This window comes from Albibacterium bauzanense (assembly GCF_004339765.1).
Lineage (GTDB): Bacteria > Bacteroidota > Bacteroidia > Sphingobacteriales > Sphingobacteriaceae > Albibacterium > Albibacterium bauzanense.
Map to the genome: position 1 here is coordinate 230,687 of NZ_SMGO01000002.1, position 230,686 is coordinate 461,372.

Sequence of the window (230,686 nt, forward strand, 5' to 3'; positions counted from 1 at the left end):
ATCATCTTACATCAGCTATTAACTCAAAAGCTTCTTGCGCAGCAAGCAGCGATCGATTCAATTAGCGTTACAGAAGATGAAGTAGATGATAATATAAATAATCGTTTGCGGTATATGTCAAATCAGGCTGGAGGACAGGAGAAATTAGAAGAGTTCCTGAATAGATCTTTGCTTCAGTATAAAGAAGAAATGCGTCCTACGATTCGTGAGATGCTGATTGCTAATAAAATGCAGCGGTCAATCACTCAAGATATAGACGTTACTCCGAATGAGGTTAAACGCTACTTCGAGAATATTCCTGCTGATAGTCTTCCAAACTTCAATACAGAGGTAGAGATTGGAGAAATTGTATTTCAACCCAAATTAACGGATGCGGAGAAAAAACCTTTTTATGATCGCGCAGAACAATTACGTCAGGAAATAATTAGTGGTAAAGATTTTGGGACCATGGCACGCTTATATTCACAAGATCCGGGATCGGCACCTGATGGAGGTGAAATGCCTTTCGCTGATCGTGAATCTTATGTAAAAGAATTCTCTGCTGTTGCCTTCAAATTAAAAGCCGGAGAGATCTCAAAAGTATTCGAAACTGATTTCGGATATCATTTTCTTCAGGTATTAGAACGCAGAGGTGAACAGGTAAGAGTTAGACATATACTTATCTCTATTGTTCCAACCGAGGCGAGTTTAACGCGTGCAAAGCAATTAGCAGACAGCGTATACAACGAAATAAATGCTAAAAGATTAGACTTCTATACTGCTGCTACAACTTACTCTGATGATAAAGCAACCAAGTATAACGGTGGGATGATTATCAATGCTCAAAATGTTCAGACAAGAACTACTTATATTCCAGTAGACCAACTTGATGCAGGCATCTTTACTGCTATTGACACTTTACAGGCTGGGCAATACTCTAAACCAAGCCGCTTTACAGGTCCGGATGGCAAAAGTGCTTATCGCCTGGTTTATTTGAAATCACGTACTCCGCCTCATCAAGCAAGCTTCAATGATGACTTTGCTAAGATTAAAGAAGCAGCTCTAGAAGATAAAATGAATAAGGTAGTTGCAGACTGGTTTGACGAAAGAAAGAAATCAACCTATATAAGAATTGATCAGGAATATCAAGACTGCGATGTACTGAAAGTATGGTTATAGTATTTATAGTATTATTTGAGAAGTAGCTTCTTGGTAAGTCTATTTCTCAAATAACATTTCTACAAGTACATTCCACTTAAATTCCTCGTTTAGTTCCCAAATACGGATATAATAAAAGTTTTCAACGCGGTTGTTTTTGACAACTTTAGCACTTCCATAAGAGTAAGCTAGTTCTCCACTATACGATCTATCAACCTCGATATTCTCTGTCTTAATCTCAATTTTATTAGTTTTCAGAAAATTAAGAATGTTCTCTTTACCTATTTGGGGGGCATAACCTGCGAATAACATTCGGGCATTTTCTCCTAAAAACTCTTTGTAGGCAACAACATTATCAGCCATTAGAACGGTCCCCATTAAACGATCTGTACTACGAACTATATCTTCTCGTTGATTGAGACGCACTTCAGACTGTTGCTTAAAGTATTTTTCATTCGCAGGATTAACAAACTTAATACCTTCTTCTTTAGAAGGATTGGGATGCTCAATCTCGGCCTTCAAAGCTATCTTCCACTTACCGCGTCTATCTCTTTTCCATACAGTCAGATATTCTCCATATTTTTCTCCGAAGCCTTTATTCTGCCAACTTATAGGACCGGTTGTAAAGCCCCACTCGTTACTTTTAGCAATCTTTGCCAATACTGGACGCCAGCTTATGGAATCTGGGATATTAGGACGTGTTTTGAAATAATCAAAGGCAGGTTCAGGTGCCGGTTTAAAGTAGATAGAATTCCTATCTAGTGAATTCCTTAATCCTTCTAAGCTACCTTTATTAGCGCTCAGCTCCGAATCATAAATATCGGCAGCCACAATTTGGCCAACCATATTATTAGATTGAGCTAAAACGAAATGAGGGAAAGCAAGAAATGATATGGGAACGATCCATTTAAGGGCACAATGCATAATTTAAGTTTATGTTTTCTAATTTTTCAGCCAAAGGGTCGTAGATTTATTATCTTTTAGCTGAATTCCAATTTTTTGAAGACTATCCCTGATCTTATCCGAACTTACATAGTCTCTGTTCTCTTTAGCTTCATTACGCAACCCGACAACAATATCCATCACTTTATCAAAGTCTTCATCCATCTTCAAGATATCATCTTTTAAACCCAATACTTCATAAACGAATTGCTCCATTAATGTTTTCAACTGGTCTATTTGTTCTGAATTTAGAAATACCTTTTCATCATAAGCTCCGTTAATAATACGAACGCCTTCAAAAAGTTCAGCTATTAAAACCGGACTATTGAAATCATCATTCATAGCTGTATAGCAACGGTCTTCTAATTCCGGAATATTAATATCATTCTCACGATCGGAAGGGTGAAGTTCTTTCAACAATACCATTGCATTCATTAGGCGCTTAAATCCTTTTTCAGCTGCATCAAGAGCATCATTAGAAAAATCCAGCGTACTTCTATAATGAGCTTGCAACATAAAGAACCGGATGGACATTGGCGTATAACCTTTTTTAAGTAAAGGATGGCTACCTGTAAATAGTTCATGAGGCAAAAAGCCGTTACCGGCAGATTTTGACATACGAACACCGTTTACTGTAAGCATGTTCGTATGCATCCAATATTTTGCGGGATTGGTATGATTACAAGCTTGCGACTGGGCAATCTCATTGGTATGATGCGTAGCAGCCAAATCCATCCCTCCACCATGAATATCAAACTGAGCGCCCAGATACTTATTACTCATTGCTGAGCATTCAATATGCCAACCAGGAAAACCTACTCCCCATGGAGAAGGCCAACGCATAATATGCTCTGGTTTTGCTTTTATCCATAATGCAAAGTCTAAGCGGCCTCGTTTCTCATCCTGGCCTCCTAGCTCTCTTGTATTATTAAGCATATCTTCTAAGTTCCTATTAGTTAATAGGGTATAGTTATTTTCTTTGCTATATTTTTCTACGTCAAAATAGACAGTTCCATTAACAACATAGGCAAAGCCATTGTCGATGATTTCCTTTACCATCTCAATTTGCTCAGATATATGACCGGTAGCAGTAGGTTCTATAGAAGGAGGAAGTGTATTAAAAAGTGTTAACACTTCATGAAAACCAAGTGTATATTTTTGAACAATTTCCATTGGTTCAACCTGCTCTAAACGGGCTTTCTTGGAGAACTTATCGTCCCCCTCGTCTCTATCTCCTTCTAAATGTCCGGCATCGGTTATATTTCTTACATACCTTACCTTATAACCCAGATGAAGCAAATAACGGAATATTAAATCAAAAGAAACAAAAGTACGGCAGTTTCCAAGATGGACATCACTATAAACTGTTGGACCACACACATACATACCAACAAACGGGCTGTTTAATGGCTCAAACTTCTCTTTAATTCGATTAACTGTATTGTAAACTACAAGTGAATCTTTCATGCTGCGAATTTACTAAAGAGATTTGAGATTATATTTTGGATTTATGTAATTTATAAGCTATAAGCGTAAATCACTCCAGATAGGATAATGATCGGATAGTTTTTTAGAAACGATTTGATAATTCTGAACATTAAACTCTCTACTAGCCAGAATATAATCGATCTGAAAATTAGGGAATGCGCCGTTATAGGTTATACCAAAACCTCTGCCTTTTTCAACGAAAGCATTCTGCATATCGCCAGATAGTTTATTTACCGAATAGGATAATGGAGTATCGTTAAAATCTCCTGCTACAATATAAGGTGTTTTTGCACCTTTTGTATGAGAATACAAGGAATCTATTTGTTTATTGCGTTTAATATAGGCCAGCTTCAACCGGCTGCCGATACGCCTGGTAGACTTCACATCTACATTTGCGGTTGGGATATCTTTCTTTATAAAATCGTAATCTTCTTGTTTAAAACCTACTGATTGAAGATGTACATTGTATATCCGGAATTTCTTACCTTCCTTATTAATATCGCTGTATACTATTTTATTTACAATTCCGGTTTCTGTATTGATATCAACATTGCCTGAACTTGTGATGGGATACTTTGAGAAGATGGCTATTCCATAGGCATCATAATCGTTTCGGGCGGATGGAATAAAATAGGAGAAGTTTAATCCCAGTTCTTCCATATATCGCTTTCTCATATTATTTCTGCCTTTAGTTCTTGAATAAAATTCTTGAATACAAAGCACATCAGGCGATACCTCTTTTATTAATTCTAAAATATCTCCTTGATTTTGAGCATCCTTACCTTCATCATCATGAAACATCCTTACATTATAACTCATTACCCGAATGGTGCTGGTATCTCGTTCTAACGTATCGGGAACAGCTTCATTAAACCCAAAATTCTTATTGATTGCTGACCATCCTATTCCAATTGCTATTAACGAAATAAGTGCGAATGAGGCTTTGCGAAAGAGCCAAAATACTATAAATAATATGTTAACAGCTAATAGGATTGGGTATGCAATTCCTAAGAATGCTATGGGCCAAAACATCTGTGGCTTAATAAATGGTGCCAGGTAGCTTAACAGTAAAACGACCACAGCTATACCATTAAACACCAATATAAATTTACTTGTTAATCCTAATGGTTTTCTCCTAGGCCGCATCTCTTTCTTTCTAACTTTGATCTTGTTTACTTGCTTTAAACAAGGCCGCTTTCTCCTCTTTTGTTAAATTTTCATAGCCTGATTGAGATATCTTATCAAGAATGGTATCAATATATTCCTGGTTTGGAATAGTACGCGATGTTTTTACGGGTTGTTCGTTTTTAAAAACCTTCAGTTTGGGCTTTTTCTTGCCTTTAACAAAGATTTTGCTCCAATCATTCCCTTTCTGCAGTTGACTAATATATAAATAACCAAAAAGCGCTCCGCCTAAGTGTGAAAGGCTTCCACCAGGATTTGCTCCTGCTATTCCGATTAGATCTAAAATAATAAATACTGAGGCTAAATATTTTAATTTAACATTTCCAAAGAACAGCATTCTGATTGCATAATCTGGCAATAAGGTTGCAGTTCCAACAACAATTGCGCTCACTGCTGCTGAAGAACCCAGCAACACGCTAAGCTGTGCATCATTCTTAAACACAGGCAGAAAGTTATACAGTAAAATGAACGCTACTCCACCCATTAGTCCACCTGCAAGATAGTTGAAGATGAATTGTCGCCGATTTAAGAAATCAAGAAATATTTGACCCAGCCAGAACAGCCATAACATATTAAATAAGATATGAAAGAACTCCCTTTGCGTAAACATGTAAGTAATGATCGTCCATGGTTTCATTACAAATGCAGCAAAACTTGCCGGCATCATTAATTGATTCTGCAATGGCTCGCTTATTAAGCCTGCTTGTCCGAAGAGGAACTCAATTACATACAACAGATTAAGCAACAAGAAAACACCTACATTGATTGCAATGAATTGGTAAAGTGGGTTCCCTGATTTAAAGACCCTATATCGCAGATCGCTTAAAATTGAGCTTCTCATTAAAAACTTTTATTTATAGTTTGAAATTACAAATCGTTTGCGCAAAATACAAATAAAGTGCATGTGCTCTACCATGGTTGTGGCCTTCCGATACGCCATATTTTTAAAAGTAAGAATCCAAACAAAGCACCTCCTAAATGAGCAAAATGGGCAACCGAATCACCTGAAAAACGAGAAAACCCTAAAAACAGTTCGATTAATATATAAACCGGAATAAAGTATTTTGCTTTTACAGGTACTGGAATAAACATTAAATAAAGTGAAGTGTTTGGGAAAAGATATCCAAAAGCCACTAACACTCCAAATATTGCTCCAGAGGCACCGACCATTGGCGTATTATAAGTTACCGCTAATGAACGAAGACCTTCTTGTGTAAGTCCGGGAAAGTTACTGGAAATCATTCCGGTTGATCTGTCGTATTCAAAGAAATCTCTTGCAAAAGGTGTTCCTACCAGTTGGTATACTTCAATTCCCTGAACAAAAAACTGCAATGCTAAAGCACCCAGTCCTGTAATTAAATAAAAATTGATGAACTTCTTTGGTCCGAGAATTCGCTCAATAACAGGTCCGAACATAAACAAAGCGAACATGTTAAAGAAAATATGAGCAAAACCTCCATGCATAAACATATAGGTTATCACCTGCCAGCTATGAAACATAACCGAGTCTGGATAGTAAACTCCAAATAACATATTGGCCTGTGTAAAAATCATTGAGCCAACAAATCCGATAATATTAAATATTAACAGATTCTTAACTACGGGGGTCATAAGGAGGTTTGTAAACATCTTCAATCTTTAATTTAATTTTCCAAATTTTTCCAATAATTCCTTGAGCGTAAAGGTAATGATTATAGGTTTACCGCTTAAAGAAACATTGGGGCTTTCACAAGCAAACAATTGATCAATCAGATCTCCCATTGCCTCTTTACTAAGAGATGTTCCACTTTTGATTGCTGCATTTCTAGCCAAACTACGTGCCAAACTTTCACGTTTAGAAAGGCGATCAACTGCTTGATAATTTTTATAAGTTTCTAATAATTGTTCAATAACCTGAGTCTCACTAAAGCCTGGTCCGATATCTGCTGGAATGCCCTCAATGATCAACGCAGTTTTACCAAAAGGGCGAACCTGAAAACCTAAGACTTCAATCTGAGGCAATAGGTCTTGTATTAATTCAAAATCTGATGTACTTAGCGTTACTGTTTGTGGGAACAAGCTTTGCTGGCTTGCACCTTTATGATTTTCTAGCTGTTGAATAAATCGCTCATAAAGCACTCTTTCATGGGCAGATTGCTGTTCAACTACAATAAAGCCCGATTTAATTTGTGAGATAATCAAGCAATTATGCAGTTGAAATATTTGTTTCTCAGAAGAAAAAGTAGTCTTTACATTTTCTTCATTATGTAAATGAAGTTGACTGACTTCAGCTTTATCGGATATCTCATATAGAGTTTCCCAGTTATGGTTTATTGGGCTTTTGAAGGATGAATTACCCCCTGAGCCACTTATGCCTGTTTGCTTACTCTTTCCGGCATCATCAAAAGGATTAAACTTTGGATTAAAGCTGATTGAGGGAGCTACAATCTCGTTCATCGGCTTTGGACTTATCATTTGATTAAATCCGGTTTCCTGATTAAAATCTAAGGAAGGGGTGATATTATATTTTCCTAATGAGCGCTTTACGGCTGAACGTACTATTGCATAAATAGACCGATCGTCCTGATACTTTATTTCAGTTTTGGTAGGGTGTACGTTGATATCTATTTTAGAGGGATCTATATCAATAAACAAAACATATAATGGATAGCTGTCTGTTGATAACAACTCATTATAAGCGCCCATTACGGCATGATTAAGATAAGGGTCTTTGATAAACCGCTTGTTTACAAAGAAATATTGCTCTCCGCGTGTTTTCTTTGCAAATTCAGGCTTTCCAACAAAACCTTTTAAATTAATTATGGAGGTTTCCTCCTCTACCGGAACTAAACGTTGATTATAACTACTGCCAAAGACATGGATAATCCGTTGCTTCAGGCCCGAAACAGGCAAATGAAACAGCTCATTTCCATCATGATGAAGACTAAAGAAAATTCCCGGATTAGCCAGTGCAAGGCGTTGAAACTCATCAACGATATGTTTTAATTCTACTGAATTACTTTTAAGAAAGTTTCGTCTGGCAGGAATGTTATAAAAGAGATTTTTAATACTGATGCTAGTTCCGGCTGCTGTAGCAATCGGTTCTTGGTTAATAACCTTTGACCCTTCTATTTCAACACAGGTGCCAAGCTCATCTTCGTGTCTTCTTGTTTTTAACTCTACTTGTGCAATAGCCGCGATAGAAGCCATAGCTTCACCCCGAAAACCCATGGTTCTAATAGCAAAAAGATCTTCTGCCCGCTTTATCTTAGACGTAGCATGGCGCTCAAAACACAATCGTGCATCGGTTACGCTCATTCCACAGCCATTATCAATTACCTGGATTAATGACTTTCCGGCATCTTTAATTATCAATTGAATCTTGTCTGCTCCTGCATCAATAGAATTCTCCAATAATTCCTTCACTGCAGAGGCTGGTCTCTGTACCACCTCTCCTGCAGCTATCTGGTTTGCTACTGAATCAGGTAGCAGGCTTATTATATCAGACATACGTCGCTAAGGTACGAATTTGGTAATAAAATCTAACCGTTCAGTTAATGTGTTTTGATTTACCCAATGGATTTTCAAGCCATCTTTTTCCATTTTTCGGAAATAAGTCATTTGTCTCTTTGCAAATTGGTGAATTGCTATCTCTAGCTTATTGAAACATTCTTCGAGTGTATAATCACCCTGAAGATGCTGTGTAATTATTTTATATTCCAAGCCATAAAAGATCAACATATCTGCTGAAATACCCTTATCCAGAAGTTGCTGAACCTCATCAATAAGGCCTTTATCAAAACGTTCGCGTAATCTTTCACTAATGTTTGACCGGCGAGTATCCAAATCTAAGTTTATTCCAAAAATAATGGGCTCTATTGATAGGTCAGGCTCTTCTAGCAGTTCATTTCCTTCTAACCACTTTGCAATTTCGATTGCTCTTATTAACCGCTTATGTGTACTTATATCTGCATTGAATGAATGAGCTTTTGGTAGCTTTTCGAATAGTTGTTTTAAATCAGAATACTCTTTGTCGATTAATGAATCGCGCAATGTGAAATCTCTTGGAATATAGGTATGTGAAAAATTTTGCAGAACTGCTTGAATATAAAGCCCTGTTCCTCCGGATAAGATGGGTATCCGTTTTCGGCTCCTTATTTCACGAACTACTCGTTTAAAATCTTTTTGAAACTGACTGACTCCATATATTTCTCCGGCATCAAGAATATCGATTAAATGATAGGGAACATCACCATACTCTTCCAGATCTTTACCGGTTCCGATATCCATACCCCGATAAACCTGACGAGAATCGGCACTGATGATCTCTCCATCTACCATCTTGGCCAAAGCAACCGCCAGCGTCGTTTTGCCAGAAGCTGTAGGACCCAGTATACATATTAAATCAAACTTTTCTTCTTCCAATCTGCTAAAATAATATGAGCCTGGCAGAATATCTCTACCAGGCTCTTAATTAATAGATCAGGTAATTAATCTACCTTAATCCACTTTTCATTACTGTTATTACTTTCAACTACTTTATCAACGAAAGCCATGCCTCTTACACCTTCATCAACTTGAGGGAAATCAAGCATTTCTGCCGTTGGAGTTTCACCGTTCAATTTAGCAGAAACAGTTAAAACGAAGTTACGGTAGATGTTAGCAAATGCCTCTAAAAGCCCTTCTGGGTGACCTGCAGGAATACGTGTATTGTGCGTAGCAAAACTACTTAATGTATATGGCTCCATGTAAGCATTACCCGGACGATATACTTGTACCGGGCGATCTAATAATTTAACATATAAATTATTAGGATCGTGTTGCTTCCATTCTAAACCACCTTTTTCTCCATAAATCCGCATAGAGATCGCATTTTCCTCACCCGCTGCAATTTGTGTTGCAATTAATACTCCGTTAGCACCATTATTAAAACGTAGTAAAACGTTTCCGTCATCATCTAACATTCTTCCTTCTACTACGATGGATAAATCAGCATTAAGTTCAGATATTTTTAAGCCGGTAACGTATTCTGCTAAATGAGCTACGTGAGTACCAATATCGCCCATAGCACCACTTTTACCTGATTTCTTAGGATCTGTTCTCCAGGCTGCACCTGCATTTCCTTCTCTTTCTGAAAGACGGCTTAACCATCCTTGAGGATATTCAACAATTACTTTTCTGATTTTTCCAAGCTCACCATTGGCAACCATAGCTTTCGCCTGTTTAACCATTGGATAGCCACTATAGGTATGTGTTAATGCTAATGTCAAGCCTGTTTTTTCAACAATTTCTTTTAGTTCAACAGCCTCTTCTAATGAAAAAGTCATTGGCTTCTCAATGACAACATTAAAACCATTTTCTAAAGCCATTTTGGCTGGAGCGAAATGAACGAAGTTAGGAGTAACAATCGTTAAGAAATCCATTCTTACATCTGCAGGTAGCTGGCTTTCTTTTTCAATCATTTCCTGATATGTAAGATATACTCGATCAGGGTTTACAAAAAGGGCTTCACCAGATTCTTTACTTACTTTAGGGTCAACACTGAATGCACCACATACAAGTTCAACTAATCCGTCCATGAATGCAGCTCTACGGTGTACAGCGCCAATAAAGGCATCATTTCCACCACCAAGCATACCCATTCTCAATTTTCTTTTCATAGTGTTATTTAATTTATTCTTCAATTTATTGTAAAGCTAAATATATAAATTCTAATCGTAAATTAAATCGATCTTACGATTAACAATATTTTATCATTTTAATACTGCCTGAATTGGCAACTCTATAAAAAGAGGTATTACTCAGGCTATGATCTTCAAACTTTGGAATCAAAAGTCTTTCGTTATTTTCTTTATTCACAAAGAAAACTTGAGGATCTGTGACCATGATCTTTATAAAGCCTAGTTTTTCAAATTTACTTCCATCCGACCAATCTGCATCCACATAAGTCATAACATCATTGGGTTTAAAATCATGGACAAAAGCTTTCAATAGCTTACTAAACCCTCCTATTACTACCAATTGTTGTTTTGAACAGAATCTCAAACATTCAAAAGACCGATAGTTTTCTGAATGTCTCATTAACCTTCCTCCGCTAAAAACCATAATCGCAACCAATTCTCCCTGAAAGAATAAACCGTATCGGTACTTTCCAGGTAACTCTACTTGTAAATGATGCTCTTTCTGAAAACTTAAAGCAGTTTGTTTATCGATACGAGCTGTAACACATTGACGTGCATATACACGTTCTCCCTTTCCTACTAGTACTTTAATTCTGTTCAATAACAATTGTGGTTTACGAAGCCAAACATCCTCATCAATATGAATAAAGAGCTTACTGGATTCTTGATCCTCAAATTTTATTTTAGAAGCACCTTGCAGATAAAATACTAAAAGGTAATCACTTTCTAAAATCTCTATAGCAAAGGTTTGACTATTAATCTCTTTAAGCGTAATAGAAGAGTCCAGCCGATTTCTTAATCCATCGATAAATTCAGAAACGCTCTGAGGAATAATACCCATGCTGCAAATATCTTAAAAATCTTAATACATGCTTGTTCATAAAATCCTTTTAACAGCAATGCATAATTAAATAAAATATAAAATTGTATATATTAGAAAGATCTAAAGATATTCAAATGCATATATCAAGGTTTACACCTTTCTTCATTATATTATTCTTCTTATTTACTATATCGGCTTGTGCGCAAGAAAAAATAGAGGACATCATTACCAGTCAAAATCGAATCGAGGCAGCGATTGTACTGTTAAACAATTCAAGATCCATAATTCCAATTCAAGATCTTGAAGCCCGAAAAATTGTTTCAATAAACGGGAGCGCCTCTTTCGACAGCACATTAAGCAACTACGCTTTGGTATCCCCCATAAAGTTGCATCAACTTAAAGAATTAAAAGGGAGCTTCAATACATTTATAATTCGTGCAGATAGCAATTTTTTCTCGGACGAGGATTTTATTGAGCAGACAATAGATATAGCTAAAGATAATCAAGTCATAATTACCGGCTTTGGTCCGGCAGTTGGTTTAGCAAAACTTAATGACCTAGACGTTCCTATTATCTGGAGTGAGGATACAAGTGATTATGCAGAAAAAACAAGTGTTGAGCTCATTTTTGGAGGTGTCGATGCCGAAGGTTATTTAAAAGATTCTATCTCTTCTAATTTTAAATTAGGCGATGGGTTTTTAACTCAACAAAGCAGGCTGCAATATGCCATACCAGAAAGAGTTGGTATAAACGGAAAGAAACTTACTAAGGAAATTGATGCTATTGCAGAAGAAATGATTGATAAGAAAGCTGCTCCAGGGGCTGTAGTCATGATCGTTAAAGATAATAAAGTAATCTTCAACAAAGCTTATGGCAATCATTATTACGATATAAATGAGCCGACGAAAGTAGATGATATCTTTGACCTGGCATCTGTAAGTAAGGTTGCTGCTACCACGCTTGCTGTAATGCACCTTGAAGAAGAAGGTAAAATTGATTTAGAGAAAACGGTAGGTGATTATTTGAGGGACGCTCAAGGAACGAATAAGGAAAATATAAAAGTAAGAGACTTAATGCTGCACCAGGCCGGACTTATTCCTTTTATTCCTTTTTATAGGGATTTAACTGAAAAGGATTATCGTCTTGATTCTTCTGCTGCTTTTCCAGTAAAAGTTTCAGAACATTATTATTTAAGAAAAGATTACTTTGAAGATGTTATGTGGCCATTGATGCTGAAGTCGAAAGTCAACCCTCCCGGTAAGTATGTTTACAGTGATATCAGCATGTATATTATGCAACGTATAATAGAAACTGTAACTAATGAAACTCTTGATAGCTATGTAGAAAACAATTTTTATAAAAAGCTGGGAATGTATTCTACAGGGTATAATCCCTGGAAAAAGTTTCCAATATCACGGATTATACCTACGGAGCTTGATAAAACATTCAGGAAGTCTCAACTAATAGGTTATGTTCATGATCAAGGGGCCGCTATGGCAGGAGGTGTTGCCGGACATGCAGGGCTTTTTTCTACAGCTAATGATTTAGCGATATTTGGCCAATTATTATTAAACAATGGAAATTACGGAGGTGAGGATTACTTTAAACCTGAAACAATAACAAAATACACTCGCAGATATGGAGAAAATAGTCGTCGGGGCCTGGGTTTTGACGGATGGGATCCAGAAATAGATAATGGGTATCCTTCTGAGTTTGCTTCACCTTTTACTTTTGGACATACCGGTTATACTGGTACATGTATTTGGATAGACCCTGAGCAACAGCTGATTTATATCTTTTTATCAAATCGGGTTCAGCCTTACGTAAGTCCTTTCTTATCAGAATTAAACATTCGTTCGAGAATCCAGGATGCAGTTTATAAAGCAATTCCAGAAAAATAATTCAACTTTAGAAATATTAAAATTATCTTAGCTAACTCTTATCATAAATGGTAAATGTGCCTATTTATGATCAAAATCAAATTTAGAATTTATTCAAATGAAAATAGGTATCGTTTGTTACCCAACTTTTGGCGGAAGCGGTGTCGTTGCGACAGAATTAGGCAAAGCTTTAGCTGCACATGGACATCAGGTTCATTTTATAACTTATAACCAACCTGCACGATTAGATTTCTTTTCGGCAAATCTTTTTTATCACGAAGTTAGTATATCTAAATATCCTTTATTCGATTTTCCACCCTACGAGTTAGCTCTCTCCAGTAAATTAGTGGATGTTGTTAGATTCGAAAAACTGGATCTACTTCATGTACATTATGCCATACCTCATGCTTCAGCAGCTTATATGGCAAAACAGATACTAAAGACCTACAATATAAATATCCCTGTTATTACCACTTTGCATGGAACTGATATTACACTTGTTGGGCGCGATCCAAGCTATAACCCGGTAGTTACATTCTCAATAAATGAATCAGATGGAGTTACCGCTGTTTCTGAAGACCTGAAGAAGGATACTTTAAATCATTTCAATATAACCAAAGAAATACAAGTAATCCCTAACTTTATTGACCTAAGCAGATTCAGCCTTAAACCTAGAGAACATTTCAAAAAAGCAATTGCTCCCGGAGATGAACGAGTAATTACACATACATCCAACTTCAGAAAAGTAAAAAGGACAATGGATGTAATTCACGTCTTTAAGAAGATAAAGGAAACAATACCTTCCAAACTTCTCATGGTTGGTGATGGTCCGGAACGTGCAAATAATGAAAAACTTTGTCGTGAATTAGGAATTGTTGATGATGTTCGGTTCTTGGGTAAGCAAGATGCTGTAGAAGAGATCTTATCCGTTTCAGACTTGTTTTTAATGCCTTCTGAGTCGGAAAGTTTCGGACTAGCGGCTCTTGAAGCAATGGCATGTAAAGTTCCTGTGGTAGCAACCAATGTTGGCGGAATACCTGAGTTAATCGTAAATGGTGTAACAGGCTTTATGAGTAACGTAGGAGATGTTGATGATATGGCAAAAAATGCACTTTATATCTTAGAAGATTGCGATCGTTTAAATACCTTTAAAAAGGCAGCATTGAACCGGGCTAAAAAGTTTGAGCTAAGCTTAATTCTTCCACATTATGAAGCCTACTATCAAAAGATAGTTGATGCATCGAAGGCAAATTTATAACATTCTGTTTTTTATAATAATACCTTCGTAAACAGTTAATTAAGATAAGGCTTTTTATATTATAAAATAATTTCTTATATTTGTGCTTCTTGAGAAAGAGGGAACATGTCGTTCCCTCTTTTTTTTAAAGAAGCTTTTTATAATGAATATAGAAAAATACGTTACCGAATTGGTGAGAGATAAGATCTCAGACCGGGAAGATTTATTCTTGGTTAGCGTTCAATATGTTCCTAATGCAAAATTATCTATTTTAGTTGACGGGGATAACGGTCTGAACATTCAAGACTGTGCTGCTATAAGCAGACATGTGGGTTTTCATCTTGAAGAAGAAAACATAATAGAAGCCGCTTATAACATTGAAGTATCCTCTCCGGGTATAGAATCTCCTTTGGTTCTTGACCGCCAATTTATGAAAAACATTGGTCGTGAAGTAAGTGTTAAATTAACCAATGGAGAGAAGCATGAGGGAGTATTACTTAGTTATACTCCGGAAGGAATTGTTATCAATGAATCAATAAAAGAAAAAGGGAAGAAGGCTATTCAGCAAGAAAACTTTTTTAATATCGATAATATAGTAGAAACAAAAGTGTTAATTTCATTTAAATAAAATGAGCAATATTAATCTGATAGACTCATTTCAAGAGTTTAAAGACTTTAAAAACATCGATCGCCCTACAGTGATCAGCGTATTAGAAGAAGTGTTTCGTAGCATGATTCGCAGACGCTTTGGTACGGATGAGAACTGTGACGTAATTGTAAATCCGGACAATGGTGACCTTGAAATATGGCGCACACGAGTTGTTGTTGAGGATGAATTTTCTGAAGATGATGACTTAGAAATTGAATTGGCTGAAGCAAGAAAGGTAGATGCTGATTTAGAAGTTGGCGACGACTTTATTGAGGAGATCACCCTAGAAAGTTTCGGTAGACGTGCAATTTTAGCTGCCCGTCAAACTTTAGTTTCTAAAGTATTGGAGCTTGAAAAGGATGAGATATTCAAGAAATATAAAGATAGAGTAGGTGAGTTGGTGACTGGAGAGGTTTATCAGATCTGGAAAAAGGAAACCTTGGTGCTGGATGATGATGGTAATGAATTAATATTACCAAAGACAGAGCAGATCCCTGCCGATTATTTCAAAAAAGGAGATAGTATCCGTGCAGTCGTTCATAAAGTAGATATGATGAATGCCTCGCCTAAGATTATTATTTCCAGAACTGCACCGGAATTTCTCCACCGATTATTCGAGCTGGAAGTCCCCGAAATCTTTGATGGCCTTATTACAATCAAAAAGATTGTAAGAGAACCAGGCGAGCGTGCGAAAGTAGCTGTTGAATCATATGATGATCGTATTGACCCGGTGGGTGCTTGTGTGGGTATGAAAGGTTCACGTATTCATGGTATCGTTCGTGAATTGCGTAATGAAAACATTGACGTTATCAATTTCACAAACAATACTTCTCTATATATCACCAGAGCATTAAGCCCTGCTAAAATATCATCGATTAAACTTGATGAGGAGGAAAAACGTGCTGAAGTTTATTTACAATCAGACCAGGTTTCATTAGCGATTGGCCGTGGAGGACATAATATTAAACTGGCAGGTAAATTAACGGGATATGAAATTGATGTATACCGTGAATCTGATGAAAGCGATGAAGATGTTGATATTGAAGAATTCTCAGACGAAATCGAGAGCTGGATTCTTGATGAATTTAAACGTGTAGGCCTTGACACAGCTCGATCTGTACTTGCATTAAGTGTGGAGGAACTAATAAAAAGAACTGATTTAGAAGAACAAACTATCATTGATGTTATTCAGATTTTCAAATCTGAGTTTGAATAAAACAATGCGAAACATACGTTTTCTATAAATCATTGGTAATTAACAAGTAAAAAAGTATACTTTTGTAGTATAAATAAAGGGTAATAATAATAAATGACAGAAGGTAAAAGCATTAACTTACTGAAAGCCGCCAAAGAATTAAACATTGGTATAGCTACAGCTGTTGATTTTTTAAGTAAGAAAGGTTATGATATAGAGTCAAAACCAAATACGAAACTGAACGGCGAAATGTACAATGTTCTATTGAAAGAATATCAGGGGGACAAAATCGTGAAGGAAGAAGCCAATCAAATTGTTATTGGTAAAATCCGCCGCGATGAGACTCCTATTGAATCTATTCAAGATAGATCTGATAGAGGTTCAGAAACAGAAGAAGTTCTTATAAAAAACAGCACTTTCAGCCCACCTTCTGTAGAAAAAAATAAAGAGCAAGAAAATCTACCTTTATCTACTACTACTGAAGAAGATAAGGCAGAAGATACTGAAGCTAGCACTCGCAAGGGTGTAAAGGTGGTAGGTAAAATTGATTTAAAAAACTTAAATCAACGTACTAAACCTGAAAAAGCTAAACCTTCAACTGAGCAAGTGGAGAAAGAAAATAAAGTCGAATTGAAACCTACTCCTGCCCCTAAAGAGCCAGAAGTAATTAAGGAAGAAATAAAACCATCTGCTCCTGAAACACCGGTAAGCTCAGAAAAACCTGTTGAATCTCCTAAGCCTGTAGTAGAAGCCGAGGAAAAAAAGGAAGCTCAGGAAACTAAAGTTGAAGAAGTTAAAGCTGAAGAAGCTCCTGTAGAGAAAACTCCAATAGAAAATACTAAAATAGAAAAAGAGAAAGAAGCAAAACCGAAGACCGAAGAACCTCGGAAAACAGACTCTGATGGTGTTTTTCGTACTAAGACCGTACGATTAACTGGTCCAAATGTAGTTGGTAGAATAGAACTTCCAACTTCTTCTCGTAGAAAGAATCAACCAGTTGCTTCTTCTACTGGTTCTGGTACAGATCATAAACGTAAACGTAAACGTAAAGAAGCTCCTACAGGACAAAACAGGCCTCATACACCTTCAGCAACAGGTGCTACTGGTACACCAAATGCACCTCATACAGGTCAGGCTCCCAATCGTGGTGGAGCTAACACTGGCGGAACTAACAGACCAGGACAACATCCTCGGGGAAAAAACGATTTCAATAAAGGAAGAGCACGTCAGCCTGCTGTTAAAAAAGAAGAACCAACGGATAAAGAGATACAAGATCAAATTAAAGCAACTCTTGCACGTTTAAGCGGCGCTGGTAAATCCGGTAAGTTTGCTCAACGAGCGAAACTAAGACGTCAAAAACGTGATGATGTTGCCTTATCTGCAGAAGAAGCTGCTTTAGAACGTGAATTACAATCAAAAGTACTTCGAGTAACAGAATTTGTTACGGCTAATGAACTTGCTACTCTTTTAGACGTTCCGGTAACACAGATTATTTCTACTTGCATGAGCTTAGGCCTGTTCGTATCAATTAATCAACGTCTCGATGCAGAAACAATTAGTATTGTTGCTGAAGAGTTTGATCATGAGGTAGAATTCATTAAACCTGATGAAGAAGAAGCATTCGATCTGGAAGAAAAGGACAATCCGGATAACTTGATTCCTCGTTCACCAATTGTAACGGTAATGGGCCATGTGGATCATGGTAAGACCTCGCTTCTTGACTATGTTCGTAAATCAGATGTAATAACTGGTGAGGCTGGTGGAATTACTCAACATATAGGTGCTTACGAAGTTACTCTTGAAAACGGTCGCAAGATCACTTTCTTAGATACTCCAGGTCACGAAGCGTTTACCGCCATGCGGGCTCGTGGTGCTAAAGTTACAGATATTGCTATTATTGTAATAGCTGCAGACGATAGCGTAATGCCTCAAACGAAAGAAGCTATTAACCATGCTCTGGCAGCTAATCTTCCTATCGTATTTGCCTTTACAAAGATAGATAAGCCAAGTGCAAACACTGATCGTGTTCGTGAACAATTATCTGCGATGAATATTCTTGTAGAAGAATGGGGTGGTAAGTATCAGGCGCAAGAGATATCTTCTAAAACAGGAGAGAATGTAAATCTATTATTAGAGAAAGTATTGCTTGAAGCAGACTTACTTGAGTTAACTGCAGATCCAAACAAGCGAGCCGTTGGTTCAGTTGTGGAAGCAGAGCTTGATAAAGGACGTGGTATTGTTACAACAGTTCTTATCCAATCTGGTACGTTACGTGTAGGGGATGCAATTCTAGCAGGATCGCATAGTGGAAAGGTTAAAGCTTTAACCAACGAACGTGGACAAAAGGTGGTTTCGGCAGGTCCTTCATCGCCCGTACAGATTCTGGGAATGACAGGAGGTGCACCTACAGCAGGTGATAAGTTCTATGTTTTGGAAAGCGAATCTGAGGCAAGAAGAATAGCGAATCAGAGATTGCAATTACAAAGAGAACAAGGTCTGAGAACGCAAAAACATATTACTCTGGATGAGATTGGCCGAAGACTAGCAATCGGTAACTTTAAAGAGTTAAATGTAATTGTTAAAGGTGACGTTGATGGATCTATTGAAGCACTTTCAGATTCTCTATTAAAGTTATCTACAGAAGAAATCCAGGTAAATGTTATTCATAAGTCGGTCGGACAGATTTCAGAATCTGACGTTTTATTAGCTTCCGCTTCTGACGCAATTATAATCGGTTTCCAGGTTAGACCTTCAACTGGTGCAAGGAAACTAGCAGAACATGAACAAATAGATATTCGTTTATATTCAATCATTTACGATGCAATTGATGAGCTTAAATCAGCCATGGAAGGTATGTTGGCTCCTAAATACGAAGAGAAGATTGTTGCGAACGTTGAAATTCGTGAAACATTCAAAATCAGTAAAGTTGGTACAATTGCCGGCTGTATGGTATTAGACGGTAAAATAAACCGTAACCACGATATCCGGATAATTCGAGACGGAGTAGTTGTTTACACCGGTAAACTGGCATCCCTGAAACGCTTTAAAGATGACGTTAAAGAAGTTTCTACAGGATACGAATGTGGTTTGAATATTGATAAATTTAATGATATTCAAGTAGGCGATATCGTAGAAGCATACGAACAAGTAGAAGTAAAGCGAAAGCTTTAATTATATAAATAGATAAAAAGCAGGGGGATGAATTATATAATTCATCCCCCTGCTTTTTTCTGGCAATTAAAGTTTAATGATAGAATTGCTGCATTTCAATGAGTTTACGATATACACCGTTCTTCTCCAGAAGTTCTGTATGCGTTCCCTCTTCTACTATTCTACCTTTCTCTAATACAAATATCTTATCCGCTTGTTGAATCGTACTTAACCGATGAGCAATAACCAAGCTAGTTCTGCTTTTCATCAAGTTGTTTAAAGCTTCCTGCACTAACTTTTCTGACTCTGTATCCAAAGCAGAAGTTGCCTCATCAAGCAATAATATAGGAGGATTCCTTAGGACGGCTCTTGCAATACATAATCGTTGCTTCTGCCCGCCAGAGAGCTTAATACCTCTATCACCTATGTTCGTTTGATAAGCAGATTCTGTCTCCATTATAAACTCATGTGCGTTCGCAATTTTAGCTGCTGCTATTATACTTTCTTCAGAAGCATTTTCGATTCCAAAAGCAATATTGTTAGCTATCGTATCATTAAACAGAACAAGATCTTGATTCACTATACCCATTAGATTCCTTAAAGAGTCAACCTTCAAATCACAGATATCCTTGCCATCAATTAATAATCTACCTTTTGATGGATCCATGAACCGCGGGATCAAATCCATTAAAGTTGATTTTCCACCACCAGAAGGGCCCACTAATGCAATGGTTGAGCCTTTTGGAATATTCATATTAACATCTACCAACACAGCTTTCTCATCGTACTCAAAACTTATATTTTCTAACTTAATTTCATTATTAAATGAGTCAATCTCTTTGGCATCTGGTGCATCTACGATTCCTGGTTTCTGATCAATCAGGTCTAGCACACGTTCACCTGCAGCAATACCTGAATGAATATTAGTAAACGAATCGGTCAGCGCCTTTGCTGGTCGCATTACCTGCGAAAAGATAGCTATATAGGCTATAAAAGTACCTGCAGTAAAGTTTTGATCACCATTAATTACAAGGTTTCCTCCATATAATAGAATTACGGCCACCATTATTACCCCTAAAAATTCAGATACCGGAGATCCAAGCTGCTGCCTTCTGGCCATACGCCTGCCAATGTTAGAATAATAGGCATTTTCTTCATTGAATCGCTTTTTGACAAACTCTACAGCATTGAAAGCTTTAATGATTTTAATTCCCGATAAAGCTTCATCCAGGTAACTGATCATCTGTCCATAAACAGACTGAGCTTCTGTAGCTTGCTGCTTCAGTTGCTTAACAATCCTGGAAATAAAGAAACCCGAAACTGGAATAATCAATAAAGCAAATAAAGTAAGCTCAACCGACATCATCAGCAAGGATATGATATAGAATAAAAGCTGTAAAGGTTCTTTGAATACAACCTGCAAGGTTCCTGTCACTGAGAATTGAACAACTTGTACATCGGACGATATCTTTGAAATAATATCGCCTTTTCTTTGATTATTAAAATACCCTACATGAAGATCCATTACATTATTGAAAACCGTCTTTCTTAGATTCAATAAGGTATGTATCTTTAAATTCTCCATGATACGCTGAGAAAAATAACGAAACAAATTGCTTAGAAACACAGAGGAAACTATTACTATACAAACTAACTTCAATGCCCCGTAAGCTCCGTATGTAGCACTTATCTGTTGCGCATAGTAATTAAACCAATCAATAACATTCACCCAGTTATCTGGTTTAGCAAGAGTTTCAATTTCATCCTTTGCCATAAATAGGGTGTTCAATAACGGGCCAACTAACACCAAATTCATCGTACCAAAAAGAACTGCTAACAATGCACAGATCACATAAGGGATGGCGAATTTCTCTATTGGTTTTGCAAAGGAAAGTAATCTAAAATATGTTTTCATAATTATAACGTAGAGGCAAAGGTAATAAAACCCACCCAAGTTATTTTAAATGCTAAAGTCCTTAATTTGTAAGAAAATTTAGCGAACATTTTAAAGTATGTGGCTAAATATTTGTATTATCAGCAAATATCTAACAAATCATTAGTAATTTTGCAAGCTTAATAACGATGATATGCAAATGAAAATTGCTGATAGGCTTCAACATACTGAAGAATATTACTTTTCAAAAAAACTGAGCCAGATAGCAGAATTAAACAAGAGCGGAATACAAGTTTTAAATCTTGGAATAGGAAGTCCAGACTTACAACCACCTGCTATTGTTATCGACACACTGATTGAAGAATCTAAGAATCCTCATAATCATGCATATCAAAAGTATAATGGAATACCGGCATTAAGAAATGCTATTGCTACCTGGTACGGTAAAGAGTATTCAGTAACACTAAATCCAGAAACTGAAGTATTACCACTGATTGGTTCTAAGGAAGGTATTATGCATATATGTATGACCTATCTTCAACCAGGAGACGAAGCTCTTGTTCCAAACCCAGGTTATCCCAGCTATCTATCAGCCGTAAGATTGAGTGGTGCAACTCCTGTATCCTACGATCTCAAAGAGGAAGACAGTTGGCTGCCTGATTTGAATGAGCTATCGAAAAGAGATTTAAGCAAGGTAAAAATTATGTGGATTAATTATCCACATATGCCAAGTGGTGCTAAAGCCAATCGCGATTTTTTCAAAGCGATTATTGCTTTCGCAAAGGAGAATCAAATATTAATATGTCACGATAATCCATATAGCTTCATTCTTAACGATGAACAAATAAGCATACTCTCAATACCAGGAAGCAAGGAAGTAGCTATCGAATTAAATTCCTTCAGTAAAACTTTCAATATGGCTGGCTGGAGAATAGGAATGCTAGTTGGTGCCCAGGAGCGTATTTCGGAAATCTTACGCTTTAAAAGCAATATGGACTCCGGAATGTTTTATCCTCTGCAAATGGCTGCAAGCAAAGCTTTATCTTTAGATAAGGATTGGTATAGCGAATTAAATAAAGTTTACAGACAAAGAAGAGAGAAAGTTTATGAGCTTTTAAATATTCTAAACTGTACCTATGATAAAAACCAGGTCGGAATGTTTGTTTGGGCTAAGATAGCTGACAAATATGAAGACGCTTATGTATTAACTGACGAAATTCTTGATAAATCACGGGTATTTATAACGCCAGGAGGTATATTTGGAAGCCAGGGCAGAGATCATATTCGTATAAGCTTATGTGCTCCAGAATCAACCTTTGCTGAAGCTATTAACCGTATAACCTCATCAAATCTATCAAGTTAAAATGAAAATTTCTATTATTGGAGTAGGGCTTATAGGAGGTTCCTTAGCATTAAGCTTAAGGAAAACAATACCCGTAAATAAGATATTTGGCGTTGATACAAACAGTGCCAATCTAAGTAAAGCTCTGGAACTTGGGATAATTGATGCTACATCTGAACTTGATGAAGCCATTGAAGACTCCGATTTGATAATCTTAACTGTTCCTGTTAATTCTATTCAAGACTTATTGCCATCCATACTTGATAAGGTTAAAAACAATCAAGTAGTTATGGAAATGGGTTCAACACAGCAAGAAATACTTGAGGCAATCAACGACCATCCGAAGAGAGGTAGATTAGTAGCTGTACATCCAATGGCCGGTACTGAATATTCTGGCCCTGAAGCTGCCATAGATGACTTATTTACAGGAAAAAATATGGTATTCTGTGATATTGTACGAACAGATGCCGATGCCTTTGAAATTGCTGAATCTATATGTGATGCTTTAAAAATGAAGCCTGTCTTCATGAATGCAAAAGAACATGATTTGCATACTGCATACGTATCACATATCTCTCATATCACTTCTTTTGCCCTCGCTTTAACGGTATTAGAGAAAGAAAAATCGCAAGGAAGAATATTTGAGCTTGCAGGAGGTGGATTTGCTTCAACAGTAAGACTAGCTAAAAGTTCGCCAGATATGTGGGTACCCATATTTAAGCAAAACAAAAAGAACGTACTTGAAGTTTTAGAGGAACATATCAGACAATTGCAACGTATGCATGATGTTCTTGAAGAAGAAGACTATGACACACTATTTAAATTAATTAAGCAATCAAATAAGATTAAAAGAATTATTAAATAGTATTATCAAATTGTATAAGAACTTGATTCTTTTCTACTTTATCACCCTTATAAATTTCAACAGATTTAATAGTTATATCTAAAGGGGACTTAATAAGATTTTCCATTTTCATAGCTTCCAATACCAATAAACAGTCTCCTTTATTCACTTTATCGCCTGCCTTTACCCGTATTTCTAAAACCAAACCAGGCATCGGTGCTTTTAGGTTAGAAACACTTTGAGCTTTATTCAACTCCATCCCTAAACTTTCCAGCAAAGCATCCTTTTCATCCTTTAAAGAGATATGGTATAAATTGCCATTAATCTTTATCTCAGCTTCCTTCTCTTTATAATTAACTGTTACAATTTCTGCTGAATAGCTTTTACCCTTTAGTAAAACATGTATGTGATTGTTGGAATAGTCCTCCAAATCAAGTTGGATTAGACTACCATCAACCAGAACATCCTCCCCTTCCATTTGAATAGCATAAGTGCCATTATTATTAACAAGAATATGCTTCATCATATACTAACGATTTATCAGATTAGCTTCCATACAGGCAACCAAAGCTGCGGTTTCAGTCCTTAACCTTGTATTACCTAATGTAATCGGAATATATCCTAAAGAAAGAGCTTGTTCAATTTCAGTATCGCTAAAGTCTCCTTCAGGACCGATTAGAATAACAGCATCCTCGTTCTCTTTAAGAGATTCTTTTAACTGTTTTTTCTCATTCTCTAAGCAATGAGCAATAAATTTCTTTCCTTCAAATTTAAGATTAAAGAAATCCTTTAGTTTAACCGGTTCATTTACTATTGGTAAAAACGACTGCTGAGATTGCTTCATTGCCGATATAACAATCTTATTTAAGCGGTCAAGCTTCATTACTGTCCTCTCAGAACGTTCGCAAATAATAGGTGTAATTTCATCAATACCGATCTCTGTAGCTTTCTCCAGGAACCACTCATAGCGCTCCAACGACTTAGTGGGAGCGACAACCATATGAAGGTTATAATTTCTTTTCTTAGCGTCTCTTACAAAGGAAAGAATATCAACCCTGGTTCGCTTTTTGTTAACTGAGTCAGCAATCTTGCCTGTATATATACCCCCATTACCATCAATCAATGTAATATTTGCCCCGGCTTTTAACCTTAATACCCGAGTGCAATGTTTACTTTCCTCTTCTGAAAGATCATAATATAAACATTGATTCTCAATATCTGGGGTATAGAATATATGCACAGTAATACGTTTTATTCTTCCGGCTCTTCTTCAGTTTGCTCCAACCGTTCCATTTTAACAGACTCAATATTTTGTTGAGTCTTCTTTAAGATAGTAAAAGCATAACCATGAAACTCCTTACATTCGCCAACATCCGGTATCTTATCAAACAGTTCGCTTACTAAACCAGAAAGGGTGTCATAGTCATTACTCTGTGGTAGATCCAGAGGCAGGTATTCATTCACATCATGAATATTTGCAGATGCTGAAACAATGTATTCGGTTTGCGATACCTGTTCAACAATTGGATGCTCTTCATCATATTCATCCTGGATTTCACCTACCAGTTCTTCTACAATATCCTCTAAGGTAACCATTCCTGATGTCCCTCCAAACTCATCCAAAACAATTGCAATCTGAATCCGCTTTTGCTGAAATTCAGCCATTAAATCATTGATTTTCTTAGTTTCCGGGATAAAATAAGGCTTCCTGATAATGTTCTTTAATTCAATCTCTTGTTTATCTACCAACTGCGGCAATAAATCTTTAGCATGTACAATACCTACAATCTTATCAATAGATCCATCGTATACAGGAACCCGGGAATAGCCTTCGCTTATAATTGTATTTAATAATAATTCCTTCGGACTATCAACCTCTACAGCAGTTATCTTAGTACGTGGAACCATTACATTCTTAACAACCCGTTCATTAAAGTCAAAAACATTCTTTATCAACTCATGCTCCGTTAAATTCAAAGCACCCGATTCCTTTCCTTGATCAAGCAAATATTGTAACTCTTCAGAAGAATGATGCACTTCATTCATCGTAACACCAAAGCCCAACATTTTTAATATAAGATTTGCAAAGCCATTCAATACCCATATAAAAGGTCTGAATACCATATAGAAAAACCTTAGCGGTAAAGTTAATGCCATAGTTGTACCTACCGGCCTTTGAATCGCTATGGATTTAGGGGCTAATTCACCAAATACAATATGTAAAATCGTAATGATAGAGAATGCTAATATGTGACCAATATTAGTCTGGAATGTGCCAACTAGCTCAATATTGAAAAGAGCAAGAAAATCAACAACAACCTTGGTCATTACAGCTTCTCCAACCCAACCTAAACCTAGTGAAGCTAATGTAATTCCTAATTGTGTTGCAGCTAAATATCCATCTAAATGATTCGTTATGTGTTTCGCAAGATTTGCTACATTATTTCCCGATTTAGCCTTAATTTCAATTTGTGAGGCCCTAACTTTAACAATTGCAAATTCAGCGGCGACAAAAAAGCCATTCAGAAAAACCAACAGAAAAGTAACAAAAATTTGAAAACCCATAATTCTATTTTTGGTTCACAAATATCTTCTGGTAAAGCTCCAGACTTTCTTCTATAACTTTTAATGCATAAGATCTATCCAAGAGTTGCTCAACCGTAACGTTCTTCCCTTCCAAAGCTTTATAATCCTGAAAGAACCTAACTATCTCCTTCATCGTATGAGGAGGTAGTTCAGACATATCCCTAATATAATTTACTGACATATCATTCTTTGCAACAGCAATAATCTTATCATCTTGCTCACCATTATCTACCATATGCATTACACCCACAACATATGCTTCAATTAAAGTCATAGGATATACATCAACCGAACTTAATACCAGGATATCAAGCGGATCTTTATCATCACAATAAGTTTGAGGAATAAATCCGTAATTAGCGGGATAAATAACAGACGAAAATAGAACACGGTCCAATTTCATTAAACCACTTTCTTTGTCTATTTCATATTTGGCTTTGGAGCCCTTTGGGATTTCAATAATCCCATTAACAGAATCAGAAATAACATTACCGGGCGAAACCTCGTGCCATGGATGCTTAAAACTCATAGATTAATTCTTATTTATTTTCTTTTTTTAAACTTTTTCGGATAACCGTAATAACAACAGGAACGGTAGTAATTGAAATAAACCCAATTATGATGTACTCAATATAGTTAACAATTTGAGGAAAATGCTGACCTAGAAAATAACCCGATAGAGTTAAAATAGCTACCCATAACACTCCTCCACTAATATTGAGAATAGTAAATCTAGTCAAATCTACACGCACTACTCCTGCAAATATCGGAGCAAATGTACGTATAATTGGCATAAACCTACCTAAAATTAATGCTAGCGCACCGTATTTGTGATAGAACTCTTCTGCTGCTACTATATACTTCCGTTTAAATAACAAAGAATCCTTCCTTTTGAAAAGCATTGGCCCTGTCCTTGAACCAAACCAATAGCCTGTATAATTTCCTAAAATTGCGGCTGCTAATAACCCTCCGCATAGAACATATATACTAACTGGTAAAAGTCCTGAAGCACAGAATAATCCTGCTAGAAATAATAAGTAATCTCCCGGCAAGAAAAAACCAAAAAACAACCCGGTCTCTGCAAAAACTACAATTAATAATAAATAGAACCCTCCACTTCGAAGCAGGGTCTCTGCATCAAATAATTGTTGAAACGATAACCAAAGCTCGTGCATACAAATCCTTATCTTACGAATATATAAAAATAAACAGCCAGATTTTATGATATCCTAAAATAGTGACACTTAAAGATGTCCTTTATAACAATAATGTTTGAACACTGTTTATATCTTTATTTTATCGAAAATAAATGTTTCTAAACGATGTTTGTAACGAGAGACGGATAGAGTCCTAAACAAATAGTTATGATAGTAGCAATGGTGAGAACCACCTTATAGTTTAAATTCCAAACAACTTCTTCCCTATCTGTTGGTTTAAAATACATGGCAATGATAACACGGAAATAATAATAAATTCCGATAGCAGCATTAATAACAGCCAAAACTACCAATGCAATATGGTAATTATGTAAAGCCGCAGCAAACATCATAAATTTACCAATAAAACCTACCGTTAATGGAATACCTGCTAAAGAAAGCATAGCAACCAATATCGTAAAGGAGAGGTATGGATTCTTTTTTGCCAAACCATTAAATGCTTCAAATTGTTCACTTCCGCTCGATCTTTTCACAGCAATCAATCCGCCGAAAGCTACAATAGATGAAAGAGAATAAGCCCCTACATAAATTAAAATACCATTAGCAGATTCTCCACCTAAACTTAATATAGCAAACAACATATACCCAACATGAGACACGCTAGAATACGTCAGCATTCTCTTAAAGCTCTGTTGCATTAATGCAGTAATATTTCCAATAAATAAAGTAAGAACAGACATCACAGATAATACCGGCGTCCAGAAAGAACTTAATGGTTCAAAACAGAACCAGAACAAGCGTAAGAACGCTGCAATAGCTGCAACCTTTACGATTGTACTCATAAAAGTTGTTATCAATATCGGCGCACCATCATAAACATCCGGAACCCAGAAATGAAAAGGAGCAGCACCTATCTTAAACCCTAAACCAATAATAAAAAGGATAACTCCTGTATAAAATAAAGGAGAAATAGCCTGAACATTGTTTTGAACATAAGATTGGATCTCTTCCATTCCGAATGATCCGGTAGCTCCGTAGATTAGCGTAATTCCAAATAGCAAAAATCCAGTCGAGAAGGCACCCATCAAAAAGTACTTCAAAGAAGCCTCATTCGACCCGTAATCACTCTTACGAATCCCTACCAAAATATATAAAGCTACAGACATAATCTCAATACCGATAAACAGCATAGAGAGATTATAAAACGAAACAATGATTAATCCTCCAATCAGGGAGAATAGAATTAATGAAAAATATTCTGCAGTATGTTCACCAATTGTATCAAAATAGTCCCTGGATAGTAGCAAAATCAATATGGCCAACCCTATCATCAACATCGAAAAGACGAGCGCGTAATGATCAAAAAGTACCATTCCATTATATAAAGGAACAGCTGTACCATTCCACTGAACAATACAAAATACCAAGGCCCCAACCAATCCCAAAATCGATATTGGCAATATGGTTTTTGTAGCCTTAAACAGTCCTAAATATAATATTAGAATAGCTAATAAAGAAAGCGTAATAATTGCACCCATCTGTTAATATTTTATTCGAAAAATCGATTGATTTCTTATTTAATTGATATTTGATTAATTAAATTCGTTACTGCAGCTTCTGAAATATTCAATAAAGGCTCAGGATATATACCCAGCCCTAAAACAAACAATACCAGAATCACAAAAACAATTGTCTCTGACCCATGAATATCTTTAAAATTAATAGTGATATCATTCTTCTCACCAAGCATTGTTTTCTGATAGAGACGCAACATATACGCAGCTCCCAGAACAAGGGTTAATCCACCAAATACAGCATACCATATACCCGCATTATAAATACCTGTCAACAATAAGAATTCTCCTACAAAACCATTCGTTATAGGCAAGCCAATAGCTCCCATAACTAAAACTAAAAATACAATGGCTAGTCTTGGTGCCGATGAAGCTATTCCACCTAATTCTTTCAGATCTTCTTTTTGAGTGCGATTGATTATTATATCCATGACAAAGAATAACCCAACAACGTTTATACCGTGGTTAATCATTTGAATCATAGCACCCTGCAAGCCTTGTACATTCCATGCAAAAACACCGGCACTAATCAATCCAACGTGGGCAATAGATGAATAAGCTATTAATCGTTTAATATCATTCTGACGGAGTGCAATAATAGATGCATAAACAACACCTATGATACCTAAGACTAAACAAATCGTCCCATACTGTTCAAAACCAAGCGGCGAAACTGGAATCAGCCATCTAATAAGACCATATACCCCCATCTTCAACATAATACCAGCTAAGAGCATGGTTCCTGCAGTAGACGCCGAAGCATAAGTATCAGGTTGCCAAGTGTGAAACGGAAAAATTGGTAGTTTTACAGCAAAAGCAATAAAGAAAGCAAGGAATATCCAACCCTGAGTTTGGGCGTCTAAGCCTAATTGATAAAAAGATGAAAGTTCAAAATCTCTTTCCGGAGCTTGAAAATGCAGATAGATAATAGCTGTCAGCATCAATAAGCTTCCAATAAATGTATAAACAAAGAACTTCAAATTAACCCGGATCCGGTTTTCTCCTCCCCACATTGCACAGATAAAATAGATAGGAATCAAAGCTGCTTCCCAACCTATATAAAATATGAATGCATCCAACGCCATAAAAACGAGAAGCAATCCTGATTGCATGAATAGTATCAATGCATAGAAGCCTCCCTTATATTCATATCGGAAAGTCGACAATATAATAAGCGGAATTAAACCGTTGGTTAACAATACCAGAGGTAAACTTATGCCATCAATACCAATATGAAAATTTATACCGTAAGACGGAAGCCAGGCAAACGATTGTACAAATTGCATGGAAGCATCCGGAACAAAATTTATTAAGAAGGGTATAGTTAAAATAATTGTAAAAGATGAAACAGCTAAAGCCAATCGTTTTGCTAACTGAGATTGCTTAACAAATGCAAGTAGAATAGCGCCAAAAACAGGCATTAATAAAAGAAGGTATAAATTTTCCATTTATTGCAGTAATCCTTTAAATTGTATAAATGCCATAAAACAAGAGCAGAACAGCTCCTATAACCATCAAAAATAAATAAAACCCAACGTTCCCCGATTGTAAGAGCCTAAGCATCTTACCCGATTCTGAAACTCCTCTTCCCAATCCATTAACAATTCCATCAATTCCGCTACGATCAACAATTCGATACAGGAATCGAGAAAAAGAATTAAGTGGGTTCACTATCAAGAAGTCATAAATCTCGTCAACATAAAATTTATGATAAGATAACCTTTCCAAAAAGCTGCGCTCAACATGATCCGCTTCAGGAACAACTTCTTTCTGTACATACTTGGTATAAGCATATATAGCCATCAGTATAGCAGCAACTGCCGATACACTCATTAATATATATTCGGTTGAATGATCTAAGTGAAAAGGTTGCGTTAAAGCAGCCGAATCAGCAAAGACAGGCGATAAAAACTGAGCAAGGAATGCGCCACCTCCAAGACTACTTGGAATATTCAAGAGTCCACCAACTATAGAAAGAACTGCCAATACAATTAATGGAAACTTCATTGATACAGGAGACTCATGAATATGCTTCTCTTGATCAAAAGTTCCTCTGAACTTTCCGAAGAATGTTAAAAACAATAATCGGAACATATAAAAAGAAGTAAATAATGCACCTATCAAACCTCCAACCCAAAGCATTTTGTTTTCAGAAAAAGCATATGCTAAAATCTCATCCTTCGAAAAGAACCCAGATAAAGGAGGTATACCTGCAATAGCAATGGTCCCGATCAACATAGTTATATAAGTCACCGGTAATTTCTTTCTTAAACCACCCATTGACCGTAAATCCTGCTCATCACTCATCGCATGAATTACAGATCCGGCTCCTAAGAATAAAAGTGCTTTAAAAAATGCATGTGTAATAACATGGAAAAGTGCCCCAGTAAATGCGCCTACTCCCAACCCAAGAAACATATACCCCAATTGTGAAACAGTAGAATATGCCAATACTTTCTTAATATCATTCTGAGTTAATGCAGTGGCTGCAGCCATTAAAGCAGTAAGCAAACCTATCACAGCAATCAGTTGCATAACAACCGGAGAAAGCGTAAAAAGAATGTTTGAACGCGCAATCATATAAACCCCGGCAGTTACCATGGTTGCAGCATGAATTAATGCAGATACCGGCGTAGGACCAGCCATTGCATCAGGAAGCCAGGTAAATAAAGGAATCTGAGCAGACTTTCCTGTTGCTGCAATAAACAAAAGGAAACTGATTAATACAATCATACTATCACCAGATGCTAAACCTGCTGCTTGAGGAAATACTCCGGCAAATTCAATCGTACCAAAGGTTATAAATATTAATAATACAGCAATTAGAAAGCTCAAATCGCCTATCCTATTCATTACAAAGGCTTTTTTACCAGCACTTGCAAAAGAAGAATTTTTAAACCAAAACCCAATCAATAAGTATGAGCATAGTCCAACTCCTTCCCATCCAATAAACATTACTAAATAGTTAGAACCCAAAACGAGCAATAACATAAAGAAAATGAATAGATTCAGGTAAGAGAAAAACTTATTAAAGCCGGGGTCCAGCTTCATGTAACCTATAGAGTAAACATGGATCAGAAATCCAACTCCTGTTACGATCAGTAACATGATTGAACTTAGGGGGTCAAGCAAAAAGGACATAGAAACGTTTAGAGCACCTGCACCAAACCATTGAAATATAGTTACAATGCTTGTACCATCTTCTCCACTCTGCCGCAATTGGTAAACATCATAAAATAAAACGCAGCTAATAAAGAAAGAAAAGAGAACTACTCCACTTCCAATAAAAGCAACAACATTCTTGGGTAAAATATCTCTCCCCAATCCATTAACCAAAAAACCGATTAAAGGTAAAAGAGGAACTAACCAAATTAAATCTAACATAAAATTACCACCTAAGTCTATTTAATATATCAATATCTATCGATCTGGTATTCCGATATACCATCATAATGATTGCTAAGCCCACAGCTACTTCCGCTGCCGCCAATGCCATCACAAAAAATACAAATACCTGACCAGAAGCATCTCCGAAAAACACAGAGAATACAACTAACAATAGATTTACCGAATTCAACATCAACTCAATAGACATCATGATTACAATGACATTTCTACGAGTTAATACACCAATTACACCAATTGTGAATATTAGGCTGCAAAATAAAATGTAATGGTTTAATGGGACACTCTGTATTGTTTCAAACATAACCTAGGCTTTTTTCTTATCCTTTTTACCCAATAATACTGCACCAACCATGGCGGTAAGCAATAAAATAGAAGAAATTTCGAATGGCAATAAAAACTCTTTAAACAGCACCTTACCCAAGTTGCCAACCAAACCAATCTCCGGATTAATAATCTCTAAAGGAGGTGAAGTTTGTAAAACTTTAAAAGAAGCTGCTAATATAATAATAAAGCACATTCCTGCGATCACACCCATAGCTTTCACAAAAATGGACTTCAAAGGTTCACTGTCTTCATTCATATTTAAAAGCATAAGCACAAATAAGAAGAGAACCATAATCGCTCCCATATAAATTATAAAATTAACAACTGCCAGAAACTGGGCATTCAATAAAATATAATGAATAGAGAATGTAAAAAAAGTAACAACTAAATATAGTACGCTATGAACCGGGTTTTTACTAATGATCGTCATTACTGCAAAAAATAACGATAGAAAGGCTACAAAATAAAACACTGTCATATACTATTTATTGAGAGATAATTCTTCTAAATTAATGAACGGCTGTTCAACTAATTTATCTTTACCATAAATAAAATCCTTTCGTAAATATTCAGGTGGCACATGAGGCCCATCCAAATAAATAGCTTCCTTCGGACAAGCTTCTTCACAAAGACCACAGAAAATACAACGCAACATGTTTATTTCATAAACTGCAGCATATTTCTCTTCTCTATAAAGATTCTCTTCTCCTTTTTGACGCTCGGCAGCAATCATTGTGATGGCCTCCGCCGGACAAGAAAGAGCACATAAACCACATGCAGTACAACGTTCCCTTCCTAATTCGTCTCTTTTCAAAGAGTGCATACCCCTGAAATTCTTAGAATATTCACGGGTTTCTTCAGGATACCGTATTGTATTCTTCTTCATAAAAAAATGTCGAAGAGTAATGGCTAAACCTTTGAAAATAGCAGGAAGGTATATCCGTTCCCAAAAATTCATGGGTTCCTGTTCTAAAATCTTTTTTCTATTACTAAGTGATTGCATTTCTATATTTTTTAGAAAAACTTATCTTTTAATATAATAAACACCCCTGTCAATGCTATATTAGCAAGAGCCAATGGTATTAACATCTTCCATCCTAAATTCATCAACTGATCATATCTGAACCTTGGTAAGGTCCAGCGTATCCACATAAAGAAAAATATGAAAGCAATTATCTTTATGAAGAATACAAATACACCGATAATTGTAATCCAGTTTGCAGACAGCCCTAAATCATACATAAAAGGGAAATTATAACCTCCAAAGTATATTGCGGCCATTAATGCAGAAGAAACGAACATATTAATATATTCAGAGAACATATATAAGCCCAGCTTCATAGAAGAATATTCTGTATGATAACCTCCAACCAATTCGGTTTCACATTCAGGTAAATCGAAAGGTACCCGATTTGTTTCGGCAAAAGCGCATATTAAAAAAATCAAGAAACCAAGAGGCTGCGCCCAAATATTCCAATTTACAAAACCTTCTTGCTGTGCTACAATCTCCTTTAAAGAAAGCGATTGCGTTACCATCAATAAAGCAATAATGGACAAGCCCATTGCTAATTCGTAGCTTATACTTTGAGAAGCAGCACGAACAGCACCCATCAAAGAGAACTTATTATTAGATGCCCATCCACCCAACATAATTCCATAAACTCCCAGAGCAACTACACCAAAAATATATAGTATACCTACATTAACGTCTGCAACTTGTAACTCAACAACCCGATCGCCAATTGTAAGAGCCTGCCCCCATGGAATAACAGCACTACCAATACAGGCTGTTATAATTGCGAGCGTTGGTCCTAATATAAAAAGAGGCCTATGTGCACCTGCAGGAATAATCTCTTCTTTAAAGAAGAATTTCCCACCATCACACAGAGGTTGCAAAATACCAAAAATACCTGCACGATCAGGTCCCAGACGGTCTTGCATAAAGCCTGCAACTTTTCGTTCAGCTAAGGTTGAGTACATCGCAATTACTAAAGTAATAACGAACACTACAATAATGAGTATAAACTTTTCTATTATGAATGCAAATTCCATAGTCTTATTTTGCGAACGCTACTTATTTTAACTTCTCTGCTCTTTCAAGCTGTTTCTTATTCTCTGTCTGCAATTTTAAATTCTCTTTAATTACTGGAGGCGGAGCTGGTAATTCATAATGGTTCGAAGAAATAACAGAAGTATTTTTAACACTTCTAGGACCATCAATAACCCAATCAGAAGTTGCTTTCTTATCAAAACGACAATCATTGCAAATAAACTCTTCTAACTCTCCAAATTCATCTTTTCTTCCCGTAACCCGTAAAACCTCTTCTCCTTTATACCATAAAGTAACCTTCCCGGAACAAGTCGGACAGTCACGATGCGCCTCTACCGGCTTTGTAAACCAAACACGGTTTTTAAAGCGGAAAGTTCGGTCAGTTAAAGCTCCAACCGGGCAAACATCAATCATATTTCCAGAAAAATCATTATCCACAGCATTTGAAATATAGGTAGATATTTCAGAAACATCTCCTCTTCCTAAAACTCCATGAACTCTTTTATCAGTGAGTTGATCTGCAACCATCACACAGCGGTAACATAAAATACAGCGTGTCATGTGTAATTTGATCTTATCACCAATGTCTATTTTTTCAAAGGTACGCCTATCAAAATTATAGCGGGTCTCCTCGATACCATGCTTATAACTCAAATTCTGCAGATCACACTCTCCAGCTTGATCACATACAGGGCAATCTAATGGATGATTGATCAATAAAAACTCTACAATACCTTTTCTTGCTTCAAGTACCTCTGGCGAAGTTATATTCTGCACTTCCATGCCATCCATCACACCCGTTCTGCACGAAGCAACCAACTTAGGCATAGGTCTCGGATCCTTTTCAGATCCTTTACTAACTTTAACTAAACATGTTCTGCATTTACCACCACTCCCCTCCAAAGAAGAATAGTAACACATAGCAGGAGGAACTACATCTCCACCTATTTGCCGTGCTGCATTCATGATAGTTGTTCCTGGTTCAACCTCAACCAGAATTCCATCTATACTTACTTTTATTTTTCCTTCAGACATAGCTTCTCTTTTTAGCTATTAGCCATAATAGCGTAGTTCGCCAAACCATAATTCCTGCTTTGTGATTCCACGGGATTATTAACATGCCACTCAAATTCATCACGAAAATGCCTGATAGCACTTGCAACCGGCCATGCAGCAGCGTCGCCCAACGGACAAATGGTATTACCCTCAATATTCTTTGCCACATTCACCAATAAATCCATATCGCTTGATCTTCCCTGACCGTTTTCTATACTAAACAGAACCTTTTCCATCCAGCCTGTTCCTTCTCTGCAAGGAGAACACTGGCCACAACTTTCATGGTGATAAAACCTTGTAAAATTCCATGTATTCCGAACAATGCACTGATCTTCATCAAAAGCAATAAAGCCTCCGGATCCCAACATGGTACCACTTACAAAACCACCTTCTGCCAAAGATTCATAGCTCATTAATCTAGGTGCACCTTCTATAGTTTTTAAAATTAAATTAGCAGGCAAAATAGGCACTGATGAACCACCTGCAACCACAGCCTTTAATTGTTTTCCATTAGCTATTCCACCACAGTATTCATCTGAATAAATAAATTCTTCGACAGGCAGGCCTAATTCAATTTCATAAACACCTGGTTTATTTAAATTCCCACCTGCAGAGATTAATTTAGTTCCGGTACTTCTTCCAATCCCAATCTTAGCATATTCAGCGCCGCCATCATTAATTATTGAAACTGTTGCAGCAATAGTTTCAACATTATTTACAACTGTCGGACAATTATACAAACCCGAAACAGCTGGAAACGGTGGTTTTATACGCGGATTACCACGCTTACCTTCCAAAGACTCTAATAAAGCAGTCTCTTCTCCACAAATATAAGCACCTGCCCCAGGATGAACATACACCTCTAAATCATAGCCCGATCCCAATATATTTTTACCTAAAAACCCATTGGCTTTAGCTTCGGCAATTGCTTGTTCAAGGATACGAATCTGTTGCATCATCTCTCCCCGAACGTATATATAAGAAGTATGAGCTCCTAATGCAAAACTAGAGACGATCATTCCCTCAATTAACAAATGAGGGATATAGGTCATTAAATAACGATCCTTAAATGTTCCAGGCTCAGACTCATCTGCATTACAAACCAAATAACGTGGAACTCCTTCTGGCTTTGCTAAAAAGCTCCACTTCATTCCTGTTGGGAAACCAGCACCCCCACGACCACGAAGACCAGAAGTTTTCACTTCTTCAAGCACACCTTCAGGCCCCATCGTTTTAATTGCTTTTTCAACCGCACTATATCCTCCCATACGACGGTATACCTCGAATGTATTTATTCCCGGTACGTTAATATGTTCAAGTAATAATTGACGAGTCATCTTACCCTATTTATTATTTTTTAGCTTTCCTATTAATTGGTTCACACTCTCCTCCGTCAGGTTCTCATAGAAGGTATATTCAGGGCCGATTTGCAAAACAGGGCCATTACCACATGCCGCCATACATTCTACTCCTCGCCAGCTAAATAAACCATCACTTGTAACTTCACCTTCTTTCACACCTAACGTACTCTCAATATGCTTCATTATCTTTTCAGCTCCCACTAAGCAGCAAGGGCCTGTACGGCATACCTCTAAAACATATTTACCTTGAGGCTTCAGAAAATACATGGTATAAAAAGTCGCAACTTCATATACTTCAATATATTCTATGTTTAGAAACTCCGCTACTTTATTCATTGAAGGAACACTAAGCCAACCGGCTATTGCCTGTACCTCATGCAAAATCGGTAATAAAGCTGATTTCTGTTTACCTTCCGGATAGCGACTAACAATCTCATTGAATTTTCCTATCAACTCAGGAGTGAATTCAACGTTCTCGATATTCTCGGTATTATTTATATTAAGCATCTAATTCTCCTGCTATAACATTTAAACTACTCATATTAAGAATTGCATCCGATAACAGCATTCCACTACTCATTGGTGCATACATCGCATAATTAATAAAAGATGGTCTGCGGAAATGCAAACGATAAGGTGAACGACCGCCATCGTTTATTAAATAAAATCCCAGTTCTCCATTCGCTCCCTCAACAGCATGATAAACCTCTGATTTGGGCGTATCTATTTCTCCCATTACTATCTTGAAATGGTAAATTAAAGCCTCCATATTATTGTAAACTTTCTCTTTTGGAGGAAGATAGAATTCAGGGACGTCCGCATGAAAGATACCCTTTGGTTCTTTCTCTAATTTCACTAATGCCTGCTCAATAATTCGCATACTCTGACGCATCTCTTCATTTCTGACCATATAACGATCATAAACGTCTCCATTCGTCCCTACAGGTATATCGAAATCAAATTCTTCGTAAGAAGAATATGGCTCTTGAACACGCACATCATAATCTATACCTGTTGCACGAAGAATCGGACCGCTCCAACTATACTCTAAAGCTTTTTCAGGACTTACAGGTGCCACACCTGAAGTCCGTTCAATAAATATTCTATTTCTATCAAATAACCTTGTAAACTCGTCTAATACCGCAGGGAACTCTTTAATAAAAGAACGGATCTTAGCAAAAGCTCGCTCATTAATATCTCGCTCAAAACCACCAATACGTCCAATATTAGTTGTTAGCCGAGAACCACAGATCTCTTCATATATCTCATAAATCTTCTCACGTTCATGCATTAAATACAAGAAACCCGAGAATGCTCCGCTATCCACACCCAAAATACCATTACAAATAATATGATCTGTAATTCGGGCTAATTCCATAATAATTACACGCATATAGTCCACCCGTTTAGGCATCTCTATATTTAGTAATTTTTCTACTGTCATATGCCAGCCCATATTATTAATAGGCGACGAACAATAGTTTAATCGGTCTGTTAAAGGTGTAATTTGATAAAATGGTCTATGTTCTGCTATTTTTTCAAAAGCCCGGTGAATATATCCAATTGTAGAAACACCACTTACAATACGCTCTCCATCCATTTGAAGAACATTTTGAAACACACCATGAGTTGCAGGGTGAGTAGGCCCCAGATTTAACGTTATCAGATCATCTTGAGGGTCATTATCATTATAAACTGGTGCGTTATTCGTTATTCTAGTGATCGGGTCGGCCATAATATTATTTCTATCGTCCAAAAAAATAATCCTTCTTATCAACACGGTTTGGATCTTCCAATGGATACTCTTTACGCATTGGGAACACTTCCATATCATCCACATTTAAGATACGATTCAGATCAGGATGGCCTAAAAAGCGAACACCATAAAAATCATATGTTTCACGTTCCATCCAGTTAGCTCCTTTCCAAAGTACAGTAGCACTTGGAATTTCCGGATTCTCTCCGTTAATAAATACCTTTAATCGGATTCTTAGCTTATTTACAAAACTATGGAGATGATAAACTACTCCAATAGAAAGATCTCGCTCGGGATAATGAACAGCAGTAATATCTGTTAGATAGATAAACTGTAATTCTACATCTTTCTTTAAAAACTCTAATACTTCAATGATCTGGTCTTTACCAACTTCAATAGTCAAAAGACCATAAGGCTCATCTGTATTTAGAATCGTATCCACAAAGCGCTCTTTCAAGCGCGACAAAAGAACTTCGTTATTCAACTTATCTAACATTATTCGTGTGAATTCCATATTTCTCTAAAAGCGCTTTATACTCAGGCGTATTTCTCCTATTCAAAGATTCATTTTTCACAATCTCCTGTAAGCGCATAACTCCATCAAGAATAGCTTCTGGTCTTGGCGGACAACCGGGAACATATACATCTACCGGGATAATTTCATCAATACCTTGCAGTACTGAATAGGTATCAAAAATACCTCCGCTACTTGCACAAGCTCCTACAGCAATAACCCAACGGGGCTCAGCCATCTGAATATAAACTTGCTTCAAAACCGGAGCCATTTTCTTTGCAATAGTACCCATAACAAGTAACATATCCGACTGTCGTGGCGAGAAACTAGGCCTCTCAGCACCAAAGCGGGCAAGATCATAATCCGCTCCCATGGTAGCCATAAATTCAATTCCACAACAAGAAGTTGCGAATGGCAAAGGCCATAATGAATTTGCACGGGCCAATCCAATCACTTTATCTAAAGAGGTAGCAAAAAATCCAGCACCCTCTACCCCTGGAGGAGCGGCTCCTAATTTTATATCAGTCATTCCAATTTCTTTTATGAATAAGCTTAATGCCGGCCAGAAATCCTCGACAAATCTATGAGATATTTACAGTCAAATAAGTCAATAATATAATTTAGAAATATTCTAATATATTATTCTATTCGTCCCAATTAAGAGCTTTCTTTTTAATGATGTATATAAAGCCCAATAAAAGCAATCCCATAAAAACAAACATTTCTATAAGACCATTTATACCGAACTCCCTGAAATTTACAGCCCAGGGGTACATAAATATAACTTCAATATCAAAAATCACAAACAAGATTGCCACCATAAAATACTTTATTGAGAATGGTTGGCGAGCATTTCCTACAACCTCGATCCCAGACTCAAAAGAAGATAATTTATTTTCAGTCCGAACCTTCGGGCCTATCAAGTGTGTAACAACAATCGTTGTTACACCAAAGCCGGCAGCAACAATTATTTGAAATAATATGGGTAAATAATTCGCAGAACTATTTATAACCTCAGTTTCCATAAATGTATTCAGTATTATTAATCTTTTTCACGTCAAATATACATATTTTAATCAAAAAAGCGCCAACAATATATATTGCTGACGCTTTCACATTAAAATATTTCTGTTACGTTTGAGGCTGCTCTAAATTAGTTAAAGCCTGCTTTGCATACTCACTTGAAGGATCTATTTCCAATGCACCTCTAAATTGTTCACGTGCTTTTTCATAATCTCCGCTCAATGAATAATAAGCACCGTTTACATTATAAGCTTCTACTAAAGCCACTTTATTTTGAGTGATAGCCGCATCTCCTTTACCTTTAACCACATCAATAAACTCCTGATAATAAGGCACAAATAGACCTTTCGGGTTCGCCTCATCATCTAATAATCGATTCGCTCTTGCACGGAATAAATAAGCTGCATCTGTAGTTGGTGCTAATTCTGTAACTTTTCCAAATGCTACATCTGCTTTCTCCAATAAAGTTTTAGACGGTTTTACCTCATCATTTACCCTTGTCGCATAATCAAAATACAAGGCATAGCCCATATAAAAATAATCATATAGATAATTCTTCGATTCAGGATTCAAGGTAGCAATTTCGAATATACGTGCTGCCGGGCCATATTGACGAGCTTGGAAGAATTCCATTCCAATTTCATTTAAATCCTCGGCAATTGAAGAATCTGCTTTAACAGCTTTTTGCATATTTGCAACAGCGTCATTTAACAAGGTTGTATCAACAGTCTTATTAACTGTATCAGATGCTAAACGAATGTCTGCAAGTCCTAAGAATAGGTAGTCACGAGCAATAAGACGTTCAGGCTCAACTTTTGCCATAAAATCAGTAATTGCTTTTTTACTTTCTTGGTAATTACCATTCTCGTATGCTGAATAGCCTAAGTAACGTAAAATCCTTGGATTCGCCTGATCTATCTTAGCCATCTCATTCGCCTGAACTTCTAACGTTTCATAATCCTTTGCTAGAATCAAGAAGTCAGCATATCTCATTCTAGAATCAAGAGAATAATCCGTTAAATCCATGTATTTTTTATAATACGATAAAGCTTCTTTTAGCTTCGCATCATATTCTTCTACAGTAGTTACTCTTCTAGACCATAAGTAATAAGTTTCTGCAAGCTCACGATAGGTTGGAGCGAAATTAGGATTTTCTGCAACAATTGCTTGCAAATCAGCCGAAGCTTCAGGGAAAGCATAAGCTTCCTTACTAATTACTGCTAACTGAATTTTTGCATTCAATAATGTATTGTCTAAGCTAATAGCATCGCGATAAGCTGTATATGCATTACTATTATTACCCATACCAAAATAAGCATTACCGATCGCTAAATCAATTTCAGCATCTTTTTGGTCAGTAGCTTTTGCCTTTAATAAATACTCAAGCGCTTTATTATAGTCTGGGTTAGCTCCTTTTAAATAAGCTTTACCAACCGCTAATAATTCTTCGTAATCTTTCTTCTTTAACTTAGCTGTTGCCTCATCAAATAAAGTCTGAGCACCACTTGCATTACCGTTAAGTAATTCAATAGTACCTAAACCAACTTTGTTAATGGTATTTTTAGTATCGGCTGCATCTCCTTGTGCAAATACAGTCTTTGCCGAATCAGGATAATCAGTAATAAGATATACTTCACCTAAATAGAAATAGTTATCCCCTTCTTTTGCATCAGTTTGAACCAAGTTCTTCAAAATCACCTTAGCCTTTTCGTATTGCTCTTGGTTAATAGCAACCTTAGCATCTTTCAAACTTTGAGCAAAAGCACCAGAAACTACAAAAGACAAGGCCAACCCTATGTTTATTGCTTTCTTCATCATTTTCATTGTATTAATTTAAATTTATTTGATTTCTAATATTAATTTCTCTCGGAGGAATACTATCTGGTAATAAACCAGACTTAAGGATAATCCTTTGTCCTCGCTCTCCTGCTAAAAAAGCAGAAAATCCAACTCCCAAACCCATTACGCCTTGACAATTTATAACGTACAAATCACGCGCCAAGGCATATTTACCAAGAGCCAGATTATTCTGTGAAGGTTTATAAAAAGCATCGTCTCCATCCTTACCACGCTGATTTTTAACCCCTAACACTTTTAATCCTTTTGTATACTCCAACAAATCAGCATCTGGTTGAGCCATCCAATTTATCCCAACCACACCAACAGCATGTGGATTATTATATACATATTTAATAATATCTGCATTCGAGTTTAAAGCATATATACGCTCTTTCGGGAAATCAGTAATAGCTGCTAATTCCTTCAAGAACCTAACTGTACTCGAATTTGGATTGTCAAAAACTAATGTACTAATCGTGGATGGCTTACCCTGAAGGATATTGATAATATCATCAACAGTCACAACAGAATCCTGATTGCCTTTACTGGTAATCAATGCAATTCCATCAGTTGCAAACCGAGTTATCTTAGGAACAATCTTCTTCGCTTCAAAAAACTGCATTTCTTCCTTCGTTAATGTTCTGGATAGAATTGCAATCTTAGCTGAATCATTCATCAAATAATTAATAGCAAGTTTTTCCGGCCTATTAACTAATGTAATGTCTGCTTCCAAATAGGTATTCTCAAATACAGTCAATTGGTCCTCAACGATAGGTTGAAACGTTTCATCAACCACAATTGAAACAATACCGGTTACAATAGTATGTGTTTCTTTCGTCGGAGGAGTACTCGTACACGATATAATTAAAGAACTAACTACTAGAGTCAGAAACAAATATGCATTTTTTTTAATAAAATCCATTGCACAATTCAAAAAATTAGTAATTAATATCAATTAACAATATAGATGCATTATCTATAAACATTTCATAATATGTGCTTGGATATTAACGTTCATTTGCCCGGTTTTGCCATAAACGGGCAAACCTTAAGAAAGAATAAACAATCAACACCACACCGAAAAGGATCCGGTAGGTTTTATCCATACTAATTGGAAAATCAGACCAAAAGATGATGATAACGCCCAGCACAAAATACAGAGCGAACATGAAAAGTCCTATAACAGACAGAAATCGCTTTGAGGGCGATTTCTGTCTGTTATTATTCATATTGTTTTTATTCAACATCTATTGTGCTGCTAAGTTCAACTGAATAGGCAATGTAAATTGAACCCGAACCGGACGACCATTTTGTATACCTGGCTTCCATTTTGGTGCTCTTTTCAACATTCTAACTGCCTCTTCTCCAGTACCGTATTTCAAATCTCTTAAAACTTGAATATCAGTAAGAGAACCATCTCTCTCAACAACAAACTGCAATAGTACACGACCACTTACACCTTGTTCTTGAGCCTGAGCAGGATAGTTATAATTTCTACCCACATACTTGTAGAATTCTTCCAATCCTCCTTGTGGAGTAGGAGCAACTTCTACTGAGGTAAAAACATGATCAACATCCTCAGTAACCTCTTGATCTTTAGGACCTTCACCAACTGGCAAGTCAATACGAATTGCTGCAGTAGGATCACCAGCTACCGTTTTAGGACCTGGATCAGCCACCTTTAACTGTTCTACTGTAGGAGGTTCCTCATCACGAACCTGCGCTGCTTCAACAACAACCGGAGGTGGCATCCGAACTTGATCCACACGTGGTGGAGGTGGTTCAACAATCGGCGGAGGAATTACTGCTTCCTCATCTACTGGAGGAGGTTCTGATAGAACCACTTCAGTTTCAATCGTCTGAACAGCATCGTCCGCAGTATTACTGCTGATGAAGCTCAATATCATCGGACTGCTTACTGCAAGCAAAAATAATATCACACCGATAAATAATGCCTTAGTGGTATCGGTATCTGCCGTCTGTCGTAACTGGTAAGCCCCATAGGCTTTGTTACGACCCGCAAATACTAATTCGAGCCACTCTTTTTTAAATATGTCTAATTTAGACCCAAACATGTTTTCTCAATTTAAGGTAAAACCTAATTATTAATTGTATATATTCTCTCGAGTGAGTAGCTCTACTTCAGCAGAACCAATATCACCAATCATATACTGTTTGGCGTCAACAATCTTCATTTCATCAAGAATATCAACTAGGTTCTTATAGTTTGCTTTATCACTAGGTCTAATAATTACAATCAAACCTTTTTCCGGATCACCTGTAATCTGAGGAACCTGCTTAATCTTCTCCAATAAGATTGGTCGAATTCCATTCTTACCGTAATCCACTACTGTAGGACCTTCAATTGGACTATCTAACAAGCCCATGTAATATTCTATCTTATTATCACTTCCTAATAATAAAGTGATTGTCCGATTATCCGCCACATCTAGCTGATCTTGAGAATCCTCCTCAGTCTTATCAGGCATTGCTACATCCATTGCGTAAGGCTTCGAGATAGAGGTGGTTAACATAAAGAATGTAATCAACAAGAAAGCCAAGTCAACCATTGCCGTTAAATCCACTCTGGGCGAACTCTTTTTGCCCGTATTTAATTCTGCCATTTGCTATATCTATTTAATTATATTAATCAGCTACACGTAAATTCGTAATTAAGCTAAACTTATTAAGACTCTGCTCTTGCAAAACATCAATAACTTTCTTAATTGCAGGATAATCCTCTTCTGCATCACCTTTTATTGCAACACGCATTTGCTGGTCATTAACCTCTGCTGTTGCTAAACGAGCCGCCAAAACCCATTCTCTCAATTGATTATCTGTAGAGTCTGCAGGTATTCCAGGTTGAACTCCCTTAGCAATACGTTGAGTATTATCCATAGCGATCAAATCTTTTAACCGGCTGATAGGAACACCAAATGCATCTATCAGAGAAAAACGTTGTTTCTCATCGTCAGTAAAGGTTATACCATATTTTTCACTGATACGATTCAACATATTTATTCTAACATTTGGACCCGTAACACCAAAGAACACTTTTCCACCATCACCTACAGTTAATGTTCCCAGATTTGTATCTGGAACCTTGATCTGAACGGTTGAAGCAGGCATATCAACTGGTAGAGGTTCAGGCTGACGAGCTGTAGCCGTTAATATAAAGAACGTTAGAAGAAGGAAGGATACGTCGCACATAGCAGTCATATCTATCGTCGTATTCGCCCTTTTTATTTTTATCTTACCCATTGCTTCAATTTATAATTTTTAAAATTAATTATTTAAACTAATGATGATCAAACATCAGCGATTCCATAAAACCGCTGGATATTTTTTCAAAAATTAATTACTGTGGGTTGAAGCGTAGGTTTGAACGATTGAATAACCAGCCTCATCAATAGAATAAGTAAGTTTATCAATCTTCGAAGTAAATACATTGTACATAATAATAGCAATTGTAGAGGTAAAGATACCAGTTGCTGTATTAATCAAGGCCTCAGAAATACCGTTTGCTAATTGTGCCTGGTCAGGAGCTCCACCTGTTGCCAAGGCAGCAAACGCCTTAATCATACCAGTTACTGTTCCTAATAGACCAGTCAATGTACCAATAGATACCAAAGTAGCGATAACAGTCATGTTTTTCTCAAGCATAGGCATTTCTAATGCAGTAGCTTCTTCAATTTCTTTCTCAATTGCAATACTTGCTTGCTCAGAATTAACACGTGTATCAGCTGAAGCTTCTTTGTATTTTACTAAACCGGATTTAATTACATTCGCAACAGATCCTTTTTGTTTATCACACTCAGCGATTGCTGAATCAATATTTCCACTAGCAAGAAATCCTTGAATACGAGTTACAAATTGATCTACATTCCCAGTTCCAGATGCTTTATTGATTACAAAGTAACGCTCAAAAGAAAACACAATAGTCATTGTTAATAAGCCTAATAAAACAGGTACTACAAAACCAGCTTTATATACCATACCAAAATAATCACCCGGTAATGGTTGTCCTAGTTCTGGATCGCCGCCTTCGAAATGTGACGGATTACCCATGATATACTTCCAAACAATATATCCAATAATAAAACAAATAATGATAGCTAAACTTGCAAAAAGGTTAGAACCTGACGAGCTACCTTGTTTCTTTGCCTTGTTTGGTGTTGGTGCATTTGCCATTTTTTTTAAATTTTAGTTTTTAGTTTTTAATGATTTATGTTAATTAGTTAATAGTTTACTCTTCCATCTCTGTAAAAGCTTAAGCAAACTTAAGATTTTACAAAATAAAAACAAATAAAGTTTTTTTTAAATTTTAAGTCTTTTTTCCCGGCGTGCAACAGCGGCATCAACGCCGAAATGATTGTTTTAATTTATTCAAATATTGCCATTTCTTTTAACAATATTCTACAATAGAAACCATTTTTTTTCAATATTGCAAATAATTTTAATAAAAAAATGAAAGCCCGAATCAATAAAGAAACAACAATATTACCTAACTGTTATCTATTCAACCCTTCTGGTTAGATTTAAATATCTAATTTCCAGTTCCGTAATTTATTTGTTATAAAACAGGAAATATTATAATTGGTATAAAACTTTGAACTTGAATAATATGCACTAACCTCCTGATTGCTTAACCTTATAGCCCTCGGCAAGCAGCAATTCTATTATACGTTTTCTGAAATCACCTTGAATTAAAATCATTCTATCTTTTACCGAACCGCCCACTCCACACTTCTGTTTCAACATCTTACCCAAACTCTCCAGATCTTGATCGCTACCTATAAAACCTGTGATTAAAGTTACAGCCTTTCCTGCCCGTTGTTTTTTATCTAACGAAACACGCAAATCCTGTTGTTTAGGAGGAAGCGTCTCTTCTTCTCCAGCTTGATTCTCCTCTACAAAGTTATAATTCGAATCTGTTGAATACATAACGCCGGAATATACTTTCTTCTTAGACTTTGCCATCCCTCAATATATTTAATAATTCTTCTAATAAATAACCTGCAATGACTTCGGATGCACCGTTATCTCCAAATCCTTTCCTAATAATATAGGCTGTCCATCAACATGCACATCTCCTTCAACTGCTCGCTTTATAAAAATCTCCTTACCTCTGATAATATCGATATATTCAGACTTATCAGCTGTCTTATTAAAGAGATGAAATAACATTTTTGGAAATAAATACAATGGAAAGGGCTTCACAATACAAACATCTAACAAACCATCACTAACCGAAGCTTTTGGAGATACATGTGCATTATTACCATACTGGGAAGAATTAGCCAAGCTAATCATGAAAGCCTCCCGCTTAAACTTTTTCCCATCAATTATAAAGTCATAAACCTGCGATTTATAACTGGTAATCTCCGAAAATACCGTCTTCATATAACCGTAAGGTCCCCGAATGCTCTCTTTATCGAAACGATTACTGATAACAGCATCAAAGCCGATACCCGCCATATTAAAGAAGGAATGGCCATTCAGCACACCACTATCAATCGCTTTAATCTGAAATCTATTCAGAATTGCGATTGCTTCCTTCACTCCACTCGGAATCTCAAGAAACGTTGCTAAACCATTTCCCGATCCTTCGGGCACTATTCCCAAAACCACCGAAGTATTAACCAAAGCTTTTGCGATTTCATTAACCGTGCCGTCTCCCCCAACAGCTACAACCACATCATAATTGCCATTAACAGCCTCTTCAGCTAATTCAGCACCATGATTTGGTCTTTCTGTAAACCGATATTGAGCATCAAACAATTCATGGTTAAGATAATGCTTAGCCTGCTGCTCAAAGTTGCGCTTATTCTTTCCTCCCGAAATTGGATTAATAATAAACAATAGCTTCTTTCTCATTTTACTCATCCTCTCTAACCACTTAAATCACAAATCTAAATCATTTAATCGAAGAGATAATTAAATACAATAAATTAATTTAATTCTAACATTTAATTAAAGTAGCTACCATCACAAAACAGTAAAACACTCTATATTCCTAAAATAGAAGAACAAGGACCAAACAGGGGTCAAACAGGGACCAAACAGGGGCAAAACAGTCATATTTTCCCTGTTTGATCCTTACTTGGTCCTTGTAGAGGCCTAATGATTCTTCTTCTATGGTATGAGAGCTGTAATATAAATTATAAGAACATCGTCATAGAAATACGCTTTTAAAATCTTTACTCTATTAAGAAAATAGAGATTCTTTTAACTCATGAAATTTATCGTACTTTTGCCTTAAATTAAGAAATGTGGATTGATTTGCTGCGCTGTAAAAGGGTGCCAAGATTGCAACCACAGTAAAAAAGTGCTAAAGCAAACATCATTCTTTGTTTGTTTCTCCACTTAATTTACAAGGCAATCGACATTTTAAATGGTTTATTAAAGAAAACTCTTAAACGTTATTCATATGCCTTATTTATTTACATCAGAATCAGTATCAGAAGGTCATCCAGATAAAGTAGCCGATCAGATTTCAGATGCTTTAATTGATAATTTTTTAGCATGGGACCCTGATTCAAGGGTTGCGATAGAGACGCTTGTAACAACCGGGCAGGTTGTACTCGCTGGTGAAGTGAAATCCAACACTTATTTAGATATTCCACAGATCACACGCGATGTGATTAAGAAGATCGGGTATACAAAATCCGAATATATGTTTGAGGCAAATTCATGTGGTATATTATCTGCCATTCATGAACAATCGGCTGATATTAATCAGGGTGTTGATCGTGTTAAAAAAGAAGATCAAGGTGCCGGAGACCAAGGTATCATGTTTGGCTACGCTAATAACGAAACAGAGAGCTATATGCCCTTAGCATTAGATCTTTCGCATAAGCTATTAATTGAGCTTGCTGCCTTAAGAAGAGAGAACAAAGACATAACTTACCTTCGTCCGGATGCCAAATCGCAGGTAACCATTGAATATGATGATGATCATAAACCTTTAAGGATAGACACCATCGTTATATCTACTCAGCATGATGATTTTGATGAAGAGGCTAAGATGTTGGCGAAAATTAACGCTGATATCGTTAATATATTAATTCCACGGGTTAAAGAATCATTAAAACCTGAATTACAGGCTTTGTTTACTAAAGATATCAAATTTCATATCAACCCAACCGGAAAGTTTGTGATTGGTGGTCCTCATGGAGATACTGGTCTGACAGGAAGAAAGATTATTGTAGATACCTATGGTGGTAAAGGCGGACATGGAGGTGGTGCTTTTTCTGGAAAAGATCCTTCTAAGGTAGATAGATCAGGCGCTTACGCAACTCGTCACATCGCTAAAAACCTGGTTGCGGCCGGTATAGCAGATGAAATTCTTGTTCAGATCTCTTATGCCATTGGTGTAAAAGATCCGATGGGAATTTACGTAAATACATACGGTACTTCTAAGGTAAACTTTACGGATAGCGAGATAGCTAATAAAATTCAGTCGACGTTTGATATGACTCCTTATGGTATTGAAACTCGTTTGGGCCTTAGAAATCCAATATATTCTGAGACAGCTGCATACGGACATATGGGAAGAAAGCCACAAAAGGTTACAAAAACGTTTAAGAACATCCATAACGAAGTTAAAACTATTGAAGTAGAGCTATTTACCTGGGAAAAACTAGATAGTGTTGATCAGGTAAAGAAAGCTTTCGGCATATAATTCGTCTGGCTTTATATTATTCATATCGATGAGAAAAATACTTGGATATATCCTTTCACCGATACATTATCTGGCTTTCGGCTTCTTCTTATTGCTATTTCATCCCCTTCAATGGTTGAGTTTAAAACTAGGGGGCTATGAAGCGCATAAAAAGACGGTTGATATATTCAATCTTTGTCTCTTAGCTACCTATTACCTTTTAGGAAATAGTGTGCGCTTTACCCGGCGGTTTGATTTACCTACCGACCGCCCTATCCTTTTTATATCCAACCATCAAAGCATGTATGATATACCTCCTTTAATTTATTTTTTAAGGAAGTATCATGCAAAGTTTATCTCAAAAATTGAACTAACCAAGGGTATCCCGAGCATCTCTTTTAATTTGAAACATGGCGGAGGCGCGAATATAGACAGAAAGGATAGCAAGCAGGCAATTGCTGAGATTCTTAAATTAGCCCAACGAATGAAAGCAAATAATTGGTCTGCTGTAATCTTCCCGGAAGGAACACGTGCTAAAACAGGAAATCTAAAACCCTTCTCGGCTGGTGGCGTAGCAACTATTATTAAAAAGGTTCCGAACGTACTGGTGGTACCGGTTGCTATCAACAATTCCTGGAAGATGGTTCAATATGGCACTTATCCTCTTAATACCTTTATTAATATGAGCTGGACGGTCTTAAGGCCTATTGAGCCACAAGATGCATCTATAGAGGATGTTATTAAAGAAGCTGAAGATGCTATTCGCAATCACATTCAATCGTTGAACTCTTAAGGCTTTAACGAACCATCCTTCCTTTCCACAAATACTTACCGCTATTGCCTGCAATACCAATGAATATAAGGTAAATTATATGCAATAGGGAGAGGAAAGGCAGGAATATTAAATAAGTTGATCGTTTAGCGAAGCGAGATATAGGTAGTAGGAATACTAATTCCATAAAGAGCTTAAACGAAAGGCAATAATAAACAACCCTCCATACGCTTGGATTAAACAGCGCACTTACGACACTTATAACCAGAAATACATTAAAGAGCCAGATACATACTCCAAAAATTACTATCGGCTTATTTTTATACTTTGTGCTTTTTGATGCCCAGCGTTTCCGCTGACTTAAAAAAGATGATAAACTCTCTTTGGCTTCCGTATAAACGATTGCATCTTGATTTTTACAGAACCCTACTCGATTAGGGTATCTTCCAGCTACTTTATGCAAAAACAACTCATCATCGCCTGAAGCTAACTCGTCTATTCCTTTAAATCCACCCAACTCCACGAATACATCCTTTTTGTAAGCAAGGTTTGCTCCATTACAGGTTGAGGCTTTCCTATTTCCGATTGCGGCAGCGCCCAGGCCTATAAGGTAAAGAAACTCGAGAGTTTGGAGCCTTTCAAATAAATTCTTTTCATTGTGATACATAACAGGGCCGGAAATAAAAAGCAGATCTTCTTGCTCATACATCGAAACCATGCTATTAAGCCACATTGGCTGCATACGGCAATCAGCATCTGTTGCTACAATCAACTCGCCCGATGCATAATTGATGGCTTCAGAAATTGCCTTCTTCTTATATGAGTTTAAAGGTTCTTTCTCATTCAGTTGAATGAGCCGGACTCCCTGATTTGAAAAAGAACGAATAATTTCGGCCGTATTATCAGTAGAATGATCGTCCACGACGATAACCTCAAGTAAATGAGCCGGGAATTTTTGGTTTAATATATCCTGTATAGTAAGTCCGATATTCTTTTCTTCATTTCTTGCTGCTATTAATACACTGACCGTTGTATGTGGCGTATTTTTCGGAATAGAGGTATTCAACAGATACCACCCTCTTATTAAATACACGATAACAGATCCATAAAATACGGTTAGCGCTAATGTAATGTAGTTAATTATTTCTGGTACCAAAGAAGTTGATTTTAAATACGAAAACGGATCCAATAATTGCTGGAATTATTAAGTTAACAAACCACACACAGGCAGTAATTGCCATTACTGCAACGATATGTGGAGTAATAAATCCAAAAAAGTAACTTGCTGTAACGCTTCTTACTCCAACATCCAGCAAATCTAAGGAAGGTAAAGCAGACTGCACAAAGAATAAGATAAATATCATTGGAATCATTTCCAGAACCGGCATGTCCGGGATGATAACTTGCATTAATATACAGTATTGTGAAGTAAATATAACATAACGCGATATTGAGTAAATAAATACACGCTGGATGTCTTTTTTCTTATAACGAAGTAATAAGTCGAGGAAACGCTTGTATTTTTTTAAAAACCTTATTTTCGATAACCAGGTATTGATTAACTTGATATTAAAACATAGCAATAGAAAGAAACTTATGTAAATGACACCAGCCAGGCAAATCACCGTATAAAACATGGAACTTACGTTCAGGTATTTTCCTATGAACCAGCATACTGCAATCGTTCCGAAAACATTGGTGATCACCATTTGTGATATAGCTCCTACCAACATACCGATTACTCCAAATACCCTTTTTCTTGACTCAAGGAAAAGTACACGCCCACCATATTCTCCTATCCGGTTTGGTGTAAAAACCGCCCAGGACAATCCGCAGAATACAGATTCTATTGCTTTTCTTAACCCGATAGGCTGAAACTGACTGCATAAAAACCTCCATTTGAGTGCTTCTATGAACCAGTTTATCAGCATTAACACGAAGATTACTAAAAGAGTAAGATAAATCTGTAGGGGGTTAATTTCAAGAATTAACTGATAGAAATCCCTGATAGCATTATTGTTAGTCAGGAGTTTATAACAATACCAGATGACAAGAATAAAAATGCTTATCTTTAAGATATAGCCGATCGCTCTTTTCAATTGTGTATTCAAAAATTTATTTTTTAATTCAAATTATACCATCGGTCTATACAGGCCTCTTTAGAACTATCAAAGAAATACAAAAATCTCTGGATTTAACGTAATATTGTAAAATGAAGTTAAAAAGCAAAACTGAGCGTATAATCTTGGGCATAGATCCCGGCACTTCGATCATGGGTTATGGATTAATAAAGGAAAGTGGCAATGAAATAAGCCTTATCACTCTCGGTATTATTAAACTCGGTCATCTCAGTAATCATGCTTTAAAACTTCAATCTATCTTTATTAAGACTACGGAAATTATTAACGCCTACCAACCTGATTGTATTGCTCTGGAAGCTCCTTTCTTTGGCAAAAATATACAATCTATGTTAAAGCTTGGCAGGGCTCAAGGAGTAGCTATGGCAGCTGGCTTAGCCTTAAATATTCCCATCTTTGAATATGCTCCTCGTAAAATAAAGCAATCTGTAACAGGGAACGGAAATGCGGGTAAAGAACAAGTTTCTGCTATGTTAAAAACCTTATTGAAATTTGATGAAAGTCCTCAGTTTCTTGATGCAACAGACGGTTTAGCTGTAGCGGTTTGTCATTCTTTCCAAAATGCGAAAGGAGATAGTAACTTACAAAGCTATTCGGGCTGGTCGGCTTTTGCTAAGAACAACAAAGACAGGATAAGTTAACTTTCCAGTTTCTTATTAAGTGCCTGCCTGATCTTTAACGAATCTTCTGAAAGTTCATCTTCGCTTAGTTTTAATTTTTCCCGACTAAAATCCATATCAGAAACATGATTAATAGGGATTAGGTGAATATGTGTATGAGCAACTTCAAGGCCTACCACAGCAACACCAATTTTCTCACAAGGGAATGCATCTTTAATTCCTTTTGATATTATTTTGGCAAACATCCATAAACCAATATACTCGTTATCTTCCATATCAAATATATAATCGACTGGATTTTTAGGTATTACTAATACATGGCCATGAGCCAGTGGATTAATATCCATGAATGCCAAAAATTCATTCGTTTCTGCTACTTTATTAACAGGAATATCTCCTGATATGATCTTAGAGAAAATAGTTTCCATAGCTTTATTTTTCTTCGAAAATACAAAAAAGCGGCTCGTTAAGGAAGCCGCTTTTAATATTAATTATTATAAATTTAATTTTATTGCCTTATCTGGATATTTCTAATATCTCTAATTCGATCGTACCCGCCGGAACTTCTATCTGGGTTTTATCTCCAACTGACTTACCCAATAAGCCTTGCGCAATAGGCGACTTTACTGAAATCTTCCCTGCCTTCAGGTCTGCTTCAGTCTCTGAAACCAATTGATAGGTCATTAGCATCCCATTCTTCAGGTTCTTCAATTTCACAATAGATAGGGCTAAGACTTTTGATGCATCTAACTTAGACTCATCAATTAATCTTGCATTTGCTAATACTTCGCTAAGTTTCGCTATTCTACTTTCATGATGCCCTTGAGCATCTTTCGCAGCGTCATATTCGGCATTTTCTGACAAATCCCCTTTATCGCGTGCTTCGGCAATAGCCTTAGCAATTGCAGCTCTTCCTACAGTCTTTAACTGATGTAATTCCTGTTTCAACTTCTCAAGTCCCTCTGCAGTGTAATAAGTTATTTCTGCCATATTTATTTTAATTAGAATTCATACAAAAAAGCGGCAAGACCATATATGCGCTAAATAGCGTATGGTCTTGCCGTGTTATACAAAGATAAAAAACTATTTAAAGAAAGTAAAAAAATTACTCATCATCAACGAACTTATAACCCATTCCTCTAACGGTTATCAAATAACAAGGTTTATCAGGGTTTTGTTCTATCTTTTTTCTTAAACGCACAATATGCATATCCAGTGTTCTGGTATTCAAATTTGAGCTGTATCCCCAAACTACTTCCATCAATTCATCTCTGCCGATAACACGTCCAATATTTTGCAGGAAATACAATAGGATTCGATTTTCTAAAATTGTTAATTCAATCCTTTTACCATCACGAATCAATGTATGGATAGAAGGGTGATGCTCTGTATTACCAAAAGACAGGTTCTCTACAGGTTGCGAAACAAAATATTTTACTTTGTTTTCTACCATCGCTACCAATACATCCATATTAAATGGCTTTGTAATATAATCTGATACTCCAAAACTATAAGCATCAATCTTATCAACATCTTGTGATTTGGCAGTCATCATAATCACTAAATTGTTAAAACCATTCTGACGTACATTTTCACACACTTCCGAACCAGATTTACCTGGCAACATCCAATCCAGCAATACAATATCTGGCTTCTCGCGCAAAATCAACTCCTCTCCATCAATTCCATTGGCGGCCTGAATGACTTGAAATTGTTCAGACTCTAAGCGATGAACAACCAAAAATCGAAGATTCTCATCATCTTCAATAACTGCAATTTTAATATTGTTTGGCATAGTATATTTATTTGGTTATTCTATTCATTGATATCTAAAGGTAACGTAATTTTAAACGTTGAGCCTTTTCCTTTTTTACTCTCCACTGTTATATCACCATTCATTAAGTTAATAACTTCTTTACAAAAGGCTAAACCAAGGCCTATACTTCCTTGTTGATTAAACTGGGATTGGATCCGATAAAATTTCTTAAAGATATTTGCCTGATCCTCTTTAGCAATCCCGATACCTTTATCTTCAAATTTAAAAAAGATTTCTTTCTTTTGTTTATAGATACTGATCCTTAAATATTTATTCTCTGGAAATGAATATTTATAAGCATTATCTATTATGTTGTGAAATACGCTCGTTAATAAGGTAATGTCTGTATTTAACGTGCTGACTTTTGAAATATCATAATGAATGTCAAAATCAGGGTTTTTAACCCGGTAGGTATTAACCATGTTCTGACAAAAGTCTTCTACATCAATAGGCTGTTTTTTCAATCTAAATACTTTATTCTCAATTTGTGTAAATGATAATAAAGTATTTAAAAGGTTGTTCAGCTTATCTGCTTCTTCATCTAAGATCTTACCATAATAATTTCTCTCAACATCTGAAAGTTTTGTAGCACTTCTAATATTACTACCCGCTATCTTTATAACGCTTACCGGTGTTTTAAATTCATGCGACAGATTATTAACAAAATCATACTGAAGCTTAAACATACGGAAATTAATTTTTAGGTTTCTGTAAATCAAATAAGCTATAAGTAATAAAAACAGGTACACAATGGAGATGGTTGAAGCAATTGGTAAAAAAAAGCTGCTTACTTCTTTGTTCAGAAAGAGACGAGAAGATTGGAAGTATAACTTATAATCAGACAATGCTCCTGATAATGGCATTTGTGTAGTAATTACTGAGGGATCTGACTCAAATGACTCATAGAACAATGGTTTTATAGAAACACTCTCGTATAATTCTGGATGTACATTTTTAATCTCCAGGTAAGCAGGATCTAAAAAGAAGGTTAAAATATCAAACTCATAAACAGAACTATCAACGCCCTCTTTCTGCATAAAATTTTTAAAGGTTTTTATCTCATCTCTCCGAGGTATGGTCATATAAGAGATCTTAGCAGAGTTAACCCAATAAAAAGTATTAAAGATATCGCTAATGTTCAAAATCTTTGAAGAATCAGTAGCTTCAATAAAAGAAGCAAACCTTACTGCCATGTTATTGAACTCACCAACATTATTTAAAGATAATGCAGAACCTGTATTAGCCTTATAAAGCAATATAGAATCTGGATTAGCCTTGCCATCAAACTGATATATAGCCTTGGGCGAAATAAATAAACCATGGACCGCGAATCCATAACTTAAAGGACGGTTGCTTATTTGTGTATCTGAAAAGAGTATTTTTTTAACGATGGGATAGTTTTCCATGATAGAATCAGCATATTTCTTACCACTTAAGGAATCCAGATATCCCTGGTAGTAAGACACTTCACTTATTCTATTCTGAAAAAAATCATTATAAGCAGATAGACTTTGATCGAAGACTTCGATTTTCTTCGTATTAAAGTCATTATCAATAAAGTTTCTGGTAAAACTATATCCAAGAATTAAGGCAATAATATAGAATGCGGTAATCAAAACTAAAAAAGCAATGATTAACAATAAATTCTTGTTTATAACAAATTTCAGGCGTTTCATAACGGTTACCAATGCATAAAGCTGCCTATTGAAGATACTTATCAAAGAAAGCTGCGAGTTCTTTGTATAAAGAAATCTTATTCTTTTCATTTTCGAATTGATGACCTTCTTCTTCATTAAGTATGTAGGTAACCGGTATCCCTTTATTACGAAGATCTTTGACAAATTGATTGGTTTCATTCACATTACTTCGCGTATCTCTGCTTCCTTGAATTATAAAGACAGGATGTTTTATTTTATCCGTATGAAATATAGGAGAATTTTTTCTGAAATACTCACTATCTTTCATCGGGTCTCCTATCATTTCATGAGCCATTTGTCTATAGGGTTTATAATTAAGTGGGTCTTCCTGGGAATAGGTAAACAGGTTCGTAATACCTGAATAGGACGCAGCACAAGCATATAAATTAGGTTTATAACAAGAACTATGAAGAGCTGAATATCCTCCCAGACTAAAGCCATAAATTCCGATCTTTGTAGAATCTGCAATGCCTTCTCGTATAAGCCAGGTAGTGGCATCTGTTATATCATCCTGTATAACTGTGCCCCAATTTCTGAAGCCCTTAAACCACTGTTTCTTTCCAAATCCTTTGATTCCACGGGTATTTACTTGCAAAATCGCATATCCACGCGATGCCAGGAATTGGATTTCAGGATTATATCCCCATATGGCCCGAGAGTTAACTCCAATTGGGGGAATAACAATAGCAGGCATCTTACCAGTTGCATTTCTAGGGACTGTTAAATAACCAGACAGCTTAACGCCATCACGCGTGTAGAAGGTAATGGGTTTCATAGGCGCCAAATCGCTCGGCTTCAACTGTGGATTATCATCGGATAGCTTTAGTAGCTTATCTTCTTTATAATTATAATAATATGTAGCTCCTGCATCTATATCTAAAGAAGCATGAACTATAAAGCCTGAGGAAGTGCTGTCTCTCGCAATTAATTTCAATAAATAATCAGGGATGTGATTGTTGATCTTTAAGAATACATCTTTTAGTTCTTCGTCGAAGAAATGTCGCCCCGGACGCAGAGTATCAAACTCTATAAAACCCATATCCCCTTCCTGAAAAAAATAATCGGCTGCATTTAAATCGACTTCCGGATGCTCATACATGACCTTTGTTTCATTACCGGTGTTTAGATCAATTTCTACGAGTGCTAACTTATCTCTCATGAGATCCGACAATGCATAGATCCGGTTTCTGTCATTAGAAGTAAAGCCTAAAGGCTGTACATTAGCTCTATAACTACTCTTGATTATTGGATGAAAACCAGCTTCTTCATTATCGCGGGCCATAATAATCTCTGTACGCCCATCAGAAACTACTGCTAATCTAAGTTTTCCGGAACAGTCAGGTATCCACATCCCCACATTGCCTGGATTTTGGGCAATTAAATGCTTCTGGCCAGTTAGAAGGTTTAATCTATAAGCATCGAACGACAAAGAATCTCGATCATTCAAAGAGACTAAGACTTCGTTATTGATTACCTGTTTAGGTTCTATCCAGTGCATTCTTGCTGAAGAAGTCAATATTGGCCGAAGTGTACGATCTTCACGATTCACGGCCATTAATTTCGAGCTGTCTCCTGAATCTTGATCCATTAGAAAGACCAGTTCATCATTATTGACCCAAAGAACAGATTGAACACCTTGCTCATCAAATGCTGTAATACGATGGGTACTGGTATCGGTCAGGTCTATAACAAAGATGTTCTTTTGCCCTTTATAATTTTCAAGAAATGAAATATATTTTCCATTAGGCGATATCTTGAAATTATCTTTCTTCGTGGTGTGAAAAAATAATTCAGCAGGAAGCCGGTCTTTTTTTCCTTGACAAGAAAACAGACAGACTGACAATCCAATAAGATAAAAGAATAGTATGCTTCTTCTCATGCATTCCTCCCCAATAAACCTATACTTAACGGGTATTTTAAATTAATAGACTCAAAATCAACAGTAAGTGAAATTAAGAAAAATTCAGTGTTATAAAAAACGGATATTAGTAACATTTAAAATACAGCTTTAAATATTAATGAGAGAAAAGCCCTACCTTCGCAATTATGATCCTTTACAATATAACGGTTATTGCTGATAATGATATTAAAGATGAATTTAGAGAATGGACCATCCATGTGTTCTTACCAAGTTTAGCAAAGGCTGGATTATTTAAGTCTCAATCTCTTTTAAAAGTTATTGACTCACCAAATGAGGGAGAAACATTCTGTATACAAATTATCGCCAACAGCAATAAGGAGGTAACTTTGCTTCAACAAAACCATCTTATTCTTTTACATGAGAAAAGTAAAGATGTGTGGTTAAATAAAATCTATCTTTTCGAAAGTAGAATGGAATATCTTGCTATGTATTAACTATTGATTCTGTATTTAGGGTCGTAACGAATAGTTGGCGAAAAAAGGTGCAACAAAACAACCCGGGAATACCGATAATTAATAGGTGATAATAACACAATTAAAGGTATTAATACAACGCAATAGAACCAGGGAGACTCACTTCTTATCAAAAAATATACGATAAACGCTGCAATTAATAGTTCAATAACTGAAAACGCATAACTTATATACATTGATATATAAAAATATCCAGGCTCAATCTCAAAGTATAAGCCACAATGAGAGCATACTTGATTGGTTCGTTGTCGTTTTAGAGAGTAAGGGCTTCCATAAAAAATCTTACCTACCCGGCAACGTGGGCATTTGCATGCAAGCATGGCGCTCAGTTTCCCTGAATGTGAAACTCCCATTGTAGAATGAATATCTAAAGCACTGGATTTTGATCCTGTGATTCCTTTGGATCTTGATATCTTTTATACCAGACAAAACCCACTAGTCCAACCGCAAGGAAAGGACAACTAAGAAGAAAAAGGATGCCCTTGTTTAGTGTTTTACCTTGCGTATTACCATTCTCAACAGAGTTCATAGCTGTTAATGAACACATTGCACATTGTGCGTTTGCTTCTTTAATGGGAGCACCTAGAAAAACAATCGCCAAAGCACCAATAACAAATATCCTAACCAATAATGACTTCATATTAAATTTCTTAAACGTTTTCATTAATTAAATGAATAATAAGGTGATATCATTAAATACACAATAACTCCGGTGATCGTAACATACAACCAAATAGGAAAACTCCACCGCACTAATTTACGATGTTTTTCTACATGCATCTTCATTCCATGGTAAAAACTTAACAAAATCAATGGCAAAACCACAGCTGCTAAAATGATATGAGTTATTAAAATAAAGAAGTACACATATCTGATTGTTCCCTGTCCACCAAATTTTGTCTCTAAACCTGCAGAATGGAAAATCAGATAAGAAACCAAGAATATCGATGATAATATAAATGCTGTAATATTTAAAGCCTTATGTATTTTAATTTTTCCCTGACGGATAAAATAATAAGAGATCAATAATAAAACGGTACACGTACCGTTTATTGACGCATTTAAAGTTGGCAGGAATTGTACCCACTTAGGAAGAACATCATGATTGGGAAATAAATTCACAAGATGAGCCTGTAATAAGATAATCACCAACAGAACGATCGCAGAAATCGTCCATACAATCCTAAATATCAATTTATCATTCATTCCTTTTTTGCCTTTCCTCCGTAATTAACAAAATCATTTCTCCAACAAGCCTATCTACTTCATCCTCTGTATAAAACTCATAATACCCTCTGATCTGCTGCTTCGTATCTAATAAAACAATGTATGGACTATGAATTATTCCCTCATTATTAAGTGTATCGCGAAAACCATCCAGCATAAATTCCTCTCTTGCAATTCTGGATGTTTCTTTTTCATTACCTGTTAGAAATTGCCAATTCGTCTCTCCGAGATGATACTTATCAGAATGAGCTTTCAATACCTCAGGTGTATCGGTAGAATCTAACGAAATACTATATAGATTAACCATTGGGTGCTTACCAAACTTTTTGGCGACCTTATCCATAGCCAACTCCATCATGTTGCCAAAAGCCTCACAATCAGTATGCATAAAATTTACTACTGTAAGAGATGCTCTTTCAGGAAAATTTACAGATTCTCCATCTTGATTAACCAGCTGAAAAGGTTGTACCTTGGTTATACTACCTATCTCTTCCTTCCCCAAATAGGGAAGAGTTTTATATATATTCTCTCCAGTCTGCCTTAAATATAAATGCAATAACCCTGGTATTAATAAAATTATTACCAGGGTTATTATTTTTCCTAAAGAATATTTTTTATTCTTTTCAGCCATTCAATTTCCTTTCATTTGAAAGTCTCAATGCTTTATTTGTAAAGGAACATGCCCACATAATGACCTTCAATGAAGACCAATATGATCATATAAATAAGCAATATTAATGGTATAGCGAGCATCACCTTAAATCCTTTTGTTTCAAACTTAAGGTGCATAAAGTAAGCTACAATATAAAATGCTTTTACAAGAGTCAAAAGAATATATACTACAATTACTGTAATTCCCTTTTCAATTAATCCTGTTTCTACAAAACCCAGTGCTATAATAAACTCGATTGCTGTTAGTCCTAATAAGTAAAAGAAAACTTTCCATATCTTACTTTTAGTCATATCGGCTTCCGCATGTGCATACCGATGCGCTTCGATTTGTTCGTCTGTTGTCATAAAATTATCTTTTATAAAATTAAACCAAATAGAAAAATGTAAATACAAACACCCATACCAGATCCACAAAGTGCCAGTAAAGACCTACTTTCTCTATCATCAAATAAGTTCCTCGTCTTTCAAAAACATTTGATAGAGTCATTAATAAAATGATGATGTTTACAGTGATACCTACGGTAACGTGAAAACCATGGAATCCTGTAATAGCAAAAAAGTAGCTTGAGAATTGGGTAGCGCCCATTTGTTGAGCTCCAAGGTATGAATCAGGAATAGCGCCAAACCAAAAACCTTCATGGCTTAGATGTGACCATTCTAAAGCCTGACAGCCTAAGAACGTCATACCTCCTAAGATGGTAAGAATCATCCAGGTTACAACCTCTTTTTTAGAATTACGATGACCTGCTTCTACTGCCAACACCATGGTAACAGAACTCATGATCAAGATAAAAGTCATAATCCCAACGTATACAAGTGGTGCACCTGTATCAGTAATAAAAGGGATTGATTGAAAAACATGATCAGGGTTAGGCCATGTATCTTGGATAAACATGCGCTGTGCGCCATAAGCTACTAAAAAAGCAGTAAAAGTAAAGGCATCTGACAGCAGGAAAAGCCACATCATGATTTTCCCGTATTCAATCTTGAATGGCGAGGTTCCACCTGACCAATTGCCAGTCTTTACTTCATCTAATTTTGAAATGGTTGCGTTCATTATAAAAGTTTATTGATTCAAAAGTAAGAAAACATATATATATATCCACAAAATATCTAGAAAATGCCAAAACATGGCACTAAGTTCCATATTGTACACATTTTGGCTTAGAGAATACTTATTCAAAGGTCTAAAAAATGCAAATAGCAATACAATAATACCAGCAAAAATATGAACTAAATGGAAGCCGGTGAAAACATAGATAAAAGATTGAGATGCATTGTTATTAATAAAGAAAGCTCCTTGCTCTACTAGTACTTGCCAAGCATGAAATTGCGAAGCAAAAAAGCCCAATCCTAATAAAACAGAAAGAGCCAATAATATCTTTCTTTTCATCGACTCTCCTTTACGGGTAGCCAGAAGGGCCATATGTACTGTAATACTACTTGCTATAATAACTACGGTGCTTGTAATAAAAGCTTTAGGCAGAATTATTTTAATTCCTTTATCAATCCCTCCTGCAGTGTAAACAATAAATCCACTGCTTAGAGAGGCAAAAATCATAAAAGAAGCAATAATAAACAGCCATAATGCAAATCGCTTTGCTTTAAAAGCACTCGCTCTAGCTGGATCTTCTATGTTATTTTCAGGATGAGTATTCATTATGAAATAAAATCAAATAATAATGTTAATTGAATGAGCGGCAAATAGAAAAATGATGTAAACATAACTTTCCTTGCCGAGGCAATATCCAATTTTATAAATAATTGCCATGAATACCAAATAAATAATAAAGTTGCCACTATGGAAACGACGGCAACAATGTAGCCTCCAAATCCCATAAAGGTAGGCAATAAACCTACTGGAATTAAAAGAAGCGTTGAAAACAAAACCATAAAAGCACTTATCTTATCACGTTTTGTAGTAGGTAATAATCTAAATCCGGCTTTCTTATAATCTTCATCCAATACCCATGCAATCGCCCAAAAATGCGGAAATTGCCATACAAATTGAATAGTAAATAATATAATAGGTATCCAGGAAATAACTGGTTGATCAAAAGCTGCAAAATAACCTATTAAGGGTGGTAATGCTCCAGGAATAGCACCAACAAAAACAGCTATTGGAGACATTCTCTTAACAGGTGTATAGATAAAAGCATATAGAACGATAGAAAATGCAGAAAGAGCTCCAGTTAGGATGTTAAGTTTAAACAATAAGATAGTACCGAAAAGGCCCATAAATAAACTAAGGATCAGTGCCTGTCCTGTCTTCATTCTACCTGAAGGTAAGGGACGATCGGCTGTTCTGGTCATTAACTTATCCAAATCCCGTTCTAATATTTCATTAAAACCATTTGCTGATCCTGTAACCAGAAATCCACTAACTGTTAGGATCGCCCAATTAATCCAATTGATATCTCCTTGTACACGACTCCCAATTAAAAAAGCAATTGAAGCAGAAAACACTACCGTAAGTGTCAGTCTCAGCTTTACCAGCTTTTTAAAATCATCTATAAAATCTTTCACTCTTTATTTTAAAGCCCGATATACTGGCTGGTTTTACTTAATAATAATATAAGATAATACTGAACTCCAAAAACTAAAGTTCCTACTACCAAATGAACAGTTTGCATATAGGCAGGCATATTAAAATATGCCAAGATTAAACCACTTATGATCTGAACTAACATTAAGATCATCATGACGTTAACCATGTAGCTCTGACTGCCATTTCTTGCAAAACGAGAACGAATAATAAAGAACAAAACACCATTGAGAATAAAGGCAGCAAGAGCTAATTCTCTATGCCAGATAAAACTATCTCCCAGCTTCGATACCCATAATTCTCGTTGTCCCCCATTAAAGCTCGCTGATATCTCATCAATACTTTCACGGATATCTGTACCAATAACAACCTGGACAAGGGTTAAAGCAAGAACTACTATGGCTAATACTTTTACCCATATAAATTCTTGATTTGATAACATACTTTTATCCCTCGAGATTCTCGCCTGGAAGTAAGTATAAATTGCAATACCTAATATAACCAAGGCCAAAAGCATATGAACGGTTATGACCCATGGTGTTAAATTTGTTGAAACAACTATAGATCCCAACCAACCCTGAAACCCAACAAGAAAAAGATTAAACAGGCTTAAAAAAAAGATTCGCTTCTTAAAACGCCAAAATGCGGTTGAAAAGATTAAGCATAATATCATCAATAATCCTAATGTAGCTCCCGACAAACGATTAATATATTCTGTCCAGGTTTTAGCTGCATTAAAATCTTCATGCACTAATATGCTTTTATCATTCCTGATTTTAAAAGCTAGTTCTGAAAAACCCAACTTATCCAATGTATTGGCGAAACGTTCATTCTTTTTTGCACGACCGTCAATATAATGCTGTTCATAATTCGGAGGTAACTGAGAAACATCAGTAGGAGGGATAATCTGATTAAAGCATTTCGGCCAATCTGGGCATCCCATTCCTGAACCTGTACTCCGAACAACCCCTCCGGCAAGTATCACAACATAAAGAACAATAATGGTAATTTTGATTACCATTATAAATCTTTTTTCAGCTGGTAAGTACATGCCCTTCTCCTCCTAATTACTTACTTTCTTCGTCTACTACAAGTTGTTGTGCTTCCCATTCTCTCTGTATTTTCTCTGCTTCAGGATTTCCTTCAAAATCATGTGGTAAGTTAGAACTCATCGTTTCTGAATAAGGTACCGTTTGTGGTATAAAATCTTCTGAATGTCCTGGCTTACTATAATCATATGGCCAACGATGAACTGTTGGAAGCTCTCCAGGCCAGTTACCATGGATACGCTCTATAGGAGTAGTCCATTCTAATGTATTCGCACCCCAAGGATTTTGTGTAGCTAACTTTCCGTGCTTCATTGAATGAAAGAAATTCCAGGCAAATGCAACTTGTGCTAACCCTGCTATGATAGCTGACCAGGTAATAAACACGTTTACAGAAAGCCATTTCTCCATAAATTCAAAAGAAGTAAATGCATAGTATCTACGAGGAACACCGTCTATTCCCATAAAGTGCATAGGAATAAATACGAAGTAAGCTCCGACAAAAGTTATCCAGAAATGTAAATAACCTAAGCGATTATTCATCATTCTACCAAACATTTTAGGATACCAGTGGTAAACCCCTGCAAGCATACCAAAAATAGCAGCAGAACCCATGACTAAATGGAAGTGGGCTACAATAAAGTAAGTATCATGAACCTGGATATCAATTGCAGCATTACCTACGAACAAACCAGTTATACCTCCAGATATAAAGAAGGAAACCATACCGATTGAGAAAACCATTGCTGGTGTAAATCGAATATTTCCTCGCCATATGGTTGCTATGTAATTAAATACTTTCACAGCAGAAGGAACCGCAATAATCAAAGTCGTTATCATAAACACCCCTCCTAAGAAAGGACTCATCCCTGTAACAAACATATGGTGACCCCAAACCAAGAAGGAAAGGACTGAAATACCAAGCAAAGAATAAACCATCGCATGATATCCAAAAATTGGCTTTCTTGAGTTTATAGAGATAACTTCAGATACGATACCAAAAGAAGGTAATATTACAATATATACTTCCGGGTGACCTAAGAACCAAAATAAGTGTTCAAATAAGATAGGACTTCCTCCCTCATGAGCTAGTATCTGACCTTGAACAATTATATCTGATAAATAAAAGCTGGTACCCATACTGCGGTCAAAGAAAAGCAATACAACAGCAGATACAAGAACCGGGAATGATAATAAACCTAAAATAGCGGTGAATAATAAAGCCCATATTGTTAATGGCATTCTCCACAAGCTCATTCCTTTAGTACGCATATTAAGAATTGTACTGATGTAGTTAATACCTCCCATTACCTGAGATGCTATAAATATTCCAATACTAATTAACCACAATGTCATACCTGTTCCAGATCCACTAATAGCAGTAGGAAGAGCCGATAGTGGAGGGTATATTGTCCAACCAGCTGAAGCAGGACCACTTTCAACAAAGAAAGAGGCTAGCATAACTACACAAGCAACAAAGAAAAACCAGTAAGATAGCATGTTCATAAATGGAGCAGCCATATCACGAGCACCAATTTGCAAAGGAATTAAGAGATTACTGAAAGTTCCACTCAAACCTGCCGTTAGTACAAAGAACACCATGATTGTACCATGGATTGTAACCAAGGCCAGGAAGAATTCTGGCTTAATACGCCCGCCTTCAGCCCATTTACCTAAGAAAACCTCCAGAATAGGGAAATCTTTCTCAGGCCAAGCCAATTGCAAACGGAAAAGGATTGATAAGAAAAGTGCTATAAATGCCATTATAATCCCTGTGATCAGGAATTGCTTGGCTATCATTTTATGATCTTGAGTGAAAACATATTTTGTTATAAATGTTTCCTTATGCCCATGATCATGATGATCGTTGTGATTATAATCTGCTGCTGGCAGAGTAGTTGTAGTTGCCATAAGTCTTTTTAACTCCTATTTTTAGTTATTTGATACCATTTTATTACCATCAATTACAAGATTCGCCTGCTTAGGTTGGGATAATTCCTTAAATTCCTTTTGCATAGTATCATCAAAGTAATAAGTTTGTTGGCTTAACCATTCTTTATATTCTGCATCCGTTACAACAATCACTTTCTTTTGCATGTTATAATGTCCGCTTCCACAGATCTTAGAACATAAAAGAATGAAATTATAATCCGGATCTCCTACTTTCTCTCTCATTTCTTCTGTCGTATATTTAGGAACGATGTAAAAGAATGTTGGCATTCCCGGAACAGCATTAATTTGAACGCGGAATTCTGGAATATAGAATGAATGTAAAACGTCTTTAGAATTTATAGTGAAATGAACTGGTTTTCCGACAGGTAACACAATATCTCCTGCACGAATGTCATCCAAAGCACTATTATCAGTAAAATCAATACCTAGTCCATTTACAGGGGTAGTAAGTTTAAAATTACGTTTCCCTACTGTATTATCTCTACCGCCATAACGAATATTCCAAGCGAACTGTTCTGCAGTAATCTCTATCTGCAAAGCTTCTTTTTGTTGCTCTTCAGGAATATTTGTAATGCCTCTCCATGTAAAGAATCCAAATAAAACCAGGATTGTCAAAACAACAGCCGGAGTAATTGTCCAAATTTTCTCTAAAGCATTATTATGTGGGTAGTAGTACGCTTTTCTTTTATCTGAGCCTCTATATTTAAAGGCAAAGCCGAACAAAGCAATATGAGTAAGAACTAATACAATGGTTGTAATAATTGTAGTAATTATAAACAAGGTATCAATACGTGCACCATGTTCAGTTGCTGCTTCGCGAAAACTCTGTGTACCATGATGTGCGTATGACCAGTATATTCCATAAAGGAATACGATTAATCCTACCAGGAAAAACCAAGCCTGATGTGAATGCCAGTTATTAACAGGCAGCTTCTTCCGCAAACCTTGTGTTAATTCATATACACTCAATACTTGACCTAGAATAGTTACAATAAAACATACTAGAACAAATAGCAAGACATAATAAAAGAAGTTAACATAAACCTGGGCAGGAATACCCGCTTCTTCTTCAGCTGCTACAGCTGTTGTACTAGCAGATGCTGGAGCTGATGTTGCTGAAACTTCAGAATCAGTAGCGGCAACAGAAGTATCTGTTGCAGTAGCGGAGTCAACTGCTGAACTATCGGTAGTTGCCACCTGCTCAGTATCAGCATTAACTGCTGCCGTATCGGTTTGGGCAAAACTAGGGCTATGGAACAGGAACAACAGTCCAAACACGAGCCCAAAAACTCCTTTAATATGAATGAATCCTTTTAATCTCATTTTAATTATAACAGTTAAACTCTAAATTTATATACAAGCAAAAACTAAATCTGGTGATGCAAACTTTCTTCAATAAATGGATGATTCTGAGGCGCTAAAGAATGTTTACTCAATCTATTTAACATCAAGAAGGCAAATAATCCAGCAAAACCCACTGCCATTCCAATTTCAGTTAATCCAAATCCTCTATTTTCCTCAACCGTTCCTGGCATAATCATTAAATAATAATCCAGCCAATGGCCAAGAAGCAACATAATACAAACTCCTGCTAATACTTTCGGGTTTCTCACCCATGATCTATTGACCAAAATCAGAATAGGTGCAACAAAATTAATAATAATATTCAACCAAAACCAAGGTTTATACTCAGGCTCCCAACGTTTATAGAAATAAACCGTTTCTTCCGGCATATTGGCATACCAAATTAGCATAAATTGTGCAAACCATACGTAACACCAGAATATAGAGAAACCATAAATTAATTTACCCATATCATGTAAATGATTCTCATTTATCCAGCTCATATAGCCAGCTTTCTTTAAAAGAATGATAGTTAAGGTAATAGCACATAAACCGCTAACCCATAAAGCAGCAAAATTATACCATCCGAACATTGTTGAAAACCAATGTGCTTCTAATGACATAATAGTGTCAAAAATCCAAAGTGGAGAAGTAAACCCGAAGATCACTAAAAAGAAAGTCGAGTATTTAAAACTTTTCTTATAAGAATTCATTCCACCTTCTAAATCTTCATTATACGAAAATTTAGCCAGCATAACAGCGAAGAAACTATATGCACCCATCAGTACTACTTCACGAAGTAAGAATCCGGGAGCATTTAGATAGCCAGATTTTCCACTAATTAAAGGATCAAAGTTAGGGCTTTCAGGATCAACCAACCCTTCTCCATACCAGTGATGATATAGGTTGTGAGAGAATAACCCGGCAACGCATATACCCAATAAGATTAAAGAAGCAATAGGTAATACGCTAGAAAAGGCCTGTGGAACTCTTATCATCCCTGCTGACCATCCTGATTGAGTTACATATTGAATTGCCAAAAAACATGTACCGGCTGCACAAACACATGCCAAATAATAACTCATTAATAATAAGTTGGCGAAAGTTCTTTCACTTCCATTAAATACAAAGCCATAAACGATAGCAATTACTCCTATCAAAATGGCAATCAGACTCCAGGTTTTTGGCTTCCCTGAAAAGTCGAATTGTTCACTAAAGTTATAAGAATGTTGATTAGTCTCCATTTGTAATATCTATTTATTCTATCGTTGTTGTAATTCGTGAACATGCATTACTACTTTCCAGCGTTCTTCAGGAGAGAGCTGTGATGCATGCGACCCCATTAAGTTTAATCCATAATAGATGGTATGATAGATCTTACCATCAGTTAAATCTTTCATTAAACCTCCACGAGAAGAATTACCCGTAGCATATGATGGAGGAGGAGGAAATTTCTCTAATTTAACAATACTTCCATCACCATGACCTGACTCACCATGACAAGGCTGACAAAAACGAAGATACAGGACTTCTCCATCTTTCAAATTCTTCTCTGTTCTCTCAAGAGGATTATGAAAGTTAGCACTTGCCTCCTCGTAGCCTTCCATCGTATTTTCATACGGATACTTGTCAAAACCAATAGGAACAGTTCCTGCCGGAGGTGTTTGAGCAGTTATTTTATTTGCAAAATTATTATTTAATTGATCAGGATTATACCCTATTGGGTCATACATGTTTCGTGAAAACTCCATTCCTGTATCTGTTGTCCTGCCATCTCCACAAGAAGAAACAACAGCGGCCAAAGCTACAGCAATGCATGCAGATCCTATTATTCTAATCTTATTCATAGCTAACATATTTCCTCTCGTTATGCAAAACGTCAATTGCACCGGCTTCTTTTAATAAACTTTCTATTTTAGTGTGGTCTGTGTTTTCCTGTGCATCAATGGCGATTACAAATCGATCATTTGTAGCACGAAAATCCATTACTCTTGGGGCTCTGCCAGGAAATAAGTGATTTCTGAAGAAGAATACAGAAACCATACCCAAGGCAGTAATTAAAATTGTTACCTCAAATGTAACTGGCACAAAATTGGGCATAGCAAAAGCAGGTTTTCCCCCAATATTCATTGGCCAATCATAAACCATTGTATAATAAAGTAATGAAAAACCCAACGTAAACCCTAGTAAACCACACAAGAAGGCCACAATAGGCAACCTAGAAGGAGGTACTCCTAGTTTTGCTTCAATACCATGTATCGGCATAGGAGTGAAAACATCGTAAATAGCAATGTTATTTTCCTGCAATTTATCGATACCATGCATCATCTCGTCAGGATCTCCGAAACTTCCTAATATATATTTTATCGTGCTCATCCTTGTTATTTTACTAATTCCTTAATATCACTTTCTGTAAGTACATCGTATTTTTTCAATGAAGCTGTATAGTATTCTATTTCTTCAGCATGCTGATGTCCTTCTTGAATTAATTTTTTCTTAGCTTCAAAGCTTTGAGTTTTCAATAGTAGTTTTACTTCAGCAATTGCTACTGGTGGAAGAACTCTAAGGAATAATAAGAACATCGTAAAGAATAATCCTATTGATCCTATAAATATGCCTACATCTACTATTGTAGGATAGAACATTGCCCAACTTGATGGTAAATAATCGCGGTGTAAAGAAGTAACGATAATTACAAAGCGTTCAAACCACATACCGATATTCACCACAATAGAAAATATCCATGAAAGTGCAATATTAGTTCTAACCTTTTTAAACCACATAAATTGGGTCATTAACACATTACATCCATACATCAATAAACCAGCCCACCAATAAGGTCCAACAAATCTGTTTATGAAAGTATATTGCTCATACTCGCTTCCAGAATAGTAAGCGATAAAGAATTCAGTAAGATAAGCTATACCTACAATTGATCCTGTTACCAGAATAATTTTATTCATGGATTCGATATGGAACATTGTAATATAATTTTCCAATCCTAATACTTTACGTGCAACCAGTAAAAGGGTTTGTACCATAGCAAATCCAGAGAAAATTGCTCCTGCAACGAAGTATGGCGGGAAAATAGTAGTATGCCAACCAGGAATAACTGAAGTTGCAAAGTCCATAGATACAATAGTATGTACTGAAAGTACCAATGGAGTTGCGATACCAGCTAATATTAAACACACAATCTCAAATCGTTGCCAGGTCTTTACCGATCCGTTCCATCCAAATGAAAGAATAGAATAGATTCTGCGTCTTAAACCAATAGCACGATCTCTAATAGTTGCAATATCTGGCAATAACCCAACATACCAGAATACTAAAGAAACTGTAAAATAGGTAGAGATTGCAAAAGCATCCCAAACTAATGGAGAGTTAAAGTTTACCCATAAAGAACCAAACTGATTAGGGATTGGGAAAATCCAATAAGCCAACCAAGGTCGACCCATATGGGCAACTACGTATGTTGCTGCACAAATAACAGCAAAAATCGTCATTGCTTCCGCAGAGCGGTTAATGGAATTACGCCAATTTTGACGAAATAATAATAATACAGCAGAGATTAACGTTCCTGCGTGACCAATACCAACCCACCAAACGAAGGTTGTAATATCCCAAGCCCAACCCACAGTTTTATTTAATCCCCAAGCTCCAATTCCTGTCCAAAAAGTATAACTAACACTTACTACCCAAAGAAGTGCACCCAAAGCAGCTACGATAAATCCAATCCACCAAGCTTTATTAGGCTTATTTTCTACGGAAACGAGAATATCGTCTGTGACTTTAGCGTAAGTAATATTTTCCCCCGTAACGAGAGGTTCTCTAATAATAGATTCGTTGTGCGATGACATATTCTTTATATTTCAGATATATTATTCTTGTTTACGCTTCGAAAGTATTTCTCACTTTCGTCATATAACCAACACCTGGTTGAACGTTTAATTCTTCTAACACGTAATATACGCGCTCATTTTTCAATGCTTGAGATACCGCAGAATCAGGATCATTACGATCTCCAAAAATGATGGCATTCGATGGACAAGCTGCTGCACAGGCTACTTGAATATCGCCATCTTTAATTGGACGTTTCTCAGCCTTAGCTTTTAATTTACCAGCCTGTATACGTTGAATACACATTGAGCATTTCTCCATTACTCCTCTAGAACGAGAAGTAACATCTGGGTTTAATACCAATTGTGTAAATTCATTATTCAAGTAATTATCAAATCTTGAGTCGTTCCAATAGTTAAACCAGTTAAAACGACGAACTTTATATGGACAGTTATTAGCACAATATCTTGTACCAAAACATCTGTTATAAGCCATGTGGTTCAATCCTTCAGAAGAATGGACAGTCGCTAAAACCGGACAAACAGTTTCACAAGGTGCGTGATCACAATGCTGACATAACATTGGCTGATGAACAACTGTTACCTGGCTCAAATCACTCAATCTATTAACTTCACCTTCACGTGTTACTGCCTCATTATTATCATTCTCAAAGCTATAATAACGGTCAATACGGATCCAATGCATCTCTCTACGGCGACGAACTTCATCGCGTCCTACAACAGGTACATTATTTTCAACACTACAAGCAACAATACATGCCCCACAACCTGTACAAGCATTTAAGTCAATAGCCATAACCCAGCTATGTCCCGGTTGCTCGTATTTATTCCACAAATCGTAAGTTTTATGTTTTTCACCAGTATTACCACTTCCATGAGCAGGATTGGTTTTATAATTAGCAAAAGTAGTTTCACGAATTATATTGCGTCCTTCAATGGTCTGATGAGTTTGCGTTTGTGCTAATACATAAGTTCCAGCTGCCTTACTAATCGTAACTGAATTATTAAATTGCAAACTACCATTAACAAGTCTTACAAATGGATAGGCATTTTTACCTACATCATTTCCAGCTTTACCAGCTTTCGTTCTTCCAAAACCAAGCGCTACTGAAATAGTACCAGCAGCCTGACCTGGTTGAATTAATACAGGCAATATAATTGAATAACCATTCTCTGCCTTTACCTCAACTAAATCATTCTCTCCAATACCTAATGATTCTGCATATTTAGGCTCAATGGCTGCATAATTATCCCAAGTAACTTTAGATACAGGATCCGGCAATTCTAATAAGTAAGCATTGTTACCTTGTTTACCATCTCCAACTCCTCCACTTAAATAAAGCTGTAGCTCAATATCTTTAGCAATTGCTTTGCTTTGTGTTCCAATCTGATTTGCCAGATCTGAAACAGAAGAAGTGAACGATTGTGCACTGCCTCCTCTAGATCCTTTAAATTCAAAGCCTTCCTGAAGAGCATCGTACCAATTCTTTCCTTGCGGCAAAATATTCTGCTCCCAATAAGCTTTTACATAGTCATGATAAGAAGTAGTATTTCCAGCCCATATTAAGAAGCTTTGTTCAAACTGACGTGAATCAAAAACAGGGTTTATAGTCGGTTGTACTAGTGTATAATATCCAGCGTAAGCCTCACTATCTCCCCAAGATTCTAAATAATTAGAGTTTGGAGCGATAATATTTGCAAAAGATGCAGTTTCATTCTCGCGATCTGCGAAAGAAACTTTAAATTTAATCTTAGACAAGGCATCTTCAACACTCTTACTATCATAGTATTCATAAATTGGATTGCTTTCAGCAAAGAAAGCAACATCAATTAATCCACTATTTGCTTCTCTCAAGAATTCAGCAAAAGCCTGATCATCTCCTTTATATTGGTTAGATGCATTGTCCAAATCAATCGTTGAGCCATAACTTCCTAAATGAACGTTAATCGCATTTACAAGAGACTGAATATTTGCATCGTTAGAGCCGGCTACAAGTATAGCCTTACCTCTTACTTGGTTTAATTCTTTAGCTACTAATTTAATTGCAGTAGCTGCCTTTTGATTTTCACTAAGTGCATTAGGTAATGCAGAACCAGTAAGTTCATTATACAATGCAATTAATAAAGGTCCTTCTTCAGAAGGTTTAACAGTAACGCGAACATCTGCATTGGTACCTGTCAAACTTAAACCACTTTCAAATTGAATGTGGCGAGACATTTTTCCATTCTTTAAAGAAGTATGGCTTCTATTGGCCATATACTGCTTAGTATTCTCGATACCATCTAACCAGGTGCTTAAGAAGTCTGCACCAACACTTACAATAACATCTGCATTATCAAAACGATACTGCGGAATTACAGCTTTTCCAAAACTAAGCTCATTGGCTTTAATCATTCCGGTATAAGATACCGCATCAACCACAACCAGTTTTGCTGTTGGATATTTAACTGTAAACTCATTAATAGCTGCTAGAGCTGATGGGCTATTGATGGTTGAAGAAACAATACGAATTTGTTTTCCTGAATTTGATGCTGAATTTAAAGCTGCAATAACCTGCTTGTCAACTTCCTCCCACGAAATACCTTCATCTCCGGAACGAGGTCCCTTTAACTTAGACATATCATATAGGTCAAGCACAGATGCCTGAGTAGACGGGCTTACACCATTACCGGCGAAAAGTGCTTTTGTATTAGCTTCAACGAAGATAGGTCTACCTTCGCGAGTTTTAATAACAAGGCTCTGACCCTTATAACTTGAAGCATAATAATTTGCAACACCAGGTGTTACTTCCTCAGGTTTAATAATATATGGTACAGATTTATGAATTGGAGTACGCTGACAGGCAGCAAGGGTTACTGCTCCAACCCCAAAACCCAATGCCTTTAAGAAATCACGGCGTGGAGTCTTAGTACTTAAACCAGCTTCATTTAACACATTTTCAATAGGAATATTCTCTGTAAACTCAGAACCCTTCTTTTCAACAAAAGCAGGAGTCTGATGTAATTCCTCCAAACCTTTCCAGTATTTCTTGTTGCTATCCATTTAAGCTTTATATAATCGTATTATCTACGTTTTTATTTATTAATAATGACACTTACCACATTCTATACCGCCAAGAACAGCAGCTGTAATTTTCTCACCGCTTTTTAATTTATCGTGAGCAGCAATTAATTGATCGTAATAAGCGTTATCTTTAGAGTTAACCTCAGTTTCTTTGTGACATTCAATACACCATTTCATTGTTAATGGAGAATATTGATACACTTCAGCCATTGTTTCAACCGGACCGTGACATCTCTGACATTCGATACCAGCAACAGTAACGTGCTGAGAGTGATTAAAATAGGCTAAATCAGGAAGATTATGGATACGAATCCATTCAACAGGTTTCGTGTCAGTTCCATAAGTACGAGTATCAGGATCCCAATCTATAGCGTTATAAATCTTTTGTATTTCAGGAGATACTTCTCCATTATATTTTTCTGAAGCTGTTACAGCATTGTGACAGTTCATACAAACATTTAAAGAAGGTATGGATGCATTCTTTGAAGTTGCAGCACCACTATGGCAATACTGGCAATCAATTTGATTTACTCCAGCATGTAATTGGTGTGAGAATTTAATTGGCTGAACAGGTTGGTAACCTTCATGAACACCAACATTCCACATTACATTCCATCCTGCTGTACTTAAAAGTGCAACAATTCCTAGAACAACAAAGAAAACAAGCTTTTTATTTCGGGAAAGTTTTTTTAACTTATCTACGAAAACTTTCCCTGAAGACTCCCCCCCATCATCTTCTCCTTCCTCACCTTCAGTAATACTTTCTCTGTTCTTTAAAATAATTCTATCCAGCGTCCGGATCACACGATTCAGAACCAGAATAACTAAGAATGCTATAATTAATACAACGATTAATCCTCCAAACATGAAGTTACTTACATCACCACTGGCTCCAGCTTGTTGACCAGCAGCACCTTCAGCACCTCCAGCAGCAGCTGGCGCAGGTTTTGATGCATCATCTACATAAGCAAGAATGTTACGGATGTTATCTTCAGTTAATGTAGGGAAGGCAGGCATCATAAGCTTGTTATGATCCTCAAATAGTTTTATCGCAGCTTCATCACCTGAAGCGATTAAAGCTTGCGAATTATGAATCCATGAAATTAACCAGGCTTCATCATGACGTTCAGTAACACCCTTTAAAGCTGGACCAATTACAGCGCGATCAACGCCGTGACATGCGCTACAATCTGCTTTAAAAAGTGATTCCCCTTCCTTGATATCTTGTGCTTGCACAAAAAGGGTTGCCATGCTTAGTATAGCTACTAAGGTTACTGACTTTGCAACACGTCTAAAAATTAAAGAGATATTTCTCATTTTGAGAGTTTTATACGATAAAATGTGTGACAAATTGAATAAGACCATAGAGAGCCGAGGCTCACATTTTGGACTCGAAGGACAAAAGTATAACTTATTAATATATCCCTGACAATTTGATGACCTAATTTACTAATTTATAATTATTCTAAATTACTTAAAAAGTGCTCCATTCAGCAATCAGACCAATTTTATATAAAAAATGAAATCGACCTAATTAAAAAATAAGAATAAAAATTCGTTTATTATTGTTTTAATACCCATGCAAAAATTAAAGGAACAACAATCGTAGCATCAGACTCAACAATGAACTTCGGAGTGTTGATATCTAATTTTCCCCAAGTAATTTTTTCATTAGGAACAGCTCCGGAATAAGACCCGTAAGATGTTGTAGAATCTGATACCTGACAGAAATAACTCCAGAAAGGAATATTCTCCATTTCCAGATCCTGATAAAGCATCGGAACAACACAAATTGGGAAATCACCTGCAATTCCTCCACCTATCTGAAAAAATCCAACTCCTTTACCTGCTGAATTCTTAGTATACCAATCAGCCAAATAACCCATATACTCAATACCGCTTTTGGTAGTCGATGCTTTCAATTCTTTCTTGATAACATAGGATGCAAAAATATTACCCATCGTTGAATCCTCCCAGCCGGGAACAATAATTGGCAAATTCTTTTCAGCTGCTGCTAACATCCATGAGTTTTTAGGATCAATTTCATAATATTGCTCTAAAACACCGCTGTTCAACATTTTATACATGTACTCATGGGGGAAATATCTTTCACCAGCGCTGTCAGCATCTTTCCAGATCTTATAAATATGCTTTTGCAATCTTCTAAATGCCTCCTCTTCAGGAATACAAGTATCTGTTACGCGGTTATAATGATTCTCTAAAAGATCCCATTCTTCTTGTGGGCTCAAATCCCGGTAGTTGGGCACTCGTTTATAATGTGAATGGGCAACTAAGTTCATGATATCTTCTTCAAGATTTGCTCCTGTACAAGAAATTATAGAAACCTTATCTTGTCGGATCATCTCAGCTAATGATATACCTAACTCAGCTGTACTCATTGCACCTGCCAATGTAATCATCATCTTTCCACCTTCATCAAGATGAGATTCATAACCCTTTGCTGCATCCATTAAAGCAGCAGAATTAAAATGTAAGTAGTTTTTTTCAATAAATTGAGAAACTGGCCCTCTTTCCATAAGTATTAAATAAGAATAATGAATGAATGCTCCAAAGTTAGCTATAAATAAGATAATCTTAGCCTACATTTCCTACCTTTGCCGCAATATGAGAATATCTACAAAAGTTTCTATACTGATAGCTTTCCTATCTATCTTTCACAATCAACTTTTTGCACAAAAGAAGCTGTGGGACATTCCAATCATTAAGAAATTTACTACCACAACAAAAGATAGTACACGCTCTCCAAGCCTTCTAATACTACCTGTACTAGGTTATTCTCAAGAAACCAAAGTAGAATTAGGCGCAACAGGTATTTATAACTTTTATGTAGATAAAGCCGATACTACTATCTATACCTCTAATATTAATACGGTAGTTAGCTTTACTACTGAAAAGCAAATTAATTTAAAATTAGAGACTGATATCTGGACTAGAAATAATGACTACCATTATATTACTGCAGTTAGATATAAAAAATATCCTTTCAATTATTATGGTATCGGCGATGAAACTCTTGCCAGTGATAAAGCTCTACTTACACAGCGATTCTTTCAGTTCAATTTTGAATTAGAAAAGAAAATAGTAAGAAAGTATTATACCGGGGTAAATATTCAATTCGAGAATTTTACTTATAAAGAGGGCTCTCCAAATGAAAACTTTGACCTATCTCAAGTTTATGGAGGTTATGGAGGGAAATACTTAGCACTCGGGTTATCACAATCTTATGATAGCAGAAATTCCAACACCGAAACCACAAAGGGTTTGTATGGTAGAATAAAATACGCCTATGCGCCAGATCTATGGGAAAAAGATAACTATACAGGAGGAGTTCTTTCTTTAGACCTAAGAGCCTTCTTTCCTCTGCACAAAAAACTAACTCTTGGAGTTCAAAGTGTCTTCAAAACCCTCTTTTCAGATAATATTCCATTTTATTTAACTCCTCAACTCGGTAACGATGAAATAATGAGAGGATATTATCAAGGTCGGTATCGGGATAAGAACTATCTGGCTAACCAGGCCGAGTTGCGTTATCGGATACATCCAAGAATAGGGCTAGCTGCTTTTTTAGGAGCAGGAACCGTATATAAAGAAGCTCTTGATTTGTCGCACTTAAAATTTTCAGGAGGTGGAGGAGTTCGCTATTTCTTCGATTTGGAGCATAACTCAAGTATCCGAATAGATTATGCTATTGGAGAAAAAAACCCTGGGGAAGAACGACAAGGAGGCTTTTATTTATCACTCGGACAAGCCTTTTAAAATTAATTAATGAAATCGCACTTTAAAGTTCTCTTTCACCTGATCAGGTTTAAAAAACACTAAACCTATATAAAACAAGTCTATAGTTACAGTCACCTGCGGATGATTCTTGATTTCTTGCCAAGCTTCTTTCATTCCTTCACTCCAATAAATATCATCGAAAATTAAAATAGAGCCGGCATGCACTTTTGGTAAACAGTCGTAAAAATATTTCAAAGTAGCATCTTTACGGTGATTCCCATCGATAAAAAGAAAATCAATCCTAGGAAGCTCTTCAACAATCTGAGGAAATAAAATATCAAAATTACCTGTACGCGTTTCGATATTATTTACATCTAAACGCTTAAAATTCTCCATTGCAACTTTTGCAGTTTCAGGACAACCTTCTACCGTTATAATATGAGAAGAATTGGAAGCTTTTGATAAATAGAGAGTCGTTATCCCTAAACATGTACCTAATTCTATAATTGATGCCGGTTGAAATTCATTTGCTAAACGCGCTATCAATTTAGCAACTCTTGGGGGTTTCAATGCATTTTTCGCCAGACTCCTGATTTGCTTCACCTTGCCATTATTCAACATCGAACCAGCTCCAAGGTCAGTTATACGTATGGTTCGCGTATCATTTTTAAGTTGCTCACGAAGCTCTTCAATTGGGTTAGCATACTCTTTCGTTGAAAAATCATATATAACCCGATCAATCAAATTATATACAAATGGAGAATGAACCCCATGTCTGCTATTAGATGTCAGGTAGTGCTTAAAATAATCTACAAAAAAACGGATATTCGACATGCTTCAAAGATAAGCGTTCCTTATAAAGACCAAAGTATTATTCGTAAATTTACAGCTTAGTTCTATAGCAGTAAAACGATGCTTAATTATGGCAGATATAAAAGAAATTAATTCCCTGATTCATTTACTAGATGATCCCGACATGGAGGTATATCAACATGTCGAAGAGAGGCTGTTAACAATGGGCGAAGAGGTTATCGCTCCTTTAGAACTTGCTTGGGAGCAGTCTTTTGATGCTTTACAACAATCACGCATTGAAGAACTTGTTCATAAGATTCAATTCAATCAAGTATTAATTGATCTGGAACTTTGGGCTTTAAGTGGTTCTTTTGATCTGTTACAAGGATTAATAATTGTTAATAAATACCAATATCCAGATTGTGATGAGCAAAAAATAATCAACCAGATAGAATCCATTAAACGGGAGATCTGGTTGCAAATGACCTATAGCATGAATGCTGTAGAAAAGGTACGCCTATTCAATACGATCTTTTATAATACAGAGGGCTTTTCAGGAAATACCCGAAACTATAACGATCCTCAAAACTCTTACATCGGACAAGTACTTGAAAGCAGGAAGGGTAACCCTATTTTATTAGCATGCATTTATAGCATTGTAGCTCAAAAATTAGATATGCCAATATATGGAGTAAATTTACCTCAGCATTTTATCTTAGCCTGTACAGATAATTATCAAACCAATAATAAAGAAGACGAAGTTCTATTTTATATTAATGCATTTAATAGAGGTCAGATATTTGGCAGGCATGATGTACTTTCGTTTTTAAACCAGCTTAAATTGCCGAATTATCCTCAATTCTTTCAACCCTGCGATAACATTTCTATAATAGAACGGGTTTTAAGGAATCTGTACAATTATTATACAAACAACAGCATAACTCAGAAAGCAGAGGAATTAGAAAAGATGTTAGCTTTAATTAACGGGCATCAATATATATAGACACGGGTGTTAATGCAAACTGGTTATATATAGCCTGAGGAGCAACATTTCCATCATCACTAACTTTAAATCGCAAAAGTTTCTTACTTTGCCGATCAATAACATACATCAATAATTTATCTTCCCGATCATCCACACTAATATCAATTGGCGTTTGCATTTGCGTTTGCGCCCCTCCAATAACTCGAGTAGGTGTAATTGTAGCTTGTGTATTAAAAGCTTCCCGCGCATTTTCTATAATATAGACTTTACCCGATCCAAAGTCAGTTAAAAAGAGTGTATTTAATCTATTTGAATATGATATTCCACGCAGATCGGTTGCTCCGGCAATTTTAATTTTCTTTGAAGCTGTCACATCTCCCGAATCAATTTTTGTCAGGTTCTCAAGCAACTGAACTTCAGCGCTCGCGCCAGCCATCACAATAAATAAACTATCTCCACTTGTTGTATCACCTTGCAGGTATAATCCCCATGGCTGTCCGCTCAATTTAAATTTCTTATTAGGCCGAATATTACCATTACGATTTAAAGCCTGAAAATATACATAGATACTCTCTGAGAGATTATCAGAAACATATAGATTTTTTGAAGAATGATCATACACCAAATCCCGTTGATAAAGCAGAGTTGAATCACGAAATGTACTTCCAGTACCAACTGCACCCTGACTATTAACTGAGAAAGACTTAATTGATTGATCTCTCAAACTACCCTGAAAAACTTTTCCAGCAAAAGGATCAAAGTAGATGCCTGCACCTTCCATTACACCTGAATTATATTCAAATGGCTTCAAAAACTGCTCTGCATGTGCCGGATCAAATACACCAATATTATTATATGGATCTTCCAGATCATCGGTTTTAACATCGAAAAATGAAACATATAACCTGGAAATTTCTGTTTTAGGCAATACCGGCTCATCATCATTTCGTTCACAGGCTGTAAAAAAACCAATCGAAAAGATAATTAATAAAGCAAATAATCCTGATTTCCTCATTCCGTTTTTTTATGGATAACCAACTAAGACAAAAGTAGCAAAAAAAGATGAACTGGAAACCAAGCCATTTCCTTATATTTATGGTTATAAAACTGAAATGACACTCGTTCAACTAGAATATATTATTGCAGTCGATACCTATAAGAGTTTCGTAATGGCTGCAGAAAAGTGTTTTGTAACACAACCTACCTTAAGTATGCAGATCCAAAAACTTGAGGCAGCTTTAGGTGTTCGTATATTTGATCGAAGTAAACAACCAATCTTACCAACCGACATTGGAAAGGCTATTATCAATCAAGCCCGAATTGTTCTAAAAGAAAGCGACAAAATAAAAGAGCTTATCATAGAAACCAAAGATGAACTAGGCGGTGAAATTAGAATAGGCATCATACCTACACTTGCGCCCTATTTATTACCGCGCGTTCTGGGTTCATTTATGGAAAAATATCCCAAAATGAAACTGCAAGTATGGGAATCAACGACAATGAAGGTAATTCAAGAATTAAAACTCGGTTTACTTGACTGTGGCATTCTTTCTACGCCATTAGATGATCAGGAATTGATTGAACACCCTTTATTTTACGAAAATTTTGTAGCCTATATTTCAAAAAATAGCGCTTTAAATGAAAAGAAAATAGTCAATGTAAGTGACCTCCTAAATGAAAAACTATGGTTGCTCAATGAAGGACACTGTATGAGAAATCAAGTATTAAATATCTGCCAAAAGAAACGTTTAATGCACCCTGAAGAAACCTTACAATATAATACAGGAAGTGTTGAAACCCTCAAACGAATGGTAGATACTAATTCAGGTGTTACCATATTACCCGAATTAAGTATTCTTGAATTTGGAGAAGACCAGCTTGAAAGAGTACGCTATTTTAAATCTCCTGAACCCGTTCGGGAAATATCCCTGGTTATCACAAAGAACTCTTTAAAACAACGTGCTATTTCTTTGTTAACAAAAGAAATATTGAGTGCCGTTCCAGAAAAGTTCAAAGCCAATAAAAAGAAGGATCTAATTCACATTGACTGATTCATTTTTAAGCCTTCCTGCAAACACCTTCCTAAACCTTTCAAGTTCAGGTTGAATTACCTGAAGGCAATACGGATTAGTTGGGTTTAGAGCATAATAATTTTTATGATAGTCTTCCGCTTCATAAAAATCACCATAAGGTTCTACCTTAGTAACGATAGGCTTCGGATAAACTTTTTCCTCATTTAGCTTCTTTATGTAATAATTTACCAAATCTTTCTGTGCCTGATTATGATAAAATATGGCTGATCGGTATTGTGTACCAACATCATTTCCCTGCCTATTAAGTTGAGTAGGGTCATGAGCTACAAAAAAGGCTTCTAATAGCTGATCAAAAGAAATACTGTCTGAATTATATATAATATTTACTGCCTCAGCATGGCCGGTTCTACCAGTTGAAACTTCCTCATAAGTAGGATTTTTAGTAGTTCCTCCTGAATAGCCCGAAACTACCTCTTGTACACCGGCCAATTCAAGAAACTGTGCTTCTACACACCAAAAACATCCTGCAGCAAAAGTTGCAGTATCCAATCCTCCATCACTATTCAAAGGAAGATTATCTGAGACTAAAATTTTGTTTTCTTGATTAACATTTGCCTCTTTTGATTGCGGACTTGGATTTGATGCACAAGCGGACACGGCAAAAGTCAAAGCAAAGAAAAATACAACAACCTGAGATATTCTATTATTTTCTAACATAATCATTCTTCTAACACCAGATTAAAGTTACTTAAAATATATAAAACACGAACGGCGATGCCGTTAAATACAACATCGCCGTTAATAAAATTACAAACGTATTATTTTGCTTTAGCGAAACGATCAGCCACAGCATTCCAGTCAACAACATTGAAGATAGCTTCAAGGTAAGCCGGACGTTTATTTTGATATTTTAAGTAATAAGCGTGCTCCCATACATCAATTCCAAATATTGGTGTACCTTTTACTTCGGCAACATCCATTAAAGGATTATCTTGATTTGGAGTTGAACTAACTTTTAATTTACCAGAACCATCAACGATTAGCCAAGACCAGCCAGAACCAAAACGTGTTGCTCCAGCAGTCTGCAATTGTTTTTTAAGCTCATCAAAAGATCCAAAAGCTTCATTTATTGCCTTTGCTAATTCTCCTGTAGGTTCACCACCACCATTTTTAGATAATACCGTCCAGAATAAAGAGTGATTGAAGTGCCCGCCACCATTATTACGAACAGCAGCACTGTATTTTGAAATATTTTTAATGATTTCCTCCAGGGAAAGATTTGCAGCATCTGTTCCTTCAATAGCTTTATTCAAGTTATCTACATAAGCCTGATGATGTTTCCCATGGTGAATTTCCATGGTTTCTTTATCAATAGAAGGTTCTAAAGCGTCTGAGGCGTAGGGTAACGCCGGTAATTCGAATGCCATAATACTTTGATTTTAAAAAATGATTAATATACAAATATAACTAGAATGTATGGTATTTGTTTGACAGTTTCGTCAAATTCATATCATGATTAACGTCTCTTTTGTTGAAAGAAGTCTTTTATAAGCGCTGAACAATCCTTTTCCAAAACACCAGAAGTAATTTCCGTTCTTGGATGAATTATAGAAGAATTATAAGCTGAATACCCACGTTTATCATCTTTAGCGCCATAAACAATGCGACCAACCTGTGTCCAAAAAGAAGCTCCGGCACACATTACACAAGGTTCTAAAGTAACATAGAGTGTACATTGCTGCAAGTACTTTCCTCCTATATAATTAGATGCAGAAGTAAAAGCTTGCATTTCTGCATGGGCTGTTACATCATTTAATTTTTCACTAAGATTATGTCCCCGGGCAATAACCTTATTCTTAAAGACGATAACTGCGCCAATCGGAACCTCATCAAGCTCCCTTGCTTTTAAAGCTTCTTTTATAGCCTCCCTCATGAAATACTCATCGGCACCCGTACTATTCTCTTCCTCAAAATTAATGTAGGTCATTAGAAAATTAATAATAGGGGTAAAAAACGAAATTAGCTCCTTCCGGAACAATAACAAAGAGACACATAAAGTCTTCAGGTTCTTTAAACTTCTTAATAAAAGCGTCCTTCTTATCTTCTTTAATAATGCCTACCTCAAGAAATTCTTCCAAACTTGATGCCTGAATAGTCCAGTCTGTTCCCAGTTCTGTTTTATCCAGTATAATTTCACCTACTTTAACTTCATGCTGATGAGCAATAAATATAGGATATTGCGTATAGTCTTCTGCTAATAACTCTGCTGCAACCTCACGAATAGATTCCTTATAAAAGTCGAGGTCCACCTTTAAGCTCTTTAATGGACTATCTTTCTTTTTATCATCTCCACCATCCTCTGAAGGAGGTAGTAGTAAATCCTGTAAATCCATAACTAATTCTTAAGAGTCAATAATACTACATTTTCAACGTGTTGCGTATGAGGAAACATATCAACCGGTTTAATTCTGCTAACTTCATATTTTTGAGTTAAAACAGTTAAATCTCGTGCTTGTGTAGCTGCATTACAACTTACATAAACTATTCTATCTGCTCCTATTTCCAATAGTTTGTCTACAACATCAGGATGCATCCCCGCTCTTGGAGGATCTGTAATAATAACATCAGGTTTGCCATGAAGAGCAATAAATTCATCATTTAAAATGTCCTTCATATCGCCTGCGAAGAAAGCAGTATTCTCGATACCATTAATTTCAGCATTAATTTTGGCATCATCAATAGCTGTAGGAACATATTCAACACCAGTTACCTTCCTCGCATCTTTCGCAACAAAATTAGCAATGGTACCGGCACCAGTATATAAATCATACACTAACTCCGTACCATTCAACCCTGCGAAATCCTTGGTTATTTTGTATAATTCATGAGCCTGCAAAGAATTCGTCTGATAAAACGACTTAGCACCTATTTTAAATTTAAGCTCAGCCATGGCTTCAAAAATATGATCGCGGCCAGCATAAACATGAATATCCTGATCAAATATGGTATCGTTCTTCTTTTGATTAACAATATAAAGCAGTGATGTTATTTCCGGAAAAGATGCTTGAAGAAAACTCATCACATCCTTGATATTATCCCCTTCGGGATACCCAAAGACAACAATAACCATTAACTCACCGATCGATGTATTCCGTATAATCAAGTTTCTTAATGCGCCCTCATGCCTGCGTAAATCATAAAAGCTAATTCCTTTCCGAATAGCGAAATCGCTTAATAAATTACGAATCGCATTGGATGGATCTGCCTGAAGATAGCAATGATCAATGGTCAAAATTTTATCAAAACGCAAGGGAACATGAAAGCCCAAAGCATTCCGTTCAAACTCCTCGTTACTACTAATCTCTTCTGGAGTTAACCATCGTTGATTCGAGAATGTATACTCTAATTTATTCCGATAATATGTGGTGTTTTCAGAAGGTAAGATTGTTTCTATAGAAGAAGTGTCAACTTTTCCAATACGAGTTAAGGCATCCTCAACACTTTTTTGCTTGTATAATAATTGGGCATCATAGGTCATATGCTGCCATTTACAACCTCCGCAAACTCCAAAATGCTTGCAAAAAGCTTCTGTCCTATGTAATGATGGCTTCTTTAATTCAAGTACATTTGCCTCTGCAAAGCTCTTTTTCTTCTTTTGTATTTCTACATCTACAATATCACCTGGAATTGCATGCTGAATAAATAAAACTAAATCTTCCGCTTTTCCTACTCCTTTACCCCCTTCAGCAATATCTATAATTTCCACATTATCAATGCGGATTTTTTCCCTAACTGTCTTTCTCATGTTCCGCGAAATTACGCATAATATCAATTAAGCAATAGCTGCTTTGACTAAAAAAGGAAGCATATCATTTTGGAATGAAATAAAATTCTTCCTTACATCGGCAACACTTACAGAAGTAAATGCAAAAGAAAACACGATACTCTTACTAGAATTAACTAAGAATCTTAAATTATTAAGAGGTATAGAAACGCGATCGCTCTCTTGAAAAGATTGAATCAATAAATTCTCCAAATCGTCTGAAAGAGTTTTTAAATATTCCTGCGCGTTGGCAGATTCACGAATAAAATCCCATCCTACAAATTCATTACAAATGGTATAGGATAACTTACTCACCTTTAAAATTAAATTACTGAGATAGGTTTCAAGATCTAAATCCTTTGGTGAATTATTAATTAAATCTTTCACACTCTTGCGGATATATTCCATTAAAATAGCATGCAAGATCATTTCTTTGCTTTCGAAATACTTGTAGATGGTTGCTTTAGCAACTTTCGCATCACGAGCAATCTCATTTACGTTTGTTTTATTATATCCGTAACGACGAAACAGCTCCCTTGCAGAATCTTTAATACATGCTTTAACTTTATCCGCTACCATATTAAATTGTTTCAGTCTCAAACTGTCTTAAGAACCGAATATCATTCTCTGAGAATAAACGTAAATCCTTTATCACGTATTTAAGATTAGTGATACGTTCAATACCCATTCCAAAAGCAAACCCACTATATTTCTTACTGTCAATACCACAATTTTCCAATACATTCGGATCTACCATTCCGCAACCTAAAATCTCTACCCATCCACTCCATTTGCAAAGAGTACAACCTGCACCTTTACAAATGGTACAAGAGATATCCATTTCAGCAGAAGGTTCTGTAAATGGAAAATAAGACGGACGAAACCGAACCTTCGTATCCTCACCATATAATTCTTGAACAAAATGAAACAGAGTCTGTTTTAAATCGGCAAACGAAACATCTTCATCAACATATAACCCTTCAACCTGGTGGAAAAAGCAATGTGCCCTGGCCGAAATAGCTTCATTCCGATAAACCCTTCCCGGCATAATAGCCCTAAAAGGAGGCTTTCCGTTTTCCATCATTCTTACCTGAACAGAAGAAGTATGCGTGCGTAAAGCAATATCATTACCCTCTTTCTTTTCAATGAAAAAAGTGTCTTGCATATCTCTCGCAGGATGCTCTTCCGGAAAATTCAACGCACTGAAGTTATGCCAGTCATCTTCAATCTCCGGACCTTCAGCAACAATAAATCCCATTTTATTAAATATCCCAACAATTTCTTTCCGCACCAAAGACAAAGGATGTCTTGAACCCAACTCCAAACCCTTTCCAGGAAGCGTTAAATCCTGAGTTGAACCTCCGGCTTTATCTGAATTATCTGCTATCTGCTCCAATAAGCTCTTGTGCTTAGATTCAGCCAACTGTTTAAAGACATTTAATACCTGGCCTAATTCACGCTTCTCTTCAGTAGAAACTGTTTTAAATTCTTCAAACAAAGAGCGCACAATCCCTTTATTTACTAAAAAACGTAAACGAAAAGCTTCAATCTCTTCCGCAGAAGAAGCATTGAAAGCATTGATCTCTTCAGTATACCCCTGTATCTTGGTCTTTATATCCATTGTTTTTGAAATTCCATATACTACCTTAAATCGAAATTGAAGGTGAATTTATTGCTAAACTTATACCTAGGTCGTATATTTTGCGTAAAAATACGTCATTAGTATGGAAATGCAAAAAACCCTGAAAATTGATTCCAGGGTTTCACTAAAAAATTAGAAATCTATTAGAATTTCAAATTCAAACCTAATAGAAAGTTACGAGTTGCTTGAGGGAAATAATAGTTGTAAGTCTCCAATTGGCCATCCGGATTAAAATATCCAAATGTATATCCATTCGCTTCATATAATTCATTGAAAATATTATTTACTTTCAATGTAACTCCTAAATTCTTCAAGCCTTTAATAGGTGCTTGATAGCTTAAACGCAGATCAGATGTAAAAAACGGATCAATACTTTTAGCTTCATTAGCTGTATTATCCAAATATTGGCGAGAAACATATTTGCTTATCAAAGCAATCTCAGCCCTCTCAAAAGGTACATAAGCAAACTCATTAGAAAGAATGGTATTTGGTGAAAGCGCGATATCTGTTTCGCTTAATGTTTCTGCTTTCTGATCAACCACATCCCAATTAGCATCATAGATATCAGTATAAAATGTATAATCTTTAATCTTATTCTGACTAAATGCCGCAGTTGCCCTCCATGTAAAATTAGCAAAAGGCTGCCAGCTAGCGTCTAGCTCAGCTCCAATCCGATAACTCTTATCCACATTCTCACGAACTGCCGAACCAATATCATTAATCTGTCCGGTAACAACCAATTGATCTTTATAGAACATGGCATATCCATTGACACCTACATTGAATTTACTGGAAGAGATCCGATAACCTAATTCAACATCTGTAAGTCTTTCAGGTAAAGGCCTACTTTGAGAAGGGGATAAATCTGTAAAATCTCTTCTAACAGGTTCCTTATTAGCCATAGCCACAGACGCATATACATTGCTATTATTGTCAAAGCTTAAACTCAACCCCACTTTTGGGTTAAAGAAATTATAATCCATTTCTTGATCCAACATTCCCAAGTCCCTATTTACACCTCTCAAAATATAGTTTACTTTGCGGTATTGTACATCACCAAAGAAACTAAAATTATCTACTTTATAATCACCCTTAGCATACACGTTAAAATCTCTCTTTGTGGCATCATTCAAATAGTACTTATCACCCAAATTCAGATTAGACGAATAGGTAGCCCAAATTACTTCCCCATAATGATCTCCTTGATATTCATTATAAGCACCACCTAAAGTTAGATTCAGTGAACTTGTAGGTCTGTAATTCAGAGAATAAGTAAGTCCATAAAAATAATTATCCAACCACCTTCTTCTTACCAAATCCGTATTAGTAATTGTTTCGCTACCAATGGTTACAGGTTCTAGTTTATACTCTTCAAGCGCAGCATCCTCCTCAAATTCTTCATAATAACCCAAACCTCTTGTATAGTGCAAAGCTCCATTCAATAGCAATTTGGCATTTAGCTGATTAGAATACAATAATTGATAATGCGTTTGTGTATAATTATCAGTCTGATCTTTGTAATCAAATTCATTGTGCGTGCGATCAGTTTTTAATAACTCTTCTGGAACGCCGTTCCAAGCTTGATAGGTTTTTTCCTTCCCAGAAAACACATTTGCTCTCAAAAAGCTTTTTTCTCCATACCATGCTCCTGAAACATAAAACGATTTCAAATCAGAAAAGGCATTATCAATATACCCATCCGATTTTACCTGAGAAAGTCGGGCGTCTAAACTAAATTTATTATTAATAAGTCCGGTACCTAATTTAACCGTGTTTTTCCACGTATTATATGATCCGAAACTATTATCTAACTCACCATATGCTGTATCAATCCGTTGATCTGTTTGAATATTAACACTCGCTCCAAAAGCACCTGCGCCGTTAGTTGATGTACCAACACCACGCTGTATTTGAATGTTATTTACAGACGAAGCAAAATCAGGCATATTTACCCAGAAGGAGCCTTGACTCTCAGAATCATTGTATGGAATTCCATTAATGGTAACATTAATCCGTTGAGAATCACTTCCCCGGATAGTCATATTGGTATAGCCAACTCCTGCACCAGCATCAGAAGAAACCACTACAGAGGGAGTTTGATTTAACAGATAAGTTATATCCTGTCCCAAATTATTCTTGGCAATTTCATCACTAGAAAGATTCTTAAATGTTGTTGCTGCATTAGTAGAAGCTCTAGTAGCTTGTACAACTACTTCATCAGCCAAAAAACTTGACGGCTCCATCAGAACCACAATACTTTGATCTTGAGGGATAACAACAGTCTTTTCCGCTGTCTTATAGCCCAAGTAACTCACCACAAGCAGGTTACTTCCTGCTTTTAAATTGTTTAATTGAATCTGTCCCTGCAAATTCGTTTGCCCACTCAAAGGCGTTCCTTTGATCCGGATCGAAGCTCCCGTTAAAAGTTCAGTCGTTCTTGCATCTCTAACCTCGATGCGAACTGTGTTTTGTGCCAGCAACCATACAGGCAGCCATACAATCGCCAATAGCGCAATTGTTTTTTTCATTGTTCTTTTGATTTTTTTTAATAAAACATAACAGAGACGAGGGTTGTCTCCGCCCTTATTTTATTTACCTTCCCTACGCCGGCATTATCCGGATCAGGTCCACAGAAGAATTAACTCAGAAAAGCAAATTCAACCGATGGGTATAATCTCAGCCCTGAATTTCGTTATCATTCAGAACACCCCCTTAGATGCAACAAAGGTAAAAGAAAATCCCAGATAAAAGAAAATGAAGAAAAAATCTTATTTTTGCAGAAATCTGTAAAATCACAAACAGATTAAATCAGCCCCAATAAAATATGTTACAAAAATTACAGGCTATAAAAGAACATTGGCAAGACGTAGAACGCGAATTGAGCAATCCGGATACCGTTAATGACATGAAGCGCTTTGCCAAGCTTAATAAAGAATATAAGGATTTAGGTAAAATTGTTGACAAATACCACATATATAAAAATGTGGTAAGCAATATTGAAAGCAATCGGGACATCTTATCTAATGAAAAAGATCAGGAATTGCGCGAGATGGCTAAAGAGGAGCTAGATCTTTTATTAGAAGAAAAGGAAACATTGGAAGAAACCGTACGCTTAATGCTTATTCCAAAAGATCCTGAAGACGCTAAAAATGCTATAATTGAGATCAGAGGGGGTACCGGTGGTGACGAAGCTGCATTATTTGCAGGCGATCTTTACCGAATGTATACTCGCTATTTCGAAGATAAAGGATGGAAAGTTGAAACCATGGACGTTACTGAAGGAACTGCCGGTGGATACAAAGAGGTTATTTTAAAAGTAACCGGTGAAGATGTTTACGGTACGTTAAAATATGAATCAGGCGTTCATCGTGTACAACGTGTACCTGATACTGAAACCCAAGGCCGTGTTCATACCTCTGCAGCATCTGTTGCCGTTTTGCCAGAAGCAGAAGAAATAGACGTATACCTTAACCCTGCAGATGTTGACTTCCATACCTCTCGTTCAGGAGGAGCCGGCGGACAAAATGTTAACAAGGTAGAAACTAAAGTTCAGCTTACTCATAAACCAACCGGAATTGTTGTAGTATGTCAGGTAGAACGCTCTCAATTAGCCAATCGTGAGCTGGCAATGGATATGCTTCGTTCTAAACTATATGAACTGGAATTATTAAAGAAAAATGGCGATATCGCTGCAAAACGTAAAACCATGGTATCAACCGGTGACCGTTCTGCAAAGATTCGTACCTATAACTACCCGCAAGGAAGAATAACTGAACACCGAATTGGTTTAACACTTTACAACCTTCCATCTGTTATGGATGGTGATATCCAGGAGATTATCGATGCATTGCAATTTGCAGAAAATGCAGAAAAAATGAAAGAGAGCGATATGTAAATCTTTTTTCACAAAAATGTTGTGAAATATAGAAATCGCAGTATATTTGCATTCCCAAAAGGGAACAACGGTTCGGTAGTTCAGCTGGTTAGAATACATGCCTGTCACGCATGGGGTCGCGGGTTCGAGTCCCGTCCGGACCGCTAACGAAAGTTAGATAAGATTAAAGGAGGTTGAAAAACCTCCTTTTTTTATGCCCTAAGGCCACTTCTTGTTAAATAGCATAAGGGCAGATTCAACAAGATTTACTAAAAAGAACCCCCAAAAGAACCCCCGATAATTCTCTTTCTTTCCCCTCTTTTCGTAACTTTCATAAAATTACCGATTATGATGATAGTTAAAGCAGAATGCGGGATTCGTTTTAGGCTAAGAGAACCCAAGTCCAAACTTCCTACCCCAATCATTTGCATTATAGAATATGATGGCAAACCTGTTATTAAAATTCCGACGGGCGTAAAGGTTTATCCTTCTAAATGGAATGCAAGCAGTGAAAAACCAATAGGAGGTCTCAAAGGTTTACAAAAGGAAGATTACGATTTAATAACGGATCGCATTGCTAAAATCAAAGGTGAGGTAAATACCCAATACAAAGACTATACAAATCAATTCGATCGTTATCCCGATAAAACAGCCTTCAAAGCATCGGTAGTACGTGCATTATCGGGAAAGGAGGAAGAAGATGATCCGTTAATGAAAGACCTATCTTTCATTAACTTCATTTCACTACAAATTAAACGCTCTGAATCAGGGGTACGCGTGAAGCTATCTGGTAATGGTGCAGGTCAAGCTTTTACTAAGGGAACCATTAGCGACTACCGAGTAGGCCTGAATTTTTTAAAGACCTATATAGATGACAGAAAATTGAGCACCTTAGATTTTGATGACGTTACCTTAGAATTCTACTGGGATTTACAGGATTACGTCTACAATGAAAGAAAGCTATCTCTTAACTACTTCGGAAAACTTATTAAAAACATCAAAGCATTCATGCGTGAAGCTCAGGAAATGGGGTATCATAGTAATGAAGCTTATAAATCTAGACGGTTTCTTAAACCCCAGGAAGAAACGGATGCCATTTATCTAAATGTAGAGCAGTTAAAAAAGATTGAAGAACTCAACCTTTCCGAAATACCTTACTTAGAAAATGCACGTGATTTATTTTTGATCGGCTGCTGGACAGGTCTACGATTTCAAGATTATTCTCAATTGACAGCCAAAGCTAAAATTGAAGGTAATTTCATTCATATAAAAACTACAAAAACAGGTGCTAGTGTCGCGATTCCACTCCTTCCAACAGTAAGAAAAATCATAAAGAAGTATGAAGACTCAGAAAAAGGAATTCTTCCGCACGCTATCACCAATCAAAAACTAAATGAGTATATAAAAGTCGTCGCCGAAAAGGCCAAATTAAACCAAAGCATAAACATTTCAATTCCTGTCGCTGGCAAAAGAAAAACGATAAATCAACCGCTACATTCCTTGATCACCACTCATTCCGCACGAAGATCTTTCGCTACGAACATGTATAGACACTTTAACTTACCTCCTATCACCATTATGAAAGTAACCGGACATAAAAGCGAATCGGTTTTTTTAAAATATATCCGCATGACACCAGAAGAAAATGCACAATCCATATTAGATGCCGTTAATAAAATCCATAATGCAGACAAAGTAAAGGCCAAACGAGCTTTAAAGAAGATTGGAGGGGATCATGGATAATTATTCAAAGCAGTATTTTCAGCATGATAAAGCCACCATTATCAATTATGGAAAATTATTCATTGATTCTGAGGGAGGATGCAATTGGGAAAAACTCTGGATAGGAAGCACAAAATCATTGTCAAGACCATCATGGCTACACTTTTACTATGATTTATACACAAACAAATTCCAGGAATCAATTGATAATTTATTGAACTATGAGATTGGCGCCTACCAACGAGAACAAATCATTCACGATACTAAAGATCTCGTTGAGATATTAAAAACAACAGAAACCACCAACCCTCAAAATCCTGCTTCAAAAACATATGTAAGCATAGAACTAGCTGCACTTGAAAAATTTAAAGAAGCTATAGAATATCTTTTTGAAAATTATATTCTTGAAAATTTCCCATGGGGTGAGGGTGAAAGACAAGATATTGTTATTATAAAGTTAATCAATGGTCAATTTAAAGAGATATTACTCGAAGGCTATTATTCTATAATTAATTACTATGAAAATGAGGATCAGCAAAAAATACGAGAACTCGAAAAGCAAATTCAAGATTTTAAAAATACAATTCAAATACTTAAAGAAGATACCAAATTAAATGAATCTCGACTTAATGAATTGAAAAATCAAAAAAATGAGATCCAAAGCAAGTCTAATCAATTAAAAGTTCAACAGAGGACCGACAAAAAATCTATTAAAGAGTTAACTAAAGAGATCCAGAAATTAAGACAGGAAAACGATGTGGTATATTCTTTAGAGGATGATTTATCCGATTCGACCCATAACGATTTGTTTGCCTTAATCTTATTAAACGAGCTGGATCTGTTGGATTCAAAAGTATGGGATAATGCAGAATCTATTGATGACGTTGCAAACGTCTTGTATAATCTTTTGAAAATTTCAAAGAAATTGAAATTAACTGCAAAAAGTATTGTGAAATACCGAGGAATCATCTTATATCCTCATACAGATCATAAGCGATACGAAGGATGGCAAAAAACATACAATAAAAGGGTAACCGAAATAATGAACAAATATTTACCGAAAAAGGAAATAAAACTAATAAAACCGATAAAATTAAAATAAAGACAGTGTCCAGAAGTTTGTCCTAATGATACTTGTGCCATTCAAACACGTAAAGAATGGCACAAATTTTAACCAGTTATTCGGATGCAGAGTTCAAGGAGATTCTGTCCGAGCAAGTCAAAGAAGTTTTTAATGATGTTATTAAAAACAACAAATCATCATTTCAAAAGCCTGAATCCCCAACAGCAGAAAGGTATAAAACCAGAGAAGAGACACGGCGATATTTCAATGTCTCCTTAACCACTTTATATTATTGGGAAAAAGCTGGAATATTAATTCCAGATCGCATTGGTAGGCGGGTTCTATATTCCGAAAAGGCAATCCAAGAATCTGTCCAGAAACAGAAAGGGGACTTGATATGAAAAACTCAACCGTTCTCAATGGGTTCAATGGTCATAAAACCATCGACTTTACTCCATCTCAACCCCAGTCATCAATAGCAATAAGAAAGGGAAAGTATGATGAGGAAGTGTTTTCTGCTCTTGATCTTTACAACCGCAACATCAAAGAGCTCCCAAAACTTTTAGGTGAATTAATTCCAAAAGTAGGAATTATCTTACTCGCGGGTAGTTCTGATACGGGAAAATCAATTTTTGCAAGAGACCTTCTTTTATCACTTGTATTAAACAAAGCTGAATTCATCGGATTTCCCTTTGCGGAAAACCTATTCCGAAAAGCAATCATTGTTTGTACTGAAGATGATGATTTGGCGATTAGTTATCTTATCAGAAAACAACTACAGGATGAATCCGAAGAATTAAAACTCCTTTGCCTTCAAAACCTTTATTTTTTATTCGATTCTGAAAACTTAATTGATCGACTAAATTCCATCTTAACAAAGGACCGCATTGATATTATTAAGATCGATACGCTTGGCGACCTTGTCAATGATATCAAGGATAATGGAGAAACAAGAAAACTTCTAAGCAGCATGAAAAAGCTTGCGATGAACTATCAATGCTTGATTCTCCTGATGCACCACACAAACAAGCGAACAGAAAGTCTCGTTCCCAATAAAAGCAACATTCAAGGTGCAGGTGGTTTGGAACAGAAATGTCGACTAGTACTAGAATTAAGAAATGATTTAAACGACTCTAATTTAAAACACCTTTCCGTTTTAAAAGGGAACTATCTTGGAGCGGAATACAAGCATTCAAGTTTTGTTTTAGAATGCGACCCTCTTTCCTTAACATTCAAAAATACAGGACAACGTATTCCATTTGAAGATTTAATCGACTCCCAAAAAGTCAATTCAAGACCTACCAAGAATACACTTCCTGATTATAGTGATATCGATCATCATCGATGGAGAATGATCCTCTCACCCATTTTCAAAAAATATTCTAATGGGTTATTAAGAAATCAATTGATCACCATCCTAACGGTAGAATTGAAAGCGTGGTACAACCTGGAAACGGCACCCGGCAAAAACAAAGTCAGTGAATTAATCACACGCCTTCAATTGGATGGCATTTTATCCGATCCAGCAACAGGAGGCTTAAGAGGAAAAGCAGCGATAATTAACCTAATCCCATTTACTGAACCGGACTGAATGGTATACCTAAAGGTATCTACCATTTCAGTTCGGTTCTAATGTGAACTGAAATAGCAAACTGGAATGGAAGGTCAGTTTAGTTCAAAATCAACACTATTATGAAAAGTTTAAAAACATCCATCTGTAGTATCTTTCAAAACAAATATGCTACTGCTCCTAAAGCAATAACTTTATGGGAGGCCTTAACTACTCCTTGGCAATCGGCACTTATAAAACAAATTCAATCTCTGCCCTATCAATCTTTCGAGCAACATAAGTTAAAGGGAAAACTATTAGCAATAACCCCGAGTAGTTTTCAACTTGGTGGACGTGGGGAAAAACACCATGTTCACCATAGTGGCTATTTGGCATTTGACATTGACGGCTTAAAGGACAAACTGGATTATGCCTTCAACAAGATTATTCAATTACCGTATATTTCCTATTGTGGCAAATCAGCTAGTGGCAAAGGCTTATGGGGTCTTATGCCCATCATGGATCCCTCACTTCACAATGAGCATTTCAATGCAATGGTCACCTATTTTAACAACCTAGGGATAACCATCGACACTGCCCCCAGAAATGTTGCTTCTTACCGATTTCTGGCGTATGATCCTCATGCGTATTTTAATGACAATGCCCAAGTTTTTAAAGAAACACAAACGAACGAAAAGATATTTGTCAAACCAGAAATCAACTATATCCCTATTGAGGTAGATCAGTATAACATCTGGCGACTCTTCAATCAACACGCAGACTTCGACGTGATCCATAATATTCTTTTAGAAGCAGGCTGGAAATACCATTCTACAAAAGCTGAAAAAGTTCGATATACCCGCCCTGGTAAAGATCCGAGGAATGGACTGAGTGCAGAGTACCACACAGCCCGTAAAACTTTTTTCGTGTTTAGCAGCGAAGCACCACAAGCTCAATTCTTCATCAATAAAGGGGGCGGTTCTCCTTGTGATATTGTTTTACAGTATGCCGCACACGGCGATCGAAAAAAAGCCCGAAATATTATAAAATCACATCTATAACCGTTTAAAGGTAGCGAGCCTATAGGTAGTCATCTTGCAATGGCAGGTAGTGCCTTTGTCTTACGCCACGACGGGATTGGCGAGCAATCCATAAAATAACTCCTGATAGTCGTAAGCCCAAACATTGAATAATCATGAAAGAAAAGATAGATAATAATTCTCAAAAATCCACCAAAGGGGATTTTCAGAAAACCTGTAAGGTTACATTCCGATTAACCGAAAAGGAAAAAAACACATTCATTAATCGATCGAAAAAAGCCTATATGTCTCCGAGCGAATTCCTGCGGAGAAGCATTCGAGATTCAAAAATAATTACTCGGTTAAGCCCAGAGGAATTAGAAATCTATAAACAGCTGTCGAGGATTGGCCATAACATCAATACCATCCTCAAACTTGCACATATTGCAAATATACATGCGGTTGAAGGTCAATGTCAAGAAATATTAAGTGCGATTAACAAACATCTTAAACATTTGAGCAATGATTGGTAAGACTCTTAAATCTGGATCTAGTTTTTCTGCCACCGTGAATTATGTTGCCGAAAAAGAAAAGGCAGAAATTCTCTATAGTGAAGGAATCCGTGACTACCTCACAACCAAAGAAATGATTGAGGATTTTAAAGCTCAGTCAAACCTTAATCCTCGTTTAAACAAATGTGTAGGTCACTGCATTCTTTCCTTTTCTAAAGAGGATTTATCAAAGCTCCAACTTGAAGGAGATATGTCCAAAACGATGTTGGATAGGGCTAAAGAGTACCTTGAAAAAGTGAACATTGTTAACACTCAATTGCTCATTGTTCGTCATTTTGATCGGGAGGCGGAAGGCTTGCATATGCATGTGATATATAATCGGGTTTCGAACTCGGGGAGAACTATTTCAGATAAGAATATTGGGTTGAAGAGCGGGAAAGTATGTCAAGCAATGAATCAGAAATATGAGTATAGCAACGGAAGAAAAGGAGAACATCGAGTAAACAGGCATCGACTTAGAGGAACCGACAGCCTTAAATATACAATTCGAGATGCTATTACCGCCCGGTTAAAAACATCCAATAACCTCCAGGAACTAAAAGATCAATTACAACGCTACCACGGAATTTCAATGCAATTCAAATATGCAGGCAAAACCGATTTGATACAAGGCGTATCCTTCAATCATAAAGAACAATCTATAAAGGGTTCAAGTATTGGATACAGCTACGGGAAACTAAATTCTATTTTCAATGAGAACCAACTTACGATAAAGAAAAATTTCACTAACCATGCTGATGAATTTAAACCTTTGCTCAACATTATTCAGCCTCATCAATCCATTTCTCATTCACCATTAATACCCAATATTGGCTTAGGCATAATCAGCGATCTACTCTCGATTAGTGGAACATCTCAATCTGAAGAAGATAATGCACAGAAGAAATGGAAGAAGAAAAGAAAAGGCATACAACGATAAATTAACTTTAAATCTATACCCTCATGGAAAACGAAGAAATTAAACACCGAGTTGAATCATTGGAAAAATCCAATGACCTTATTTTAGAAACGATCATAAAAGACCAGAAAGAATCTGCTTTGGCTCTAGATTCACATATCGAAAGCTTTAAAGAGTATCATAGGAAGCTGGAAGAAGGTGCTCAAAGTAGGAGAGATTTTGTAAAAACACTAGACCTTTTTTACGATGCAGTACAAAAGGTTGTAGACCATAATGAAACACACCATCAAGCAAGGGATTATTTTAAAAATGTAACAGATGAATTTAAACAGCATCTCGATGAATCGAAGGAGTTCATAAAAATCCAAACTGATAAGATCCCCAATTCATTCCAAGTAAAACATCATGTTGCGCCTAGTTCACTGGGTATCTTAGCAATAATGGTCACCTTAGTACTAACATCAGTCTTTGCTTTAGGCTGGGGCATTGCGAGCTATCACGAAAAAGAATCCTTAAAAGCTAATAACGTCAAATATCGAATGTTCAGGCACGAATTCCCCCCTTTGGTTCAAAGCATCGACTCTTTGTATTATGAAAATCCTGAAAAAGCAGAGTTGGTAATTTCCAAACTGGAAGAAGAAGCGGAACTGAGGAAGGCAGCTGAGAGGAAAAGGCTGGAAGCTGAAAGTATTGCTGGAGAGAAAGAGATAGTTGATTAAATAGAGGACAAACAAAAAACCACTCCCCCGTCGGCGAAGAGCAGTTTTTAACAACATCTTACAATTAATCACGCCATGTTATTAAAACTGCACATTTCCGGCTCCCACAAAAGCACATTTAGAAACAAATAACCTGTTAAAAAAAAGAGTATTTGTTCTAAATATACTTTTCTCTCCTAATGCGCCGCTTGCTACAATAAGTGACAATCTGAATCAAAGGAGCTCGACCAGATTACCTATCCATTTAGAGACTTCCACGATATATCATTTTAGACTATATCGATTTATAAACATATATACACACAACTAAAGATGTGGACACGTTTATGAAGCCCTCTAACCAAAAAGCTAAAGCGGCATATGTATTTTATGTGTTTACATTTTATTAAATATATGTACCAGAGAGTTTGAGTACAGACGGGTTGGGAATGCAACATTTTTACTTAAGTTTGGTAACAATATTTATGGATACTATAAAAGGGAAAGAATAGTGAAATATACTGCATTTAGGAATATTTATGTAGTATATAGGTAAGTTATGCACAAGTTTCCGAAACCTCTCGAAATATAGAGACCAAAACTTAATAATCTAATTGAACATATTGAAGATTTAGTTGATGCCGAAAAAAATATGATTAATGAATCTATAGCAAAAGATTGTGTGACAATATTCATTGAAATAGAAGAATAAAAGCTGTCCATAACAGTCGTTATTAGCAATAAAAAAAATGAACAAATTCTTCGAGGAAATAGAAAAATTGCTTTACCTCACCAGAAACTATGGTGTAGACAATTATATAAAAAGAGGTGGAAACAAAGATGAAATCAATCCTTATGAATTTTGTAAGTTTTCAAATTTTGGATTTAAAAAAGCCCAACTAAAAGTTTTAGAATTATTACGGAAAGAGGCTGAAGTTAAAATGGAAATCAAAAGTAATCTATCTGAAGAACGTTTAAAAAAAGCTAAAGATCAGTTAAAAATAAAACAAATCCAGACTGATTTGAAATTGTCAGAAATGAGGGAAGGGTTATTGAGACATGTCATTGATTCAATTGCTTGGCAAATATACGGTGGAAAGAGAGAAATCATGGGACGATATTACATGGAAGAAGAAGGAGCAACTTCTATTACTGATGAAGGATTTGAAGCTACTTTAGCCTTAGCAAATAAAATAAATGCTGATCCAACAAAATTTGCATTAATTACTGATTTAACAGAAAACATACAAATAGGAGATTTACATGTTTGGTCTCCTAAAGGAATTGATATAATTGAGGTGAAAACAGGAGAGAAAAACAGAATAGCAATTGAACTATTTGGATTCTATGATACCAATAATCTTAATCCAACAGAATGTATAGAAAGAATTGACGATGCAAAAATGAGAAAGCAAATGCAAAGAATGCAGAGTCAAAAAGAGAAAATGAAAAAGACGAAAAGGATCTTGAATAAAGATTCAGGGGAATACCAAAAAAATCCTGAGTCAAGAGTCGAAATTCATGAGTCTCACTTTCAACAAGAAACATACCATAGTAAGATTTTAGCCTTGATAGAGAAATCCAAAGAAAAAGGTTGGGCTTATGAATCTATTGGGGCAATAGTAAATGTTGGTGTTTATCGTGATAACTGGAGATTTGGTGCAGGAAAGGAGGCTTTACTTGAAAGTAATAGAGGATACCAAATAATAGATATAAGAGAATGTACGGGGTTCACAATAGGGGAACCTCTTCTTTGCAAACCGTTCCCTGATAAGATAATAATGGATATTATCAAAGGAAATATCATCATTTATATTGGTGTAGATTTACAACGGGTTATTGATTTTGGTAATGACATTGGAGGTTCAATGAGGTGGTCAACCAAAAAAGAATTACACGATATGAAAACTACTTCACCTCTAAAAGGTAGAGAGATTATTTCCCATAACAATCGTGGTGTAATAATGGCTGAATCTAAAAATGGAAAGGCCTTTATGGGAGGTGGGTTTATTTGCCGACTAGTTTTCGACCATTTACATCCTTGGATTGAGATAGCAAATAGAGTTCATACTTATCAAAATGAAATCGAAGACGAAGAATAAATAGAGCTGAGAACAAAATACATGACGATCAGAGACCCTATCCGTCGCAAATCGAGAACATTTTTAGTCATGCTAACTCAACAATCGTATCAAAATGAATGAAAGAAAATTTCCTACTCCTTCTCAATTTTACAGACACCGAAGACCAGAATACTTTTCTGATTCAAAGATTGTAGCAAAAGCTATTTTACCAAGAGAACAATTAGATTATGAGCTTAGTCAGATCTCTGTAAATCAAAAGCATGATAACTTTGAAACTTTGTGTAGAAAACTGGCTGAAAAACTAATCTCACCAAATTTAATTCCTCAAGTAGGTCCAACTGGAGGTGGCGATGGAAAAACAGATTCAGAAACTTATCCTGTTTCGAACTTTATTTCAGATAGATGGTTTGTCGGTGATAACAAATGGAATGAAAATGAAAATTGGGCTTTTGCGATAAGTGCAAAAACGGATTGGAAACCTAAAGTAAAATCTGATGTCAAAAATATTGTAGACACAAAAAGAGGTTACACTAAAATATTCTTTTTCTCCAATCAAAAAATATCCAGTAAAAAGAAAAAGGATACTCAAGACCAAACAAAGATTGATTACAATATTGAGCTTATTATTTTAGATGCTGAATGGATACTTGAAAATGTTTATAGCAGCCGCCTATTAAATGATGTAATAGAATCATTGAATTTATCAAGAACATATTTAGAAGAAAAAACCATTGGTTCTAGAGATACAGAAAGATTAAATCAACTTGAAGAATTAGAGAATCAAATTAACTCTCCAAGTCGATTTTTAGAAATTGATTTTCAATTAATTGAGGACTGCCTTGAAAGTGCTATAATTTCAAGAATGTTAGAACTTCCAATGGCCGAAGTTATTGGAAGGTTTCAACGCGCATTAAAATTCGCACATAAACTCAATAATATTCAATTAAATATTAGAGTTCATTATCAATTTGCTTGGACATTAATCAATTGGTATGACGATTATAAATCGTTCTATAATGAATTCTTAAATGTAAAAGAATTAGTCCAGAATGAACCTAATCTGAACAATCTAGAATTTTATTTAAACCTATCAAACATTCTTAAAACAATTTCCAGTATTGACGAAGTTAAAGAAGTACTTGTAATCGATAACGAAAAAGAAGATCAAGATTTTATAACGTTTATAATTCAATGTAGTCAAAATAAAGATAAACCATCAACTTCTCTCCTTGCTAAATTTCATTTATCATTCTTTCAAATAAGAAAAAAATTAGAAAATGGAATATCTGTTTCTGATGAATTGATAAAGCTTAAAGACTACTTTGAATTAAGTAGAAATCATTTAGATATACGATTTGAGCAACTAAAAGACATTATTAATGTTTATGGCGAAATCCTTCCTGATAACAACGACTTTGACAATTTGATTGATGTCATTGCAGAAATAGAAGCTACTAGAATATCTGAATTAACTTCTGGTCAAACATATTTAAGTAGAGGTGTTATTAAATTACAAAATAATCTTAATAAGGAAAGTCTTGTATATTTTGGTAAAGCCGCAAGGAAACTCGCAAAAGATGAAACTCAAATGGAGTTCTATTATTGTTTAATGCTCTTAAGTGAAGCATATTCAAAACTAGACCTTTATTGGGCATCATATAATGCTTTAGTAACTGCAACCAACATTTTTGCGAATAATTGGTACACAACAGGAAATTTAAGCCCTAATTTCCTCAAGGGTGTTGAGAAAATACTTAAGAATGAAGCTATAATAGGAAGAGTTCCTGTACTATTATGTTGGTATGAACTATATTCTGTCTTGAAACGATATTTTCAGCAAAAAAATGATAATAATAATCTTGAAGACATCCCAACGGAGCATTTGACTGACGCGTGTTTATCTATTAGATTATTAAATATGAGATTTAAAGATTTTGATGTTTTAAAATCTTTGCCTGATATTTTTAAAATAAATGAACTGTGGCTAAGTGAGGATGCTGCTTTATATTTATTAGGAAATGAAGACTTGATTGAATTAGATGAAACAAAAACATCATTAAGAAAAGAGAATTTTCCGGAATACTATAACAAATTTGCTAATCAGCCTTTTGTTGAACAAATTGCCTATGAAACTAATTTTTTAAATTCTCAAGAAGTTTCTATTGAAAGTCAAATTCTTGGAATAAAACTTAAAATCACATTTTCACGGAATCCGAAATTATTAATACTAGCAGAAAATATACTTGCGTATTTTGAATCATTCCTTGCAACTTCATTTGAGGAAGCTTTTCCAATATCAGAAAACATAAATGTAAATATTGATCTTGAAGAAATTGACACTAAGTTCAAAATAGAGGTTATTAATAAAAACTTTATCACAATACATGTAAAAAGTTCAATTGTATTTAGTAGGAGAAATTTTAAAGAACTTATAGACGAACTACTTCCTCAAGTTATAGGAGGAAATTATATGTTCAAAGACATCGAACAGTTTTTCGACAGCCTATTTAACAAAGATGAAGTCCATGAAAGATTATCTTTAATTTTGGAACATCATAATTTCTTGACTAACGTTTTATCTAACAAACCAAAATTCTTTTTGGAAAACTGGGTAAACAATCAAGTTTCAGAATATAAATTATTAAGAACTGAATCTCCTATTTTAATAGATAAGGAATTACAGAAGTTACCTGAAAAAGAAGAAACGGAAGGAAATCCAAAGTTTAAAAACATTTCACATAAAAAAATAAAAGCCGAAACTATAATTAATACTGAATTATGGGATAATGCTCAATGGAAAGCTTTTGGATTTTTTGCTTCTCAAGAAATCCCGTTTGGGATAACTTTATTATTTGAAAACGGCGATTATGGACGAAAAATATTTGAAGAATGGATAACTAATTATGGGAAAAATGATATTAACAACATCATTTCCATTACAATTATAAAAGGAATTGATAAAAACAACCCCTACTGGTATAAAGTATTGGTTTGCAAAAATGTAAATAAAAACTTATATAAAGATGGTAATCTGGTGTCAATCTCATCTAGATTCCATCGAATGGAACCAGCTAATTACACAAATCTTAATAAGATTACCAAAGGTTATGAAACATTTAAAAAGTATTATCTGATTCCTTCATATATCGATAGTAATTATAAAATATCACCCTATTTAGATTTAGGAATCCTAAAAACAGAATTAAAGATAATTGACGCTTGGAAAATCGGAATACATGACATTGAAAAAGCTGTAATCACTGATGAGGATGACCCAATTATTCCAAATGGAGTCATTGATGCACCAATACTTGAGGTTCTAAAAGAAAAAAAGTTGAATATTTAATAAGCATAAAGAAAAATTACTAGAAAGAATACTATACGACAAAATCATTATCTTGGAAGCTCGAAGAACTTCGGCTCATTAATATTTGAGGTTGAATTAGCAGGAAGCCTAATTTTTAACGATCCGGAGAAGAATCTGAACAGAGTTAAAAGGAAAAGGTTCTTATCTTTTATTCCTACTTTTACAACAATAGCAAACAATTAGAAATTTTAGTCCCCAGAATGAACATCTTTCAAATCGAAAAAAACATTGAAGGTTTAATGACCAACTTTGATGAGGAAACCTTTGTCTATGATTTCTTGCTAGCCTATGGAACAACCAAAGCAGCAGTAAAGCGATTGAAAGATGGGGGACTGAATCTTTCTAAGCAACCCGATGAGTTACTCTGGAAAAAGAAGCTTCATTTTAAAGAAAGCAAAGAAGAGAAGGATCTATATTCTCAAATTGAGGATTTAAAACTAGCTGACAATACATTACGTCATCAACCAAGGTTCATCATTGTAACGGATTATAAAAAACTACTGGCTATTGATACCAAGACCAAAGACAGTCTTGATATTGCTTTTAATGAACTTAATAAGCACTTCGACTTTTTCCTTCCTCTGGCGGGCATGGAAAAAGCCACTTATCAAAATGAAAACCCTGCAGATGTAAAAGCGGCGGAGAAAATGGCTCGCTTATATGATGAAATTCTAAAAGATAATCCAACTCAATCATCAGAAGAAGTTCACGCCCTTAACGTTTTTCTATCCAGAATTCTGTTCTGCTTTTTTGCAGAGGATACCGATATTTTTTCTAAAAGTCAATTTACAAATGCACTCACTTCCCACACTCGCGAAGATGGGAACGATTTACAAACTTACTTTGAAGGCTTATTCCAAACATTAAATACCAAGGATAGAAAAGATCTACCTAGTTATTTCGAAAAGTTCCCCTATGTAAATGGCGGACTTTTCAGAGAGAATCATCCTATTCCAATTTTTACTAGACGAAGCCGGCAAGCTATTATAGATAGCGGAAGTTTAGACTGGAGTGCGATCAATCCTGATATTTTTGGATCAATGATCCAAGCGGTAATAACGCCAGAACATCGTGGAGGTTTGGGAATGCATTACACTTCCGTCCCTAACATCATGAAGGTTATCGAACCTTTATTTTTAGATGAACTAAAAGAGGTGTTTGAAAAATCAAAAGCCAATAAGAACAAACTAGAACAATTACTGATTCGCCTTACTAAAATTAAAGTTTTTGACCCCGCCTGTGGATCTGGGAACTTTTTAATTATCGCCTATAAAGAACTGCGGAAACTCGAAATGAAGATCATTAAGCAGATTGACAAACTAACGGGGCAGCAAAGTATGTCTTTTAGCAGGATTAGCTTAAACCAGTTTTATGGGATTGAACTGGACGATTTTGCCCATGAAATTGCTTCCCTTTCCTTATGGCTTGCCGAACATCAAATGAACGTGGCATTCTTCAATGAATTCGGTAGAAGTACGCCGGCCCTTCCATTAAAAGATGCAGGTGAAATTGTTCATGGCAATGCTACCCGATTGGATTGGGAAGATGTTTGTCCAAAAACGGATAAGGATGAGATATATCTTTTGGGAAATCCACCGTATAAAGGTTTTTCTCAACAAGATAAATCTCAAAAAGAAGACTTGTTTAGAATCCTAAATTCCAAAACGAAGCTTGACTATATTGCATGTTGGTTCATAAAAGGTGCTGAATACATATTAAACTTTAATATAAAAATGGCCTTTGTTTCAACTAATTCCATTTGTCAAGGAGAACAAGCCACTTTACTATGGGCTGATATTCTTAAGAAAAATGTTGAAATCAATTTTGCTTTTCAATCTTTTAAATGGGCCAACAATGCTAAAAGCAAAGCTGCTGTAATCTGTGTAATAGTAGGGTTACGAAATATTTCTAAAGAAATTAAAGTTCTGTATAAGGGAATGCATCGCGGAGTCGTTAAGAATATCAATCCATATCTTATTGATTCTGATAATGTTTTTATACAGAAAAGAACCAAACCCCTATCTTCATTTCCTTTAATGGTTCTTGGAAATATGCCCTATGATAGAGGAATCCTACATTTTTCAGAAGAAGAATATAGAGGTATATCCGTTACATCACCTGAATCAATTAGATATTTAAAAAAAATAGTAGGTTCCCAAGAATATATCAATGGTTTCTATAGGTATTGTATCTGGATAGAAAACGAACAATTGAATGATGCAATGAAAAATGATCTTATTAGGGATAGAATAATACAAAATAAGGAAACTAGACTTTTATCAATAGATAGTGGGGTTAGAAAATTAGCAACCAAACCTCATCAATTTAGAGAAATGAGAGTTGCTGAGAGCCATTCTCTTATTTTACCAGGTACTTCATCTGAAAGAAGAGATTATATTCCTGTAGGATACTTAGATAATGATACCATCATAAATAATTTGGCATTTGCTATTTATGATCCTAGTAACTACATATTAGCCATAGTTGCTTCAAGAATGCATATGACATGGGTAAGAACAGTTGCTGGCAGGCTGAAGAGCGATTACCGCTATTCGTCCGTTCTATGCTACAACACCTTTCCTTTTCCAAAGATCAACGATTCTCAGAAACAGGAACTTGAAAAACATACTTATCGAATCCTAGAAGAAAGAGAAAAACATTCAGAAAAAACACTAGCTCAGCTTTACGATCCTGATAAAATGCCAGAAGGTTTACGTGAAGCACATCATCAAAATGATCTAGCAGTAGAACGCTGCTATCGTAGTAAACCTTTTGAAAGTGATGAAGAACGATTAGAATATTTATTCAAGCTTTATGAAAAAATGATTGCCGAGGAGGAAGAAAAAAACACCTTATTTGCCAAAGAAAAGAAATCCAAGAAAGGAAGAAAATAATGGAAGAACTTTTAAATCAATTGTTACAGTCGGATACAGAAAGCGAGATTCTTGAGTTTAAGGAAGCCAGGGGTCAGTATGATAAAAATAAATTGGGCAAGTATTTTTCAGCATTGAGCAATGAAGCTAATTTGAAAAATAAAACTTGTGCGTGGTTGCTTTTGGGGATTGATAATAACAAACAAATCGTAGGTACATCTATTACGGATGCACAATTGAACGACTATAAAGCTGAAATAGCATTTCATACTTCTCCTTCACTTAATTTCAGGGATGCTTACCGAGTTGATGTTGAGAACAAGAAAGTGATTATGTTAGAAATTCCCGCTGCACCGCAAGGCATTCCAGTTGCCTGGAAGGGGCATTATTATGGTCGGGATGGGGAAAGCTTAGGAGGGTTAAACATAGAAGAGCTGGAGCGGATACGCAATCAGGCAAGGGTCTTTGATTGGAGCGTTCAGCTTGTCCGTGGAGCTTCTATCAATGATCTTTCTGAAGAAGCGATTGCAAAAGCCCGTGTTCAGTTTGCGGAGAAAAATCACTCCCTAAAAGATGAAATGGCAAAATGGGATAATATTACTTTTCTAAACAAGGCAAAAGTTACTATTAATGGTCAGATTACCAATACTGCAATTTTATTGTTGGGAAAAGCAGAGTCTGAGCATTTTATCAGTCCTGCTACTTCAAAAATTACTTGGATATTGAAAGACCGCGATGGAATAGAAAAAGATTATGAGCATTTTACTTGTCCCTTATTTTTAAGTGTTCAACAGGTTTATGGCAAAATCAGAAATATAAAATATAGGTATTTACAAGAAGGGACTTTATTTCCGGATGAAGTAAACCAGTTTGAGCCTTATATTATTCGAGAGGCATTGAATAATTCGATTGCCCATCAAGATTATATGTTGGGAGGGAAAATACTAGTGATTGAGCGAGAGGACGGCGTGCTTACATTTTCTAATTCAGGTAGTTTTATTCCTCGATCAATAGAGAAAGTGATTGCTGCAGATGCTCCTGAAAATCGCTATAGGAATCCTTTTCTAGCGAATGCCATGGTTAATTTAAATATGATTGATACCATTGGGAGTGGTATTAAAAAGATGTTTGTGATTCAAAAGGATAAATTCTTTCCCCTACCTGAATATGATCTATCCAATCAAAAAGTAACCGTGAGTATTACTGGTAGAATTGTAGATGTCAACTATGCTCGTAAGCTGGCCCAATTGCCCGACCTACGGTTGACAGAGATTATTTTACTTGACAAGGTTGCTAAGAATAAACCTATAACGGACCCCGAGGTTCGGCAATTAAAAGCGAAGAAGCTTATTGAGGGGAGAAAGCCTAACTTTCATATTTCTGCGGGTTTAGCCAAAGGCTCCGGACAAGAAGTCGATTATATCAAAATGAGAGGAATCGATGATGACTATTATATGAAGCTTATTGAGGATTATTTATTAAAGTTCAAAAAAGGAACTAGGAATGATTTTGAAAATATGCTTCTTGATAAGTTGCCCGACGTTCTCTCTGTGGTTCAAAAAAAGACCAAAGTAAAAAATCTCCTGCAAAAACTAAAAACACAAGGGAAGATTGAAACTGATAAAAAAAGACAGTGGGTTAGACGGGAGTTAGACGAGATTTAGACGAGATTTAGACGAGATTTAGACGAGAATGCAATTAACTACCTGACAGCCAATCTTCTATATATCTTTAAACGTGTTCTGTTTAGACGAGTAATGAATGATAAATTTGCTGTTAGACAAATATTTTTGAAGATTCGCTTAAAAGAAGTAGATTGAGAAATCATTAATGTTGAAAGGAAAAAGTAAAGTACCAAGATAACGTATTGTCCTAAGTCTGCATATCAGACAGTTATACTTTGTCTTCCTGATCTACGTACCAAGATGACTTCATTTACGTACTAAGATGGTACTTTGTTATTGACAAAGATGGTATGGAAATGTTTTTGAAAGGGCTTGCTAAGGGCTCAATTCTTAACTAATCAACAACGAACAATTTACTAATCATTTGTATATCAATGGCTAACATAAAGAACAAAGGGCTCACTAAGGGCTCAAATAAATAAGATGAAAATAAAGAGGGACCAAGATGGCTTCAAGTACGTACCAAGATGTTATAAATTAAACCGATCTTGAGTTGAGAACTTCTTAATACTTGATTATTAATTCAAATAAATTATGCCCGATATTGTAAACGTAACCTATCACCAAACTGGACAGAGCACCCAAACCAATACAATGGGGATGCGCGAAATGCAAGAGAAAGCTTTTGAAAAACGTGATGCCCAGTATTTATTACTAAAAGCACCTCCTGCTTCTGGTAAATCACGTGCATTGATGTTTCTAGCATTAGATAAGCTGATCAATCAAGGAATAAAGAAAGTAATTGTAGCAGTCCCAGAACGATCCATTGGAGCTTCTTTTAGAAGCACCAAATTATCAGATTATGGCTTTTTTGCCGATTGGGAACTCAATCCGCAATATAATCTCTGCACACCGGGAGCAGATGGCAGCAAAAGTAAAGTTCAATCATTTACGAACTTTATGGAGAATGATGAAAAAATTCTAATCTGCACACATGCCACGCTCCGTTTTGCTTGTGACGGAATAGATGAGTCAGTTTTTAATAATACACTAATTGCAATTGATGAATTCCATCACGTTTCTGTAGATGCAGACAACCGTTTGGGTGAGGTATTGAAAGGAATAATGCAGAAATCAACGGCTCATATTATTGCGATGACAGGTTCCTATTTTCGTGGGGATAGCATTCCTGTTCTTTTGCCTGAAGATGAAACCAAATTCGAAAAAGTCACCTACGATTACTATCAGCAATTAAATGGATACGAGTATTTAAAATCCCTGGGGATTGGGTATCATTTCTACCAAGGGAAATATGCTTCTGCTATTATGGAAGTATTGGATACTACTAAGAAAACCATTCTGCATATTCCAAATGTAAATGCAGGGGAGTCTACCAAAGATAAATATGAGGAAGTAAATACCATTCTGGATGCCATCGGGGATGTAGACCATGTTGATGATCACGGCATCATCCACCTAAGAAGAAATCTGGACGGCAAAATTATTAAGATTGCAGATTTGGTAACCGATTATAATGATCGAGATAAAAGGGTTGCTTATCTCAGAGATATCGAGGAGCCTGAAGATATGGATTTAATCATCGCTTTAGGAATGGCAAAAGAGGGCTTTGACTGGCCTTTTTGCGAACATGCCTTAACGGTTGGTTATCGTGGCTCCTTAACAGAGATTATTCAAATTATTGGCCGCTGTACACGTGACAGCTCAAATAAAACACACGCACAGTTTACCAACCTAATTGCGGAGCCAGAAGCTACTCAGGATGATGTGAAGCTTTCGGTTAATAATATGTTGAAGGCCATTACTGCATCTTTATTAATGGAGCAGGTTTTGGCCCCTAGTTTTAAATTTAAAACAAAGCGAAGTGATGATGATATTGCCGGCCCTGGAGAAATTAAGATACGAGGACTAAAAGAACCAACGTCCCAACGTGTTCGTGATATTATTGAAACAGACTTGAATGATTTAAAAGCTACAATTCTTCAAGACGATACCATGTTGAAAGCAATGCCTGGCAATTTAGATCCAGAAGTGATCAATAGGGTACAAATTCCAAAAATCATCCAAATCAAATATCCAGACCTTAGAGATGAAGAGGTGGAAGAGCTAAGGCAACATGTGGTGGTAGATTCGGTTATTCGAGCAGCTGAAATCACAGAATCAGGCGGCAAGCGCTTTATTAAAATGGCCGACAAGTTTGTTAATATTGACGACCTCCATATCGATTTGATTGATCGTATCAATCCTTTTCAAAGAGCTTTTGAAGTATTATCCAAATCGGTTACAACAAATGTATTAAAGCTGATTCAGGAAACCATCAATGCGAATAGAATACAAGTTAGTGAAGAGGAGGCCGTAGAAGTTTGGCCTAAAATAAAGGATTTTGTTGGCACTTATAATCGTGAGCCTAGCATTGCCTCTTTAGATCCTTTGGAAAAAAGAATGGCAGAAGTATTGACTTATATCCGCGATCAAAAGCGAAAAATGCAAACTTCATGAGAGAAAAGAAAACTCTAGCCGATATTTTTGCTGATGATCCATTCAATTTACTGGATGTAAAAAAGATAAGTACTCAAGCTATAACAGCGGATGAACGTCTATTGGAATCATTCAATGAGATCAATGTATTTTATGGTAAAAATCAACGTGAACCTCAGTCTGGAAAAGGAATACAGGAGCATCGATTGGCTGCACGATTAAAGAACCTGAGAGAAGATTCAGAGAAAGCTTCCTCACTAGCAGGAGCAGATGAATATCATCTATTAGAAGTCAAAGAGAAGAAAGTTGAAAGCATTGCTGATATCTTTTCTGATGATGGTTTTGGGTTGTTGAATAACGATGCAGATGATATTTTTAATTTGAAGCATGTTACTAGTCCCGAGGAAAGAGCCAAAGCAGACTTAGTAGCCCATCGGAAGAAATGCCTAAATTTTCAAGAGTATGAAGCACTCTTTAAAAGCTGTCATCAAGAACTTAAAGACAAGAAAAGAAAAGTCGTTCCCTTTGTTGAGAAAAGTCTGGACAAAGGCGTATTCTTTGTTTTAAGTGGGATCATTGGCTATGTGGAAAGTATTTTGGAAACATACAAAGATGAGTTTGGCAAGATAGATGGGCGAACCCGTATCATTTTTGAAAATGGAACAGAATCCAATATGCTTTTTCGTTCCTTGATCAAAAGGCTATATGAAGACGGGAAGTTAATCACCGAGCATCAAGATAACTATTTGAACCCCTTGCGTTCGATCACAGAGGAAGATCAAGAATCGGGTTTTATTTATATTCTCAAATCAAAAAGTGATCGTCAGGAAATAACATCAATTCCTCATTTATACAAAATTGGTTATTCAAAAGGAGCAGTTGAAGAACGAGTTAAGAATGCTGCACAGGATCCAACTTATTTAATGGCACCAGTTGCAATCGTGACTGCTTTTAAATGCTATAATATGAATCCTCAAAAGCTGGAACAGTTACTCCATAATTTCTTTGGCTCTTCCTGCTTAAATGTGGATGTCATTGATGAACGAGGAAGGCGATCGGTACCCAGAGAATGGTTTATTGCGCCATTAAATGTGATTGAGGAAGCCATTCAGATGATCGTATCGCGCGAAATTGTCCATTATCGTTACGATGCCAATAGACAGGAAATAAGAGCTAGAGAGTCCTTTGATAAAACCCGGCGGGCATTAAGCATCCGTCAACCTTATGCTGAACAAATTATGCGTGGCTTTAAAAAGGAGGAGTATAGAGGTATTCCGACCAATATTAGAGGCCGTGTTTACATTTATGCTTCCAATACCTTGGCGGACATAGATGCTTCTTTACGCTTAGGTATAAAAAACGAGGATCTCCCAAGAGGAGTTTTGATTGGTTCTGTAGAAATTGTAGGTTGTGAAGGAAATAAAAGATTAGGATATGCTTGGATACTGGCTAATCCAGAACGTTTACCGGAACTGATTAAACCAGTGAAGAAACCACAACCAGTTTGGTTTTATCCGTTTTAGATCTTTATAAAAAATAATTCGAATGGCAAAAAGCAAACAAGCACAATTCGTTAAATGGTTTGGGCCATTACTTGACACTCCCTGAACTGGGATATTCGGGTAAGCCAAGTGGATATTCCGCTCTATAGTGGAGCGGAACACTGGTGTACTTTCGTCGGAATATCCAGACTTTCTTTTCAATTGATCAAAATGAGATTATTTTTAAAATTCTAAAAATGGCAAATCATCATTAATCTTTGTATCCTCAATATTAAATAGTCTATTAATTGTTAAAGTTTCATTCGCCACATCATAAGAATTTTCAATACTTTTAAGTAATGTTTCTTGAGTAGATTGAAGTGATAAATTCATTTGCAATTGATCATCATAATTAAATGAATATTCATTTATTGCTGGAGATGACTCTATATTAAGAAATTCATTCATTTTTGCTGCCGCTCGTTTTCTGGTTTCGATAAGTTGAATTAGTTCATCTCGCTTGATGATATTTTTCAAATTATATGTCTGTTCAATATAATATTCAAAACTGCTACTCCACGATTTATTAATATTATTTTGAATTTTAGAGTAAAAATCTAGATTGTTAATTTTGGCTTCAGTAATAATAGACTTATATCGTTCCTGACTTGAAATCAACTTCGAGAATGCTTCTATATGGTAATAATATGATATATCTTCAGAGAGGATTAACAACATATTCTCAATTGAGAAATTGAATTCATTCTCAATATTGTTATCTGCAATATAATCAAGTATTTCAATAAGGTTATACCGATCATCCCAACCAAGAGATATGGCTGACAAATTATTCATTATTTGAATCACTTTATGCTTTATATCTACCCATTTAAAGAGCTTAATCAGAACTGCTGCAACATGCAAATTCTTGTAAGTTCCAGCCCCTTTTAATTGTGGTAATCGCTCACTAAATGTTTTTAATAGCTTTTCATAATTATTCCTTTCACCAAAATATATTCTCTTCGAATCTTGTTCTAGCTTCGTGGTAATCCGATCTCGAAACTGCCCAATTACAATCGCCGATTTTAAAATAATAAAGTACTCTTCAATATTTTTATTGAAATAATTGTATAAAAAATCTTCAATTGATGGGTTTAAAAAGCGATACTGAATCGTCGTGTAATTTTTTTCTGTTTTGTGCACTCTATTTATAAAACCATCTAAAAGTTCCTTGACAACCTTATTGAATGTTCCAGATGTTTTTGTATAATTATTATTAGAAACTTCATACTCCAAGCGAATATCAAAGGCTTCTTTTAGATTTGATTCCTCAACAATATATCTACCGCCTAATGAATAAAGTGTAGATAGAAAGAATCTTGCCTCATTGGAAATCTGCTTATTATATGACTTTTCCCATATTTTGGTTGGATCTTCCAAGAAGTCTAAAACTTCTTGACTATATTCTATCTCGGGCTGTAAACGTTCAATATCAGTAAAGAATTCAATAATACGGGGGTTATAATTCCTGTGAGTTATTACTTTCCAATAAAATTTGTCTTTAAAAAAAACAGCTTTTAATTCCTCAGAAAGATTCGAAAAATATATATGGTGATATAGAATTTTTGCCTTATCTAGATTTCTATAGTTTTCGATTTTCACTTCATAATTAGAAACTTCCATTTTAGAGTTATCTATTTTTTCTGATTCCTCTTTAGCTTGTTTCAACAATGTTGTTCTACAAGTAAGAATAAGTCTTTTTGATTTATCTGATCTTATTTGATCAGTAAAATTCACTATCGCTGAATCTGCATTTCTTGAACTTTTAAGATCTAATGTTGAGGCACCTAAAAAATCATCGAAGTAAAATACCTGTTTTTTATTTGGAAGATACGAATCCTCAGCCTCTCTAATTTCCCTTACATATACAAGTTCAAAGTCCTCTGCGAGTAATTGATAAGTTAGCATATTCGCCAAAGTAGTTTTGCCTATACCTGGCGCCCCAGTAATCAAAATAAAATTATTTTGATTTAAAATATCAACAGCGAGTTTATGGGTTATACTTGGAACAAATATTCGAATCTTGTCGTATATATGTTTTTTAGTAAAATCTGATCTTCCCTTAACTCCATTATGAAGTATTCTTTTTAGCACTGCCGTTCCTGACAACCATAACTTGAAATGATTCTCTACGACGGCTGGATTATTTCTCAAGAAATTATTTAAATCATTTTTGCCCAGTATGTCTGATGTAGATTTTATGTATGGATTGAAGATGATTTTGATTTCTGCCTTACTCTGAGGACTGAGGGCTAACGAAGTAACAAAAATGTATCTCTGAGGGTTTAATTTAATTACTTTTTCAACTTCTTGCTTTTTTAATATGCTTTTTAATTTTGTCAATCCAGAATCAAGAAAATGTTTTACCTGAACAATAATTTCATTTTCATTATTGTTTGATGCGTATCTTAAATCAATCCCCTTATCCTTTCCCGATTTAAACGATTGAAAATCTGTCTCTAACTTAACAGAAAGTATATCCCGAACTAACTCTTCTAGGTCCTTATCGTTTAATGTTGAGAAATCATAACTCATAGGAAGACTAATTAAATGTGGATTCTAAAACGATGGTTTGAACATTTTGAATTTCTGTATTCATTTCAAATTTATCAAACTTATATTTCATATAGCGTGAAGTAAAGTCATCATGAGTAGACATTATTATTTGATAATCCTTGAATTCATTTCGAACAAGTTCAATGAAAGTGTGAATATTTAAATCATCCATAGTTTGAACAGGGTCATCTATCGATAAGAACTTGAAATTTTCGTTGGTATTATAAACTTTATTTAATGATAAACAAAATGCTAATGATACGACAGCCATTTGGCCCGAGCTCAGATGGTAAACAATATCGTGATCAGAAGAATGACCAGTCTTAAAACGTACATTGTTACTTAATCCAGTAGGGTGGATTTCAACAAAAATCCCCAAACCTTGTTGATAGCTTTGAAGGATTTTTCCTGAATAGATGTAAAATGGCACTTTGATTTTTTCAATCAATTCAACCTTATGTTCTTGAATACTCTTATGTACTTTATCATAAATTGAAGTAATGTGTTGAAGCAAATTAGATAGTTTTTGCTCACGAGATTCTAAGAAAGTTAATCTTGAATTTGCTATTTGTGCATACGATCCTAAAATATATTGAGATTTGGCAACTATCATTTCAATCGTTATTTCAGAGAATTTAGTCCGATCCGCATCAAAATAATGAACGTATAATTGCTTGTTATCAATTAACTGTTCATTATATAATAGTTCTGATAACAGGTCTCTTTCAAGGAAGGCTTTGAGTAAGGCTCTTTTCTCACTAATCTCCGCCATTGTTTTTGGTGATTGGGAGAAATCTATTGCCTTCATTCCCGAACTGCCAAGTATAGCATAGATAGCGAAAATTTCTTCCGTTTTTTCCTTCAAAGCAGAATATTCCCTGAGTAATGCAAGAACAGGCTGTTCTGTTATATTATTTGCAGCTATAAATTCTGTAGCTGATTCTGTTAATCTTGAATGGAAAATTTTTATTTGTTCTTCAAGATTAGTTTTTGTTTGCAACTTCTCTGAGCTATAAACTTGTAATGAGGTGGTTTTAATGTTTATTGCTTGTTCTAAGAATTCAAATGATTCGAAATTTGTATCGCATAATGGACAATTAGTGTCTGAAACATGTTCGGTATGTTTTATTTTTTTAAATTCTTCAAGTGTTTGGTTTCGGCTAGAATTTATTTCTGATATTATTTTGCCAATGTCACCTAGGTCACGATTAATTGCTTTAATATCTCTTTCAATTATAGCGTAAGCCGTGTATTCTTCTGGACTTGCTAAGAATGAATCGAAATATTCCTTTGATATAAATGCTGTGTTTGGGGATTGAAGAAAATTATTGGCTTGGCCAATTTTTGAATTGATTGCTTCTATATTAGCTATAAGTTCATCCGTATATATATTCCTAATTAAAATTGCGTTTAAAATCTGCTGATTGGAAAGTACTTCATCATTAAGTTTTTTGTACTTAATGGATTTTTCATATTCGTCAGGAGAAAAGTTGTTTTTCAGAATTGTTAATGAAGCGAGTATATCCTGGAAAGATTTAAGCTGTTCTATAGCGGTGTTTAGCTGGATGAATGGTTTTTCTTTATCAAAGTCGAAATCTTTCTCCTTAAATAGCTTTTCATAATCGCCACTTTGTGTATCGGGTAAGGATTTTCTTAGTTGTTCTAATTCTTGGTTAATTAATGTCTGTTGACGGATTAAATTACTCTTCAATTCGAGAAGCTTTTGTTTTTCCGCCTCTTCCTTTTCAATATTAAAGAGAAAACCTAATGATGCACCTTTATCGTCCTCATTTTTACGTAAAAAATAGATACTATCCGCTTGCTGGATATAGTTAAAAAGATAATAGATGGATGCTAAATCTACGGTTGAATCTACTCCATAGAATAGATTATTTATTTCTGTTTGCCGAACGGGTGAAAGGGTTGAAAAGTTATCCTCCGTAAAATGAGTTGAATCTGTCGTAAGATAGGTAGTGAAAATATTTCTAGCATCAGCAGGAATAAAGTCTCTACCATGATCTATTTTGGTAGGTGATTCACCATCGTCGTAATATTTAATAATAATATGATCAATATTTGTGGTAGAATTATGAACCCATAATTTGAGTATTACGTTCTCTCCATCTGTGTTTTGAAAAAATGGCTTATTTTTGTTATTATTTTTCTTTTGGACATGATCAAATAATTCAACTCTCTTGAATTCGCCAGTAAGACAGATTTCAATTATATCAAATATGGTTGTTTTACCAAATCCATTGGGTCCTGATAGAATATTCACATGAGTTTCTGCAATATCAAAATGAAAAACCGTTTTCGGTTTAATTCCCTTGAAGTTTTCAAGAGATATTTTTTTAACTTTAATCATGTGATAGAATACTTAATAATTCATTGATTTTTGCTTCATCCTCTGGCTTGCTAAAGTCGACTTGCGCTAATTCTTCGGAATGGCTAACTAACGACGCATACAATGACGCTTCGGCACTAAGAATCGATGTTAATTTTTGACTTAGGGACGTAAACCTCTCTTTGTTATAAACAAGGTTTAAAAAAGGCAATTTGATAAAGAGTTGCATTATTACAAGATATTCAGCAATGTCAGATTGGTATCCCTTTCTTGCGAAAACATTGAAAGTGGTGTTATCCTTTACTTTTGTTCTTAGTTCGGGAATAAGAGGGGTGGCAGTTAATCCACTAATTGAGGCTTCGGTATATAAAATGACATATTTTTTAAAAAAATATTGATCTTCCTCAATAAGAAGAATTTGTTGCTGCAGATCCCCAATCGCGTCAATGTTTGAACAATTTACAAGAACGATTAATGATGAGTTCTTTTCTATTGTAATTTGATCACCACTATTCACAATAGTTTTGAATCCATCCATTGCAGCTTTATACTGCGAATTCTCCTTTATTAGTTCCTTACTATTAAGAGTAATAAAATCTGTTTCCGCAATATTTATTATAAAGAAAAACGATTTATCCTCTTTCGAATAAAATGGGATAGCTCCTGTTTTTTCGATATAGGAAGATTCATTTAATAGCTTTTTAATTATTATTTCCATTGTTTAACTTTAAAAGTGCGTCTTCTCTTTTTACTAATTTACTATTGGCAAAGAACATGAACTTGTCATTGTCGTCATCTTTTTGTTCGGGTGTTGCCACCATGAATATGGCGGGGTTTCTATTGATGAGTTCAATTTCAATGTTTCTATTGATTAATGAGTGATTCTCCCACAAAAGGTTTTGTGACTTGAGATTGGTAAGGATATTTTCGACGACTGTTAGCTTTTCTTCTTCCTCTGCAATAATCGCTGTCAATGTAAATTTGCTAGCCTCAGTATCCTTATTGAATTTTACAATATTTTCGATTAATACTGGGTCTGTATCAATAATTTCGATAATCATTTTGAAAAACACCTGTTTGAGTCCCTCTTTATTATAATATATTTGAGTTTTCTTTAAATTCTCTGGAGTTTCATTAAGATTCATACGCTGCAGGAACATTAAAAAATTAGAATCATCTAGGTTATTGATTTGCCTTATAATGTTGTCGTGAATTTTATCAATCCTATCCTGAGTCAAATTGGCATTGTGTATAACATAAATATAAGTTTCATAGAATAGCTTTCGACAATCGTAAATATCTTTCTTTGTAAATGTTTCTGTGCTCCGTATTAATTGGTCAATTTCTAATAAGGAAAACTTTATGTCAAATAAGTATTTATGAACTTTTTGATGTTCCATACGTATGCGATGATCAAGTTCAAATGAAAGGCGATAGTATACCTCATCTATTACTGGTTGTGAAGCATTAAGAATAGTACTTAATTCCGTTTTTATGAATTCTTCGATCTCAGTCGTTCCGCAATGATTTTGTGTCGCAGTATAGGCATAGCGAAGAACACCATTATTATTGGTTGTAGCGGAAGTATCCCAATCGCCAATCCCCACAGCTGTATGTAAATATCTTTCATTGCCAGGTTCGAAATCGCCATTCAATACCCCATGATAGGTGCTCTTATATATGTTAGCTGCGGAATAATATGCTTTAACCTGATGAACTGTTAAGTATGTGCGCGGCCCTCCAACTGGTTCTTCATAAACTGCAACATCTTCATGAGTTTCGAATTGCACAAAATGAGTATTTAAGTCAATCCCATTTCTCTGCAGAGTACGGAGCGCAATTAGTAAGCCTACTTGGCCTTGATGTGAATAACCACTCCAACTTGCTGTTGCATTTCTATTACTCATTTTGCTAAAATTAAATTTTTGTAACCTATGTTATCGTTATCTCCTATACTTGCCTACAACTTAGATATTGACGCATATAAATTCCATCTTTTTGAACTTTACCGAGCAAACAGCATCCTGCATCTAAGTTAAATTCTCAATCAGATAAAACTAGGTAATCAATACTACATAACCAAAGACCAATACCACAAACTTTCTTTTGGTTATCAGACATACACAAACTTGCCACTAAATCTTCTTCGAAATCAACAAATCCATCAAGGCGACACCCACTTCCACTACCTCCCAAAACTAAGTTCCAAGAAACAATAATCACTCAAATCCCTCCTGGCAAAGAATAGCTTTCTCCATTGCTAACGAGCCTCCCTTGCATTCAATACCGAAAAAGACTACGGCATAAACCCACAAAACCACCTCAAACGCCATTTATTCCGTTTCACTTTTGATTATCCATGTCTCTACACGCATTTACCCATAAGCGGAAAATGGAATACTGTATTTCTCTAACAAATAAGCTATTTCCAAAAACTATCCTATATTTATAGAAAAAAACTACATTATCGCATAGTGAAGGCTTATATAAATCGGAAACAAAATTCTATTAGTAATGCGATCGGAAATTATTTTTTATAAATTATCTAAAAACTATGCCCATCTTTCACTATACAAATGTCCAATCACTTGCTTTAATTTTACATTCAAAAAAAATCCGATTTACTAGATTAGATTTATTAGATGATTTAAAAGAAATCGATGGACTACCTGATAATATAGAATCATCCTTTTTTGTTTCTTGTTGGACAGAAGAGTCTGAAGAGAATTTGTCTTTATGGAGCTTATATACTAGAATGCAAGGAGTAAGAATTGAATTGCCCCAAAAATTTTATAAGGAATACAAACATCCTAAAGGAGATTATGGACATTGGGGATTCTCCGAAGAAACAATTTGTCCAATTAATATAGAGGAATTCAGAACTGATGAATATATAATTTCAAATCCCTTTTGGCTTGAAGATGGTTTTTATATAAAAGTTATCTACGATAAAAATTACAAAGAGCTAAAAGAATCAGCAATATTAAAAACTGAAAAAGAAACAGGAATAAACCATATAAAGAATTTAATAATATACAAAAATCCAATTTGGGAGTTTCAAAAAGAATCAAGATTTTACTTAATGGCGAACCCACTTCCACCATTGAGTGATTTCGATGGGGATAGAATAAAACAAATGAAGAATATTAGTTTGGGTCGCATAAATAACAGTTGTGATCATATTGATATAGGTATTAATCCCGAAGTTTTAGATAGTATTGTTGTAAGATTATATCCAAATTGCGAGTACTCTGATGAATTAATTGTAAGATCAATTTTAGATAAATTCACCAAAAATGGCAAAATAGAACATAGTAACCTAAATGGAACTTATAGAACGAAATGATCTACTCATAATGTATGAATTCCCACGTATAATTCCAGTTCGCAACTTCGCACTAGAGAGCAGAGGTTTAATAATCTCAGATCAGTAAAAAGAAATACATCTTTAGAATATATTAGTTATTATCACTTAAGTGACTATTGATACCCGACGTTTAGCCGAAACTAAATCAGAACATATCTTCAAGAAAGGCTCAACTTTTGAAAAAGGATTTAAACTATATTGTTTCGATAGAGTGTTGAGAAATCTGATTTCAAGAATGAAAAATTGCAGTTAAAACTAAGGTCATCTTTAGACGTAAGCGCAATGAATCTTCCACAACATTGGCAAAATGAGCCACTTTGGAAATAATGCTAAATACCACTAACGATCAAACACGATACTCTTATACTTACATAAAGAACCCCCAAAAGAACCCCCGATTGCAAAAAACCCTCTTTAAGTCATATTAAAGCAATAAAAACAAGTCCCGTCCGGACCGCCAGATTAAAAGGTAATTAGTTAATAACTAGTTACCTTTTTTTATTTTATAGGTGGTGAATGCTTTACAAGTTTGATACTATTTACATTTGTTTCAAATGCCGGAAAGAATCTTAACGCGCAAAGCTCATATTCATTATTTTGATTGGATTTTATTTATGACTGCCTTTTCTTTACTTATGATTGGCTCTTCTTTATTCAACACACTCTGTACAGAACCTTGAGGATAATTGACTACGTATCCTATTACTAAAAAAGAAGAAATGACTATTAGAGAAATAATTATCCAGTGAACCCAATGAACTTTCAAAATGTTATCACGAGTAATAATCCATATTAATAATACAAAAAGACACAAAGAATAACCATAAGAAAGAATAAATCTATAATAAATATGTGGATCAGAATAAACTGGTTCCTGTGAGAATACTTGTAAACTTCCTATTGAAAACAAAGCAACTGCAGAAAATATAGCTAATATCTCTACCGATCTTCTTTCATGCTTTCTCATCTTCTCGGATTCCTCATTAACCTTATCTACAACTTTTTCTAGCTTTTCATAAACTGTTACTAGTGCATCGTATTTTACCTTTTTTAAATGTAAATCGTCTTTTTTAGCTCTTACATTTTTATAGTTTAATGGAAGCAAATATGAGCTAAATATAAAAAGGTTAAAATCACCATATTTTGTATCATAAATTATATAATCAGAATGACATTCTTCAAAAGACATTTGAAAAGGTATAAATTTTTTATACTCGCTCCACTGGAATGCTTCTTCGAGTTTTCTAACAGTATCTTCCAATAATCCTAAAAGAACCTTAAATTCTCTAAACATTGCTTCATTCAATAAGTTATCAGAAAGCTTGTCAATCCTTTTGGATAAAGTTATACCAAGTTTTAACCAAGGAAAGAAATTTCTAATAAAATTATTATTCTGATGATTTTTGATTGTATAAAATAATTCTCTATAATACTCCGAACGACCTGACTCTCCATTTTTACTTCCACATAGGAAGGAAATTCTATTATTAAAAACATAAGAGGTAGAAATCTTTTTGGCATATTTTTCAAAAGAAGAGACTGGCTTAATTTCATTAATATCATTAAATAGATTATCTATCTGTTCTTCATTTTTATAATCATCTTTATAGATTTTTATCAAAGCGTGATAATCTCCATAGGTATAGTTTTTTCGGACTTTCTCATATATTAAATTGACTCTTTTTCTTTGTTCATTTTTATAGTCGGCATGGAAATTATAGTGAATATCAATCACATCAGACCAATTTTGCAATTTTTTATCTAATTCAATATTATCTATACTTAAAGACTCATCTTCTTCCTGATTAAAAGAATAAAAGAAAACCTCCTCATCTTCATTGTTTTGAGTTATATTTCTATAAAGAAGTTTTACTAACAAAAAATTTATCTTGGATATTATAGCTTTTTTAAGAACCTCATCAATTTTTAATTCACTGCTTTCTTTTTGATATAATAAAAAATTTCTTAATACTGTTGGATTTAGATGATAATTAAAATGCTCTATATTTGTACTCCAAAGAATGATATCAAACCCCTTTAAATAATCTTGTACTTCCTCGTCAAACGACTTGGATATAGTCGTAATTTTTATCGCTCTAACTAATTTCTTTTTTCTATCAATACTAAATTGGTTTTCAAGATCTCTTGTAAGATAAACTAAAGGAGGTTTAATATAATTATTAAAAAGTTGAATTATATTAATAGAAAAACACAATTGGAGCTCTTCTGACTCTGCTGGATGAGTTTTAATATCAATTTGATTAGCAACTTCATGCAAATACTTTTCAAGCTGTCCTAAATAATCATTTCTTTCTTTATCTTCAATCAATCTACAATACTCTCCACTAAGAAAAAAAAGAATATAATAAGACAATATCTCTGTAGCTGCTTTTATAATTTTATTAGTTATTAGCGATTTAGATTCAGGTTCGAAATTATTCTCACTAATCCAATTTTCATTGAAATAATCCCTCTCTAATATCTTTATTAAAGTAGATATAGGTAAATCAGAAGCCATCTAACTACAAACTATAGATTTTTGTCTCCTGTTGAATAAGATTGGTAGCTATCTTCTTAGAAAAAGATTCTTTTTTTCGTGCTTGTGAAAATGTATACCGCCATGAGAACCAACTATGACTAAGCTCGACAAGTTCAAATGGACTAAAAGATATAAGTTTAGCATTCTCCCCTTTTAAGTTTTTTATAGCTCTATCAATAACCTCAGAATCTCCATCAGGTACTATATTCCAATCATTAATATTTACAAACTCCAATTTGGAATTTGTAACATTGAAATATTTAAGAGTGTTTAGATATGAATATACGTCGCTTTCAACATGGCCATAAGGCATAGCATGAAACTCATTGAAAATGTTTAATGCTTCTTCTTCAGTTGAACATGCAAAGAAGTGAAGTTTTAAAACCTTTAATTTACTTAAATCATTAAATGAATGCTCATTAAAATAACTAACTGAGGTTTTATAATATTCGCAATACCAGTCTACTAGCTCACGAAGAAAATATTCAAACAAATCTTTTTTAGACATGATTACTAAATTACACTTGAGTTTACAAATATTGGAGAACTTACAGAAAAAGTAAGACTTATTAAAAGTAAGATATTAATTTTATAACCACAAGCAATTTGACCCATTATATTATTGCAAATCTATTTATTCTGATCGTATATTTTTCACATTAATCCTTTAATTAAAGGATTAAATTCTTCTTTTGTTTGTTTAAGACGGACGATTCAATAACTTTCTCCGTCAAAAAATAGTTAGCTTGTTATTTCGGGTCTGGTTGTTGTATTCGGAATCCCAATAGAAAAAAGTATATTTATTCGGTATAAAAATGATTACTTAGCTAATACAGAATTAAGCTTACATCAATGAAAAGAGGCTAAAAAATTAAAACAATGAAAAAAATATCCATAACATTATTACTATCATTACTGATATGCGCATCTGCACTTGCTCAAGAGTTAAAAGTTGCTACTTACAACATCCGATATGCAAGTGCAAATGATATAGGAAATTTATGGCCAGACAGGGCTCCTTACGTGGGGGCATTGGTTAGATTTCATGATTTTGATATATTCGGCACCCAAGAGGGTCTGCCAGAACAATTAACTGATCTGGATGGCTTGTTGCCGGCTTATGCGCGTTACGGCAAAGGAAGAGATGATGGTAAAGATAAAGGAGAACATTCTGCCATTTTTTATAAGAAAGATAAGTTCACCCTCTTAAACCAAGGAGATTTCTGGTTAGCTGAGAACCCCAATGTACCAGCGAAAGGATGGGATGCAACATGTTGCAATCGAATTGTATCATGGGTCAATTTAAAGGATAATAAGTCAGGTAAAGAATTCTTTTTCTTCAGTGCTCATTATGATCACCAAGGACAGATAGCGCGTAGAGAAAGTAGCAAACTAGTGCTGAAAAAGATACAGGAAATAGCAAAAGGGAAACCTGTAATTTTTGTAGGAGATTTAAATGCAGATCATGCAAGTGAACCTTATAAAATATTGCAAGATTCAAAAATAATAGTTGATACCTATACATTGGTAGATGAACCTTATCATAATAATGGAAGTTTTAATAGTTTTAAGGTTTCGAATAATACGACAATCATCGATCATATCTTTGTTACGCCTGGTATCAAGGCTTCAAAATGGGGAATATTGACTGATAGTTATTTTGGCAAATATCCATCTGATCATTTTCCAGTTGTAAGTGCTTTGTCACTTCCTTAATATAGCCAAACTCACATTAAGCAGATACTAAACAGTAATTGAACAGTCCTTTTACCACTGCTTGAGGACTGTTCAACCACTGTTTGACCACTGTTTAACCACTGTTCTTTATAAACAAGATTTTAATTAGCTTCTTAAGAGGGTTTTCCCTGTGGGCTATCCTGTTTAAATACACTATAAAGCTATTTCAGTAAAAGATACTTTACTGATTTTGAAGATTCATTTATAAGAAGTTCAGACTCTAAGTACACCCCGAAATCCTCTGGCAGCATAATATGAATCTGCACCATTATGGTATAAGAATACCATATCATAGCGGCGATCACAAAAGAAAGCACCTCCGCGTTTCCTGATATCAGCAGGAGTTTTCACCCAGCTTGATGTTTTAAGGTCAAATTTTCCTAGTTGCTGCAACTCCCGATATTGCTCTTCCGTTAAAAGCTCAATACCCATATCGGCTGCCATATCCATCGCAGTATTTTCCGGTTTATGGGCTTTCCTTGCCTCCAGAGCCTCACGATCGTAACAAATACTTCTGCGCCCTTTAGGGCTTTCCGGTGAACAATCATAAAAAATGTACTCATCTGACTTTTTATCATAACCAACCACATCTGGTTCGCCGCCAGTTATTTCCATATCATCAAGTGACCATAACTTTTCTGGATTGGCTTCTAGCTTCGCCTGTACTTTCGCCCATTCTAAACCTTTGTGGCGGTTTGTATTTTTCTCAAAACGAGCTTTTAATATTGCCAATAGTTCTTCGCGTTGTTCTGATGACAGTTCCTTTTTATTACTAGTTCTATTGCTCATAATTTATAGTTTAGCTGAAATAGTTTTTCGATCTGCAGGCCTGAAATACCAAGATACAAAAATCAGGATTAATAATAATATTGGTCCAAAAAAATCTTTGGCATCATCTCCCTGAACTAAATGAGAAATAACAGCACCCGACATGGCAAAGAAAAAACCAGCATAAGCCCACTCCTTGAGTAAAGGAAATTTGGGGATAAGTACTGCTATTACGCCCAATATTTTCCACACACCCAATATGGTTAACAAATAACCGGGATATCCCAGATTTGTCATCATATCTACTTCTTCTTTCATTTTAAGCAGCTGCACTATTCCTGTTGACAGCATTCCTAATGCAAGCCAGATTGTTGCAATCCAATAGATGATTTTATTCTTTCTTGACATCGTATATTATTTTAGCTTACCAACAATTTCCTGCAAACGATTATGTGCCATATTAATACCTTTTGCGAAAGGCAATTTCAACAGCTGATCTCTAAGTTCAACTGATTTAAATACACTCTGCATGGTAAGCTTGCTGGTACTATCTGTAAGTTTCTCAAATTCTAAGAACTCAAGCTGAACAGAAAAAGGCGTATTCTCCATTTCAAACGTCCGTGTTATTTTTTGATTCGGAACAAACTCAGGAATTACTCCATTGGCACGAAAAACCACGTTCCCTTGTGCATCGCTTGTTTCAAATTGATAAATCCCGTGCTTTTTATTTTCAAGTTTCAGCACTTTCGTTCCCATCCATTGTTCAATAATTCCAGGCTCTGTATATGCTTTAAAAAGCAATTCTAATGGCAAATCAAACTCCCTGGTTATTACTAATTCTTGTTTGCCATTTTCTGCATTGACTTCTGTTTTCCGTTCCATATTATTCTATTTTTTTGATTGGTATTCTTTCATTATGGTTTCCAATTTGTTAAATCTATCATCCCACATTTTGCGGAATGGTTCAATAAAATCAGCTACTTCTTTTATCCTTTCCGGATTTAAGTGATAATAAACTTCTCTACCCTTCTGCTCTTGCTCAAGTAATTCGCATTCAGTAAGTATCTGCAAATGTTTCGAGACAGTTGGCCTTGCTGTATCAAAGTTTGAAGCTATTGCACCTGCTGTCATCGATTGGGAAGCAACCAATACGAGTATAGCTCTCCTCGTGGGGTCGGCTATGGCTTGATATACATCTCGTCTTAAATTCATTACGTAGCTATTTGACTACAAATATAAATGTAGCCACTCAACTACGCAAATATTTATGTATTTTTTTTACCTCAACAAAAAAGCCCTGTAAGAATTATCTTACAGGGCTTTCGCTTTTAAACTATCGTTGTTTAAAGAAACTTGATTTTTGGATCCTTAAATTGAATCTGCATTCCAGCACCAGCATGTTGTTGGAGTGCCACAATACCATTTTTCAATGCGCCAGGATTTTCATCAATCATTTCAGTGAAAACATGTCCGTTAATTTTCACAGTTATATGAGAGCCTTGGGCAATGATAACAAGCTCATTAAATTCCTGACCTACAGGTTTAAGATAACTAGCTAGCTGCTCTGAAGTTTCAGCCAATGGTGTAGCTTTTCCTTCACCTCCATCAGCCGGATAAGTTACTTTAAATCCCCGGGGAGAGATGTGTGGTCCCTGAACATCTTTAGTTCTCCGGCCTGATAAAGCTGATTCATCATAAATACCACCTGTGTAATTATTCTGAGGGTCCATATCAGCCTGATAGCCGGCAATATGTTTAGTAGAATCTACGTTCATTACTCCCCGAACCTGAACTCCGGAGTTACCACCATTTGATAGCCACCGATATTGCACATGAATTTCAACATTTGCATATTTCTCAGGGTTTTTCTGTGAATCCATCCAAACTAAATTGGATTGAATGTTATCACCTGGCCCCGGTCCTTCAACACATTCAATTACACCGTCCTTTACTGACCAAAATCTGGGAAGCGCATCCCATCCTTTCAGGTTTTTACCATTAAACATAGAGATGAATCCATCTTTATCTTCCTTTAATTTTTTCATCTCCTTACCTAATCCGGGCGACTTACTAGGGCGTATAAAAACCCTTGCAGAATCAAGGTTAACACGCCTAGGCCGTTGTGTTTGAGATTGTGTATTAGATTGTGCGCTTGGTTGTTGCGCAAATGATGGAATACTTACGATTGCCAATGCGGCAACAATAAACATTCGCATCAATGTTTTGAAATTTGTACTTGTCATTTTTTATAATTTAGGTTAATTTAATTCAATTTATAATGAATTTATCAAAGCAGCATCCTGTGCTTTCAGGTATACACCCGTTAAGAGTGAAATGCATATAGCCTCTCAAAACATGAATATTTATGCATTTTTTTAATTGTTATTTTCTATCTTTCACTAAAAGATAATACCAGAAGAGAAAGAAATATTAATCATGAATGCCCGAATTTGAGAAAAGTCATCAAGCCCATTCCTCGTGGTATGATGATAAATACAAAACAGAGGAAGATAAGCTGGAAGCGATAAAGCGCTGGAAAAAGGATCGAAAGAATAACACGGTTAACCATTGGCTCCAGGAGCGCTACATGCAACTTGTAGACTCTTTTATTAGAGATAAACATTCATGGCTTACTGTTGGTGACCCTTATGGATTTGATGCACATTACCTGATCAATAAAAAACAGGATGTGGTAGCTTCTGATATTGCAAATACATTCTTTCCTTTGGTTCAAAAAGATGGAATTATTACGGATTATGCTGTTGAAAATGCCGAAAACCTTTCTTTTCAGGACAATACTTTCGACTATATTCTTTGCAAGGAATCTTATCATCATTTCCCCCGACCGTACCTGGCTGTTTATGAAATGATCCGCGTTGCCAAAGAAGCAGTAATCTTAATCGAGCCGCAAGACCCCGTCACAAAGATGCCATTGCTTTTGGCTTTGTGTAATTTAGCAGATCGGATAAATCCGAAGCTTATACAGAAGGTCTGGAAAAACAGGTATTCTTTTGAAGTAGTAGGAAATTATGTTTTCAAGCTATCTGAAAGGGAAGTAGATAAACTTGCTAATGGAATCGGCCTGCCTGCTGTAGCTTTTAAGGGAATACATAATAACTTTTATGACCCTTCAATTATTGATGAAAAAGCCAATAATTCATCCGCTATTTTCAAAAAAATTAAAAGGAAGCTTAGATTTCGAAATCTGCTAACAAAACTGACAATCATATCACCAGATGTGTTATGCGCTGTTATTTTTAAAACCCAACCTTCCCCTGAACTTATTGAATCCTTAAAAAGTGAAGGATTTACATTTCATGCATTTCCATCGAACCCTTATTTATAGGGTCAATAAAGAATTCAGGCTTTAGTTTCCTAAGGCTTCACTAACCTCTATTGGTAAATCGGTTTCAATAACATCAGCTCCATCCGAAGAAATTTTTCGATAAGCTTCAGCCCTTTCTTCTTTGGTTGTAAGTTTATCATAGGTAGAAGCTGCAGAAATCATGCATTTAACACCTTTAGAATGAAGCAATGTATACATCTTTTGGTTTTCAGATTTAACATTCGGTCCGATGTAAGCCATTATTTGTGTCCATGGAATGCCTGCTTTATCGTAGCGGTCAAACATTTCGGGTGTTAGAATATGGGCTGAAAACATGCTATTTGGATTTTTATCAAGATAAAACCTGGCTTCCTCTGGAGAGTGCACAGTAAGCATCATAAACGCTTCAGCTTTATGCTCTTTTATAATTGCGGCAGTCATTTCAAATGGCACATCCTTTTTATCGAGGTTAAGGATTGTTTTGCCACGTGCCCATTCAATAACTTCTGCTAAAGTTGGTATACCAAATTCAGTTATATTTCCTTGAGGATCTTTCAAACGAAATTTCTTTAATTCCTCCCAGGTATAATCTGACACTTTTCCTGTACCTGTGGTGGTGCGATCCAAGGTTGCATCGTGCATTAAAACAATAACACTGTCTTTCGTTAATCGAGGATCGATTTCATAAAAAGCCGGTGTATTCCTTAATGTATTCTCGAAAGTAGCGATGCTATTTTCAGGAAAGCCTTCAACCATTCCACCTCGATGGCCGCTAATAATAACCGCGTTACCTTCTTTAAATCTAAAAAAATCATGGAGTGCTTTCGTGTTATCTAAACGAATAGCTTTTAAAGAAATATCCTGAGCTTTTGCATATCCATTCATGCAAAGTAAAATAGCTAATGACAAAAAGGAAGATAGAATGCGTTTCATGCTACTAAGATATATTATTATATGAATACTCGCTTTGAGATTATCGATGTTTTTTTCTTTAATCCGTTTTTGTAAATTCGCAAATATTAATGTCTTAATATCCAGATTCAAAAATCCAGTCAAGACAATACCTTATCGCAAACACCAGATGAATCAAATAAAGAAATTACCTCTGACAAACTTAGGATATGGTTTTATATCCAAAAAATATATTCCTAAAGGGAAGGATGAATATCATCTTAGAAATATTCAAAACAGAAGTGGTATTGCTTATCGAAATTTATCTGCATTTGAGATAGAGGTGCTGGTTAAAAATGGAAATACTACTGATAACTGGAATAATATCCTGGTATCAGATGCCTTTAATCCGGAGCTGGTAAAGGCCTGTAAATTCTACGGATTAATCAGAATCGGAAAGCTAGAGCCCTATTTTCTGGAGTATAATGATTTTAGAGTTCCGGTTGGTTTATATAATTCAACGATAATAAGTTCGGACTTCGGTGATAATGTGGCTATTGACCATGTTAATTATATGTCGCATTATATTATCGGTAATGAAGTGGTAATTGTGCAGGTTGATGAAATGAAGACTACAGCCAATGCCAAGTTCGGAAATGGAATTATCAAAGACGGCGAAAGCGAATCGACTAGAATATGGTTGGAGATTTGCAATGAAAACGGGGGAAGAAAGGTAATTCCATTTAATGGAATGCTACCCGGAGATGCATGGATGTGGAGTAAATACAGGGATGATAAAGCGCTGTTAGATAATTTCATAAAATTCACTGAAACTGAATATAAAACTGAACCCGGCTACTATGGTAAAGTGGGTGACAGAACGATTATTAAAAGTACGAATATCCTGAATGATGTATGGATTGGTTCTGATGCGTATATAAAAGGGGCTAATAAATTAAAGAACCTAACCATCAAATCAAGTGCAGAAGGAAGAACGCAAATTGGCGAAGGTTGTGAGCTTGTAAATGGTATTATCGATTTTGGCTGTCGTATTTTCTATGGTGTAAAGGCCGTTCGTTTTGTAATAGCATCTAACTCTCAATTAAAATACGGAGCGCGTTTAATTAACTCTTATTTGGGAAGTAATACAACAATCTCTTGCTGTGAGGTATTAAATTCCTTGATTTTTTCTGCTCATGAACAGCATCATAATAACTCCTTTCTATGTGCGGCTTTAATTCTTGGTCAAAGTAATATTCCTGCAGGTGCTACCATTGGCTCCAATCATAATTCAAGAGGGGCGGATGGAGAAGTTATTGCCGGCCGGGGTTTCTGGCCAGGATTATGTGTAAGTATGAAACATAATTCGAAGTTCGCTAATTTCACTATTTTAGCTAAAGGCGATTATGATTATGAACTCAATATTCCTATTCCCTTCTCTCTGATCAGTATTGATGAAGAGCATAATTCATTGATAGTGATGCCTGGATATTGGTTTATGTATAATATGTATGCTCTTCAGAGAAATACGTTTAAATACAAGGACAGGGATAAAAGATATGAGAAGATACAACATATTGAATACGATTATTTAGCCCCCGATACCATTAATGAGATGTTTTCATCAATCTCTCTGTTTGAAACACTGGTTGGTAAAGCTTATAATGAGAAATTCGATAAAGACTCTATTTTAACGGAAGAAGAATATGCTGCTATTGGCAAGAAGTTACTGACTGAAAAAAATGAGGTCATTAATGATTTGGAAATAACAGCTCCTAACCTTGAGAATGCAAAGCGGAAGGTCAAAATCATTAAAATTCAACGGGCTTATGATCTGTTTCACTCGATGATACGCTTTTACGGAATTACGCATTTAATGGCTCATGCAACTCAACATAATGAGTTTTCAATGAAAAAGCTGGTTGCTGATCTATCTCGCAAAAGACTGGAAAGAACAGAATGGCTTAATGTAGGTGGACAATTGATTCCAGAAGAAGATGTGCTTGAGCTAAGAAAGAGCATTCGTTCTAATGAAATAAAATCATGGGATGCTATTCATGAATACTACGTTGAAGAGGGTGAAAGGTATGAAGAAAAGAAAACCCTGCATGCCATTACTGCCTTGTTAGAAATAGAAGAAATTACTATTTCTAAAGTCAATAAGAAGCTTTTCACTGAATGGGTCAAAGAAATAAAAAACACTAAGCAATGGATGGTGGATTCTATCGAGTCTTCGCGCAAGAAGGATTATACCAATCCTTTCCGTAAAATGATGTATGATACGCAAGAGGAACTGGATGAGGTTTTAGGGAAATTCGATGATAATGTATTTATAAAAGATCAAAAAGCAGAACTTAAGGTGTTCAATAAGAACTTGAATTCTTTTGCCAAGAAAATAGATAATTAACCTTAACGCTTTCAACTTATTATATCAAAAAAGAACCGCATTAGCTTTCTCTAAGCTAATGCGGTTCTTTTTTGATGCTTACTTATAATTAAAACTTATAAGCCAGGCTTGCTACCATGCTTCTAGGTTTCTGAGGATTAGCAGTTGTATATCCAATCCAATATTTTTGATTGCTTATATTATCTACTTTAATACTCAATCTAACTTTTTGATAATCATAAAAAGCTGAAGCATTGAATACTGTATAGGCTGGTAAAGTAAACTCGCCGTAATAAACACTATTAAGGATTTTGTTATCGCTTGCATAGTTTCCACCAACACCAACACCCAGGCCTTTTACTATATTTTCAGGGAAATGATAGCTTATCCAAAGATTTACCTGATAAGGAGAAGAAGCTGTAGTTGGGCGGCGTCCGATTACATCAGCATCTGACTTTTCGAATTTAGAGTCATTGTAAGAGAAACCGGCTATAACATTTAGTCCTTTATAAGGGTTAGCGATTAAGTCTAACTCAATTCCTTTGCTTCGTTGACTTCCATCTTGCACCTGGGCAGATAATTGTGCTGCGTCAGGATTTGGATCTGTACGTAAAATATTATCAACTAAAATATTATAATAGCTGATCGTTGTTGACAACCTGCCTTGCCATGCATTTATTTTTACCCCTCCCTCAATTTGGTTAGCATGCTCTAGATCAGCTATTTTTTGAGTAAGATTATTGGGCGCAGTAACATCATAGGCCAGGTAAGTTCCCTTATTAGTAAAGCTATTTTGGTAGTTTGCAAAAAGAGAAACTCTGTCTTTAACGGGTTGGAAAACGACACCAAATTTAGGAGAAAGCGCGTTTTGTGAATATCCTTCAAATGCATCAGATCCAGTAAGACCGCCTTCATTATCAAATTTATCAGCTCTTAAAGCTGCCAATACGCTGAAATTATCCGTAATATCTAATACATCAGATACGAATGCACTGTAGGTTTTTGTTTTACTAATATCAGGCCATGTAAAATCTATATCACCTTCTGCATACATTTGACCTAAATTTTTGCCATTAAATGAACTGTAATCAAAGTTTGGATCATTCAATGGTACAGTATCATACTCGCTTCCAAAGAAATTTATATTCGAATTGGTAGAATAGAAATCCAGACCTAAAACAATTCGGTTTCTTAAGTTGCCGATCATAAAGTCGCCATTAAAGTTTTGTTGAACTTCAAACGCAGTTACTTTACTATCTTTTGTTGACTGATCTGCTCGCGTCATATAATTACTCATACCTACATCTGCAGGATCTTGAGTAACGATATAATTGGGCACTAAGTAGAAATAAGAACCAAATCCATCTGAATAGCTATGGCTAGATGAAAAATTTGTTGATGAGGTAAAGCTATCTGAGATCTTATAATTTATCTGACCATAAAAGTTAGTGCTTCTTGATTTTTGTTCAAGCCCATTACCCATATAAGATTCTTTATAATCCAGGTTTAAATCTTTCGCATTATGAATTCCTAATTCATCTGCCGGGAAGTAAAAGAATAGCATTTGTTTACCTGTACTTTTAACACTCGATAATTCAGCATCCAAACTAATTGATAAACGGTCTGTAGGTTGGTATAATAAGCTGGGAGCTGCTGCAAAACTTCTTTGAAAACCAACATTTTGGAAACTACCTTCATAATTATAGGCTGTATTCAAACGAAACAATAGTTTTCCATCTTTCGTTAAAGGTGCATTTACATCTGCACTTACTCTATGGAACTCATCAGTACCGCTGGCAAAAGATATTTCTGACTGAAACTGCTCGAAAGGTTTTTTAGTTACCCGATTAATTGCCCCACCATAAGATGTGAGTGAACTGCCAAATAAAGTAGCAGAAGGACCTTTAATTACTTCCAATCGTTCTAGATTTATTGCATCGACAGTACTGGTTACTTTACCTAAAAGACCATTTCTAAGTGAACCTTGCGCAATAAAACCACGTGTACCATAATAGCTTCCACCATCACCACTTCTTCCGGTTGCTTCCCACATTTTCTGAATACCAGGTGCATTTCTAATAGCATCATCTACTGAAAATATTAACTGTTCTGTTATAAGCTCTTTTGGAACTGTGTTATAAACCTGTGGATTCTCAAGGTTTAGAAGTGGCATTTTAGAAACATAATCACTCTGCTTTTTAGAGAACCTGTTGGTATTTCCCTGGATTACCACTTCATTAAGGGATTGTGTTGCCTTATCTAATTGAAGATCAATCGTAGTAGTTTCTCCTGCATTAACTCTAACATTTTGTTTAGATGCGGTATATCCTATGCCGCTTGCAGTAATTGTATAACTTCCAGCAGAAAGATTTTTGATTTCAAACTGTCCTTCGCTATTTGTGATTGTACCCGTCTGGGTTTCTTCTAGCTTTATACTGATGCGGGTTAATGGTTCGTTTAACTCCGAAACAATCGTTCCTGAAATAGAACCAGGTCTTTGCGTACGATCGTTATCTGTCGTTTGTGCTTTTAAAAGACCTGAAAATAAAATGATTGTTATCGTACTGAGTAGAACCTTGACTTTAAAGTTTAGTATAGTCATGTGTGTAGTCTATAATGATTATAAATAAGATGTCGGCAAATGTAGAAAACGTATTATACATTTGCAATACTTATTTAAACTAATTCTAAACAATATGTTTAAAGCCTTATTATAGGCATAGAAGGGCTATTTTTGGAAAGATCTCTTAATAGAACACATGTATCTGTGTTTAATATTATATTTGATTAAACGTTTGACCTTAATTATCAAATATGAAAACTCTTAAAACATCCTTGTTGCTCTGTTGCCTATGTGTATTTTGTACCAGTAAGGCTCAAGATAAATTCGATCTGTTGATTGGCACTTATACAAGCGGAACATCTACAAGTGAAGGTATTTATGTTTACACATTTGATAGTAAAACCGGAGAGTTAGAATATAAGAATGAAGTTAAGGGTATTGATAATCCATCTTATTTAACGATCTCTCCTGATCATAAAAATGTATATGCTATTTCTGAATCCGGAGGTGAGCGGGTAGGTATGGTTTATGCCTACGGTTATGATTCCTCGACAGGAAAGCTAACCTTCAAAAATAAAGAATCAGCAGGTGGCCTGGGTCCTTGCTATGTTTCGGTCGATAAAACGGGCAGCTACGTTTTCACTGCTAATTATGCTAGTGGAAGTTTAGCGGCTGTTCCTATACTTCAGGATGGTTCTTTAGGGTCTTCTATTCAAGAGATCTATAATAAAGGGAATGTAATAAATGGTAAGGAAGGGCCATCGCGCATGCATTCTGCCGTGATTTCACCAGATAACAACTATTTATTTGCGCCGAATCTTGGTATAGACAAGATTGGAGTCTATCTTTTTGATTCAAAAGCGAGTTCAAACCCTTTAACTCCTGCAGAACCTGAATTTATCAATTTAGCATCAGGAAGCGGTCCCCGACATTTCGTATTTCATCCTAATGGAAAGTATGCTTACGTTATTCAAGAACTGGATGGTGGAATTACCCGCTTCGATTACCAAAATGGAAAGCTAAGTCCAAAACAAACAGTATCAATTTTACCGGCAGGTTTTGAAGGAAAGTTCGGAGCTGCGGATATTCATATTTCTCCCGACGGCAGGTTTCTTTATGGGTCTAATAGAATTGATATTAATGAGATAGTTATTTACAGCATTGATCAGAATACAGGAATGCTAACATTTGTCAGCAGACAATCTTCTTTGGGTAGAATACCGAGAAACTTTACAATTGACCCAACAGGCAATTTTCTTTTAGCAGCAAATCAGGATACGGACAATATTATCGTATTTAGACGCGACCAAATGACAGGGCTCTTAACTCCAACAGATATAAGTCTTAAAATTGGCCGTCCGGTATGTTTAAAGTTTGTCTATTAGTAATAGATTATTTATTCTTCCATAGATTCAATAACCTTATTGACTTCCTCTTCTGTGGCAGTTAATTTCTTTTTGCAGAGTTCTATCAATAAAGCAGCGCGTTTTACTTTGGCAGCTAATTCATCAACTGTAATTTCTCCTTGCTCGAGATCTAAAATCAGGGTTTTAAGTTCTTCAAAAGCATCGTTATAGGTAATCTTATCCATCGTTATTCTTTTTAACTGTTTTTATTGTACTCCTTACTTCACCATCATAAAACTGGGTGATTAATTCTTCTTCCTCGTCAATATCATTGATATCTTTAATCAATTTCCCGTTTTGATAACTAAGACTGAAGCCTCGCTTCAATATATTGTTAGGATGCAAAAGATTTACTTGCCTTTCAATAGATTTTAACGCATTTCCTTCAATATTTAACTGCTGCTTAGCTAATATTTTAATAGAATTTTTAAGCATGGTAATTTCTGAAGTTTGTGTCCGTAAAGCGTTTTGCGATGCCAGTTGAAATTGCCGGCTAAGCTGATATACCTCTCGTTTTTTTTCTTGGATTAGAGACGGAACCTTTCTGATTAAAAATTCTTCTGCTTCTAAAACCGGGACAGCAAATTGGTGAAACCGCTGTATAAGAAAGTCGGCTAATTCACTTGGAGTGATCGCATTCTTAAATGCCACCATCTCACTTACCGTTTCGTTGGTAGCATGGCCTATACCGGTTAAAATGGGTAATGGGAACTGAGCTAACTCACGCGCTAAGGGATAATTGTTATAACAGGTTAGTCCGATATCGCCTCCTCCTCCACGAATTAATGCGACAGCATCAAAATTAAGATAGTTATCCTTAATATATTTCAACTGAGAAAGAATGGAGGCAGGGGCTTTATCTCCTTGAAGAAGAGCAGGGAACAATTGATATTCAAACTTATAGTTCCAAACATTATTATCAATTATTTTAAGGAAATCGGCTAAACCCTTGCTTGTTTCTACAGAAATGATCGCCAATCTCTTAGGCAATAGTGGAAAAGTGAGCTTTTTATTTGAATCAAAGATCTCTTCTTTTACTAAACGGTTAATCGATTCTTGCTTTTCTCTTGTGAGCTCTCCCAAGGAGAAAGAAGGATCAATATCCAGAACTCTTAGACTTACACCATACACAGCATCAAATGTTATGCTTACGAGCATTAACACAGTTATTCCATCTTTCAAAGGCTCCTGAAGAACGTCTATAAAGCGTTGGTTGATGAATTGATAATCGCCCTTCCATAGAACCGAACGCATTTCTGCAATGATTTTACCATCGCTCTTTTCCACCAGATCCGGATAACAATGCCCTGAATGTGAATAGAGATTAAGCTTATTCATTTCGGCTTTTACCCAGAAACTACTCTTGTATCTATCAGACAAAGTTTTCTTAATACTTCCTGCTACTTGGGAAAGGGTAAATATTTTCTTTGCCGAAGGGTCTGACATACTCAAATTTATAACTCTTGATTCAAATATACGATATATTCATTAGGGCTCTACAAAATCAAAACAGCATGAAAGCAAGGATTAGATCGTAAATAAAAAAGCCTGCTTTTGTTAAAGCAGGCTTAAAATTCGAAGAATAAGTATTAATTGTTAACTGGTAAAAAGGAATAATTCTTCCCGTATTCGATCATTTGTTCAAAGAATGATGTTGGATATTCAATTTTAACATCAGCAATCTTTCCATCTTTCATAACAGGAACCAGGCGTGGTTGAATAAATCCTTTGTAAGCTTTTAGATTCAACCCTGCAAAACGATTAAGAACTTCTTTATGCAGTTCTTGATTAACTTTTACACCATAGGTTTCTACCAAGTTTTTGCCAGCTTCATAGTCACCTTCTGATTTAATGCGCTGTATTTCTTTTAATAGAGATCCAAATAGTTCGCGTAACTTCTCATAATCATTAATCTGTATATATGTTTTACCGTTCTCTTTTACGAACTCAACCACATTGTCTTTCTTTCCTTTTTCATATACCCAATAAGCATTTAAAGCGCGATTTCTCATATGAGCCTCTTCAATATCATCGCCTGCTTTTAAACGGGTTAACTGAGTCATTAATCCATTCATCATATAGCTATCATATTCAGCTTTTCCAACCTCTAAACTTTCCATAACGCCCAAATCGATAAGCTTTTTATCCATTAAATAATAAAGAGCTACCAGATCTGCACGTGCTTCTTCTAAAGTAGAAGCATATGTTTTTAACGTTTTATCAGGTGTCCCAACACCGGGATTAATTTGTCCTGAAGCATGACCAATACATTCGTGCATATCGGTATGTAAATCGCTTGCCAGGTTCCCGTATTTTTTCATACGACTAATAACTGCAGGATCTTTAACAAACTCTTCCAGAAAACCGCTGTTAGTACTGCTCTCATTGTAAGCATGAACAATGTTGCTTAAAGAAACGGACTTAGAACCGTAATCTTTCCTGATCCAATCTGAATTTGGAAGATTTATTCCAATTGGAGTGCTTGGCGCAGCATCTCCCGATTCTACAATAACGGTAATAGCTTTTGCACTAATTCCTTTCACTTCTTTCTTTTTATGAGCAGGCTCCAAAGGAGAGTTATCTTCAAACCATTGAGCTTCATCTGCAATTGCTTTGATACGTTTCGTAGTTTCAAAATCACGAAGTGACAATACTCCCTCGAAGCTTCCTTTGATACCAAGAGCATCATTATAAACCTCTATAAACCCGTTAGCGAAATCAATTACACTGGCTGTGTCCTGCACCCATGAGATATTGTATTCATCCCATTTCTTAAGATCTCCGGTTTTATAGTATTCAATTAACAGATTGAGTGATTTTTGCTGATGATCATTCTCAGCAACAGCAGATGCTTTCTCTAACCAGTATATCACTTTATCGATAGCGGTACCATACATACCTCCCGATTTCCATACTTGTTCAATTAAGGCTCCATTCTTTTTAGTTAATTTACTGTTTAATCCCCATTCCGGTTCATGATCGCTTTGTGGAAATGTAGCATAAAATGCTTCTACTTCCTTCTGCGTAACGTTCTCATAAAAGTTATTGGCAGATCCGACAACATTATCGATACCTTCTTTTAAGTTAACCATTTTAGGAGCAAAATTAGGATCGAATATAACAGGCTCTATGCGTGCCAAAAACTGGTCTATATTTTCTCCATTTTCTAAAGGAAGGTTTTCTTCATTTACAGCCTTCACTAATGATGTAAAATACTCTTCATTAAATCCCGGAGTAAATTTATCATTAGAATAATGATGGTAAATTCCATTGCTAAACCAAACCTGGCCAGCATAGGTTTTAAAAGCTTCCCACTCCTGGCCTGTTTTATCAGTTGCTGGGTTCTCCCAGATAGCTTCGATAGTTTTACGCACAAAAAGATTGTACTTCCCTCGCTGATCATAAATAATATCTCTTCCTGAAAGCGCTGCCTCGTATAGATAATAAGCGAGTTCTTTTTGTTTAGGATCTAAACTATCCCAACCAGGAACATCATATTTAAGGATCTGGAGATCTGCAAACGACTCTAACTGATTAGTCGCAGCTTCAGCTGTTTCATTCTCTGGGTTACTTCTACATGCAGAAAAGAATACGACTGTAGACAGTAAAACTATTCCGATAATGGGTTTATTTATCATAACGTATTTGTTAAGCGGTAAAATTCTTATGCTCTTTTTAGGAATTCTGTACGAAGTACAATCCTTGTTTTTTCAACTTTACAATCCACTTCATCCGGATCATCAGTTAGGCGAATATTTTTTACAACAGTTCCTTTTTTAACAGTCAACTGCGTCCCTTTTACTTTTAAACTTTTGATAACAATTACTGAATCGCCATCATTCAATAGATTCCCATTTGAGTCTTTTACTTCCATATTTCCCGTGTTAAACTAAGATTAAATTCAAAAAAATATCCTCAAACTTAAGATAAATATATGAAATAAAATATTTAAGCCAACACAAGCGCAGCCTTAAGAAAGAGGATTCTTCCCTATTTTGACTGGATTTAGATCAACCTTTCTTCATTAAAGAATTACATTTAAAAGGTAAGAATATTCTTCTGCCTCTCAAACATTCTACTTGTAATTACGTTTAGTTCCTAGTAAACAGTTCAACCACTTACCCTTTATCTTAAGATTACAAAATTTAAAACCTAAAACGATGTTAGAAAATCTAGAAAACCTAATAAGAGAAAATGCCCAAGGAGCAATTATAAATAATAATGCTATTCCGAATGAAAAGAACGAAGCTGTAATTCACGCAGCATCAACTTCCATCGTAGACGTTTTAAAGCAAAAACTCGCATCTGGAGACATAAATGGCCTAATCAATTCATTTAAACAGGAAGGGGCAAACGCGGGTACAACAAGTGAAGTGTCAAATACATTTACAAACAAATTGCAGGACTTAGGAATCAATATGGATACTGCAAAGTCATTGGCATCATCCTTTATTCCAGCAATATTGGCACAATTCACTAAAAAAACTAATGATCCGAATGATAGCTCATTTGATTTCCAAGACATTGTTTCTAGCATCTCAGGTGCTGATGGAAAATTTCAATTATCTGATCTTACCGATCTATTCAATAAAGGAGGCGCAGATAGTGGAGGTGCAGATGAGCAAACAAACAATCAAGGAAGTATTGTAGATAAATTAAAAGGATTATTTTAATTTATCTAAATGGCTTTTAAACGACAGTTTTCTTTAAAAGCCATTTCAGATAATTAATATTCTTACCTACATCAAGATATTTCTTTTCGTAATAAGTCTTGATCGATAAAGTATCGTCTAAAAGATCTGAATGGTAAAGGTCGGTTGTATTCGCTATTATATGCTCTCCAAGCCCTTCTAATTTTTCAAAAGTATATTGATACAGACCATCATTATCTGTTTTTAAATGCATAAAACCGCCATCTTCAAGTAATATACGATAGGTATCCAGAAAGCGGTCGTAGGTTAATCTTTTCTTTTCTCTGCTCACTTGTGGTTGTGGGTCTGGAAATGTTATCCAGATTTCTGAGACTTCCGACTCTGAAAAATAAGCTAATATATCTTCAATCTGGATTCTCAAAAAGGCAACATTCTTAACAGATTCCTGGATCGCCGCTTTTGCTCCCATCCAAATTCTATTACCTTTATAGTCAATTCCGATAAAGTTCTTATCTGGAAAAGCTTTTGCCATATTTACTGAATATTCTCCTTTACCACAAGCCAGTTCAAGTACTATCGGATTATCATTATTAAAATGATTCTTTGACCAATTTCCTTTATTGACTAAGCCTTCTTCAAGCTGATATACATTTTCAAAAGTCCCAATTTCTGCAAACTTTCTTAGCTTATCTTTACCCATAAAATAGTATTGCTTTGCTTTATACTTTAATTGGGGCAAAAATAGTTTTATCTTTGGATATCATTATAGAAACGTGGAAAAAGACGCTAAAATATATATTGCGGGACATCGGGGAATGGTTGGGTCAGCTATTCTACGGAATTTAAAAGCCAAAGGATATTCCAGCTTCATATTACGGACTTCATCTGAACTTGATCTAAAAGACCAACAGGCTGTCATCCGTTTTTTCGAAAAAGAAAAACCTGACTATGTATTTTTAGCGGCAGCGAAAGTAGGTGGAATCAATGCAAATAATATATATAGGGCCGATTTCTTATATGATAATTTGAGTATACAGAATAATGTTATTCATTGCTCTTACTTGCAAGGAGTCAAAAAACTCTTGTTCTTAGGATCAAGTTGTATCTATCCGAAATTAGCACCACAGCCTCTTAAAGAGAAGTATATTTTAAGTGGTGAGCTTGAACCTACTAATGAGCCTTATGCCATTGCGAAAATTGCCGGCATTAAACTTTGTGAAGCGTATCGGGATCAATACGCTTGTAATTTCATTTCGGTAATGCCGACAAATCTATATGGAGTTAATGATAACTATCATCCGGATAATTCACATGTTTTACCTGCTTTAATTAGAAGATTTCATGAAGCCAAAGTCAATAACCTCGCTGAAGTGGTTATTTGGGGAAGTGGTAAACCCTTGCGTGAGTTTTTATTTGCCGACGATATGGCAGATGCATCAGTTTTTTTAATGGAGAACTACGACGAGAAAGAGTTCGTAAATATAGGCACAGGGAAAGAAATCAGTATTAGCGACCTAGCAAAACTGGTTAAAACAATCATTGGCTATGAAGGAAATATAGTATATGACTCAAGTAAGCCTGATGGCACTCCCAGAAAATTATTAGACGTTACTAAACTTACGAATCTTGGATGGCATTACAACACAGAACTAAGAGAAGGAATAGAGATTGCCTACAAAGACTTCCTTAAGAATAACTAATAGGTTTCACTATCCGGCGGAATGCCGTAATCTTTCGTCCCTTTGTTTGCCTTTTTTGTCTTAGGTCGTATTATATCAGTAAGCTTATCAATTATCTTTGTTATTTTATCCTGATTAATACCTCCTGCCATCTTTTGTGTGGCAATTAGCAATAAAGCCTTTTTTATAAATCCTGCTTTACGAAAAAGCACCTTATTAAAAAGAAAAGGCAAACCAACTCTCAATGAATTCGTTAGCCAGTCTGCATTTGAATCTGTTGTTCCAAATGCATTTACATTATGGTTTATCTTAGGGAACCATGAAGTGAGATTATTAACAAATCGGATAGGAGATTCTACCTTATTTTGCAATAAAATGAACTGATCACTTAAATAGCTTTCTTGCTCCTTCTGTAAAAGCTTTAATCGAGCGATTTCAGCCCTAAGCTCTTCAACATTTCTAATACTTCTATTATTTGCTATCATCTGATTCGTTCCATTTTTTAAAAAACTTTCTAATAGAAAGGTTAACTAGATTCTTTTCTATCCTTTCCTTAAATATTCTCAGAACAAGAATAAAGAGAATATATATACCAGTTACCGTTAAAAAACCTAAGGAGTTACTATCGAATAAATCACCGAAATAAAATCCTAAACTGATGCTTAAAAACAATAGCGCAAAAAAACAGAATATAATAAATAACCCATCAGTTATAATACCAGATACAAGATCAGAAACCCGACCAACAACCCTTAAGATTGTTAGTTCTTTTGTATTATCTATATATTCTTTTATCTTCTGCAGTACTCCTTGAAAAGAAAATTTCGGATCTTCCATTTTTTATATTTTAAAAGAAGGTTAATCATATCCATGCATTAACCTTCCTTTGTTCGTTTATATTCAGGCGTGTTCGTCTAAAGCATCTTCGAATTCTGCTTTCCCACGATTCATTTTCGTTTTAATAGAAGAAACAACTTTTTCCTTTAACTCATTAAACTGTTCTTTCTGTTCTGCTGAACGCTCTTTAATCGCTTCACCTAAATCTTTTAAAGACTCATTTATCTTTTCACGTGTATCTGTCCCTTTTTCAGGCGCAAATAATAATCCTAATGCCGCACCTGCAGCTAATCCTGCCAATAAAGCCGCAACTATCTTTGTGTTATCATTCATAAATCTAATATTTTAAAATATAACCATTTAAAGTCTCTCTTTAAATATACAAATTTATGTACAAACTGTTTGCCAAAAACCATTAAATCTGAATGTTTTCTAATTAAAAACAGGTTTAAAAAAAAAGAGGCCATCTTTACAGATGGCCTCTTCACGATTTATGAATTAGTTTTAGATAACTTTAACATTTACCGCATTAAGTCCTTTTTTGCCTTGCTCTACGTCGAAACTAACGTTGTCGTTTTCGCGTATGTTGTCAATTAGACCTGTTGAATGAACAAAGATTTCACTTTCTCCTGAGTTAGGAATTATGAATCCGAAACCTTTAGTTTCATTAAAAAATTTTACTACTCCTTCTTGCATGATTTTAAAATATAATATTAATAAAGTACAAAAGTGCGTAAAAATATTCTAATACTACTATATTTTTAATTTTCTTTTTTATTTCTCCACAAATTTCAAAATGAAAAAGAAAATTATATCAGAGTCCGTCCCCATATTTAAAGAAACTATTAACAGTTACAGGAAGCTTACCCTTGGTCTCTAGCTGTCTTAAAAATACTTTTGCTCCAGCATTCTGCATAATCTCATCATTTTGATAGGCTACAATAATTACAGGCGATGCTTCTATCCCAGGTAAAGAAGCTAATGTATAAGGATTGGCAAATACAACGAATTGTGAATTTCTACTTGCTAACTCACTGATAAAGAGTTTAACATTTTCATTATAATTTAAAACACTGCCCGGCCTTGCATTCCCGTCATGCAAGGCTATAATGATCTGATCGTAGTTCCTTAAAGCAGAATTCACTTTTACAATCTCATCAGCTGTAGCATTTGAACTCAGAATAAAATTTAACTGATTATCAAAAGACTTACTTAATATTTGCTGAAAGAAAGATATCTTTTCAATACCTATACTAATAACAGCAGTTTTCTTCGAAAATGAATTTCGCAATAACTCTTCTTTACCTTTTAACATGGTAATGGAGTTATCTGCCAATAATTGATTAAAACGTTTTGCTGAATCACGATTTAGATCGGCATAAAGATTCTGTGTTTGAATCGGTTTAAAATTATTCAGCCTCAACCAATATTTTGCTGCTAACACCTTCTTTACTCTTTTAGCTAATTCTTCCTTATCAATTCTGTTCATACGTATTGCTTTACGTATCATTTTATTTGCACGTTTACTATTCTGAGATAGTTCTAAAATATCATTACCTGCTATAATGGCACGCACATCTGCTTCTCCATCTTTAAAATATTTTACTACTCCTTCCATATCCATAGCATCCGTGAAAACCAATCCATTAAAATTCAATTCATTTTTTAAAAGGTCAGTCACTACATGTTTAGATAAAGATGAGGGTAAATTAGGTGTATTATCTAAACTCGGAATATTCAAATGAGCAACCATTACACCTGATGCCCCTTCCTCAATTAATTTTTTAAAAGGATAGATTTCTAAAGAATCTAGTCTTGATTTACTGAAATCCAATTTAGGTAAATCATAATGCGAGTTAACATCTGTATCGCCGTGGCCAGGAAAATGCTTTAAGCTGACAATAATTCCTTCACCCATCATTCCCTTCATATAGGCAGTGCCTTTTTGAGTAACGTTTTCCCTATTTTCACCAAACGAACGATAATTAATAACTGGATTACGCGGATTATTATTTATATCAACAACTGGTGCGAAATTTATATTTACACCTAGTCGTTTAAGATCTTTGGCTACCTCTTGCCCCATTCTATAAATCAATGTATTATCTTGAATGGCACCTAATGCCATCTGATAAGGATAAGAAATAGTAGAATCAGGCAATCGCATACCTAAGCCCCACTCTCCATCTATTGCTACCAACAATGGAACCTCAGCTAAATTCTGGTACCTGTTAATAAGATCTGCATGCCTGACCGGGCCTCCTTGAAAAAGAAGTATTCCGCCTAATTTTTCCTTCTTAATAACTTTTGCAACAGAATCAATATAGCTTTGTCCTAAATTAGTATGGGTACGTACCATGAATAACTGAGCGATCCTTTCGCGCTTATTTAATTTCTTATAAACCGAATCTACCCAATCATGTTGTTGATTAATGAAGGTTACAAAATCACGCTCTTCCTGAGCCTTTAATTGACTACTAAAAGACAAAAAGATTATTAATAAAACTATATTTTTCATGGAAGCAAATTACATCTCAAATATACTAATGGTAATTCATTCTGAATCCTAAACGATTTAATCCTTTTATAATATTTATAAATTTTCAAGGTTTTTTCAATGAAAATTATCATTTAATTTATGGAATACCTTCCCTGTGTCAAATTACTTTAATGAAAATTAAAAAAATAACAAAACTTTATTTATTTATAGATTATATTTTCTACATTTGTTGTCAGATTTTTTATAACAATGAAATCATTTTTAAACGATACAAACCTTATTCCTGCAGCACATAAAAGTGCTGTGTCACTGGATATTTGTATTCTTCGTTTTGCCAGCACACCTGCTTTAAGAGTCCGACGACCCCTAAAGCCAAGGGCTTAATATTGGCATATCTCAGTTATTTTTGAAGAAAGTCCCTCTTCAAAAATTAATCAATAAATTTTTATCTTATATTAAAACGATTGTTTTAACAATAATGAATTTGTACAAATGAACCTTTCAGATTTCATTGTAGTTCCTGCGACAGAAGTACATACCAAATATGCAGAACAAATCTGCACAGAAATGGCTGAATCAGCCAAAGCACGTGGTACTGGAATAGCGCGCAGAAAACCCGAATATGTTGCAAAAAAAATGCAAGAAGGGAAAGCAGTAATCGCTTTAACTAAAGAAGAAGGATTATGGGCAGGCTTTTGCTATATAGAAACCTTTAGCCATGGCGAGTACGTTGCAAATTCTGGACTAATTGTTAATCCCGAATATCGTCAATGTGGATTAGCTAAGGCTATAAAGAAAAGGATTTTCTTGCTCTCAAGAGAAAAATATCCAACTGCCAAAATATTTGGTTTAACAACAGGTCGGGCAGTCATGAAGATAAATTCAGAGCTAGGCTATGAACCTGTCACTTATTCTGAACTTACAGACGACGAAGAATTTTGGAAAGGTTGCCAAAGCTGTGTAAATTACGAAACTTTATTAAGCAAGAATAAGAAAAACTGTATTTGTACAGCGATGCTTTGGGATCCGGTGGAAAAAGAAAAAGAGATTCGACAAAAGATTGAAGATAAAGCTCGTGCAAAAGAGCGTCTAAAACAGATCACCAAAAAATCGTCTCTTTTAAAAAGACTTAGTCTGAAATTTAGACGCTCAACCAAGATAGTTTTAACAATGATTCTCCATTAATTAAATAAGTTCAACAAAATAAAAATGAAGAAAAAAGTAGTATTAGCTTATAGCGGCGGATTAGATACATCATATTGTGTAATTTACTTAACTCGTGATCTGGGTTTAGAAGTACATTCTGTTTTAGTAAATACAGGAGGCTTTTCTGATGAGGAACTTAAACAAGTAGAAAAAAGAGCCTATGATATGGGAGTAACTTCACATAGGACAGTAGATGAAGTTGAAAACTATTATGAGAGCAGTATTAAATACTTAATCTTTGGTAATGTTTTAAAAAATGCTACTTACCCCCTTTCTGTAAGTGCGGAACGAGTTTCACAAGCTACTGCCATAGCAAAGTACGCGAAAGAAATAAACGCTGACTTCGTAGCTCATGGAAGTACGGGTGCAGGAAACGATCAGGTTCGCTTTGACATGATCTTCAATATATTAATACCTGAAGTAGCTATTATTACTCCAATTCGGGATATGCAGTTAAGCCGGGAAGAAGAGATTGCTTATTTGCAAAAGCATGGAGTGGAATTTAATGCAGAAAAAGCTAAATATTCAATTAATAAAGGAATATGGGGAACTTCGGTAGGAGGAAAAGAAACACTAACTTCCGATCAAACCTTACCAGAAGAAGCATGGCCTACCCCAATTACTTCAACTGAGGCACAAAAGGTAGTAATCGAATTTAAACAAGGCGAACCAGTAGCTTTAAATGGGGTACAGTTAAAACCTACAGAAGTTATACAAAAACTCCAAAAGATTGCTCAGCCTTATGGAATTGGCAGAGATATCCATGTGGGAGATACGATTATTGGAATAAAAGGAAGAGTAGGATTCGAAGCCGCTGCACCTATAATTATCATTAAAGCACATCACACGCTTGAGAAACATACACTTACAAAGTGGCAATTAAGCTGGAAAGATCAATTAGCTGCCTTTTATGGTAACTGGATGCATGAAGGGCAATTCCATGATCCGGTAATGCGTGATATTGAAGCATTTTTATCTAACTCACAAGAATTTGTGAATGGAAAAGTAATCGTAGAGCTTAATCCTCATCGTTTCCAGATTATCGGCATTGAGTCAGAAAATGATCTTATGTCAAATAAATTCGGAAGCTATGGAGAAATGAACAAATCATGGACGGCAGATGATGTGAAAGGTTTTTCAAAGATATTTGGCAACCAGGTTATGATTTGGCATAAAATCAACAAAGGAGAAAATTAAATGGATTCACAAGAGAAAATAAAAATAGGTATTGTTGGTTCTGCCGGATATACAGGAGGGGAGCTAATCAGATTACTCATTTATCATCCGTATGCAAACATTGTTTTTGCACATAGTGAGAGCAATGGAAGTAAACCTGTTTCTTCTGTACATACAGATCTCATTGGAGAAACTGATCTTAACTTCTCTAATACTCTCAGCAACGATATTGATGTTCTATTTTTATGTGTCGGTCATGAAAATGCTCGTAAATTCCTATCTGAAACTAATATACCTCAACATATTCGAATAATAGATCTGAGTCAGGATTTTAGACTAACTGCAAATTCTAATTTTCAAGGAAGAGAATTTATCTACGGCCTGCCAGAATTACAACGCGATAAAATCAAAGTTGCTCGCAATATTGCAAATGCAGGTTGCTTTGCAACTACTATTGAACTTGCGCTGTTACCACTTGCAAATAAAGGGTTAATAAACTCTGAGGTTCATGTAAATGCTACTACGGGCTCAACCGGTGCTGGTCAAAACCCAAGTGCAACTTCTCATTATAGCTGGAGAAATGATAATCTTTCTGCGTATAAAATATTTGAGCATCAACATTTACTAGAGATAGGAGAAGTACTCTCTAACGCTTCTCAGCAAAGTCCGGTCATAAATTTCATCCCTCAACGGGGTGCCTTTTCTAGAGGGATCTTTGCTACAAGTTATTTAAAGAGCGATCTCAGTATTGAAGAAGCTTACAATATATATGAAGGGTTCTATAACTCGCATTCATTTACGCATGTTAGCCGAAATAATATTGACTTGAAACTAGTTGTAAATACAAACAAATGCTTGTTACACCTGGTGAAGCATCAAGACAAGCTATTAATTATTAGCATGACCGATAACCTTATTAAAGGAGCAAGCGGCCAGGCTGTACAAAATATGAATATTATGTTTGGTGTGGATGAGCATGCAGGGCTCAACCTAAAATCAAGCGTTTTTTAATCCGGAACTCATGAAACCTTTCGATGTATACCCTCTAAATCCAATTGAAATTACCAAAGCTTTGGACTTAAAGGTTTGGGATAACAAAGGGATAGAATACTTAGATCTATATGGCGGACACGCGGTTATTTCGATAGGTCATACTCATCCTCATTATGTAAAAAGACTTACTGATCAATTAAACAAAGTAGCTTTTTATTCTAATTCAATTGAAAATCCACTACAGGTTCAATTGTCTAATTTATTAGGACATATATCTGGTAAAGCAGAATATGATCTGTTTCTTTGTTCATCAGGAGCTGAAGCAAATGAAAATGCATTAAAGATTGCATCCTTCTATAACGGCAGGAAAAAAATTATAGCATTCAAAGGATCATTTCATGGTCGTACCTCATTGGCAGTTGCCTGTACCGATAATTCAAAAATAGTTTCTGCAGCAAACGCGCATGATGTTGAGTTCCTTCCTTTTAATGACCTGGAAGCCTTAGAAGCTGCCTTTGAAAGCTATGGAAATGAGGTCTCGTCTGTCATTATTGAAAGTATTCAAGGTGTTGGCGGCATCAAAGTAGCTACTCCTGAATTCTTATCGAAAATCAGAGAGCTCTGTAATGAGTATAATGCTGTGTTTATTGCCGATGAAGTTCAATGCGGTTATGGAAGAACCGGAGAATTCTATGCACAAGATTATTCGAATCAATTGGCAGATCTTTATACCATGGCAAAAGGGATGGGTAATGGCTTTCCAATCGGAGGGGTTGCTATTTCTTCTAAATTTAAACCATGGCATGGAATGCTAGGTACCACCTTTGGTGGAAGCCACTTAGCCTGCGCGGCAGCCATAGCGGTTTTAGAGGTAATTAACGAAGAGAATTTATTGGCAAATGCCGCTGAAATAGGAACTTATTTACTAAAGGAATTAAAATCTTTTGATAAAATATCTGAAGTAAGAGGAAGAGGCTTAATGATCGGTATTGAATTACCGCAGGAGCTAAATCAAATAAGGAAAAACTTGCTCTTTAAAGATCATATATTTACAGGAGTAGCGAATCCTAACATTATCCGTTTACTTCCTTCATTAACCATTTCTAAAAAAGATGCCGATTTCTTTTTAGAATCTTTAGATAAACGACTGAAGGAGGCTTAATTAATATTGCATAAATAAATCAAAGCAAATGAAAAAATTCTTCTCTGTAAAGGATGTACCTGATCTTCGGAAATTTATTTCTGAGGCAAAGAATGTAAAGGCAAACCCATTCGGTCAAGAAAATTTAGGAAAACACAAAACACTTGGTCTCATCTTTCTAAACCCAAGTCTTCGCACCCGATTAAGTACACAAAAAGCGGGGCTCAATCTGGGCATGCAAGTAATGGTAATGAATATGGGTCAGGAAGGATGGGCGCTTGAAACAAAGGATGGTGTAGTTATGGATGGTACTTCTGTAGAACATATTCGGGAAGCCGCTGCCGTTATTGGACAATACTGCGATATTGTTGGCTTACGTTCCTTTCCTTCTCTTAAAGATCGTGAGGCAGATTACACTGAAGAGCTTTTCAATAAATTCATGGAGTTCTGTAAAGTCCCTGTTGTAAGTTTAGAAAGTGCAACTCGTCACCCTTTACAAAGCTTTGCCGATCTATTAACTATTGAAGAAGAGAAAAAGGTTGAGAAACCAAAAGTTGTTCTTACCTGGGCCCCTCATGTGAAAGCTTTGCCTCAGGCGGTTCCAAACTCCTTCGCAGAATGGATGAACAGAGCTCAAAAAGAAGGTATGATTGATTTTATAATTACTCATCCAAAAGGTTATGAGCTTTCAGAAGAATTTACTGAAGGAGTGACTATTACACATAATCAATCAGAAGCTATAAAGGATGCAGATTTTGTTTATGTAAAAAACTGGTCCGGCTTTCAAGAATACGGTAAAATAATTGCAACTGATGAAGAGTGGATGCTCAATTCCAAAAGGTTAAGCAATCATACCAAGGTTATGCATTGTTTACCGGTTAGAAGAGATGTTGAACTTGCCTCTGAAATATTAGACGGGCCACAATCGCTGGTTCAAACAGAAGCAGGAAATCGTTTATGGGCAGCGCAAACTGTTTTAAAAACTATTTTAGAAGACCTATCTTAGAGGCTGAAAAAGAAAATGAGGAAATTAACCGTCATCAAAATTGGAGGAAACATAATTGATAATCCCGATCAGTTAAAGAACTTCTTAAACAATTTTTCAGCGATTAAAGGTCCTAAGATATTAATCCACGGTGGTGGAAAAATAGCAACCAAGCTTGCCGCTGATTTAGGAATTGAAGCCAAGCTAATAGACGGACGTAGGGTAACTGATGAGCAAACGTTAGATATCGTAACCATGGTTTATGCAGGCTTGATTAATAAAAATATCGTTGCAGGTCTGCAAAGTTATGGATGTAACGCTATCGGACTCTCAGGTGCAGATGGGAACTGCATAAAAGCAATAAAAAGACCTGTAAAAACTATTGATTATGGATGGGTTGGCGACCTGTTAGAGAACTCGGTAAATGCAGAAAGCCTTATTGCTTTCTTAAATGCAGACTTCACTCCGGTCTTTTCCGCAATCACTCATGATGGAGAAGGACGGCTTTTAAACACCAATGCAGATACAATTGCTTCAAGCATAGCTGTTGCTCTATCATCCCATTTCGAAACCTCCCTTATTTATTGTTTTGAAAAAAAGGGTGTTTTAAGAGATGTCAATGATGAGGGTTCTGTTGTTTCAGAAATAAAAGAAAAAGATTTCATTCCTTTACAAAAAGAAGGTATAGTAACCGATGGAATGATTCCGAAGCTCCATAACGCTTTCGATGCAATAAATAAAGGTGTTAAGGAAGTTTTAATAGGTCAGGCTTCAGATCTTCCTCTTCTAAAAGAAAATAAATTTGGCTCACGAATACTGAAATAATAAGACAATGAAAAAAGTTACAATTATCGGATCGGGAAACATCGGTCTATCTTTAGCAAAAGGATTGGTTAACAAAGCCTTTTGTTCTCCAAAAGAAGTGACCTTAACTCGTAGAAATATCCAACATTTAACTGAAGCCGTTAGTCTTGGTTTTGAAATTAGTTCCAATAATGCCGAGGCAATAAAAGGCGCTCATATCATTGTTCTAGCTATTTTACCTCAGCAATTAAATGATGTGTTAGAAGAAATAGCAAATCATTTAGATCCTAAAAAACAATTGATTGTGTCGGTAATTTCTGGTGTAACCTGCCGGGATATCAAAAATAAGCTTGGTCAAGATATTCAGATTATTCGTGCAATGCCTAATACAGCCATTTCAATCGGCCAATCTATGACCTGTATTGCAGGTGAAGAAGCCAGTAAGGAAAACATGCAGGAGGTAACCCGAATGTTTGAAACCGTAGGGGCGGTGATGAAAATCAATGAAGATTTAATGACTGCTGCTACCGCTTTATGCTCTTGTGGTATCGCCTTTTTCTTAAGAGGAATCAGAGCGGCTTCTCAAGGAGGAGTGGAAGTAGGATTCCATGCTGATGAAGCATTAAAAATGGCTGTACAAACAGCTAAAGGTGCAGCCGATTTACTTTTACAGACACATAGCCATCCAGAAAGCGAAATAGATAAAGTAACATCTCCGAAAGGCTGTACAATAGCCGGACTAAATGAAATGGAACATAATGGGTTCAGTTCATCACTTATTAAAGGAATAAAATTATCAGCTATAAAAGCTGGTGGCTTATATAGTGCCGACAGCTAATTCATACTATGCAAAGTATACAGACTCTTACAAAGGAGAGTATTCTTCTTTTACAATCTCTAATTTGTATACCTTCATTTAGCAAGGAAGAAGATAAAACTGCCTTAGAAATAAGCCGGTTTTTAAGAGAATCTCAGATAGCATACCAACGAAAAGGTAATAATATCTGGTGTCATAACCGGTTCTTTGACCCTGATAAACCTACTATTCTTTTAAATTCACATCACGATACAGTTAAACCAAATTCAGGCTATACAAGAGATCCTTTTCTCTCTACTATTGAAGAAGATAAGTTATATGGCTTAGGGAGTAATGATGCTGGTGGCAGCTTAGTATCCTTACTTGCCGCATTTCGTTATTTCAATGATAAAAAAGATTTGAAATACAACCTTTGTTATGCAGCTACTGCAGAAGAAGAGATTTCTGGCAGAAATGGTATTGAATCTATATTTGATGATTTAGGGGAACTTGACTTTGCAATCGTCGGAGAACCAACTTTAATGCAGTTAGCAATAGCCGAGCGAGGATTAATGGTGATTGACTGTGAAGCAACAGGCAAAGCAGGGCATGCTGCAAGAAATGAAGGAGAAAATGCTATCTATAAAGCGATAGAAGATATAAATTGGTTCAGAACTTTCAGATTTCCAAAAGAGTCGACTGTATTCGGACCGATTTCAATGAATGTAACAATCATTGAGGCCGGATCACAACACAACGTTATTCCTGCCAGCTGTAAATTCACTGTCGATATCCGAGTGACGGATGCTTATAGCAATGAAGAAGTTCTAGAAATCATTCAACGACATATAAAGTCGCAAGCAATTGCTCGATCTACCAGATTAAAACCATCATCTATCTCTTTGAGCCACCCGATTGTTAAAGCAGGTATTGCCCTGGGTCATGAAACTTATGGCTCTCCTACTACGAGTGACCAAGCTCTGTTAAACATTCCATCCTTAAAATTAGGTCCTGGAGATTCGGCAAGGTCGCATATGGCTGATGAATATATTTACATCCATGAAATTGAAGAAGGAATAAAATTCTATATTCAAATCCTTGATTCCATACTACATTAATTACACGATTCTATCCATAAAGATAAACTGAAATGAAACTCTGGCAAAAAAATACAAAAACCGAAAATGCAGTAGATAAATTTACCGTAGGCCAAGACAGGGAATTAGATGTTCATTTAGCTGCTGCTGATATCTTAGGATCATTAGCACACACGCAAATGTTGGAAAGTATCGGGTTATTGACCAAAGCTGAATTAGTACAGATTCAAGAGGAATTAAAATCAATTTTCAAAGAAGTAGAAAAGGGTGATTTCAAAATCGATAGTGATGTAGAAGATGTACATTCTCAAATAGAATTTCTTCTTACCCAACGTATAGGAGAAGCCGGTAAAAAAATACATAGTGGACGTTCACGAAATGACCAGGTTTTAGTTGATCTAAAGTTATTTTTCAGAAGTGAGATTGAACATATCGCTAATAATACCAACCTGCTTTTTAATCAACTAATTAATTTAAGTGAGAAACATAAAGCAATCTTAATTCCCGGGTATACTCATCTTCAAATAGCGATGCCTTCATCCTTTGGATTATGGTTTGGTGCTTATGCAGAGAGTTTAATTGACGATCTGGAGATGATGTTAGCCGCATGGAAAGTCTGCAATAAAAACCCATTGGGTTCAGCTGCTGGTTATGGCTCTTCTTTTCCTTTGAACCGGACTCTTACAACCCAATTACTGGGTTTTGATACTTTAAATTACAATGTCGTATATGCACAGATGGGAAGAGGTAAAACTGAACGGGTTTTAGCCCAAGGCATGTCTTCTATTGCAGCAACACTTGCTAAATTCTCAATGGATGTCTGTTTATATATGAATCAAAACTTTGGTTTTCTCTCTTTTCCAGACGAGTTAACTACTGGATCCAGTATTATGCCTCATAAAAAAAATCCAGACGTGTTTGAACTTATCCGTTCTCGTTGTAATAAGATTCAAGCTTTACCCAATGAAATTGCTATGATGACTGTTAATTTGCCTTCCGGCTATCATCGTGATTTACAATTACTAAAAGAGAACCTATTCCCCGCATTTGAATCACTAAACGAATGTTTAATTATGTGTAATCATATGCTGGAGAATATTATTATAAAAAATAATATCATAGACGATACTAAATATGACTACTTATTTAGTGTTGAAGTGGTAAATAACGAAGTACTAAAAGGTGTGCCTTTTCGTGAAGCCTATAAGAATATCGGTATGTCTATAGAAAATGGAACCTTCAAACCTTTAAGAGAAGTAAATCATACACACGAAGGAAGCATTGGAAACCTATGCAACGAACAAATCAAGGATCAATTTAATAAGGTTTACAGCTCCTTTAACTTTAACAAAGTTAATCAAGCATTAAAGGAATTAGTTTCCTAAAAATAGGGTTAATGTATTAAGAGAATACACTTATTGCTCTCCAAAGTACTTTAACAACTCCGATTCTGTGAATTGCTGCTGGTCACCGCTTTTCATATCTTTAAGCGTATATACTCCTTTTTGCATTTCCTCTTCACCAACAAGAATAACAAAAGGAATATTCTTTGTATGAGCATAAGACATCTGCTTTTTCAATTTAGCAGCCGTTGGATATATTTCTACAGCAATACCTTGGGCCCGCAATCTTTGCAGAATCGGCAATGCATATCTTTCTGCAGCAGAGTCAAAATTACTAATTAATATTTTTGTCCCCTCTTCCGTATCTTCCGGAAATAAGTTGAGCTCTTCCAAAACGTCATATATTCTGTCTGCTCCAAAAGAAATACCAACACCGGTTAAACCCGCCAAGCCAAACATTCCCGTTAAATCATCATAGCGCCCACCGCCACCAATGCTTCCCATCACTACCTCATTAGTTTTAACTTCAAGAATAGTACCGGTATAATAGTTTAATCCACGTGCCAAGGTAATATCTAACTGCAGTTTTTCTAGAATTTGAGAATCAAGGACACCTACATAGGATATAACCTCCTCAATTTCCTCAATACCTTTTTTCCCAATTACCGATTCTCCCAAAAAGCTTTTTAATAAGTTTAATTGATCATCAATGTCTCCTGAAGACTCCAGTATTGGAGATAGTTTTTCCACATTATTATCCGTGAAGCCACGTTCAATCAACTCCTTCTTAACCCCATTCACACCTATCTTATCTAACTTATCAATAGCAACAGTCATTTCTATCAACAAATCGCTTCTGTCTAACACATCCGCAATGCCTGCTAAAACCTTCCTGTTGTTTATCTTTATATTAAAATCCTTTAACCCCAACTTCTGTAAGACTTCAAAATAAATGGCTATAAATTCTGCCTCATTTAAAAGGCTATCAGAACCAACAACATCTGCATCACACTGATAAAATTCACGATAGCGACCTCGTTGAGGGCGATCTGCACGCCAAACAGGCTGAATCTGATAACGCTTAAATGGATACGTGATCTCATTTTGATGCATAACCACATAGCGCGCAAAAGGAACTGTTAAATCATAACGAAGTGCCTTTTCTGAAATAATAGGAGTTAATGCTTTGGAGGAAATTGTACTCAACTGATCTTTGGATATCTTAGATAGATAATCTCCTGAATTCAATATCTTAAAGATTAATTGATCTCCTTCTTCTCCATATTTACCTGTTAAGGTATCCAGATTTTCAAAAGATGGAGTTTGTATTTCACTATAACCATACTTCTTAAAAACCGTTTTAATAGTATTGAAAATATAATTACGCTTCTCCATTACTATTGGAGAGAAATCACGGGTACCTTTTGCTAAAGTAGGTTTAAGCTTTGCCATATGCACAAATGTAATAATTACACCCCATTATGGAGTGAAGCATTATCAATTTCGAAGTAAAATAGAGTAAGATTTTTTATAAACTGATTTTCTCACCAATCTGCAATAAATGCAAATTCAATCCGGCCTCACGAAATTTCGAAATAGCCTCATCTGTATTAATTTTTATTGGAGGAAACGTATTATAATGGGTCCCAATAATATTCCTGCAATTAATAAACTTTGCTGCTTTTATTGCATCGCTAACATCCATTGTAAAAAACCCGCCGATTGGTAAAAAAGCCCAATCCAAGTTCTGATCGGCCAATAATTGCATTTCAAGTGTAAGAGCTGTATCTCCGGCAAAATAAATAATCTTACCTCCAGATTTTAACACATAGCCTGCTGCTACACCTGCATATCCTCCTTCAGGATTACTATTAGTATGCAAAGCATACACCATTTTAGCTGAGCCAAAATCAGTTGAAATAGTTCCACCAAAATTCATTCCTATTATCCTGTCTGCTGCAATTCCTTGCTTTTCAACCCAGTCAGCAGCTTCAACAATAGATACAACCTGTGAATTACCATTTCTCTGAATATCAACCAGATCAGCAACATGATCTCCATGACAATGGCTTAAAAATATATAATCAGGTTTTAAAGCCCCTACCTCAACATGTTTTGCTAATTTATTAGGAGTGATAAAAGGATCAAACAATACCTCAACATCATTTAAATTTAGTCCCACTGTTGAGTGGCCATAATAAATCGCTTCCATTTTTCAATTACTTATTAAACATCCCTCCAAGTCCGCCAAGCATATCTTTTGTAACTGCCTGCATTTCAGACTGATTAATCTCTTCAGCTTGTTTTAATGCCTTGTTAATTGCTGTTACCAACAGCTCTTCCAACCCTTCATTACCAATCTCTTTTAAATACTCAGGATCAATTATTACATTTTTAATCTCCTTATTAGCAGTTGCAATAACTTTAATCTTGCCTCCTTCAACTTCTCCGAAAACACTAATTGTATCAAGTCTCTTCTTTATTTCTTCTGCTTTCTGCTGCGCCTGGAACAATTTGTCAAACATCTCTTATAATTTTATTAAAAATACGAAATTTATAAAATATTATTATTTCAATCCATTAATTCACCATTTCCTGAATAAGCCCCCTGCCGAATTACCGGCATATCTAGTATCCCATATAAATCGTCTAAGCGATTTAAACTTGCATTTGCCATATTAGACAATAATATGATGGTGATATCATTCTTAAGATCCCGAATGTATAAGTTCTTAAATCCATGCCACCAACCTGTATGGTATGCTATAATATGGTCTCCTTTTTCATAGAGACGCCATCCATAACCATAATTAAAAACACCATTGGTAGGTTTACTTCTACCCACATAAGCAGAATCCAATAATTCTTTTCCTATAACCCGGCCTTCTACTAAGGCCCGGTCAAATAAATACAAATCATCTACTGTGCTATAGATTCCTTTGTCTCCAACAGGTCCGTCTAAAAAATTCTGAACTACAGAGCGTCGCCACACTTTATCATGACCAATAACCCTAGTCGGAATAGTTTCATAATCAGCCTTTGAGTAGACTGCAGTATTTTTCATCCCAAGTGGTTTGAATATATTCTCTTGCATAAAAACTGTAAAAGATTCGCCAGAAACCACTTCAACTATCGCTGCGAGAACCATGAAATTACTGTTATTGTAAAGAAACCTGGCATCAGGCACATTATACCGCCCAGGCTTATGCTCAATAAGCAGGTCGATTACCTCTTTATTAGTTAAGCCTTTTCTTTTATCCTTCCAGATTCCGTCTACAAAATAAACGTAATTGGGTAAACCCGACCGGTGACTCAAAAGCTGCTTAATAGTCACTCCTTCATACGGGAAATCAGGAAAGAAATCATTAACAGTTTGATCTAATCTCAACTTACCTTGTTCAATCAACATCAGAATTGCTGTGGCGGTTAAAGGCTTAGAAACAGATGCCAGTTCAAATTGAGAATTAATATTTAAACTATCACGATGTAAATAGTCTGCCCAGCCAAAAGAATTCTTATAAATAATCTTTCCGCCTTTTGCAACGAGTACATTTCCATTAAAAGCAGAACGACTATGTAATCTTTTCATAAACTCATCAATCCGTTTATCTGCATTCTCAGGAGAATAAACGAGCCGGATACTGTCTGTGATCTTTTGCTCTTCCTCCATTTTAATCCTTTTACTCTCGGCAGAAGAACAGGCAATTAAAGCTAAAGGAATAATAAAAACTAAAAGGTTTGTAATTTTCAACATATTTCAAAAGGGATTTCGCTCTTTAATAACGACGAAATTGCGTAAATAAATTCAAAAATCCGATTTTATTAACATCTAATAAAGTCAATTATTAAGAATCTACATTATAACAATTATCATCCTAAAATCAAATCCAATAGCTTTACTATTTATACTGATAATAAAGCAAGATTAAATTCAATTTAGAGAGAAGAGTCTTACTTGGAAAGGTATATATTTTTAACTTTGTGAATAAATAAAATATTAATACCATGGCATATAGAATAGAGCATGATACAATGGGCGAAGTAAAAGTTCCTTCAGATAAATATTGGGGCGCCCAAACTGAACGTTCAAGAAATAACTTTAAGATTGGAACTCCGGCTTCTATGCCAAAAGAAATTATCGAAGCTTTTGCCTATTTAAAAAAGGCCGCAGCCTATACAAACACCGATGCCGGAATATTGCCTTCAGAAAAACGAGATCTGATAGCACAAGTTTGTGATGAGATTCTGGAAGGAAAATTACATGATCAGTTTCCTTTAGTTATCTGGCAAACCGGGTCTGGAACTCAATCAAACATGAACGTTAACGAAGTTGTTTCTAATCGCGCTCATGCTATACAAGGAAATAAATTAGGGGAAGGAACCCCTTTTATTCACCCCAATGATGATGTGAATAAATCTCAATCATCGAATGACACGTATCCAACAGCAATGCACATTGCTGCTTATAAAATGCTGATAAATGTTACCATTCCAGGAATTGAAAAATTAAGAGATACATTAAAATCAAAATCCGAAGAATTCTCTAAAGTAGTTAAGATCGGAAGAACACACTTAATGGATGCAACTCCGATTACTTTAGGTCAAGAGTTTTCGGGTTATGTTGCTCAATTAACCTTCGGAATACAAGCTCTAAAAAACACCTTACCTCATTTATCTCAATTAGCCCTTGGCGGTACCGCTGTAGGAACAGGCATCAATACTCCAAAAGGATATTCTGAAAATGTAGCAAAATATATTGCACAATTTACGGGCCTGCCGTTTATTACTGCCGAAAATAAATTCGAGGCCTTAGCTGCGCATGATGCTATCGTAGAAAGCCATGGCGCATTAAAGCAAATAGCGGTTTCTTTAATGAAAATTGCCAACGACGTCCGCATGCTGGCATCTGGCCCAAGATCAGGAATTGGAGAAATCATTATTCCTGAAAATGAACCAGGTTCATCCATTATGCCAGGTAAAGTAAATCCTACGCAATGTGAAGCTGTAACCATGGTGGCTGCTCAAGTTATGGGAAATGATGTAACCATCTCTATTGGCGGATCCAATGGCCAATACGAACTGAATGTATTTAAACCGGTAATGGCTGCAAATTTCTTATTAAGCGCGCAATTAATCGGAGATGCCTGTGTTTCATTCAATGATCACTGTGCTATAGGTATTGAACCTAACTACAATGGTATCAAAAAGCATTTGGAAAACTCATTGATGTTAGTTACTGCATTAAACCCGCATATAGGTTATGAAAATGCTGCCAAAATTGCTAAAAAAGCTCATAAAGAAAACACATCTCTGCGTGAAGCTGCAATATCACTTGGCTTATTAACCGACGAGCAATTTAATGAATGGGTAAGACCGGAAGACATGATTGGTGGTTTAAAGTAGCATGAGCACTATCGATAACCAAATGATCAAATCCAGAATGAGCATTAGTATTTTCGTAATTCTAATGCTCATATTAGCTTCTTGTAAATTCAATTCGAAAATGCAACACCCTGGAGCGGAATCTCTTCAGGGCTCTTGGACCGCTGAAAGCGTTCCTGGTCAAGATCAACTACAGCGATATGAACTTTACGATTTCCAATTCAATTGTGACTCTGTTTACGTAAAGATCAAAACGTTCTCTAAAACTAAAATGGATGTAGATTCCTGCTATGGAAATGGTCAATGGAACGAATATGCCCGAGGCGTTTATGTAGTTCGTGGAGATAGTTTAATAATTCAAGCTACTTATACTCATGAAAATTGGCGACAAAAGTTAACCGGGTGCCATCATATCGGTCAATATTTGCCTCGCTTCAAAATAGCTCAACAAACAACTGATTCCTTATATCTTGAAAATCGTTATAGTCACATTCCTATTCAATTAAGAAAGACAGCAACAACAACATGTGTACCTAAAGAGGTATATTAAAACCCTTTAAATTCCCAGATAGTATTTGGAGTAATGCAATAATCTAATGGCACATCCAGCGGATTTATATCTTCAATTAGATCAACCGGCTCAAATAAGGAAAGACCGACTTTAAGACAATCAGGACGGCAAACAGAAAGAAACCGATCATAGAAACCTTTGCCGTAACCTACTCTGTTTCCCATTCTATCGAATGTAAGAAGAGGCAATATTACAACATCAAGCTGCTCTGCTAATACTACTTTTCCTGCCTTAGGCTCCGCTATACCCCATTTATTCAATTCAAGCACTAAGTCCTCCTCCCATGCATAATGATGCATCGTAAGAGACCCCATATCTGACTTAGGTACCACCAATTGAATTTGAGGAAAGTTCTTCCGAAGCCAATTTATCAGTAAAGTTGTATCAGGCTCTTTAAAACCTTCTATAGGAAGAAATATGTGGATATAACTAAACCTCGCCCAATTAAACTGTTGAAATTTCGACAGCAGGTCATTGTTAAGAGAATCTTCTTCTTCTTTTGTTAAAAGTAAACGTACTTGTTTAAAGCGTTCTCGTAACTCTACTTTAGTAGCCATTTAATGCCTGAAAATCTACTTTACGCGTTCAATATAATTACCGGTACGGGTATCGATCTTTACTCGATCTCCCTGGTTTATAAATAATGGAACCTTAATCTCTACTCCTGTCTCAACAGTAGCATTTTTAAGAGCGCCTGTAGAGGTATCTCCTTTTACAGCAGGCTCACTATAAGTAATCTCAAGCTCTACGCTTGTAGGTGCACTTGCCATAATAGGCTCATCACTTTCAAAAGCAACAATTACATCCATTCCTTCTTTTAAAAACCTTGCTGTTTCACCAAACAGATGCTTAGGAATATTGAATTGTTCATAATTGCTATTGTCCATTACAACAAAAAAATCACCCTCATCGTACAGATATTGATAATCGTTTGTTTCAACACGAGCTATTTCTACCTCCTCATCTGTACGAAAGCGATACTCAGCAATCTTGCCGGTTTTAACGTTACGCATTCTGGCTTGATAAAAAGCTCGTAGATTTCCTGGGGTCCGATGTATAAACTCTTCAACTGTAACTAACTCACCATTAAATCTTAAAACATTTCCTGTTTTTACGTCAGAAGCCTTTGCCATTTAATTATAATTTATTTGATTTGATTTCAATACTATTTCCTAACAAAGATAATCGTTTAATGCCTATCTGCAAAAACAACCCAAAACCTCATTATTTATAGTCCTGTATCATCAAATGATGTGTACAGAAACTATATTCCTGAAGTTGATTAGAGCAAACAACAAGCAATCGCTGTTCTGAGAACTCTTTAATTAATTGATGATACCACTCCACTCCTTGAACATCCAGGTTCGAAGTAGGTTCATCCAAAAAGAGTAAAGGAGTATCTGCACAACAAGCCAAAACGAGTTTCACCCGCTGCTTCATTCCAGAAGAGAAATACCGGATCTCTTTATTTTCAGATTTTTTAAGATCCAATAACTGAATAATCCGGTCGGTATCCCAACCTTTAACTAGTTTCTTAAATCGAAAATGATAGGTTATTAATTCACGAAGCGTAAATTCTTCAATTAATTCAAGATAGGGTGCGGCCAATGATAAATGTTCAAAGACTTTGCTTACCTCAAGATCTGCATTATTTAAAGAATAGCCTAACTTCCCACTAGACGGACTTAAGTTGCCTGCAAGAACTTGCAAAAGAGTCGACTTCCCTGATCCGTTCGGACCTAAGATAGCATAACTTTCTCCTTGAATAAACTGGTAATTTACTTGTTTAAAGATCCATTCTCTATTAAACCTTCTACCAATATTCTCAAGCTCTATTTTCAAAACACACAGATTATTACATCGCTCCTAATTTCCCTTGCCCAAAACCTTTCATCACCCCACGATTGGAACTGCGAATAAAGTCAAGAATCTCATCCCTGATTTCTGTCGGTTTAAATTCTGTTTCAATAATACCCAGGGCCTTGGTAAGGTTATTATGCTTAACAAATAAAGTCCGATAAATATCCTGAATCTCGTTGATCATCTCAGAAGAGTAGCCTCTTCTACGTAAGCCAACTGAATTAATACCTACATAAGCGATCGGCTCACGCGCCGCCTTTACAAAAGGAGGAACATCTTTTCTTACCAGCGTACCACCAGCAATAAAAGCATGAGAACCAATACTGCAAAACTGATGAACAGCAACCATACCAGCTAAGACAACATAGTCGCCTACCGTAATATGGCCTGCCAGTGTACTGCTATTTGAAAAAATACAATTATCTCCAACTATACAATCATGAGCAATATGGCTATAAGCCTGAATAAGGCAATTCTTTCCAACACTTGTCTTCCACCGATCCTTTGTTCCTCTATTAATGGTAACACATTCACGTATGGTTGTATTATCACCAATTTCTGCTGTAGTTTCTTCGCCATCAAACTTTAGATCCTGTGGGATCCCTGAAATAACAGCCCCAGGAAAAATTCTACAGCCTTTTCCAATTCGGGCTCCTTCCATAATAGTCACATTGGGACCTATCCAGGTTCCTTCACCAATCTCAACATTTTTATAGATAGTAGCAAACGGTTCAATAACCACATTGTTAGCAATCTTTGCTTCCGGATGTATATAAGCTAGAGGTTGAATCATAATGTAGTTTCGCTTTCTTTAATTCTCGTAATTTGAGCCATCATCTCAGCCTCAACCACAACCTTCTCTCCAACCATACCAACTCCTTTCATCTGTGCTATTCCTCTTCTTATCGGTTCCATCAGGTCACATCTAAAAATAATGGTATCACCAGGAGACACTTGTGCTCTAAACCTGACGTTATCTATTTTTAAAAATAAAGTAATATAATTTCTAGGATCAGGAACGGTACTTAAAACCAAAATACCTCCCGTTTGGGCCATCGCCTCAACTTGTATAACTCCTGGAAAAACAGGTGTCCCAGGAAAGTGCCCTTGAAAAAGATCCTCATTCATGGTCACATTCTTCACCCCAACAACATGTGTTTTCGATAATTCTAATATCTTATCTATAAAAAGGAAGGGTGGGCGATGAGGTAAGATATCCATGATCTGTACAACATCATACAAAGGCTTCGCTGCAGGATCATAAAGATGAATCTTCTTCTTGCTTCTTTCCTTCTTTATAGCTGCTTTAATCTTTTTAGCAAAAGCTACGTTTGCTGCATGACCAGGTCTTGCTGCCATAATATGCCCTTTTAACGGCACTCCAATTAAAGCCAGATCACCTATCATATCCAGCAATTTATGTCGTGCCGGCTCATTCTGATAACGTAATTCTATATTATTTAGAATACCCTCTTTAGCTACTTTAATATCTTTACGGTTAAATAGCTTTGCCAAAGATGCCAACTCGGTATCGTTCACATCCTTATCAACAATTACAATCGCATTATTTAAATCACCGCCTTTAATTAGATTATTGTCTACCAGTGTTTCCAGTTCATGCAAAAAGCAGAAAGTTCGGGATGCCGCAATTTCTGTCTTAAATTCATCAATGCTAGAAATAGATGCATGTTGGCTTCCTAAAACAGGTGAGTTATAATCAATCATGCAAGTCAAACGGTAACCCTCCAAAGGCATTGCTACCATTTCTACTTCCCGCTCAGGTTCTGTATAATGCATATTGTGAGGAATAACATAATATTCCCTATCCAAATTCTGAAGCACATAACCTGCTTTTTCTAAAGCCTCTGTAAAAAAAGAAGAACTTCCGTCCATAATCGGAACTTCCGGCCCATCAATCTCAATCAATACATTATCGATCTCCATCCCTACCAAAGAAGCTAATAAATGTTCGATGGTACTTACACTTGCGCCGTTTTGAGAGATTGTAGTCCCTCTCGATGTATCAGTAACGTTATCAACATCTGCGTCAATAACAGGTTTACCTTCCAAATCAATCCTTTGAAATTTATAACCGTGATTCTCTGGGGCCGACTTAAACGTTAATGAAGCTGATCTGCCAGTGTGTAAACCCACACCAGAAATACTTACTTCGTTTTTAATGGTTCTTTGTTTCTCGTTCATTCTTTCAAACTCTTCGCCAATCGGCGATTTAAGATTAAAGTTACTTTTTATTTATTAAGTTTTCTAATTCCAAAATCCGCTTCTCAAGCAAAGGTAACTTCTGTAAAGTTACCTGAATACGCATTTGAGATGCATAATTAGATGCTGGTGTTCCCGCCCACTTTTTATCCGGTTCAACGATAGATCGGTTAATTCCTGATTGAGCCTGAACCTGAGTCCCTCTAGCAATTGTAATATGTCCTGCAACCCCAACTTGTCCGCCCAATACAACATTTTCAGCAACTTTAGCACTTCCCGAAATCCCCGTTTGCGCAGCAATCACTGTATTTTCTCCCACCTCCACATTATGTGCTAACTGAATTAAATTATCAAGTTTTACACCATTACCAATCTTGGTAGATCCAAGAGTTGCCCGATCAATGGTTGTATTTGCTCCAACTTCTACATCATTTCCAATGACAACATTCCCGATCTGATTGATCTTTTTATAAGTTCCATCTGCTTGCGGAGCAAAGCCAAATCCATCACTACCTATAATCGCACCTGAATGAATTATTACACGATCTCCTAAAACACAATCATAGTAAACTTTCACTCCCGCATGAATTGTACAGTTGTCGCCTAAAGTTACATTGTCGCCAATATAACTATGAGGATAGATTTTACAATTGTCACCAATCTTTACATAAGGTCCTATATAGCTAAAAGCAGCTATATAAACACCCTTGCCAATTTTTGCTGTTGGATGAATATAAGAAGGTTCTTCAATTCCCTTTTTGTCGAATCTTAATTGATTATAAGCATCCAGGAGAACAGAAAGAGCCGTATATGCATCTTTAACACGTATTAATGTCGACTGAACTGGCTGTTTAACCAATTGATCTTCATTAACGATTACAATAGAGGCATTCGAACTATATAAATAAGTTTCATATTTCGGATTAGAAAGAAATGTAATGCTCCCATGTTGAGCTTCTTCTATCTTTGATATTTCAGAAACCGCAACCTCAGCATCACCTTCGATTGTTCCATTTATTAAATCACTAATTTGTTGTGCGGTAAATTGCATCTGCAAATTTATATGTTACTAATTTATGAAGAAATAATTACCATATTGAAATCAGGGTGCTAAAATAAACCTTTTGAACGAAGATCTTTTGGAAAAGACACAATATATTTTTGCACCTTTTTCGATAAGACCTCAAGGTTAGATAAATCAGAAGCTTGCGTTATATCTTTAATCGTTCCATTCTTCATTAAAATTTTAATACTCCCATCTCCAACCTGATAAGCACTGTTAGAAATTGTTTTTGAATAAACAAGGTAGTTAACTTCCGCTTCCGATACATCAAAATAGTCTATTGCAGCTTCTTTAAGCTTTAACAATAGTTTTTCGTCGGGCTTATCATTACTCATCTCTACATTATTCAATTGCCGGTTCATCAATCGGCTACACAATAAAGATAAAGTCTTATCCGGATGATTTGTCCAAACCTTAATACTTGCCAATATATCAACGTCATCTAATTCAACAAAAGCAGCAAGATGTGCAGGATCTTTTTCAAAAGCCTCCTTTGTAATGCGCGTTGTTAAAAAATGTTTTAAAAATGGAGTAGCAAACAGATCATGCCCTTGCAAACTAAGCTGTTTAGCTCTATGAAGAATCTTAACCAACATCTGTTCAGCACTAATAACTGTTTTATGCAAATATACCTGCCAATACATAAGTCGTCTGGCAATTAAAAACTTCTCTATCGAATAAATCCCCTTCTCTTCAACAACAAGCTCATTATCAAAAACATTCAACATCTTTATAATCCGGTTGAAGCTGATCACTCCTTCTGTTACACCGGTAAAAAAGCTATCCCTAATAAGATAATCCATACGGTCTGTATCAAGCTGGCTGGATACAAGCTGATGCAAAAAGAATTTCGGATAATTATTTCTGAAAATAGATATAGCAGTCGTTAACTGGCCATTAAACTCCTTATTCAACTTGTCCATTATTAGTCCGGAAATATCCTCATGTGAAACATCCTCTACAATAGAGTGTTCAAGCGAATGAGAAAAAGGCCCATGCCCGATATCATGTAATAATATAGCGATTAAAGCAGCTTCCTCTTCGTCGCTACTTATCTCTACACCCTTTCCACGAAGAGTTTCAATGGCCAATCCCATTAAATACATAGCACCCAAGGCATGCTGAAAGCGAGTATGAAGCGCCCCAGGATAAACCATATGAGTTAAACTTACTTGTTTAATATATCGTAATCGCTGAAAATAAGGATGCTCAATTAAATCAAAAATCAATCCGCCAGGAATGGAAATAAATCCATAAACGGGATCATTGACTATTTTTTTCTTCTTCAATTTTTAAAATAAATTTCAACAAAGGTGCTATTTTTTTATCAATATATAGATTCAGCACATCATATATAGAACTATATAAACTAAGATAAAGCTACTTATCTTAAAAAAATATTTTTACTTTAGAAGGAACACTTTTCTGTTAATGTTTGTTAAATTATTAATACCTAATAAAACATTCTTTAAGTTCGCGCTTTACATAGGTAAACTAACATACAATGCAAGAAACGAATATATTATGGGCTGATGACGAGATTGATTTGCTCAAGCCCCATATCATGCTTTTAAATGAAAAAGGTTACTTTGTAAAAACTGTAACAAACGGTACAGATGCTGTAGAAGCTTTTAAAACAGCTTATTTCGATTTAGTATTTTTAGATGAAAATATGCCCGGATTAACGGGGCTGGAAACCTTAGCAGAATTAAAAAGTATCAATCCGGCTGTCCCAATGGTACTGGTTACCAAAAACGAGGAAGAACACCTGATGGAGGATGCTATTGGAGCAAAAATCGACGATTATTTAATAAAGCCCGTCAATCCAAAACAGATTCTATTAACGATTAAAAAGTTAACAGAAAATAAAAGACTAGTAAGTGAAAAAACTTCAATTGCTTATCAACAAGATTTTCGTGTATTGGGTATGACACTCAATGATCGCTTAGATCACGAGCAATGGGCAGAAGTTTATAAGAAACTTGTGTACTGGGAGCTTTCCCTCGAAAAATTAGAAGATGCAGGAATGCATGAAGTCCTCACTCTTCAAAAAGCAGAAGCAAATGCTCAGTTTTCAAAATTTATTGAAAACCATTACTTAGGTTGGATAAAATCTCCTGAAACCGGACCAGTGCTTTCTCATCAATTGTTTGCTAAAAAGCTATTCCCTTCCATGAAAAAGGAGAAACCTACTTTCTTCTTTTTAATTGATAATCTTAGGTACGATCAATGGCGCATTATCAATACAGTTCTAAGCAGCTATTATCATCTTGACGAAGAGGATCACTACTATAGCATTCTACCAACAGCAACCCAATATGCGAGAAATGCTATTTTTAGCGGTTTAATGCCCTTAGAAATGGAAAAGCGATATCCTAAAATGTGGCAAAACGATGAAGATGAAGGAGGGAAAAACCTACATGAAGAAGACTTTATTGCAGATCAAATAAAACGCATTATGCGTAAAGACAGCAAATTTTCTTACAATAAGATTCTTACTCTTGAACAAGGAAGAGATATTGCCGAGAACTTAAGCAATCTGATGGAGAATGACCTGAACGTATTAGTATACAATTTCGTCGATATGCTTTCTCATGCAAGAACCGACATGGCAATGATTCGTGAACTAGCCAGCGACGAATCTGCTTACCGTTCTTTAACCCTTTCGTGGTTTGAGCACTCTCCTTTGTTAGATACATTGAAAAGACTTTCACAGAAAAACGTACGTATAGTCATCACAACTGATCATGGAACTATTCGGGTAAAACACCCAAGCAAAGTAATCGGCGATCGAAATACCAATACAAACTTGCGGTACAAACAAGGGAAAAACCTTAATTTTATAGCCAAAGATGTTTTCCATATAAAGAATCCGCACGACGCCATGTTACCGAAGCTACATGTAAGCTCAAGCTTTATTTTTGCAAAAGAAGATACTTATTTCGTTTATCCGAATAACTACAATCAGTTCGTGAATTATTATAATGAAACTTTCCAACATGGAGGAATCTCAATGGAGGAAGTTATCATTCCATACATTTCATATAGCACCAAATAACTTGAAAGAGATTATTTTAAACCAGCTCAATCAATTACCTCAAGTTGCAACACAGCTTCTGGAACTTGCTGGTGAGAAAAAAGTATTCCTATTTGAAGCACCCATGGGCGCAGGAAAAACAACCATAATTAAAGCTTTATGTAAAGAATTAGGTGTAGAGGACCCCATTACCAGCCCTACATTTTCAATCGTAAATGAATATATCGGAAAAGATGGCCCTATTTATCACTTTGATTTTTATCGATTAAAAGATGAACAAGAAGCCTATGATTTAGGTTATGAAGAGTATTTCTATTCAGGGAACTACTGCTTTGTTGAATGGCCGCAAAAAATAAACTCATTATTGCCTGATGATGCTTTCCTCATTCAAATAGAAGTAGTAGATCAAACTCGCCTATTGAAAATCGACGCATAAGTTTGTACTTAAGCTTTTAATTTCTTTTTCGTACCTTAATCCCATCATTATGAATGAATCTAAGGTATGAGCGAATTTTCTAACTTAGCCCACCAGGCTTTAAGACAAACACAGGAAGTTTTACAAGAAATTGGTACCAGAAAGAATCAATTATTCATTGGAATCCCTAAAGAAACCTCCTTTCAGGAGAATAGGATAGCATTAACACCCTTATCCGTAGCTTTACTAGTTGAGAACGGCCATCGTGTTATCATGGAAAGCGGAGCAGGAGCTGCCGCAAATTTTCTAGACCATCATTACAGCGAACAAGGCGCAGAAATTATCCCAGATAAGAAAAGTATCTATAAGGCTGACGTAATTATCAAAATATCGCCACCAACCATGGAGGAAATCGATATGATGAAAAACGGCCAGGTTCTATTCTCGTCTCAACAACCTTCCTATTTAAGTCTGGAGCAATTACAGGCTATGATGAAAAAACGCATCACTGCAATTAGCTATGAATACCTGCGCGATGAAGGAAATATACTTACCGTAGTAAGGGCCATGAGTGAAATTGTGGGTGCCACATCCATATTAATCGCTGCAGAATATTTAAGCAATGTATTTGATGGGAAAGGCTTAATGTTAGGTGGAATAACGGGAGTTCCTCCAACAGAAATTGTCATTTTAGGTGCAGGAACCGTAGGCGAGTATGCTGCCAGAACAGCCTTGGCATTAGGCGCTCAGGTTAAAGTTTTCGATAGTTCCATATACAGGTTACGTCGTTTACAAACCAATATTGGCAGCCTGGTATTTACATCCGTTATTCAGCCCATTGTTCTGCGAAAAGCAATTATTTCTTCAGATGTAGTAATTGGCGCGGTCCGTTCTGTTAATGGAAGATGCCCATGTCTTATTGAAGAAGCCACTGTAGAAAAGATGAAACCAAATTCCGTTATTATCGACGTAAGCATCGATCAAGGAGGTTGCTTTGAAACTTCACAAATTACCAATCACCTAAAACCAACCTTTAGAAAGCACGATGTAATCCATTATTGTGTTCCAAACATTGCTTCGCGGGTTGCAAGAACGGCCACCTATGCCCTGACTAATATTTTCACCCCCATATTACTCGAAATGGGAGAAATGGGAAGTATGATAAATTTAATATGGAACAGGCCGGGAATAAGAAATGCCGTATATCTTTACCAGGGCGCATTAACTAATAAAGACATCGGCGAGCGCTTCAATATTACACCCAAAGACCTTGAGCTAATTGCTTTTTCTCACCGTTAGAAAAACCAATCCCATATTTTAACGTTTCTAAAATATAAATATGCAGGTCAATATCAAATACTTTAAAAGATACTTCTCTCTTATTAAAGAAACACTCGCAGGGTTTTCAGAAGATAAAATAATGAAGAAAAGTGCTGCCTTAGCTTATTATACAGTCTTTTCTTTAGCTCCTCTTTTATTGATCATCATGTGGACAGTAAGTTTTTTCTATGGTGAAGACGCCATAGAAGGACGGGTTTTCAATGAATTGACAGATATCATTGGCCCAAGCGCTGCCAAGCAAGTTCAAGACATTATTCAAAAGATCAGCGTTTCAGAAAAATCAGGAATAGCAATTATTATAGGAATCGGCACCTTAATTATAGGCTCTACAACAGTATTTATTGAAATTCAAGATTCTATTAACTCCATCTGGGGCGTTCGGGCCAAACCTCAAAAAGGACTAAGAAAAATGATAATAGACCGTATGCTTTCTTTTTCTATCGTTATAGGCTTAGGCTTTCTGCTTATCGTCTCCCTGATAGTAAGTACCGTTATTGAGCTGCTAAGCAGCTACTTATTAACGATCTTTCCTGATACGATTGCCATTGTATTCACAATCATAAACTTTGGAATAACCTTCATCGTAATTGCCATTCTATTTGGTGTAATCTTCAAATTCCTGCCCGATGCAGAAATAAAATGGAAACACGTTAGAGGCGGAGCCATTTTTACAGCAATCCTTTTTATCGTCGGCAAATACCTAATCGGCCTATACATGCAATTTACTGCACCAGAGAGTGCCTATGGTGCAGCCGGGTCGATTATAATTATTCTCCTCTGGATATATTATACATCAGCCATATTATATTTCGGAGCCGAATTTACTAAGGTATATACAAAATGGACCAGCGGAGAGATCTTACCTTCCCGATTTGCCGTTCGTGTTATACAAACAGAAATAGAACACGATGTACACCAACAAGATGATCTAAAGCGATAAGATATTTGCTATCTTCAAAAGATTAGGATTTACTTCCCTGATATGCTTAATAGCTCTGTCAAACGGAGTGAAACAAACATCAGGTCCTATCAAACCGGCCATTTCGCCCGACTTTCCAGCCAGAAGGCCTTCTACCGCTGCTACCCCTAATCGACTTGCCAATACACGATCCATACAAGAAGGTTTACCCCCACGTTGAATATGCCCCAATACAGAAACACGTACATCGTAATGAGGAAAACGATTTTTAACCCGATCTGCAACCTCAAAAGCACCTCCGGCCTCATCTCCTTCAGCAACAATAATTATTCTTGAAGATTTATTCTTCCTTGTTTTATCCATTCGGTCCAGCGTATCGCTGAAATCAAGATTAGCCTCAGGAATCAAAATAGCTTCAGCACCTGTACCAATTCCACTTCTCAGTGCAATTAATCCAGAATCTCTGCCCATAACTTCTACAATAAATACACGATCGTGTGATTCAGCAGTATCTCTAATCTTATCTACAGCATCTACAACCGTATTAATCGCTGTATCATAGCCAATTGTAAAATCAGTTCCTTGTAAATCATTATCAATTGTTCCTGGAATACCGATGATCGGAACATCGTGCTCATCTATAAATTTCTTAGCACCCGTAAAAGTACCATCTCCTCCAATTGCAACCAAAGCATCAATCCCGGCTTCCTGTAATTTATCATAGGCTTGCTGTCTCCCCTCCACTGTAAGGAATTCCTGACTTCTGGCAGTTTTAAGAATAGTACCTCCACGTTGGATTATATTTGCAACAGACTTAGCATCCATTTCATACAAATCTCCCTTAACTAATCCATCATACCCCCTCGTAATTCCAAAAACCTTTAAATCATAATATAAACCTGTTCTAACTACAGCCCGAATTGCTGCATTCATTCCTGGCGCATCTCCACCCGAGGTAAAAAGACCAATACTTTTAATCTGTTTCATTCAAAAATTTTATTTCTTTATTGACGCTACTATTATAAGAAAAATTAAGCTATTACACGGTATATCTATGATAAGAAGCTGAAATTATTTAAGGCCTTCAGCACGGTAAGCCTCTAGTCCGCTATCTAAGAACTCAATATAATTAGGAATACTTAAATTATAGGCTTGAGCCGGAACAAGCTTTTGACCCTTAGAGTCTGCAATTACATAATAGGGCTGAGAATTGGTTCCAAAAACCGAAGCTTGCATATCACTCCATTTCTGTCCAATTCTTGCTATCTTTTTACCACTGAATTCAGAAACATACTTTTCAGACTCTTCCAGTTCGGTTTTATCATCTACATAAAGTGATATCAGAACAAAATCTTGTTTCAATCGCTTCAAAACTTCCGGATCAGGCCAAACGGAAGCTTCCATTTTCCTGCAATTAACACAGCTCCAACCTGTAAAATCAATTAAAACCGGCTTATTAACCTTTTGAGCATAATCAAGTCCTTCCTGATAATCATAAAACGCATCCAGGCCATGTGGTGCATGAAAAATATCCGCATATTTCCGGCCTGAAGCTCCCTCGTTTGCTACATTGCTACTACCGATATTTCCATACGTTAACTTATTCAAATCAAAGTCTTGCGTAGGCTGTGGAGGCAACCAGGCACTAATACCTTTTAACGGGGCACCCCACATACCTGGAACCATATAAATGGTAAAAGAGAATATCAAAATAGCAAAGAATAAACGCGGTAAAGACAATATTTTAATATCATCTGATGCAGACAACTTGATTTTTCCTAATAAGTAGAAACCAAATAATCCAAAGATTACAATCCATAATGCTAAAAACACTTCGCGGTCTAACAAACCCCAATGATATGCTAAATCCACATTAGAAAGGAATTTAAACGCTAAAGCCAGCTCTAAAAAGCCTAAAGAGACTTTAACCGTATTCAACCATCCTCCCGACTTTGGCATCTCTTTTAAGAATGCCGGGAAAAGAGCAAAAATGATAAAAGGAATGGCTAAAGCAATGGAGAATCCTAACATTCCGATGGCCGGCCCTAACAAGGTTCCCTTTGATACTGCCTCTACCAATAAATAGCCAATAATAGGACCAGTACATGAAAAAGATACCAGGGCCAATGTAAATGCCATAAAGAAAATGCCAAGTAATCCGCCCTTATCCGACTTTTCATCCATTTTATTAACAAAACGAGAAGGTAAGGTAATTTCGAACGCTCCTAAAAAGGAAATAGCAAAAACAAGAATGATGGCAAAGAATAAAAGATTAAATACCGCACTACTGGCAGCCTCGTTTAAGGCAGAAGCACCAAAAATAAGTGTAACGATCATGCCCAGAGCTACGTAAATCACAACAATAGATATTCCGTAGATAATTGCATTCCAAATTCCTTTTGTCCGACTACCACTACGTTTCGTAAAGTAAGAGGTTGTCAATGGAACCATCGGATAGATGCAAGGCATTAAAAATGCCGCAAACCCTCCAATTAAGCCCGCAATAAAAATACCCCAAAGGCTTTGATTTTGAGAAGCATCGTCCTGATTATTAACACTGCTGATAGCTCCTGGTTTAACGATACTTGAATCACTCGCAGAAGAAGAATCAGCCCCAGAAAGAGAAGAGTCTAATTCAGCAGTACCCGAATCTTGTTGCATTCCTGCAGGTAAGGATACAATATTAGTTGACTCGTTAATACTACTAAGGCTTCCTGCTGCCGAAGATCCACTTGGCTTAACAAGCTCTGAACTAGCAAGCGAAGCTGCATTTGACGCATCTACGGAAATACTAAAAGGAACCTCTTCGGGCGGCAAACAGTGACTATCATCACAGGTCATAAACTCTAATACGCCCTTGACCGTAACCTTTGCCTGCGTTAATTTTATTTTCTGGGAAAACTTAACCTGCTTTTTATGCCAGGAAATCTGCATCTTAAACGTTGGATCAAAACCACCAACGGCTTTCGGACTCTCAGTTACTGTACCATCCAAGGTATAACCCGTACCTTTTTCAAAACTAAATGAAGTAGGAATAGGACCTCCATCTTCAATGAATTGAGAATATACATGCCAGCCCGGAGCTATATCTGCTGTAATAACCAGCGTTGCACTACTCTTCGTAATATTTTCAGCCTCAAATTTCCAAGTAACAGGTGTATATATTTGCGCATTGGCAAATAAACCCCAAAAAAGTAAAATAAATACCGAGAAAATCTTCTTCATAACATCTTCTTAAAACACGAACTCAATCTCTTTAAAATTAAATCTTGCAGAATGACCATTGAAATCAACAATTAACTGTCCGTCATCCGCCACATCAATAATTTTACCCTCAACAGATACACCTTCCAAATTAAACTTTCTAACTTCGTTTAACCCATAAAGTGCCTTTTTATAGACTAACTGCAGATCTGCAATACCTTGATTCTTTAATTGAAAATAACACTTTTCAATCGACTTACAAAGGTCGTATAATAAGTCAGTTAATATGTATTCACGATGTAATAATTCCTTTATAGAACATGCATTTTTCAATCCTGAAAAGTCTTCCTGATTAACATTAATTCCAATGCCAACAACAGACTCCCTCCACTCGTTGCCCTGCAGTATATTCTCAATTAGGATTCCCCCTAATTTACGATCACCTACATAAATATCATTTGGCCATTTAATCGCCAATTCTTCCCCAAGCAATGGGTAAAGTGCTTCATAAATTGCAACACAAATTACAATGTTGATATTAAATTGTTGAATTGGATTTAAAAAAGAAGGCTTTAATAAAATACTAAAGGTGAGATTTTTGCCCGATTCTGATAACCATTTATTACCGGATTGCCCTCTTCCACCAAACTGTTCCTCTGCCATTATAACAGTACCCTCACTAAATGGCGCAGATTTTGACAGTTCTTCTTTTAAGTAATCATTTGTAGAAGAAATACTCTTTAATGTAATAAATTTTTGACCATTAAGAAATGATGAAAAAGTGTTACTTTGCAAGTGTTCAGTTAAAATAAAAGTAAATAATTGTCAAAACTAATATAATTAATGACAAAAAGTAGAAATCAAAATGAATCAACATACATTTCTGAAATCATCATACATGGTCTTCAAGAGAAAAAAGGGAATGAGATCGTAAGAGTTGACCTAAGAAAAATAAACAGTTCAGTGACAGACTATTTCGTAATTTGTCATGCAGATTCCTCCACTCAGGTTCGCGCATTAGCGGACAGCGTTGAGAAAGAAGTTTACCAGGCTTTACATCAAGATCCTTGGCATAAAGAAGGTTTCGAACAAGGCGAATGGGTTTTATTAGATTATGTAGATGTTGTAGTACATATCTTTAAAACAGAAAAACGTCAACATTATGGTATCGAAGACCTTTGGGGAGATGCCAAACTTGAAAATTATAAAAGTGCTTAACCCCTTATCTTAAGGTACAAAAAAATATAGAGCAACCAGTAAACGTTGCAATAATCTAATAGTTCAAGAATGAAAGAAAAATTTTCAAACCAGGCAAGTGGAAGAAAGAAAATTCCAAGTAAAAAAATTACTCCAAAACCGCCTCGGTTCAATATTATGTGGGTATGGATGGCTCTATTATTAGGCTTTTTTGTACTACAATATGTATTTAGTGGAGACACTGCCAAATCCATCACCTACCAACAATTCGAAGAGAATATGTTAAAGACTGGTGATGTTGATCACCTGGTAGCCTTTAAAAAGAATGAACTTATTGCCGTTGAAGTTTACATTAAAAAAGATAAACTAGACGATCCTAAGTATAAAGAGGTAAAACCTCAGCCCAATGCACTTAATATGTCTGCAGAAGCAGGTCCGCAATATATTTTTACTGACGGATCTTTTGATGCTTTAGAAAGAAAATTAAATGCAGCTCAGGCAGAGGTTCCTCAAAATGAACGCGTAAGCTTAAAGCTTGAAGAAAGAAACAGCCCATGGACAGGCTGGTTGCTTACACTTCTGCCATTTGTATTAATTATTGCCTTCTGGGTATACTTAATGCGTAGAATGGGTAATGGTGGTGGCGGCCCGGGTGGACAGATCTTCAATATTGGTAAATCCAAAGCAAAGTTATTCGATAAGGAATCACAAGTTAATATCACCTTTAACGATGTAGCCGGCTTAGAAGAAGCCAAGCAAGAGGTAATGGAAATTGTAGATTTCCTTAAAAACCCGAAAAAATACACCAACCTTGGAGGTAAAATTCCAAAGGGAGCTCTTTTGATAGGTTCACCAGGAACCGGTAAAACATTGTTAGCAAAGGCTGTTGCCGGTGAAGCTCAAGTTCCGTTTTTCTCCCTTTCGGGTTCAGACTTCGTAGAAATGTTTGTCGGAGTAGGAGCATCCCGTGTACGAGATCTATTCAAACAGGCAAAAGAAAAAGCCCCTTGTATCATCTTTATTGATGAGATTGATGCAATTGGTCGTGCTCGTGGAAAAAACAGCATGATGGGTGGAAACGATGAAAGAGAAAACACACTGAATCAATTACTAGTTGAGATGGATGGTTTCGGAACAGATTCAGGAATTATCATCCTTGCTGCAACCAACCGTCCGGATGTTCTAGACCCTGCTTTACTGCGTCCAGGACGATTTGACAGACAAATATCAATTGATAAGCCCGATTTAGTAGGTAGAGAGCAGATATTCAAAGTTCACTTAAAACCTATTAAATTAGCTGAAGGGGTAGATGCCAAAAAACTATCTGCTCAAACACCAGGATTTGCAGGTGCTGAAATCGCCAACGTATGTAACGAAGCTGCTCTTATTGCTGCACGTCGCAATAAAGAAGCGGTAGATATGCAAGACTTCCAGGATGCTATTGACCGGGTTATTGGTGGATTAGAAAAGAAAAATAAAATAATATCTCCTGAAGAGAAACGCATAGTTGCCTACCACGAAGCAGGACACGCTATTGCTGGCTGGTTCTTAGAACATGTAGATCCGTTAGTTAAAGTATCTATTGTACCGCGCGGTATAGCTGCATTAGGATATGCTCAATACTTACCTAAAGAGCAGTTCTTATACACTACCGAGCAGTTAATTGATAGTATCTGTATGACCATGGGTGGTCGTGTATCTGAAGATATCACTTTCGGAAAAATATCAACCGGAGCTCAAAACGACTTAGAACGAATCACCAAATTGGCTTATGCCATGGTAACCGTTTATGGTATGAACCACCGCGTTGGAAACGTTTCTTTCAATGAAGCACAAGAAGGCAATCAGTTCAATAAGCCTTATTCTGAGAAAACCGCCGAATTGATTGATGACGAAGTACGCATGCTGATTGCAGATGCCTACGATAGAACCAAGAAGTTATTATTAGATAATAAAGAAGGCTTGCAAAAACTAGCTGATAAATTATTGGATAAAGAAATCTTATTCCAATCAGATCTGGAAGACATTTTAGGCAAGCGACCATTTAATACACGTACAACCTACGATGAGTTTGTAAACAGCGAAACAAACAATCAAGAACAGATCACAGAAGACCTGGTTCACGATGCCGTTACAGACCATCCTGATGCTGTAGAGAATAACCCTACAAGCGATCCGGCACCGAGTGATAATCTATAAAATTAAAGGCTAAGAGCAATCGCTCTTAGCCTTTCTTCGATCTATGAAAGAATCTACCTCTAAAGAACAGATTTTAAAAAGAGTAAGGGTAGCCTTACTAGAAAAGAGAGACAATCCTTATTCGAACCTCGAAGAAACACCCCTATACCCTCCATTTGAAGATCCGCTGGAAATAGTATTTGCAAAACAGTTTTCAGCCGTTGCCGGCAAATTTGTTTTCTGTGATGGCGAAATTGATTTAGTTGAAAACCTCTTGGCCTTAGCGGATAAGCATGCATTAAGAAAAATGTATGCCTGGGAACCAAAATTACAAGAGCTATTAAATCACTATGGCTTCCCTTTCTATAGCACTGATACCGATTTCGATAAAGCAGATGCAGGAATAACCTTATGCGAAGCACTGGTTGCAAGAAATGGAAGTATTTTACTTAGCAATGCCAGTGGGGCAGGAAGAAGGCTTAGCATCTTTCCTTCCATACATATAGTGATTGCCTACACCTCGCAACTAGTTGGCGACATCAAAGATGGTTTGGATTTCTTAAAAACAAAATACAAAGACGAACTACCTTCCATGATTAGCCTGGTTACCGGTCCTAGTCGCACAGCTGATATTGAAAAAACACTTGTATTGGGCGCTCACGGCCCAAGAGAATTGTACCTTTTCCTGCTCGATGATTCCATCGTAAACGTCTAAATAAGACAAGTTTATAAGACGATCAATATACATTCCTTTACATAATCGAATTATGTACGGGTATTCCTTCCGTTGAGTTTGCGTTATTTAGGCCTAAATAACGCAGACTCAACGGAAGGAATATCCATGTTCGAAACCAGCTTATAAAGGAATGCTTTTCTTTTACAAATAAATGTTCCATCAAAAGTAATTAATTACTAATATATTTAGTAATTTTGATAGATGGATTCAGAAAGAGAATATTTTAAAGGAAGAGGATCGCAAATAAATCCAAACAATAAATTTGCCCAAAACAAATATAAGACAGAATTTATTGAAGGGCTCGATGAAGAACTTCTGGAAAATTCATCTACCAAATTTTATCAGGAAACACCTAAGAAAATAATCAGCACCAATGATAGTCCGGATCTCTCTTTCAGACAATCCATCAATCCTTATCAAGGATGTGAACACGGCTGTATTTATTGTTACGCCAGAAACTCGCATGAATACTGGGGCTTTAGTGCCGGATTAGATTTCGAGCGAAAGATTATAGTAAAACACAATGCAGCTGCATTATTAGAGGAAGCCTTTAATAAAAAAGGCTATCAAGCTGATACCATTATGTTATCTGGCAACACTGACTGTTATCAACCCATTGAACGCAAATTAAAAATAACCCGTTCTTTACTCCAGGTATTTCAACGTTATCATCATCCCGTTTCTATGATCACTAAAAACAACCTGATTCTACGCGATATCGATATACTGAGTGAATTAGCCAAAGAAAACTTAGTGCATGTAGCCATTACCATCAACTCTTTAAATGAAGAGCTAAGAATGAAGATGGAGCCTCGAACCGTAACAGCTAAAGGGAGATTGAAGGTGATTGAAAAATTAAGCAATGCCGGAATCCCCGTTTTTTTGATGTGCGCTCCTATTATACCAGGTTTAAACAGCGACGAAATGCCTCAATTAATTAAAGCAGCAGCAGATTGTGGAGCAAAATCTGCAGGCTTTACCCTGGTAAGGCTTAATGGAGCAATTGCTGAAATATTCACAGACTGGATAAATAAAACCTATCCGGATAGGGCAGAAAAAGTACTTCATGCCATTGCAGAAAGTCACGGAGGAAAATTAAATGACTCAGAATGGTCGCGCCGATCAAGAGGAAGCGGGCAAATGGCAGAAAGCATCCATAAACTTTTCTATATTTCACGTAAACGATATATGGGCGATGCTCACCTGCCTCCTTTATGTAATAATTTATTTACACCAAAACATGGCAAACAATTGAAAATGTTTTAATCAATAAAATACCAAACCATATAATTTTATTACCTTTCAAACTTTGCAAACCATAGGTAATAAATTGCTTTAAACAATCTTATGCAAGAGTATCTTTTACAAACACCAGTTGCCAGTATTATTTTAGTATTTACTTTAGTAACCAGTATCTACACATTTTCAAATCCGGAATTATTCGGGAAGTTAATGCTTCATCCCTACAGCGTAAGCAGGGGAAAAAATGTATATACTATTTTAACAAGCGGTATTATTCACCGCGATTGGATGCACCTTGCATTCAATATGCTAACCTTCTTTTTCTTTGCTTTCCCTTTAGAACAATTACTGGCGCAACTTAGTAGTTGGGGACATATTCAATTTCTAATAATCTATGTTGTAGCCTTAATTTTAAGTGATATTACAACTATTATAAAGGAAAAGAATAATTATCGCTATCATAGTTTAGGAGCCTCCGGTGCTATTTCGGCCGTCCTGTTCAGCTATATTTTGTTCAATCCAACAATGTCATTGTATTTGTTTTTTATCCCTATTCCTATCCCTGCAGTAATCTTCGGTCCTCTATTTTTGGTATATTGTGTTTGGGCAGCAAATGCAGCGCGCGATAGTATTAACCACGATGCTCACTTTTATGGAGCACTCAGCGGATTGAGTATCACAATTCTAATGTATCCACAAATTATAGGGCACTTTATCAATGAAGTATTGGGAATGCTGGGGTAATTTTAAGACTTAAAATCTACTTATTCTTTCAAAAGCTTTTTCACTTCTTCTAAAGAAATAAAAGACTGGTCTTTATCTTTAATAAAAGACATTGGATTTTCCGGATCTTTAATAATTTCGAACAAGGTATATCCCCAGGGTTTCCAAAAATTCTCGATTACTTGTCCGTAGGTTTTGGCTTGCCAATTATCAAAAATGGGGCGAGAATTAACTCCTAGTAAAGACATCGGTTCAATGTAAAAACGATCATCTATAGAAGAGATCATATAATCTGGCAAACGATTAAAAAGATAGCAAGAATAAAAGAAACGTCCGCATAATTCTTCGAACTGGATGGGATGAAGCTTCTGATCTTTTACAATGGATAGAATTTCTTCATGATAAGTTAAGTTAGCCCCGTTATCTTGTAAACAAGCAATAATACCGAGATTCTTAATGCGTAAAGAATAAACCAAGGTGTTTATTTCATCCCGATAATTATAGGTATTCTCCGGATTATCGACTTCATAAACCAAGATGCTGAAAGGAAGGACAGTTTCATATTCAACATCTTGTATAAGCGACTGCAACATGGCATGCAGGTTTTTGAACTTATGAACCAATGTCTGCGAAAAGTTCATGTCTTCACCACTTAATAGCTGCTGCCTGATACCTACTTGTATTTCATTGAAAATAATACCGTAAACCCATTTTGAGATCCATTGAAACAGCGTTACCTTATCTAGTTCTTTCACACCTGCATAACCCTTTTCAAAAGCAATGCGAACCTGTTCATCCAAGTGGCTTAAACGTTCATAAACCTCGGGAGAACAAGGTAATTTAAGATCGCTATAATTTTTATAGCTTTCATCGAGCATTTTAAAAGGCTGATCGCCAATGTTATGCTCCTTTAAGATCCACTCTGGAAAAACCGGATAAAAAGAAGGTTTCTCAAGTTTAACCCCACTTAAAAAACAGGTATTAGTATCGAAGTAGAATTTATCAAAAGGATTGTACAGCTGTTTTTCCATGCAGTCAAAGATACCATTTATGCCCTTTCAAAAGTGTCAGTTAAAAGTTGAAATAAAAACAATAAATTCGCAACATAGAAACTAAAAGACTTTGTCCGAAAAATAAGGATCGCAATGAAACCAAAAATTCATTTCTTTACAGAAGATATCGAGTTTAAATTAAAGAATAAAACAAATCTTAAAAAGTGGATTATCGAAAGTGTTGAAGCCGAGAGTTCATTTGTAGGAGAGTTGAATTTCATTTTTTGTTCGGATGAATACCTGTTAAAAATTAACCAGGAATACTTAAATCACGATACTTATACTGACATCATTACTTTCGATAACAGTGAGGAAGATGATGAAATTTCTGGCGACATATTTATCAGTGCAGAAAGAGTTACTGAAAACGCTTCTCAGCTTAATATCGATCCTCAAACAGAATTACATCGGATAATTATTCACGGCGTATTGCATCTTATAGGGTTTCTTGATAAAGCACCAAAGGATAAAGCGCTAATGACTTCAAAGGAAGATCATTATTTAAATAGGCGCAATTTCTAAATAAATAAAGAGGTTTCCTTTTTAAATCAACAATTTATCTTTTAAACAAAAAAGCTATTCCGAAGTGGAATAGCTTTTTTGTTTAATTAAAAGTGACTCTGCTTTATTAGTAGAATTAGTCGCGGCTTCCAAATAAGAAGCTTGCATAATAAAGCAAAGTTGCCAATGAAGACAAGGCTGCAACCACATAGGTCATAGCTGCCCATTTTAAGGCATCTTTAGCGCCGCTATGCTCAACACTGTCGCCCATAACACTCGGATTTAACTGAAGCCATGCCAATGCTCTTTTAGATGCATCAAACTCAACCGGCAAAGTAATGAATGTAAACATTGTTGTAATTGCCAAAGCACCTACACCAATTGCTAATACCAGTGGATTACCAGATGAGAAGAACATTAAAACACCAATGATCAATACAACGGATGTCATTTTGGATGCAATATTAACCATCGGAACCACAGCAGAACGCAATGTAAGCCATGAATAAGCTTTAGCATGCTGAACTGCGTGTCCGCATTCGTGAGCGGCAACTGCAGCTGAAGCAACGCTTCTACCTTCATAAACTTCCGGACTTAAGTTAACAGTACGGTCGGCTGGATTGTAATGATCGGATAATCTTCCCTCGGCCGATAATACCTGAACATCATAGATGCCATTGTCGTGCAGCATTTTTAAGGCAATATCTTTTCCACTCATTCCGCTTGCTAACGGAGTTTCTGAGTATTGCTTAAATTTGTTTTTAAATCTCCACTGTACTGCGAAACTTATAATCGCAATTGCGATAAACAATATCATTCCCATATTTTCTTTCTATTTTTTTAAATTTCAATTTTATACTGACTAACTATCAAATTATATACCGTTGTAAAAATAACAGAATAAATGAGCAAAAAACGCGCTCTTAAGTAATATTTTAATTATTAAGACTGATAAAGCCACTTATAAAAGATAAATACTGACAAAATAACAGGAGTTCTATTTCATCATCAATTTTATTACCTTTGATTTTACTAATATTTTTATCAAATGGATTATTTAATCATTGCTCTTCTCTTTATATTATTTTTATTCGTGGCTTTATTATTCTTTAAAAAATCAGGCAATAAAAAGGATAATGAAAGCATTGAACTTGATCTGATAAAAAAAGAACGCGATGATCTGACAATACAGCTGGCAAGATCAGAACAAGAAGTTATTAGTTTGCAGGAAGAAAAGAAGAATATGCTTGCTCTTTTAAAGCAGGATAATGAACAATTGCGCATTGATTTAGCAAGAGAAAGAGATGAGCATATTCAGGCACAAAAGCAGTTAGAAAAAGTCAATTCTTATTTTAATGCTCAAACTGAAAAAATAAATGAGCAGAAAGAAGAGATTAAATCTATTAAAGATCAATTGAATAAAGATTTTGAATTGATTGCCAATCGTATTTTACAAGAGAAATCAGATCGTTTTACAGAATCAAATCATAAAAATCTATTTCAGATATTGGATCCATTAAAGGAGAACCTTAAAACCTTTGAAGCAAAAGTAGACAAGGTTTATAATGAAGAAACCAAAGATAGAAATTCATTAAAAGGTGCTGTAGAATTATTGATTGAACAAAGTAAACAAATACAGGATGAGGCAAATAGTTTGACGAGGGCGTTAAAAGGCAATAATAAAAAGCAAGGAAACTGGGGAGAAGTTATTTTAGAACGTGTATTGGAAAGATCAGGCTTATTGAAAGATAGAGAATATCGTTTACAAGCTAGTTTTACAGATAGTGAAGGGCAACGATTACAGCCGGATGCTATTATTGATTTACCTGATGATAAAAACTTAATAATAGACTCGAAGGTATCATTGATTGCTTATGAAAGATGGATAAATAGTGAACTTGAAGAAGAAAAATTGGAGTATGCAAAACAGCATCTTCAATCGGTTAAAAACCATATTATAGAGCTTTCTTCAAAAAATTATTGTGATATCTATCAAATCAATTCTCCTGATTTTGTATTGCTATTCATTCCTATTGAATCTTCCTTTAGTATGTCTATTAGTTTAGATGGCGACTTATTTAATTTTGCATGGGATAGACGAGTAGTAATTGTTAGTCCGTCGACTCTTTTAGCAACTTTAAGAACCATTGCTGGTTTATGGAAACAAGAACGTCAAAACAGAAATGTAATTGAAATTGCCAGGGAGGCCGGATTATTATATGATAAATTTGTAGGCTTTACCGAAGATATGGATAAGGTAGAAAAGCAAATTAATTTACTTAGCCGCACGCATGATGATGCCCGCAAGAAATTAGAAACCGGTCGGGGTAATATTATCTCTAAGATTGAAAAGCTTAAAACATTGGGAGCAAAAACTAGTAAAGGATTGGATCCAAAATATTTGGATGAAGATTTAATGGATTAAGCTCAAATAATCTATTAATCTTCCTCTTTCTTTTTAAGTGAATTCCAGCCTTGAGCAATTAAAGGGTGTACTTTATTAGACTTAGAGATCATATCACATCCTGCCGATGGTTCAGTAATATGCCCGATAACAGTTATATCTAATAAACCTTTAACCTTATCATAATCACTTTGTGGAATTGTGAATAAAAGTTCATAATCTTCACCTCCACTTAAAGCACAAACGGTAGGATCTAAACCAAATTCGAAAGCAGTATCGTAGGTCATTGGATCAATGGGAATCTTTTCTTCATAAATTTTACAGCCTTTATCAGATTGTTTACAAATATGAAGTATTTCTGATGCCAAACCATCGGACACATCAATCATAGAATTTGGAAGTATATCTTTTTCTGCTAATAACTCTACAATATCTCTTCTTGCTTCGGGTTTTAATTGTCTTTCAACAATGTAATCTTTCCCTTCTAAATCAGGTTGGATATTCGGGTTATCCAAGAATATTTTCTTTTCACGTTCCAGTAGTTGCAAACCTACATAAGCACCTCCTAAATCGCCTGAAACACATATTAAATCACCTTCTTTTGCTCCATTACGATAGACCACTTTAGATTGATCAACATAACCAATACTGGTTACACTAATAACTAAACCTTGTGCTGAGGCAGAAGTATCTCCTCCTACTAAATCAACATTGTATTTTTTACAGGCTATTAGAGCTCCTTCATAAATTTCCTCAACAGCTTCTAATGGAAATTTACTGGATAGACCAATGGAAAAAGTGATTTGAGATGCTATACCATTCATGGCATAGATATCACTTAAATTAACCTGAACGGCTTTATATCCCAAGTGTTTTAAAGGTACATAGCGTAAATCAAAATGTATACCTTCTAATAATAAATCAGTTGAAATTAGTGTTTTTTTATCGGCAAAATCTAACACTGCAGCATCGTCACCAATGCCTTTAATGGTCGATTTTTCATTCGGTATAATTGATTTTGTTAAATGATCAATTAAACCAAATTCGCCTAATTCTTCTAAATTCGTTCTTTCTTTATTATCAAACATATTATTTATTTCTAATGGAATTATAAACCTAATTGAGCTGATATTTCAAGCATTCTTTCAATCGGTTTTCTGGCACGCTCTATAACTTCCGGTTCTAAATCAATTTCAGGAAGCTCGTACTTCATGCAATTATAAAGCTTTTCAAGAGTATTTAATTTCATATGCGGACAATCATTACATGCACATGCATTATTTGGAGGTGCAGGAATGAAAGTCTTACCAGGATTGGCTTTTTGCATTTGATAAATAATACCACTTTCTGTCGCTACAATAAATGTTTGAGCTGGATTTTCTTTGGTATATTTTAATAATCCTGATGTTGAACCAATATAATCAGCATTTTGGAGGATATGATTTTCACATTCAGGATGTGCTATTAATTTTGCTAGTGGAAATTCCTCTCTTAATTTGTTAATTTTTTCTTGAGAGAATATTTCATGAACCATACAGGCACCATTCCATAAAACGATATCTGTTCTACCTGTTTTTTTAATTACATAATCACCTAAGTTCTTATCAGGACCAAAAATAATATTTTGATCTAAAGGTAAACTTTGAACAATCTGAACAGCATTGGATGAAGTACAAACAATATCACTCAAAGCTTTTAATTCTGCTGTACAGTTTACATAGGTAATAACCAGATGATCTGGATATTGCTCTTTAAATTTTGCAAATAAATGTGGCGGACAGCTATCTGATAATGAACAACCTGCCTTTAAATCAGGTAGTAAAACTTTCTTTTTTGGAGATAATATTTTAGCAGTTTCTGCCATAAAATGAACACCGGCAAAAACGATAACATCTGCTTCTGTTTTAGCTGCTTCTTGAGATAATCCTAAACTATCTCCAATATAATCAGCAACATCTTGTATTTCAGAATCTTGATAATAATGCGCTAAAATAACTGCATTCTTTTCAATTTTTAATTGCTTAATTGCTTCTACTAAATCTAATGAAGGATCAATTGCTTCGTCAACAAATCCTTTTTCATTTAAATCTACTTCGTAAGTTTCCATTTTTTATTTTAAACCCTTTCACAAAAATACACAAAATAATGAATTCAATATTTTCATCTTTTAACATGACAACAATAGTAAAAACTATTTTATATAAAATTCTTTTACTGTTTATTATGGTGTTGGTAATGTTGAGAAGAAGTATCTCTATTATTTTGAAATTTACTTATAGTTTTAAACTAACAATTTCTTAACATTATTATGACACTTAATTACTTGAATCTCAATTACTATTTATTTACCCACTATCTTTAACAATTATAGATGTGAATTTCTTTGTTGTAAGAAAAGCGTGTATAACTGATAGTTTTTCTTGTATAACTTTTTGTTTTTTGTAGATAGTTTTTGATTTAATGTCAATTTTTTGATTTCTAATTATTGTCTAACGATTAGTTCACATAAATTTCACACCTTTATGCTAGTTATCCACTAAAATGTTAAAAGATATTTTAATTTAATTTTTTAAAATGAATGATGTTGATTTCTTAGTTGTAGGATCGGGTATTGCCGGGCTTAGTTTTGCTTTAAAAGCTGCCAAACATGGTAAGGTTCTTATCATTACAAAATCTAATGAGGATGAATCAAATACAAAATATGCGCAGGGCGGTGTAGCGGCAGTTGTGGATAAGTCTGACTCGTTTGAGAAGCATATAGCTGATACTCTGAATGCTGGAGATGGTTTGTGCGATAAAAAAATTGTGGAAATCGTTGTGAAGGAAGGTCCTTCCAGAATTGATGAAATTATAGAGTATGGAACCCACTTTGATAAGACGCTTAAAGGTAAATATGATTTAGCGAAAGAAGGCGGGCATTCAGAGAATAGGATCCTTCATTATAAAGATATAACAGGATTTGAAATTGAACGGGCTTTATTAGCTAAAGTACATGAGAATGAGAATATTACTATTTTCACTCATTATTTTGCTGTTGATTTTATTACTCAATATCATTTAGGAAAACACGTTGATAAGTATTCTCAGGATATTAATTGTTTTGGTATTTATGCTCTTAATACCAAGGAGAACAAAGTTGAGAAGTTTTTGAGTAAGGTTACAGTTATTGCAAGTGGTGGAGCGGGACATATTTATTCGAGTACTACTAATCCTGTTATTGCTACTGGCGATGGTATTGCAATGGTTTATAGAGCAAAAGGAAAAGTTAGAAATATGGAGTTTATTCAATTTCACCCAACGGCTTTATATAATCCGGGAGAGTATCCTGCCTTTTTGATTTCTGAAGCTTTACGTGGTTTTGGAGGAGTTCTTAGAAGATTGAATGGTGAAGAGTTTATGTTTGAATATGATAAAAGGGGTTCATTGGCACCTCGGGATATTGTAGCACGTGCCATTGATTCGGAAATGAAAAAGTCGGGTGAAGATTATGTTTATTTAGATATAACGAGTAAATCTAAGAATGAACTGTTAACTCATTTCCCTAATATTTATGCAAAGTGTTTAAGCATTGGAATTGATTTAAGTAAAGATTTTGTTCCGGTAACACCAGCTGCTCATTATTTATGTGGTGGTATATATGTGGATGAAGTAGGGCAAACAAGTATTAATCGCTTATATGCTTGTGGAGAATGTGCATCTACAGGCTTACATGGTGCGAATAGATTGGCTTCTAATTCTTTATTAGAAGCTACAGTATTTGCACATCGTATTTATGAAGATGCTATTAAAAAGTTTGAGTCTTATACGGTTCCTGATAATATTCCGGATTGGGATTCATCCAATACACAATTGTCGAATGAAGATATCCTGGTAATCCATAACCTACGTGAAACTCAGAAGATTATGAGTGATTATGTAGGAATTGTAAGATCTGATTTCCGATTAGATAGAGCTATCAGAAGATTGGGCCTTATATATGAGGAAACAGAAAGTTTCTATAAGAATACGAAGCTTTCTGTTAAATTGTGTGAAGTCAGAAATGTAATTCAGGTAGCTTATATTGTTATTAAAAGTGCTATGCTACGTAAAGAAAGCAGAGGACTACATTATACAACGGACTATCCGAAACATGCTGAAGAGGTTCATGATACCTTATTTTAATTTAGATCTATATAAAAAATATGGCTTTAATTCTTCCTGTTAAAGGTGTACATCCGGTTATTCCGGAGAATTGTTTTGTTGCTGAAAATGCTACTATTGTGGGTGATGTACGATTAGGCGAGAATTGTTCTGTTTGGTTTAATGCTGTTATTCGTGGTGATGTAAATCTTATTAGAATCGGGCATCATAGTAATGTTCAGGATGGTGCTGTTATTCATTGTACTTATAAAACAGCTTCTACTACCGTAGGAAATTATGTTTCTATCGGGCATAATGCGCTTGTACATGGTTGTGTTATTGAAGATCATGTGTTGATAGGAATGGGAGCCATTGTGATGGATCATGCTCTTGTAAGAGAGTATGTTATTATTGCTGCAGGTGCTATTGTTTTAGAGAATACAGTTTGTGAGTCTGGATTTATTTATGCCGGTATACCTGCACGTAAAATTAAGCCTATCAGTGATAAGCAAAAAGCTATGTTGAATACATTACCTCATAATTATGTGATGTATTCGAGCTGGTTTGATTAGAATATTATTCGTCTTCTTTAGGCGTAATGGTTCCTGATTTTATAAAGGGTTCTTCTGTGCCATTATTTTCAGGATTGGTTTCTTCTTCTATTATGTCTGGCTCTGGTTTTGGTTGAGGCAGATTATTGATAGTTCCTTTAGCAGGAACGGTAACGATTTCTTCTTGCTCCCAATTTGGCCTGATGGTTATTATTTTATTCCAATACCAGAGTTGTTCCGGCTGCCTTTTTTCTGCAAGATTTCCAGTATCCCATATTTGATTGGCATTATCATCGTAGATTACTCTGACCGAATAGTTTCCGCCCGGGAATTGCTTGTAACTTATTTTTTGCGAAGAATTTATTGTATGTACAGTTGCTACCTGGGTTTTATCTTCTTTTATTAATTCAATGATATAATTGTTAGAATCTGGTAATTGTACATTTAAAATGATATCGCCGTAGTTTTCGGTATCATCAAATGTAAATTTTCTTTGTCCGGCTTGAGATTTTTCTCCAAAATGACCAATAAATGCACCCTCTTCTAATTCCAATAAATAGGTTCTTCTTGGCCGCCAACGGTAAGTTAAATTTGCTTTTCGTTGATTGTTATTATCTAACGTAAGTTGAAAATTATTTACACGAATGGTATCTTCGAGTAGTTTTATTTTTGAAATGTCTGCAGATTCTATAGGCGCAGCAGCTGTAAATACCACGTTTTTAATCGCATCAACACGTTGTGTGGATAGATTATCAGATATAAGTATAGCACGTTCGTATTTATCGTTTTTATTTCGTCTTAATAGTATGGTATCTAAAGGTATAGAGTTTTGACTTAGTTCTACTTCGAGGGTGTCAAAAGTTAGTTCGGGCAGCCATATAAAAGCGCTATCGCGCATTTTGGTGAATTCTGTTATTTTGTTTTCATCTAATCTGGTATTGTTTAAAATTCTTAAGCTTGGATCTGCTACCGGTTTATTGAAAGACAATAAGATTCTTCCGGTAGGTTCAATTTTCCTCTCCATCACTCTGAAGTCGGCAGGTATTTCTTTAAAGGTACTTAATTTGATTCCGCTTATATTTTTATCTAAGACTATGCTGTCTTTTAAAAAGCCTATTTCTTCATCCGGACTGTTATAGATACGATCGTTGTTGTTTTCTTTTAATGCATAAATACGATAAGTATTTTCGCTTAGGTTCTTGAACTGAAAGTTTCCTGAACTATCTGTTCGTGTAAATATATTAGCTTTTCGTTTTCCAAATATTGAATCCTGCTTAATAGGAATTAATAAAACGACTATATCTTTTTCTGGTTCCAGAATATAAGAGCTTATCACATTTCCTGATAATGTTAGAGAATCTATTTCATCACCCGTTGAAAAAACATAGCTGTAATTGAGAAGTGGATTTGATTCATTAACATCAACCAATCCTTTTCCAAAATTCAAAGAGTAGGTAGTATTTTCTGCGAGTGTATCGGGTAATTTAATAAACAATGATTTCTTTTTAATTCTTAGCTCAGGTGTAGCATCGACGTCTGGGGAGATACTAAACTCTGTAAACTCATTATTTAATTTTACATACTCGTCGAATTCAATTTCAATTTCGCGAGTCGTAAAATTCTTTGTAAGATTGGCAGGTGTTTCTTTTACTATTTTTGGAGGAATAGAATCTCTAGGTCCTCCGCTGGGCTGTTGCATGCTTGCACAACCAGAAATAAAGGCTGACATGATAAATAAGAACATCAAAAAGCATAATATTTGATTTAAGCTTATTTTTAAGCGATTTAAGCCATTTTCATACTTTTTGATATTATACCTCATTTCTTTTAAATTAATTAATTCTGTGCTTTTTAAATAGGTCGGTTTTTATTATAATTAACTTACTGAAAATAAGCTGTTTATGATAAATGAACGACTAAAACTGAAATATCTGAAGGAGTAACGCCTGAAATCCTGGATGCTTGTCCAATTGTTCGTGGTTTTACCTTATTTAATTTTTCTCTTGCTTCTTTAGATAAGGAGTTCAGTTTTGAATATTCAAAATCTGGATTGATCATTTGATCTTCCATCTTTTTCATTTTATTGATCAGTTCGAATTCCTTTTGAAAGTAGCTTTCATACTTAACTTTTATTTCGGCTTGCTCAATTGTTTCTTCATCGAATTTATTTAATAGTACTTTAAACTCTGCATTTGAATTGGCAAGATCGTAAATATTAAGCTGAGGTCTCGTTAAAAGATCAACCATTTTCTTGTTTTGTGTTAAGGGGCTATTATTGTTTTCAACAAGAATTGGGTTGATTAAATCTTTATCGATTGATGTTTTTCTTAAGTAGTTTATTATCGTATTTGCATTTTCTACCTTTTCGTTTACTTTATCAAGTCTGTCTTGTGAGACCAAACCTAGTTTATGAGCTAATGGAGTTAGGCGTTCATCTGCATTATCTTGACGTAATAATAAGCGATGTTCTGCACGAGAGGTAAACATACGATAAGGTTCTTCTGTTCCTTTGGTTACCAGGTCGTCAATAAGAACACCTATATAAGCTTCGCTTCTTTTAAGGATAAGTTCATGCTGATCGTTTATTCTTTGATGTGCATTAATACCTGCTATCATTCCTTGACTGGCAGCTTCTTCATAGCCGGTTGTTCCATTAATTTGCCCTGCAAAGAAAAGATTTTTGATTAAGAAGGTTTCCAGTGTTGCGTCTAATTGCATTGGTGGAAAGAAATCATATTCAATTGCATAGCCAGGACGGAACATCCTTGCATTTTCGAAGCCAGGGATCTTTCTCAGAGCTTTGTATTGAACATCTTCAGGAAGGGATGTAGAAAAGCCATTAACATAAATTTCTACTGTATTCCAACCTTCCGGTTCTACGAATATCTGATGTCTGTCTCTTCCTGCGAATCTGTTTATTTTATCTTCAATGGAAGGGCAATAACGCGGACCTAGTCCTTTTATCCTGCCTGTAAACATTGGAGATTTTTCAAAGCCTTCTTTTAAGGTTTCATGTACACTTTCGTTGGTATAAGTAATCCAACAGCAACGTTGTTCTTTAGGAGTTTCAACATCGGTATAGGAGAATTTGCCTTTTTTATCGTCTCCCCATTGCTCTTCCATTAAAGAATAATTAAGGCTTCTGCCATCAACCCGTGGAGGTGTTCCGGTTTTCATTCTTCCTGCTGTAAAGCCTAAGCTGATCAGTTGTTCTGTAAGTCCGGTAGCTGCTTTCTCTCCTGCCCTGCCTCCGCCAAATCTTTTTTCACCAATATGAATTAACCCATTTAGGAAAGTTCCATTGGTTAACACAACAGAGTCTCCCGGTATTTCTATTCCTAATGATGTTTTTACCCCTACTGCTTTTCCGTCTTTTACCAGTATTTCATTTACTGTGTCTTGCCAGAAATCTATATTATCTCTGCTTTCAAGCTGAAGGCGCCATTCTTCTGAGAAACGCATTCTGTCATTTTGCGTTCTCGGACTCCACATAGCAGGTCCTTTTGATTGGTTTAGCATCCTGAATTGAATGGTGGTTTTATCAGCAATAATACCTGATAGGCCTCCCATTGCATCAATTTCGCGTAATATTTGACCTTTAGCAACACCACCCATAGCAGGATTGCAGCTCATTTGCGCAATAGTTGTCATATTCATGGTAACCAATAGTACGCTTGAACCTAGATTGGATGCTGCAATGGCGGCTTCGCAACCGGCATGTCCTCCTCCAACAACAATTACATTATATTTCTTAAACATGGTATTTTAATAATAGTTCCACGTGAAACATTTTGTATAATGTTCCACGTGGAACGTTAATTTTCTTTTTCTAATAAAGCGAACCAACGCTCTTCTTTTTGAGATAATTCTTTATTTAAAGTTTCAACCTCTTGTGCGATCTCTATTAATAAATTATGATCGCTTACTGTATTCATTGTTTCCGACTTCTCTTGAATTTTTTCTTCAAGTTGAGGAATTTCTTTTTCGAGTGCCTTTAGCTCTTGTTTTTCTTTAAAGGTAATTACATTCTCTTGAACTTTTAATACAGGCTTCTCAATAATTATATCTTGTTTATTGTTTTTTGTAGTTCTTTCTTTTGCTTCCTTTTCTTCTAGTTCCTGTTCAATTTTATAATCAGAATAGTTTCCATTGTAAACTTTAAGTTCTGGCGAATCTGTAAATATGAATAGCTGATCAGTTAAACGGTCTAATAAATATCTATCATGTGAAACAAGAATTAGAACACCCGAATAGTTTTCTAAAAACTCCTCCAATACATTTAACGTATCAATATCCAGATCGTTTGAAGGCTCATCCAAAATTAAGAAATTTGGATTGGTGATCAGAACGCGTAATAGCTGTAAGCGTTTTTTCTCACCACCACTTAATTTGCTTACAAATCCGAATTGCTTTTCTGGCGGAAATAAGAAATGAGTTAATAACTGAGAAGCACTGATGAGATCTCCATTAGCCATCTTAATGAATTCTGCAATGTTTTTTACGATATCAATTACGCGTTCATTTTCATTTAGTTTTAAACCGAGCTGACGATAATAGCCAAACACAGTAGTCTCACCTTTAACCACGGTTCCATGATCTGGTTCTAGAATACCTGTTATCAAATTTAAAAAAGTAGACTTCCCTGTCCCATTCTTTCCTGCTAAACCAATTCTGTCTCCCTTTTTGAACGTATATGAAAAATCATCAATGATAACGTGCTTGTTAAAGGACTTGCTCAAGTTGTTTACTTCAAGGATCTTTCCTCCTTGTCTGGATATCTTAACGCTTAATTGAACAGACTCTTTTACGTTCTTATTTTGAGTTTTCTCTTCAAGGTCATAATAGGCGTCAATGCGTGATTTTGATTTTGTTCCCCTGGCTTGAGGTTGACGTCGCATCCATTCAAGCTCCTTTCTTAAAAGATTTTGATTTCGCTCTAAAGCAATGGATTCACCAGCTTCACGTTCCTCCTTTATATTCAGGAAATTGTCGTATTTTCCTTTATAGGTATATATTTTTCCTTTATCCAGTTCTCTTATTTCTGTACATATGTTGTTCAGGAAATAGCGGTCATGGGTAACAAAAATGAGTGTTTTCTGTTTGGTAGTTAAAAGCTTTTCAAGCCACTCGATGGTTTCAATATCCAGGTGGTTGGTTGGCTCATCCAGTATATAAACGTCGGGTTCGTTAATTAATAGCTTAGCAAGGGCCAGCCGTTTTTGTTGTCCGCCAGATAAATCCTTTATTTCTTGATCTAGATTTTTTAACCCCAATCTGCTTAATACGGTCTTAATATGATATTCATATTCCCAAGCATTAGAAGCACTAAGTTTCTCCGTTACTTCTGCAAGTTTTTCTTCTTGAATAGGATCCATCTCAATTAATCTCTCGTATTCTTTTATTAGTTGCTGTTGTTCGTTGTCAACGCTAAATACAAAGTCATTAATGGTTGTTAAACCCTCGAATTTAGGATCTTGTTCTAAATAGCCTATGTTAATTCCTCTTTCAGAAACGACCTTTCCGAGACTTGGGGTTTCTATTCCGGCGAGTATTTTAAGAAGAGTTGATTTTCCAGTCCCATTGATTCCCACTAATGCCACCCGGTCTCCCTTTTGTATTCCAAAAGAAAGATCTTTAAATAACCAACGATCACTATAAATATGACCAAGCAGTTCTGTTGATAAAATACTCACGTTAATTCTTTTATTATGTTTGATTGATAGATATGGATCCCTTTTATCTCCTTTTTCGCCTGCGACAACATGGCTTTAGCAATATCGGTTGCAGCTATGCTTCGATATTTCTTCAGAGAGCCTATAAGTAAGGGGTTAATTATATTAAAAATAAGTGTACTTATTTTTTCTAACGGACGGCTCTCATTTCTTTTACCAATGATGAGCGAGGGTCTATAAAAATGAATACCTTGGAAAGGTAATTTAGAAATATCGGCTTCTATTTCACCTTTCATTTTTAAGTAAGTACTTGATGATGAGGTGTTTGCCCCTAATGATGATACAAGATGAATGTACTTAGCCCCATTTTTAAGAGCTATTTTACTTCCCAACACAGGATAATCATGATCGATCTTATAATACTCTTTTTGATCGGGAGTCTTACTTTTTGTAGTTCCAAGGCATGAAAATAGAATATCTCCCTGCAAGCTATCTTGATTTTCTTCTAATTTTTCGAAAGTTGATATTATTTGAGTAAGTTTATTATTTGACAGGGATAGTTTTTTTCTAACTATTATGGTGACTGAAGAAAAATAAGGATCATTTAAGGCCAATTTCAGCAACTCACTACCTATCAAACCACTTGCTCCAAAAATTAAGGCTCGCATATTTTAATTATTAACGATGCAAAAATACACATTTCCATCGGAGGCATGATAATTGGATGTAAATCGTTTTAAAAAACACGAAATATTATGATGAATAGTAAAACCTATGAGACTGGGATTATTGGGAATTGTGCCTTTATGGCTCATGTAAAAAGGGATACTAATATCTCATGGCTTTGTTGGCCACGTTTTGATAGCTCGTTTGTATTTGGAAGTTTATTGGATGACGTGAAGGGAGGTGAATTCTCTATTTTGCCCATTTCTAAAGAGCATACATCAAAACAGTATTATATTGAGAATACGAATGTTTTACGTACTGAAATAACGAGTGAGGATGGAACGTATCGTGTAACAGATTTTGCTCCTCGATTCAGTCAGTATGACCGTTATTTTAAACCTTTAATGCTTGTTCGGAAGATTGAACCAATTGATAAGAATCCAAAGATTAAAGTTCGTTGCAAACCTGTTTATGATTATGGAAGATTGGAATTAGATAGCTATCAAGGGAGTAATCATTTGGTCTTTCAGGGCGGACCAGAACCTATTCGATTAACGACAAATATTCCTTTAAGTAATTTGACTGAAGAGCGGTCTTTTGTACTTACAGAAGCTAAGTATATTTTTCTTACCTACGGTAGTCCGTTAGAAGCTCCTATTGTTAGTACTGCAGAACATTTTTTGAGAGAGACAATTAACTATTGGCGTATATGGATCAAGCACTCCACGATCGCTCCGGTTTATCAGGAAGCAGTGATTCGTTCTGCGTTGGCTTTAAAAATTCATCAATTTGAAGATACAGGTGCAATCATCGCAGCAGGTACAACCAGTCTTCCCGAATCTGAAGGAAGCGGAAGAAATTGGGACTATCGTTATTGCTGGCTTCGTGATAGCTTTTATGTTTTAACAGCATTGAACCACATTGGCCAGTTTGAAGAAATGGAAGGCTATGCTAATTATATCGCAAATATATCTTTTGAAGCTAAAGGAAGGTTTCAGCCATTATATGGAATTACGGGTAAAAGAGAATTGACAGAGGAAATTCTGGATCATTTAGCAGGTTATCGGGGTAATCAACCTATTCGTATTGGTAATCAAGCTTATGAACACATTCAAAATGATGTATATGGACAGGCCTTGATATCTTTACTTCCTCTTTATACTGACCATCGTTTTGTTTTTAGAGAAAGAACAGATTCAAGCCAGTGGGTTTCGTTTTTATTAAACAAGATTGAGCAGACTATTGATGAAAAGGATGCAGGTATTTGGGAGTTTAGAAATTTCGCAAATCGACATAGCTATAGCAATTTATTCCAGTGGGCCGGTAGTAATGCTGCATTAAAGATCGGTATTGCGATTGAGGATACTCAAATACAGGAACGGGCACAAAGGTTGATTGACCGAGCTATAGAGCATATTGAGAAATGCTATGATCCTGAGCGTAAAGTTTATACCCATGCGGTTGATAGCCCTCATTTAGATGCAAGTACCCTTCAGCTTATATTGATGAATTATTTAGACCCTGCTTCTGAGCGGGCAAGAGATCATTTGATTGCTTTGGAAAAGGAATTAAAAACTCCTGAAGGATTGTTCTACCGTTACTTGCATTCTGATGATTTTGGCAAACCAAAGACCACTTTTCTGATCTGCGCATTTTGGTATGTTGAGGCTTTAGCAAGTGTAGGAAGAATTGAGGAGGCACAGGAGACTTTTGAAAAGTTATTAAGTTACGGTAATCATTTAATGTTATTTAGTGAAGATATTGATGAAAACGATGGCAGTCAATGGGGAAATTTTCCACAAGCTTACAGCCATGTCGGTTTAATGAATGCTGCTTATAGAATCTCTCAAAAGTTAGATAAGCCATCCTTCTTAACGAAACAAGAATAGTTAAGATGTGTAATTTTTTAGGGTTGTAATAAATATTGCAGAAGATTGCGCACCTCGTGAAAGTCTTCTAAGAAGTAACGAGCTGCTGATATATGGTTGCCTACCTTTATGCTAAAAGCATTTTCAGGTAAGGCTTTAAAGATATCCTCGTCAGTATAATCATCTCCTATGGCTAATATAAAATCATAATCTGATTTGTTTATTATGCTTGAAGTAGCTTTTCCTTTATTTACTTCTGAGTTCTTTACTTCAACAACTTTGTCTCCGTTTAAGAGTTGAAGACCATGAGTGGCTGTAATATAACGTAAATTGTCCATTAGTTCATTTGCTCTCAGGGATCCCAGTCCTTTTTGAACTTTTCGATAATGCCAGACCAGTGAATAGCTTTTTTCTTCGACAAATGCTCCAGGCGTTCGATCGCAAAATGCATCCATTAATAGATGGACCTCTTCTTTCCAGGACATCGATAAATCTGCCTTTTGTTTCCAGGGGCTTCCGGCCTTTTTTCTCCAGGCGCCATGTTCTGCAATCAGATCCAGCGCTTTATGACCAAACCATTTTTCCAGTGTCTCGTATTTTCTGCCACTAATTAATGCAGTATGGTTTCTTTTATCAAAAGTAAAACGATCAAGCAAATCGTAAAGATCATCATCTGGTGAGGCTAAGTCGATTTGGGTCTTAAACCCTACGAGAGTTCCATCATAATCTAAGAGTATTAACCTGTTTTTGGATGCGTTGAATTTTTCTTTAATCTGGTCTCTAATAGAGTCTTTAACCCTACCGGCTTTCATAGATAATTGCGTGCTTTTAATATCTTTTAACCGCTGCATATATATTTTAACCCAGTGGTAGATATTATATTTGAAAACCATTTGGCGCATGGCAATCATCCTCTCTCTCATTTCCTCTTCAGGCATATTTAAAGCCTCTATCAAAGCATTTTTAACCTTATGAATATTGTTTGGATTAACAATAATGGCATCTATGAGCTCTTTTGATGCACCAGCCATTTCACTAAGAATAAGTACGCCGGTATTGTCGTTTCGACTTGCAACATACTCTTTGCAGACTAAGTTCATTCCATCGCGCATAGGAGTAATTAAACATACGTCTGCGATATTGTATAGAGCAGAAAGGAATTCAACAGGATAACTTTGGTAAAAGTAGGCTATAGGATACCATTCAAGTTTTCTATAATGCGAATTGATATTTCCTACAATACGATCTATTTCATTTTTAAGACGCTGGTACTCTGCTACATTATCACGAGAGGGCACAACAATCATAAATAGAACCACTTTTTCGTGGTAGTCGGGATTCTCTTGTAAAAATAGCTCGAAAGCTTCAAGACGTTGAATAATCCCTTTGCTGTAATCTAAGCGGTCAATAGAAAGGAATATTTTTTGATTCTTGTAATGTTCTTTTAGGCTCTTAATATGTTCTATAACAGTCTCATCATTTGATAGGTCTGAAAACTTTTGAGCATCAATACCCATTGGGAAAGGCTCAACGCCAATTGCCCGGTCTCCCGATCGAATCATATTTCCATCAACATGAAGATCTAAAAGATGGGTTGCTGCGCTAATAAAGTGTCGAACATCATCGAATGTATGGAACCCAATAAGATCTGCACCTAGCATGCCTCTTAGTAGTTCCTTTCTCCAGGGAATTAATCGGAAAAGTTCTTGAGAGGGAAAGGGAATATGCTGAAAGAATGCAATAGATATATCAGGAAATTGCTTCCGTATAATTCCTGGGAGAAGTAATAGTTGGTAATCGTGTATCCATAAAGTATCTCCTGGCTCTAAATAGGATAAGATTACAGTAGCAAATTTCTCATTAACCTCTTTATAGGATTCCCAATTATCTGGATCGAAGCGAGCATAGGTGGAAATATAATGGAATACAGGCCATAATATTTCATTTGAAAAGCCTTCGTAATAATGTTTTATGTCGTTTTCTTCAAGAAAAACAGGAATGAGATTTAAATCTTTAAGTTTTTCAGTAACGTCTTTTTCCTCTTCTTCTCCAATGATCATTCCCGGCCAGCCGATCCATATATTATTGTTCTCTTTATAAATAGAACCTAATCCTGTAGCCAAGCCCCCTTCGCTTGAATTAAAAAGTAATTCATTATTTTCTTGTGTAATTTTTACTGGTAGACGGTTAGAAACTATGATTGTTTTGCCCAATTTTATTGTGTTTTATTTACTAATAAGACATAATATACATTAAAATGTTTGGAATTGGAGAAAATTCTTGAAGATACCTTACTTTTGTAAGATGCGGGTAATTCTGATTTTTACATTCGTTTTTTTAATTGGAATCATGCTTTTCTTTCGATATTATGAGAAAGCACCAAGAAGTTTTAAAAATTGGTTGGGAAGGTTAATAGGCATATTAGCGATTTTGGGGTGGATTTATTTGCTGATTAAAATAAGATGATTGTGAGGAAGATATAATTATTTAAATCATTATATCTTTATATAAATATTATCTATCTTTGCAGCCCCGCAGCATGTTGTTCCGGGAGATATGTTGAATACATAAATTAATTATCATGGCAACTAAAATCAGATTGCAAAGATTCGGTAAGAAAGGTAAGCCTTTTTACCATGTAGTAGTAGCAGATTCTCGTGCACCTAGAGACGGGAAATTTATTGAACGTTTAGGTTCTTATAATCCAAATACTAATCCAGCTACAATTTTATTAGATTTTGATAAAACTTTAGATTGGATGAATAAAGGAGCTCAGCCTACTGACACAGCTCGCGCTATTCTTTCTTATAAAGGAATTCTATATAAGAAACATTTACAAGGTGGTGTTAAAAAAGGTGCTTTCGATGAAGCAGTTGCAGAAGCACGTTTCGAAGAATGGTTGAAAGGAAAAGAGAGCAAAATCTCAGATAAGAAAGAAACTTTAGCCTCTAATAGTGCTGAAAGCAAGAAAGCTGCTTTGGTTGCAGAAGCTAAAAAGAAAGAAGAGATAGCTGCAGCAATTGTTGCTAAAAATACTCCTCCTGCTGACGAAGTAGCTGAAGAAGCAGAAGAAGCTCCAGTTGATTCAGAATCTTCAGAAGAAGAAACTCCTGCTGAAGAAGCATAAATTTCTTTTATACTTATAGAATGTCATTTCAAGAGAGTTTTCTTTAGAAATGACATTTTTTGTTAATACGCTATGGATTATAATGAAAGCTTCAAAATAGGTTATATTACCAAAACTCGCGGATTAAAAGGAGAGATTCAGTTATTCTTTGAATTTAAAGACCCTGACCTGCTTGATTTAGATCTGATTTTTATTGAAATAAATCGTCAGTTGGTGCCCTTCTTTGTTTCATCATATAAGCTGCAATCAAATAATACCGGATATTTTTTCTTAGAAGACATTGATCATATCGATAAAGCTCAAGAGCTGCTTCGAAAAAGTGTTTTTCTCCCTAATACTAAAATGCCTGAGAGAGAAGAAGGAGAGTTTTTGATTGAAGATTTGAAGGGTTTCAATGTTTTTGATAGTAATTACGGCGAGTTGGGTGTTATTCTCGAAATCAATGAATACCCTCAACAATTTGTAGCTACTGTTTCGTATCAATCTCAGGAGGTTTTATTTCCATTGAGCGATGATTTCATTGAAGAAATTGATGAAGAAAAGAAAGAGCTTCATATTAATTTACCCGATGGCTTGTTAGATGTATATTTGAATCAGTCTTAATTTGTAATCTTAATTTGCGATGCGTTTTGATATCATAACGGTATTACCTGGTTTACTCGAAAGCCCTTTTGGACATTCGATTCTACAGCGTGCGCAGAAAAAAGGTTTGGTTGAGATTGTGGTGCATAATTTAAGAGACTATGCAGAAAATAAGCAGAAAAGTGTAGATGACTACCCTTACGGTGGCGGCGGAGGAATGGTAATGTCTATACAACCATTTGCAAGTTGCATTGAGAAGTTGAAAGCTGAGCGTGATTACGATGAGGTTATATTTATGACCCCTGATGGGATTACGCTGAATCAGAGCGCAGCTAATGAACTTTCTATCCGTAAGAACATCATTATCTTATGCGGTCATTATAAGGGGATAGATCAGCGGATCCGGGATATTTATGTAACAAGGGAAATATCCATTGGTGACTATGTTTTATCCGGAGGAGAGCTTCCTGCTGCTATTCTGGTAGATGCTGTTGTTAGATTGATCCCTGGCGTATTATCAGATGAAACATCTGCTCTGTCTGATTCCTTTCAGGGAGATCTTTTAGATGCGCCGATTTATACTCGTCCGGCAAATTGGAATGGCCACATGGTTCCTGAAGTTCTATTGAGTGGGAATCAATCGGTCATTGAAAATTGGCGCTATGAGGAGGCTTTACAGAGAACGAGAGACAGGCGTCCTGATTTACTGGACAATTAATTTTGTGAAAGATGAGATTGTTAAATATATTTTAAAATAAGCATTTAAAATCTCGAAAAAAATAACTAATATTGCAATCCGATTTTTACGGGTTAAAAATCGTCATTAATTACTTACAATCATGGATTTAGTAAAGTTTGTAGAAGAACAAGCGGTAACAAGAAACGAAGTTCCCGCATTTAGAGCAGGTGATACAATTAGTGTTCACTATAAAATTCGCGAAGGAAATAAAGAGCGTGTTCAGGTTTATCAAGGTGTAGTAATTCAACGTAATAGCGTTGGAACCAGCGAAACATTTACAGTTCGTAAAATGTCTAATGGTGTTGGTGTAGAACGTATCTTCCCTATTAATTCTCCAAATATCGAAAAGATAATGGTAAATAACTATGGAAAAGTTCGTCGTTCGAAGATCTATTACCTACGTGCCTTAACTGGTAAAGCTGCTCGTATTAAATCGAGAAGAGTTTAATAAAAGATATTTAAATGAAACAGCCCCATGAAAATCATGGGGCTGTTTTTTTGTTTCTTATTCTTCTCGTTTGCTTCCTTCATAAAGCTCGTATTCCATTAGCCGGCAATCAAGTCGGCCATTATAGAATTCGATTTTTCTAGCTGCACGCAATCCTATTTTCTTTGCCAATTCCGGATTTCCGGTGAATACGTAACCAAGGTACCCTTTGCAAGAGCCTTTAAGAAAGTCACCGATCTCTTTATAGGTTATTTCTAATTTGCTATGAACCCCTAGCCTTTCACCATATTCTGGGTTGAATACCACAACTCCATTTCCTTCCGGAATATCGGTTTCTTTGAAGTCACAAACAGTAAAATCAATTAATTTATCAACACCAGCTGTTTTTGCATTATTAATTGATATCTCTACTGCTTCTGCAGAAATATCAGAGGCTATTATCTTAGCTTGGACGTTTTTATGGATAGCAGCTTTTAATTGTCTGCGTTCTTCAAAAAAGACTTCTTCATCGTAGCCTAGAATATGCATAAAGGCATAATTCATTCGAAAAAGACCAGGTTTTCTGTTGCTGGCAATTAAAGCAGCCTCAATCGCTAGTGTTCCTGAACCACACATTGGATTAACAAAAAGAGATTCCATATCCCATTTTGTTGCGTATACCACGCCTGAAGCTAAAGCTTCTAGCATAGGCGCTTTCCCTGGGTGCTTGCGGTATCCATGTTTAGCTAAAGTCTCTCCAGAGGAGTCAATATATATTTCGGCTTGATTCTCTTGCCAGTAAAGGTGTATTACTGTTTTGCTTAAATCCGGGCCACTATTTGGTCTTAGGCCTTTTCTTGCCTTGATACGATCGGCAATAGCATCTTTTACCTTTAGGTTAGCAAAGAGAGGGGTTGTAATGCTTTCGTTGTTAACATTGGAATTGATGGAAACATAGCCATTGAAATCAATGAGATCTTCCCATGCTATGGCTGCAACCTCACGGTATAGATCGTCGGCATTTTTAGCCTCAAAAGATTTAATAGAATATAATATCTGACTTGCACAGCGCAGGTTTAAGTTTAGCTTTATACATTCGGTAAGACTTGCTTTTAGCTCTACTCCTGTTGAGAAGGAACGACCGATTGAGAAACCTAAATCTTGAACTTCTTTTTGTAAATAAGACGCTAGCCTGTTATTACAAGTGATAATTACTTTGGATGGATTGTTGAAAACTTGCATAGATAATATTATGCGAAGGTACTCATAATTGTGACTTAAATTCCTTAATTTTACAGTTTATAACAGTAAATATTATGGAAATTACCGGAAAAGTACATGAAGTTGGCCAAGTGCAACAAGTTACAGACACTTTTAAAAAACGTGATTTAGTGATTCAATATGCAGAGAATCCACAATTTGTAGAATATATAAAATTTGAAGCAACTCAGGACCGGGTTAATCTTTTCGATAATTTGAATGCCGGAGATGATGTAGCTGTTTCGTTTAATCTACGAGGACGTCCATGGACAAATAAGGATGGAATAACATCTTATTTTAACTCTCTTGTAGCTTGGCGTGTGAATAAGGTTGCTGCTGGACAACCAGCTGCTGCAGCGCCATATAACGCTCCTGCTCCTGCAGATATATCTTCAGAGAATAACGAAGAGGACGATTTGCCATTCTAGAAATAATAATATTGCATGATAAGCAAAGAGCCTCCTAATTTAGGGGGCTCTTTGCTTATCATGCAATATTGGTCTGAAAATACAAAATTCAATAATTCAAGGTGTTAAATAATGTTAAATGACTTTTTTAGCCTCCTAGCTTCCGTATTTTTGTAATATATGAATCGTAAAAGTATCAGTCTTATTATTGGCTTAATGAGTGTAGCATTGCTTGGTGTTATGGCCATGCAATATTACTTTATACGGCAGTCCTATCATTTAAAGACTCAATTGTTTGATGAGTCTGTGATGGCGGCAATTAATACGGTTGCTCTTAAGGTTGAGAAAGATGAAGCATTACGGTTTTTGAATAACAAGGAATCTCGTGAGAATAAAGCCCGTGAGAATCAAGAAAATGAAGCCAGGCGATCATCGCAAGAAGAAGAATCGACGGCCTATGCCAATAGAATGAGGATGAAACAAGCTAAGCTTCGATCTGATTTTAAGGCTTTAGAGCAACAGGTAAAAAGACGCTATCCTGGTGCAGTTTTATTGGATAATGATTTTTATGAAACCTATATGAAAGACCCTGTATTGAGGTCTCATGTTAAATATGAGGTTACTATACAGCAGGCTTATGATGAAGCAGGAAGGGTTTTTCAACAACAGGAAATGGGAATCTATGCTGATAGAAAAGCAAGTCAGATAATAAAAGCAAAAGATGATAGCGTACGCTATTTTATTGTTGATCCTATTGTTGGTGAATTCGTTATTTCTTTACCCCCTCGTGTTGATGCCAAATTAGAAGGAGAAATTCGACAATTAGAGCAGCAGGCAAAAGTAAGAATGGCGAGCGTTTATATGGACTCGGTTAAAGCCAGCGGATCCAAAGAAGGGTCTGCATTAGAAAACTTAGCTGATGAGTTCGAGCGATCTAAGAAGTCTGTAATGCAACGGATCGATCCAAAGTTTATGGAAGAGGAGTTGAGGCAGGAACTTAAAGATAGGGAGATTGCTCTTGCTTTTAATTTTAATATAAGCAATGGCAAAAGAGATTCAATTATGTTTCAATTTGCAAGCAACAAAGCTGTTCCTGATGTAAACGAGGCATATACTACGGTTTTGTTTCCAAGCGATTTATCGGGAGAACGAGCCGTATTATCAGTTTTCTTTCCTGATAAATCATCGTTGTTGATGGGAAATATGAAGGTTATGTTAATCTCATCTGCAACCTTATTGCTGGTATTGATAGCTTGTTTTACTTTCACAATCCTCTCTATTATTAAGCAGAAGAAACTTTCAGCAATGAAAAGTGACTTCATGAATAATATGACGCATGAGTTTAAAACACCCGTAGCTACTATTATGATTGCGAGTGAATCTTTAAAGGATTCAGAGATTTCACAAGATCAATCGCGGGTTGCCAGATTAGCTGGAATCATTTATGATGAAAATATTAGACTAGGGAATCATATAGAACGCGTTTTAAACATTGCGCGAATTGAAAAAGGAGATCTGAAGCTTGAGTCAGAACCAATCGATATAAATGACTTGATAGGAACCGTTGTTGACAGCATGGCTTTGCAATTGCAAAAAAACAAGGTTGAAATTGAGTTTGATTTAAATACTGAGCCTCTGATTGTTCTGGGAGATGAACTACACTTGTCAAATGTAATCTTTAATTTAATTGATAATTCGATTAAGTATACCAACCATGCGCCTCATATTTATATTCAAACCAGATCTCATGGAAATCATGTGAACATCATTTTGAGAGATAATGGTATGGGTATGAACAGAGATCAGCTATCTAAGATTTTTGATCAATTTTATCGTATTCCTACAGGAAATATCCATGATGTTAAAGGTTTTGGATTAGGATTAAGCTATGTCCAGGATATTATAAAACGCATTGGCGGCACTATTAAGGTAAAAAGTGAAATTAATAAGGGCGCAGAATTTGAAATAACCATACCTTTATATAAACCTTAATTAAGCATGAGCAAAATCCTATTGGCAGAGGATGATCCCAATTTGGGTGATATTCTAAAAGAATATTTAGAACTTAAGGGAAAGTTTCAGGTCACACTTTGTACAGATGGTGAAGAAGCTTTGCGTGTATTTAATCGTGAGCAATTTGATCTCTGTATTTTAGATGTAATGATGCCCAAGAAAGATGGATTTACACTTGGTAAGGATATCAGAAAAGTTAATGACACAATCCCAATAATATTTGCAACGGCAAAGGGAATGATGGAAGATAAAACCATTGCTTTTGGTTTGGGAGGTGATGATTATATAACCAAGCCATTTCGTGTTGAAGAATTACTATTAAGGATAAATGCCCTGTTAAAACGTTCGGTAAATAAAGAGCAGCCAGAGCCTGAAGAAACAGCTACAACTTTTGAGATTGGTGAATATTTTTTTGATTACATGTCACAAGTAATCAAAAGAAAAGGTGAGCAGCAGAAACTTTCTACAAAAGAGGCAGAATTGTTACGGATGCTTTGTTTAAAGAAAAACGATGTTTTAACCCGGGAAGAGGCTTTGCTTAAGATCTGGCATGACGATAATTATTTTAATGGACGGAGCATGGATGTCTTTTTAAGTAAATTGAGAAAGTATTTGAAGGAGGATCCTAATGTTGAGATAGTTAATGTTCATGGAAAAGGATATAAGCTACTTATCAGTTAAGAGTGACTGTTGTTATTGTACCGTAATAAACATAATATTTGTACCTTTGTCCGCTTGGTATGTCCAATCTCTCCAGTTTAAATTCAGCAATCAATTTATTCACAATTGTTAAGTTTTAGACATTATGTCATGTTTAATAGGTTGAATTAAAGGTTTTTGAAAAGATGGATCGGGATTTGTTTAAAAATAAATTAGGGCATCCATAAATAATAAAGTAATTTGTTATATCGATATTATTATAAATGTTTGTGGAAAACCCGTAGTTCTTAAAATAGCTTATAATGGAAGATGATTATAATTTCGGCTTTTCCGATGACCCAAAGTTCTCTGTAGAGAGATATGAGGAGATGATCCGTAATAAGGATCAGTATTTTTTTGATTCACAAGCTTTTGAAGGGATTATTGACTTTTATATAGAAAAGAACGACCCTATAAAAGCATTACAAGTAGTGGATTATGCAGTTAGTCAGCATCCTTTTATTGCTATTTTCTTTATAAAGCAAGCTCAGCTGTTTACTTTAATCTCTCAAACTGATAGAGCCTTAAATGCTTTAAATAAAGCACAGGCACTGGAAGCTTCAGAGGTCGATATCTATTTAATTCGTGCTGGCATTCTCAGCATGCTTGAACGGTACGATGAGGCAATGGATGAACTGAATACAGCATTATCCTTATCTGAAAACGCAGTTGATGTTCATATGCAAATTGCTATGATGCTTCAGAGTAAAGGAGACTTTGAAGGTGCTATTGAGCATCTAAAGTTTTGTCTTGAAGATAATATGGAAGATCAGGATGCTTTGTATGAGCTGGCATTTTGCTACGATGTATTGGACCGCCATGAAGAAAGTATTGAGTTTTACATTCAGTATATTGATAGTGACCCTTATTCTTATGCCGCTTGGTATAATCTGGGAAATGCTTATCATAAATTAGAATTGTACGAGAAAGCTATTGATGCTTACGATTATGCAATCCTGATTAAAGAAAACTTTGCTTCAGCCTATTTTAATAAAGGAAATGCCTTGGTTAATATTGATAAATACGAAGAGGCAATAAAAATTTATAAAGAAACATTTGAGTTCGAACCCCCAAGTGCTGATACCTACTGTGCAATTGGTGAATGCTTTGAGAAGTTGGAACAAATGGAAGAAGCGCGTTCTTATTATAAAAAAGCAGTTAAGTTAGATCGCAATTTATCTGATGCCTGGTTTGGTATAGGAGTTACATTAGATTTTGAAGAACGTTTCTTTGAGTCCTTGCATTATTATAAAAAGGCATTAGACCTCGATGATCAGAATCCTGACTATTGGTTTGCCATTGCCGATGCTCGTTATAAACTTAAACAAATGGAAGAAGCTGAAGATGCATATCAGCAAGTGGTTGATTTGAACCCGATTGATATTGAAGCCTGGCTTGATTATTCTTCCATAATATATGAGCAGGATAGGCTTTCTGACGCAATTGGAGTAATATCAGAAGCAATAAAGCATAATCCCGATGCTGCAGAATTATATTACAGAATGGTAGCTTATCTTTTTGCTTCAGGACAGTATAATGAAGCTTTAAACTTTTTAGATATAGCTTTAAACATTGATACTGAAAAACGTCATATATTATTTGAATATTTGCCCCAATTACAAGACAACAAACTTATTGTTGATATTATTAAAAAATACACTACGTAGATTATCTGATTAATTAGTTAGCGGATAATTGCGACTATCCAATTTTTTTTTGAAATTTGCAATCCATGAATTTTCACCTTAATAATATACCTGTCCGTAGTGTAAAGCCAAGAGAAAAAGGAATCACTATGGTAATGGATAAGGGTTTATCAATTAGACAAGTTGAGGATTTCCTATCTATCAATGAACCTCATACTGATATAGTAAAATTGGGTTGGGCAACGTCTTATGTTACACCGAATTTAGAAAGCAAGTTAGATGTTTATCGGCATGCCAATGTGCCTTTTTACTTTGGAGGCACTCTTTTTGAATCTTTTGTAGTTCGAAATCAGTTTGATGATTATCGTAAGATTCTCGATCATTATAAAATGGAGTATGCCGAAGTATCTGATGGATCTATTGATATTCCTCATGATGAAAAATGTGAATACATCCGGAAGTTGAGCGAGCAAGTAACTGTAATTTCAGAAGTAGGATCAAAAGATGATGAGAAAATAATTGCTCCTTATCGTTGGATCGAGCTGATTGAAGCAGAGATGCAAGCCGGCTCATGGAAAGTAATTGCAGAAGCCAGAGAAAGTGGAAGTGTAGGTATTTACCGTGAAAGTGGCGAAGTACGTCAAGGATTGATTGATGAAATCCTTACCCGTATTCCCTATGAATCCATCATCTTTGAAGCTCCTTTAAAAGCACAACAAGTATGGTTTATTAAACTGTTGGGCGCAAATGTGAATTTAGGGAACATCGCTCCAGCAGAAGTTATCCCTTTAGAAACAATTAGATTAGGCTTACGTGGAGATACTTTTAGTCATTTCCTTTAAAATATAAATTCGAAAATGAAGAAGTTCGGACTAATAGGATATCCGTTGGTGCACTCTTTCTCTAAGCAGTATTATACTGAGAAATTTGAAAAACTAGGACTTCCTGATTATAGTTATGAGTTATTCCCCTTACAAACGCTAAGCGAATTTCCACAATTATTAAAAGACGAGCCTAAGCTATGTGGTCTAAATGTTACTATTCCACATAAGATAGGTATTTTATATTACCTTGATTGGGTAAGCCCCGAAGCCAAGGTAGTAAATGCAGTAAACTGCATTAAAATCATTAAAAAAGACCCTCTTGAAGACCTTTTTTCAGGAGAATGCAGCTTAGAGCCCATTCGCCTGCATGGATATAATACAGATGTTTACGGTTTTGAAGAATCTTTAAAACCTCTATTAAAGAAATCGTACACAAGAGCACTGGTATTAGGAAATGGTGGAGCTGCCAGAGCGGTATTATATGTTTTGAAAAAACTGAATATCGAGTATACCGTTGTTTCGCGCAAAGCCAGTCATATTCAATTGCCTTATGAGGAAATCACTAAGGAAATAATTCAAAAACATTCGATTATTATCAATACCACACCGGTTGGCACCTATCCGAATGATAAAGAATGTTTAAATATTCCTTATGAGTATATAGGTAAACAACATCTATTATACGATTTGATCTATAATCCGGAAGAAACTGAATTCTTGAAAAGGGGCAGATTGAATGGAGCTGTAACAAAGAATGGTAAAGAAATGTTAGTGCTTCAGGCAGAAAAGAATTGGGAGATCTGGGAAGGTTAAGCCTTCTTTCCCAAATAGACTTTACATATTTGCGTTATTATTTATAATCGTATTTTTGTGAATGATCTATATCAAAACATTTGTATGTAATCCTTATCAGGAAAATACTTATATCTTATATGATGATACAGGCTCCTGTGCAATAATTGACCCGGGAATGTATGGTAATAAGGAAGAGAATGAAGTCGTGGCTTTTATTGAAAGTAATCAACTTCGGCCCGAGATTCTTTTAAATACACATTGCCACATCGATCATGTACTCGGAAATAGATTTATCTACGATACTTTTGGGTTAATCCCTCAATTTCATGAAGGAGAGCTTCCTGTATTAATAGAAGTTCAAAACTATGCTCCTCAAATGGGCATTCGTTATGAGGTCTCACCCATTCCTGAAGTTTTTTTACCATCGGAAGGCGAAGTCCAATTTGGTAATCATTCTTTACAGATCATTTCTGCTCCCGGTCATTCTCCAGCCCATTTATGTTTTTATAGTCAAGAGGAAGGCTTTCTGATCGGAGGCGATGTCCTTTTTAAAGGTAGCATTGGAAGAACAGATCTGCCGGGAGGGAACCATCAGCAATTATTATCCAATATTAAAGAGAAAATCTATACATTACCGGAAGAAACGTTGGTTTATCCAGGACATGGACCGACGACAACTATCGCTATTGAGAAATTAAGCAATCCCTTTGTAAGAGGATAATTAAATTATGAATACGCCCCTATTTATTGCTAAACGTTATTTGTTCTCAAAGAAATCTGTTAATGCAATTAATATTATTTCAGGTATAAGCACATTAGGTGTATTAGTAGGAAGTGCAGCATTAATTATCATTTTATCTGTATTTAATGGATTCGAGATGCTAATCTTGAACATGTACAGTGCTTTTACTCCAGAGATGCGCATTGAACCTGCTCAAGGTAAATCATTTGTTCCCGATTCTCTTTTAGATCGCACTTTAAAATCAGATCCTCGCGTATTACATTATACTGAAATTCTTCAGGAGAAGGTTCTATTGCGGTATGGTCAAAATCAGTATATCGCTGTTTTAAAAGGTGAAGCCCCTAATTCTATGCAATCAGCGATCAGTGATAGTTTGATTAATGAAGGAGAATATAAACTAAAGGATGAAAACACAGATTATGCAGTTGTCGGAGCAGGCGTACAAGCCTATTTAGGTGTTAGCCTGGAACGGGATGATCTTCTTCTTTCCGTTTATTCACCCAGAAAAAATGCTGTAAATTCAATTAACCCGGCAGAAGAGTTTAATGTGAGAACTATTATGCCTGTTGGAGTAGTGGTTGCGCAACCCCAGTTTGATAATGTGGTAATTGTTCCAATTTCTTTTGCAAGAGAAGTCCTGGGTGAATATGAAAAGATTTCGGCCATTGAAATTGACTTAAAACCCGGTGTTGATCAAAGTTCGTTTAAAAAGGAATTGACCAGGTTAGTTGGCAATGATTTTCTGGTAAAAGACAGAGCTCAGCAGAACCCGACACTCTACAAAGTGCTTAATTCTGAGAAATGGGCAATCTTCTTTATCCTTACGTTTGTATTAATCATTGCCATCTTTAACATTATAGGGTCCCTAACCATGTTGGTTATCGATAAAAAGAAAGATATAGCAGTGCTTAAAAGTTTAGGTGCCGGCTATTCCTTTATTAAAAATATTTTCTTTGCTGAAGGAATGTTCATCTCCCTATTTGGATGTATAATTGGGATGAGTTTAGGACTTGCCTTTTGTATTTTACAGAGAAGGTTTGGTCTTATAAAGATGGAAGGTGCAGAGCTGGTAACCAGCGTTTTCCCTGTTGAAATAAAAGTCCTTGATTTTGCACTTGTGTTCTTAACCGTTACCTTAATATCTTTAATCGCATCTTTTGTATCTTCCCGCTTAAGCGTTAAAGGAGAAGAACAATTATCTTAAGCATTATCCTTTTACAAACACAGGGTGGTTTATAGTAGGGATAAGTTCTAATTCTGAGGCTTTTTTAAATAGTAAATCAACAGCTTCCCTGCCTTTTGCTCCTAAGCTTACGGAGTAGTCGTTTACATATAAATCAATATGCTTATACATCACCTCTTCATTCATCTCCTGTGCGTGGCTTTTAATAAAATCTAAAGCTGATTTAGGATTCTCAAAAGCAAACTCAATGCTTCTTCGTATTAGTTTGCCTACTGTTGATTGTATTTTTGGATCGATACGCCGATTGATAACAATTCCTCCTAATGGAATGGGGAGGCCAGTTTCTTTTTCCCAATAGTCGCCAAGGTCAATAATTTTATGTAATCCTTTATCCTGATAGGTAAAGCGGTTCTCATGGATAATAAGCCCCAAATCAATGGAATTATTCAACAGAGCTGATTCTATCTCAGAAAACACCAATATCTTTTTATTCTTAAGCACCGGAAAAGCCAGTCCTAAAAGAAAATTGGCTGTTGTAAATTCGCCGGGTATCCCAACTGTTAAGTCCTTATGCTGATTGATGTATTCTTTATCAGTAAGTTTTTTATCACTCGAGATAAGCAATGGCCCCACCCCATGGCCCAATGCACTTCCGGCATCAAGCAAGGCATAATTCTCTACCGCATAAGCAAAAGCATGGAAACTTAGTTTACTGATATCGGGTTCGTTTTTAAAAACCTTTTTATTAAGAGTTTCTACATCATCAAAAAAGACATCAAAATCAATACCCTCTGTATCGATCTTTTTATGAATCAGGGCGTCAAAAATAAAAGTATCATTCGGACAAGGAGAAAAGCCAAGACTTAGTTTCATAGAGAAATATTTACGAACAAAATTACTAATCTTTCAGTTAAACCCAAGTTCAGGTGCTATGCCAAGAACATATAGATGTAATTTTATTGCTTTTAAGAGAAAAGCTCGTCGCTAAATTTGATAAGCCAATCATTCAGGTTTTTTATAGCTAATTCTATTTGCCAGTTTGATCGGTTTCTTTTTTCAACCCAATTCGAAATGCTTCTCACCTGCAAACAGCTTATTCCTTCTTGTTGAGCGGCATAAAAGACCGCTGCTCCTTCCATGCTTTCTATTTCAGGTTTTAATCGTTTAGAAACTATATCAATGCTATTTAAATTGCCATGAACCGTATTTACGGTTATTCCCTTCACTCCTCTTAATGTCGAAACTGAATTGTATTTTATAAAAGAAGGGGCGTTTTCATGGTAAATGCTATTCCCGAAACCCATATCCTCAATCGATAAAAAGTTATTATCATCTTCAGCCCCTAGCTCGCTAAAAACATCACTTTTTACACGCACTACAGTGCCTAATTTTAGGTTCGGATCAAAACTGCCTGCAATTCCTACATTCAGCAAAGCATCGTATTTTGTTAATGCAAGCTTCTTCCCTAATTCATAAGAAATTGCTATCATACCAACCCCACCAATAAGTACGTCTATAGAGTATGACTTAGATTTAATGGCTTGTAAAAAGGGTTCGATTTCCAACCTGGTTGCAGCAACAACAAGTAGCTTCATCGTTTTAGTATTTTTAACGAAGGTACAATTAATAAGAGAATGTATTATCTTTGTGCACTATGATTTATATAACACGAAGAGAGCGCTTTTCTGCAGCCCATAAATTGGCAAGAAACGATTGGAATGAAGATCAAAACCTGAAGGTCTTTGGGAAATGTTCTAATGCAAACTGGCATGGGCATAATTACGAGCTTTTTGTAACCGTTAAAGGAGAAGTTAACTCAGAAACAGGATTCTTAATTGATTTAAGAGTTCTGAAAGAAATAATTCAGGAAGAAGCCATTGATAAATTAGATCATAAAAACATCAATCTTGATGTAGATTTTATGCAAGGCAAAATGGCTTCTACCGAAATGATTGCTATCGAAATTTTTAAACGCCTGGCACCAAGGATTGAAAATGAAGGGGCACAGCTTCATTGTATCAAACTTTGTGAAACAGAGAATAACTTCGTTGAGTATTTTGGGAATTAATATAACGCTGCCTCAAAAATAATTAAATGAATAAATCAGATAAGCCACCTTTTGATCCTGAGCTGCTTGATGGTTATGTGAAAATTGACCATTATAATGGAGATGCAGTAAACCGCATTGCTGATCATTATGGTGATATTTTGAAAGCTCTTGGAGAAAATCCTGCTCGCGAAGGATTGCTAAAAACACCTGAGCGCGTTGCAAAATCACTTCAGTATTTAACTCATGGATACGACATAGATCCTGCTGAGATCTTAAGAAGTGCTATGTTTAAAGAAGAATATAGCCAGATGGTGGTGGTTAAAGATATCGAAGTATATTCTTTATGCGAGCATCATATGTTGCCCTTTTTTGGAAAAGCTCATATCGCTTATATTCCTGACGGGCATATCGTCGGGCTTAGTAAAATACCAAGAGTGGTTGATGCCTTTGCTAGAAGATTGCAAGTACAAGAGCGCCTAACCAATGAAATCCGTGACTGCATACACGATACTTTAAAACCGCTGGGAGTAGCTGTGGTTATTGAATGTAAACACCTTTGTATGTCTATGCGAGGGGTGCAGAAACAGAACTCTGTTACAACAACCTCGGCTTTTACCGGAGAGTTTGCTAAAGAAAGAACGCGTAATGAGTTCTTGAGGTTAATTACCGCTAGCTTAGATTAATTAATATCCTTCTTTTAAATTAAAATATTCATAATGAAGAATGCATATCTTTTTCCTGGGCAGGGTGCTCAGTTTGTAGGCATGGGTTTAGATGTTTACAACTATAATAACGAAAGCAGAGAGCTGTTTGAAAGAGCGAATGAAATCCTTGGGTTTCGTATCACAGACGTTATGTTTAACGGAAGCGAAGAAGACCTTAAGCAAACGAATGTAACTCAACCTGCAATATTTCTGCACTCAGTAATTTTAGCACATGCATTGGGCAATAGTTTCAACCCACAAATGGTTGCCGGTCATTCTTTAGGAGAGTTTTCGGCATTGGTTGCTGTAGGTGTACTCGATTTTGAATCTGGGTTAAAGCTAGTTTCAGCGAGAGCCAATGCCATGCAAAAGGCTTGTGAAATACAACCGTCTACGATGGCTGCTGTACTTGGTCTAGACGATTTTACAGTAGAGGATATTTGCCAGCGCATAAGCGATGTGGTTGTACCGGCAAACTATAACTGTCCGGGTCAATTAGTAATTTCAGGAACCATTGCAGGGATCGATAAGGCTTGCGAACTATTAACTGAAGCAGGAGCCAAACGTGTTATAAAACTGAACGTAGGAGGAGCATTTCACTCACCATTAATGGAGCTTGCCCGTGTTGAACTTCAGTCAGCGATTGATTTAACCACGTTTAATGAACCTCTTTGCCCGGTATATCAAAACATTGATGCTAAAGCACATGTGAATCCTGATCAAATCAAGATTAATTTAATAGAACAGCTTACAGGATCAGTAAAATGGTCGCAGATAATGCAAGCTATGATTGAAGATGGCGCTACCTCTTTTATAGAAGTAGGACCTGGTAATGTACTTCAAGGTTTAGTTAAAAAGGTTGATAGGAAGATGGAAACATCAGCTGCTAAGCTTTAAATGTTATCATAATATTAGGAAACCCCGTAGATTCTAAATCTATGGGGTTTTTTATTACTTTTACGTAAGTTGATTTATAAATTTGAGTAATACATTAAAGATACGTATTCTACTTCTCCTCCTGACTTTGTGTTTTGCAGGAACAGCTATTACTGTAAAATATACCTACCAGGAAAAAGAAATCCTTTTAATTGATGGCCATAAGGTTGAAAAGAACCTGCATAAGAAAGAAGCCATTGTCAAGGAATTCTTGAATGATACAACCTTATTTGAGAAAGTTAGAAATATTGATCAGAATCCCGAACTTAAGAAATACATTATTGAGTCATTCGGCGAGGAAAAAGATATTTACATTTACGCGTATTCAAACAATGATTTAGTTTTCTGGGGGTCCGAACAGATCGTTCCCCGTTCAGATGCCGGTATTTCTGAAGGCAGCAGTATTATAACATGGAATAACGGCTGGTATGAATCATACAAAAAAAGCTCAGGTGGTTTTTCTATAGTCTGTCTAATCCCTATTAAAGCCAATTATCCAATAACAAATCGTTTTTTAAACAATGACTTTTCGAAAGACCTCATCAATGCTCCTAATTTAGAAGTTGCTAATTATGATGATGTTTCAGTTTATAACCTTCGTAACAGCGATGGAGACTACCTGTTATCTTTAAAGCTTCGAGCCAGTAATTTCAAAACATTTTACTCAACCATTGAGCTCATAATGTGGCTATTAGCTGGATTAACATTTACAATCTTTATTAATAGCTTATGCCTTTGGATCGCTAAAAAAGGATGGGTAAAGCTTTCCATTTTAGCATTTGCTTTATTTCTAACGTCCTTCAGATATCTTGGTATCAAAACTCAATGGTTGGCAGACAATTTCTATTCAGGGTTTTTTGATCCCAGAGTATACGCCTCCAGTTTTATACTCCCTTCCTTAGGCGCTCTTATATTGCATGTTATTTCGGCAACATGGCTTGTCTGCTATATATACCACTGTCGATCCGAGCTTAAGATAGTCGGAAAAACATCCTCTAAACTTGTAAAATTCGCAGTGTATTTACTTTCTGCGGTTCTATTATATTTCTTATGTGATGTAGCGATCGGTATTTTTAAAAGCTTAATAATAGATTCCAGTATCAGCTTTGAAGTCAATAACCTATTAAACTTAAATACTTATAGCTGGGTGGGCATCCTGGTATTGTGCATGGTTGTATTTATACTTTATCTCATTGTAGAAATACTATTTGTTATTACCAGAGATATGGGTTTACCAAGGAAAACCCGATTAATATGGTTTGCTATTACTGTTCTGATTTGCTTACTAACTAAAGCTTTGTTCGGTGGAGTTACAATCTCTTTCTGTCTGTTCATAATTGTTATTTATATAAAAGGATGGTATGCAAGTCCTGATAAAGGGTTTAATTTAGCAGCGTATGTTGCTCTCCTCTTTCTGTTTGCCGGCATTGCATCTCTTAAACAGAGCATGTTTCAGGAAAAGAAACAACAGAACAGCCAGCTCTTTGCTTTGCAAAAACTTGAATCATCAGAAGATCCAAATGCAGTTTTGCTTTTCTTAGATGTAGAAGAGCAGATTGTTAATGATGAATCGCTGTTAAATTATTTTAAATACCCGGGCTCTCAAAACCCTCAACTATTAAACGACGAATTACGGAGAGCTTATTTTAGCGGTTACTTGGCAAAATATGATTTTAATGCCTACATATTAAACACAGATAGTTCAGAAAACAGCGCTATAGCTCTCGAAAGGCTATCGTACTTTAAAGATAAAGTGATAAGCGGTTCAAGAAAGGTCTCTGCTAACTTCTATCGCCTGAATAATAATATCGGCTATATTAATTATTTCGCTTTGCTTCCCATAGAGATAAATGATGAGTTAGTTGGCACCTATGTCATTGAACTTAAGAACAGATCATTAAGCCGCTATGTTTCTTCACCGGAAATACTTTTTAATGGTACCATAGAAAACACAAGTAATTACGACAATTATTCTTATGTCTATTATCAGAATGATGTCTTAAAAGGGCAGCACGGTTCTTTCGTTTATCCTGTAGAGCCCGTTTTTCATCCAGCTGAGGTTCGTCAATATATTCGGTATAAAGATAATGAAGGGTATAATCATATCGTATATAGGCCTAATCAAACAGATTTACTTATCTTAAGTGCCAAAACTCAAAGCGGCTGGGACCAGTTGGCTTCTTTGTCCTTCTTGTTTTTGGTATTTCTGTTTTTCTCAATTGCAATTTATTGCATCCGGTGGATCTTTGTTATTTTAAATGACTACGATTTTAATCTTCGTAACCTGCGATGGTCCTTAATGATACTACAGAATCGTGTACTTTACAGTACAAGGATACAGGCTTTTGTAGTTTTTGCTGTAGTCGTTACCCTAGTTATTGCCGGTATAATTACTTTCTTTAGTTTAAATAATCAGTACAGTATTCAGCAAGAAAAGGCGGCAGCCAAACAAATATCTTTGATTGCCCGCGGATTGGAAATACAGCTATCACAAAATTCTGGTGAGATAGAAGGGCTAGAAACCGAACATCAGTTTAATGCCGCATCAGAAATAAACGCATCTGACCTGAATCTATATAATAATCACGGAGAACTGATTTATAGCACCCAAGGAAAAATATATGACTTAGGGCTGGTCTCCAAATTTATGAATGCAAATGCGTGGCTAAATCTGGATGATTATTCGCGTGAAGAGTTCTTTCAGCGTGAGAAGATCGGCGCATTGGAGTACCTGGTGGCATACGCACCTCTGAAAAACGACAATAATCAAACCATTGCCTATTTAAGCCTGCCCTATTTTTCTAATCAAAAGGAGCTAGATCAACAAGTGGGTGTATTATTAAATACCATTATTAATGTATACGCATTGGTGCTGGTTGCTTTGGGACTGTTTGCTGTATTTATTGCTAATAAAATAACAGCGCCACTTACACTCGTACAAAGAAGCCTGGCCCGAACCTCGATCGGCAAGAAGAATGAACCTATCTTCTGGAAGCGTAATGATGAAATAGGGTCGCTTATTAAAGAATATAATAACATGATTGCCGCCCTGGATAATAGTGCCAATAGAATTATGCGATCCGAACGTGAGTCGGCCTGGCGAGAGATGGCCAAACAGGTTGCCCATGAAATCAAAAATCCGTTGACACCTTTACGATTAGGTGTTCAGCTATTAGAACGGTCCTGGCGAGAAAAAGACCCTCGCTTTGATGAAAAGTTTGAGCGTTTTAGTAAATCCTTTATTGAGCAAATAGAAAGCCTGGATCACATCGCTTCAGAATTCTCAAATTTTGCTAAAATGCCGGATACGAAACTGGACGATGTTGAGATCGTAGATGTAATCGAAAAAGCGATTAGTATTTATAGCAATGATTTACACCTTTCTATTAAACTAGAGGTATATGTAGATAGAGGTGTAATTGTGCATGGAGATAGAGACCAGCTTTTACGAACTTTTAATAATCTGATCAAAAATGCTATTGAAGCACGTATTCATCATAAAAAAAGTACTGTACTAATTAGAGTAAAACCACATTCAGTAGGTTATATTCTAATAGCAATACAAGATTACGGTAAAGGTATTGACGATATTGTCAGATCTAAGATATTTCAACCTAACTTCACAACCAAGAGCTCAGGAACTGGCTTAGGATTAGCTTTTGTAAAACAAACAGTAGAAAGTATGAATGGTACCATTAGCTTTAAAACAGAAAAGGCTAAGGGAACAACCTTCTTTATTTTGCTGCCATTAAAATCAAGAGAGGCTTAAGTTAATAAGAGAGGGTTAGTTATTACTTTAAGCTGATAGTGGATCTCCCCATTGTACTTTCGTTGGTATATAAGATAACCGTATAAGTACCTTTTTTGAATTTGTAATCGCTTGGAGACCAGTCAATGGTATATTGTTTACCATCATTCTCGAAGTCGATTTCTTTCATATCGGTGTATTGGATTTCCTCATCATTTACTTTAAACACATTACCGTTTGTAATGAGATTTCCACTAGGCTCCGTAACACGTAAATAAATGTTATGCTTGCCTACTTTTGTTAACGTATTATCCGCAAGCGTAAAGTTTATTTGCAATCTATCAACACGCGGGGCTTTGCTTTCTGTATTTATCCGGTCGCCGCTTCTCACCCTAAGAGCATTGATATTCATTTCTGATATCTTTAAATGCGAAGCCATTTTAATCATTTCCTGCAGCTTTGCCTTATCCTCTTCCAATGAATTCGCACGCTTATTAACAGTATTTACAGACTCTTGAAGTTGGTCTCTTTCATTGCTTAGCAAGTCATTTTCTTTCCGGAGATTTTCCAGGTCACTGCTATATTTAGCAACCAGGGCTCTTAACTTCTGTATTTCCTGTTGAGCATGCAGTAATTCATCCTGTTTTATTTCTGTATTACTGTTAATTTTTGATCGTAGATCTTCAATAAGCAGACGAGCAGAATCATGCTCCAATTTAAAATTGGCAGCTAAATCAATGTTTTCACCCGTTACTCTATTTAATTCCGCTTCTATTCGGTCAACCTCAATTTCAAGTTGATTTTTTTGCGAATTCAATACCTCTACCTGGTTTCCCAGGTTCTTATACCGAATAGCATAATATACATTGGTAGCCAGTAAGGCTGCTATGGCAATTATAAAAAAATAAATTTTACTAGAAGGCTTCGGCTTTTCGATTTGTGGTTCCCCAGTCATTAAGCCGCCATTTTCTATATCCATTCGTATGGTTCGTAAACTTGTATGCTCATAAAATTAAAGTATGATCAAGCAATTATTGTTCCAAACTTAATTTATTTTAATGTTCGTTAAATTATTACGGTTACCTATCTTTATCGCCGGTAGAAATGTGATTATGATTGATAGATATTTTGTACGTTTTATTTGTATAGGAGTATTGTTGTTTTGTATGTTGCCCTTTGCAAATGGGCAGAACGAAGCACCAAAAAGAGAGTTTCGTGGCGTGTGGGTTGCAACGGTAGCAAATATTGATTGGCCTTCAAAGCAGGGTTTAAGTACTGACCAGCAGAAAGCAGAATTGATAGCCATTCTTGATGCTCATCAACGAGCAGGGATCAATGCAATTATGTTTCAGATCAGACCTGCAGCAGATGCTCTTTATGCCCAATCTCGTGAACCCTGGAGTCGTTTTCTTTCAGGAATTCAAGGACAGGCTCCTGCTCCTTTATACGATCCGTTAGAGTTTGCCATAAAAGAGGCACATGATCGGGGTATGGAATTACATGCCTGGTTTAATCCCTATCGCGCTACTTTTGATAATGGAAATACCGTGGCTCCCAATCATATAACCCGTATCAATCCGGAGTGGTTTTTCACCTATGGAGGCAAAAAGCTATTTAATCCGGGTTTGCCTCAAGTGCGTGCTTACATTACCTCAATTGTGATGGATGTAGTGAAAAACTATGACATTGATGGCGTTCATTTTGATGATTATTTCTACCCTTATCCCGAAAGCAATCCTATTCCCGATGCTGCTACATTCAGGCAATACGGAAGTGGATTTGCATCCATTGATGATTGGAGAAGAAATAATGTGGATATCCTGATAAAGACCATTTCGGATAGTATTCATGCTGAAAAACCATATATCAAGTTTGGAGTTAGCCCTTTTGGAATATGGGATAATAAAAGAAATCATCCGGAAGGCTCCGAAACAGCCGGATTTAGTGGCTACCGACAGCTTTATGCCGATGCCAGAAAATGGACGCAAGAAGGTTGGGTCGACTATATAAATCCTCAGATATATTTCCCGTTTAACTATCCGGCCGCTGCATTCGAAGTACTGCTAGACTGGTGGAGCAAAAACAGTTTCGGTAAACATTTATACATCGGACAAGCTGTATACAGGGTATTGGAAAATGGACAGGGTTGGCGTGAAAGAGATCAGCTTTCGCGGCAAATACGAGCCTTAAGACAAAATAATAATGTTCAGGGCAGTGTATTCTTCAGCTCCAAGTCCTTGACAAATAACTTAGGAGGTTTTAGAGATTCTTTGCAATATAATTTCTACCGTTATAAAACCTTGCCCCCTGCAATGCCCTGGAAAGATAATGTTTCTCCCCTGCCGCCTCGCGGTTTAACAGTTCGGGTAACAAACGACCGGGCAATAACATTGCATTGGCAAAAGCCTGATGCTGCAAGTGATGGCGATGTGCCTTACGGCTATGTAATTTATAGGTTTGAAGCAGGCGATAAGATTGACCTGGAAGACGCTCGCAAAATCCTTCAAATAAGTTACAATAATTCTTATACAACCTATACCGATGATTCGGTTATTAAGAATCACACTTATACCTATGTAATTACGAGTTTAGATCGCTTAAAAAATGAAAGTGTCGGATCTAATAGAAAGGAGATCGTTTTTTGACATTAACAATGCAGTCAAATTTCCATTAAGCAAGTGAAACTTAATAAATAAACATTATATTTGCCTTCCATAAATTTCGATTTTTACATCCTTAATGAATATGAGAGAAATACAATTCAGAGAAGCGCTTCGTGAAGCAATGAACGAAGAAATGCGTAGAGATGATAAGATTTTCTTAATGGGCGAGGAAGTCGCCGAGTACAATGGTGCTTATAAAGTAAGCCAGGGAATGCTTGAAGAGTTTGGTGAAAAACGTGTCATTGATACGCCAATATCTGAACTTGGATTTACAGGAATAGGCATAGGCGCTGCAATGAATGGTTTAAAACCAATCATTGAGTTCATGACCTTTAACTTCTCCTTGGTTGCTATAGACCAGATTATCAATTCGGCTGCTAAAATGAATTCCATGAGTGGAGGTCAATTTGCTGTTCCAATTGTTTTTAGAGGACCAACCGGGAATGCCGGACAATTAGGAGCTCAGCACTCACAAAACTTTGAGAATTGGTATGCTAATACTCCGGGTTTGAAGGTGGTAATTCCATCCAACCCATACGATGCAAAAGGACTTCTTAAACAATCAATACTTGATCCGGATCCTGTAATATTTATGGAATCTGAGGTTATGTACGGCGATAAAGGACAGGTTCCTGAAGAAGAATACTACCTTGAGATCGGAAAGGCACATGTTGTTAAGGAAGGAAAGGATGTTACCATCGTAAGTTTTGGTAAAATGGTTCCACGTGTTGTAATGCCTGCTTTAGAAGAACTTACAAAAGAAGGAATTGATGCTGAAATTATAGATCTGCGTACCGTAAGACCTATTGACTATGCAACTATTATTAATTCTGTTAAGAAAACAAATCGCTTAGTTATTGTTGAAGAAGCATGGCCTTTAGCGTCTATCTCTTCTGAAATAGCCTATAAAATTCAAAGCGAAGCATTTGATTATTTAGATGCACCGGTAACTCGTATTACTTCTGCCGATGTACCTATCCCTTATGCTCCAACATTGCTTGAAGCAGCTTTACCATCGGTAAAACGTGTAGTAACAGCAGTAAAAGACGTGCTATACAAAGTAAAATAATTCTTTAAAAGAATAAAGAATGTCTTATGAAAAATGAATAAGGCATCCGATATAAAACAAGGGGGCGAAATGATATCATTTCGCCCCCTTGTTTTATATCGGATTTTTTGCGCTTGCTTTAAATCTTATACGCTTAGTTTTTCCTGATTACCACGTGGGTTTTAACACTGGTTTATCTTTATTTTAATCCAGCAGACTGATTTGTCTTCTGATGCTCTCTTCTAAGGAAATAATTGTTTCTGTTCTTTGAATTCCCTTTATTCCTTGAATTCCTTCATTAAGCACCTGGCGTAAATGATCCGTGTCTCTGCAAATAATTTTTGCAAACATACTATAAGAACCCGTGCAATAATGAAGCTCTACAACTTCCTTTACCTTTCTGAGTTCTTCAACAGCATGATTATACTGCGACCCTTTTTCAAGATAGATCCCTAAAAATGCACAGATATCGAAACCGATTTTTTGAGGGTTAATGGTTAAATTTGCGCTTTTTATGATCCCCAGGTCTTCCATCTTTTTCATTCGCACATGTATGGTACCTCCAGAAACAACCAGCTTTTTTGCTATTTCTGTATAGGGAACCGAAGCATCATTCATAAGAATTGATAAAATTTGAATATCAAGGCTATCGAGGTCAATGTTAAGATTTCTCTTTTCCATATTATTTTATTTGTTATGCAATTTTTTAACAATTATCTACAATTTTTCTATTATCCTTTATGTAAACCATTTGTTAATTGCAAAATTAATAATTTAAACGTTGTTTTTTCAAAAATATAAAAAATGTATAGAATTCCTGCGGTAGAATAATAGCTGTATTATTTTAAACTATAACCCGGTTTAATCAAACAGTGGTTGAACAGTGGTCAAACAGTGGTTAAACAGTCCTTGAACAGTGGTAAAATGACTGTATAACCTCTGTACATCTTCTGCTTGAATATTGTTTAGGTAATATCAGCTAACAATTTAGATAGTATCAGCTAGCTTGTAAAGTAATTTTAGGAATAGGAAATGATTTATTAAAAGCAGTTTGTCTTGAAAGAACATTTGTACTTCGATTAATACAGACAAAATATTATCTTTGATTATAAAACCAGTAGCATGAAAGAAATATCAGTAGAAGAGCTAAAAAGCAAAATTGATAATAATGAAGATTTTCAATTAATAGATGTTAGGGAAACTTTTGAATACGAGGTTTCTAATTTAGATGGGGAGAATATCCCGTTAGCATCTGTTCTTTTAGAAAAGGATAAGATTTCTAAAGATAAGCCAGTTGTTGTTCACTGCAGAAGCGGCAAGCGCAGCGCTCAGGCTATTATGCTTTTGGAAAAGGAAGGTTACGATAATCTTTCTAACCTGGTAGGCGGAATCTTAGCGTGGAAAGAAGATATTGACCCTGATATGGACGTTTATTAATATGTTAAAAAGACTATTATTCAGCACCCTTCTTAACCTTGGGATCATTCTTTCACTTTATTTTGCCTTCACTGCCTATAATAAAATGGAATATGGAATCCTTGTAGGCACAATCCTGCTTGTTGTTGTATTGATTTATTTAAAGATCAAGATATTGAAACAAGTGAAGGATATGAAGAAACAATAATTATTAAAACGTGCAGCAAGATGTTTCAACTTTAATAGAACAATTAAAAGCGGGAGACTATAGAGCGCTGGCACGTATTATTAGTTTGGTCGAAAATGAGCACCCTTCGGCAACTGAGATCCTTTTCTCTCTACAACCTAATCAGAACATTCCTATAATAGGTATTACCGGCCCTCCCGGTGCGGGAAAGAGTACGCTTGTTAATGCCATAGCGGAAGAGTTTAGCAAGGAAGGTAAAAGAGTGGCTATTTTAGCGATTGATCCGAGTTCTCCTTTTAACAGGGGTTCTTTATTGGGTGATCGGATTCGGATGAATGCGCAGTTTAATAATCCTGATATTTACATACGATCGGTGGCAAGCAGGGGCGCTTTGGGGGGCTTATCAGAAAAGACCATTGAGATAACAGATGTTTTAAGGGCTGCCCCATTTGATATAATACTTGTTGAAACGGTTGGTGTGGGTCAATCGGAGATTGATATTATTGGTTTGGCAGATCAAACTATTGTGGTATTAGTTCCTGAAAGTGGCGATGAGATTCAACACGTAAAATCTGGATTGATGGAGATTGCCGATATCTATGTGGTTAATAAAGCAGATAGAGAAGGCGCTGATATCTTTGCATCCAAGCTGGAGCGTATGTTGAAAATGAAGCACCTGGATATTCCAGTATTGAAGATAATTGCAGACAGATCTATAGGTGTACAGAATTTGCTCCAGTTAATAACATCTCGTTCATCCTCTCCAAATAGGATACTGAATATTAATTTATTAGCAGAAAAAGCTTGGCGCTTGATTCAGCAAAAACGTATGAAAGATGTTGATAAAATAGCCTTAAAACAACAGTTATTGGAGCAGCGTAAGGATAGTTTCTTCAATTTATACCGCTTTGTTAATGATAATTATTAATAGAGTATGGCTCATTTACCAGCGTGATAGGGTATAATTGAGGTTAAAAAGGGACACATTTTGCCTTTTTAGATGTTGTATTGTAAGTTTAACATATTATTAACAGGTGTTTTAATGCCTTATTTCGGCATGTGTACTAAAATCTATATATTCGTATTTGCATCAATATTGTGATCTTAACTTATTGATATATAAAGCATTATTATTTATTAACTGGTCGTTAATAAATAGTTGAGTATAAGTTTTAAATATTTATAAATGTTTTTTGTGACGGATTGAATATTGGTACGGAATTTGTTTTAGTTGCGTAAATCAAACTATTAACTATTTTTGTATAAAAATTATACAATTAAAATTTTTAACCTTAAAAAAAAACAGAGTATGAATTATTCTACAATCAAAAAAGCAGCTTTAGCTTTGTCACTGGTAGCCGCAGTTGGTTACGCTGACGTAGCTAACGCACAAGAGCCAGCTAAAGTATTTGGCGGAAGAAGCCAATACAGAACTTGGTCAATCGGAATTAATGCAGGAGCGTTAACTCCAAGTGTAATTCTAGGTGGTTACAACGATCAATCAAAACCTGAGGTTTCTTTAGGTTACGGTGCTAATATTCGTAAACAATTTTCTCCACATTTCTCAGTTCAGGCTGATTTCTTAAAAGGTACCATTAAAGGTTCTAATGAGACATCTCCTAATAACGATAATGCAAGTTACGGAAATACATTCGAAACTGATTTGAACTGGCAAACAGGTTTGACTGGTAACTACCACTTCGGAGCAATTGATTTCTTACGTCGTGAAAACGTTGTAGGATTTTATGTATCTGCTGGTTATAACATTGCAAACTATGAAGTTACTTCATCAACTGCACCAGGTAGTGTAGATGGTGAATCAAGAAACGAACAAGTTATCCCTGTAGGTGCTGGTGTTAAATTCAAACTAGGCGGTGTTGTTAACTTAGACTTAGGTTACAAAATGAACTTCCTAGATGCTGATAACCTAGATAATAACTTCACTACTAATTCACACGCTTTAGATAAATACAGCTACGGATATGCTGGTTTAGAGTTTAACTTAGGAAGCAAATCTAAACCAACTTTAGAGTGGAACAACCCAGTTGCTAATCTTTATGACGAGTTGAAAGACCCTGCATTGAGAAACGAAGTTGAAGCTTTAAAACAACGTGTGACTACATTAGAAGGAACAGTTGCTGACTTAGGTAGAGATACTGACGGTGACGGTGTTGCTGACAAATTTGACAAATGCCCTAACACTCCAGCTGGAACAGTTGTTGATGGATCAGGTTGTCCAATTAAATTCCCTGAGCCAGTTGTTACTGCAACTCTAGGAGACTACGCTCCAATTCAATTTGAATTTGATAGCTATGTTTTGAAAACTTCTTCTTACCCAACTTTAGATAAAGTTTCTCAAGACTTACGTAATTCAAACGCTTCAATCAGCTTAGAAGGATATGCTTCTGCTGAAGGTACTGAAGAATACAACTTACAGTTATCAAAAGACCGTGCTAACGCAGTAAAAAATTACTTAGTTAACTCTGGTGTTGCTGCTAACAATGTGAATGCAGTAGGTTACGGAGAAGCTAATCCAGTTGCTTCTAACGCTACTGAAGCAGGACGTATTCAAAACCGTCGTGTTGAATTCAAAAAATAATCTTTGATTAAATTTTAATCAAATTAAAGAGAGTCCGGTGGTTTATTCCACCGGACTTTTTTATTTGCAGTGAATTGGAATATTAATGAATCAACCGTAACTTCGTTGCATGTATTTCTTTAGAAAAAAAGACCCTAATCGTCCCCAAAGCTTTAATTTGAAGGTTATGCATACCTTTAATAAGATTGCTATTATTATTTTTGTTCTTGCGATTGTTTATAAGCTCGCTAAATACTTTATATTTTAATTTCCCAATTCACAGATAATGAAAGAAATAATCAATACAGATCTTGCACCGGCACCGATCGGTCCATATAACCAAGCAGTAAAAGCAGGTAATACCATTTATGTTTCCGGACAAATACCATTGGTGGCAGCTACCGGAGAGCTTGTTTCGGGAGATATTGCATTGGAAACTAAAGAAGTGATGAAGAATATAGGCTTTATCCTTCAACAGACCGGATGTGATTATAAAGATATTGTGAAAACCAGTATATTCTTATCGGATATGAGCTTGTTCACAGATGTGAATGCAATATATGGTGAGTATTTTACGGAGAATGCACCTGCACGTGAAACGGTTGCTGTTAAAGAGTTGCCTAAGAAAGTTCGTGTTGAGATTTCAGTGATAGCGTATAAATCGTAGATGAGCGGATCCGCATCTGCAAATAATTCGCGGCTTAATTACTTTATTGCCGGATTATCAGCAAATATCATATGGGGCTTTTTTGCTATACCTCTTCGTTTAATAGCAGCCTGGCCTGCTGATACAATCTTATATTTTCGGATCTTCTTTTCATTTGTTTTTGTGTGGATGTTCCTTTTCCTTTTTAGATACTCTGATTGGAAGCGAGATTGGGAAGGCATGAAACAGATGAGCGCAAAGGAAAGGAAACGGATAATCTTTCTTCTCGTCCTGTCTTCTGTACTTATTATGGGAAATTGGTTTACGTTTATTTATGCTGTAAATAATGTAAGCATCAAATCGGCTGCTTTTGCCTACTTAATATGTCCCTTAATTACTACACTTGCCGGTTGCCTGATCTTGAAAGAGAAGTTATCTAAAATTAAATGGATTAGCTTAAGCATGGCTTTGGTGAGTGTGATTATGCTGGCTCAAACATCTTTGATTGAGGTTTTCTGGGCTATTTTGATTGCTTCATTCTATGCCTTTTACATGATCATTCAGCGGGTTTTGCGAGATATTGATAAGTTTAACTTTTTGGCTGTTCAGTTGGTTATTTGTTCGCTTATTGTTTTGCCGATGTCTTTTATGAGCGACACTCCTGTCCCTTCTTCTCTTTTATTTTGGGGCATGATTGCATTGATAGCTATTGTATTTACTATTATACCTCTCTTCTTAAGTATGTATGCTTTAAACGGTATTGCATCTGCCACGATGGGGATTTTAATTTATATTAATCCGATAATTTCATTTGCAGTTGCTGTTTTCTATTTTAATGAGGTTATTTCTATTGGTCAATTCCTTGCTTACTTATTGCTATTAGCAGCAATCGTACTGTATAACTCAGCTTTCATTCGACAAATTTTTAGTAAATTAGCTAAACGTGAACCTATTTAAATTTATCGAGATTAATTG

General features: G+C 35.8%; 213 protein-coding genes and 1 tRNA gene (2 of these 214 cut by a window edge). 90 read left to right on the plus strand and 124 right to left on the minus strand.

Annotated features, from left to right (window positions below; translation table 11 throughout):
• Positions 1-1,158 carry the 3' portion of a peptidylprolyl isomerase gene (locus C8N28_RS06840; protein ID WP_132222949.1) on the plus strand. It extends 174 nt beyond the left edge of the window, so only the last 1,158 of its 1,332 coding nucleotides appear in the window; the start codon falls outside the window, past its left edge; the stop codon is at positions 1,156-1,158.
• 39 nt (positions 1,159-1,197) lie between these two features.
• Here C8N28_RS06840 and C8N28_RS06845 read toward each other — a convergent pair whose 3' ends face one another.
• The 9 genes from C8N28_RS06845 to C8N28_RS06885 form a co-directional block, all read right to left on the minus strand.
• On the minus strand, positions 1,198-2,061 hold the full coding sequence (locus tag C8N28_RS06845; RefSeq protein WP_132222951.1) for a hypothetical protein: 864 nt from the start codon (positions 2,059-2,061) through the stop codon (positions 1,198-1,200).
• 18 nt (positions 2,062-2,079) lie between these two features.
• Complete coding sequence (cysS, locus tag C8N28_RS06850; RefSeq protein ID WP_132222953.1) at positions 2,080-3,546, minus strand: cysteine--tRNA ligase; 1,467 nt, start codon at positions 3,544-3,546, stop codon at positions 2,080-2,082.
• Between the two features lie 57 nt (positions 3,547-3,603).
• Positions 3,604-4,713 (minus strand): endonuclease/exonuclease/phosphatase family protein, encoded by a 1,110-nt coding sequence (locus C8N28_RS06855; protein WP_132222955.1) that lies wholly within the window; start codon positions 4,711-4,713, stop codon positions 3,604-3,606.
• Between the two features lie 10 nt (positions 4,714-4,723).
• A complete protein-coding gene (locus tag C8N28_RS06860; RefSeq protein ID WP_132222957.1) occupies positions 4,724-5,593 on the minus strand; it encodes a rhomboid family intramembrane serine protease in 870 nt (289 codons plus the stop codon).
• 68 nt (positions 5,594-5,661) lie between these two features.
• Positions 5,662-6,363: a rhomboid family intramembrane serine protease gene (locus tag C8N28_RS06865; RefSeq protein WP_246012768.1), complete on the minus strand. Its 702-nt coding sequence runs from the start codon at positions 6,361-6,363 to the stop codon at positions 5,662-5,664.
• A gap of 27 nt (positions 6,364-6,390) precedes the next feature.
• Positions 6,391-8,241 carry a DNA mismatch repair endonuclease MutL gene (gene mutL, locus C8N28_RS06870; protein WP_132222961.1) on the minus strand — a complete coding sequence of 617 codons (1,851 nt, stop codon included), beginning with the start codon at positions 8,239-8,241 and terminating at the stop codon, positions 6,391-6,393.
• 6 nt (positions 8,242-8,247) lie between these two features.
• Positions 8,248-9,156, minus strand: coding sequence for a tRNA (adenosine(37)-N6)-dimethylallyltransferase MiaA (gene miaA, locus C8N28_RS06875; RefSeq protein WP_132222963.1), 909 nt, complete (start codon positions 9,154-9,156; stop codon positions 8,248-8,250).
• A gap of 65 nt (positions 9,157-9,221) precedes the next feature.
• Positions 9,222-10,391: a Gfo/Idh/MocA family protein gene (locus tag C8N28_RS06880; RefSeq protein WP_132222965.1), complete on the minus strand. Its 1,170-nt coding sequence runs from the start codon at positions 10,389-10,391 to the stop codon at positions 9,222-9,224.
• 79 nt (positions 10,392-10,470) lie between these two features.
• Positions 10,471-11,253 carry a hypothetical protein gene (locus C8N28_RS06885; RefSeq protein WP_132222967.1) on the minus strand — a complete coding sequence of 261 codons (783 nt, stop codon included), beginning with the start codon at positions 11,251-11,253 and terminating at the stop codon, positions 10,471-10,473.
• A 116-nt stretch (positions 11,254-11,369) separates the two neighbouring features.
• Here C8N28_RS06885 and C8N28_RS06890 point away from each other — a divergent pair, with 116 nt between their 5' ends.
• From C8N28_RS06890 to infB, 5 genes are all read left to right on the plus strand, one after another.
• A complete protein-coding gene (locus tag C8N28_RS06890) occupies positions 11,370-13,136 on the plus strand; it encodes a serine hydrolase domain-containing protein (RefSeq protein ID WP_132222970.1) in 1,767 nt (588 codons plus the stop codon).
• Between the two features lie 97 nt (positions 13,137-13,233).
• Complete coding sequence (bshA, locus tag C8N28_RS06895; protein WP_132222972.1) at positions 13,234-14,373, plus strand: N-acetyl-alpha-D-glucosaminyl L-malate synthase BshA; 1,140 nt, start codon at positions 13,234-13,236, stop codon at positions 14,371-14,373.
• Positions 14,374-14,515: 142 nt separating this feature from the next.
• Positions 14,516-14,980: a ribosome assembly cofactor RimP gene (gene rimP, locus C8N28_RS06900; protein ID WP_132222974.1), complete on the plus strand. Its 465-nt coding sequence runs from the start codon at positions 14,516-14,518 to the stop codon at positions 14,978-14,980.
• A 1-nt stretch (position 14,981) separates the two neighbouring features.
• Entirely contained in the window at positions 14,982-16,217 is a 1,236-nt protein-coding gene (gene nusA / locus C8N28_RS06905; protein WP_132222976.1) for a transcription termination factor NusA, read from the plus strand.
• Positions 16,218-16,310: 93 nt separating this feature from the next.
• A complete protein-coding gene (gene infB, locus C8N28_RS06910) occupies positions 16,311-19,367 on the plus strand; it encodes a translation initiation factor IF-2 (RefSeq protein ID WP_132222978.1) in 3,057 nt (1,018 codons plus the stop codon).
• Positions 19,368-19,440: 73 nt separating this feature from the next.
• On the opposite strand, the gene C8N28_RS06915 is transcribed toward infB, so the two are convergent.
• Positions 19,441-21,261: an ABC transporter ATP-binding protein gene (locus C8N28_RS06915; protein ID WP_132222981.1), complete on the minus strand. Its 1,821-nt coding sequence runs from the start codon at positions 21,259-21,261 to the stop codon at positions 19,441-19,443.
• A 172-nt stretch (positions 21,262-21,433) separates the two neighbouring features.
• Here C8N28_RS06915 and C8N28_RS06920 point away from each other — a divergent pair, with 172 nt between their 5' ends.
• The gene (locus tag C8N28_RS06920; protein WP_132222983.1) at positions 21,434-22,603 is read left to right on the plus strand and encodes a pyridoxal phosphate-dependent aminotransferase; all 1,170 of its coding nucleotides are present in this window, start codon (positions 21,434-21,436) and stop codon (positions 22,601-22,603) included.
• 1 nt (position 22,604) lies between these two features.
• Positions 22,605-23,447 carry a prephenate dehydrogenase gene (locus tag C8N28_RS06925; RefSeq protein ID WP_132222985.1) on the plus strand — a complete coding sequence of 281 codons (843 nt, stop codon included), beginning with the start codon at positions 22,605-22,607 and terminating at the stop codon, positions 23,445-23,447.
• On the opposite strand, the gene C8N28_RS06930 is transcribed toward C8N28_RS06925, so the two are convergent.
• From C8N28_RS06930 to C8N28_RS07065, 28 genes are all read right to left on the minus strand, one after another.
• Positions 23,440-23,952 (minus strand): acetyl-CoA carboxylase biotin carboxyl carrier protein subunit, encoded by a 513-nt coding sequence (locus C8N28_RS06930; RefSeq protein ID WP_221410214.1) that lies wholly within the window; start codon positions 23,950-23,952, stop codon positions 23,440-23,442. The genes C8N28_RS06925 and C8N28_RS06930 overlap by 8 nt on opposite strands.
• Before the next feature lie 3 nt (positions 23,953-23,955).
• Entirely contained in the window at positions 23,956-24,666 is a 711-nt protein-coding gene (locus C8N28_RS06935; RefSeq protein ID WP_132222987.1) for a 16S rRNA (uracil(1498)-N(3))-methyltransferase, read from the minus strand.
• 11 nt (positions 24,667-24,677) lie between these two features.
• Positions 24,678-25,991 carry a hemolysin family protein gene (locus C8N28_RS06940; RefSeq protein ID WP_132222989.1) on the minus strand — a complete coding sequence of 438 codons (1,314 nt, stop codon included), beginning with the start codon at positions 25,989-25,991 and terminating at the stop codon, positions 24,678-24,680.
• Positions 25,992-25,995: 4 nt separating this feature from the next.
• Positions 25,996-26,541, minus strand: coding sequence for an inorganic diphosphatase (locus tag C8N28_RS06945; RefSeq protein WP_132222991.1), 546 nt, complete (start codon positions 26,539-26,541; stop codon positions 25,996-25,998).
• Positions 26,542-26,551: 10 nt separating this feature from the next.
• On the minus strand, positions 26,552-27,187 hold the full coding sequence (locus C8N28_RS06950) for a DedA family protein (RefSeq protein ID WP_132222993.1): 636 nt from the start codon (positions 27,185-27,187) through the stop codon (positions 26,552-26,554).
• 140 nt (positions 27,188-27,327) lie between these two features.
• Positions 27,328-28,707 (minus strand): NADH-quinone oxidoreductase subunit N, encoded by a 1,380-nt coding sequence (locus C8N28_RS06955; protein ID WP_132222995.1) that lies wholly within the window; start codon positions 28,705-28,707, stop codon positions 27,328-27,330.
• Positions 28,708-28,742: 35 nt separating this feature from the next.
• Positions 28,743-30,191 carry a complex I subunit 4 family protein gene (locus tag C8N28_RS06960; protein ID WP_132222997.1) on the minus strand — a complete coding sequence of 483 codons (1,449 nt, stop codon included), beginning with the start codon at positions 30,189-30,191 and terminating at the stop codon, positions 28,743-28,745.
• 16 nt (positions 30,192-30,207) lie between these two features.
• Positions 30,208-32,127 carry an NADH-quinone oxidoreductase subunit L gene (gene nuoL, locus C8N28_RS06965; RefSeq protein WP_132222999.1) on the minus strand — a complete coding sequence of 640 codons (1,920 nt, stop codon included), beginning with the start codon at positions 32,125-32,127 and terminating at the stop codon, positions 30,208-30,210.
• A 4-nt stretch (positions 32,128-32,131) separates the two neighbouring features.
• A complete protein-coding gene (gene nuoK, locus C8N28_RS06970; protein WP_132223001.1) occupies positions 32,132-32,452 on the minus strand; it encodes an NADH-quinone oxidoreductase subunit NuoK in 321 nt (106 codons plus the stop codon).
• 3 nt (positions 32,453-32,455) lie between these two features.
• Complete coding sequence (locus tag C8N28_RS06975; RefSeq protein ID WP_132223003.1) at positions 32,456-32,953, minus strand: NADH-quinone oxidoreductase subunit J family protein; 498 nt, start codon at positions 32,951-32,953, stop codon at positions 32,456-32,458.
• Between the two features lie 3 nt (positions 32,954-32,956).
• Positions 32,957-33,478 carry a NuoI/complex I 23 kDa subunit family protein gene (locus tag C8N28_RS06980; protein ID WP_132223005.1) on the minus strand — a complete coding sequence of 174 codons (522 nt, stop codon included), beginning with the start codon at positions 33,476-33,478 and terminating at the stop codon, positions 32,957-32,959.
• 11 nt (positions 33,479-33,489) lie between these two features.
• Complete coding sequence (gene nuoH / locus C8N28_RS06985) at positions 33,490-34,527, minus strand: NADH-quinone oxidoreductase subunit NuoH (protein ID WP_132223007.1); 1,038 nt, start codon at positions 34,525-34,527, stop codon at positions 33,490-33,492.
• Positions 34,528-34,549: 22 nt separating this feature from the next.
• Positions 34,550-35,560, minus strand: coding sequence for a 2Fe-2S iron-sulfur cluster-binding protein (locus C8N28_RS06990; protein ID WP_132223009.1), 1,011 nt, complete (start codon positions 35,558-35,560; stop codon positions 34,550-34,552).
• An 11-nt stretch (positions 35,561-35,571) separates the two neighbouring features.
• The gene (gene nuoF / locus C8N28_RS06995) at positions 35,572-36,918 is read right to left on the minus strand and encodes an NADH-quinone oxidoreductase subunit NuoF (protein ID WP_132223011.1); all 1,347 of its coding nucleotides are present in this window, start codon (positions 36,916-36,918) and stop codon (positions 35,572-35,574) included.
• Positions 36,919-36,924: 6 nt separating this feature from the next.
• On the minus strand, positions 36,925-37,449 hold the full coding sequence (locus C8N28_RS07000; protein WP_132223013.1) for an NADH-quinone oxidoreductase subunit NuoE family protein: 525 nt from the start codon (positions 37,447-37,449) through the stop codon (positions 36,925-36,927).
• Positions 37,442-38,677: an NADH-quinone oxidoreductase subunit D gene (locus C8N28_RS07005; protein WP_185140131.1), complete on the minus strand. Its 1,236-nt coding sequence runs from the start codon at positions 38,675-38,677 to the stop codon at positions 37,442-37,444. The genes C8N28_RS07000 and C8N28_RS07005 overlap by 8 nt, the downstream gene beginning before the upstream one ends.
• Before the next feature lie 10 nt (positions 38,678-38,687).
• Positions 38,688-39,212 (minus strand): NADH-quinone oxidoreductase subunit C, encoded by a 525-nt coding sequence (locus C8N28_RS07010; protein ID WP_246012769.1) that lies wholly within the window; start codon positions 39,210-39,212, stop codon positions 38,688-38,690.
• Entirely contained in the window at positions 39,184-39,741 is a 558-nt protein-coding gene (locus C8N28_RS07015; RefSeq protein WP_132223015.1) for an NADH-quinone oxidoreductase subunit B, read from the minus strand. The genes C8N28_RS07010 and C8N28_RS07015 overlap by 29 nt, the downstream gene beginning before the upstream one ends.
• Positions 39,742-39,856: 115 nt before the next feature.
• Positions 39,857-40,237 carry an NADH-quinone oxidoreductase subunit A gene (locus C8N28_RS07020; RefSeq protein WP_132223017.1) on the minus strand — a complete coding sequence of 127 codons (381 nt, stop codon included), beginning with the start codon at positions 40,235-40,237 and terminating at the stop codon, positions 39,857-39,859.
• A gap of 106 nt (positions 40,238-40,343) precedes the next feature.
• Positions 40,344-42,053, minus strand: coding sequence for a tetratricopeptide repeat protein (locus C8N28_RS07025; protein WP_165870310.1), 1,710 nt, complete (start codon positions 42,051-42,053; stop codon positions 40,344-40,346).
• 10 nt (positions 42,054-42,063) lie between these two features.
• A complete protein-coding gene (locus tag C8N28_RS07030; protein WP_132223021.1) occupies positions 42,064-42,996 on the minus strand; it encodes a PstS family phosphate ABC transporter substrate-binding protein in 933 nt (310 codons plus the stop codon).
• Positions 42,997-43,081: 85 nt separating this feature from the next.
• Entirely contained in the window at positions 43,082-43,303 is a 222-nt protein-coding gene (locus tag C8N28_RS07035) for a hypothetical protein (protein ID WP_246012770.1), read from the minus strand.
• A gap of 18 nt (positions 43,304-43,321) precedes the next feature.
• Positions 43,322-44,149 (minus strand): energy transducer TonB, encoded by an 828-nt coding sequence (locus C8N28_RS07040; protein WP_132223025.1) that lies wholly within the window; start codon positions 44,147-44,149, stop codon positions 43,322-43,324.
• 30 nt (positions 44,150-44,179) lie between these two features.
• Positions 44,180-44,698, minus strand: a complete 519-nt coding sequence (locus C8N28_RS07045; RefSeq protein ID WP_132223026.1) for an ExbD/TolR family protein — start codon at positions 44,696-44,698, stop codon at positions 44,180-44,182.
• A gap of 22 nt (positions 44,699-44,720) precedes the next feature.
• The gene (locus C8N28_RS07050) at positions 44,721-45,335 is read right to left on the minus strand and encodes an ExbD/TolR family protein (protein ID WP_132223027.1); all 615 of its coding nucleotides are present in this window, start codon (positions 45,333-45,335) and stop codon (positions 44,721-44,723) included.
• A gap of 93 nt (positions 45,336-45,428) precedes the next feature.
• Positions 45,429-46,265 (minus strand): MotA/TolQ/ExbB proton channel family protein, encoded by an 837-nt coding sequence (locus tag C8N28_RS07055; protein WP_132223029.1) that lies wholly within the window; start codon positions 46,263-46,265, stop codon positions 45,429-45,431.
• 438 nt (positions 46,266-46,703) lie between these two features.
• Positions 46,704-47,054 carry a translation initiation factor gene (locus C8N28_RS07060; RefSeq protein WP_132223030.1) on the minus strand — a complete coding sequence of 117 codons (351 nt, stop codon included), beginning with the start codon at positions 47,052-47,054 and terminating at the stop codon, positions 46,704-46,706.
• Between the two features lie 24 nt (positions 47,055-47,078).
• Positions 47,079-47,951, minus strand: a complete 873-nt coding sequence (locus C8N28_RS07065; protein WP_132223031.1) for a diacylglycerol/lipid kinase family protein — start codon at positions 47,949-47,951, stop codon at positions 47,079-47,081.
• Positions 47,952-48,504: 553 nt separating this feature from the next.
• On the opposite strand from C8N28_RS07065, the gene metK reads away from it, so the two are divergent.
• A complete protein-coding gene (gene metK / locus C8N28_RS07070; RefSeq protein ID WP_132223032.1) occupies positions 48,505-49,758 on the plus strand; it encodes a methionine adenosyltransferase in 1,254 nt (417 codons plus the stop codon).
• A 28-nt stretch (positions 49,759-49,786) separates the two neighbouring features.
• A complete protein-coding gene (locus C8N28_RS07075; protein ID WP_132223033.1) occupies positions 49,787-50,530 on the plus strand; it encodes a lysophospholipid acyltransferase family protein in 744 nt (247 codons plus the stop codon).
• 4 nt (positions 50,531-50,534) lie between these two features.
• Here C8N28_RS07075 and C8N28_RS07080 read toward each other — a convergent pair whose 3' ends face one another.
• Both C8N28_RS07080 and C8N28_RS07085 read right to left on the minus strand, forming a co-directional pair.
• Positions 50,535-51,665: a glycosyltransferase family 2 protein gene (locus tag C8N28_RS07080; protein WP_132223034.1), complete on the minus strand. Its 1,131-nt coding sequence runs from the start codon at positions 51,663-51,665 to the stop codon at positions 50,535-50,537.
• Positions 51,646-52,620: a lysylphosphatidylglycerol synthase transmembrane domain-containing protein gene (locus C8N28_RS07085; protein WP_165870311.1), complete on the minus strand. Its 975-nt coding sequence runs from the start codon at positions 52,618-52,620 to the stop codon at positions 51,646-51,648. Before C8N28_RS07085 ends, C8N28_RS07080 begins: the two co-directional genes overlap by 20 nt.
• A 101-nt stretch (positions 52,621-52,721) precedes the next feature.
• Here C8N28_RS07085 and ruvC point away from each other — a divergent pair, with 101 nt between their 5' ends.
• Entirely contained in the window at positions 52,722-53,288 is a 567-nt protein-coding gene (gene ruvC / locus C8N28_RS07090; RefSeq protein WP_132223035.1) for a crossover junction endodeoxyribonuclease RuvC, read from the plus strand.
• Here the strand turns inward: ruvC and C8N28_RS07095 are convergent.
• From C8N28_RS07095 to C8N28_RS07115, 5 genes are all read right to left on the minus strand, one after another.
• A complete protein-coding gene (locus C8N28_RS07095) occupies positions 53,285-53,695 on the minus strand; it encodes an HIT family protein (protein ID WP_132223036.1) in 411 nt (136 codons plus the stop codon). The two genes, ruvC and C8N28_RS07095, sit on opposite strands and share 4 nt — an antisense overlap.
• An 88-nt stretch (positions 53,696-53,783) precedes the next feature.
• The gene (gene greA / locus C8N28_RS07100; RefSeq protein ID WP_132223037.1) at positions 53,784-54,257 is read right to left on the minus strand and encodes a transcription elongation factor GreA; all 474 of its coding nucleotides are present in this window, start codon (positions 54,255-54,257) and stop codon (positions 53,784-53,786) included.
• Positions 54,258-54,372: 115 nt separating this feature from the next.
• Positions 54,373-55,062: a response regulator transcription factor gene (locus C8N28_RS07105; protein WP_132223038.1), complete on the minus strand. Its 690-nt coding sequence runs from the start codon at positions 55,060-55,062 to the stop codon at positions 54,373-54,375.
• Between the two features lie 20 nt (positions 55,063-55,082).
• Complete coding sequence (locus tag C8N28_RS07110; RefSeq protein ID WP_246012771.1) at positions 55,083-56,849, minus strand: sensor histidine kinase; 1,767 nt, start codon at positions 56,847-56,849, stop codon at positions 55,083-55,085.
• Positions 56,785-58,659 carry a S9 family peptidase gene (locus C8N28_RS07115; RefSeq protein WP_132223040.1) on the minus strand — a complete coding sequence of 625 codons (1,875 nt, stop codon included), beginning with the start codon at positions 58,657-58,659 and terminating at the stop codon, positions 56,785-56,787. Before C8N28_RS07115 ends, C8N28_RS07110 begins: the two co-directional genes overlap by 65 nt.
• Before the next feature lie 167 nt (positions 58,660-58,826).
• On the opposite strand from C8N28_RS07115, the gene C8N28_RS07120 reads away from it, so the two are divergent.
• Entirely contained in the window at positions 58,827-59,135 is a 309-nt protein-coding gene (locus C8N28_RS07120; RefSeq protein ID WP_132223042.1) for a DUF4286 family protein, read from the plus strand.
• Here the strand turns inward: C8N28_RS07120 and C8N28_RS07125 are convergent.
• The 18 genes from C8N28_RS07125 to C8N28_RS07210 all read right to left on the minus strand — a co-directional run bounded on the left by C8N28_RS07125 (position 59,132) and on the right by C8N28_RS07210 (position 77,422).
• Positions 59,132-59,527 (minus strand): DUF983 domain-containing protein, encoded by a 396-nt coding sequence (locus tag C8N28_RS07125; protein WP_132223044.1) that lies wholly within the window; start codon positions 59,525-59,527, stop codon positions 59,132-59,134. The genes C8N28_RS07120 and C8N28_RS07125 overlap by 4 nt on opposite strands.
• A gap of 14 nt (positions 59,528-59,541) precedes the next feature.
• Complete coding sequence (locus tag C8N28_RS07130; protein ID WP_132223046.1) at positions 59,542-59,838, minus strand: hypothetical protein; 297 nt, start codon at positions 59,836-59,838, stop codon at positions 59,542-59,544.
• Entirely contained in the window at positions 59,838-60,380 is a 543-nt protein-coding gene (locus C8N28_RS07135; protein ID WP_132223048.1) for a DUF420 domain-containing protein, read from the minus strand. Before C8N28_RS07135 ends, C8N28_RS07130 begins: the two co-directional genes overlap by 1 nt.
• A complete protein-coding gene (locus C8N28_RS07140; protein WP_132223050.1) occupies positions 60,373-61,032 on the minus strand; it encodes an SCO family protein in 660 nt (219 codons plus the stop codon). The genes C8N28_RS07135 and C8N28_RS07140 overlap by 8 nt, the downstream gene beginning before the upstream one ends.
• Positions 61,033-61,064: 32 nt before the next feature.
• A complete protein-coding gene (locus C8N28_RS07145) occupies positions 61,065-61,418 on the minus strand; it encodes a cytochrome C oxidase subunit IV family protein (RefSeq protein WP_132223053.1) in 354 nt (117 codons plus the stop codon).
• Positions 61,419-61,437: 19 nt separating this feature from the next.
• Positions 61,438-62,130 carry a cytochrome c oxidase subunit 3 gene (locus C8N28_RS07150; RefSeq protein ID WP_132223055.1) on the minus strand — a complete coding sequence of 231 codons (693 nt, stop codon included), beginning with the start codon at positions 62,128-62,130 and terminating at the stop codon, positions 61,438-61,440.
• A gap of 9 nt (positions 62,131-62,139) precedes the next feature.
• A complete protein-coding gene (locus tag C8N28_RS07155) occupies positions 62,140-62,733 on the minus strand; it encodes a cytochrome c oxidase subunit 3 (RefSeq protein WP_132223057.1) in 594 nt (197 codons plus the stop codon).
• Positions 62,733-63,599 (minus strand): heme o synthase, encoded by an 867-nt coding sequence (cyoE, locus tag C8N28_RS07160; protein WP_132223059.1) that lies wholly within the window; start codon positions 63,597-63,599, stop codon positions 62,733-62,735. The genes C8N28_RS07155 and cyoE overlap by 1 nt, the downstream gene beginning before the upstream one ends.
• 8 nt (positions 63,600-63,607) lie before the next feature.
• The gene (locus C8N28_RS07165; protein WP_246012772.1) at positions 63,608-64,639 is read right to left on the minus strand and encodes a COX15/CtaA family protein; all 1,032 of its coding nucleotides are present in this window, start codon (positions 64,637-64,639) and stop codon (positions 63,608-63,610) included.
• A gap of 46 nt (positions 64,640-64,685) precedes the next feature.
• Positions 64,686-66,575, minus strand: a complete 1,890-nt coding sequence (locus C8N28_RS07170; RefSeq protein ID WP_132223063.1) for a cytochrome c oxidase subunit I — start codon at positions 66,573-66,575, stop codon at positions 64,686-64,688.
• 21 nt (positions 66,576-66,596) lie between these two features.
• Positions 66,597-67,940: a cytochrome c oxidase subunit II gene (locus tag C8N28_RS07175; RefSeq protein WP_132223065.1), complete on the minus strand. Its 1,344-nt coding sequence runs from the start codon at positions 67,938-67,940 to the stop codon at positions 66,597-66,599.
• A gap of 44 nt (positions 67,941-67,984) precedes the next feature.
• Positions 67,985-69,205: a quinol:cytochrome C oxidoreductase gene (locus C8N28_RS07180; RefSeq protein WP_132223067.1), complete on the minus strand. Its 1,221-nt coding sequence runs from the start codon at positions 69,203-69,205 to the stop codon at positions 67,985-67,987.
• A gap of 18 nt (positions 69,206-69,223) precedes the next feature.
• Positions 69,224-69,808: a c-type cytochrome gene (locus C8N28_RS07185; RefSeq protein WP_317127325.1), complete on the minus strand. Its 585-nt coding sequence runs from the start codon at positions 69,806-69,808 to the stop codon at positions 69,224-69,226.
• The gene (locus C8N28_RS07190) at positions 69,801-70,337 is read right to left on the minus strand and encodes a DUF3341 domain-containing protein (RefSeq protein WP_132223072.1); all 537 of its coding nucleotides are present in this window, start codon (positions 70,335-70,337) and stop codon (positions 69,801-69,803) included. Before C8N28_RS07190 ends, C8N28_RS07185 begins: the two co-directional genes overlap by 8 nt.
• Before the next feature lie 5 nt (positions 70,338-70,342).
• The gene (gene nrfD, locus C8N28_RS07195) at positions 70,343-71,821 is read right to left on the minus strand and encodes an NrfD/PsrC family molybdoenzyme membrane anchor subunit (protein ID WP_132223074.1); all 1,479 of its coding nucleotides are present in this window, start codon (positions 71,819-71,821) and stop codon (positions 70,343-70,345) included.
• Between the two features lie 31 nt (positions 71,822-71,852).
• The gene (locus C8N28_RS07200; protein WP_132223076.1) at positions 71,853-74,864 is read right to left on the minus strand and encodes a TAT-variant-translocated molybdopterin oxidoreductase; all 3,012 of its coding nucleotides are present in this window, start codon (positions 74,862-74,864) and stop codon (positions 71,853-71,855) included.
• A gap of 39 nt (positions 74,865-74,903) precedes the next feature.
• On the minus strand, positions 74,904-76,202 hold the full coding sequence (locus tag C8N28_RS07205) for a cytochrome c3 family protein (RefSeq protein ID WP_132223078.1): 1,299 nt from the start codon (positions 76,200-76,202) through the stop codon (positions 74,904-74,906).
• 245 nt (positions 76,203-76,447) lie between these two features.
• Positions 76,448-77,422, minus strand: a complete 975-nt coding sequence (locus tag C8N28_RS07210) for a deoxyhypusine synthase family protein (RefSeq protein ID WP_185140132.1) — start codon at positions 77,420-77,422, stop codon at positions 76,448-76,450.
• An 88-nt stretch (positions 77,423-77,510) separates the two neighbouring features.
• Here C8N28_RS07210 and C8N28_RS07215 point away from each other — a divergent pair, with 88 nt between their 5' ends.
• The gene (locus tag C8N28_RS07215) at positions 77,511-78,662 is read left to right on the plus strand and encodes a BamA/TamA family outer membrane protein (RefSeq protein WP_165870312.1); all 1,152 of its coding nucleotides are present in this window, start codon (positions 77,511-77,513) and stop codon (positions 78,660-78,662) included.
• A gap of 6 nt (positions 78,663-78,668) precedes the next feature.
• On the opposite strand, the gene C8N28_RS07220 is transcribed toward C8N28_RS07215, so the two are convergent.
• On the minus strand, positions 78,669-79,457 hold the full coding sequence (locus C8N28_RS07220; RefSeq protein ID WP_132223084.1) for an O-methyltransferase: 789 nt from the start codon (positions 79,455-79,457) through the stop codon (positions 78,669-78,671).
• 88 nt (positions 79,458-79,545) lie between these two features.
• Here C8N28_RS07220 and C8N28_RS07225 point away from each other — a divergent pair, with 88 nt between their 5' ends.
• A complete protein-coding gene (locus tag C8N28_RS07225) occupies positions 79,546-80,418 on the plus strand; it encodes a transglutaminase-like domain-containing protein (RefSeq protein WP_132223086.1) in 873 nt (290 codons plus the stop codon).
• Here C8N28_RS07225 and C8N28_RS07230 read toward each other — a convergent pair.
• The gene (locus C8N28_RS07230; protein ID WP_132223088.1) at positions 80,396-81,415 is read right to left on the minus strand and encodes a YncE family protein; all 1,020 of its coding nucleotides are present in this window, start codon (positions 81,413-81,415) and stop codon (positions 80,396-80,398) included. The genes C8N28_RS07225 and C8N28_RS07230 overlap by 23 nt on opposite strands.
• Positions 81,416-81,512: 97 nt before the next feature.
• Between C8N28_RS07230 and C8N28_RS07235 the strand changes: the two genes are divergently transcribed.
• The gene (locus C8N28_RS07235) at positions 81,513-82,451 is read left to right on the plus strand and encodes a hydrogen peroxide-inducible genes activator (RefSeq protein WP_132223090.1); all 939 of its coding nucleotides are present in this window, start codon (positions 81,513-81,515) and stop codon (positions 82,449-82,451) included.
• On the opposite strand, the gene msrA is transcribed toward C8N28_RS07235, so the two are convergent.
• From msrA to C8N28_RS07275, 8 genes are all read right to left on the minus strand, one after another.
• Positions 82,434-83,150: a peptide-methionine (S)-S-oxide reductase MsrA gene (gene msrA / locus C8N28_RS07240; protein WP_132223092.1), complete on the minus strand. Its 717-nt coding sequence runs from the start codon at positions 83,148-83,150 to the stop codon at positions 82,434-82,436. The two genes, C8N28_RS07235 and msrA, sit on opposite strands and share 18 nt — an antisense overlap.
• Positions 83,151-83,251: 101 nt before the next feature.
• Complete coding sequence (locus C8N28_RS07245) at positions 83,252-83,860, minus strand: superoxide dismutase (RefSeq protein WP_132223094.1); 609 nt, start codon at positions 83,858-83,860, stop codon at positions 83,252-83,254.
• Between the two features lie 89 nt (positions 83,861-83,949).
• The gene (locus C8N28_RS07250) at positions 83,950-84,420 is read right to left on the minus strand and encodes a nucleoside deaminase (protein ID WP_132223096.1); all 471 of its coding nucleotides are present in this window, start codon (positions 84,418-84,420) and stop codon (positions 83,950-83,952) included.
• Between the two features lie 7 nt (positions 84,421-84,427).
• Positions 84,428-84,826: a hypothetical protein gene (locus C8N28_RS07255; protein WP_132223098.1), complete on the minus strand. Its 399-nt coding sequence runs from the start codon at positions 84,824-84,826 to the stop codon at positions 84,428-84,430.
• A 2-nt stretch (positions 84,827-84,828) separates the two neighbouring features.
• The gene (rlmD, locus tag C8N28_RS07260; RefSeq protein WP_132223100.1) at positions 84,829-86,238 is read right to left on the minus strand and encodes a 23S rRNA (uracil(1939)-C(5))-methyltransferase RlmD; all 1,410 of its coding nucleotides are present in this window, start codon (positions 86,236-86,238) and stop codon (positions 84,829-84,831) included.
• A gap of 27 nt (positions 86,239-86,265) precedes the next feature.
• Positions 86,266-86,835 carry a TetR/AcrR family transcriptional regulator gene (locus C8N28_RS07265; RefSeq protein WP_132223102.1) on the minus strand — a complete coding sequence of 190 codons (570 nt, stop codon included), beginning with the start codon at positions 86,833-86,835 and terminating at the stop codon, positions 86,266-86,268.
• 1 nt (position 86,836) lies between these two features.
• A complete protein-coding gene (pheS, locus tag C8N28_RS07270) occupies positions 86,837-87,877 on the minus strand; it encodes a phenylalanine--tRNA ligase subunit alpha (protein ID WP_132223104.1) in 1,041 nt (346 codons plus the stop codon).
• A gap of 164 nt (positions 87,878-88,041) precedes the next feature.
• The gene (locus C8N28_RS07275) at positions 88,042-90,426 is read right to left on the minus strand and encodes a TonB-dependent receptor (protein WP_132223107.1); all 2,385 of its coding nucleotides are present in this window, start codon (positions 90,424-90,426) and stop codon (positions 88,042-88,044) included.
• Between the two features lie 296 nt (positions 90,427-90,722).
• On the opposite strand from C8N28_RS07275, the gene prfA reads away from it, so the two are divergent.
• The 16 genes from prfA (at position 90,723) to C8N28_RS07355 (ending at position 113,261) form a co-directional block, all read left to right on the plus strand.
• Positions 90,723-91,793: a peptide chain release factor 1 gene (gene prfA / locus C8N28_RS07280; RefSeq protein ID WP_132223110.1), complete on the plus strand. Its 1,071-nt coding sequence runs from the start codon at positions 90,723-90,725 to the stop codon at positions 91,791-91,793.
• Positions 91,794-91,862: 69 nt separating this feature from the next.
• Positions 91,863-91,936 (plus strand) — tRNA-Asp (locus tag C8N28_RS07285).
• 184 nt (positions 91,937-92,120) lie between these two features.
• Positions 92,121-93,515, plus strand: a complete 1,395-nt coding sequence (locus C8N28_RS07290) for a site-specific integrase (protein WP_132223113.1) — start codon at positions 92,121-92,123, stop codon at positions 93,513-93,515.
• The gene (locus tag C8N28_RS07295) at positions 93,508-94,596 is read left to right on the plus strand and encodes a hypothetical protein (RefSeq protein WP_132223116.1); all 1,089 of its coding nucleotides are present in this window, start codon (positions 93,508-93,510) and stop codon (positions 94,594-94,596) included. The genes C8N28_RS07290 and C8N28_RS07295 overlap by 8 nt, the downstream gene beginning before the upstream one ends.
• 56 nt (positions 94,597-94,652) lie before the next feature.
• Positions 94,653-94,958, plus strand: a complete 306-nt coding sequence (locus tag C8N28_RS07300; RefSeq protein ID WP_132223119.1) for a helix-turn-helix transcriptional regulator — start codon at positions 94,653-94,655, stop codon at positions 94,956-94,958.
• The gene (locus tag C8N28_RS07305) at positions 94,955-96,148 is read left to right on the plus strand and encodes an AAA family ATPase (RefSeq protein WP_132223122.1); all 1,194 of its coding nucleotides are present in this window, start codon (positions 94,955-94,957) and stop codon (positions 96,146-96,148) included. The genes C8N28_RS07300 and C8N28_RS07305 overlap by 4 nt, the downstream gene beginning before the upstream one ends.
• A 101-nt stretch (positions 96,149-96,249) precedes the next feature.
• Positions 96,250-97,167, plus strand: a complete 918-nt coding sequence (locus C8N28_RS07310) for a BT4734/BF3469 family protein (protein WP_132223125.1) — start codon at positions 96,250-96,252, stop codon at positions 97,165-97,167.
• A 134-nt stretch (positions 97,168-97,301) separates the two neighbouring features.
• A complete protein-coding gene (locus C8N28_RS07315; RefSeq protein ID WP_132223128.1) occupies positions 97,302-97,658 on the plus strand; it encodes a MobC family plasmid mobilization relaxosome protein in 357 nt (118 codons plus the stop codon).
• Positions 97,648-98,616, plus strand: a complete 969-nt coding sequence (locus C8N28_RS07320; RefSeq protein ID WP_132223131.1) for a relaxase/mobilization nuclease domain-containing protein — start codon at positions 97,648-97,650, stop codon at positions 98,614-98,616. Before C8N28_RS07315 ends, C8N28_RS07320 begins: the two co-directional genes overlap by 11 nt.
• A 23-nt stretch (positions 98,617-98,639) precedes the next feature.
• Positions 98,640-99,314: a hypothetical protein gene (locus C8N28_RS07325; protein WP_132223134.1), complete on the plus strand. Its 675-nt coding sequence runs from the start codon at positions 98,640-98,642 to the stop codon at positions 99,312-99,314.
• Between the two features lie 728 nt (positions 99,315-100,042).
• Positions 100,043-101,395, plus strand: a complete 1,353-nt coding sequence (locus tag C8N28_RS07330) for a hypothetical protein (protein WP_132223137.1) — start codon at positions 100,043-100,045, stop codon at positions 101,393-101,395.
• 94 nt (positions 101,396-101,489) lie between these two features.
• Positions 101,490-104,723 carry a hypothetical protein gene (locus C8N28_RS07335; protein ID WP_132223140.1) on the plus strand — a complete coding sequence of 1,078 codons (3,234 nt, stop codon included), beginning with the start codon at positions 101,490-101,492 and terminating at the stop codon, positions 104,721-104,723.
• A gap of 221 nt (positions 104,724-104,944) precedes the next feature.
• Complete coding sequence (locus tag C8N28_RS07340) at positions 104,945-107,638, plus strand: class I SAM-dependent DNA methyltransferase (protein WP_132223143.1); 2,694 nt, start codon at positions 104,945-104,947, stop codon at positions 107,636-107,638.
• Positions 107,638-109,281, plus strand: a complete 1,644-nt coding sequence (locus tag C8N28_RS07345) for an RNA-binding domain-containing protein (protein WP_132223146.1) — start codon at positions 107,638-107,640, stop codon at positions 109,279-109,281. Before C8N28_RS07340 ends, C8N28_RS07345 begins: the two co-directional genes overlap by 1 nt.
• 555 nt (positions 109,282-109,836) lie before the next feature.
• The gene (locus tag C8N28_RS07350) at positions 109,837-111,759 is read left to right on the plus strand and encodes a DEAD/DEAH box helicase (protein ID WP_132223149.1); all 1,923 of its coding nucleotides are present in this window, start codon (positions 109,837-109,839) and stop codon (positions 111,757-111,759) included.
• The gene (locus C8N28_RS07355; RefSeq protein WP_165870313.1) at positions 111,756-113,261 is read left to right on the plus strand and encodes a GIY-YIG nuclease family protein; all 1,506 of its coding nucleotides are present in this window, start codon (positions 111,756-111,758) and stop codon (positions 113,259-113,261) included. The genes C8N28_RS07350 and C8N28_RS07355 overlap by 4 nt, the downstream gene beginning before the upstream one ends.
• Before the next feature lie 201 nt (positions 113,262-113,462).
• Here the strand turns inward: C8N28_RS07355 and C8N28_RS07360 are convergent, their stop codons facing one another.
• Genes C8N28_RS07360 through C8N28_RS07375 form a run of 4 tightly spaced genes read right to left on the minus strand, consistent with a single transcriptional unit; the run spans position 113,463 to position 120,086 of the window.
• Positions 113,463-115,814 (minus strand): nSTAND3 domain-containing NTPase, encoded by a 2,352-nt coding sequence (locus C8N28_RS07360; protein ID WP_132223152.1) that lies wholly within the window; start codon positions 115,812-115,814, stop codon positions 113,463-113,465.
• A gap of 7 nt (positions 115,815-115,821) precedes the next feature.
• Complete coding sequence (locus C8N28_RS07365) at positions 115,822-118,200, minus strand: AAA family ATPase (RefSeq protein WP_132223155.1); 2,379 nt, start codon at positions 118,198-118,200, stop codon at positions 115,822-115,824.
• Positions 118,193-118,897, minus strand: coding sequence for an ABC-three component system middle component 1 (locus C8N28_RS07370; RefSeq protein WP_132223158.1), 705 nt, complete (start codon positions 118,895-118,897; stop codon positions 118,193-118,195). The genes C8N28_RS07365 and C8N28_RS07370 overlap by 8 nt, the downstream gene beginning before the upstream one ends.
• Positions 118,881-120,086: an ABC-three component system protein gene (locus tag C8N28_RS07375; RefSeq protein ID WP_132223161.1), complete on the minus strand. Its 1,206-nt coding sequence runs from the start codon at positions 120,084-120,086 to the stop codon at positions 118,881-118,883. The genes C8N28_RS07370 and C8N28_RS07375 overlap by 17 nt, the downstream gene beginning before the upstream one ends.
• Before the next feature lie 647 nt (positions 120,087-120,733).
• Here C8N28_RS07375 and C8N28_RS07380 point away from each other — a divergent pair.
• Positions 120,734-121,525, plus strand: a complete 792-nt coding sequence (locus C8N28_RS07380) for a hypothetical protein (RefSeq protein WP_132223164.1) — start codon at positions 120,734-120,736, stop codon at positions 121,523-121,525.
• Between the two features lie 613 nt (positions 121,526-122,138).
• Here C8N28_RS07380 and C8N28_RS07390 read toward each other — a convergent pair.
• Positions 122,139-124,064 carry a hypothetical protein gene (locus C8N28_RS07390; protein ID WP_132223170.1) on the minus strand — a complete coding sequence of 642 codons (1,926 nt, stop codon included), beginning with the start codon at positions 124,062-124,064 and terminating at the stop codon, positions 122,139-122,141.
• Between the two features lie 4 nt (positions 124,065-124,068).
• Positions 124,069-124,593, minus strand: coding sequence for a hypothetical protein (locus tag C8N28_RS07395; RefSeq protein ID WP_132223173.1), 525 nt, complete (start codon positions 124,591-124,593; stop codon positions 124,069-124,071).
• Between the two features lie 371 nt (positions 124,594-124,964).
• Between C8N28_RS07395 and C8N28_RS07400 the strand changes: the two genes are divergently transcribed.
• Positions 124,965-125,801, plus strand: a complete 837-nt coding sequence (locus C8N28_RS07400) for an endonuclease/exonuclease/phosphatase family protein (RefSeq protein WP_132223176.1) — start codon at positions 124,965-124,967, stop codon at positions 125,799-125,801.
• A 234-nt stretch (positions 125,802-126,035) separates the two neighbouring features.
• On the opposite strand, the gene C8N28_RS07405 is transcribed toward C8N28_RS07400, so the two are convergent.
• The 5 genes from C8N28_RS07405 to C8N28_RS07425 all read right to left on the minus strand — a co-directional run bounded on the left by C8N28_RS07405 (position 126,036) and on the right by C8N28_RS07425 (position 128,833).
• Positions 126,036-126,611, minus strand: coding sequence for a DUF4256 domain-containing protein (locus C8N28_RS07405; RefSeq protein WP_132223179.1), 576 nt, complete (start codon positions 126,609-126,611; stop codon positions 126,036-126,038).
• Between the two features lie 3 nt (positions 126,612-126,614).
• Complete coding sequence (locus C8N28_RS07410) at positions 126,615-126,998, minus strand: DoxX family protein (protein ID WP_132223182.1); 384 nt, start codon at positions 126,996-126,998, stop codon at positions 126,615-126,617.
• Between the two features lie 6 nt (positions 126,999-127,004).
• A complete protein-coding gene (locus C8N28_RS07415) occupies positions 127,005-127,472 on the minus strand; it encodes an SRPBCC family protein (protein WP_132223185.1) in 468 nt (155 codons plus the stop codon).
• Positions 127,473-127,478: 6 nt separating this feature from the next.
• Positions 127,479-127,802 (minus strand): ArsR/SmtB family transcription factor, encoded by a 324-nt coding sequence (locus tag C8N28_RS07420; RefSeq protein ID WP_132223188.1) that lies wholly within the window; start codon positions 127,800-127,802, stop codon positions 127,479-127,481.
• Between the two features lie 131 nt (positions 127,803-127,933).
• Positions 127,934-128,833, minus strand: a complete 900-nt coding sequence (locus C8N28_RS07425; protein WP_132223191.1) for a 3-keto-disaccharide hydrolase — start codon at positions 128,831-128,833, stop codon at positions 127,934-127,936.
• 197 nt (positions 128,834-129,030) lie between these two features.
• Here C8N28_RS07425 and C8N28_RS07430 point away from each other — a divergent pair, with 197 nt between their 5' ends.
• Complete coding sequence (locus C8N28_RS07430; RefSeq protein ID WP_132223194.1) at positions 129,031-129,936, plus strand: class I SAM-dependent methyltransferase; 906 nt, start codon at positions 129,031-129,033, stop codon at positions 129,934-129,936.
• A 21-nt stretch (positions 129,937-129,957) separates the two neighbouring features.
• Here C8N28_RS07430 and C8N28_RS07435 read toward each other — a convergent pair whose 3' ends face one another.
• Positions 129,958-130,848: a glycerophosphodiester phosphodiesterase family protein gene (locus C8N28_RS07435; RefSeq protein WP_132223197.1), complete on the minus strand. Its 891-nt coding sequence runs from the start codon at positions 130,846-130,848 to the stop codon at positions 129,958-129,960.
• Positions 130,849-130,996: 148 nt separating this feature from the next.
• On the opposite strand from C8N28_RS07435, the gene C8N28_RS07440 reads away from it, so the two are divergent.
• Positions 130,997-133,213: a DUF4954 family protein gene (locus C8N28_RS07440; RefSeq protein WP_132223200.1), complete on the plus strand. Its 2,217-nt coding sequence runs from the start codon at positions 130,997-130,999 to the stop codon at positions 133,211-133,213.
• A gap of 88 nt (positions 133,214-133,301) precedes the next feature.
• Here C8N28_RS07440 and C8N28_RS07445 read toward each other — a convergent pair whose 3' ends face one another.
• On the minus strand, positions 133,302-135,794 hold the full coding sequence (locus C8N28_RS07445) for a TonB-dependent receptor (RefSeq protein ID WP_132223203.1): 2,493 nt from the start codon (positions 135,792-135,794) through the stop codon (positions 133,302-133,304).
• A gap of 212 nt (positions 135,795-136,006) precedes the next feature.
• On the opposite strand from C8N28_RS07445, the gene C8N28_RS07450 reads away from it, so the two are divergent.
• Entirely contained in the window at positions 136,007-137,140 is a 1,134-nt protein-coding gene (locus C8N28_RS07450) for a lactonase family protein (protein WP_132223206.1), read from the plus strand.
• A gap of 11 nt (positions 137,141-137,151) precedes the next feature.
• Here C8N28_RS07450 and xseB read toward each other — a convergent pair whose 3' ends face one another.
• The 4 genes from xseB to C8N28_RS07470 form a co-directional block, all read right to left on the minus strand.
• Complete coding sequence (xseB, locus tag C8N28_RS07455; protein ID WP_132223209.1) at positions 137,152-137,346, minus strand: exodeoxyribonuclease VII small subunit; 195 nt, start codon at positions 137,344-137,346, stop codon at positions 137,152-137,154.
• Positions 137,339-138,607, minus strand: a complete 1,269-nt coding sequence (xseA, locus tag C8N28_RS07460; protein ID WP_132223212.1) for an exodeoxyribonuclease VII large subunit — start codon at positions 138,605-138,607, stop codon at positions 137,339-137,341. Before xseA ends, xseB begins: the two co-directional genes overlap by 8 nt.
• 143 nt (positions 138,608-138,750) lie before the next feature.
• A complete protein-coding gene (locus C8N28_RS07465) occupies positions 138,751-140,799 on the minus strand; it encodes a dipeptidyl-peptidase 3 family protein (protein WP_132223215.1) in 2,049 nt (682 codons plus the stop codon).
• A 26-nt stretch (positions 140,800-140,825) separates the two neighbouring features.
• A complete protein-coding gene (locus C8N28_RS07470; RefSeq protein ID WP_132223218.1) occupies positions 140,826-141,035 on the minus strand; it encodes an alkylphosphonate utilization protein in 210 nt (69 codons plus the stop codon).
• Between the two features lie 286 nt (positions 141,036-141,321).
• On the opposite strand from C8N28_RS07470, the gene C8N28_RS07475 reads away from it, so the two are divergent.
• Positions 141,322-141,834: a hypothetical protein gene (locus C8N28_RS07475; protein WP_132223221.1), complete on the plus strand. Its 513-nt coding sequence runs from the start codon at positions 141,322-141,324 to the stop codon at positions 141,832-141,834.
• Positions 141,835-141,850: 16 nt separating this feature from the next.
• Here C8N28_RS07475 and trmB read toward each other — a convergent pair whose 3' ends face one another.
• Complete coding sequence (trmB, locus tag C8N28_RS07480) at positions 141,851-142,513, minus strand: tRNA (guanosine(46)-N7)-methyltransferase TrmB (RefSeq protein ID WP_132223224.1); 663 nt, start codon at positions 142,511-142,513, stop codon at positions 141,851-141,853.
• A 73-nt stretch (positions 142,514-142,586) separates the two neighbouring features.
• On the opposite strand from trmB, the gene C8N28_RS07485 reads away from it, so the two are divergent.
• On the plus strand, positions 142,587-143,513 hold the full coding sequence (locus tag C8N28_RS07485; RefSeq protein ID WP_132223227.1) for a GDP-L-fucose synthase family protein: 927 nt from the start codon (positions 142,587-142,589) through the stop codon (positions 143,511-143,513).
• Here the strand turns inward: C8N28_RS07485 and C8N28_RS07490 are convergent.
• From C8N28_RS07490 to C8N28_RS07510, 5 genes are all read right to left on the minus strand, one after another.
• Positions 143,510-143,977: a hypothetical protein gene (locus C8N28_RS07490; RefSeq protein ID WP_132223230.1), complete on the minus strand. Its 468-nt coding sequence runs from the start codon at positions 143,975-143,977 to the stop codon at positions 143,510-143,512. The genes C8N28_RS07485 and C8N28_RS07490 overlap by 4 nt on opposite strands.
• Entirely contained in the window at positions 143,964-144,329 is a 366-nt protein-coding gene (locus C8N28_RS07495) for a hypothetical protein (protein ID WP_132223233.1), read from the minus strand. Before C8N28_RS07495 ends, C8N28_RS07490 begins: the two co-directional genes overlap by 14 nt.
• A gap of 63 nt (positions 144,330-144,392) precedes the next feature.
• A complete protein-coding gene (locus C8N28_RS07500; RefSeq protein WP_132223236.1) occupies positions 144,393-144,662 on the minus strand; it encodes a YtxH domain-containing protein in 270 nt (89 codons plus the stop codon).
• 171 nt (positions 144,663-144,833) lie between these two features.
• Positions 144,834-145,025, minus strand: coding sequence for a cold-shock protein (locus C8N28_RS07505; protein ID WP_132223239.1), 192 nt, complete (start codon positions 145,023-145,025; stop codon positions 144,834-144,836).
• Positions 145,026-145,143: 118 nt separating this feature from the next.
• Positions 145,144-146,847, minus strand: coding sequence for a glycoside hydrolase family 3 protein (locus tag C8N28_RS07510; protein WP_132223242.1), 1,704 nt, complete (start codon positions 146,845-146,847; stop codon positions 145,144-145,146).
• A gap of 231 nt (positions 146,848-147,078) precedes the next feature.
• Between C8N28_RS07510 and C8N28_RS13915 the strand changes: the two genes are divergently transcribed.
• The 10 genes from C8N28_RS13915 (at position 147,079) to argH (ending at position 156,412) form a co-directional block, all read left to right on the plus strand.
• Complete coding sequence (locus C8N28_RS13915; protein WP_262708401.1) at positions 147,079-147,213, plus strand: hypothetical protein; 135 nt, start codon at positions 147,079-147,081, stop codon at positions 147,211-147,213.
• A gap of 108 nt (positions 147,214-147,321) precedes the next feature.
• Positions 147,322-148,014 carry a GNAT family N-acetyltransferase gene (locus C8N28_RS07515; protein WP_132223245.1) on the plus strand — a complete coding sequence of 231 codons (693 nt, stop codon included), beginning with the start codon at positions 147,322-147,324 and terminating at the stop codon, positions 148,012-148,014.
• Between the two features lie 24 nt (positions 148,015-148,038).
• The gene (gene argG, locus C8N28_RS07520; RefSeq protein ID WP_132223248.1) at positions 148,039-149,232 is read left to right on the plus strand and encodes an argininosuccinate synthase; all 1,194 of its coding nucleotides are present in this window, start codon (positions 148,039-148,041) and stop codon (positions 149,230-149,232) included.
• Positions 149,233-150,222, plus strand: a complete 990-nt coding sequence (gene argC, locus C8N28_RS07525) for an N-acetyl-gamma-glutamyl-phosphate reductase (RefSeq protein WP_132223251.1) — start codon at positions 149,233-149,235, stop codon at positions 150,220-150,222.
• A gap of 10 nt (positions 150,223-150,232) precedes the next feature.
• Positions 150,233-151,366: an aspartate aminotransferase family protein gene (locus tag C8N28_RS07530; protein ID WP_132223254.1), complete on the plus strand. Its 1,134-nt coding sequence runs from the start codon at positions 150,233-150,235 to the stop codon at positions 151,364-151,366.
• Between the two features lie 28 nt (positions 151,367-151,394).
• Positions 151,395-152,351: a Rossmann-fold NAD(P)-binding domain-containing protein gene (locus tag C8N28_RS07535; protein ID WP_132223257.1), complete on the plus strand. Its 957-nt coding sequence runs from the start codon at positions 151,395-151,397 to the stop codon at positions 152,349-152,351.
• A 15-nt stretch (positions 152,352-152,366) separates the two neighbouring features.
• Entirely contained in the window at positions 152,367-153,155 is a 789-nt protein-coding gene (argB, locus tag C8N28_RS07540) for an acetylglutamate kinase (protein ID WP_132223260.1), read from the plus strand.
• A gap of 7 nt (positions 153,156-153,162) precedes the next feature.
• The gene (gene proC, locus C8N28_RS07545; protein WP_132223263.1) at positions 153,163-153,972 is read left to right on the plus strand and encodes a pyrroline-5-carboxylate reductase; all 810 of its coding nucleotides are present in this window, start codon (positions 153,163-153,165) and stop codon (positions 153,970-153,972) included.
• Between the two features lie 8 nt (positions 153,973-153,980).
• A complete protein-coding gene (locus tag C8N28_RS07550; protein ID WP_132223266.1) occupies positions 153,981-155,048 on the plus strand; it encodes a M20 family metallo-hydrolase in 1,068 nt (355 codons plus the stop codon).
• A gap of 32 nt (positions 155,049-155,080) precedes the next feature.
• On the plus strand, positions 155,081-156,412 hold the full coding sequence (argH, locus tag C8N28_RS07555) for an argininosuccinate lyase (protein ID WP_132223269.1): 1,332 nt from the start codon (positions 155,081-155,083) through the stop codon (positions 156,410-156,412).
• A gap of 30 nt (positions 156,413-156,442) precedes the next feature.
• Here the strand turns inward: argH and hisS are convergent, their stop codons facing one another.
• The 4 genes from hisS to C8N28_RS07575 all read right to left on the minus strand — a co-directional run bounded on the left by hisS (position 156,443) and on the right by C8N28_RS07575 (position 160,124).
• Positions 156,443-157,822, minus strand: a complete 1,380-nt coding sequence (gene hisS / locus C8N28_RS07560) for a histidine--tRNA ligase (RefSeq protein ID WP_132223272.1) — start codon at positions 157,820-157,822, stop codon at positions 156,443-156,445.
• A gap of 76 nt (positions 157,823-157,898) precedes the next feature.
• Positions 157,899-158,582 carry a metal-dependent hydrolase gene (locus C8N28_RS07565; RefSeq protein WP_132223275.1) on the minus strand — a complete coding sequence of 228 codons (684 nt, stop codon included), beginning with the start codon at positions 158,580-158,582 and terminating at the stop codon, positions 157,899-157,901.
• A gap of 7 nt (positions 158,583-158,589) precedes the next feature.
• Positions 158,590-158,895, minus strand: coding sequence for a YbaB/EbfC family nucleoid-associated protein (locus C8N28_RS07570; RefSeq protein ID WP_132223278.1), 306 nt, complete (start codon positions 158,893-158,895; stop codon positions 158,590-158,592).
• Between the two features lie 47 nt (positions 158,896-158,942).
• On the minus strand, positions 158,943-160,124 hold the full coding sequence (locus C8N28_RS07575; protein ID WP_132223281.1) for a serine hydrolase domain-containing protein: 1,182 nt from the start codon (positions 160,122-160,124) through the stop codon (positions 158,943-158,945).
• A gap of 251 nt (positions 160,125-160,375) precedes the next feature.
• On the opposite strand from C8N28_RS07575, the gene fumC reads away from it, so the two are divergent.
• Entirely contained in the window at positions 160,376-161,773 is a 1,398-nt protein-coding gene (fumC, locus tag C8N28_RS07580) for a class II fumarate hydratase (protein ID WP_132223284.1), read from the plus strand.
• Between the two features lies 1 nt (position 161,774).
• Positions 161,775-162,302, plus strand: a complete 528-nt coding sequence (locus C8N28_RS07585; RefSeq protein WP_132223287.1) for a fumarate hydratase — start codon at positions 161,775-161,777, stop codon at positions 162,300-162,302.
• Here the strand turns inward: C8N28_RS07585 and C8N28_RS07590 are convergent.
• From C8N28_RS07590 to C8N28_RS07620, 7 genes are all read right to left on the minus strand, one after another.
• Entirely contained in the window at positions 162,299-162,880 is a 582-nt protein-coding gene (locus C8N28_RS07590; RefSeq protein WP_132223290.1) for a 5-formyltetrahydrofolate cyclo-ligase, read from the minus strand. The genes C8N28_RS07585 and C8N28_RS07590 overlap by 4 nt on opposite strands.
• Positions 162,881-162,895: 15 nt before the next feature.
• Entirely contained in the window at positions 162,896-163,456 is a 561-nt protein-coding gene (efp, locus tag C8N28_RS07595) for an elongation factor P (protein WP_132223292.1), read from the minus strand.
• 91 nt (positions 163,457-163,547) lie between these two features.
• The gene (locus C8N28_RS07600) at positions 163,548-164,165 is read right to left on the minus strand and encodes an ABC transporter ATP-binding protein (RefSeq protein WP_132223295.1); all 618 of its coding nucleotides are present in this window, start codon (positions 164,163-164,165) and stop codon (positions 163,548-163,550) included.
• 13 nt (positions 164,166-164,178) lie between these two features.
• Positions 164,179-164,976, minus strand: coding sequence for an acyl-ACP--UDP-N-acetylglucosamine O-acyltransferase (lpxA, locus tag C8N28_RS07605; RefSeq protein ID WP_132223298.1), 798 nt, complete (start codon positions 164,974-164,976; stop codon positions 164,179-164,181).
• Positions 164,973-166,385, minus strand: a complete 1,413-nt coding sequence (locus C8N28_RS07610; RefSeq protein ID WP_132223300.1) for a bifunctional UDP-3-O-[3-hydroxymyristoyl] N-acetylglucosamine deacetylase/3-hydroxyacyl-ACP dehydratase — start codon at positions 166,383-166,385, stop codon at positions 164,973-164,975. The genes lpxA and C8N28_RS07610 overlap by 4 nt, the downstream gene beginning before the upstream one ends.
• Before the next feature lie 40 nt (positions 166,386-166,425).
• Positions 166,426-167,454 (minus strand): UDP-3-O-(3-hydroxymyristoyl)glucosamine N-acyltransferase, encoded by a 1,029-nt coding sequence (gene lpxD / locus C8N28_RS07615; RefSeq protein ID WP_132223303.1) that lies wholly within the window; start codon positions 167,452-167,454, stop codon positions 166,426-166,428.
• 59 nt (positions 167,455-167,513) lie between these two features.
• Positions 167,514-168,755 carry an HD domain-containing protein gene (locus tag C8N28_RS07620; RefSeq protein ID WP_132223307.1) on the minus strand — a complete coding sequence of 414 codons (1,242 nt, stop codon included), beginning with the start codon at positions 168,753-168,755 and terminating at the stop codon, positions 167,514-167,516.
• 215 nt (positions 168,756-168,970) lie between these two features.
• Here C8N28_RS07620 and porX point away from each other — a divergent pair, with 215 nt between their 5' ends.
• From porX to C8N28_RS07640, 4 genes are all read left to right on the plus strand, one after another.
• On the plus strand, positions 168,971-170,524 hold the full coding sequence (porX, locus tag C8N28_RS07625) for a T9SS response regulator signal transducer PorX (RefSeq protein WP_132223310.1): 1,554 nt from the start codon (positions 168,971-168,973) through the stop codon (positions 170,522-170,524).
• A gap of 1 nt (position 170,525) precedes the next feature.
• Entirely contained in the window at positions 170,526-170,939 is a 414-nt protein-coding gene (gene tsaE, locus C8N28_RS07630; RefSeq protein WP_246012773.1) for a tRNA (adenosine(37)-N6)-threonylcarbamoyltransferase complex ATPase subunit type 1 TsaE, read from the plus strand.
• Positions 170,940-171,005: 66 nt separating this feature from the next.
• The gene (locus C8N28_RS07635; RefSeq protein ID WP_132223316.1) at positions 171,006-172,217 is read left to right on the plus strand and encodes an alanine dehydrogenase; all 1,212 of its coding nucleotides are present in this window, start codon (positions 171,006-171,008) and stop codon (positions 172,215-172,217) included.
• 40 nt (positions 172,218-172,257) lie between these two features.
• Positions 172,258-173,199: a YihY/virulence factor BrkB family protein gene (locus C8N28_RS07640; protein WP_132223319.1), complete on the plus strand. Its 942-nt coding sequence runs from the start codon at positions 172,258-172,260 to the stop codon at positions 173,197-173,199.
• Here C8N28_RS07640 and pfkA read toward each other — a convergent pair.
• The 3 genes from pfkA to C8N28_RS07655 all read right to left on the minus strand — a co-directional run bounded on the left by pfkA (position 173,188) and on the right by C8N28_RS07655 (position 177,177).
• Positions 173,188-174,165: a 6-phosphofructokinase gene (gene pfkA, locus C8N28_RS07645; RefSeq protein WP_132223322.1), complete on the minus strand. Its 978-nt coding sequence runs from the start codon at positions 174,163-174,165 to the stop codon at positions 173,188-173,190. The genes C8N28_RS07640 and pfkA overlap by 12 nt on opposite strands.
• Before the next feature lie 84 nt (positions 174,166-174,249).
• Positions 174,250-176,403, minus strand: a complete 2,154-nt coding sequence (locus C8N28_RS07650) for a protein-disulfide reductase DsbD family protein (RefSeq protein WP_132223325.1) — start codon at positions 176,401-176,403, stop codon at positions 174,250-174,252.
• Positions 176,404-176,412: 9 nt separating this feature from the next.
• Positions 176,413-177,177: a biotin--[acetyl-CoA-carboxylase] ligase gene (locus tag C8N28_RS07655; RefSeq protein WP_132223328.1), complete on the minus strand. Its 765-nt coding sequence runs from the start codon at positions 177,175-177,177 to the stop codon at positions 176,413-176,415.
• A gap of 48 nt (positions 177,178-177,225) precedes the next feature.
• Between C8N28_RS07655 and rsfS the strand changes: the two genes are divergently transcribed.
• The 5 genes from rsfS (at position 177,226) to C8N28_RS07680 (ending at position 182,479) form a co-directional block, all read left to right on the plus strand.
• Complete coding sequence (gene rsfS / locus C8N28_RS07660; protein WP_132223331.1) at positions 177,226-177,600, plus strand: ribosome silencing factor; 375 nt, start codon at positions 177,226-177,228, stop codon at positions 177,598-177,600.
• 69 nt (positions 177,601-177,669) lie between these two features.
• On the plus strand, positions 177,670-179,778 hold the full coding sequence (gene ftsH, locus C8N28_RS07665; protein WP_132223334.1) for an ATP-dependent zinc metalloprotease FtsH: 2,109 nt from the start codon (positions 177,670-177,672) through the stop codon (positions 179,776-179,778).
• Positions 179,779-179,821: 43 nt separating this feature from the next.
• Positions 179,822-180,472 (plus strand): LutC/YkgG family protein, encoded by a 651-nt coding sequence (locus C8N28_RS07670; RefSeq protein WP_132223336.1) that lies wholly within the window; start codon positions 179,822-179,824, stop codon positions 180,470-180,472.
• 222 nt (positions 180,473-180,694) lie between these two features.
• Positions 180,695-181,759 carry a PA0069 family radical SAM protein gene (locus tag C8N28_RS07675; protein WP_132223339.1) on the plus strand — a complete coding sequence of 355 codons (1,065 nt, stop codon included), beginning with the start codon at positions 180,695-180,697 and terminating at the stop codon, positions 181,757-181,759.
• A gap of 81 nt (positions 181,760-181,840) precedes the next feature.
• Complete coding sequence (locus C8N28_RS07680; RefSeq protein WP_132223342.1) at positions 181,841-182,479, plus strand: rhomboid family intramembrane serine protease; 639 nt, start codon at positions 181,841-181,843, stop codon at positions 182,477-182,479.
• A 20-nt stretch (positions 182,480-182,499) separates the two neighbouring features.
• On the opposite strand, the gene C8N28_RS07685 is transcribed toward C8N28_RS07680, so the two are convergent.
• Complete coding sequence (locus C8N28_RS07685) at positions 182,500-183,489, minus strand: hypothetical protein (RefSeq protein WP_132223345.1); 990 nt, start codon at positions 183,487-183,489, stop codon at positions 182,500-182,502.
• 114 nt (positions 183,490-183,603) lie between these two features.
• Here C8N28_RS07685 and ybeY point away from each other — a divergent pair, with 114 nt between their 5' ends.
• Entirely contained in the window at positions 183,604-184,032 is a 429-nt protein-coding gene (ybeY, locus tag C8N28_RS07690; RefSeq protein ID WP_132223348.1) for an rRNA maturation RNase YbeY, read from the plus strand.
• Between the two features lie 115 nt (positions 184,033-184,147).
• Here ybeY and C8N28_RS07695 read toward each other — a convergent pair whose 3' ends face one another.
• Complete coding sequence (locus C8N28_RS07695; protein WP_132223351.1) at positions 184,148-184,834, minus strand: zinc metallopeptidase; 687 nt, start codon at positions 184,832-184,834, stop codon at positions 184,148-184,150.
• Positions 184,835-185,059: 225 nt separating this feature from the next.
• On the opposite strand from C8N28_RS07695, the gene rmuC reads away from it, so the two are divergent.
• A complete protein-coding gene (rmuC, locus tag C8N28_RS07700) occupies positions 185,060-186,436 on the plus strand; it encodes a DNA recombination protein RmuC (RefSeq protein ID WP_132223354.1) in 1,377 nt (458 codons plus the stop codon).
• A gap of 14 nt (positions 186,437-186,450) precedes the next feature.
• Here rmuC and thiL read toward each other — a convergent pair whose 3' ends face one another.
• Together thiL and nadA are read right to left on the minus strand one after the other, a co-directional pair.
• Complete coding sequence (gene thiL / locus C8N28_RS07705) at positions 186,451-187,503, minus strand: thiamine-phosphate kinase (RefSeq protein ID WP_132223357.1); 1,053 nt, start codon at positions 187,501-187,503, stop codon at positions 186,451-186,453.
• Positions 187,504-187,523: 20 nt separating this feature from the next.
• Positions 187,524-188,522 carry a quinolinate synthase NadA gene (nadA, locus tag C8N28_RS07710; RefSeq protein WP_132223360.1) on the minus strand — a complete coding sequence of 333 codons (999 nt, stop codon included), beginning with the start codon at positions 188,520-188,522 and terminating at the stop codon, positions 187,524-187,526.
• Positions 188,523-188,989: 467 nt separating this feature from the next.
• Here nadA and nadB point away from each other — a divergent pair, with 467 nt between their 5' ends.
• Both nadB and C8N28_RS07720 read left to right on the plus strand, forming a co-directional pair.
• Positions 188,990-190,576: an L-aspartate oxidase gene (gene nadB / locus C8N28_RS07715; protein WP_132223363.1), complete on the plus strand. Its 1,587-nt coding sequence runs from the start codon at positions 188,990-188,992 to the stop codon at positions 190,574-190,576.
• Positions 190,577-190,596: 20 nt separating this feature from the next.
• On the plus strand, positions 190,597-191,106 hold the full coding sequence (locus C8N28_RS07720; protein ID WP_132223366.1) for a gamma carbonic anhydrase family protein: 510 nt from the start codon (positions 190,597-190,599) through the stop codon (positions 191,104-191,106).
• Positions 191,107-191,110: 4 nt separating this feature from the next.
• On the opposite strand, the gene C8N28_RS07725 is transcribed toward C8N28_RS07720, so the two are convergent.
• The 4 genes from C8N28_RS07725 to C8N28_RS07740 form a co-directional block, all read right to left on the minus strand.
• Positions 191,111-192,907: an Ig-like domain-containing domain gene (locus C8N28_RS07725; RefSeq protein WP_132223369.1), complete on the minus strand. Its 1,797-nt coding sequence runs from the start codon at positions 192,905-192,907 to the stop codon at positions 191,111-191,113.
• 77 nt (positions 192,908-192,984) lie between these two features.
• Positions 192,985-194,844 (minus strand): tRNA uridine-5-carboxymethylaminomethyl(34) synthesis enzyme MnmG, encoded by a 1,860-nt coding sequence (mnmG, locus tag C8N28_RS07730; protein ID WP_132223372.1) that lies wholly within the window; start codon positions 194,842-194,844, stop codon positions 192,985-192,987.
• A 56-nt stretch (positions 194,845-194,900) separates the two neighbouring features.
• Positions 194,901-196,778, minus strand: coding sequence for an ABC-F family ATP-binding cassette domain-containing protein (locus tag C8N28_RS07735; RefSeq protein ID WP_132223375.1), 1,878 nt, complete (start codon positions 196,776-196,778; stop codon positions 194,901-194,903).
• Positions 196,775-197,425: an oxidoreductase gene (locus C8N28_RS07740; protein WP_132223378.1), complete on the minus strand. Its 651-nt coding sequence runs from the start codon at positions 197,423-197,425 to the stop codon at positions 196,775-196,777. Before C8N28_RS07740 ends, C8N28_RS07735 begins: the two co-directional genes overlap by 4 nt.
• 90 nt (positions 197,426-197,515) lie before the next feature.
• Here C8N28_RS07740 and C8N28_RS07745 point away from each other — a divergent pair, with 90 nt between their 5' ends.
• Positions 197,516-199,312, plus strand: coding sequence for a glycoside hydrolase family 15 protein (locus C8N28_RS07745; RefSeq protein WP_132224918.1), 1,797 nt, complete (start codon positions 197,516-197,518; stop codon positions 199,310-199,312).
• Between the two features lie 17 nt (positions 199,313-199,329).
• Here C8N28_RS07745 and C8N28_RS07750 read toward each other — a convergent pair whose 3' ends face one another.
• Positions 199,330-201,504 (minus strand): bifunctional alpha,alpha-trehalose-phosphate synthase (UDP-forming)/trehalose-phosphatase, encoded by a 2,175-nt coding sequence (locus C8N28_RS07750; RefSeq protein ID WP_132223381.1) that lies wholly within the window; start codon positions 201,502-201,504, stop codon positions 199,330-199,332.
• Between the two features lie 368 nt (positions 201,505-201,872).
• Here C8N28_RS07750 and C8N28_RS07755 point away from each other — a divergent pair, with 368 nt between their 5' ends.
• The 4 genes from C8N28_RS07755 (at position 201,873) to rplS (ending at position 204,187) form a co-directional block, all read left to right on the plus strand.
• Positions 201,873-202,418 carry a 30S ribosomal protein S16 gene (locus C8N28_RS07755; protein ID WP_132223384.1) on the plus strand — a complete coding sequence of 182 codons (546 nt, stop codon included), beginning with the start codon at positions 201,873-201,875 and terminating at the stop codon, positions 202,416-202,418.
• 72 nt (positions 202,419-202,490) lie between these two features.
• Complete coding sequence (gene rimM, locus C8N28_RS07760; protein ID WP_132223387.1) at positions 202,491-203,021, plus strand: ribosome maturation factor RimM; 531 nt, start codon at positions 202,491-202,493, stop codon at positions 203,019-203,021.
• 19 nt (positions 203,022-203,040) lie between these two features.
• On the plus strand, positions 203,041-203,718 hold the full coding sequence (trmD, locus tag C8N28_RS07765; protein WP_132223390.1) for a tRNA (guanosine(37)-N1)-methyltransferase TrmD: 678 nt from the start codon (positions 203,041-203,043) through the stop codon (positions 203,716-203,718).
• A gap of 121 nt (positions 203,719-203,839) precedes the next feature.
• Entirely contained in the window at positions 203,840-204,187 is a 348-nt protein-coding gene (gene rplS / locus C8N28_RS07770) for a 50S ribosomal protein L19 (protein ID WP_132223393.1), read from the plus strand.
• Positions 204,188-204,244: 57 nt separating this feature from the next.
• Here rplS and C8N28_RS07775 read toward each other — a convergent pair whose 3' ends face one another.
• On the minus strand, positions 204,245-205,408 hold the full coding sequence (locus C8N28_RS07775; RefSeq protein WP_132223396.1) for a THUMP domain-containing class I SAM-dependent RNA methyltransferase: 1,164 nt from the start codon (positions 205,406-205,408) through the stop codon (positions 204,245-204,247).
• Between the two features lie 74 nt (positions 205,409-205,482).
• On the opposite strand from C8N28_RS07775, the gene C8N28_RS07780 reads away from it, so the two are divergent.
• The 8 genes from C8N28_RS07780 to C8N28_RS07815 all read left to right on the plus strand — a co-directional run bounded on the left by C8N28_RS07780 (position 205,483) and on the right by C8N28_RS07815 (position 213,756).
• Entirely contained in the window at positions 205,483-205,854 is a 372-nt protein-coding gene (locus C8N28_RS07780) for a DUF3127 domain-containing protein (RefSeq protein WP_132223399.1), read from the plus strand.
• Positions 205,855-206,013: 159 nt separating this feature from the next.
• Positions 206,014-207,825, plus strand: coding sequence for a sensor histidine kinase (locus tag C8N28_RS07785; protein ID WP_132223402.1), 1,812 nt, complete (start codon positions 206,014-206,016; stop codon positions 207,823-207,825).
• Positions 207,826-207,831: 6 nt separating this feature from the next.
• A complete protein-coding gene (locus C8N28_RS07790; protein WP_132223405.1) occupies positions 207,832-208,527 on the plus strand; it encodes a response regulator transcription factor in 696 nt (231 codons plus the stop codon).
• Positions 208,528-208,808: 281 nt separating this feature from the next.
• A complete protein-coding gene (locus tag C8N28_RS07795; protein WP_132223408.1) occupies positions 208,809-210,212 on the plus strand; it encodes a tetratricopeptide repeat protein in 1,404 nt (467 codons plus the stop codon).
• Between the two features lie 65 nt (positions 210,213-210,277).
• Positions 210,278-211,033 carry a phosphosulfolactate synthase gene (locus C8N28_RS07800; RefSeq protein ID WP_132223411.1) on the plus strand — a complete coding sequence of 252 codons (756 nt, stop codon included), beginning with the start codon at positions 210,278-210,280 and terminating at the stop codon, positions 211,031-211,033.
• 15 nt (positions 211,034-211,048) lie between these two features.
• Positions 211,049-211,828, plus strand: coding sequence for a shikimate dehydrogenase family protein (locus tag C8N28_RS07805; RefSeq protein WP_132223414.1), 780 nt, complete (start codon positions 211,049-211,051; stop codon positions 211,826-211,828).
• 61 nt (positions 211,829-211,889) lie between these two features.
• A complete protein-coding gene (locus C8N28_RS07810) occupies positions 211,890-212,531 on the plus strand; it encodes an MBL fold metallo-hydrolase (RefSeq protein ID WP_132223417.1) in 642 nt (213 codons plus the stop codon).
• 7 nt (positions 212,532-212,538) lie between these two features.
• Positions 212,539-213,756, plus strand: a complete 1,218-nt coding sequence (locus C8N28_RS07815) for an FtsX-like permease family protein (RefSeq protein WP_132223420.1) — start codon at positions 212,539-212,541, stop codon at positions 213,754-213,756.
• 3 nt (positions 213,757-213,759) lie between these two features.
• Here C8N28_RS07815 and C8N28_RS07820 read toward each other — a convergent pair whose 3' ends face one another.
• Together C8N28_RS07820 and mqnB are read right to left on the minus strand one after the other, a co-directional pair.
• Entirely contained in the window at positions 213,760-214,608 is an 849-nt protein-coding gene (locus C8N28_RS07820) for a menaquinone biosynthesis family protein (RefSeq protein WP_132223423.1), read from the minus strand.
• 92 nt (positions 214,609-214,700) lie between these two features.
• Positions 214,701-215,330 (minus strand): futalosine hydrolase, encoded by a 630-nt coding sequence (gene mqnB, locus C8N28_RS07825; RefSeq protein ID WP_132223426.1) that lies wholly within the window; start codon positions 215,328-215,330, stop codon positions 214,701-214,703.
• A 59-nt stretch (positions 215,331-215,389) separates the two neighbouring features.
• Between mqnB and C8N28_RS07830 the strand changes: the two genes are divergently transcribed.
• The 4 genes from C8N28_RS07830 (at position 215,390) to C8N28_RS07845 (ending at position 221,194) form a co-directional block, all read left to right on the plus strand.
• Positions 215,390-215,803, plus strand: coding sequence for a 6-pyruvoyl trahydropterin synthase family protein (locus C8N28_RS07830; RefSeq protein WP_132223429.1), 414 nt, complete (start codon positions 215,390-215,392; stop codon positions 215,801-215,803).
• Positions 215,804-215,829: 26 nt separating this feature from the next.
• Positions 215,830-216,468 carry a GTP cyclohydrolase I FolE gene (gene folE / locus C8N28_RS07835; protein WP_132223432.1) on the plus strand — a complete coding sequence of 213 codons (639 nt, stop codon included), beginning with the start codon at positions 215,830-215,832 and terminating at the stop codon, positions 216,466-216,468.
• A 33-nt stretch (positions 216,469-216,501) separates the two neighbouring features.
• Positions 216,502-217,386 (plus strand): ACP S-malonyltransferase, encoded by an 885-nt coding sequence (fabD, locus tag C8N28_RS07840; protein WP_132223435.1) that lies wholly within the window; start codon positions 216,502-216,504, stop codon positions 217,384-217,386.
• 82 nt (positions 217,387-217,468) lie between these two features.
• On the plus strand, positions 217,469-221,194 hold the full coding sequence (locus C8N28_RS07845; RefSeq protein WP_132223438.1) for a sensor histidine kinase: 3,726 nt from the start codon (positions 217,469-217,471) through the stop codon (positions 221,192-221,194).
• Positions 221,195-221,216: 22 nt separating this feature from the next.
• Here the strand turns inward: C8N28_RS07845 and C8N28_RS07850 are convergent, their stop codons facing one another.
• Complete coding sequence (locus tag C8N28_RS07850; RefSeq protein WP_132223441.1) at positions 221,217-222,152, minus strand: hypothetical protein; 936 nt, start codon at positions 222,150-222,152, stop codon at positions 221,217-221,219.
• Between the two features lie 79 nt (positions 222,153-222,231).
• Between C8N28_RS07850 and C8N28_RS07855 the strand changes: the two genes are divergently transcribed.
• Positions 222,232-223,818 (plus strand): glycoside hydrolase family 10 protein, encoded by a 1,587-nt coding sequence (locus C8N28_RS07855; RefSeq protein WP_317127329.1) that lies wholly within the window; start codon positions 222,232-222,234, stop codon positions 223,816-223,818.
• Between the two features lie 100 nt (positions 223,819-223,918).
• Positions 223,919-224,905, plus strand: a complete 987-nt coding sequence (locus C8N28_RS07860) for a pyruvate dehydrogenase complex E1 component subunit beta (protein WP_132223444.1) — start codon at positions 223,919-223,921, stop codon at positions 224,903-224,905.
• A 183-nt stretch (positions 224,906-225,088) separates the two neighbouring features.
• Here the strand turns inward: C8N28_RS07860 and C8N28_RS07865 are convergent, their stop codons facing one another.
• Positions 225,089-225,565, minus strand: coding sequence for an Lrp/AsnC ligand binding domain-containing protein (locus C8N28_RS07865; RefSeq protein ID WP_132223447.1), 477 nt, complete (start codon positions 225,563-225,565; stop codon positions 225,089-225,091).
• A 441-nt stretch (positions 225,566-226,006) separates the two neighbouring features.
• Here C8N28_RS07865 and C8N28_RS07870 point away from each other — a divergent pair, with 441 nt between their 5' ends.
• The 8 genes from C8N28_RS07870 to recG form a co-directional block, all read left to right on the plus strand.
• Entirely contained in the window at positions 226,007-226,321 is a 315-nt protein-coding gene (locus C8N28_RS07870) for a rhodanese-like domain-containing protein (protein WP_132223450.1), read from the plus strand.
• Between the two features lies 1 nt (position 226,322).
• Positions 226,323-226,508 (plus strand): DUF6358 family protein, encoded by a 186-nt coding sequence (locus tag C8N28_RS07875; protein ID WP_132223453.1) that lies wholly within the window; start codon positions 226,323-226,325, stop codon positions 226,506-226,508.
• Positions 226,509-226,518: 10 nt separating this feature from the next.
• On the plus strand, positions 226,519-227,415 hold the full coding sequence (gene meaB / locus C8N28_RS07880; RefSeq protein WP_132223456.1) for a methylmalonyl Co-A mutase-associated GTPase MeaB: 897 nt from the start codon (positions 226,519-226,521) through the stop codon (positions 227,413-227,415).
• A 381-nt stretch (positions 227,416-227,796) separates the two neighbouring features.
• Positions 227,797-229,086, plus strand: coding sequence for an OmpA family protein (locus tag C8N28_RS07885; RefSeq protein WP_132223459.1), 1,290 nt, complete (start codon positions 227,797-227,799; stop codon positions 229,084-229,086).
• A 109-nt stretch (positions 229,087-229,195) separates the two neighbouring features.
• Positions 229,196-229,333 (plus strand): DUF6728 family protein, encoded by a 138-nt coding sequence (locus tag C8N28_RS13940; protein ID WP_317127331.1) that lies wholly within the window; start codon positions 229,196-229,198, stop codon positions 229,331-229,333.
• 18 nt (positions 229,334-229,351) lie between these two features.
• On the plus strand, positions 229,352-229,732 hold the full coding sequence (locus C8N28_RS07890) for a RidA family protein (protein ID WP_132223462.1): 381 nt from the start codon (positions 229,352-229,354) through the stop codon (positions 229,730-229,732).
• Positions 229,733-230,668: an EamA family transporter gene (locus C8N28_RS07895; RefSeq protein WP_132223465.1), complete on the plus strand. Its 936-nt coding sequence runs from the start codon at positions 229,733-229,735 to the stop codon at positions 230,666-230,668.
• A gap of 17 nt (positions 230,669-230,685) precedes the next feature.
• A protein-coding gene (recG, locus tag C8N28_RS07900) for an ATP-dependent DNA helicase RecG (RefSeq protein WP_132223468.1) crosses the window boundary here: on the plus strand, position 230,686 shows a 1-nt sliver of it. 2,096 nt of this gene lie beyond the right edge of the window; just 1 of its 2,097 coding nucleotides falls inside the window; the start codon is cut by the window's right edge — 1 of its three bases falls inside, at position 230,686; its stop codon lies beyond the right edge, outside the window.

Bases quoted from the DNA above. Each gene is read 5' to 3' on its own strand.
- C8N28_RS06845 (WP_132222951.1), bottom strand. From the start codon at position 2,061: ATGCATTGTGCCCTTAAATGGATCGTTCCCATATCATTTCTTGCTTTC.
- cysS (WP_132222953.1), bottom strand. From the start codon at position 3,546: ATGAAAGATTCACTTGTAGTTTACAATACAGTTAATCGAATTAAAGAG.
- C8N28_RS06855 (WP_132222955.1), bottom strand. From the start codon at position 4,713: ATGCGGCCTAGGAGAAAACCATTAGGATTAACAAGTAAATTTATATTG.
- C8N28_RS06860 (WP_132222957.1), bottom strand. From the start codon at position 5,593: ATGAGAAGCTCAATTTTAAGCGATCTGCGATATAGGGTCTTTAAATCA.
- C8N28_RS06865 (WP_246012768.1), bottom strand. From the start codon at position 6,363: ATGACCCCCGTAGTTAAGAATCTGTTAATATTTAATATTATCGGATTT.
- mutL (WP_132222961.1), bottom strand. From the start codon at position 8,241: ATGTCTGATATAATAAGCCTGCTACCTGATTCAGTAGCAAACCAGATA.
- C8N28_RS06880 (WP_132222965.1), bottom strand. From the start codon at position 10,391: ATGAAAAGAAAATTGAGAATGGGTATGCTTGGTGGTGGAAATGATGCC.
- C8N28_RS06885 (WP_132222967.1), bottom strand. From the start codon at position 11,253: ATGGGTATTATTCCTCAGAGCGTTTCTGAATTTATCGATGGATTAAGA.
- C8N28_RS06890 (WP_132222970.1), top strand. From the start codon at position 11,370: ATGCATATATCAAGGTTTACACCTTTCTTCATTATATTATTCTTCTTA.
- bshA (WP_132222972.1), top strand. From the start codon at position 13,234: ATGAAAATAGGTATCGTTTGTTACCCAACTTTTGGCGGAAGCGGTGTC.
- rimP (WP_132222974.1), top strand. From the start codon at position 14,516: ATGAATATAGAAAAATACGTTACCGAATTGGTGAGAGATAAGATCTCA.
- nusA (WP_132222976.1), top strand. From the start codon at position 14,982: ATGAGCAATATTAATCTGATAGACTCATTTCAAGAGTTTAAAGACTTT.
- infB (WP_132222978.1), top strand. From the start codon at position 16,311: ATGACAGAAGGTAAAAGCATTAACTTACTGAAAGCCGCCAAAGAATTA.
- C8N28_RS06915 (WP_132222981.1), bottom strand. From the start codon at position 21,261: ATGAAAACATATTTTAGATTACTTTCCTTTGCAAAACCAATAGAGAAA.
- C8N28_RS06920 (WP_132222983.1), top strand. From the start codon at position 21,434: ATGCAAATGAAAATTGCTGATAGGCTTCAACATACTGAAGAATATTAC.
- C8N28_RS06925 (WP_132222985.1), top strand. From the start codon at position 22,605: ATGAAAATTTCTATTATTGGAGTAGGGCTTATAGGAGGTTCCTTAGCA.
- C8N28_RS06930 (WP_221410214.1), bottom strand. From the start codon at position 23,952: ATGATGAAGCATATTCTTGTTAATAATAATGGCACTTATGCTATTCAA.
- C8N28_RS06940 (WP_132222989.1), bottom strand. From the start codon at position 25,991: ATGGGTTTTCAAATTTTTGTTACTTTTCTGTTGGTTTTTCTGAATGGC.
- C8N28_RS06945 (WP_132222991.1), bottom strand. From the start codon at position 26,541: ATGAGTTTTAAGCATCCATGGCACGAGGTTTCGCCCGGTAATGTTATT.
- C8N28_RS06950 (WP_132222993.1), bottom strand. From the start codon at position 27,187: ATGCACGAGCTTTGGTTATCGTTTCAACAATTATTTGATGCAGAGACC.
- C8N28_RS06955 (WP_132222995.1), bottom strand. From the start codon at position 28,707: ATGGGTGCAATTATTACGCTTTCTTTATTAGCTATTCTAATATTATAT.
- C8N28_RS06960 (WP_132222997.1), bottom strand. From the start codon at position 30,191: ATGGAAAATTTATACCTTCTTTTATTAATGCCTGTTTTTGGCGCTATT.
- nuoL (WP_132222999.1), bottom strand. From the start codon at position 32,127: ATGTTAGATTTAATTTGGTTAGTTCCTCTTTTACCTTTAATCGGTTTT.
- nuoK (WP_132223001.1), bottom strand. From the start codon at position 32,452: ATGTTTGAAACAATACAGAGTGTCCCATTAAACCATTACATTTTATTT.
- C8N28_RS06975 (WP_132223003.1), bottom strand. From the start codon at position 32,953: ATGACAGTGTTTTATTTTGTAGCCTTTCTATCGTTATTTTTTGCAGTA.
- C8N28_RS06980 (WP_132223005.1), bottom strand. From the start codon at position 33,478: ATGCAATCACTTAGTAATAGAAAAAAGATTTTAGAACAGGAACCCATG.
- nuoH (WP_132223007.1), bottom strand. From the start codon at position 34,527: ATGGAATTTGCATTCATAATAGAAAAGTTTATACTCATTATTGTAGTG.
- C8N28_RS06990 (WP_132223009.1), bottom strand. From the start codon at position 35,560: ATGTCTGAAGGAAAAATAAAAGTAAGTATAGATGGAATTCTGGTTGAG.
- nuoF (WP_132223011.1), bottom strand. From the start codon at position 36,918: ATGACTCGTCAATTATTACTTGAACATATTAACGTACCGGGAATAAAT.
- C8N28_RS07000 (WP_132223013.1), bottom strand. From the start codon at position 37,449: ATGCTTAATATAAATAATACCGAGAATATCGAGAACGTTGAATTCACT.
- C8N28_RS07005 (WP_185140131.1), bottom strand. From the start codon at position 38,677: ATGGCCGACCCGATCACTAGAATAACGAATAACGCACCAGTTTATAAT.
- C8N28_RS07010 (WP_246012769.1), bottom strand. From the start codon at position 39,212: ATGGAATTCACACGAATAATGTTAGATAAGTTGAATAACGAAGTTCTT.
- C8N28_RS07015 (WP_132223015.1), bottom strand. From the start codon at position 39,741: ATGACTGATATAAAATTAGGAGCCGCTCCTCCAGGGGTAGAGGGTGCT.
- C8N28_RS07020 (WP_132223017.1), bottom strand. From the start codon at position 40,237: ATGGAAACTGAGGTTATAAATAGTTCTGCGAATTATTTACCCATATTA.
- C8N28_RS07025 (WP_165870310.1), bottom strand. From the start codon at position 42,053: ATGATGAAGAAAGCAATAAACATAGGGTTGGCCTTGTCTTTTGTAGTT.
- C8N28_RS07030 (WP_132223021.1), bottom strand. From the start codon at position 42,996: ATGGATTTTATTAAAAAAAATGCATATTTGTTTCTGACTCTAGTAGTT.
- C8N28_RS07035 (WP_246012770.1), bottom strand. From the start codon at position 43,303: ATGAATAATAACAGACAGAAATCGCCCTCAAAGCGATTTCTGTCTGTT.
- C8N28_RS07040 (WP_132223025.1), bottom strand. From the start codon at position 44,149: ATGTTTGGGTCTAAATTAGACATATTTAAAAAAGAGTGGCTCGAATTA.
- C8N28_RS07045 (WP_132223026.1), bottom strand. From the start codon at position 44,698: ATGGCAGAATTAAATACGGGCAAAAAGAGTTCGCCCAGAGTGGATTTA.
- C8N28_RS07050 (WP_132223027.1), bottom strand. From the start codon at position 45,335: ATGGGTAAGATAAAAATAAAAAGGGCGAATACGACGATAGATATGACT.
- C8N28_RS07055 (WP_132223029.1), bottom strand. From the start codon at position 46,265: ATGGCAAATGCACCAACACCAAACAAGGCAAAGAAACAAGGTAGCTCG.
- C8N28_RS07060 (WP_132223030.1), bottom strand. From the start codon at position 47,054: ATGGCAAAGTCTAAGAAGAAAGTATATTCCGGCGTTATGTATTCAACA.
- C8N28_RS07065 (WP_132223031.1), bottom strand. From the start codon at position 47,951: ATGAGAAAGAAGCTATTGTTTATTATTAATCCAATTTCGGGAGGAAAG.
- metK (WP_132223032.1), top strand. From the start codon at position 48,505: ATGCCTTATTTATTTACATCAGAATCAGTATCAGAAGGTCATCCAGAT.
- C8N28_RS07075 (WP_132223033.1), top strand. From the start codon at position 49,787: ATGAGAAAAATACTTGGATATATCCTTTCACCGATACATTATCTGGCT.
- ruvC (WP_132223035.1), top strand. From the start codon at position 52,722: ATGAAGTTAAAAAGCAAAACTGAGCGTATAATCTTGGGCATAGATCCC.
- C8N28_RS07095 (WP_132223036.1), bottom strand. From the start codon at position 53,695: ATGGAAACTATTTTCTCTAAGATCATATCAGGAGATATTCCTGTTAAT.
- greA (WP_132223037.1), bottom strand. From the start codon at position 54,257: ATGGCAGAAATAACTTATTACACTGCAGAGGGACTTGAGAAGTTGAAA.
- C8N28_RS07105 (WP_132223038.1), bottom strand. From the start codon at position 55,062: ATGCCAAACAATATTAAAATTGCAGTTATTGAAGATGATGAGAATCTT.
- C8N28_RS07110 (WP_246012771.1), bottom strand. From the start codon at position 56,849: ATGAAAAGAATAAGATTTCTTTATACAAAGAACTCGCAGCTTTCTTTG.
- C8N28_RS07115 (WP_132223040.1), bottom strand. From the start codon at position 58,659: ATGAGAAGAAGCATACTATTCTTTTATCTTATTGGATTGTCAGTCTGT.
- C8N28_RS07120 (WP_132223042.1), top strand. From the start codon at position 58,827: ATGATCCTTTACAATATAACGGTTATTGCTGATAATGATATTAAAGAT.
- C8N28_RS07125 (WP_132223044.1), bottom strand. From the start codon at position 59,527: ATGGGAGTTTCACATTCAGGGAAACTGAGCGCCATGCTTGCATGCAAA.
- C8N28_RS07130 (WP_132223046.1), bottom strand. From the start codon at position 59,838: ATGAAAACGTTTAAGAAATTTAATATGAAGTCATTATTGGTTAGGATA.
- C8N28_RS07135 (WP_132223048.1), bottom strand. From the start codon at position 60,380: ATGAATGATAAATTGATATTTAGGATTGTATGGACGATTTCTGCGATC.
- C8N28_RS07140 (WP_132223050.1), bottom strand. From the start codon at position 61,032: ATGGCTGAAAAGAATAAAAAATATTCTTTAGGAAAAATAATAACCCTG.
- C8N28_RS07145 (WP_132223053.1), bottom strand. From the start codon at position 61,418: ATGACAACAGACGAACAAATCGAAGCGCATCGGTATGCACATGCGGAA.
- C8N28_RS07150 (WP_132223055.1), bottom strand. From the start codon at position 62,130: ATGAACGCAACCATTTCAAAATTAGATGAAGTAAAGACTGGCAATTGG.
- C8N28_RS07155 (WP_132223057.1), bottom strand. From the start codon at position 62,733: ATGAATACTCATCCTGAAAATAACATAGAAGATCCAGCTAGAGCGAGT.
- C8N28_RS07165 (WP_246012772.1), bottom strand. From the start codon at position 64,639: ATGGTAATCAAAATTACCATTATTGTTCTTTATGTTGTGATACTTGCC.
- C8N28_RS07170 (WP_132223063.1), bottom strand. From the start codon at position 66,575: ATGGCAACTACAACTACTCTGCCAGCAGCAGATTATAATCACAACGAT.
- C8N28_RS07175 (WP_132223065.1), bottom strand. From the start codon at position 67,940: ATGAGATTAAAAGGATTCATTCATATTAAAGGAGTTTTTGGGCTCGTG.
- C8N28_RS07180 (WP_132223067.1), bottom strand. From the start codon at position 69,205: ATGGAGACTAATCAACATTCTTATAACTTTAGTGAACAATTCGACTTT.
- C8N28_RS07185 (WP_317127325.1), bottom strand. From the start codon at position 69,808: ATGAATAAGATTAGAATAATAGGATCTGCATGCATTGCTGTAGCTTTG.
- C8N28_RS07190 (WP_132223072.1), bottom strand. From the start codon at position 70,337: ATGAGCACGATAAAATATATATTAGGAAGTTTCGGAGATCCTGACGAG.
- nrfD (WP_132223074.1), bottom strand. From the start codon at position 71,821: ATGTCATCGCACAACGAATCTATTATTAGAGAACCTCTCGTTACGGGG.
- C8N28_RS07200 (WP_132223076.1), bottom strand. From the start codon at position 74,864: ATGGATAGCAACAAGAAATACTGGAAAGGTTTGGAGGAATTACATCAG.
- C8N28_RS07205 (WP_132223078.1), bottom strand. From the start codon at position 76,202: ATGAGAAATATCTCTTTAATTTTTAGACGTGTTGCAAAGTCAGTAACC.
- C8N28_RS07210 (WP_185140132.1), bottom strand. From the start codon at position 77,422: ATGGAAAGAGGGCCAGTTTCTCAATTTATTGAAAAAAACTACTTACAT.
- C8N28_RS07215 (WP_165870312.1), top strand. From the start codon at position 77,511: ATGAGAATATCTACAAAAGTTTCTATACTGATAGCTTTCCTATCTATC.
- C8N28_RS07220 (WP_132223084.1), bottom strand. From the start codon at position 79,457: ATGTCGAATATCCGTTTTTTTGTAGATTATTTTAAGCACTACCTGACA.
- C8N28_RS07225 (WP_132223086.1), top strand. From the start codon at position 79,546: ATGGCAGATATAAAAGAAATTAATTCCCTGATTCATTTACTAGATGAT.
- C8N28_RS07230 (WP_132223088.1), bottom strand. From the start codon at position 81,415: ATGAGGAAATCAGGATTATTTGCTTTATTAATTATCTTTTCGATTGGT.
- C8N28_RS07235 (WP_132223090.1), top strand. From the start codon at position 81,513: ATGACACTCGTTCAACTAGAATATATTATTGCAGTCGATACCTATAAG.
- msrA (WP_132223092.1), bottom strand. From the start codon at position 83,150: ATGTTAGAAAATAATAGAATATCTCAGGTTGTTGTATTTTTCTTTGCT.
- C8N28_RS07245 (WP_132223094.1), bottom strand. From the start codon at position 83,860: ATGGCATTCGAATTACCGGCGTTACCCTACGCCTCAGACGCTTTAGAA.
- C8N28_RS07250 (WP_132223096.1), bottom strand. From the start codon at position 84,420: ATGACCTACATTAATTTTGAGGAAGAGAATAGTACGGGTGCCGATGAG.
- C8N28_RS07255 (WP_132223098.1), bottom strand. From the start codon at position 84,826: ATGGATTTACAGGATTTACTACTACCTCCTTCAGAGGATGGTGGAGAT.
- rlmD (WP_132223100.1), bottom strand. From the start codon at position 86,238: ATGAGAAAGACAGTTAGGGAAAAAATCCGCATTGATAATGTGGAAATT.
- C8N28_RS07265 (WP_132223102.1), bottom strand. From the start codon at position 86,835: ATGGTAGCGGATAAAGTTAAAGCATGTATTAAAGATTCTGCAAGGGAG.
- pheS (WP_132223104.1), bottom strand. From the start codon at position 87,877: ATGGATATAAAGACCAAGATACAGGGGTATACTGAAGAGATCAATGCT.
- C8N28_RS07275 (WP_132223107.1), bottom strand. From the start codon at position 90,426: ATGAAAAAAACAATTGCGCTATTGGCGATTGTATGGCTGCCTGTATGG.
- prfA (WP_132223110.1), top strand. From the start codon at position 90,723: ATGTTACAAAAATTACAGGCTATAAAAGAACATTGGCAAGACGTAGAA.
- C8N28_RS07290 (WP_132223113.1), top strand. From the start codon at position 92,121: ATGATGATAGTTAAAGCAGAATGCGGGATTCGTTTTAGGCTAAGAGAA.
- C8N28_RS07295 (WP_132223116.1), top strand. From the start codon at position 93,508: ATGGATAATTATTCAAAGCAGTATTTTCAGCATGATAAAGCCACCATT.
- C8N28_RS07300 (WP_132223119.1), top strand. From the start codon at position 94,653: ATGGCACAAATTTTAACCAGTTATTCGGATGCAGAGTTCAAGGAGATT.
- C8N28_RS07305 (WP_132223122.1), top strand. From the start codon at position 94,955: ATGAAAAACTCAACCGTTCTCAATGGGTTCAATGGTCATAAAACCATC.
- C8N28_RS07310 (WP_132223125.1), top strand. From the start codon at position 96,250: ATGAAAAGTTTAAAAACATCCATCTGTAGTATCTTTCAAAACAAATAT.
- C8N28_RS07315 (WP_132223128.1), top strand. From the start codon at position 97,302: ATGAAAGAAAAGATAGATAATAATTCTCAAAAATCCACCAAAGGGGAT.
- C8N28_RS07320 (WP_132223131.1), top strand. From the start codon at position 97,648: ATGATTGGTAAGACTCTTAAATCTGGATCTAGTTTTTCTGCCACCGTG.
- C8N28_RS07325 (WP_132223134.1), top strand. From the start codon at position 98,640: ATGGAAAACGAAGAAATTAAACACCGAGTTGAATCATTGGAAAAATCC.
- C8N28_RS07330 (WP_132223137.1), top strand. From the start codon at position 100,043: ATGAACAAATTCTTCGAGGAAATAGAAAAATTGCTTTACCTCACCAGA.
- C8N28_RS07335 (WP_132223140.1), top strand. From the start codon at position 101,490: ATGAATGAAAGAAAATTTCCTACTCCTTCTCAATTTTACAGACACCGA.
- C8N28_RS07340 (WP_132223143.1), top strand. From the start codon at position 104,945: ATGAACATCTTTCAAATCGAAAAAAACATTGAAGGTTTAATGACCAAC.
- C8N28_RS07345 (WP_132223146.1), top strand. From the start codon at position 107,638: ATGGAAGAACTTTTAAATCAATTGTTACAGTCGGATACAGAAAGCGAG.
- C8N28_RS07350 (WP_132223149.1), top strand. From the start codon at position 109,837: ATGCCCGATATTGTAAACGTAACCTATCACCAAACTGGACAGAGCACC.
- C8N28_RS07355 (WP_165870313.1), top strand. From the start codon at position 111,756: ATGAGAGAAAAGAAAACTCTAGCCGATATTTTTGCTGATGATCCATTC.
- C8N28_RS07360 (WP_132223152.1), bottom strand. From the start codon at position 115,814: ATGAGTTATGATTTCTCAACATTAAACGATAAGGACCTAGAAGAGTTA.
- C8N28_RS07365 (WP_132223155.1), bottom strand. From the start codon at position 118,200: ATGATTAAAGTTAAAAAAATATCTCTTGAAAACTTCAAGGGAATTAAA.
- C8N28_RS07370 (WP_132223158.1), bottom strand. From the start codon at position 118,897: ATGGAAATAATAATTAAAAAGCTATTAAATGAATCTTCCTATATCGAA.
- C8N28_RS07375 (WP_132223161.1), bottom strand. From the start codon at position 120,086: ATGAGTAATAGAAATGCAACAGCAAGTTGGAGTGGTTATTCACATCAA.
- C8N28_RS07380 (WP_132223164.1), top strand. From the start codon at position 120,734: ATGCCCATCTTTCACTATACAAATGTCCAATCACTTGCTTTAATTTTA.
- C8N28_RS07390 (WP_132223170.1), bottom strand. From the start codon at position 124,064: ATGGCTTCTGATTTACCTATATCTACTTTAATAAAGATATTAGAGAGG.
- C8N28_RS07395 (WP_132223173.1), bottom strand. From the start codon at position 124,593: ATGTCTAAAAAAGATTTGTTTGAATATTTTCTTCGTGAGCTAGTAGAC.
- C8N28_RS07400 (WP_132223176.1), top strand. From the start codon at position 124,965: ATGAAAAAAATATCCATAACATTATTACTATCATTACTGATATGCGCA.
- C8N28_RS07405 (WP_132223179.1), bottom strand. From the start codon at position 126,611: ATGAGCAATAGAACTAGTAATAAAAAGGAACTGTCATCAGAACAACGC.
- C8N28_RS07410 (WP_132223182.1), bottom strand. From the start codon at position 126,998: ATGTCAAGAAAGAATAAAATCATCTATTGGATTGCAACAATCTGGCTT.
- C8N28_RS07415 (WP_132223185.1), bottom strand. From the start codon at position 127,472: ATGGAACGGAAAACAGAAGTCAATGCAGAAAATGGCAAACAAGAATTA.
- C8N28_RS07420 (WP_132223188.1), bottom strand. From the start codon at position 127,802: ATGAATTTAAGACGAGATGTATATCAAGCCATAGCCGACCCCACGAGG.
- C8N28_RS07425 (WP_132223191.1), bottom strand. From the start codon at position 128,833: ATGACAAGTACAAATTTCAAAACATTGATGCGAATGTTTATTGTTGCC.
- C8N28_RS07430 (WP_132223194.1), top strand. From the start codon at position 129,031: ATGCCCGAATTTGAGAAAAGTCATCAAGCCCATTCCTCGTGGTATGAT.
- C8N28_RS07435 (WP_132223197.1), bottom strand. From the start codon at position 130,848: ATGAAACGCATTCTATCTTCCTTTTTGTCATTAGCTATTTTACTTTGC.
- C8N28_RS07440 (WP_132223200.1), top strand. From the start codon at position 130,997: ATGAATCAAATAAAGAAATTACCTCTGACAAACTTAGGATATGGTTTT.
- C8N28_RS07445 (WP_132223203.1), bottom strand. From the start codon at position 135,794: ATGACTATACTAAACTTTAAAGTCAAGGTTCTACTCAGTACGATAACA.
- C8N28_RS07450 (WP_132223206.1), top strand. From the start codon at position 136,007: ATGAAAACTCTTAAAACATCCTTGTTGCTCTGTTGCCTATGTGTATTT.
- xseB (WP_132223209.1), bottom strand. From the start codon at position 137,346: ATGGATAAGATTACCTATAACGATGCTTTTGAAGAACTTAAAACCCTG.
- xseA (WP_132223212.1), bottom strand. From the start codon at position 138,607: ATGTCAGACCCTTCGGCAAAGAAAATATTTACCCTTTCCCAAGTAGCA.
- C8N28_RS07465 (WP_132223215.1), bottom strand. From the start codon at position 140,799: ATGATAAATAAACCCATTATCGGAATAGTTTTACTGTCTACAGTCGTA.
- C8N28_RS07470 (WP_132223218.1), bottom strand. From the start codon at position 141,035: ATGGAAGTAAAAGACTCAAATGGGAATCTATTGAATGATGGCGATTCA.
- C8N28_RS07475 (WP_132223221.1), top strand. From the start codon at position 141,322: ATGTTAGAAAATCTAGAAAACCTAATAAGAGAAAATGCCCAAGGAGCA.
- trmB (WP_132223224.1), bottom strand. From the start codon at position 142,513: ATGGGTAAAGATAAGCTAAGAAAGTTTGCAGAAATTGGGACTTTTGAA.
- C8N28_RS07490 (WP_132223230.1), bottom strand. From the start codon at position 143,977: ATGATAGCAAATAATAGAAGTATTAGAAATGTTGAAGAGCTTAGGGCT.
- C8N28_RS07495 (WP_132223233.1), bottom strand. From the start codon at position 144,329: ATGGAAGATCCGAAATTTTCTTTTCAAGGAGTACTGCAGAAGATAAAA.
- C8N28_RS07500 (WP_132223236.1), bottom strand. From the start codon at position 144,662: ATGAATGATAACACAAAGATAGTTGCGGCTTTATTGGCAGGATTAGCT.
- C8N28_RS07505 (WP_132223239.1), bottom strand. From the start codon at position 145,025: ATGCAAGAAGGAGTAGTAAAATTTTTTAATGAAACTAAAGGTTTCGGA.
- C8N28_RS07510 (WP_132223242.1), bottom strand. From the start codon at position 146,847: ATGAAAAATATAGTTTTATTAATAATCTTTTTGTCTTTTAGTAGTCAA.
- C8N28_RS13915 (WP_262708401.1), top strand. From the start codon at position 147,079: ATGAAATCATTTTTAAACGATACAAACCTTATTCCTGCAGCACATAAA.
- C8N28_RS07515 (WP_132223245.1), top strand. From the start codon at position 147,322: ATGAACCTTTCAGATTTCATTGTAGTTCCTGCGACAGAAGTACATACC.
- argG (WP_132223248.1), top strand. From the start codon at position 148,039: ATGAAGAAAAAAGTAGTATTAGCTTATAGCGGCGGATTAGATACATCA.
- argC (WP_132223251.1), top strand. From the start codon at position 149,233: ATGGATTCACAAGAGAAAATAAAAATAGGTATTGTTGGTTCTGCCGGA.
- C8N28_RS07530 (WP_132223254.1), top strand. From the start codon at position 150,233: ATGAAACCTTTCGATGTATACCCTCTAAATCCAATTGAAATTACCAAA.
- C8N28_RS07535 (WP_132223257.1), top strand. From the start codon at position 151,395: ATGAAAAAATTCTTCTCTGTAAAGGATGTACCTGATCTTCGGAAATTT.
- argB (WP_132223260.1), top strand. From the start codon at position 152,367: ATGAGGAAATTAACCGTCATCAAAATTGGAGGAAACATAATTGATAAT.
- proC (WP_132223263.1), top strand. From the start codon at position 153,163: ATGAAAAAAGTTACAATTATCGGATCGGGAAACATCGGTCTATCTTTA.
- C8N28_RS07550 (WP_132223266.1), top strand. From the start codon at position 153,981: ATGCAAAGTATACAGACTCTTACAAAGGAGAGTATTCTTCTTTTACAA.
- argH (WP_132223269.1), top strand. From the start codon at position 155,081: ATGAAACTCTGGCAAAAAAATACAAAAACCGAAAATGCAGTAGATAAA.
- hisS (WP_132223272.1), bottom strand. From the start codon at position 157,822: ATGGCAAAGCTTAAACCTACTTTAGCAAAAGGTACCCGTGATTTCTCT.
- C8N28_RS07565 (WP_132223275.1), bottom strand. From the start codon at position 158,582: ATGGAAGCGATTTATTATGGCCACTCAACAGTGGGACTAAATTTAAAT.
- C8N28_RS07570 (WP_132223278.1), bottom strand. From the start codon at position 158,895: ATGTTTGACAAATTGTTCCAGGCGCAGCAGAAAGCAGAAGAAATAAAG.
- C8N28_RS07575 (WP_132223281.1), bottom strand. From the start codon at position 160,124: ATGTTGAAAATTACAAACCTTTTAGTTTTTATTATTCCTTTAGCTTTA.
- fumC (WP_132223284.1), top strand. From the start codon at position 160,376: ATGGCATATAGAATAGAGCATGATACAATGGGCGAAGTAAAAGTTCCT.
- C8N28_RS07585 (WP_132223287.1), top strand. From the start codon at position 161,775: ATGAGCACTATCGATAACCAAATGATCAAATCCAGAATGAGCATTAGT.
- C8N28_RS07590 (WP_132223290.1), bottom strand. From the start codon at position 162,880: ATGGCTACTAAAGTAGAGTTACGAGAACGCTTTAAACAAGTACGTTTA.
- efp (WP_132223292.1), bottom strand. From the start codon at position 163,456: ATGGCAAAGGCTTCTGACGTAAAAACAGGAAATGTTTTAAGATTTAAT.
- lpxA (WP_132223298.1), bottom strand. From the start codon at position 164,976: ATGATTCAACCTCTAGCTTATATACATCCGGAAGCAAAGATTGCTAAC.
- C8N28_RS07610 (WP_132223300.1), bottom strand. From the start codon at position 166,385: ATGAACGAGAAACAAAGAACCATTAAAAACGAAGTAAGTATTTCTGGT.
- lpxD (WP_132223303.1), bottom strand. From the start codon at position 167,454: ATGCAATTTACCGCACAACAAATTAGTGATTTAATAAATGGAACAATC.
- porX (WP_132223310.1), top strand. From the start codon at position 168,971: ATGCAAGAAACGAATATATTATGGGCTGATGACGAGATTGATTTGCTC.
- C8N28_RS07635 (WP_132223316.1), top strand. From the start codon at position 171,006: ATGAGCGAATTTTCTAACTTAGCCCACCAGGCTTTAAGACAAACACAG.
- C8N28_RS07640 (WP_132223319.1), top strand. From the start codon at position 172,258: ATGCAGGTCAATATCAAATACTTTAAAAGATACTTCTCTCTTATTAAA.
- pfkA (WP_132223322.1), bottom strand. From the start codon at position 174,165: ATGAAACAGATTAAAAGTATTGGTCTTTTTACCTCGGGTGGAGATGCG.
- C8N28_RS07650 (WP_132223325.1), bottom strand. From the start codon at position 176,403: ATGAAGAAGATTTTCTCGGTATTTATTTTACTTTTTTGGGGTTTATTT.
- rsfS (WP_132223331.1), top strand. From the start codon at position 177,226: ATGACAAAAAGTAGAAATCAAAATGAATCAACATACATTTCTGAAATC.
- ftsH (WP_132223334.1), top strand. From the start codon at position 177,670: ATGAAAGAAAAATTTTCAAACCAGGCAAGTGGAAGAAAGAAAATTCCA.
- C8N28_RS07670 (WP_132223336.1), top strand. From the start codon at position 179,822: ATGAAAGAATCTACCTCTAAAGAACAGATTTTAAAAAGAGTAAGGGTA.
- C8N28_RS07675 (WP_132223339.1), top strand. From the start codon at position 180,695: ATGGATTCAGAAAGAGAATATTTTAAAGGAAGAGGATCGCAAATAAAT.
- C8N28_RS07680 (WP_132223342.1), top strand. From the start codon at position 181,841: ATGCAAGAGTATCTTTTACAAACACCAGTTGCCAGTATTATTTTAGTA.
- C8N28_RS07685 (WP_132223345.1), bottom strand. From the start codon at position 183,489: ATGGAAAAACAGCTGTACAATCCTTTTGATAAATTCTACTTCGATACT.
- ybeY (WP_132223348.1), top strand. From the start codon at position 183,604: ATGAAACCAAAAATTCATTTCTTTACAGAAGATATCGAGTTTAAATTA.
- C8N28_RS07695 (WP_132223351.1), bottom strand. From the start codon at position 184,834: ATGGGAATGATATTGTTTATCGCAATTGCGATTATAAGTTTCGCAGTA.
- rmuC (WP_132223354.1), top strand. From the start codon at position 185,060: ATGGATTATTTAATCATTGCTCTTCTCTTTATATTATTTTTATTCGTG.
- thiL (WP_132223357.1), bottom strand. From the start codon at position 187,503: ATGTTTGATAATAAAGAAAGAACGAATTTAGAAGAATTAGGCGAATTT.
- nadA (WP_132223360.1), bottom strand. From the start codon at position 188,522: ATGGAAACTTACGAAGTAGATTTAAATGAAAAAGGATTTGTTGACGAA.
- nadB (WP_132223363.1), top strand. From the start codon at position 188,990: ATGAATGATGTTGATTTCTTAGTTGTAGGATCGGGTATTGCCGGGCTT.
- C8N28_RS07720 (WP_132223366.1), top strand. From the start codon at position 190,597: ATGGCTTTAATTCTTCCTGTTAAAGGTGTACATCCGGTTATTCCGGAG.
- C8N28_RS07725 (WP_132223369.1), bottom strand. From the start codon at position 192,907: ATGAGGTATAATATCAAAAAGTATGAAAATGGCTTAAATCGCTTAAAA.
- mnmG (WP_132223372.1), bottom strand. From the start codon at position 194,844: ATGTTTAAGAAATATAATGTAATTGTTGTTGGAGGAGGACATGCCGGT.
- C8N28_RS07740 (WP_132223378.1), bottom strand. From the start codon at position 197,425: ATGCGAGCCTTAATTTTTGGAGCAAGTGGTTTGATAGGTAGTGAGTTG.
- C8N28_RS07745 (WP_132224918.1), top strand. From the start codon at position 197,516: ATGAATAGTAAAACCTATGAGACTGGGATTATTGGGAATTGTGCCTTT.
- C8N28_RS07755 (WP_132223384.1), top strand. From the start codon at position 201,873: ATGGCAACTAAAATCAGATTGCAAAGATTCGGTAAGAAAGGTAAGCCT.
- rimM (WP_132223387.1), top strand. From the start codon at position 202,491: ATGGATTATAATGAAAGCTTCAAAATAGGTTATATTACCAAAACTCGC.
- trmD (WP_132223390.1), top strand. From the start codon at position 203,041: ATGCGTTTTGATATCATAACGGTATTACCTGGTTTACTCGAAAGCCCT.
- rplS (WP_132223393.1), top strand. From the start codon at position 203,840: ATGGATTTAGTAAAGTTTGTAGAAGAACAAGCGGTAACAAGAAACGAA.
- C8N28_RS07775 (WP_132223396.1), bottom strand. From the start codon at position 205,408: ATGCAAGTTTTCAACAATCCATCCAAAGTAATTATCACTTGTAATAAC.
- C8N28_RS07780 (WP_132223399.1), top strand. From the start codon at position 205,483: ATGGAAATTACCGGAAAAGTACATGAAGTTGGCCAAGTGCAACAAGTT.
- C8N28_RS07785 (WP_132223402.1), top strand. From the start codon at position 206,014: ATGAATCGTAAAAGTATCAGTCTTATTATTGGCTTAATGAGTGTAGCA.
- C8N28_RS07790 (WP_132223405.1), top strand. From the start codon at position 207,832: ATGAGCAAAATCCTATTGGCAGAGGATGATCCCAATTTGGGTGATATT.
- C8N28_RS07795 (WP_132223408.1), top strand. From the start codon at position 208,809: ATGGAAGATGATTATAATTTCGGCTTTTCCGATGACCCAAAGTTCTCT.
- C8N28_RS07800 (WP_132223411.1), top strand. From the start codon at position 210,278: ATGAATTTTCACCTTAATAATATACCTGTCCGTAGTGTAAAGCCAAGA.
- C8N28_RS07805 (WP_132223414.1), top strand. From the start codon at position 211,049: ATGAAGAAGTTCGGACTAATAGGATATCCGTTGGTGCACTCTTTCTCT.
- C8N28_RS07810 (WP_132223417.1), top strand. From the start codon at position 211,890: ATGATCTATATCAAAACATTTGTATGTAATCCTTATCAGGAAAATACT.
- C8N28_RS07815 (WP_132223420.1), top strand. From the start codon at position 212,539: ATGAATACGCCCCTATTTATTGCTAAACGTTATTTGTTCTCAAAGAAA.
- C8N28_RS07820 (WP_132223423.1), bottom strand. From the start codon at position 214,608: ATGAAACTAAGTCTTGGCTTTTCTCCTTGTCCGAATGATACTTTTATT.
- mqnB (WP_132223426.1), bottom strand. From the start codon at position 215,330: ATGAAGCTACTTGTTGTTGCTGCAACCAGGTTGGAAATCGAACCCTTT.
- C8N28_RS07830 (WP_132223429.1), top strand. From the start codon at position 215,390: ATGATTTATATAACACGAAGAGAGCGCTTTTCTGCAGCCCATAAATTG.
- folE (WP_132223432.1), top strand. From the start codon at position 215,830: ATGAATAAATCAGATAAGCCACCTTTTGATCCTGAGCTGCTTGATGGT.
- fabD (WP_132223435.1), top strand. From the start codon at position 216,502: ATGAAGAATGCATATCTTTTTCCTGGGCAGGGTGCTCAGTTTGTAGGC.
- C8N28_RS07850 (WP_132223441.1), bottom strand. From the start codon at position 222,152: ATGGATATAGAAAATGGCGGCTTAATGACTGGGGAACCACAAATCGAA.
- C8N28_RS07855 (WP_317127329.1), top strand. From the start codon at position 222,232: ATGTTCGTTAAATTATTACGGTTACCTATCTTTATCGCCGGTAGAAAT.
- C8N28_RS07860 (WP_132223444.1), top strand. From the start codon at position 223,919: ATGAGAGAAATACAATTCAGAGAAGCGCTTCGTGAAGCAATGAACGAA.
- C8N28_RS07865 (WP_132223447.1), bottom strand. From the start codon at position 225,565: ATGGAAAAGAGAAATCTTAACATTGACCTCGATAGCCTTGATATTCAA.
- C8N28_RS07870 (WP_132223450.1), top strand. From the start codon at position 226,007: ATGAAAGAAATATCAGTAGAAGAGCTAAAAAGCAAAATTGATAATAAT.
- C8N28_RS07875 (WP_132223453.1), top strand. From the start codon at position 226,323: ATGTTAAAAAGACTATTATTCAGCACCCTTCTTAACCTTGGGATCATT.
- C8N28_RS07885 (WP_132223459.1), top strand. From the start codon at position 227,797: ATGAATTATTCTACAATCAAAAAAGCAGCTTTAGCTTTGTCACTGGTA.
- C8N28_RS13940 (WP_317127331.1), top strand. From the start codon at position 229,196: ATGTATTTCTTTAGAAAAAAAGACCCTAATCGTCCCCAAAGCTTTAAT.
- C8N28_RS07890 (WP_132223462.1), top strand. From the start codon at position 229,352: ATGAAAGAAATAATCAATACAGATCTTGCACCGGCACCGATCGGTCCA.
- C8N28_RS07895 (WP_132223465.1), top strand. From the start codon at position 229,733: ATGAGCGGATCCGCATCTGCAAATAATTCGCGGCTTAATTACTTTATT.